This is a genomic window from Roseateles sp. AC306 (assembly GCF_979253795.1).
The window spans coordinates 1-197210 of record NZ_CEEDEB010000012.1; the positions used below are offsets into that span (position 1 = coordinate 1).

Sequence of the window (197210 nt, forward strand, 5' to 3'; positions counted from 1 at the left end):
GGCGGTCGGGGGGAGCTCTTTGCCTACTTTCTGGCGGCCCAGAAAGTAGGTCGCCCGCCGGGGCGAAATCCCGGCACGGGCCTGTGATGCGCACCACCGCAACTTGGCTGACCCTGTGTGCCGCATTCGCTGCACTGTCCCTTCTCGCGTGGCCCCTGCCCCGCGACGCACTGGACTGGCAGCCTGCGCTGATCACCGCCGAACCCTGGCGCACCCTCACCTCTGCCTTCGTCCACTGGACGCCCCTCCACCTTGCCGCCAACCTGGCTGGCTGCGCCGTCCTCGCCCTGCTGGGCCACCGCGCCAACCTGGGCAGGCGCGAGGCCATCGCTGCCCTCATCGCGCTGCCGCTGACCCAGGCAGCCCTGCTGCTGCGCCCCGACCTCCACCGCTATGCCGGCCTCTCCGGCGAACTCCACGCCCTCACGGCCATCGCCGCATTGACCCTCATCGCGCGACCCGGCCGCGACCGCCTCATCGGTGCCGCCATCGCCCTCGGCCTCATCGCCAAGCTGGCCCTAGAACACCCCCTCGGCCCCGCCCTGCGCACCGCCGCCGGTTTTGACTTCCAGGTCGCCCCCTTCGCCCACCTCGCCGGCACCATTGCAGGCCTCATCGCCTGGAGCCTGACAATGCGCAGCTACCCAAAATCACCGAGGAACCCGCATGGGACGTGAAGCCAGCTGTACCGCCCGCGTCGGCAACGAGACCGCCGAGGCCACCGCCCTGCTCGAATCGACCACCGTCGTGCTGCGCGGTGAGCTGAAGCGCCGCTGGGACATCGCCACGCTGCAGAACCTGCGCATCGAAGGCGAAGAACTGCGTTTCGAAGCCGGCGAGGAGCCCGTGGCGCTCGTGCTGGGTGAAAAGGAAGCCGCCCGCTGGCTGCGGAAGCTGCAGACGCCGCCGCCCACGCTGGCCGCCAAGCTCGGCGTCAGCGCCGAGAACCCGGCCCTGCTGATCGGCCCGACCGTCGGCACGCTGGACCCGGCGCTCGCTGAGGCGCTGGCCGGCGGCATCACCACCAACCTGCGCGAGGCGCGCATGCTGGTGGCGGTGCTGAGCAATCCATCCGAACTGCCGCGCATGGCCGAGTTCCATGCCGACATGATCTGCAAGACCGTCTGGGTCGTGCATCCCAAAGGCCCCGAGGCCAGCCCGTCGGACACCGAGGTTCGCCTGGCCATGCGCAACTGGGGCTATGTCGACAACAAGACCAGCGCCGTGTCGGACAAGCTGACGGCGACGCGCTATGTGCAGACCGAGGCGCCGGCCAAGAAGCGCGTGCGCAAGCGCTGAGCTGGCATGAGCTCCCAGGCTCGCCAATCGCACCTCGACCCGCGCGCCATCGCGCTGCTGCTGCTCTGCTGTGTCCTCTGGGGCATCAACCAGGTCGCGGCCAAGGCTGCGCTGACGGAGATCGGCCCGCTGTGGCAGGCCGGCCTGCGCTCGGTCGTTGCCGGTCTGCTCGTCTGGCTGTGGTCGCTGTCGCGCGGTGTGAGGCTGTTCGAGCGTGACGGCAGCCTAGGCGGCGGCCTGCTGGCCGGCGCGTTGTTCGCGGCGGAGTTCGCCTGCATCTTTGTCGGCCTGCAATACACCAGCGCCTCGCGCATGGTTGTCTTCATCTACCTGTCGCCCTTCGTCGTGGCCCTGGGCATGCCGTGGATCGCCCATGGCGAGAAGCTGTCGGGCAAGCAATGGGCGGGCCTGGTGCTGGCTTTCGGCGCGGTGGCGTTCGCGTTTGCGGAAGGCTTCTCGTCGCCGCACAGCCCGACCCAGTGGTGGGGCGACGCGCTGGGCGTGGCCGCCGCCGTGCTGTGGGCCGGCACGACGCTGGCCATCCGCGGCACCCGACTCGCTCAAGCGCAGGCCGAGAAGACGTTGCTCTACCAGCTCGGCGTGTCGGCCCTCGCGCTGTGTGCCGCCGCGGTGTTTGCTGGCGAGCCGCTGCCCGCGCACTGGTCGCCGCGCCTGCTCGGCCTGTTCGGTTTCCAGGCCGTCATCGTGTCGTTCGCGAGCTACCTGGTCTGGTTCTGGCTGATCCGCCACTATGCCGCCACCAAGCTCGCGGTGTTCACGCTCAGCACGCCGCTGTTCGGCTTGGTCGCCGGCGCGCTGCTGCTGGGCGAGGGCATCAGCACGCGGCTGATCATGGCGCTCGCTGCGTTGGCAGCCGGCATCGTGCTCGTCAACCGCTGATGTCGCGCCGGCGCCAGAGGCCGTGAGCGCCTCTGCCTAGACTTGCGCGTTCACCTCCAGGAGACCCACCCATGATCACGCTCTGCGGCATCCCGCTGTCCAACTACTACAACAAGGCCAAGTTCGCGTTGCTGGAGAAGGGCATTCCCTTCGCTGAAGAGCGCATCGAGACCCACTCGCACGACGAAGCCGTGCTGAGTTGCTCGCCGCTGGGCAAGGTGCCCTTCCTGAAGACGCCACAGGGAGCGCTGTGCGAGAGCCAGGTCATCGTGGATTACCTCGAAGCCGCCTTCCCCGACTCGCCGCGCCTCATCCCGGCCGACCCTTTCGAGGCCGCCAAGGTGCGTGAGCTCATCGTCTACGTGGACCTGCACCTGGAGCTGGTGGCGCGCGAGCTGTATGCGGAAGCCTTCTTCGGCGGCCAGGTCAGCGACGGCACCAAGAAGCGCGTCGCCCGCGTGCTGCCCGAGAACATCGCCGCCTTCAAGCGGCTCGCGAAGTTCGGCCCCTATCTGGCCGGCGACACCTTCACGATGGCCGACTGCGCGGGCTGGGTGAGCCTGCCGCTGGTGGCGATGTCGACCAAGGCCATCTATGGCGAGGACCTGCTCGCTGCTGGCGGCATCGACTGGAAGCCCTATGCCAGGCTGATCGGCGAGCGCCCGCATGCCGCCCGTGTGGTGGCCGACCGCAAGGCCGACCAGGAGCGCTCGCTGGCGGCCAACCGCGCCAAGAGCTGACGCGCGGCTTTCGGCGGCGCCGGGGGGGCGCTGAGAAGTCATCTGGGTGCGACATTTGTTGCGACTGGCGACAGAGGGCCACGCCTAAACTGATCGTTCCCAATCTCGCCCCACTCGCCATGCCCATGCGCCCGCTGCTGATCGCCCTTGCTGCTGCCACCTTGGCCGCGCTGGCCGCGCCGGCTTTGGCCGAGACCCAGCTCGATGCCGAAGCCCGGGTCATCGTGCGCTTCAAGCCCAAGGCGGACAGCGTGCGGGCAAAGGCGCTGTCGCTGCGGGCCACGCGGCTGGAGGCCCGGGAGGTGGCGCAGACGCGCGCCACGGCGCTGGGCCTGCGCAGCGGCCACGCGCTGGCCGCCGGCCGCAGCCTGGACGAGCGAACCCACGTTGTCATGGCGCGCGGCCTGTCGGGCGCGCAGCTGGCCAGCCGCCTGGCGGCCGACCCGGAGGTGGAGCTGGTAGCGGTGGACCAACGGCGCAAGCGCCTGGCCGTGCCCAACGACCCGCTATTTGGAGGCGCGGCGGTGAACGCCGAAACGGTGTCCGGCGGCATCCCGAGCCGTGTCATCGACCAGTGGTATCTGAAGGCCTACAGCAACACGCCGGGCCAGGTCGTCTCCAGCGTCAATGCGCCAGCGGCCTGGGACCTGACTGCAGGCATCACCACGACGACCGTCGTCGCCGTTCTGGACACCGGCGTGCGCCTGGACCACCCCGACCTCGCGGGCCAGTTGGTCGGTGGCTACGACATGATCGGTTATGGAAGCCCGGGCAACTTGTCGACCGCAATCGCCAATGATGGCGACGGTGCGGATGCCGATGCCTCCGATCCGGGCGACTGGGTCAGCTCGGCCGATGTGGCCGGGGGCACGCTGGGCAGCAGCTGCGACAGCAGCGACGTCGGCAACAGCTCCTGGCATGGCACGCGCGTCTCCGGCCTCATCGCGGCCAGCACCCACAACAGCCAGGGCATGGCCGGGGTCGGCTGGGGGGTGCTCAAGGTGCTGTCCATCCGCGTGCTGGGCAAGTGCGGCGGCTACGACAGCGACATCATGGCCGGCATGAAGTGGGCCGCCGGCATCAGCGTGCCTGGCTTGCCGGCCAACCCCAACAAGGCCAAGGTGCTCAACCTCAGCCTGGGCGGCACCGGCAGTTGCGGCAGCTCGGGCACAGGCGGCCTCTACCGCGAGACCATCGCGGCGGTCAACGCAACCGGCGCGACCGTCGTCATTGCCGCCGGCAACTCCGAGGGCCAGGCAGTGGGCCTGCCGGGCAACTGCCCCGGCGTCGTCGCGGTGGCGGCGCTGCGCCATGTCGGCACCAAGGTCGGCTTCTCCAGCATTGGCACCGAGGTGACCGTTGCCGCGCCGGGCGGCAACTGCATCAACATCCTCAGCGGTCAGCCTTGCCTCTATCCCATGGTCAGCACGACCAACACCGGCCTGACCGCCCCCGGTGCCAGCGGCTACACCGGCAGCAACGCCTCTGTGGGGACCAGTTTCTCGGCGCCCATCGTCAGCGGCATCGTCGGCCTGATGGCGGCGGTGCGGCCGACGTTGACCTCGGCCGAAGCGACACCGATCCTGAAGCTGACAGCGCGTGCTTTCCCGACGAGCGGCGGCACCGCCGGCATCCTGGCTTGCACCGTACCGACGCCCGGCAGCGCAGTACAAGACGAGTGCTACTGCACCACCAGCACCTGCGGCGCCGGCATGGTGGACGCGGCAGCAGCCGTCGCAGCGGCCAAGTTGCTCAACAACGCGACCGTCACCATCACCCCCAGCGCCGCCATGACGGCCGCGCAGTCGGGCACGCTGACCGCCGCCATCACCGGCCTGGCCAGCGGCAAGACCGTGACGGCGACCAAATGGACGATCAATGACAAGGGCGGCAGCGTCGTGGCTGATTTCAGCAGTGGCGCCAATTCGGCCACCGCGACGCTGACGCCGACCGCCGCCGGCAACTTCGTCGTGCAGGCCGACGTGACCGACAGCGACGGCTATGTGCACAGCCAGACGGCCACGGTCAGCGTCGCGGCGGGCGCCGTCTTTACGCCGCCGGCCACCTCGGGCGGTGGCGGTGGCGGTGGCGGCGGTGCGGTGAGCGCCGCGTGGCTGCTGGCGCTGCTGTTGGCTGCCCTCAGCTTGAAGCGGCCGAAGCCGCGTCCGCAGCCGCTGCGCTGCAAGCTCTGAAGCCAGGCGCCAGTGCCGGGTCCTTGCTGGCCTTGAGCTTGGCCGCAAGCAGGCCGTCGGCCTGTGAGATGACCAGGGTGTGGTGCGTCAGCGGGGCCTTCAGCGGCAGCACGCGCAAGCCCTTCAGGCCCCGCCTGTCCAGCGCCGCCGCTGCCGCCGTTGCCTCGGCCACGCTGGCGTGCCTGCTCAGCACGAAGGCCGGCTGCTCGGCGGGCATGCCCTCCAGCGGCTCGAAATTGAGCTTCAACTGCCGGTAGGTCGCCTCCTTGCGCGCGCGGAACTCGGCGTCGGCCAGCTTGATGGTGGCCACTGCCCATACGCCGACCTGCTCGCTGCTGCGCACCTGCGCCTGCGCACCGGCATTGCGCAGCGCGGTCTGCGCGGCGGCCAGGGCGGTGTCGCCGTCCAGCGGGCCCAGCTCCAGGCAGCTGCGCTGGGCCAGCGCCGCGACGGCACTCGCCGCCAGCGGCTGGATGCGATCGGGGTGCTGTTGGGCCGCGAGGCGCTGGGGCTCATGCCCGCCGTGGGCCGGCAGCCCGGTGACGGCATCCAGCCAGCCTCGCGACCAGACGAAGAACAGGGCGTTGACCGCCAGCAGCACGAGAACGAGCACACGGATCATGGGGAGGCATTCTCCAGCCTCAGACTGAGTTCGCCGCCACTCACGAAGGCGATGCCCGCGTCCGTGTCCAGCAGCAGTTCGCCGCGCGTGGACACGCCGCGCGCAATGCCCACCTGCTCGCCGACGCGCACCCGCTGGCCGGCGGCCAGGTCACGGCGCGAGAACGCAGCCTGCCAGGGTCCGAAGCCCAAAGTCTCGAAGTCAGCCAGCAGAGCGCGCAGTGCCGGCGCCAGGCGGTCCAGCGTGGCAGTTGCCGTGGCGGCCGGGTCCAGACTTTGCAAGGCGGCGTGGCCGCTGGCGAAAGCGCTGCGGTCGGCTGGGGATGGCAGCGGCTGCAGATTGAGGCCGATGCCGATGACGACGCCACGGCGGTCATGCGCCATGGGCACGGTCTCGATGAGGATGCCGCCCAGCTTGGCGCCATCCAGGAAGAGGTCGTTGGGCCACTTCAGGCGGATGCGCTCTCCGCCCGGGTCCAGCGCGTCGGCCACGGTGCAGCCGACAGCGAGGGACAGGCCGGAGAGGTCGAGCTCGGCGGGCAGCGTCAGCGCAAGCGAGAAGGTCAGCGCCGCGTCGTCGGACTGCCACGCCCGGCCCAGCCGCCCGCGGCCCGCGGTCTGGCGCGAAGCCGATACCAGCAACGGCCCGCCGCCTTCGCGCAGGTGCATGAGTGCCTCGGTGTTGGTCGAGCCGCATTCGGCGAGATGGCGCCGTTCCATCGTGTCAGCGCCCTGACTTACGGGTCTTGGGCGCCAGCATCGTGCCGCGGCAGGTGGCGGCGCCGCACCAGCAGGCGAACTGCTTCTTGACCTTGGCCGTGTGGCGCTCGTCCAGCACCAGGCGGTAGTCGTAGAACAGTTCCTCGCCCGGCTCCAGGTCGCGCAGGGCATGCACGAAGACGCGGCCGTCGACCTCGTCAGCCTCGCAATTGGGCTCGCAGGCATGGTTGATCCAGCGCGCGTCGTTGCCGCGCAGGCCGTCGATGACCATGCCGCTGTCGAGATGGAAATAGAAGGTGTGGTTGGGCTGAGCCGGGTCGTGCGGATGGCGCTCGACGGCCTCATCCCAGGAAATGATCTCGCCGGTGTACTCGATGATGCGGGCGCCGGCCTTGATGGGCACTGCGGCGTAGACGCCCCGGCCATGCACGCCGGAATCACGAACTTCGATCTTGCGGCGCGGGGTTTTTGGCGTCATCGGCGCTGTGGTACGGTGATTTCATGGGTGCGCGTGTGCGTAGGCGTGTGCATAGGCATGCGCGCGAGGCCCGGATTGTAGGCAGGGGATTTTGAGTCCCCCGCCGTTGAACAGGCGTTAGAGAAAGACCGATGAGCAAGACTCTGATCATTGCCGAGAAGCCCTCTGTCGCGCAGGACATCGTCCGCGCGCTGACGACCGTGGCGGGCAAGTTCGACAAGCACGACGACCACTTCGAGAACGAGCAGTACGTCGTCAGCTCCGCCGTGGGCCACCTGGTGGAGATCGCGGCGCCGGAGGAGTTCGACGTCAAGCGTGGCAAGTGGAGCTTCAACAACCTCCCCGTCATTCCGCCGCACTTCGACCTCAACCCCATCGACAAGAACAAGGGCAGGCTGAACGCGCTGAGCAAGCTGATCCGCCGCAAGGACGTGACCGCGCTGATCAACGCCTGCGACGCGGGCCGCGAGGGCGAGCTGATCTTCCGGCTCATCGAGCAGTACGCGCAGCCGGCCAAGGGCAAACTGAACAAGCCCATCCAGCGGCTGTGGCTGCAGTCCATGACGCCGGCCGCCATCCGCGACGGCTTCACCAAGCTGCGCAGCGACGAGCAGATGCTGCCGCTGGCCGACGCCGCGCGCTGCCGCTCCGAGGCCGACTGGCTGGTGGGCATCAACGGCACGCGGGCCATGACGGCCTTCAATTCGCGCGACGGCGGCTTCTTCCTGACGACGGTGGGCCGCGTGCAGACGCCGACGCTGTCGGTCGTCGTCGAGCGCGAAGAAAAAATCCGCAAGCACGTCTCCCGCGACTACTGGGAGCTGCGCGCCAACTTCGACGCCCAGGCCGGCCAGTACGAAGGCAAGTGGTTCGACCCCGCCTGGAAGAAGAACGACGACCTGGAGCGCCGCGCCGACCGGATGTGGAACGCGGCCGATGCCGACGCCATCGCCAAGGCGGTGCTCGGCAAGCCGGCCACGGTGACTGAAGAGAGCAAGCCCAGCACGACCAGCTGCGGCGGTCTCTACGACCTGACGACGCTGCAGCGTGAGGCCAACTCGCGCTTCGGCTTCTCGGCCAAGACGACCTTGTCGATCGCCCAGGCGCTGTACGAGAAGCACAAGGTGCTGACCTACCCGCGGACGGACTCGCGCTTCCTGCCCGAGGACTATCTGGCCGTCGCCAAGGACACCGCCAAGATGCTGGCCACCGAGGACCTGCCCGGCCCGCTGGCGCTGCTGTCCAAGCATGCCGCCACGGCCTTGAAGGAGGGCTACATCAAGCCCACCAAGAAGGTCTTCGACAACGCCAAGGTGTCGGATCACTTCGCCATCATCCCGACGCTGCAGGCGCCCAAGAGCCTGACCGAGATCGAGGCCAAGCTCTACGACATGGTCGTCAAGCGCTTCCTCGGCGTGTTCTTCCCGCCGGCCGAGTTCCTGGTCACGACGCGCATCAGCAAGGTGGAGGCCGAGGGCCAGACGCACCAGTTCCAGACCAACGGCAAGGTGCTGGTCAAGCCGGGCTGGCTGGCCGTCTACGGCAAGGACGTGGACGACGAGGACGCCAACCTCGTGCCGGTGCAACTTGGCGAGGTCGTGCGCACAGAAAGCGTGGACGTGAAGGCGCTGCAGACCAAGCCGCCGGCCCGCTACACGGAAGCGACACTGCTGTCTGCCATGGAAGGCGCCGGCAAGCTCATCGATGACGACGAGCTGCGCGAAGCGATGGCCGAAAAGGGCCTGGGCACGCCAGCCACGCGCGCGGCCACCATCGAAGGCCTGATCAGCGAGAAATACATGCTGCGCGAAGGCCGCGAGCTGATCCCGACGGCCAAGGCCTTCCAGCTGATGACGCTGCTGCGCGGCCTGGAGGTCGAGGACCTGACCAAGCCCGAACTGACCGGCGACTGGGAAAGCAAGCTCGCCCAGATGGAAAAGGGCAAGCTCAAGCGCGAGGTCTTCATGGCCGAGATCGCGGCCATGACCGAGAAGATGGTCGCCAAGGCCAAGGGCTATGACCGCGACACCATCCCCGGCGACTACGCGACGCTGAAGACGCCGTGCCCCAAGTGCGGCGGCGTCGTCAAGGAGAACTACCGCCGTTTCACCTGCACCGGCAAGCATGGCGATGGCAGCGATGCCTGCGGCTTCTCCATCGGCAAGATCCCGGGCGGCCGCAGCTTCGAGCTGAACGAGGTGGAGACCTTCCTGGCCAACAAGAAGATCGGCCCGCTGGAAGGCTTCCGCTCCAAGGCCGGCTGGCCGTTCACGGCCGAGCTGGCGCTTGTGTACGACGAAGAGATCCAGAACTGGAAGCTGGAGTTCGACTTCGGCGAGGACGCCAAGAAGGCCGAGGGCGACGGCGAGCCGGTGGACTTCTCGCACCAGAACTCGCTCGGCGCCTGCCCCAAGTGCGCCGCCCATGTCTACGAGCACGGCGCCAACTACGTCTGCGAGCGCTCGGTCGGCGAGACCGTGACCTGCGACTTCAAGACCGGCAAGGTCATCCTGACCCAGCCGATCGAACCGGCGCAGGTGCACAAGCTGCTCGCCAACGGCAAGACCGATCTGCTGGAGAACTTCGTGTCGAACAAGACGCGGCGCAAGTTCAAGGCCTTCCTGGCCTACGACAAGAAGGAAGGCAAGGTCATCTTCGAGTTCGAGCCGCGCGCCGCCAAGCCGGGCGCCAAGGCACCGGCGGCCAAAAAGGCCCCCGCGAAGAAGGCCGCCGCGAAGGCCTGATTGCGACCCTGGAGCTGTTGCGTTAGCGGCAGCCGCTCCAATTGCCCCTATGCTCGCTTTGCGGCGCTGCAGCACGGAGCCGGGAGGAGAGCGGATGGCGTTGGCGCCGTTGAGCATCGGCATACAGACGCGCCTGACGGCCGGCATCGCCGTGGTCGCCAGCCTGCTCGTCCTCGCGGTGGGCTGGACGTGGACGTCCTATGAGGGCGACGAGCTCCTGCAGAGCCTGCGCCAGCGCGAGGCGCGCATGGCCGGCCTCATCGAGCGGGGCTTTGCCGGGCCGATCTGGAACCTCGACCATGTCGCCATCGAGAATCTGCTCGATGCCGTCATGGCCGACCCCGAGGTGCATGCCATCGAGCTGAAGGGCCTGGGCCTGCGCGGCGGACACGGCAAGCGCGAGCGCGACCGTCCCGTCAACGGCCCGCTCAAGCGCGAGTTCGCCATCACCTATCAGCCGGCGGCGGATGCGCCCGGCACCCAGGTCGCCTCGGCCGTGCTGACCTTCACCCGCGACCTGGTCGATGAGCAGATCCGCCGCACGCGCCTTTTCGTCGTCGAGATGCTGGCCGTTGTCGTGGTCGGCATCGTCATTGCCACCTCGTTGCTGGTGCACTGGCTGGTGCGCCGGCCCGTCGCGCGGCTCGGCGCGCTGGCGCAGCGTGTGGCCACGGGCGACCTCGGTGCGCAGGAGACGGTGGAGCGCGACGACGAGATCGGCGAGCTGACGATGCGCTTCAACGCCATGAGCCTGAAGCTGCGCGCTGCGGCCGACCAGGTGCAGCTCAGCTCCCAGGGCCTACGGGCCAGCGAGGCGCGCTATCGCAGCCTGTTCGAGAACGCGACCGAGGGCATCTTCCAGGCCGACGCCGAAGGCCGCGTGCTGGGCATGAACCGCGCCTTCATGCAGATGCTGGGCCTGGGCGGGCAGAACCCGATTGGCCGGCGGCTGCGCGAGGTCAGCGGCATTGATCGCGACGAGATGCAGCGCGTCGCGGCCATCATGAACGAGCAGGGCAAGGTGCAGCAGGCCCAGCTGCAGCTGCGCGGTGCCGGTGGCCGGCCGTTATGGGTGGAACTGAGCGCCCATTGGGTGGAGGCCGAGGAGGGCCAGAGGCGCATCGAGGGCATGGCCATCGACATCTCGCTCCGCCGCCAGGCCGAGGCCGAGCTGACCCGCCACCGCGACCATCTCGAGGACCTCGTCAACGAGCGCACCGCCGAGCTCAGCGAGGCCAAGCTGCGCGCCGAGGCGGCCAACCAGGCCAAGGGCCGCTTCCTGGCGACCATGAGCCACGAGTTCCGCACGCCGCTGAACGCCATCCTCGGCTTCACGCAACTGATGCAGATGGACCCTCGCGTGCCAGCGCCCCAGCAGGCGCGCCTGCAGCTGATGCGCGACTCGGGCCTGCATCTGCTGGAGCTCATCAACGACGTGCTCGACATGGCCAGCATCGAGGCCGGCAAGGTCAGCCTGAAGCCGACACCCGTGGACCTGCGCGCCCTGCTCGACATGGCCTGCGACAGCGTTCGCCTGCGCGCCGAGCAGAAGAACCTGAGCTTTGCGCTGGACGTGGACCCGCGCCTGCCGGTGCAGGTGCTGGTGGACGGCCAGCGCCTGCGCCAGGTGCTGCTCAACCTGCTGTCCAACGCCGTCAAGTTCACCGACAGCGGAGCCGTCACCCTCACCGCCGGCGTCACCGAGCCGGCCCAGGCCGGCCATGTCCGGCTGCGCTTCGGCGTGACGGACAGCGGCATCGGCATGACCCCGGCCCAGCAGGCACGGCTCTTCCAGGCCTTCGAGCAGGTCTCCGAGGCCTCTCGCCACCTCGGCGGCACGGGGCTGGGCCTGTCCATCAGCCAGCAGCTCGTGCGCCTGATGGGCAGCCAGATCCTGGTGCAGAGCACGGCGGGGCAGGGGAGCAGCTTTGCGTTCGAGCTCCGGTTGCCAGTCGCGTGACATCTCTGATGTCTTTCGGGCCGAGCGCCGGGCCGGTCCCAAGCCGGCCCGCGATGGCGATGTGCTTGTCGGTCAAGCCGGCAAGACTGGACGAGGGGCCTGAATGACTTGGGCAATTGCGTTCAAGCTTCTGGCCATTCTTGTGGCGGTCGCCATCGGCTGGGCCGTCGGCCGCATGCGCTGGCTGGGCGGCGGCGAGGCGGGTAGCGATTCGGACCCCGCCCGCGTACTCGCCAACGCGGCCTTCTTCATCTTCGTGCCGGCGCTGCTCTTTCGCACCACGGCGCGGCTGGACACGGCGACGCTGCCCTGGGCCTTCCTGTTCGCCTTCTTCCTGCCGGTGCTGGCCGTCGTCGCCCTCATCTATCTGTTTGAGCGCTGGCGGCGCAAGCCCGGCGAGCTGGTCACGGCGCCCAGCGTCAAGGCCATCACGGCCGGCTTCGGCAACACGCTGCAGGTGGGCCTGCCCGTCGCCGCCGGCGTGTTCGGCGAACGCGGCCTGGCCATCCACATCGCCGTTGTCAGCCTTCATTCCCTGACCATCCTGACGCTGCTGACCGCGCTGGTGGAGATGGACGTGGCCCGCGGGCACGACTCGCGCAGCTTTCGCTCGACGCTGGCGCAGACGGTGCGCAACACCGTCATTCACCCGGTCGTCCTGCCGGTGCTGGCCGGCCTGGCCTGGAACGCCACCGGCTGGCCGCTGCCCGCCGTGCTGGACGAGGTGCTGCAGAGCCTGGGCACGGCCGTCGTGCCGCTGTGCCTGACGCTGATCGGCATGTCGCTGGCCTATTACGGCTGGCCCAAATCCTGGCGCGGCCTGACCGGCCTGGTGCTGGCCAAGCTGCTGCTGATCCCGGCGGTCGTCTTCGGCATCGCCCACTGGGCACTGGGCTTGAACGGCCTGCCGCTGGCTGTCATCGTCATGCTGGCGGCGCTGCCGACCGGCTCCAACGCGCTGATCTTTGCGCAGCGCTACCGCACCATGGAGGCCGAGGTGACTGCGGCCACCGTGCTCTCCACGGTGCTCTACGTCGCCACCGCGCCGGTCTGGCTGGCGCTGCTGGCCTGGGTTTCTCCGTGGTGACTCCTGGCACTTCTGGCGCGGTCAAGGCCGTCGCCCAATCCCTGCATTGACCTTCGAGGATCGTCCCGAATGAAAGCACCCACTCCCCTTCGTCTCGTTGCGCTGCTGGCCCTGGCCGGCGCCCTGTCCGGTGGACTGCCCGCCGCCGCGGCTCCTCCTGCGCAAGGCGCTGTCAGCACCGAGGCCGGCCAGCTGTCCATCCGCCACCAGAAGTACACGCTGCCCAACGGCTTCGAGGTCATCCTGGTGGAAGACCACCGCCTGCCGCTGGTGTCCTTCAACCTTTGGGTGCATGCCGGCCCGCGCAATGAGACGAAGGGTCAGACGGGCTTTGCCCATCTCTTCGAGCACCTTGTGTTTGCCGGCAGCAAGCATGTGCCGCGCGGCGAGTTCGACAAGTACGTCGACGCCGCCGGCGGCACGGATGCCAACGGCTCCACCAACTTCGACCGCACCAACTACTTCTTCACGCTGCCCTCCAACCAGCTGGAGAAGGGCCTGTGGCTGAAGGCCGACATGCTGGGCTGGATGATCGACGAGATCGACTCCGTGTCGCTGGCCAACCAGCAGGACGTGGTGCGCAACGAGCGCCGCCAGAGTGTGGAGAACCGGCCCTACGGCATCGTCGAGGAGGCGATGTACCAGGCGCTCTATCCCGAGGGCCACCCCTATCGCGCCGCGGTCATCGGCTCGCATGCCGACATCCAGAGCATTCAGCTCAAGGATGTGAAGGACTTCGCCCGCACCTACTACCGGCCCAACAACGCGACGCTGGTGCTGGCCGGCGATTTCGACCCGAAACAGGCCAAGGCCCTGGTGCAGAAGTATTTCGGCACGCTCAAGGCCGGCCCCAAGCCGCCCGAGGTCAACGTGGCCACGCCCGAGATCACGAAGGAGCGCCGACTCGTCGTGACCGACCGCATCGAGCTGTCGCGGCTGAACTTCGGCTGGCACACGCCCGCCATGTACAAGCCCGGCGACGCCGAACTGGACATCGCCGCCCATGTGCTGGGCGGCGGCAAGGCCAGCCGGCTCTACGGCCTGCTGGTGCGCGACAAGCAGCTCGCCCAGAGCGTGCAGGTCAGCCAGGGCTCGCAGTCGCTCAGCTCGGTGTTCGACATCGAGGTCGTCGCCCGCCCCGGTGCGTCGGTGGACGAGATCGAGAAACTGGTCGACGCCGAAATTGCCAAGCTCGCGCAGGAGCCCCCGAGCGCCGCCGAGCTGGCCCAGGCGCGGGCCGTCATCGAGACGCAGGTGCTGCAGCGCATGGAGAAGGTCACGTCCCTGGCCGATCTCGTCAACCACTACAACCAGATGGCGGGCGACCCCGGCTTCTTGGGCCAGGACCTGGCGCGCTATGCCCAGCTGACGCCGGCCGCCGTGAGCGCCGCCACCGCGCAATGGCTCAAGAAGGACCGGCGCGTCGTCGTGCTGGCCAAGCCGGGCGAACAGGTGCTGGCGCCCGAGGTGGCCACGCCCCCCGTGCCGACGAAAGCGGCCAAGGGTGAGCGCGAGGCGCTGAACGCACCGGAAGCCTGGCGCAACAAGGCGCCGGGTGCCGGCAAGGCCAAGGCACTGTCCCTGCCGGCAGCGCAGAGCTTCACGCTGGCCAACGGCCTGACGGTCATCCACTCGGCCAAGCCGGGCCTGCCGCTGGTCAGCGCCAGCCTCGTGCTGCGCGCCGGCCAGGCCGTGAACCCGGCGGACAAACCCGGACTGGCCGGCTTCACCGCCGCCATGCTGCCCGAGGGCACCAAGACCCGAAGCGCGCAGCAGATTGCCGAAGGCATCGCCGCGCTGGGCGCCACCCTGACCGCCCAGGGTGCGCCCGAGGAAGCGCGTGTCGACTTCTCCGGCCGCAAGGCCGCCGCCAGGGAGGGCTTCGCTTTGCTGGCCGACCTGGCCTTGAACCCCGCCTTCGCCGCACCCGAGATCGAGCGGCTCAAGGCCCAGCGCCTGGCCGCCCTGGCGCAGCAGCGCGAGCAGGCGCCGCTGCTGGCCAATGCCGTTGGCAACCGCGTGACCTATGGCGAGGGCCATCCGCTGGCCGAGAACGCGTTGGGCACCGAGGCCAGCATCAAGGCCGTCGACGCCGCCGCGCTGCGCGGCTTCTGGCAGGCCTACTACCGGCCCGAGCGCGCCGCCCTCGTCGTCGCCGGTGACCTGAGCGAGACCGAGCTGCGCGCGCTGGTCGAGCCGTTGTTCGGCGCCTGGAAGGGCGAGGGTGTCGCGCCTGTGGCGCAACCGCTGCCGCCGGCCAAGCCCATTGCTGGGCGCACCGTTGTCGTCGACAAGCCCGGCGCGCCGCAGACGGCCCTGGCCGTCGTTGCGCCCGGCCCCTATGCCGCCGCGCCCGACGCGGCGCCGCTCAAGGTCATGAACGCGGCGCTCGGCGGCCTGTTCACGTCACGCATCAACAACCAGCTGCGTGAAGTCAAGGGCTACACCTACGGCATCTACTCCGGCTACACCATGGGCCGCGAGCGCGGCCAGTTCGGCATCCGCGGCAGCGTGCGAACCGACGTGACCGGCGCCGCGCTGGCCGACATGTGGAAGGAGATCGAAGGCATGCGCGCCAAGCCCATGGGCGCGACCGAGCTGGGCCGCGTGCGCAACGCTCAGCTGCTGTCGCTGCCGGGCCTGTTCGACACCAACCTGGCGGTCGTCTCCGGCTACGCCAGCAACTGGGCCACCGGCCAGCCGCTGTCCACGATCACCGACCTGCCGAAGAAGTACAGCGCCGTCACGTCGGCCACCGCGCTGAAGGCCGCGCAGCAGCACCTGGACCCGGCCCAGCTCATCGTCGTGGCGGTGGGTGACAAGGCCAAGGTGGTGCCGCAGCTGGAGGCGCTGGGGCGCAAGCCGGAAGTGCGGGATGCCGAGGGGCAGGCGCTCTCTCGCTGAGGGGTGCTCAATCGCAGCTCGCGCTGCCAAGGGGTACGGGCTGGCCCTGTTGCGAGCTGGCCAGCCACAGCCTGCCCAGCGCCTTGTCGGGCGCCACGCCGAGCCCGCCGCACAGCGCCAAGGCCACGTTCATCTGCGCGTGCGCGAGGCCGGCCTTGCCGGCAGCCAGGTAGAGGCGGAAGGCCTCCTCGGGCGACGGCGTCAGTCCGAGCAGGCCCCGCTCGTAGGCGCCGGCCAGGGCCTCCTGGGCCATCGGGTGGCCTTGCTTGGCTGCCGCATTGAGCCAGGTGAGCGCGCCGGGCACGTCTCGGTTGCGAAAGCGCAGCCAGCTGCCGAGCAGGTATTGGGCGACCGCGATGCCGGCCTCGGCATGCGGCCGCACGAGGTCGATGGGTGAGCGGGTGTCGCCGTCCGCCCAGCGAAGGCGGGCGAGCTGGATCTGTGCGTCCGGCCGGCCGGCGGTGGCCAGGGCTTGCAGCTCGCTGCGTGGCAGCTGCTGAACCTGCGCAAGGAACTCGTCGACGGGCATGGCGGGGTAGCCGCCGGGCGCCCTGACGTAAGCCACGAGCGGCGGCGGCGGGCCGACCTCGGCCGCGGCATCGGCGGCCCATGTCGCGGCCAGGCCCGCCGTCAGAAGCGACAGCAGGGCGAGTCTCATCGGTGCACGCATGGATCTAACCCTGCAGGGACTCGTACAGCGCCACCAGCTCCTGCGTGAGCTTGTGGCGCGCGTCGAGGTGGATCATCGGCCGGCTCAGCTCGTGCGATTCCTTGACCTTCACGCTGGCCGACAGATAGGGCTGCAGCACCGGCAGGCCCTCGTCCACCAGTTCCTGCACCACGCGCTGCGGCAGCGAGGCGCGGGCCTGGAACTGGTTGACGATGATGCCCTCCACGTGCAGCTCGGGTGCGTGGTCCGCACGGATCTCGTTCACCGCCTCCAGCAGGCCGTAGAGCGCCCGGCGCGAGAAGTCGTCGCAGTCGAACGGGATCAGGCAGCCCTGCGACGCGATCAGCGCCGAGCGCGTGTAGAAGTTCAGCGCCGGCGGCGTGTCGATCCAGATCTCGTCGTAGTGGTCGTCCAGCCGCTGCAAGGCGTCACGCAGCTTGTAGATCTTGTAGCGGCTCTCCAGCTTGCCGTGCAGTTCGTCCAGCTCCGCGCTGGCGGCCATGACGTGCAGGTTCTCCCACGGCGTCTCGCTGATGAACTCGCTCGTGTCCGGATCACGCACGCTGAACTTCAGCGTCTGGGCGAAGAACTCCGCCGAGCCGGTGCGTTCGTCATCTGCCGCGTCGCCCAGCAGGTAGCGGGTCGTGTTGCCCTGGCAGTCCAGGTCGATGACCAGCACCCGCTGGCCCTGTGCCGCAGCAATCGCTGCCAGGTTGCTCGTGATGGTGGACTTGCCCACGCCGCCCTTCTGGTTGAACACGACTCGCCGCATCGCCATTACCTCCTGTGGATGCGACGATTGTGCACCGCAGCAAAGTCAGTCCGGCCTGGTGGCCGCCTGGTTTTTGAGGGGGTGGGCGATGCCGCCATCGCCGTAGCTGTGCATCACCTGCGCGATGACGACCTGATAGCCCTTGAGCCAACGCGCCTGGGCCTGCTTGGCCTCGCGGTGGATCGGGTGGCCTATCAACTGCTGCAGCGCTTCCATCGAGGCCCAGTAGTAGACGTTGGAAATCAAACCCGTCGCCGCGTTCTCCCAGGCCTCCTCGCCCAGATAGCCGGGGATGGCGCGCGCCATCTCGGCGATGCGCTGGTCCAGCGCGTGGAACTCGTCGTCGTAGGCGCCGGGCGCGAAGGTGAAGGTCGAGGTGAACATCAGCGAGGGTTGGAGAGCGCGCGTTCGACGAAGCGCTTCGGCACGGTGGTCTTGGGCACCCGCACAGGGAACCAGCTGCGGATGTCGCTGTCCACGCCGATGCCGTGCATGAAGTTGTAGAGGCCCTTCTTCAGTCCCTGGCCCAGGCCATCGTGGTCGGTGGGCGTGGGGTCGATGAACGCGATGTCGTTCTTTGCGAAACGGCCATCGACCGGCAGCGGCTGCAGCGTGACGCCGTATTCCGCCGGGTTCATGCCCACCGGCGAATGCACCGTGCAGGCAAAGCGGTGGAAGAAGCCGCTGTGGATGCAGCCGTTCTCGAACAGCTGGCGCACGTACTCCAGCGCGTCCACGGTGTCCTGCGTCGTCTGCGTCGGGAAGCCGTACATCAGGTAGGCATGCACCAGCACGCCAGCATCGGCAAATGCCTTGGTGACGCGCGCCACCTGCTCGATGGAGACGCCCTTCTTCATCAGCTGCAGCAGCCGGTCGGACGCCACCTCCAGCCCGCCCGAGATGGCGATGCAGCCACTGTCGGCCAGCAACTGGCAGAGCTCGGGCGTGAAGGTCTTCTCGAAGCGGATATTGCCCCACCAGCTGATGGCCACGCCGCGCCGGATCAGCTCCTCGGCCAGCGCCTTCAGCGCCTTGGGGGGCGCGGCCTCGTCGACGAAGTGGAAGCCCGTCTGGCCGGTCTCCTTGACGATGGCTTCGATGCGGTCCACCAGCACCTCGGCGCTCGCGGCCTCGTAGCGCGAGATGTAGTCCAGGCTCACGTCACAGAAGCTGCACTTCTTCCAGTAGCAGCCGTGGGCCACGGTCAGCTTGTTCCAGCGGCCGTCGCTCCACAGCCGGTTCATCGGGTTGAGCATGTCCAGCAGCGACAGGTAGCGGTCCAGCGGCAGGCCGTCCCAGGTCGGTGTGCCAACGTCGTCGAAGGGAATGTCGGGCTCGACGAAGTTGGTGTACTTGACCTGGTCTTCATCACGCCAGAAGGTGCGCACCAGCCGCGTCTTCGAGCGCTTGCCGGCGACATGCTCCAGCAGCGCCAGCAGCGGCCGCTCACCGGCGTCCAGCGTCACGTAGTCGACGAAGTCGAACAGCCTTGGTTCTGCCAGCTCGCGCAGCTCGGTGTTGACATAGCCACCGCCCAGGAGGGTGACGACATGCGGCCGCGCGGCCTTGATGGTCTGGGCGATGCGCAGCGCCGCATAGACCGAGCCGGGGAAGGGCACGGACAGCAGCACGACATCGGGCTGGTGCTCGTCCAGTGCCGCCAGCGTGAGGCGCTGCAGCGTCGTGTCGACCAGGTTGAGCGGCGCCGCGAGCGCCTGCGCCAGCGGGTCGAAGTGGGCCTGCGCGGCAGCCAGGCTTTCTGCATAGCGGACGAACTCGAAGCGCGCGTCCACCGCGTCGCGGAGCACGTCGGCGAGGTCGTTCAAAAACAGCGTGGCCAGATGGCGCGCGCGGTCCTGCAGGCCCAGGGCGCCAAAGGCCCAGGCCAGCGGGTCGCCGCCGTCCTCGTCAACGTAGGCGTCCAGCGACGCGAAACGCGCGCCCTCAGGCAGGAAGGCGCGCGTGTTGATGCGATGCGCCACCGTCGGGTCGCGGCCCTGCAGGAAGGCGATGACGCGCGGCGTGGCGGCGGCAATTGCGGTGAACTCGGCGGCGAACCAGGCGGTCTGCGGCGTGCGCTTTTCGTCGGGCAGGGCCTGGACGGTCCCGTGCAACTGCGTCAGGCCGTCGCGCGAGAAAAGTTCCAGCACCAGCGTCAACGCCAGGTCCACTTGGCGCGCGTCCATGCCGCGTGAGCGCAGGAAGCCGGTCAGGTAGGCGGTGGACGGGTAGGGCGTGTTCAGCTGCGTCATCGGCGGGATGACGGCGAGCACGCGGGGAGACGACAACGGCATGGCGGGATTGTCGCGGGCTCCTTGCCGGTCTAGAAACGCTCCCGCCGAATGGAGATGAAGCCGTGGACGACGACCTGAACGCCTTGACCAAAGAGCAGCTGATCGACGAGCTGAAGAAGCTGCGCGCCGCGATCCGCAGCCACCGCGACGAAAGCCGCCACGAGCTGTGCTGGCATCAACCGGCGTTGTGGAACCTGCTGCCCGAGAAGACCTCCCCCGAGATCGCCGTGCCGGCGTGGCCGCAGTTCATGCGCGGCTGCATCCGTTACCGCCAATCGCTGGACGATCAGCTGCCGGATGCGCCGCGTGAGAGTAAGGAGTTTCGGGAAACCTGACCCCAGGCCGCCTCAAAGCCACACCGGCGACAGCGCTGGCGGTTCGCCTATCCCGCCAACCACCCCGCCAGCTTCTCCGCAATCATCAAGGTCGGCGAGTTCGTGTTCCCGCTCGTGATCGTCGGCATCACGCTCGCGTCGGCGATGCGCAGGCCGGTCACGCCGCGCACGCGCAGCCGTGAGTCGACCACCGCGCCCGGGTCGTCCTTGCGGCCCATGCGGCAGGTGCCCACGGGGTGAAAGATGGTCGTCGCGATGTCGCCGGCCAGACGCGCGAGAGCCTCATCGGCCTGGTGCTCCGGTCCCGGCTTGTATTCCACGGGCTTGAAGCCCGCCAACGCCGGCTGCGAGACGATGCGGCGGGTCAGCTTCAGGCTCTCGACGGCGACCTGCCTGTCGGTATCGGTAGCCAGATAGTTGGGCCGGATGGCCGGCGCCGCAGCGGCGTCCGGGGACGTGATGTGCACCGTGCCGCGGCTCGTCGGGTTGAGGTTGCAGACACTGGCCGTGAAGGCGTCGAAGCCGTGCAGCGGCTCGCCGAAGGCGTCCAGCGACAGCGGCTGGACGTGGTATTCCAGGTCGGGCCATACCTTGTCCGGGCTGCTGCGCGTGAAGGCGCCCAGCTGGCTCGGCGCCATGCTCATCGGGCCGCTGCGGCGCAGTGCGTATTCCAGGCCGATCATGGCCTTGCCGAACAGCGAGGCCGAGCGCAGGTTCAGCGTCTTGGCGCCTTCGACCTTGTAGACGGAGCGGATCTGCAGGTGGTCCTGCAGGTTGGCGCCCACGCCGCGCAGGTCCTGCTCGACGGTGATGCCCAGCCCCTGCAGCAGTTCGGCCGGGCCCAGGCCCGAGAGCTGCAGGATCTGCGGCGTGCCGATGGCGCCGGCGCACAGGATGACCTCGCCGCCTGCGTTCAACCAGGGCTGCTCCACGCCGTGCGGCGTCTGCACCTCCACGCCACTGCAGCGCATGCCCGTGTCGTCGCGCATCAGCCGCAGCTTGCGCACCTGCGCACCCGTCCACAGCTCGAAGTTGGGCCTGCCGAAGGTGGTGGGCCGCAGGAAGGCCTTGGCCGTGTTCCAGCGCAGGCCCTTCTTCTGGTTGACCTCGAAATAGCCCACGCCTTCGTTGGTGCCGGCGTTGAAGTCGCCGGTGGCCGGGATGCCGGTCTGCTGCGCTGCTGCGGCGAAGGCGTCGAGGATGGGCCAGCGCAGGCGCTGCTGCTCCACGCGCCATTCGCCCTTGTGGCCGTGCATGGCGGCAAAGCCCTCGGGCGCCGTCTTGGGGTCGTCCAGCCGCCAGTGGTTCTCGTGGCGACGGAAGGCGCGCAGCACGCGCTCCCAGCGCCAGGTGTCGTCGCCCGTGACCTCGGCCCAGTGCTCATAGTCGCGGCTCTGGCCGCGCATGTAGATCATGCCGTTGATGCTGGAGCTGCCGCCCAGCACCTTGCCGCGCGGATAGCGCAGGCTGCGGCCGTTCAGGCCAGCCTCGGGCTCGGTGCTGTAGCACCAGTCGGTGCGCGGGTTGCCGATGCAGTAGAGATAGCCGACGGGGATGTGCACCCAGTGGTAATCGTCCTTGCCACCCGCCTCGATGAGCAGCACGCGCTTCGTCGGGTTGGCCGTGAGCCGGTTGGCCAGCAGGCACCCTGAGGTGCCGGCGCCCACGATGATGTAGTCAAAACCTTCTTTTGCCATGGGCCCGAGGGTAAATCACTCGCCCCGCGGGTTCCCTGACGTCAGCCCGTACCAGTCCAGCTTGCGGGTCAGCGTCATGACCACCGCCAGCACGATGAACAGCAGCACCGCGCCGATGACGAGGGCCGTCTGCTCGCGGCTGAGCAGCACGTAGAGCGCGCCGTACAGCAACGCGATGCCGCCGCCAAAGGCCGCGCCGCGCAGCCAGCCGCCCAGCATGGCGGCGGCGTACTGGGTCAGCACCAGGGCCGCCGCTCCCGCGGCGATCAGGTAGGCCAGCAGGAAGGGCAGGTGCTCCGACAGGCTCAGCAGCAGCAGAAAGAACAGGCTCAGCGCCAGGCCCACGAGCAGGTATTGCACCGGGTGCACGCGCCGGCCGGTCAGCAGTTCGGTGAGGCCGACGGTGACGAAGGTGAGCGCGATGAACATCAGGCCGTACTTGATGGCGCGGTCGCTCATGACGTAGGGGTTCACGGGGTCGATGAGTTCGACGGCGAGCGTATCGAGGTTGGGTTTGCCGGCGACGACGTCGGCCGCAGCGCTGCTGGCCAGCTCGGAAACCTGCCAGCGCGCCGAGAAACCGGCAGCGCCAACCTCGCGCTCGGCCGGCAGGAAGCGCCCGCCGAAGCTGGGGTGCGGCCAGCTGGACTGCAGGCTGACCGCCGTGCTGCCGGCGGCGGGGATGAGAGAGAGGCGCTGCGTGCCGATCAGATCCACGCTCAGCTTGAGTTCCAGCGTTTCGCCTGCGCGCGGCACCGCCAGCGCGGCGTGCAGTCCGGCGGGGTGCAAGGCGTTCGTCGTGCCGGGTTTCACGGTCAGCGCGCGACCGTCACGCTTGAGCTCGACGTCGCGCAGGCCGCGCGCGTCGCTGGCAGAGAACATCACGACGACGTCACCGCATTCGACCCGGCCGCCGGCGTTTTGCGCGGGCGGGCTCAGCGCGTCGAAGTCGTCCCAGCGCGCCTCGATGGACAACTTGCTGCCATAGCTGTTGATCTTGAACAGACCGCGGTAGCGTGGATCGGGGCTGACGCGCCCGTCAACCTGCAGCTGCGCCGGCGGCAGCACGGCCGCGAAGCTGCGGCTCTGAACGGTGTCTTTGGCAGGCGACCACGTCTCCTTGCAGTTGCGCGTCAGCAAGGGGCCGAGCAGGGTCTGCGGGCCGGCCTGCGATTGCTCGATGCTCTGCTGAGCCTCGCGCTGGCGTGCGCGACGCTCGTCAACCAGCCCACCGATCTGCGCGAGTACGAGGCTGATGATGACGGTGACGACGGCCAGGATGGCCAGCTTGGTGATGAGGGCTTTGTTCATGCCGCGCAGCATCGCGAGGCGATGTGAGGGCACGAAGGGCTGTGTGAAGTCGCTGTGAAGTCAGCGCGGAAGAACCAGGCTCACCCGCAGCCCCGGTTCCGCCGCCTCGAACGCCAGCCGTCCGCCGTGCAGCTCGGCCACGCGCCGCGCAATGGCCAGGCCCAGGCCCGAGCCTTTGACAAGGCTGCCGGGCCGCGCCGTCGAGAAGAAGCGCTTGCCCAGCTGTGAGAACGCGGCGGCCGGCACGCCGGGGCCGTGGTCACGCAGCGTCAGCCGTGCGGTGGCCGGCCCGCTGCTGACGGCCAGTTCCAGCGTCGAGCCTGCGGGCGCGAAGTCGATGGCGTTGACGAGCAGGTTGCCGAAGGCCAGCTCCAGCAGCGCGGCGTCCACGTCGACCGCCACGTCGTCCCGCGCCGTCCAGGCGATGCGCAATTCCTTCTGCGCCAGCCGCGATGCCTGCCGGTCCAGCTGCGCCTCGGCCCAATCCACCAGCGTCAGACGTTGCCGTTCACCCAACCCCAGCTGGGCCTCCAGCTGCGACAACCCCAGCACGCGCTCCACCAGCGTCTGCAGCCGCGCGGTCTGGTCCAGCACCTGGGCGGCGAAACGCTGGCGGTCGGCGGCGGGCAGTTCGTCCTGCAACAGCTCGCCGCTGGCACGCAGCGCGGCCAGCGGGCTTTTCAGTTCGTGGGTCAGCGCGCGCACGTCGTGCTCCAGCTGCTCACGGCCCTCCAGGCGGCGGCGCATGTCGTCCATGGCGTTCGCCAGGTCGCCCAGCTCGCCGGGCATGTCCGGCGGCGCAATGGCCTGTCCGGCCTGGGCCTGCTGGGCATAGCGGCGCAGCTTCCGCACCGAGGCCACCAGCCACAGCGTCACCGCCACGCCGACGATGAGGCTGGCCGCCAGCAGCGCCGCGCCCGCCCAGAAGACCCGGCGCTCGGCGCGGTCGATGAAGCGCTGCACGCTGGCCACCGGCTTGGCGACGCTGACGACGCCCAGCTTGCGGCCGTCCTTCAGCACCGGCGCGGCAACGACCAGGACGGTGCTCAGGTCCCGGTGCGTCTCGTAGGGCGTGTTGAGTGAGGCGCGGGCACCGTAGTCACCGCGCAGCGTCAGTGCCACGTCGCGCCACTGCGAGTAGTCCTGGCCCACGGCCGAGGGCTGGCCGGAGTCCAGCACGACGCGGCCCTTCGCATCGGTCACGTAGATGCGCAGGTCCAGGCTCTGCTTGCGCAGGCCCCAGATCATGGCGTCCACCTCGCGTTTGGCATAACGCTGCAACTGGGCGGCCAGGCGGCTGTCGGCCGTCAGCTGGCCCGCGCCGTCCATCTCGTCGGCAGCGGTCTCGGCCAGCAGGTTGGCCGTGTCCACCATCAGATCTTCCATGACCTCGCGCACGCTGGGCTTCACCTCGGCCAGGAAGACCTTCAGCAGCAGCACGGCGCTCAGGCCGGCGATGAGGAAGAAGCCGAAGAAGACGCGCAGGCCCAGGCGCATTCAGGGCTCCAGCGAATAGCCCATGCCGCGATGCGTCTTGATCGGGTCGCGCGACGGCGCCGCCTCGCGCAGCTTGGCGCGCAGCGTCTTGATGTGGGTGTCCACCGTGCGATCACTGCTGTCGGCGCTGGCGCCCCAGACGGTGTCGAGCAGCGCCTCGCGCGAGTGGATGCGCTGCGGCGCCTGCAGCAGCTTGAGCAGCAGGCCCAGCTCCAGCTTGGTGAGGTTGAGCAGCGCGCCGTCCAGCCGCACGCGCGAGCCGTCGACGGCAAAGCCTGTTGACGGTGCAGCGGGAGCAGGCACCGCCTGCGCGCGTCGCAGCAGTGCCCGCACGCGCGCCACCAGCTCGCGCGGGCTGAAGGGTTTGGCCAGGTAGTCGTCGGCGCCCAACTCCAGGCCGAGCACGCGGTCCATCTCCTCGCTGCGGGCACTCAGCACGATGACGGGCAGGTGCTTCAACGGGCCGGCGCGCAGCTCGCGGCACAGGTCCAGGCCGTTGCCGTCGGGCAGGCCGATGTCGAGGATGAGCAGCTCGGGCGCGGGCGCCTGGCGCAGCCGCTCGCGGGCCTCGGCCAGCCAGGCGCGGTGCTCCACGGTGAAGCCCTCGCGCCGCAGCGCGAACACGACGGTGTCCGCGATGGCGGGGTCGTCTTCCAGTAGCAGCAGGGTCGTCAAGCGCGCCTGCCCCGGCTCAGCCGATGGAACGCGCTGCCAGCACGGGGAACAGCTTCATGAGCCCGTCCGCCAGCAGCTCCACCGCCAGCGCGGCGAGGATCAAGCCCATCAGCCGCGTCATGATGTTGATGCCGGTCTGGCCCAGCACCTTGGCGATCTTGCCGCTGGCCGAGAAGGTGATGAAGGTCACCAGCGCGACGACGACGCCATAGCCGCACAGGATGGCCAGCTCCCACCAGACGCGGGTCTTGTCGGCGTAGATGACCATGGTCGAGATGGTCGCCGGCCCCGTCAGCAGCGGAATGGCCAGCGGCACGACGGCGATGCTGGCGCCGGCGTCGGCCTTGCTGTTGCCTTCGGAGACGTCTTCCTTGTTCGCCTCGGCCGGCTTGGCGTTCAGCATCTGCAGCGAGCTGATCAACAGCAGGCAGCCGCCGCCGACCTGGAAGCTGGCCAGCGAGATGCCGAAGAACTCGATGATCTTCAGGCCGAACAGCGCACTCAGCGCGATGACGATGCCGGCGGTGCAGGCGCTGACCAGGATGGTCCGGCGCCGCTGCTCGCGGGTCAGGCTGCTGGTGAAGTGGATGAAGAAGGGCACCACGCCCACCGGGTTGACGATGGCCAGCAGCGCAACGAGGGGCTTGTAGATGTCCATGGCGGGCGATTGTGGCCGGTAGGATGCCGTCGCGGCCGCTGCCCGAGGTCTTTGCCAGCCTTCACGGGCCAGCACTCCGGGGCAACCCCGGGGGTTCTCGATCTCGCGTCCAGCAGGGCGTGAAGCTCGGGGCGCTATGCGCCCGACACCTCACGCATCACCCGTCGCTCGGGCAGCGTGCCGCACCTTTTTCAGGGAGACATGACGGGTGGATACAGCCCGCACGATGACGGCCCGGGCGCTGGCCCGCGCGATGCTGGCTGGCCCGCATGAGGCAAGCGGCCTGGCGGCGCGCATGGCCGTCTGCCTGGATGCCCGCCCGCCCTGGCTCGCCGTGCTGGCGCAGGCGATGGCGCGTGTGCCGGGCGAGGTCTGGCGGCGGCTGGAGGTGGCGACGCTGGCCGAGCGCGTCGAAGCGCACGATGCCTTTGCCCAAGCCTGGCGCAGCGAGGCGCGGCCGGTCGCCCGCCACTGGCTGCTGTGTCCGCCCGATGACCTGTCTCCGGCACCGGCCGGCCTGCAGCGCCCGCACTGGACCACCGTCGGCGCGCTGGCGCGCGGTCTGGGCATGACGCCCGCCGGCCTGTGGCGGCTGACCCTACCCGCCGACTGGCAGCGCCGTCGCCCTCTGGTGCAGCAGCACTACCGCCAGCATCTGCTGCCCAAGCGTGGCGAGGGCGCCGGCTGGCGGCTGCTGGAGGTGCCCGAACCGCATCTGCGCGCCGTCCAGCGCCGCCTGCTCGGCCAGTTGCTGAACGGCCTGCCGCCGCACGAGGCCGCCTTTGGCTACACGCCGGGCCGCTCGGTCGTGCAGCACGCGGCCCGGCACACCGGCCAGGGCCGGGTCTTGCGCTTCGACCTCAGCGACTTCTTTTCGACCGTGCGCGCCGCGCGCATTCACGCTCTCTTCGCGACGCTGGGCTACAGCACGGCGGTCGCCCGTGCGCTGACCGCGCTGTGCACCGTCGCCACGCCCGAAGCCTGGTTGCGCGCCGAGCCGCGCCTGAGCTGGCCGCAACGCCAGCGGCTGCGCGACGCCCACCTGCCCCAGGGCGCGCCGAGCTCGCCCGCGCTGGCCAACCTCTGCGCCTTCGCTCTGGACGCCCGCCTGGCCGGCCTGGCCGAGTCCTTCGGCGCGCGCTACAGCCGCTACGCCGACGACCTCGTCATCTCCGGCCCGGCCACGCTGCCCATGCGCCAGATCGCCGCCTGGGTCGCGGCCATCGCCGCAGACGAAGGCTTTACCGTGAACCCACGCAAGACACGCAGCCTCGGCACCGCGCAGCGGCAATCGGTCTGCGGCATCGTCGTCAATGAGCGGCCCAACCTGCCGCGCGACGAGTTCGACCGTCTCAAGGCCATCCTGCACCGCTGCGTCGTCGACGGCCCCGCCGGCCACAACCGCGAGGGTCACGCCGACTGGCGGGCCCACCTGCAGGGCCGGGTCGCCTGGGCGGCTCAGCTGAATCCTGGCAAGGCCGAAAAACTCAAGGCGCTGCTGGATCGCGTTGACTGGTCGCGCTGAGGCCGCGCAGATAGTCCAACCCCGCCGCGCCGCGTGACCCCCACCAGCTCAGCAGTTCGCCGTCGACCAGTTGCACCCGCGCCTGAGGGCACAGCGCCTGCGCCTCGGCAATGTGCGTGGGGCCGAAGCGGTAGGGCTCGGAGCTGAGCAGCACGCGGTCGATGCCGCGCAGCCAGGCCTCATCGCCCGTCAACGTCGGGTAGCGGCCGGCACCGTGTTCGCCGCCCGGCATGTCCGGCCAGCTGCGCCAGTGGACTTCCGCCAGCAGCGTCGAGATGTAGGTGTCGCGCGCCACCGTCATCCACGGGTCGCGCCAGATCAGGTAGAGCACGTTCTCGCCCGGCCAGGTCTGCTCGCGGCACCGGGCCAGCGAGGCCGAAAACTCGCTCGACAGCGCCGCCGCGCGCTCGTTCACGCCAGGCTGGCCAGCGAAGGCGGCGCGCAGCTGTTCGAACAGCGCCAGGTTGTCCTCGGGCCGGCTTGGGTGGGTCACGATGACCTCGGGCACGAACTGCCCCAGCGCTTCAGCCGTCTCGCGCCGGTTCTCGTCCACGTTGACGACAACATGCGTCGGCGCGAGCTGCCGCAGCTTGGCGAGGTTCACGTCCTTGGTGCCGCCGACCTTGGGCACATCCTTCACCGCCTCGGCCGGGTGGATGCAGAAGCCGGTGCGGGCGACAAGACAGGGCCCCAGTCCGAGGGCCACCAGCGTCTCGGTCGCGCTCGGCACAAGGCTCGCGATACGGGGTGTCATTCCGCCTCGGTCAGGGCCAGATACACCGCGCAGCAGCCACGCAGCCACACCAGCGTCGGCAGCACCAGGGCCAGCGCAAAGACGATGCCGCCGCCGATCAGCGCCGCCATGCCCAGGTTGCCGCCTTCCAGCGCCACGCCGTTGGCGCCCAGGCCACGCGGCCCCAGGCCCATGACGCCGGCCAGCAGCTGGCGCGCCGGCAGCTCGATGCCCGCGCCCAGGATGGCCAGTCCCGCGAGCAGCTTGCCGCCGGTGACCACGACAAAGCTGACCGCCGCGGTCGTCAGCGCCACCAGCAGGTAGACGGTCGCCATCAGCAGGGCCGTTTCCGGCAGGCCGTGGCGCAGCCGCCCGCGCAGGAAAGCCAGCACGCCGGTGCTGTGCCGCCCGGCCCAGACCGCCGGCCCGGCCAGCGGCCCGACCAGCACGACCAGCACGAAGGCCAGCCCGCCCAGCAGCAGCACGCCGGCCGGCAGCACCACGGCCAGCAGCGGCGCGCCCACCCAGGGCCAGCGCGTCGCCCACAGCAGCCCGGCCAGCACCGCCACGCCAGCAGCGGCCAGCGCCACGCAGGCCAGCAGGGCCAGCAGCACGCGGTGGCCGCTGCGCAGCGCGTCGGCGAGGGCGTCCTGCGGGTCGCGCACCGGCAGGCTGCGGGCCTGGTCCATCAGCATCAGGCCAGTGGTGTTGACGCCGAAAAAGGCGACAGCCAGCGCCAGGCCCATCCACAGCGCGCTGAGCAGCTCGTCGCTGCGGGCGAGTGCCGACTGGGCCATGGCCAACAGCAGGCCGGCCAGGCAGAAGCCCGCCAGCAATGCATAGAGGGCGCGCAGATTTCGGGGCGCGTCGATGCTGGCGAGGACGCGGGCGAGGGCAGGCAGCAGGGGAAAAGTCATTGGGCCGGGATGGTAGCGATGACGCGAACATGAGAAACGGGACTCGCCAGGGTTTGTGCTAGCTCTGAAAAACAACACTTACCAGAGGGCCGCCGTGCAATCTTTACCCTCGCCACCATAATGATTCGCCTGTGTCTGGACGCCGCACCTCGCTGAATGGTTCACGATGGGTTGAAGCTCCACATGGTTTTTTTGGTTTTGAGTAGAGAAGGGCTTCCCCATGGGAAACAAGCTTTATGTGGGCAATCTGGCCTACAGCGTGCGTGACGAATCGTTGCAAGAGTCGTTCGGTCAGTTTGGTACGGTGACCTCCGCAAAGGTCATGATGGACCGCGAGACGGGCCGTTCCAAGGGTTTCGGTTTCGTCGAGATGGGTTCTGACGCTGAGGCTCAAGCAGCCATCAACGGCATGAACGGTCAGGCCCTGGAAGGCCGCGCGATCGTCGTCAACGAGGCTCGCCCTCGTGAAGAGCGTCCGGGCGGCTTCGGCGGTGGCGGCGGTGGCCGTTCCGGCGGTGGTGGCTTCGGCGGCGGCGGTGGCGGCAGCTACGGCGGTGGTGGTGGCTACGGCGGTGGCGGCGGTGGCCGTTCCGGCGGTGGCGGCGGCTACGGTGGTGGCGGCAGCACCGGTGGTGGCGGCGGTGGCTACGGCGGTGGTGGCGGCTACGGCGGCGGCGGCGGTGGCCGTTCCGGCGGTGGCGGCGGCTACGGCGGTGGCGGCGGTGGCCGTTCCGGCGGTGGCGGCGGATACGGTGGCGGCGGCGGTCGCTCCGGCGGCGGCGGCGGCGGTGGCTACGGTGGCGGCAGCTACTAAGCCCAGCTGACCCAGCACCGAATGAACAAGGCGCCCTCGGGCGCCTTTTCTTTTGCGCATGGCTGTTGGCTCCCTGGAATTCCGGGCCGAGCGCCGGGCCGCTCCCAAGCCGGCCCGCCAAGGCCATGATGGCAGCTCAATGCCGCCGTCATGGCCGTCCTCTCGGGGGACCCACTAGGCGCGCCCGCGTTCAGCGGCGCGGGGCTGGGCGAGGGGCTTCAGTACCCCAACGTGGCCTTGGCGAACAGTTCGTGGCGGCGCAGCAGGCCGGGGCGCTCGCTGGCCCGGTTCAGGCCGATGCTGAGGATGCGCGACAGGCCGACGCGGTGCTGGAACATCAGCGCCAGCTGCCGCTCCCGGCCGTTCTCTGAGGAGAGGCTGGCGGCGACGTCCTGGCGACGGGTGAAATGGGTCTGCTGGTGTATGAGGCGCAACGAGTCCCGCGGGCTCAGGTGCAGCACGATCAGACTCTGTGCGCTGCGGTCTGTGAAGGCGCGCCGGCCGTCCGGGGCATCCACCCAGCCGGTGCCCAGGCGCTGTTCCACCTCCAGCCACCACCCGCCGGGGAGCGGCATGCGCAGCTTGGCCTCCACCTGCGCCTGTAGCCCCAGGCCGAGGCGGTCGGCCTCCACGTCCAGGCGTCTGCCCCATTCGATTTCGCCCATCAGGAAGCTCAGCAACTCTCCCGGGTTGGACTCGAAGCCCAGCAGCAGCGTGCGCGTCTGATGCAAAGGGCCGCCGCTCCTGGCGCGGTGCTGGTCCAGCCCGACATGGCCCCAGACGCCGGTGTTGCGCGCTGCGGCGAACCAGAAGCCGGGCTGAAAAAGCCGGTCCACGACCTGACCAGCGGCCACGCCGAGCAGCGGGTCGGTCAGCGTGCGCGTTTCCTGGACCGTGAGCTGCAGCTCGCTGTCGTGCATGTCTATGCCGATGAGTTCGCGCTCGCCCATGCGCAGATAGCCGAAGGCGGAGGCGCGGCGCACGCCGCTCTGGCTGACGAAGCCGTTGTCGTTGGCGAAGCGCGCGCTGATCTCCTCGACGTTGACGTTGGCGACCCAGTCGGCATCGCGGTGGCGCCAACCCAGCCATGCGCGGTGGCCGCGCTGGCGCGAGACGCGCAGCACCTGGCCGGCCTCGTCCAGCCCCAGCGTCGTGCCCGACAACAGCAGGTGCCCGCGCCATTGGTCGCTGTCGCCCGCGCGCCAGACGCCGTCGCTGCCGGTGACCTGGGTGCGCAGGCCGTTGCCGAAGTCGCGCTGTGAAACCAGGCCGGCCAGGCCCAGGCTGCCCAGCTGCATGCGGCCGCGCGCAAAGCGGGCCTGCGAGCTCTGAGGCTGCAGGCCGCTGCGCGTCGCAAAGGCGCCTGCCCGCAAGACCTGCCCCCCGCCGGCGTCGCGCAAGCTCAGCGCCGTGGCCTCGGCTCCGGCGCCGCGCCAGGTGGCACGCAGGCCCCAGTCGGGGTCGGTGATGGCTCGGGTGTAGAAGGCCGCCAGGCTGCGGTTTTCGCCGGACTCATCCGGCTGGGTGGGGCCGACGACATCGGCGCTCTCCAGGAAGAACGGCCGCTTCTCCGGCACGCTCAGCGCAAACCGGGTGTTGCCCGCGAGCTGAGGAGCATCCAGCTCGACCTGGGAGAAATCGGGGTTGAGCGTCGCGTCGATCACCCAGTCCGCTCGCGGCCGCCACTTGAACTCTGCGCCGAGGCTTGCCTTGCGGCTGCGGCGCGTGCCGGTCTCGTCGCTGTCGCGCGTCGAGCGCAGCGTCAGCTCGGGACGGAAGGTGATGAAGCTGCGTTCGCGCACCTGCTCCACGAGGTCGGCCAGGCCCTCCAGCGGCTGCAGCTCGGCGATGAAGCTGAGCGCGTCCTTCGTATGCGCCGGCGCGCTGACGTCGAGCGTGCGGTTCTCGCGCGGGATGTTGCGCGCCACCATGACGCGCCAGGGCGCGCCGTCCGAGTGTGGGAACCTCAGCGCTGCAAGCGGCCAGCGCAGCTCGACGCTGTAGCCGTCCGGCAGGCGCGTGGCAGCGGCCTCGACGTCGAAGTCGGGCGCCGTGTCCTCGGTGTCTTCCTCTGCCGCGAACAGGCCGTCCTCGACGACGCCGGCCGCGCTGATGCGCGCGTATTGCGCGGTGCGGCGGCGGCCCACGGGATCGATGAAGACGGAGACGAAGTCCTGGTCGGCCTTGACCTGGTCGCGCCGGGCCAGTGGCGCGCGGATGCGGCCGGGCTCGGGGTCCCAGGCGCGGATGCCGAAGACGAGGGCATCTGCGGTGACGAGCACCTGCACCGTGGTGCGCCAGCGTGCCGGCTGCTTGTCTGCCGGCAGGAACTGCACGAAGCGCTCGTAGACGGGAGCGCGCTGCCAGGCAGCGTCATCGAGGCGGCCGTCGATGACGGGCGCCGCCTCGGCAGGAGCTAGGCGCAGCGCAGTCGGATGAATGGGTGAATCGGCCCACACGGGCAGGGCCAGGGCGCACAGGCCCAGGCCGAGAAGCGGGAATTTCATGGCGGCAATCGAAGCGATGACGTCGCGGCCCGGCGGGCGGCGCGACGGGAGGCATTGAGCCCGCTGCGAACAGGCGTGCGGGCTGGCGGGCGGCGCTGAAGCAGGTCAGCGCGCGGGCACTAGCAGGGGTGAAGCACCTTGGCCATGATGTCCTCCTTCGCCGCCCATGCAGGGCCGGCTCTCGGTCCGAAGGCGCGCAGTGTAGCCGCGCCGCCCGGCTATTCGCTCGCGCGCTTCTTGCGCGGCCGGCCGGCCAGCAGCCGGTCATACAGCGCGTTAGGCAGCAGGCGCAACAGCTTGGCCACAACGCCCATCTGCCAGGGGATGACGCGGTAGCTGACCTGCGCGCGGATGGCGCGCACGGCCTGTTCCGCGAAGTCGTCCACTGGCATCAGAAAGGGCATGGAATAGCGGTTGCCGCGCGTCAGCGGCGTGTCGATATAGCCCGGCAGCAGCGTGACCACCTTGACGCCGTAGGGTCGGCATTCGCCACGCAGGCTCTCGCAGTAGGCGACGACGGCAGCCTTGCTGGCCGAGTAGGCGCCATGGCCCGGCAGGCCGCGGATGGCGGCAACGCTGGCGATGCCGACCAGCGTGCCCGAGCCGCGCTCGTTCATCGCTGCGACGAAGGGATGGAAGGTGGCGGCCAGGCCGACGTTGTTGGTGGCAAAGGTGCGGCGCATCACGTCGAGGTCGTCGAAGTGCGCCGTGTCCATGCCGATGCTGATGCCGGCGTTGGCGATGACGACGTCGGGCAGGCCCTGGGCGGCGATGCAGTCGCGGCCCGTTTGAGCAATGGCCGCTTCGTCGGCCACGTCGGCGCCGTAGACCTTGAAGCGCGCCGGGGCGAGCTTCTGCTCGACCGCCCAGCGCTCGACCTCGGCGGTGCGGCGGGCCACCAGCGCCAGGCAGGCGCCGTCCTGGTAGTAGCGCAGCGCTAGCGCCTGGCCGATGCCGCTGGACGCGCCGGTGATGAAGACCAGTTCCGTCATCGAGCCGGCCGCGACGTGATCTGCCCCTGCGCCTTGCCGCTGAAGCTGACCTGGCCTGTCAGGTGCCGGTATTCGAAGTTCTGCGTGTTCATCGTCGTGCCGCCCTGGCGGATGGTGACGGGCAGATGGGAGCGCAGGATCTCGCTGTTGGACAGGGCCTGCAGAAACTCTCCGCGCACTTCCATCTGCGCGCGGTCGTTCTCGCCCGCGCCGGGCGGAAGGCGGCGCAGGCGCACGTCGCCCAGCAGCTGCATGTCGCTGCCGTCGCCATTGCTGAGGGCACGCCTGGCTTCGGCGATCGCGAGGCTGCCGTCGGGCGACACGGCGCGCACGCGGACCTGGTCGATCTCGACGGTGTCGGTGTCGGGGTAGTGGCGCAGCTCGGCGCCGGCGATCTGCACGTTGAGCCGGCCGTCGGCGCCGATGCGCTGGATCTCGAAGCGGGCCATGCGGTAGTCGGGCTCATGGCGCGGCGCGGCGGGTGCGCCAGGGTCGTCCAGCAGCGGCGTGTTCTTCACCAGCCACCAGGTGCCGCTGGCCAGAAACGCCATCAACAGCAACGGCAGGTAGTTGGACAGCAGGCTCTGCACGCGCCACAGCCAGGGCTGGGCCGGACGCAAGCGCGGCGTCGGTGCGGGCAGGGCCGGCGTCAAGCGGCGCCCCCGTCGAGCGTGCGGTGGTGTGCGTGCAGCAGGCGCTCGTAGTGGCCGGCTGCCATCAACAGCAGGTCGCAGAACTCGCGGGCCGCGCCATAGCCGGCGGGCGCACGGGTGACGTGGTGGGCGATGGCCAGCACCTCGGCATGGGCGCCGGGCGGGGCACAGGCAAAGCCGGCGCGGGCCAGCAGCGGCAGGTCGGGCCAGTCGTCGCCCATGGCGGCCACCTCGCCCCAGCTGGCGCCGAGTTGCGCCAGCACCGGCTCGGCGGCGGCCAGCTTGTCGCTGATGCCGTAGAGGGCGTGCGTCAGGCCCAGGTCGGCGACGCGGCGGCGCACGGCGGGGCTGTCCCGGCCGGTGATGACGACCGGCGTGATGCCCACCTGCTGTAGCGATTTCAGGCCGTGGCCGTCCAACGTCGAAAAGGCCTTGAAGGCCTCGCCGCTGTCGCCGATGTAGATGCGGCCGTCGGTCAGCACGCCGTCGACGTCGAAGAGGGCCAGCTTGACGGACAGGCCCGTGCCTTGCGCCTTGACCAGCAGTTCGGGAGGAAACACCAGCGCGGCCATCAAATTACCTTTGCGCGCATCAGGTCGTTGATGCTGATGGCGCCGAGCAGGCGCTTGTCGGCGTCGGTGACGAGCACGACGGTGATGCGCGCGGCTTCCATCAGGTCGGCGGCATCGACGGCCAGCGCGTCGGCGCCGACGGTGCGCGGCCTGGGGTGGGCGACCTCGGCGGCGGTGAGCGCGCGCAGGTCGCGGCCCTGCTCGACGAGGCGGCGCAGGTCGCCGTCGGTGAAGATGCCTTGCACGCGATCGTCGGCATCGACGATGACCGCCATGCCCAGGGCCTTGGCGCTCATCTCGCGCATCAGCTCGGTGAAGGACGTGCCGGCCGCCACGCGGGGCAGGGCGTCGCCGCTGCGCATCAGGTCGCGCACATGGGTGAGCAGCTTGCGGCCCAGCGCGCCACCGGGGTGGGAGCGGGCGAAATCCTCGGCCTTGAAGCCGCGTGCGTCCAGCAGGGCCACTGCCAGCGCGTCGCCCAGGGCCATCTGCGCCGTGGTGCTGGCGGTGGGCGCCAGTTGCAATGGGCAGGCCTCCTCGGCCACGGCGCTGTCGAGCACGACCTCGGCATGGGCGGCCAGGCTGGATTCCGGCCGGCCAGTCATGGCGATGACCGGGATGCCCAGGCGCTTGAGCACCGGCAGGATGGCGTTCAGCTCGTCGCTCTCGCCAGAGTTGGACAGGGCCAGCACGATGTCGCCGGCCGTCACCATGCCGAGGTCGCCATGCGCCGCCTCGGCCGGGTGAATGAACAGCGCAGGCGTGCCGGTGGACGCCAGCGTGGCGGCGATCTTGCGGCCGACGTGGCCGCTTTTGCCCATGCCCATGACGGCCACGCGGCCCTTGCAGACGAGGATGGCCTGCACGGCGCGGGCAAAGGACTCGCCCAGGCGGGGCGCCAGCTCGGCCAGGGCGCGCGCCTCGACCTCAAGCGCCTGGCGGCCGATGCGGATGGCGCTCTCGGCAGCAAACTCGGAAGAACTCATTCGGGCAGTGTAGACAAGGCCCTCGGGGGCGCCGGGGCTGGCGTGAACTGTGACCGTATACGGGTCTATCCCGAGTCAATCGGCCAGCCAAATGCAAGCCTTGCGGCTCGCGCGTTCGCACAATCCGCCGTCATGCAGATCAGCCTTGCTCCCAGTCTCGCGCGCGTCGCCTTGCCGGCCCGCGTGTGGGCACTGGCCCTGAGTCTGGCAGCGTTGCTGGCCTGGGATGCCAGCGGTCTGGACCTGTGGGCCATGCGGCAGGTGGGCAGCGCAGCAGGGTTCGCGCTGCGCGAGAGCTGGTTCACCACCCAGGTGGTTCACCAGGGCGGCCGGCTGCTGTCCTGGGCCGTGATGGCCTTCATCGTGCTCGTCAACCTGCGGCCCACGCTGCTGCCGCGCCTGAGCCGGCGTGACCGCCTCAGTTGGCTGCTGATCACCTTGCTTTGCCTGGCCGTGGTGTCGCTCATCAAACGCGCCAGCCTGACAAGCTGCCCCTGGGATCTGAGCGAGTTCGGTGGCACGGCGGCTTACGTGTCGCACTGGACCTTCGGCCTGCGCGACGGCGGCGGCGGGCATTGCTTCCCGTCCGGCCACGCCAGTGCGGCCTTCGCCTTCCTGTGCGGCGGTTGGGCGCTGGGCCGCGCCTATCCGCGGGCGGCGAGCGCCTGGCTCACGTGCGTCATTTCACTCGGCGTCGTCTACGGCCTGGGCCAGATGCTGCGCGGCGCCCACTACCCCAGCCACACGATGTGGACGGCCTGGATCTGCTGGGCGGTGACGGTGGCGGCGACGTCCGTCGGCCCGGGGCGCGTTCGCCGGATCGCTGTCACGGCCTGACACCAGCTTGCCGGCGCCTGCCGCCGGTGCAAAGGGTTTCCACGTTGATTTGCGGTGATCGCCAGTCCTAGACTGCCGCGACAAAACGCACCCACGGAGGAGACACCGTGCAGCGCACCGACATCTCGGACCCGGCCTATTTCCACAAGGTCGTCGATTGCCAGTGGGCCTGCCCCGCGCACACCCCTGTGCCGGAGTACATCCGGCTCATTGCCCAGGGGCGGCATGACGAGGCCTATTGGGTCAACTGGGTCAGCAACGTCTTCCCCGGCGTGCTGGGGCGGACGTGTGACCGGCCTTGCGAGCCCGCCTGCCGGCGTGGCCGGGTCGAGGAGAAGCAGGCGGCTAAGCCCGAGCCCGTGGCGATCTGTCGCTTGAAGCGTGTGGCGGCGGACAACAAGACGGACGAGTTTCGCGCCATGCTGCCCAAGCCGGCGGCGCGCAACGGCAGGCGCGTGGCCTGCGTGGGCGCGGGGCCGGCGTCGCTCGCGGTGGCGCGAGACCTGGCCCTGGAGGGCTATGCCGTCACGGTGTTCGATGGCGAGGCCAAGCCCGGCGGCTTCATCCGCACGCAGATCCCGCGCTTCCGGCTGCCGGAGCGCGTCATCGACGAGGAGTGTGGCTACATCCTCGGTTTGGGCGTGGAATGGCGTTCCGGTCAGCGCATCGCCTCGATGAAGGCGCTGCTCGCCGAAGGCTGGGATGCCGTCTTCGTTGGCTGTGGCGCGCCGCGCGGGCGTGACCTCTCACTGCCGGGGCGGCAGGAGGCGGGCGAGCAGATCCACATCGGCATCGACTGGCTGGCCAGCGTGTCCTTTGGCCATGTGACGGCCGTCGCGCCGCGCGTCATCGTGCTGGGTGGCGGCAACACGGCGATGGACTGCTGCCGCTCGGCGAGGCGGTTGGGTGCCAGCAGCGTGACGGTGGCCGTGCGCAGCGGCTATGCGCAGATGAAGGCGTCGCCGTGGGAGAAGGAGGACGCCGAGCACGAGGGCATTCCGATTCTGGACTTTCACGTGCCGCTGGCCTTCGAGCATGCCGGTGGCAAGTTGACGGGCATGCGCTTCAAAAAAGCGCAGACCGGGGAGGAGATCGTCATCCCCTGCGACGAGGTGCTGATCGCCGTCGGCCAGGAGAACAGCTTCCCGTGGATCGAGCGTGACGCGGGCATCGCCTTCGGCGACGACGGGCTGCCGGTGTTGGATGCGAAGAGCTTCCAGTCCTCTCTGCCCCACGTCTTCTTCGGCGGCGACGCGGCTTTCGGCCCGAAGAACATCATCACCGCCGTCGCCCATGGCCATGAGGCCGCTGTCAGCATCGACCGCCTGCTGCACGGCGAGCCGGTCATGCAGCGCCCGCCGCCGCATGTCAATCTCGTGTCCCAGAAGATGGGCATCCACGAGTGGAGCTACGACAACGCCATCACCAACGACCTGCGCAGCAAGGTGCCCTGGACGGCGGCCAGCATCGCACTGGCCAGCATCAAGGTCGAGGTGGAACTCGGCTTCGACGCCGCCACCGCCTTCAAAGAGGCGCAGCGCTGCCTGAACTGCGACGTGCAGACGGTGTTCGCGCCCAAGCTCTGCATCGAGTGCGATGCCTGCGTGGACATCTGCCCGATGGACTGCATCACCTTCACCGAGGACAGCGACGACAGCGCCGACCTGCGCGAGCGGCTGAACGCGCCGGCGCTGAACCTGATGCAGGACGTCTACGTCGAAGGCGGGCTGAAGACTGGCCGCATCATGGCCAAGGACGAGGACGTCTGCCTGCACTGCGGCCTGTGCGCCGAGCGCTGTCCGACGGGGGCCTGGGACATGCAGAAATTTCTGCTGGTGACGGCCAAGGCGGGTGCGTCCTGCCGCGACCACACGAGCCGCAAGGAGGTGACGGTATGAGCCGCATCGAAGCCGTCAACGACTTCGTCGTCAAGTTCGCCAACGTCAATGGCTCGGGCTCGGCCTCGGCCAACGAGCTGTTCGCCCGCGCCATCCTGCGCATGGGCGTGCCGGTCAGCCCGCGCAACATCTTCCCGAGCAACATCCAGGGCCTGCCGACCTGGTACGAGGTGCGCGTCTGCGAGGCCGGCTGGCTGGGCCGCCGCGGCGGCGTGGACCTGATGGTCGCCATGAACCCGCAGACCTGGGCCCAGGACCTGGCCGAGATCCAGCCCGGCGGCTACCTGTTCTACGACTCGACCAAGCCGATGCCGGCCAGCGCCTTCCGGCCCGACATCCACATCATCGGCATGCCGGCCACCGCCATCTGCAACGCCACCTACGACGTGCCGCGCGAGCGCACGCTGTTCAAGAACATCCTCGTGCTGGGGGCGCTGAGCGAGCTGATGGGCATCGAAGCGGCCGTCATCGAGAAGCTCTTCGCCGAGCAGTACAAGGGCAAGGAGCGGCTGCTGGACTCCAACGTCCGCGCGCTGCACGCCGGCCGCGAGTTCGCGCGGGATCACCTGTCCGTGCAGCCCTTTGGCCTGGCGGTGAAGCCAGCCGATGCCGTGGGCGACAAGGTATTCCTGGAAGGCAACGCGGCGACGGCACTGGGCTGCGTGTACGGCGGCGCGACCGTCTGCGCCTGGTATCCGATCACGCCGTCGTCGTCGGTGGCCGAGGCCTTCGAAAAGTACGCGACCAAGTTCCGCACCGACCCCGCCACCGGCGAGAAGCGCTACGCCATCGTGCAGGCCGAGGACGAGATCGCCTCCATCGGCATCATCACCGGCGCCGGCTGGAACGGCGCGCGCGCCTTCACCTGCACGTCGGGGCCGGGCGTGTCGCTGATGACCGAGTTCCTTGGCCTGGCCTACTTCGCCGAGATCCCCTTCGTCGTCATCGACGTGCAGCGCGGTGGCCCCAGCACCGGCATGCCCACGCGCACGCAGCAGGCCGACCTGCTCTCCAGCGCCTACGCGTCGCACGGCGACACGCAACATGTGCTGCTGCTGCCCGAGGACCCGCGCGAGTGCTTCGAGTTCGCGGCCGATGCACTGGACCTGGCCGAGCGCCTGCAAACGCCCGTCTTCCTGATGAGCGACCTCGACATCGGCATGAACCAGCGGCTGTGCGCGCCGCTGGAGTGGGACGACACGCGCCGCTATGACCGCGGCAAGGTCATGACGGCCGAACAGTTGGAGGCTGGCAAGGAATTCGCCCGCTACAAGGACGTGGATGGCGACGGCATCCCTTGGCGCACGCTGCCCGGCACGCATGCGAGCAAGGGCGCCTACTTCACGCGCGGCACCACGCGCAACGAGGCTGCCATCTACTCCGAGCGCGGTGAGGACTACCTGCGCAACGTCGAGCGCCTGCGCGCCAAGTTCGCCACCGCCGCGCTGCTCGCGCCGCAGCCGCTGGTGCGCGCAGCCGCGCAGAAGACCAGCGTGGGCGTCCTCTACTTCGGCTCCACCGCGCCGGCCATGGACGAGGCGCTGGCGGCGCTGGCCGAGGCCGGCATCCACATCGACGCGATGCGGCTACGCGCCTATCCCTTCCCGCCGTCGGTCGCGGAGTTCATCGAGGCGCACGACGCCGTGTTCGTCGTCGAGCAGAACCGCGACGCGCAGATGCGCCGCATGCTCGTCAACGAGCTGGAGGTGGCGCCCAAACACCTCACGCCGGTGCTGCATTTCGACGGCACGCCCATCACGGCCCGCTTCATCACCGATGCGATCACGCGCCATGTGCACGCGCTCGCCACGGCCCCGAGGAGTGCCGCATGACCTACCTCGCCAAACCCAAGCTGCATCACCCCAGCCTGACTCGCAACGCCGTCGGCTACACGCGGCGCGACTACGAAGGCAAGGTCTCCACGCTGTGCGCCGGCTGCGGCCACGATTCCATCTCCAGCGCCATCGTGCAGGCCTGCTGGCAGCTGGACATCGAGCCCCACCGCGTCGCCAAGCTCAGCGGCATCGGCTGCTCCAGCAAGACGCCCGACTACTTCCTCGGCGCCAGCCACGGCTTCAACACCGTGCACGGCCGCATGCCCAGCGTGCTGACGGGCGCCTACCTCGCCAACCGCGAGTTGCTCTACCTCGGCGTGTCGGGCGACGGCGACTCCGCCTCCATCGGCCTCGGCCAGTTCGCCCACGCGATGCGGCGCGGCGTGCGCATGGTCTACATCGTCGAGAACAACGGCGTCTATGGCCTCACCAAGGGCCAGTTCAGCGCCACGGCCGACAAGGGCTCGGTGGCCAAGAAGGGCGCCACCAACAATGACGCGGCCATCGACCTCGCCGCGCTGGCCCTGCAACTTGGCGCCACCTTTGTGGCACGCAGCTTCTCCGGCGACAAGGCCCAGCTGGTGCCACTGATCGAAGGCGCCATCCGCCACGGCGGCGCGGCCTTCATCGACGTCATCAGCCCCTGCGTGGCCTTCAACAACCACGCCGGCTCGACACGCAGTTATGACCATGTGCGCGCCCACAACGAGGCGCTCAACCGCATTGACTTCATTGACCTGGCGACCGAGCAGGTCGCCCCGCTTTCGGCCGAGACCATCGACGTGCCGCAGGCCGACGGCAGCACGCTGCGCCTAAGGAAGATGGCGCCGGACTACGACCCGACGGATCGCCTCGGCGCGATGAACGCGATGCAGCGTTTCGCGGCGGGCGGCGAGATCGCCACGGGCCTGCTTTACGTCGATCCCACCGCCAAGGACTGGCATGCCGCCCAGCGCACGGCGGCCGCGCCGCTCAACGGTCTTGGTGAAAAAGACCTCTGCCCGGGCTCGGCCGCGCTCGCAAAAATCAACGCCGGCCTGAGATGATGCGCGCGCCATGCGCCCACATCACCTCGCTCTCACTCTCGCCGCCATCCTTGCCCTGACTGCCTGCGCCAGCGCCAGCCAAGACAAGGTCGCCGGTGCCGCCACCACGCCGCTCTCCGACCTCAACGTCGTTCGCGCCGATATTCCCGAAGTGCTGCGCGCCGCCGCCGCTGCGCCCTACGCGCAGCCGGCCGATGTCAGCTGCCCGGCGCTGACCACCAGCATCCAGGCACTCGACGAAGTGCTCGGTCCTGATCTCGACGCCCCCACGGGCAAGGGAAACACCGGCCTGCTGGAGCGCGGCGAGGATGCTGCCACAGGCGCGCTGCAACGCACGGCGGAAGGCGTCATTCCGTTCCGGGGCTGGATCCGCAAGCTCAGTGGCGCCGAGCGCTACGCCCGCCAAGTCAACGCGGCCATCACGGCCGGAGGCGTGCGGCGCGGTTTCCTGCGCGGCCTGGCGGTGGCCAAGACCTGCGTGGCGACCACGCCGGCCAAGCCGGCCTGATACGAAAGTGCTGCGCCGCTTGGGCGCAGCCCGCAACTCGCGTCGCTAGCTCGGGCGCGCCCGCCCGGTGGCCGGCGTGTCGTCGTCCAGATCGATGTCGTCGATGAGTTCCTCGCTGTCGGGCGCATCGATGATGCGGTCGACATCGATGTCCGACGCCTCGGTCTCGTCCGACGCCTCGCCGGTGCCCTCGATGGGCGCCACGGCCTGGTCGCGGTTCAGCGTCACGTCGACCGGCTCGCCCGGGTCAGCGGCCGGGATGCTGCCGGCGCCCAGCATGTCGCTGCCGCTGTCCGAAATATCGGAAGGGCCGAGTGCTTCTTCATCGGTGCCCTTGGGGCGGAGGGGCGTCTTTTCGATGCCCACAAGGCTGCTGTGTCCCATGACGGTCTCCTGGTAGCGATGGATGAGTCCAGTCTGCGCCGCGAGCCGTTGTGGCAGCGTCGGACGAGGGCGAGGCTGGCGTAGGACTTTGCCCCCTGGCTATCCTCTCGGGCATGGCCACCAAGAAAACGCTCGCCGCTCCCGTGGCGGACCACCACGACCGGATTCGCGTGCAGGGCGCACGCGAGAACAACCTCAAGGACATCAGCGTCGACATCCCCAAGCGGCGGTTGACGGTGTTCACCGGCGTGTCGGGATCGGGCAAGAGCTCGCTCGTCTTCGGCACGCTCGCGGCCGAGTCGCAGCGGCTGATCAACGAGACCTACAGCGCCTTCGTGCAGGGCTTCATGCCGACGCTGGCGCGGCCGGATGTGGACGTGCTGGACGGCATCACCACGGCCATCATCGTGGACCAGGAGCGCATGGGCGCCAACGCGCGCTCCACGGTGGGCACGGCGACGGACGCCAACGCGATGCTGCGCATCCTTTTCAGCCGCCTGGGCAAGCCGCACATCGGCCCGCCCAGCGCCTTCGCGTTCAACGTGCCGTCGGTGAAGGCCACCGGTGTCATCACCGTCGACAAGGGCGATGCCAGCCAGGCGGTCAAGCAAACCTTCACCCGCACTGGCGGCATGTGCCCGCGCTGCGAGGGCATGGGCTCGGTCAGCGATTTCGACCTGACCCAGCTCTACGACTCGGCCAAGTCGATCAACGAAGGTGCCATCACCATCCCCGGCTACAGCATGGACGGCTGGTCCGGCCGCATCTTCCGCGCCTGCGGCTTCTTCGACCCCGACAAGCCGATTGCCAAGTTCACCAAGCGCGAACTGCACGACCTCCTGCACAAGGAGCCGACCAAGATCAAGGTCTCCGGCATCAACCTGACCTATGCCGGTCTGATCCCGTCCATCCAGAAGTCCTTCCTGTCCAAGGACGTGGAGGCGCTGCAACCGCACATCCGCGCCTTCGTTGAGCGCGCCATCACCTTCACCACCTGCCCCGAATGCGGCGGCTCGCGGCTGGGCGAAGCGGCGCGGTCTTCGCGCATCGGCAAACTCAACATCGCCGAAGCCTGCGCGATGCAGATCAGCGACCTGGCCGACTGGGTGCGCGCGCTGAAGGCGCCTAACGTCGCGCCGCTGCTGACCGCGCTGCAGCACTTGCTCGACGCCTTCGTCGAGATCGGCCTGGGCTATCTGTCGCTGGACCGGCCCTCCGGCACGCTGTCCGGTGGCGAGGCGCAGCGCACGAAGATGATCCGCCACCTCGGCTCGGCGCTGACCGACGTGACCTATGTCTTCGACGAGCCGACCATCGGCCTGCACCCGCATGACATCGGCCGCATGAACGAGCTGCTGCTGCGCCTGCGCGACAAGGGCAACACGGTGCTGGTTGTCGAGCACAAGCCCGAGGTCATCGCCATTGCCGACCACGTCATCGACCTCGGGCCGCGCGCCGGGTCGGGCGGCGGCGAGGTCGTCTACCAGGGCAGCGTCGAGGGCCTGCGCAAGAGCGGCACGCTGACCGGCCGCCACCTGGATGACCGCGCCGTGTTGAAGGCCGCCATGCGCAAACCCAAGGGCGCGCTCAAGGTGCGCGGCGCCAGCACGCACAACCTGAAGAAGGTGGACGTCGACATCCCGCTGGGCGTGCTCGTCGTCGTCACCGGCGTGGCGGGCTCGGGCAAGAGCTCGCTGATCCACGGCTCGGTCGCCAAACTGGACGACGTCGTCGCCATCGACCAGGCCGCCATCCGCGGCTCGCGGCGCAGCAACCCGGCCACCTACACCGGGCTGCTCGACCCCATCCGCAGCGCCTTCGCCAAGGCCAATGGCGTCAAGCCGGCCCTCTTCAGCGCCAACTCCGAAGGCGCCTGCCCGGCCTGCAACGGCGCGGGCGTCATCTTCACGGACCTCGGCCCCATGGCGAGCGTGGCGACAACGTGTGAGGACTGCGAGGGCAAGCGCTTCCAGCCGGCGGTGCTGGAATACAAGCTGGCGGGGCGCGACATCAGCGAGGTGCTGGCCATGCCGGTCACCGAGGCCACCGCCTTCTTCGCCTCGGCAAAAGTCCCGGCGGCCCACGCCATCCTGGAGCGCCTGGCCGACGTGGGCCTGGGCTACCTCAGCCTGGGCCAGCCGCTGACCACGCTGTCAGGCGGTGAACGCCAGCGCCTGAAGCTCGCCACCCACATGGCCGAGAAGGGCGGCATCTATGTGCTGGATGAACCGACGACCGGCCTGCACCTGGCCGACGTGGCGCAGCTGCTGGCGCTGCTGGACCGGCTGGTCGACAGCGGCAAATCGGTCATCGTCATCGAGCACCACCAGGCCGTCATGGCGCATGCAGACTGGCTGATCGACCTCGGACCGGGCGCCGGGCATGACGGTGGCAAGGTCGTCTTCGAAGGTACGCCGGCGGCGCTGGTCAAGAAGCCGGGGACATTGACGGCCAAGCACCTTGCCGCTTACATCGGCGGTTAGGGGGCGGCGTCTCTGACCAACCGGATGCCCACCAGCGTGTAGCGCGTCTCCGGCGTGTTCCAGTTGCGGTAGGAGCAGCGCGCATACAGCGACCAGCTGTGCCAGGAGCCGCCACGGCGCACCTTGGTGTCGCCCGCCGCAGGGCCTGTCGGGTCGGCGGGCGGCGACTGCGCGTAGTAGCCCTCGCCATACCAGTCCGCCGTCCATTCCCACACGTTGCCATGCAGGTCGAACAGGCCGAAGGCGTTGGGCGCATAGGAACCGACCGGCGCCGTGAAGGCGTGGCCGTCATGGCCGGCGAGGGCGCGGTCGCGCCATTGGGGCCATAGCGCAGCGGTGTCGGCGTCGAAGGTGTTGCCTGCGCGCACCAGACCCTCGGGGTCGTTGCCATGCTGGTAGCGGCCCTGCCGGCCGGCGCGGCAGGCGTACTCCCATTCCGCCTCGGTCGGCAACCGGTAGCGCCGGCCTTCCTGGGCGGACAGCCAGCGGGCCAGGGCCATCGCGTCGTGCCAGGTGACATTGACGACCGGGTGGTCATCGCCCTGCGGGAAGCCGGGGTTCTGCCAGGAGTAGACCGGCCGGCGGCCCTCGAAAGCGTCGTTGCGCGGACTGGTGGCAGGGTCGTAGGCGACGTTGTAGCCATAGCCGCCGGTGCCGTCGGCGACGGATTGGGGCACATGGCCCGAGCGCTGCAGGAAGGCGCGGAACTGGCCCACCGTGACCTCATGCCGGCTCATCTCGAAAGGCCGCGTGATGCGCACGACGTGCACGGGCGCCTCGTCGGTCAGCCGCTCGAAGCGGGATGGGTCCAGGGCCGGGTAGGCGGCGGTCAGGGTGGCGACCGACTCGTCGCTGCCCATCCTGAACTCGCCTGCCGGCAGGCGCACGAAGCCGATGCCCAGCGAGTCGACCAGCGGCCCGGCTGCCAGCGACGGCACCGCAGCGACGGCGAGCAGCGCGGTCAATGACAGTTGGACGATCAAGTGCTGTGGCATGCCGGCATTCTGCAGAAGCTGAAGCCGGGAGATTGCCAGGGGCGCGGGCCATCAACGTCCCCAAGCGGCACGACGGGCCGGCCCGTCGATCCGTGCTTGGCGGCGCGGTCAGTACTGCAGCTTCGGATACCAGTTGCCTGGCCGCCCCTCGGGCGTCAGGTCCAGGATGGACCACAGCGACGCGATGTCCGGCGCGTCGCGCGGGTCCTGGCCGGGGTCGGCCATGGCCTTGGTCATCTCGCTCGCCCAGAACAGGCGCACCTCTTTGCCGTCCTTGCCGCTGCGCTTGAAGACGACCAGGGCCGGGTACTCGCTGCCGTCGGGCTGCAGCAGGCCCAGGTCCTTGGCGTAGTCGTCGCCCACGGTCTGCACGAAGTTCAGGTCCCGCCAGCCGCGCTCCTGCGCAAAGGCGTACTGGCGCTCGACAGGCGAGCGGCCGAGGATCTTCAGCGCCACGTTCTGCTTGATGTCTGCCGCATTGCCGTTGACCGCACCCAGCCAGTTGGTGCACATCGGGCAGGGCCGCTGGCGCTGCGGGCCGTACATCCAGAAGTAGGTCACCAGCGTGTCCTTGTCGCCGAACAGGTCGGCCAGGCTCGCGTCGAAGCCTTGTTCGTCCTTGAAGCGATAGTCCTTGCTGATCACCGGGCCGGGCGGCAGCGCGCGGCGTTGTTCGCCCAGGCGCGTCATGTGGCGGCGGAACTCGATTTCCTCGGCCAACAGGGCTTGGCGTGCGGTCTCGTAGTCTACGGAGGCACCAGGGAAGGGCGTTTTCGCCTGACGGGCCAGTTCAGCGGAGGGGATGAGGTCGGGCATGGCAGCTCCCGCGACTAAAAAGGCGATGCTGAGCGCCATGGCGGTGCATGGCTGTCGGCCACGGGCAAGCCTGCTTGCGGGCGAACGCCTACAGGCTCACACTCGGCACCGGGTCGCCTGTCGCTGCTTCGGTGCGAATGGCGTCTGTTCCTGACAAGCCCTCTTCAAGCAACGTCATGATGCCTCTGCCCACGCCCCGCCGCCTGCTGGATGCGCTGGCCTCGCAGCGCCGTTCCATTGATCAAGCGATCAACCGCAGCAACGAGCCCGTGCTGCACTTCGACAGCCTGCCGGCGCCGCCGGCGTCCGCCGCGCCACCGCCGCTGCTGCGCCGGGCCATCGAGCTTGAGCTGGAGGAGGGCAGCCGCCGCCTCTACGTGCCGATGGCCGAGGAAGAGGTCGTCGAACGGTCGCGCGGCAAGTAGCGGCAGTCCGCCTCAGATCGGCGTCGGCAAAGACGCGCCGCTTCGTAAAGCCTCGACGTTGGCAATGAAGTTCTGCACCGTGGCGGCGATGGACTGCGGTGACCACCCGGCCACGTGCGGCGTCAGGATGACGTTGTCGAAGGCCAGCAATTCCGCAGGCGGCTGCGGCTCGCTCTCGTAGACATCCAGCGCCGCACCGGCAATCTGGCCGGCCCGCAGCGCGGCCACCAGCGCCGCCGTGTCGATGCAGCTGCCACGCGCGATGTTGACGACGTGGCCGCCGGCGCCCAGGGCCGCCAGCACCTCGGCGTTGACGATGTGCCGGGTTGCCGCACCGCCGGGCGTGGCCACGACGAGGTCGTCGGCCCAGGCGGCCAGGCCAGCGGCGCTGTTGAAATAGCTGGCGTCGCCGGCATCGGCCTTGGGTTGGCGGTTGTGATAGCCGATGACCATGCCGAAGGCCGCCGCGCGCCCGGCGATCTTGCGGCCGATGCCGCCCAGGCCGATGACACCCAGGCGCCGGCCGGTGAAGCTGGGGTAGAGCGGCAGCGCGTCGCGCCAGAGGCCGGCGCGCACGGCCAGGCCTTGCCGGGGCAGGGTGCGCACGCTGGCCAGCAGCAGGGCCAGCGCGTGGTCGGCCACGCAGTCGTCGTTAGTGCCAGCCCCGTTGCACAGCGCCACGCCGCGCGCGCGGGCGGCGGCCAGGTCGAGGTTCTCGTAGCCGGCGCCCTGGGCGGCCAGCAGCTTCAGCTTCGGGCACGCAGCAATCTCGGCGGCCGTGAAGCCGACCGAGCCGTTGGTCAGCACCAGTTCGATGTCGGCCCCATGGGCGGCGATTGCAGCAGCACGCGAGGCGGCGTCCGTCGCTTCGATGACGCGAAAGCGCGCCAGCAGCGCGGCCTTGTGCTCGGCGGCAATCGGCACGAGCAGCAGCAGGGTGTCGTTCATGTGGCCATCATGCCGCGCCTGTCTCCTCTGCGGCCGCTGACGAATGGCAGAGCCCGAGGGCACGCCCACAATTGCCGCACTTCATACCGAGCTTTGCCATGAAACGACTGCTGCTTCCCGCCCTGCTCGCGGCCACGCTGGCCGCCCACGCGGCCGATGAGACGCCGCTGGACGCGCTGCCCTACACGCCCAGCCTGGACGCTGCCGCCATGGACCGCAGCGCCGACCCCTGCGACGACCTCTACCGCTTTGCCTGCGGCGCCTGGAGCAAGACCAACCCCATTCCCGCAGACCAGTCGCGCTGGTCCGTCTACGCCAAGATGGCCAACGAGAACCAGCGCTACCTGTGGGGCGTGCTGAACAAACTGGGCGACACCGCAGCCGAGCGCAACGCCAACCAGGCCAAGCTGGGCGACTACTTTGCCAGCTGCATGGACGAAGGCGCCGTGCAGGCCGCCGGCTTGACCGGCCTGCAGCCGCTGCTGGACCGCATTGCCGCGCTGAAGGCCAAGGGCGACCTGCCCGGCCTGCTGGCAGAGCTGCAGCTGGCGGCCGGCAATGACCGGCTCTTCTTCGGCTTCAGCGCCGGCCAGGACTTTGCCGACGCGACGCGCCAGATCGCCTTTGCCACGGCCGGCGGCCTGGGCCTGCCCGACCGCGACTACTACCTCAAGCGCGACGCCAAGACGCTGAAGATCCGCAACGCCTACGAGGCCCATGTGGCCCAGGTCTTCGTGCTGCTGGGTGAGTTACCCGCTGCGGCCAAGGCGGCCGCGCACAGCGTGCTGGCCACCGAGACCGCGCTGGCCAGGGCTTCGCTGAGCAAGGTCGACAAGCGCGACCCCTACAAGACCTTCCACGTCGTCGATGCCGCCGGCCTGAAGGCGCTCATGCCCGGCTTCGACTGGGCCAGCTACCAAGCCGCGTTGGGCACAGCGCCCTGGCATGCGCGCTACAACGTCACCGAGCCGGCCTTCTTCAAGGCCCTCGGCGCGCGCCTGCAGGGCATGAGCCTGGGCGACCTCCGGACCTACCTGCGCTGGCAGCTCACCAGCAGCCTCAGCCCCGCGCTGGACAACCGCCTGGTGCAGGCCAACTTCGACTTCTACGGCCAGACGCTGACCGGCCAGCCGCAGATCAAGCCACGCTGGAAGCGCTGCGTGCAGCTGGTCGATGTGCAGCTTGGCGAGGCGCTGGGCCAGGAGTTCGTGGCGCGCAACTTCACGCCCGAGCTGAAGGCCGCCACCGTGCAGATGACCGACGAGATCGAGGCCGCGATGGCACGCAGCATCGACAGCCTGGCCTGGATGAGCGCCGAGACCAAGGCCAAGGCGCACGCCAAGCTCAAGACCATCGTCAACAAGGTCGGCTACCCCGACCGCTGGCGCGACTACGCCGGCCTGGCCGTGCAGCGCGGCGACTTTCTCGGCAACGTCGTGCGCGGCAATGCCTTCGAGGCGAAGCGCCGCCTGGCCAAGATCGGCCAGCCGCTGGACCGCGGCGAATGGGGCATGACGCCACAGACCGTCAACGCCTATTACGACGCACAGATGAACGACATCAACTTCCCGGCCGGCGTGCTGCAGCCACCGCTTTACGACCCCAAGCTCGACGAGGCGCCCAACTACGGCAACACCGGCGGCACCATCGGCCACGAGCTGACCCACGGCTTCGACGACGAAGGCCGCCAGTTCGACGCCCAGGGCAACCTGAAGAGCTGGTGGACGAAGAAGGACGGCCAGGAGTTCGAGAAGCGCGCCGCCTGCGTGTCCAGCCAGTACGCGAAGTACACCGTCGTTGATGAGATCAAGATCAATTCCAGGCTGACGCTGGGCGAGGATCTGGCCGACCTCGGCGGCTTGGTACTGGCATGGGAAGCCTGGAAGGCGCACATGCAAGGCAAGCCCGGAGAGTCCAGGGATGGCCTGACTCCCGAGCAGCGCTTCTTCGTGGGCTTCGCCCAATGGGACTGCGCCGACGCCCGCCCCGAGCAATTGCGCGTGCAGGCCAAGGTGGACCCGCATTCACCCGCCAAATGGCGCATCAACGGCGTCGTCGTCAACATGCCGGAGTTCGAGAAGGCGTTTGCATGCAAGCCCGGCGCCAAGCTCGTGAAGCCGGCGGGGCAGCGGTGCAAGGTGTGGTGAGCGGCGCCCGTTGACGGCAGCGCGCGCGGCCAGCATCATCCTCTGCCGTCCCTGCCTGGCCGCGCATGAATATGCGTTTGCCTTCCAGTTCAGGCGGCGAGGCGGATCGCAAAATCACTGCCCTGGGGGTGCCCGGGCGAACTGGGAGACCAACCATGTCCAATCATTGCAAGCAATACACGGTGATGGAGGTCAGGCGGCTGATCGAGGCCTCTGAAGGCAAGGGGCCGGGGGTCGGGGGCCATGCCATCAAGGAGCACGGCAACGCCCGTGTCGACGTCACGAGCCGTGGCAAGGGCAAGGACGGCGCCTTCAATCGCGGCTGGTCGGTCGCGGTCAAGCCCACCTCCTCGTTCGAGGACTCGATCATGAAAGGTGTGTTCGACGACGACTACGAGCCGGAACCTGCGCACATCAATCGCTTCAGCAAGTCCAGCGACCAGTACCTTGCGGTCTGCAACGCACTGAACTCGGACTGGGGTCAGGTCAAGCTCAAGGAACTCGACGGCGAGGCGGAGGTTGGAACCTTTTCACGCGTCTTTGACGCCGAGGTGAACCTTGGGCTGCGCGATGGCAAGAGCCTGGTGCCGACGGTGCGCAACGCCGACGGCAATGTCGAATCACAGTCAGGTTTTGCCCAGGTTCACATCGAACTCTTCAAGATCGCGGGTGCGCTGCATCTGCACACAGCCTTCGCCGTGCAGACGGCGCCCGGCAAGAACGCAAAAAAAGACCGCGCCCGGGCCATTCGGAACGCGCACCTCTGACCTTCGGTGACGGGCTGGTGAATCGGCCAGGAAGCTGCTCGACGGCGGCTGCCGCTCAAAGCCAGGCGCCGAACCGCGCAGTGCAGCGGCCTGTCAGAGCAACTCATACTCCGGCATGAAACTCACAGTCGCTGTTCACTTCGATGGCGCGCAGGCGAATGCCGCCGCTGTGGCTTTTGACGACTGGGGTGCCGCGGAAGCGACGAAGACCTATGTCTCGCGCATTGCCCATGTCGAGAAAGCCGTGCGAGGAGAACTCGACCTGCGAGAGCTCCCCTGCGTGATGCAGCTGCTGCGCGAGCACGGCCTGGAGCCGGAGCTCGTGCTGGTCGAAGGCTTCGTCCATCTCGACGCAGACGAAGCGCCCGGCCCAGGCCTGTACCTGTATCAGGCGCTGGGCGGCAAGGTGCCCATCGTCGGTGTCTCGAAGAAGAGCCTGCCGGGTCTGTCTGCACAGTTCGAGGTCATGCGGGAAGAGGAAACACCACCGCTGCTTGTGACGTGCGCGGGGATCGACATTGGTGCAGCCAAGGCGCGACTGCGTGCCATGCACGGCAGGAAGCGTGTTCCTACGCTCATGAAGCTCGCCGCCCGGCTGGCAAAAAGCCAGGACTGATCAGCGACCGCCGCGGTTCAGGCCTGCACCACGTTGCGCCCCTGCGCCTTGGCCCGATACATCGCTGCATCGGCCCGTGCCAGCACCGCGTCGCTGCTCGCGTCACCGCGCTCGGCCTCGGCGATACCGAAGCTGGCGCTCAGCGGCCAGTCCTGCTCCAGCCAGCGCAACGGCGTGGCGTTCACCAGCGCGCGCATGCGCTCGGCCACCAGCGCTGCGCCGGCGATGTCGGTGTCGGGCAGCAGCACGCAGAACTCCTCGCCGCCCAGGCGGCCGAAGCGGTCCACCTCGCGCAGGCAGGGCTGCAGCTCTTGCACCATCTGGCGCAGTGCGGCATCGCCGGCAGCGTGGCCCAGGTTGTCGTTGAGCTGCTTGAAGCGGTCCATGTCGATCATGACGAGGGCATAGCCGCGGCCGCGCTTGAGCCAGGCGTGGGCCTGGTCCAGGGCGTGGTCGAAGGCGCGGCGGTTGAGCGTGTCGGTCAGCGGGTCGCGCTCCAGCAGGCGCTCGATGCGGCGGATCAGGCGCATCAGCACGAGGAAGGCCAGCGTCGCGTTCTGCAGCAGCGTCAGCACCAGGGCCGTCCACAGGAAGGCGATGTTGAACTCGTTGGGCACGCGCATGTCGGGCGTGCCGCCGGGCTGGATGAAGGTCTCCATGCCGCGCACCGCCATCAGCACCGCGATGAGGAAGAGCGGCAGCGCCAGCGCCGCCGGTGTGCGGCGGCCCTCGGCAGCGCCCAGGTGGCGCCAGACCGTGATACCGGCCGCCGCCGTCAGCGCCGCGCCCATGCCGTTGACGATGCGGGCCGGCCAGTGCAGGTCGCCGTCGTAGGGCAGCGCCAACAGCAGGAGCGAAGTGGCCGCGACGGCGACGGCTGCCGGCTGCCAGGGCAGCCGGCGCGTGACGATGCCCGGCACGGCCACGCTCAGCAGCGCGAAGGAGGCCACGGCGAGGACATCACCGGGGCGGTAGGTCAGCACATCGGGCAGCACGCCGCGCAGCGCATGCAGCGTCAGCGACAGCGCGGCCGCGAGGTTGGCGCCGGCCATCGTCAGCGAGGCGCGCGGCGCGATGCGTGCAACCAGGGCGAGCGCCAGCCACACCAGCGTTGACACGGTGGCGATCATGATGATGGCCGCCAGCAGCGTGAGCGTCTGCGCCGGGGAGATCACGGTGCGCCCCGCAGGTGCGTGGCCACGCAGACACGGTTGCGGCCCTCGGCCTTGGCGCGGTAGAGCTCGCCATCGGCGCGCACCAGGCCGACGTTGCCCTTGGGGTCGCCCGTCACCGGCAGAGCCACGCCGAAGCTGGCGGTCAGCGGCAACACCTGGCCCTGCCACAGCAGGGGCTGCGCCGCCAGCGCGGCGCGCAGCCGCTCGGTGACGGCGGCAGCAGTGGCCAGGTCGGCGGGCGAGGCCAGCGGCAGCAGTGCGCAGAACTCCTCCCCGCCCAGGCGGCCCAGGCTGTCCACCGCGCGCAGGCTGGCCTGCCAGATGCTCACGCAGTGCAGCAGGGCGGCGTCGCCGGCGAGGTGGCCATGGGCATCGTTGATGCGCTTGAAGTGGTCGATGTCGATCATGGCCAGCGCGAAGCCATGGCCGCGCTGCAGCTGGGCCTGGGCGTTGTCCAGCGCCTGCTCGAAGGCGCGGCGGTTGAGCGCGCCGGTCAGCGGGTCGCGGTGGGTCAGGTGCTGAATGCGCGCGATGACGCGCCAGATCATCAGCGCGATGAGGCTGAGCGTGATGCTGGCCGTGACGATGAACCAGAGCACGGCGCGCTCGGCCGAGGGCAGCTCAGCCTGCAGCAGGTGGCCATGCCAGCCGGGTTCGCGCAGCAGCTCGGCGGCGTGGGTCAGGCTCATCAGGGCGAGCAGGGCGAACGGCAGCGTCGTGCAGGCGGTAACGATGCGCGAGAGCTGGCCACCCACGCCGCGCACCACCTCGCGCACGGCCAGCAAGGCCAGCACCGCCACTGCGGTCGAGCCGGCCAGCTCGGCGGCCAGCCCCGAGCCGCCGGCCAGGCCGGCCGCGATGCCCAGCGCGCCCAGGCCGCCCACCCAGGCGATGTCGCGCGGGCGCTGCCGGCTGCGCAGCATGCGGCGCAGTGCCAGCAGCAGCAGCACGATGCAGCCCAGCAGTCCGAACTCATGCACAGCCTGGCGCAGCGGTTCCGGCCAGCTGGCGAGGTTGGCGCTGGCGTTCTGGGTCGCGAAGCGCAGCACATGGGCCGCCGCCATCAGCCGGCTGGCGCGCGGCGCGATGCGAAAGACCTGGGCCAGCGTCACCCAGGCCAGCGCCGCCATCAGGTTGAAGAGGGCGCTGACCTGGAGGACGGTGGGGACGTCGAGGAATTCCATTGCGGCTTGGGGTTAGGGCCTGCTGGCAGGCCCCTGGAGCAGCATCTTCGTCGACAAGGCCACAATGCCGCGCATGTCGGCCTGGGTCTTGATCACCGGGGGTTCGCGTGGCATCGGCGCGGCCACCGCATGGCGCTGCGCCGAGGCCGGCTGGGACGTGGCCATCAACTATGCGCAGGATAGCGTTGCCGCCGAGGCGCTCGCCGCGAGATTGCGGGCACTCGGTCGACGCGCGCTGACCCTGCAGGGCGATGTGGCCGACGAGGCGCAGGTGGCCGCGATGTTCGAGCGCCTGGACGCTGCGGGCGGGCGCCTGGGTGGCCTGGTCAACAACGCGGGCATCGTCGCCCCGGCCGCGCGGCTGGAGGCGATGGCGCCCGAGCGCTGGCGGCGGCTGTTCGACGTCAACGTCATCGGCACGCTGCTGTGCTGCCAGCAGGCGGCGCGGCGCATGAGCATCCGGCAGGGCGGCGCGGGCGGATCCATCGTCAACGTCAGCTCGCGCGCGGCCGAGTTCGGCTCGGCCGGCATCTACGTCGACTACGCCGCCACCAAGGGCGCCGTCGACACGCTGACCCGGGGCCTGGCGCGGGAGTTGATCGCCGAGGGCATCCGCGTCAACGGCGTGCGGCCGGGCATCATCGAGACGGACATCCATGCGAACAGCGGCATGGACGCGACTGCCGCGGCGACCACCATCCCCATCCAGCGCCTGGGCCGCGCCGAGGAGGTGGCCGAGGCGATTGCCTGGCTGCTGAGCGATGCGGCGAGCTACACGGTCGGGGCCTTGCTCGACGTCGCAGGTGGGCGCTAGGAACGGCTCCTAGCGCTTTTCCACCAGACTGGATTGCACGCCCTCACCGCGCAGCCGGTCGGCCGTCAACCGCGCCTCGTCCGCAGTCGGAAAGGGCCCGGCGCGCAGCCGGTGCATGCCGGCCTCGCGGACGATGCTCAGCAGCGGCATCAGGCTGAGGTCGGCCTCGGCGACCCGCTGGCGCAGGCCTTCGGCGCTGTCCAGCTTGGCAAAGGCGCCGAACTGCAGCCAGTAGCTCTGGCCGGCGACGATGGCCGTCGTCTCGCGCTGCGGCGCACCGGGTGGTGTCTCCGGCACAAAGACCGGGAGCGGCTCGCTGGCCGGTTTCTGCCAGGCGCCCGCGCGGATCTCGGCGTAGGTGAGGCGCCTCACCTCCACGGGCGCCACGCCGCGCAGCACGTCGAGCTTGAGGGCGGCCGTGTAGCTGAGGTCGATGATGCGGCCCTTGTGGAAGGGGCCGCGGTCGTTCACACGCACGATGATCTCGCGGCCGTTGGCCGGGTTGCGCACGCGGGCGTAGCTGGGAATGGGCAGCGTGGGGTGCGCGGCCGTCATCGCATACATGTTGTAGACCTCGCCGCTGGCGGTGGGCCGGCCGTGGAACTTGCGGCCATACCAGGACGCCAGGCCGCGGTCGGCGTAGGCGATGTCGCTGGCCATGGGCACGTAGCGCTCGCCCAGCACCTCATAGGGCTTGTTCGGGCCGCCGATGCGGATGGCTTCCAGGCGCGGCACGGCGTCGGGCATCTGCGCCAAGTTGGCCGGCGGGTTGGCCTCGGGGCCGTCGCGGCTCACGGCCGTCGGGCTGCTCGCGCAGCCGCCCAGCAGCGCGAACAGCAGCACGAGCAGCGTCATCATCAGGGCCAGCCCAGTATGCTTTGCCCCCTGTTTCCATCGTCGATGCCAAGCCATGAGCAACTTCGTCTTTCCCCCGGTTGAAACGCCGAGCGCCGCCGTGCGTGGCACCGACGCGCGATATGCGGTCAGCCGCATCTTCTGCGTCGGCCGCAACTATGCCGATCATGCCCGCGAGATGGGTGCCGACCCGACGCGCGAGCCGCCGTTCTACTTCACCAAGCCCGCCACGGCGCTGACGGCCTCGGGCTCGACCGTGCCCTACCCGACCGAGACCAAGAACTATCACTACGAGATGGAACTGGTGATCGCCATCGGCGCGCCGGTCTTCAAGGTGACGCCAGAGGCCGCCAAGGCTGCCATCTGGGGCTATGCCGCCGGCCTGGACATGACGCGCCGCGACCTGCAGGCCGTGGCCAAGGCGGGTGGCAAGCCCTGGGACACGGCCAAGGGCTTCGACCAATCCGCCATCCTGACCGACATCGCCCGCGTGTCCGAGGTCGGCCTGCTGGAGAAGGGCGCCATCACGCTGAGCGTGAACGGCGTCGAGAAGCAGCGCGGCGACCTGGCCGACATGATCTGGAGCCAGGCGGAGATCGTCTCCAACCTGTCTCACCTGTATCGCCTGCATCCCGGCGACCTGATCTACACGGGCACCCCGGCCGGCGTAGGCGCGGTGGTGCCGGGCGATGTGATCACGGGTCGCATCGAGGGCCTGGGTGAAATCACGATGACGGTGGGGCCGGCCGAGTGACGTCCTTCCATCAAGAAACGCTGGACGAAGCCCGCGCACGCAACATCCGCGAGGCGCTCGAAGAGGACATCGGCCGCTGCGACTGGACGGCGCAGCTCGTTCCCGCAGGCCGGCGCGTGGCCGCGCAGGTGCGCGTGCGTGAACAGGCCGTGCTGTGCGGCCGCGACTGGTTCGACGGCGTGTTTGCGGCGCTGGACCAGACGAGCCACATCGAGTGGCTCTATGACGAAGGCGCGGTGATGACGGCCGACAGCATCGTCTGCCGCATCGAGGCCGACGGCCGCCAGCTGCTGTCGGCCGAGCGGCCCGCGCTGAACTTTCTGCAGCTGCTGTCCGGCACGGCAACCATCACGCGCGCCCATGTCGACGCGGTGGCCGGCGCCAGCACCAACCCACGCGGCTGCGCCATCCTCGACACGCGCAAGACCATTCCCGGCCTGCGCCTGGCGCAGAAGTACGCGGTGCGTGTGGGCGGCGGGCAGAACCAGCGGCTGGCGCTGTACGCAGGCATCCTCATCAAGGAGAACCACATCGCCGCCGCCGGTGGCGTGGGCCCCGCCTTGCGCGCGGCGCAGGCACTGGAGTCAGGCGTGGACATCCAGATCGAGGTCGAGACCATCGACCAGCTGCGTGAAGCGCTGGCCGCCGGCGCTGTCAGCGTGCTGCTGGACAACTTCACCGAACCGCAGATGCGCGAAGCCGTCGCTGTGAATGCAGGCCGGGCACTGCTGGAGGTCTCGGGCGGCGTCGCGCTGGATCAGCTGCGCTGGATCGCCGCCACCGGCGTGGACCGCATCTCCATTGGCCGGCTGACCAAGGACGTCAGGGCCGTGGACTATTCGATGCGCGTGCTCGGGCCGGTCTAGCTACCTATTCATCGAACCAGGGTTCGTTCGGCAGGTCGTCGAACACCTTGCGCAGCCCTGCGCTCCATCCCATGCGCAGCGCCTGGAAATAAGGGTCGTCGCGCCCGATGCGGTGCGGCGGCTTCATGGCCATCTCGAACTGGTTGGCGCGCAGCATCAGCATGTCGATGGGCAGGCCCACCGACAGGTTGGACTGGATGGTCGAGTCAAAACTGACCAGCGTGCACTTGGCGGCTTCGTCCAGCGGCGTCGTGTCGTAGCGGATGACGCGGTCGATGATGGGCTTGCCGTACTTGCTCTCGCCGATCTGGAAGTAGGGCGTGTCTTCCGTCGCCTCGATGAAGTTGCCCTGCGGGTAGACGTGGAAGAGGCGCGGCCCTTCGCCCTTGATCTGGCCGCCCAGCAGGAAGTTGGCGCCGAAGTCCACGCCGTGGTTGTGCGGGTCGCCGCTGTCGCGGCCGACGATTTCCTTCAGCGTGCGTCCCAGCAGCACGGCGGCGTCGAACAGGTTGGGCACGCTGAGCAGGTGCTCGGTCTCGCCATGCAGGCGCTGGTTGAGCAGCGACATGACCGACTGCGTCGTTGCCAGATTGCCGGCGGCCAGCACGACGATCTCGCGCTGGTGCGGGATCTGGAACTGGTACATCTTGCGGAAGCTGGCGATGTGGTCGATGCCTGCGTTCGTGCGGGTATCCGAAGCGAACAGCAGGCCGGCGCGCAGGCGCATGGCGACGCAATAGGTCATGGGGGCAGGTCCTCGACAGGCGACCCGCCGATTATGGAAGCCGCTTCGCCACCGAACCGTATCAATGCGAATCGCGTTCGACCACCGAGCCTGAGCTGCCCACCAGCACGTCGAGGTCGGCGCCCAGATGGGCCTGCTGCACGTGGTCAACGTAGAGCTTCACATAACCCCGCGTTGCCACGGCGACGGGCGGCGTCCAGGCGGCGCGGCGGCGGGCCAGCTCGGCGTCGCTCACCAGCAGCTGCAACCGGCGTGCGGGCACGTCCAGCTCGACCAGGTCGCCGTCCTGCACCAGCGCCAGCGTGCCGCCGGCCGCCGCCTCGGGCGCCACGTGCAACACCACCGTGCCGTAGGCCGTGCCGCTCATGCGGCCGTCGGAGATGCGCACCATGTCCTGCACGCCCTGTTCGACAAGCTTGCGCGGCAGGTCGACATTGCCCACCTCGGGCATGCCAGGGTAGCCGCGCGGGCCCACGCCCTGCAGCACGATGACGCTGTCGGCGGTGATGGCCAGGTCGGGCGCGTCGATGCGGGCGTGGTAGTCCTCCATGCTGCTGAAGACCACTGCCGGGCCGGTGTGGCGCAGCAGGGCCGGCGTGGCGGCCGAGGGCTTGATGACGGCACCCTGCTCGCACAGGTTGCCGTGCAGCACGGCGATGCCGGCGGCCGGCTGCAGCGGCTCAGCCAGCGGGCGGATGACGGTCGCGTCGTAGCACTGGGCGGCACGGTAGTTGTCGTCCAGCGTCTGGCCGTTCGCCGTCAGCACGTCGCGGTGAAGCAGCGCGCCCAGCTCCTTCATGACGACGGACAGGCCGCCGGCGTAGAAGAAGTCCTCCATCAGCCGCTCGCCCGAGGGCTTGAGGTTGACGAGCAGCGGCACCTGGCTGCCATGACGGTCGAAGTCCTCCAGCGCCAGCGGCACACCGATGCGGCCGGCGATGGCCAGCAGGTGCAGGATGAGGTTGGTGGAGCCGCCCACGGCGGCGTTGACGACGATGGCGTTCTCGAAGGCCTGGCGCGTCAGCAGCTTGGCCGGGGTCAGGTCTTCACGCACCATGTCGACGATGCGCCGGCCGCTCAGTTGCGCCATCAGCTTCTTGCGCGAATCGGCGGCCGGGATAGAGGCCATGCCCGGCAGCGTCATGCCCAGGGCCTCGGCCATGACAGCCATCGTCGACGCCGTGCCCATCGTGTTGCAGTGGCCGGCGCTGCGCGCGCCGCAGACCTCGGCTTCGGTCAGGTCGTCCGCCGTGAACTCGCCGCTGTCGATCTTGGCCTTCACCTGCCAGTTGAAGGTGCCCGAGCCGATCTCGCCACCGCGGAACTTGCCGTTCAGCATCGGCCCGCCGGACACGACCAGCGCCGGCAGCCCCACGCTGCAGGCGCCCATCAAGAGCGACGGCGTGGTCTTGTCACACCCCGTCATCAGCACGACGCCGTCCAGCGGGTTGGCGCGCAGCGACTCCTCCACGTCCATGCTCGCGAGGTTGCGGAACAGCATGGTGGTCGGCTTCATGATGGTCTCGCCGAGCGACATGACCGGGAACTCCATCGGCACGCCGCCGGCTTCCAGGATGCCGCGCTTGACGTTCTCGGCCAGCTCGCGGAGGTGGCCGTTGCAGGGCGTCAGCTCGCTCCAGGTGTTGCAGATGCCGATGACCGGCCGGCCACCGAAATAGTCGTTCGGGTAGCCCTGGTTGCGCAGCCAGGCTCGGTGCACGAAGCCCATCTTGTCGCGCCCGCCGAACCAGTCCTGGCTGCGCAGTTTCTTCTTGCCCGTCACGTCGTCCGCCACCGTCGTCTCCTCATCAAGGACGCAAATGGTAGCGCTATCCAGCCATGGCGGCCAAGTGCGGGGCTGTGGCAGGGGGCAGGCAACCGAGGCCTCGCAGTGCGGCCTCGACGGCGTCATCCAGCGGCGTGTGGGGTTCGCGGCCGAGTGTGGCCACCAGCTTGGCGTTGTCCATGCGCACGGGCTGCTGCCACAGGTAGCGCATCTCCTGCATCTCCTTGAGCGTGGCAACGAAGGGCGAGGCCAGCTTCAGCAGCCACCAGGGCAGGGCGGTGATGCGTGGCGCACGGCCGTGGCGGGCGGCGACGCGCTGGATGGCTTCCGCCATCTGGCTGCCGTCTGCATCCCAGTGGCCGGCCATGTGGAAGCTGGCGAAGGCGGGCAGGGCCCCGCGCCTGGCCAGCAACTCGACCATGGTGCGCGCCACGTCGGGCAGGTAGGCCCACTGGTGGCCCACGCCCGGCGCCGCGGGGTTGCTGATGCTCGTCACCGGCTTGCCGGGCTTGATGAGCCCCTGCGAGAACCAGTTGTTGCCCGCCTTCGGGCCGAAGAAGTCGCCGGCCCGCACGACGATGACGCGCGCACCGCGCTGGCTGGCCCTGCGCAGCCGCGCCTCCATTTCGACGCGGATGGCGCCCTTGCGGGTGACGGGGCGCTGCGGCGCGTCCTCGCGCAGCGGCGCAGAAAGGGCGTCGGGCCCGAAGTTGTAGACCGTGCCGGGCAGCACCAGCGTGGCCTGCTGGGCCGTGGCGGCGGCGATGGCGTTGTCCAGCATGGGCAGCACGAGGCGCTCCCAGTCGCGGTAGCCGGGCGGGTTGACGGCATGCACGATGACGCCGCAGCCCTGGGCGGCGCCGGCCACGTCGGCCCCGTTCAGCGCGTCGCCGCGCAGCCAGTGGATGCCGTCGCGCAGCTCATGGGCCGCGCTCAGGCCGCGCTTGAGCCCTTTCACCGTCCAGCCTGCGTCGCGCAACTGGCGCGCCACCTCGCCACCGATGCCGCCGCTCGCGCCGAGCACCAGGGCCGTCTTGTCGTTGCTGTTCATTGCTGTGCTCCAGGAGTTGATGAGGCAGATTCTGGGCAGCGGCGGCCTATTTGAGAATTGCAGAAGCTGATCGTGCGGCTATACATTTATGCATGACGTCGACGCCGCCTTGGGAACTGCTGCACACACTGCTGGGCGTCCTGCGCGAGGGTTCGCTGTCGGGCGCCGCACGCGTGCTGGGCCTGACGCAGCCCACCGTCGGCCGCCATATCGCCGCGCTCGAAGAGGCACTGAGCCAGGTTCTCTTCACCCGCTCGCCCACCGGCCTTCTGCCCACCGAAGCGGCGCTGGCCTTGCGCGGCCATGCCGAGCAGATGGAGACCGCCGCCGCCGCGCTGCAGCGGGCGGCCTCCGTGCGTGGCGACGCCTGCGTCGGCACGGTGCGCGTGACGGCCAGCGAGGTCATCGGCGTCGAGGTGCTGCCGCCCATCATGGCGGCGCTGCGCGAGCGCCACCCCGGCCTGGTGCTGGAGCTGGCGCTGGGCAGCCGCGTGCAGGACCTGCTGCGCCGCGAAGCCGACATTGCCGTGCGCATGACGCCGCCCGAGCAGGGCCAGCTCATCGCGCGGCGCATCGGCAGCATCGAGCTCGGCCTGCACGCCCATCCGGCCTATCTCGACCGCCGTGGCCGGCCGGCCTCATTGGCCGACATGCAGGGCCACACGCTGATCGGCTTCGACACCGTCACGCCCTTCATCCGCGCGGGCGCCAAGCGCATGGGCGGCATCAGCCGCGACAGCTTCGCGCTGCGCTGCGACTCCGACCTCGGCCAGCTTGCGCTGATGCGCGCGGGGGCGGGCATCGGCGTCTGCCAGCTGGCGCTGGCGCGGCGCGAACCGGTGCTGGAGCGCCTGCTGCCCGAGCAGTTCGCCTGGCCGCTGGAAACCTGGGTCGCCATGCACGAGGACCTGCGCCAGAGCGCCCCCTGCCGCCTCGTCTTCGATGCACTGGTGGAGGGGCTGACGCGCTACGTGGGACGCTGAGCCGGCGCGCTACTTCTTGTTCACAGCCGTGAGCGCGTGGGCCATTTCCAGGTGCTGCCGCAGGCCGGGCAGTGTCTTCTGTGCCCAGGCCTTGATCTCTGGGTCCTTGGCCTCGAGTGACGCCTTCTCGAACAGCTCGATCGTGTCCTGGTGGGCCTTGATGCCGAAGTGCCTGGCATAGCGCTCGTCGAACTTGTCGTTGTCGCCTGCATCGATGAGCTTGATCTCGGCCTTCTGCTTGACCGAGGGACCCTCCGGCAGCTTGACCTGCTTGGCCTCGGCCAGGGCCATGAGCTCGTTGGCCACCTTGGTGTGGTCGGCAATCATCGAATCGGCAAATTTCCTCACGTCGGCATTCTTGGCCTTGGCCAGGGCCAGCTTGCTGGCCTCGAGCTCGGCGGCGCCCGCCTGTGCGGCTTCCTGCAGGAAGGACGGGTCCGACCGCGCATGGGCCTGGGCGGCAAAGCCAGCAGCGGATGCGAGCAGCACGAGGCTTGCGAGTCGTTGAGTTGGGCGCATGGGGAATCCAGTTGTTGTCGGGTCAGGGGCAGCTTAGGCAGCGCTCCGCTCCCCGCTCGTCGGCAGCGGCCGAAGCGCCTGTAGGAGGGCAGGCCGGCGCACTCCGACAGCCACCCGTCTTGCCGGCCGACACCCGCCGCGCCCGGCCCTCCCTAGGCTTTGGTCCATCAACGCCACCAAGGAACAGACATGTCCGACGACGACCTCAGCACCGAACTAGACCTCAGCGGCCCGGCCGCCGCGCAGAAGATCGCCGACATGGTCAAGGCCGGCAACAGCTGCTTCTTCTGCACGCTGGGCCTGACGACGCAACTGCACGCACGGCCCATGACCGTCACCGAGGTGGAGGAGAGCGGCGTGCTGTGGTTCTTCACCGAGATCGACAGCCTGAAGAACGTCGAACTCGACCGAGACCCGCGTGTGACGCTCTTCTTCAAGGAAGGCGACAACAGCGGCCACCTGAAGCTCGACGGCACCGCCACCCTGGTCACCGACCCAGCCACCATCCACCGCCTGTGGAGCCCGAAGATGCGCGCCTGGTTCACCGAAGGCGAGAACGACCCGCGCATCAGCCTGCTGCGCGTGGACCCGATCAGCGGCGAGTACTGGGACAACCGCCACGGTGCCGCTGTTGCCGGCATCAAGATGCTGTTCGGTGCCATCGTCGGCAAGCGCGTGGACGAGGGCGTGCACGGCAGCCTGGCGCTGTAGATATCCGGCGAGGTGGGTGCGACCCTGGGTGACCCACCGGTAGCGCCCAACGTGAAGCCACCGGCGCGCCAAGTTCGCGGCGCGAGCCGATGACGAAGCGTCGCAGACTTACCCTGAGGACGCGACTGCAAGCCATCAGCGAGACTGCGCCAACTTCACCAGCCGGTAGCGCCATGCTCGACAGGGTTGACGGTCACACCGGCGCCGCTTGGATCCGCCAAGCGATCGCCGGGATGACAGGCGCGCTGGCCGTGCTGCCGGTGGTGGTGACGCTCGGCTTGCTGGTGTTCTCGCCGCTGGGCGCGGCGGCGGCGCAGGTGGCCCTGCTGGCAGCCTTCGTCACGGCCGGCATCGGCGGCCTGTTCCATGGCGTGGCCAGCCGCAGCGTCCTGCCCGTGGCCGGGCCCTCATCGGCCACGTCGCTGGCGTTGACCAGCCTGGTGGCACAGCTGGTGGCCGACCCGCGGCTGGCGCCCGCCACGGCGGCCGGCCTGCAAGGCATCGTCGCCCTGTGCGGCCTGTCGCTGCTGCTGAGCGGCGCCTTTCAGGTGGCCTTCGCGTGGCTCGGGCTGGCGCGCATGGCCCGCGTCGTGCCGCAACCGGTGCTCGCCGGCTTCATGAACAGTGCGGCGCTGCTGATCGTGCTGGCCCAGGTGCCGCTGCTGCTCGGATTGCCGCTGGGTGCCGGCGCGACGCTCGCGAATCTGGGCGGGGGCCAGCCGATGGCGCTGGCACTCGGCCTGGGCACTGCAGGCGCCATCTGGCTGCTGGCGCGCCACTGGCCACGGCTGCCGGCGTTGCTGCTGGGGCTGGTGGCCGGCACCGCGGTGCATGCCATCCTGTTGGCGCTGGGCAGCGGGGCAACGGCCGGCGCCAGCATCGGCCCGCTGCCGTTGACCTGGCCGTGGCCACCGGCCCTGTTGTCACTGGTCGAGCCTGCCGGCATGGAACTGCTGCAGCGGCACGCCGGGCCCGTGGCGCTCACGGCGCTGGCCCTTGCTGCCATCGGCGCGCTGGAGTCGGCGCTGAACCTGCGTGCGGTCGACCAGCTGCTCAACACCCGGCATGACCCGCGTCACGAACTGGTGGCGCTGGGTTGCGCCAACATCCTCTGTGGCCTGTTGGGAGGCGTGCCGCTGGTGGTCACCCGTGTGCGGGCGCTGGCCACCTTGAAGGCCGGCGGGCGTGGCCGGGTGGCGGTGCTGGTCGGGCCCGTGGTGCTGGGCCTGATGTATGTGCTGGGCGGGCCGCTGCTGGCGGTGCTGCCGCTGCCGGTGCTGGCCGGGGTGATGCTGATGGTGGCGATCACGCTGGCCGACCGCTGGGCCGGCCCCGTGCTGGCGCGCTGGTGGGCCGGCGACCGTTCGCGCGACGTCGCCCTCGGCCTGGGCGTGGTGGCCCTCGTCGTCGGCACGTCGCTGTGGCGCGGCATGGTGGCCGGCATCGGCCTGGGGGTGCTGCTGTCGCTGCTGGCCTTTGCGGCGCGGATGAACCGCTCGCTGGTGCATGACCGTTATCTCGCATCGGCACGTCCGTCGCGCCGCATCTATCCGGCTGCCGTGGAGGTGCGCCTGCGGCCACTGCGCGAGGGCATCGTCGTCTTCGAGCTCGACGGCGCGCTGTTCTTCGGCAGCAGCGACCGGCTGCTCGACGAGGCCGACACGCTCGGCCCGGACTGCCGCTGCCTGGTGCTCGACCTGCGCCGGGTCAGCGCCATCGACGAGTCGGGCGCCGTGGCCCTGCAGCAGCTGGTGGCGCGGCTCAAGGCGCGCGGCATCGCGGTCGAACTGGCCGGCATGGCGGCGGCGTCTGCTGCGGCCAAGGCCGTGGACAGCTTCGGTGGCCTGGGGGCTCACGTACCGCACTGGCCCGATGCCGACCGCGCCATCGAGGCCGCCGAGCAACGCCTGCTGGCCGAAGCCGATGGCGGCACCGCGAACGACGTGCGCGCGATGGCCGAGGTGCCGCTGGCCGAGTCGTCCCTGCTGGCCGGGCTGGACGCCGCGCAACTGGCCGCCGTCGCCCCACACCTGCTGCCGCGCCAATTGCAGGCCGGCGAACTGTTGTTTGCCGAAGGTGAACCGGGCGACCGGCTTTTCGTGGTGAGCAGGGGCTCGGTCAGCATCCTCAGCCTGCCGGACAGGCATGGGCGCACGCAGCGCTACCTCAGCGTCTCGCCCGGCATGATGGTCGGCGAGACGGCCATGCTTGACGGCGGCGGCCGCACCGCCGGCGCGGTGGCCGACGCGCCTGCCCTCGTCCATGAGTTGACGCTCGACGCCCTGGACGAGATCGGCCGCAGCCACCCGGCGGTGGCCATCCACCTGCATCGCAACCTGGCCCTGCACCTGTCGCAACGCCTGCGCGGCGCTGCGAGCGCCTGGCTCGCCAGCACGCGCTGACCGTGTTCAGCTTGCGCAGCGCGGCTGCGGTCAGCGCAGTCGCGCGTTGGCGTGTGCTGCCACGATGGCGCGGTAAACGGGCAGGGCCTGGAGCAGGCGATCCCGGTCGGCCGCGTCGGTGATCTCGGTGGCGCGCACCTGGACGTCGGCGTACAGCTGATCGAGCAGGGGCGCCGCGCGCGCATCGCCGGCGGCCTCGAGCGCCTGGTGGCAGAGCCAGCGCATCAGCACCGTCTCGAACGCCGGCCGGTCGGCCATGTCGCCGTTCAGTCGCGCCAGCAGCAGGCCCACATTGCCCATTGCCGCCGCGGCTCGGCCCAGGCGCATCTCGCAGAGTGCGGCGTAGGCCGACGCCACGCAGGCTTCGAGGGATTTCTCCAGGGTCTGGTGCACGGCCTGCGCCTGGGTGCACCACGGCAACGCGGCATCGGCATCTCCCTGTTCGAGATGCAGGGCGCACAGTTGCCGCAGCGTCGTCGCTTCGTCGTTCCGGCTGCCCGTGGCGCGGTAGAGCGCCAGGCTCTGTTCCAGCCAGCGCTTCGCCGTGGCAGAGTCGCCAAGCGAGCCGGCCGCCACAGCCAGATAGGTCTGGGCCGTGCCGACGTTCTGTGTGGAGCCGATGGACTGGGCCAGCATGCGCATGCGTTCCGCCCACATGGTCGACTCGTCCCACCGCCCCAGATCGGCCGCGCCGTTGGCCAGGCCGGACAGCGCGCCGAGCTGCAGACGCGGCATGCCGAGCGTCTCGCCGCGCGACAGCACGGCCATCAGCGAGGCGCGGGCCTCGTCGATGTGTCCGAGCGCTGTCGACACCATCGCCGACACCGTCAGCAACTGGCCCTCGGTCTCGGCCCGCCTGCGCTCCGCCTCGATCCTGCCGGCCCACTGCAGGCCGATGGCCATTTGTCTCATGGCACCCGGATGGTCCTGCCTCGCGTAGTGCAGCCAGGCGATCTGGCCCTTTGCCATGGCTGCCCACTGGGCGGCCCCACAGCGCTCCGCCAGGTCGAACGCCTTTGCGCACAGCCGCTCCGACGTCTCGGCGTCGCCGCGACGGTCGGCGAGCAGGGCCCCGCTGAAAAGCAGATTCGCCTGACGCGCATCGTCGGGGTGGCGCTCGAGGAGTGCCGCCATGTCGGCCTGTGCGACATCCTGGGCCGCGCGGTCGCCGATTGTGTCGGCGATGTCGCCGAACAGAGCCAGCAGTCGATAGCTGCGGGCGGGGTCGGCCTCGCCGAGAGAGGCCACGGCGCGGCGCAGATAGGCCATCGAGGCTGCGTTCGCAAAGCGCTTGCGGGCCTCGTTGGCAGCCTCTTCGAAGCAGTCCGTCGCCAGCACGGCGTCGCCGGCACGCTCGGCATGGTCACCGGTCATGGCGAGGAACTCTGCGCCACGCCCTTTGGTGCGCTCGGTCAGCCAGCGCGCCACGGCGCCGTGGCCCACCCGCCGCTCGGCCTTCATCAGCGTGTCGTAGGTCACCTGGTGCAGCAGATGGTGGTCGAACTGGCGCTCGGCGGTATTGGCAAAGTCGCTGGTCTCGTGGGCCTTCACAAAGGCAGCGCGCAGCAGTGAGGGCAGGGCCCGCATCGCCTGGCCATCGACAGCCGACAGCGCGTCGTCCCAGAACACATGGCCGATGACGCTGGCCTGGCGGGCGGCCAGCCGCTCAGCAGCGGGCAGGGCGTCCAGCCGCGCCTGCAGCAGGCCGACGAGCGTGCCGGGCAGGCGGTGTTTTTGCAGGCGCTCCAGCTTCACCGTCCAGCGCTCGTCGGCCACCACGATGACGTTGTCGTCGATGAGGCGGCGCACCAGCTCTTCCATGTAGTACGGGTTGCCCTCGGCGCGGCCGACGACAAGTTCCGTGAGCTCGGTGGGCACGTCGGCAATGCGCTGCATCAGCGCCTGCGCGAGTTCATCGCTGTGCGCGGTGGCCAGCGGCGACAGCTGCACGAGGGTCTCGCCCGCGCCCCATGCGGGCCGACGCGTCAGCAGGCCGGGCCGCCCGGTCATGACGAGGGCCAGCGGCAACGCGGCCGCATGCGCCTGCAGGTGCTGCAGCAAGTCCAGCGAGCCGTCGTCGACCCAGTGCAGGTCTTCCATGATCAGCACGGGGAAGGCCTCGCCCCGGGCGAGCGCCTGCAGGTAGCCGCGCAGGGCCGCCAGAGCCTGGTCGCGCAGGGAGCGTGGGTCCAGGCCGTGCAGATGCGGGCTGTCGCCGAAGTCCAGGCCTGAGAGCTGGCCGATGAGCTGGGCCTGCCGCTGGCCGCCTTCGCCAAACCACGGGCTCAGGCCGTCTTCGACCTTGCGGCGTGCGACCTCGGCGCTGTCGGCATCGGCCACGCCGAACTGCACGGCCAGCAGATTGCGCAGCAGTCCCCAGGGCCGCAGCATGCTGTCGGGCTGAGAGCGCACGGAGATCACGCGACAGCCTTGCAGGCCAGCCAGCCACTCTCGCAGCAGCCGGCTCTTGCCCAGGCCGGCGTCGCCCACCAGCGTCAGTGCGCGCAACTGACGCGCCTGGCGCGCTTGCGCGAGGGCTTGATGCAGGCGCAGCAGCTCCGCGCTGCGGCCCACCATCGGGGTGCTCAAGCCCTGCAGGCCGCGCTCGACACTGGCGCCGCTGCGGTCCAGGGCCGCGTGCACCAGATAGGTCTTCATCAGCTCTCCAACGCCCTTGACCTGCAGCGGCGGCTGCGGCTGAACGTCGAACAAGCCGCGCACATGGTTGAAGGTGTCGTGGCTGATGCGCAGCGCGCCGGGTGGCGCGCTCTGCTCCATGCGCGCGGCGATGTTCACGGCAGCGCCCATGGCGGTGTTGTCGGCCTCGACGCCGGCACCCAGCGCCACGTCGCCCGTGTGCACGCCGACGCGTACCGCGAAGTCGTTGAGGCCGTGAAGGCGCTGCGCGGCAGCCGCCTGCGCACGGCCGGCCGCCACGATGGCCAGCCCCGCGCGCACGGCGCGCTCGGCGTCGTCCTCGCGCACGTCGTCCATGCCGAAGGCGGCCTTCACGCCGTCGCCGGTGAAGCGCAGCACCCGGCCCTGGTGAGCCTCGACGAGATCGGCCATGCGGCGCAGCGCACCGCTCAGCACATCGAGCGTGTCCTCGGCGTCCAGGCCCTGCGCCATCGCGGTAGAGCCGACGACGTCGGCGAACAGCACCGTCATCTGGCGGCGCTGCAGGCCGGTGGGCCGCAGCAGCGCGGCCAGGCGCTTGCGCAACGGGGCAGTGGCCATGTCGACAACGCCGTCGCCCAACGTGCCACGCTGGCCCTCGAGTGCCGCGATGGCGGCGCGGCAGGCTTGCACGTCCTCGTCGTTCATGTCGTGCCGCTGCGCGCAGCCTCCCTAACCGCTCAACAGTGGAGCGACGAGGCGATTGTGCTTGGGGTGGTTCACTGTTGAACCGGAACGTGCTTGGCGGCCCCTGTCTCACGAACATGCTTGCACCGCCTGCAGGCGGCTTGCCGCATCGACGTTTTTCTCACTTGCCTTGAGGTAGCAGTACGTACCGGCAAAGAAAAAGCACCTAGCCGCGAAGCCTAAGTGCTTGATACGTCTGGTGCGCCCGGTTGGGATCGAACCAACAACCCCTGCCTTCGGAGGGCAGTACTCTATCCATTGAGCTACGGGCGCGAAGCCGCATAGTCTAACAGCGGGCTTCTACCGCCCGGGAGGCCGCATGGCCGGTGCCTATAATTCGGCGGTTTTTCGTGTCGCGCCTGGCGTCGGCACGCGAGAAGACCGACAAGACCGACAGGATCGACCAGAGGAATCCATGAGCGCCAGCCACGATCATCACCAAGACGACGCCCATACCGGCCCGATCAAGACCCCCAAGCAGCTCGCCTGGGCCGTGTTCTTCGCCTTTGTCGTGCCCATCGTGGTCATCATCCTGCTGGCCAACTACGTGACCACGTCGACCAAGCCGGCCGCCGGCACCGGCGCACTTGAGGGCCAGGCCGTCGCCGGGCGTATCGCGCCGGTCGGCCATGTCGAAGTCAAGGACGCCAATGACGTGGCATCGCTGAAGACCGGCGAACAGGTCTTCCAGGCGCAGTGCGCCACCTGCCATGCCGCCGGCGTGCTGGGTGCCCCCAAGCTGGGCGATGCCGCTGCCTGGGGCCCGCGCATCAAGAGCGGCGTCGAAGCGCTGGTGACGGCGGCCCTGAAGGGCAAGGGCGCCATGCCTCCGCAAGGTGGCGGCGATTTCAACGACTTCGAGATGCACCGCGCCGTGGTCTACCTGGCCAATGCCGGCGGCGCCAAGTTCGAAGAGCCCAAGGCGCCGGCCCCGGCCGCCTCCGCCGCGAACTGAGTCTTCCCGCTTCGCCGATCAAGCCCGCCGCGTGCGGGCTTTTTCATTCAAGGATGGGGTCGGCGCTGGAAGTGATGAATGGCGGGCATCTTGGCGGCGAGGCAGTCCTGCGGCGTCCAGCGCCCGGCCTCGACGGCTTCGGCGGCCAGGCCCATGTCCTGCGTATGCACCAGGCCCAGGCCGAGGTCGGTGAGCAGGTAGAGATGGCCCGTCTCGTCCAGCCAGACGGACTCGACCTGGGCCTCCCGGCCGGTGTGGCTGAGCACCCTGCCGTCGGGCTGCAGGCGCCAGACCCACGGCGTGCATTCCAGCTCGACATAGACGCGCTGCGGCCCGTTCTGAAAGAACCAGGCGCCGCGTTCATCGCTGTCGTAGTTGCGGCCGATGAAGGCGAGCAGCTTGTCATGGTCGATGCGACTGCCCTTCACGCGCGGGAAGGGGCCGGCCTGCTGGATGCGATCGTCGCGCATATACCAGTCGCCGCGCGCGTCCAGCGCCAGCCAGCCGTAGCAGTGAGGGACGTTGGGCCACTTCTTCAGAGCGGCCTGAACGATGTCATCCATCGGCGCAGTTCCTCAGCGTTGCTTGCACAGCCAGTCGCAGACCTGCTCCGGCATCGTCAACAGATGCCCGGGCAGCGAGCCGGCCGGGAAGCCGACATGCCCGCCATGGCCGGGCTGCCAGAGTGTCACATAAGCCCCCACTTCAGCGGCATGGGGCAGGCTGTAGCCGGGCACGAAGGGGTCGTTGCGCGCGTTCAGAACGAGAGCCGGAATGCGGATGCGGTGCAGGTGAGGCTTGGCCGCCGCGCGGGCCCAGTAGTCGTCGGTGCCCTTGAAGCCGTGCAATGGCGCGGTGAAGAGGTTGTCGAACTCGTAGATGGTGGACGCGCGTTTCAGCCGCTCGCCGTCGAACAGCCCGGGGTGCTGCTGGAGCTTGCGCAGCGCCTTGGGAATCATGGTGCGCAGGAAGCGGCGCGCGTAGACCTGTTTGTTGAAGCCGCGGTCGATGGCCGCACCGGCGGCGGCGAGGTCGATGGGCGAGCAGATGGAGCAGACGGCGGAGGCCGTGCGTGCGGCGGTGGTGCCGGCCTCCTCGGCCCAGCGCATCAGCGCATTGCCGCCGAGCGATACGCCAGCCACGAGCAACGGCCGGCCATGGCGCTCGCGCAGGTGGGACAGGATCCAGCCGACCTCTTCATAGTCGCCCGAGTGGTAGGCGCGCGGCCCGCGGTTCAGCTCGCCCGAGCAGCCGCGGAAGTGCGGCAGCGCCAGCGCCCAGCCGCGCGCACGGGCGACGCTGGCGAAGGCGACGCTGGAGTGGCTGGTGCGGTCGCCTTCCAGGCCGTGGAACAGCACCAGCATCGGCGCATCGGCCGGCACATCGGCGAGGAAGTCGACGTCGATGAAGTCGCCGTCCGGCGTGTCCCAGCGCTCACGTGTCCAGTTCGGCAGCGGGCCGTCGTGCTGGCGGCTGAAGAGGGCGGGCCAGATGGTCTGGGCATGGCCGCCGGGCAGCCAGCGGGGGGCGCGGTACTGCATGCGCGAGAAGTGTCTAGTGCAGGGTGCCGGCGTCGGCGACGAGTTCCTGCACATCACCTGCGTTGCCGGGGCTGGCGTGATGCAGCACCAGGCGCCAGCCCAGTGCGGTCTTCAGATAGACATTGGTGGCGATGACCCAGGCCTGCTGGGGCTCGCCGACCCGCTGCACGCGCTCCAGCACATGGTGGATGGCGCAGTCGCCACTGTGCAGGCGGCGCACGCGCTCGGGGTGGATGTTGACGGCACCACGCTCGAACACCGCCGCGAAGGCCGCGCGGATGGCGCCCAGGCCGACGATGCGCGGGCCGCCCGGATGCACACAGGCGATGTCCTCGTCGTCGGCCCACAAGGCCATCAGATGATCGAGGTCGCCATGCTGCAAGGCCTCGTAGAACTGGGCCTCGGTGTCGTCGGGCGAGGCCAGCAGCGCGGCCGTCTGGGCGGGGGAGCGGGGCATGTCAGCTCAGTGATGTCCGCCGACGACTTCACCGGCTTTCAGCTTGTAGGCCGTGCCGCAGTAGGGGCACTGACCCTGGCCGCCGTGGGTCAGGTCGATGAAGACCTTGGGGTGGTTGCTCCACAGCGCCATCTTGGGGTTGGGGCAGAAGACGGTGCCGTTGTCGTTGCAGTCCTTGGCGGTGACTTCGACGGTAGAGGCGGGGCTTTGGGTGGTGCTCATGTTTTGTGCTCTCAGGCGTCGATCAGCAGGCGGTCAGCCACTCGGCGTACTTGGGGTTGCGGCCGTTGACGATGTCGAAGAAGGCCGACTGGATCTTCTCCGTGATGGGGCCACGCGAGCCGCTGCCGATCTCGATGCGGTCCAGCTCGCGGATGGGCGTCACCTCGGCGGCGGTGCCGGTGAAGAAGGCCTCGTCGCAGATGTAGACCTCGTCGCGGGTAATGCGCTTCTCGACCAGTTTCAGGCCCAGGTCCTGGCAGATCGAGAAGATGGTGTTGCGGGTGATGCCGTTGAGCGCGCCGGCCGACAGGTCGGGCGTGTAGACGACGCCGCCCTTGATGACAAACAGGTTCTCGCCCGCGCCTTCCGACACGAAGCCGGACGCGTCCAGCAGCAGCGCCTCGTCATAGCCGTCGTCGGTGGCTTCCATGTTGGCCAGGATGGAGTTGGTGTAGTTCGACACCGTCTTGGCCTGCGTCATCGTGATGTTGACGTGGTGGCGCGTGTAGGAGCTGGTCTTGACGCGGATGCCGCGCTTCAGGCCGTCCTCGCCCAGGTAGGCGCCCCAGCTCCAGGCGGCCACCATCAGGTGCACCTGGTTGCCCTTGGGGCTGACACCCAGTTTCTCGGAGCCGATCCAGATCAGCGGGCGGATGTAGGCGCTCTTCAGACCGTTGGCCTTGACGACCTCGCGCTGCGCCTCGTTGACCTGCTCCTGCGAGAAGGGGATCTTCATGCGCAGGATCTTGCCGCTGTTGAAGAGGCGCTGGGTGTGCTCCTGCATCCGGAAGATGGCCGTGCCGTTCACGGTGTCATAGGCCCGCACGCCCTCGAAGGCGCCGCAGCCGTAGTGCAGCGTGTGGCTCAGCACGTGGATCTTGGCGTCGCGCCAGTCGACGAGTTCGCCGTCCATCCAGATCTTGCCGTCGCGGTCGTGCAGGGGGGCGGGAACCATCGGGTACTCCAGGAGCTTTGAGGAAAGACGGCGATTTTACGAAGAGCCCGAAGCTTCGTCGGCCCGGATCAGCCGCCACTCGGCGAGCTTGCCTTTCTTCAGCACCACTTCCACCACGTCGCCGCCGGCGTCGCGCCAGACAAAGGTCTCCGGCGCCTGCTTCACACCGAGGCTGCCGGCCAGCTTGATCAGGTCGACCAGCTGCATGCCGGTGTGCAGTTTGCTGTTCAGCATGACGGCATTGGCGACCGAGCCCAGCGGCGCCGCGCCGGCCGTTTTCATGACGCGCATCAGCCGCGAGATCTGCAGCAGCAGCCAGAAGACGATGCCCGTCGTCGCAAAGATGGCGCCCTGCCAGCCAAGCAGCAGGCCACCGCCGATCAGGGCCACGAGCGCAAGCCCAACGCCGATCCAGGGGTTCATGCCTGTGGGTCCTTCGCGCCATCCGCGCGCTGCCAGGCGTAGGCTCGCTCGACCTTGGCGATGCGCAGCGTGTAGTGGGCATACCAGTCGCTGCGGCCGGTGTCGCGGGCGACCTTGTGCTCGGCATTTCGGCGCCAGGCAGCGATGTCGTCCGTGCTGCGCCAGTAGGACACCGTGATGCCCAGGCCGTCATCGCCGCGCGTGCTCTCCACGCCCAGATAACCCGGCTGCTCGGCCGCCAGCGCCACCATGCGGTCGGCGGCGTCGCCATAGCCGCCGTCCACGGCCGTGCGCTGGCTGGTAAAGATGACGGCGTAGTAGGGAGGTTCAGGCAGGGCGCTCATGGGCGCGCATCCTGCCACGTCGTCAGCTTGCGACCTTGAGCAGCACGCAGCGCACCCACTGCCCGGACTCCAACGCCGGCTGGTGGCCGGCCAGGAACTGCTCGGCCGTGGAGTTGCGCGCCGTGAAGCACATGCCGTGCAGGATGCCCATGCGCGGCACCGGGCGCGACCACTTGCGCTCCACCACGCCGTTGAACCACGACACCTGCTCGTCGTCGGAGTCCACGTCGGACCGGCCCAGCAGCAGCACGACCTCGTACTTGGCCTCGGTCAGCGGCTCGGAGGCGCTCGTCAGCACCTGCAGGCCGCCGTCGCTCATGTTCAGCACCAGTCCGGCCGGCCCCTGGCTGAACTGCACCGGTTTGAAGACCCAGCCGGGAAGCGATTCAGCATCGTGCTGGGCGGCGAGAAAGTCGGTTCGAGCGTACTGCCTGAGGTCGGCGGGGTCGGACATGAAAGATTCCTCCGGTGGAAGCGCGATCCTAAGCAGTCTTTGCTAGGCGCTGACCCAAGGCAATCCCGCACGTTTCAGACGAGCCCGCGCAGCACCTCGATGGCTTGCTCCACGCGTTCGACGGCATGGATGGTCAGTCCCTCGATGGCCTTCTTGGGCGCATTCGCCTTGGGCACCACGGCGACGCTGAAGCCCAGCTTGGCCGCCTCCTTCAGCCGCTCCTGGCCGCGCGGCGCGGGGCGTACCTCGCCGGCCAGGCCGATCTCGCCAAAGGCGATGAAGCCCTTGGGCAGGGCCTTGCCGCGCAGGGAGCTCTGGATGGCCAGCAGCACCGCCAGGTCGGCCGCCGGCTCGCTGATGCGCACGCCGCCCACGGCGTTGACGAAGACGTCCTGGTCGCCCGTGGCCACGCCCGCATGACGATGCAGCACGGCCAGCAGCATCGCCAGCCGGTCACGGTCCAGCCCGACCGACAGCCGCCGGGGGCTGACGCCGCCGCTGTCCACCAGCGCCTGCAACTCCACCAGCAGCGGCCGCGTGCCCTCCAGCGTGACCAGCACGCAGCTGCCTGGCACCGGCTCGGTGTGGGTGGACAGGAAGATGGCGCTGGGGTTGGCCACGCCCTTCAGCCCCTTCTCCGTCATCGCGAACACGCCGATCTCGTTGACGGCGCCGAAGCGGTTCTTGATGGCGCGCACGAGGCGGAAGCTGCTGTGCGTATCGCCCTCGAAATACAGCACCGTGTCGACGATGTGCTCCAGCACGCGCGGGCCGGCCAGCGCGCCTTCCTTGGTGACGTGCCCCACCAGCACCATGGCGCAGCCGCGCGACTTCGCGGTGCGCGTGAGTTGGGCCGCGCATTCGCGCACCTGGGCGACCGAGCCCGGCGCCGACGACAGCTGCTCGGAGTACATCGTCTGGATGGAGTCGATGACGCAGAAGTCCGGCTCCTCGACCTCGATGGTCGCCAGGATGCGCTCCAGGCTGATTTCGGCCAACACACGCACCTTGGTGCCCGACAGGCCGAGGCGCCGCGAGCGCATCGCCACCTGCGCGCCGCTTTCCTCGCCGGTCACATAGAGCACCTTGACCGTCTGCGACAAGGACTCGACGGCCTGCAGCAGCAGCGTTGACTTGCCGATCCCCGGGTCGCCGCCGATCAGCACCACGCCGCCGGCGACGATGCCGCCGCCCAGCACGCGGTCCAGTTCCTCCTGGCCGGTGGGCGTGCGCTCGAAGTCGCTCGCCTCGATCTCGCTCAGCGTGGCCACCGGCTGGCTGCGCGCCAGCGACTGGTAGCGGTTCTTGGCGCCGCCGGCGGGCTCGGCGGCGCTCTCGGTCAGCGTGTTCCAGGCATTGCAGTGCGGGCATTTGCCCAGCCACTTGGGTGTCGTGCCGCCGCACTCGGTGCAGGTATAGATGCTTTTGCTCGTGGCCATGCGGCCATTGTCGGCGCGCGGCCCTGTTCGATGCGGTGCCAAGCCCTGACTTCTGCCCGTCGCGCACCTCCGTGCTAAAACCTGCGGCCCTGCGGTGATCTCCTTTTCCGCGGAAGCAAGGAGTCGTCATGGAATTCTCAGTCTGGCTCGCGTTCTTCGCTGCATCCTGGGCCATCAGCCTGTCGCCCGGCGCCGGTGCGGTGGCGGCCATGAGCGCCGGCCTGTCACACGGCTTCAGGCGTGGTTATTTCATGACCTTCGGCCTCATCCTCGGCATCCTGACCCAGGTGGTGCTGGTCAGCGCCGGCCTGGGCGCGCTGATCGCGGCGTCGTCGCTCGGCTTTGCGCTGGTGAAGTGGGCCGGCGTGGCCTATCTCATCTACCTTGGCGTGCAGCAATGGCGCGCGCCGGCCAAGCCGATGGTCGCCGCCGATGACGGCGCCCTCCAGGCCACGCGCCGCCAACTGGTGCTGCGCGGCTGGGGCATCAACGCGGTCAACCCCAAGGGCACGGTCTTCCTGCTCGCCGTGGTGCCGCAGTTCCTGGACCTGCATGCGCCGCTGGGCCCGCAGTACCTCGTCATCGGCACCACGCTGGCCTTCACCGACATGGTCGTCATGGCCGGCTACACGGTGCTGGCCGCGCGCCTGCTGGCGGCGCTGAAGAGCGAGAGCCACATCAAGCTGCTGAACCGCGTGTTCGGCTCGCTGTTCGTGGCGGCCGGCCTGCTGCTCGCCAGCTTCAAGCGCGCCACCTGATGGGGGGAGACAGCTCCGGCCGCCTGCCCACCTGGCTTCTCTTCCTGGCCCCGGTGCTGATCTGGGCCAGCACCTGGCACGTCATCCTCTACCAGCTCGCCTCGCCGGTGCCGGTGCTGACCTCGGTGGGCTGGCGCTTCGCGCTGTCGGCGCTGCTGCTGGCCGGCCTGGCGCGCTGGCAGGGCACGTCGCTGAAGCTGCCGCGCTATGCCCACGGCTATGCGCTGGCCACCGGCGTCATCCAGTACGCGGGCAACTACTGGGCCGTCTACGAAGCCGAGCGTTATGTACCCAGCGGCCTGGTGGCGGTGCTGTTCTGCCTGCTGGTGTTCATGAACGCGATCGCTGCCTGGCTGCTGTGGCGCCAGCCGGTCAGCCGGCGCTTCCTTGTGGCAAGCAGTGGGGCGGTGCTGGGGGTGGCCTTGATCTTCTGGCCCGAACTGGCAGCCACCGGCGCGCGGCCCAACGCCGCGCTGGGCCTGGGCCTGAGCTTCTTCGCCGTCGTGGCGGCCTGCGTCGGCGGCTTCTTCACGCTGGCCTTGCAGCGCCGCGGCGTGCCACTGGTGCCGGTGCTGGCCTGGAGCATGGGCTATGGCGCGCTGTTCCTGATCGGCCTGTCGCTGGCGACCGGGCGTGGCCTGTCCTTCGACACGGCCTGGACCTATGTGGGCAGCCTGTTCTACCTGGCCGCCTTCGGCTCGGTCATCGCCTTCACGCTGTACTACAAGCTGGCCGAGCGCAAGGGCGCTGCGCAGGCGGCGCTGGTGGGCGTCATGGTGCCGGTCATCGCGCTCGTCGTGTCGGCCGCGCTGGAAGGCTGGCAGGCAACGCCGCTGGCCGTGGGCGGCATGGCGCTGTGCCTGGTCAGCCTGTTCGTCGCTACTCGGCCGGCGAACGTCGCCCGGCCTTGATGTTGCTGCGTTTCGATTTGCCCTCCAACCGCCGCTGCTTGGAGCCATAGGTCGGCTTGGTCGCCCGCCGGGCCTTGGGCACATGGGCGGCGGCCTGCACCAGCTCGATGAGACGCGCCACCGCGTCGGCCCGGTTGCGCTCCAGGCTGCGCGTGTCCTGCGCCTTGATGACGACCACGCCTTCCGACGTGATGCGCTGGTCGGCCCAGTTCAGCAGCCGCTCCTTGACGGCCTCGGGCAGGCTGGACGCGCGGATGTCGAAGCGCAGGTGGACGGCGTTGGACACCTTGTTGACGTTCTGCCCGCCCGGGCCGCTGGCGCGGATGGCGTCGAAGTCCAGCTCGTCCGGGCGTGGAGCCCAGTTGAATTCAGGCATGGCGGATGGGCACGCGCGGCGCGATGGCGCACATCAGCTCGTAGCCGATGGTGCCGGCCGACTGGGCCACCTCGTCGATGGGCAGGCGTGAGGCGTTCGGCCCCTCGCCCCACAGCGTCACCTCGCTGCCGAAGTCGCTGGCCGGCAGGGCGGTCAGGTCTACCGCCAGCATGTCCATGGACACACGCCCCAGCGTGCGGCTCCTCGCGCCATCCACCAGCACCGGCGTGCCTGTGGGTGCGTGTCGCGGATAGCCATCGGCATAGCCGCAGGCGACGATGCCCACGCGCGTGGCCTGCTCTGCGGTGTAGGCGCTGCCGTAGCCCACCGTGTCGCCGGCGTTGAGCTGCTGCACGCCGATGACCTTGGAGCGCAGCGTCATCGCCGGCCGCAGGTCCCAGTGGGCGGCGTCGTGCTCGGGGAAGTCGGGCACGCCGCCGTAGACCATGATGCCGGCGCGCACCCAGTCGGCCGCCGTGCGGGTGGGGTGGCGCAGCGTCGCGGCGCTGTTGGCAATCGTGCGCTCGCCGGCCAGGCCGTCGGCAGCGGTCTCGAAGGCAGCGAGCTGGTGGGCGATGCCGTCCACGCCCTGGCGCTGCGCATCGGCGTCGGAGAAGTGCGTCATCAGGCCGATCTCGTCGACCTGGGGCAGGGCGTCCAGCCGCGCATAGGCGGCGCGGAAGGCGGCGGGGCTGAAGCCGAGGCGGTTCATGCCCGAATTCAGCTTGAGAAAGACGCGGTGCGGCTCGTGCGTCTTGTGCATGGCAAGCCAGTCGATCTGCTGCTCGCAATGCACGGCATGCCAGAGCTTCAGGCGCGAACACAGCTCCAGGTCGCGCGGCTCGAACACGCCTTCCAGCAGCAGGATGGGGCCGCGCCAGTCCAGCGCGCGCAGCCGTTCGGCCTCGGCCAGGTCCAGCAGCGCGAAGCCGTCGGCGGCGCGCAGCCCCTCGAAGGCGCGTTCGATGCCGTGGCCATAGGCGTTGGCCTTGACGACCGCCCAGACCCGCGCGTTGGGGGCCTGCGCGCGGGCGCGGGCGAGGTTGTGGGCCAGGGCGTCGGTGTGGACGAGGGCTTCGATGGGACGGGGCATAAGCTGTGATTTTGCGCGCGCTGCTGGTGCATGAAATCGGCTTGGGGCGCATGCTATAAACCCGCTCCGCCCGTCCTTAGTCGACCTCTCTTGCCCATGGCTCCTCTGTCAGGATCGCACTCCGGTCGATGAAACGCGGCTTCTACACCATCATGTCGGCGCAGTTCTTCAGCTCGCTGGCTGACAACGCGCTGTTCGTCGCTGCGGTCGAGCTGTTGCGCTCCTCAGGCGCCGCCGAGTGGCAGCGCGCCGCCCTGGTGCCGATGTTCGCCCTCTTCTACGTCGTGCTGGCGCCCTTTGTCGGTGCCTTCGCCGACGCGGTGCCCAAGGGCAAGGTGATGTTCTTCTCGAACAGCATCAAGGTGGTGGGCTGCCTGATGATGCTGTTCGGCACCCATCCACTGGCCGCCTACGCCATCGTCGGCCTGGGCGCTGCGGCGTACTCGCCGGCCAAGTACGGCATCCTGACCGAGTTGCTGCCGCCGTCACAGCTCGTCAAGGCCAACGGCTGGATCGAGGGGCTGACCATCGCCTCCATCATCCTGGGCGTGCTGCTGGGCGGCCAGCTGATCGGCGACCGCATCGCGCCGCTGCTGCTGGGCTTCGACCTGCCGCTGCTGGACACCGGCATCGACACCGGCCCCGAAGCCGCCATCGCCAGCCTCGTCGGCCTGTACGTGCTGGCCGCGCTGTTCAACCTGCGCATCCCGCGCACCGAGGCGCCGCTGCAGCCGCTGGCCCACACCGTGGTGGGCCTGGTGCGCGACTTTTCTTCCTGCAACAGCCGGCTGTGGCAGGACAAGCTGGGCCAGATCTCGCTGGCCACCACCACGCTGTTCTGGGGTGTCAGCGGCAATCTGCGCTACATCGTGCTGGCCTGGGCCGCTGCGGCGCTGGGCTATGGCACGCAGCAGGCGTCGTCGCTGGTGGGCGTCGTGGCCATCGGCACGGCGGTGGGCGCGGTCGTCGCGTCGGCCTACTGCCGGCTGGATCGCGCCACCTCGGTCATCCCGCTCGGCATCGCGATGGGCCTGCTGGTGATCTTCATGAACGTCATCACCAACGTGTGGGTGGCGGCGCCGTTCCTGATCCTGCTCGGCGGCATCGGCGGCTATCTGGTCGTGCCGATGAATGCACTGTTGCAGCACCGTGGCCACAGCCTGATGGGTGCCGGCCGCAGCATCGCGGTGCAGAACTTCAATGAGCAGGCCTGCATCCTGGGCCTGGGCGCCTTCTACACGGCCATGACGCGCTTCGGCATGTCGGCCTTCGGCGCCATCACCATCTTCGGCGTCGTCGTGGCCGGCACGATGTGGTGGATCAGGCGCTGGCACCAGCGCAACCTCGTCGAGCACAAGGAAGAGGTCGAGCACCTGCTCGACCTGGCTCGCAGCGACGACCTGAAGCCTGTGGACCGCTAACCCGCGCGGTTAAAAACGCGGGCCGGCGTTCAGGACGAGTTGCTGGAGCTGCTGCCCCGACCCTTGCGGCCGGTGGTGGGCTGGATCAGGTGCTTGCCCTCCAGCACCAGCTCGATGGCCTCGCTCCAGGCGCGGGCGATCTTGAAGCAGCCGCTGTGGTTGAGGTGGATCTCGTTGTGCCAGTCGCCGCTGATGCCGGTCGACCCGGGCGCGGCAAGTGCCAGCGGCACGGCTGTCGAGTCGAACACGAAGAGGCCCCGGAAGGCCTCCTTGTCGGCCGCCATGCCCTTGAGCAGCTGCGCCAGGTGGAAGACCATCAGCCGGCTCACCGCCGCCCAGTCGGCCGCCGGCACGCCATACGCCTTCAGTGCGGGATAGAGCCAGGGCCCGCTGGCGCCCAGTTCATCGTTGACCGCGGCGCCGGCCGGGCGCGGCATGGGCACGGCGTAGCAATGCATGAAGATGGGTTTGCCGGCGGAGGGCCCCTGGTCGCGCAGGCTCAGCAGGTGCTTGATGTTGGCGCGCAGGTAGGCGGCGTAGGTGGCCCAGCCGGGCTCGGAAAAATAGCGCGCCACGCCGGCCGACGGCGGGCCCCATTCGGTCTGGTGGCGCAGCAGGCGCAGCTCCAGCGGGATGGGCTGGCCGTTGCCGTCTTGCGCCGGCGTGCGGGCGGCGGCGATGAGGTCGTTGCCGCCCACGGACAGCAGCACGCCGTCCCACACCGGCGCGTCCTTGGCAGCAAGCAGCCGCACGAAGTCGGGGTTGGACTCCAGGTCGACGATGTGCGACAGCGCATTGCCGGTGCCGGCACAGTTCACGGCCGCTGCCGAACTCTTGAAAACCAGCTCCTGCAACAGGTTGGCGTGGGCGTTGAGCTTGTCTCGCGAGTTGGAGAACCAGGAGTCGCCCTGGGCCAGCAGCTTCCAGCGGAAGGCGGCCAGTTCGGGGGGAGTGCGGCCGGCCAGATCGGCCGGGGTAAAGCTAGCCAGGTGATCCATGAACGTGGGCGAGTCCGGGGGGAGGAGAAAGGGGCCTGGGCCGCCCGGAAGGGCAGCCCTGAGGTTCGCGCGATTGGACGGCCAGCCGCGCGCCGGGCGCCATGCTACAAACCCTCGGCGCATCGGCGTTAGCATCGGCCGCGTCTTTCTAGGGAGGCTATATGAGCGAGAGCGTCTTCGACTTCCAGGCCGTCTCCATCCGCGGCGAGCCTGCGAACCTGGCCTCCCAGCGCGGCAAGGTGCTGCTGGTGGTCAACACCGCCAGCGAGTGCGGCTTCACGCCTCAGTTCAAGGGCCTGGAGCAACTCTGGCAGGACTACGGCCCGCGCGGCCTCGTCATCGTCGGCTTCCCGAGCAACGAGTTTGGCGGCCAGGACCCCGGCGGCAACGACCAGATCGCCAGCTTCTGCGAGCTGAACTACGGCGTCAGCTTCCCGATGATGGCCAAGACCAAGGTCAATGGCAGCGACGCCCATCCGCTGTGGAAGTTCCTGAAGAGCGAGAAGCCCGGCTTCCTCGGCACCGAGGCCATCAAGTGGAACTTCACCAAGTTCCTCATCGGCCGCGACGGCCAGGTCATCAAGCGCTTTGCGCCCAATGACCCGCCAGAAAAATTGCGCGGCGATATCGAAGCGGCCTTGGCCGCGAAATGACCCTCAATGCGCGGCTTGCGGCACCGCCGCGCTGCGCAGCCTGAGCAGGTAGTCCCGCATCGTCGGTGACTGCTCTGAAGCCCGGCGGCGGATGTCGCGCACGTGGGCCAGGGCCTTCATGCTGATCTCCGGCGAGATGTGACCCGCCAGGCCGATGCCGTGGCTGGGCAGGCGGTGCAGGCCGGCCAGCAGGTAGGACCAGTTCGCCGCACCGAACATCGACCATCGCCGGTCGAGGTCGGTGGGTGTCGGCACCTTGCTGTCCCACAGCGCCAGGAGTTCGGCCAGCCGTGCCGGCAGGGCGGCCTCCTCCGTGCAGGCGCGCCAGAACGGCGTGTCGCGGCGCTCTGACAGCGCGTAGTGGGCGACGATGAAATCGCGCATCTCGCAGTAGAAGTCGTTGAAGACGCGGTTCACGCGGGCACGGCAGGCGTCGCCATTGCCGGCCGGTGCGACGTGGTCGGCAAACAGCTGCAGCATCCATTCGACGACGTACAGGCGCGTGGACTCCAGCGGCTCGATGTCACCGGACGCCGAGCCCAGCGACAGGCAGTTGGCCTCCCAGGCACGCGCGGCGTGGCCCGCGCGCAGTTGCTTCAGCTGCGGCTCGGCCAGCGGCGTGTGGCCGGCATTCAGCTCGCGCAGCTTGTGCACGGCCTCGTCGTCACTGCAGAAGCGCGAGGCGTAGACATAGCCCGTGCCGCGGCGGCTTTGCAGATCCATGGCCCAGGTCCAGCCGGCATCCTGGGCGGTGGCGGTGGTGTAGCTGCGCAGGGCCTCGTGCGGGCGGGCATAGGCGATCGGCAGGGCGACGCTGCGGTCGCAGGGCAGCCAGTCACTGAACGACACCCAGGGCACGTTCAGGCTCTGTTGCAGCAGCAGCGACTGCGCGCCGCTGCAGTCGATGAAGAAGCTGGCCGCGTGGCGCTGGCCGTTGGCCAGCTCGACCGATTCGATGCCCTCGGCGCCTCGGTGCACCCGCACCACCTCGCCCTGTACATGCCGTACGCCACGCTCCCGCGCCGTCTGCTGCAGCAGCATGGCCAGCCGGCTGGCGTCGAGCTGGTAGCCATAGCTGACCGGGGCCTGGTAGTCGGGCGAGTCCAGCAGCTTGGGGCAGAGGTGGCCGTCGAACAGCGTCGTCTGCACCGTGCAGGCCTGGGCCATGGGCTGCTGCGTCAGGCCGCGCTGCATCAGGTTGAGCCAGTGTGCCGCCGCGCCGAAGCCGTGGAAGGGCGGCGGGGTGTCGAAGGGATGGTCGTAAGAGTCGTCCGCCGCAGCACCGCCGTGGCGCCAGCCATTGAAGCGGATGCCGTTGGTCAGCGTCGCATCGGCGGCGGCGAACAGCTCGCTCTCGGGCAGGCCCAGCGCCTGCAGCGTGTTGCGCAGCGTCGGCACGGTGGCCTCCTCGGCGCCCAGGGCCGCGCTTTGCGGCAGCTCGATCAACGTGATGGGCAGCGGGGTCTGGCGCGCGGCGCCCAGCGTGCGTTGCAGGTAGCAGGCGGCCAACCAGCCGGTGGTGCCACCGCCGACGATGACGATGGATTGGATATCGGACACGACAGGAACTCCGAAAAGCGTCGGTCGCCACCTTACGGCCGCCACCCGCCGGCACGACGTGTAACGCGCGCGGCCGGCGTGCGTCCTGCACGCCCGATACCGCCGTTACGTCTTGTCGGGCCGCCACCGCCAGCGGCCAGCGGCCGCGCGGAATGCCTATGCTTGCCGCATGGACAGAGACATCCTTTCGACGCTTCTGCGGCGCTTCGGCCACGAGGAATGCAGCCTGGAGCCGCTCTACGCCGCGCTGTGCGGCATCGCCGCCGAGGACGACCGCGCGCTGGCGCTGTTCGCCGAGGCGCCGCCCGAGCAGCGCAAGGCCAACCTGCTGCTCGCTGCCCTGCATGAACGCGTGCTCGCCGGCGCGGCCCCCGAGCTGGCGGCCTACTACCCCAGCGCCGGTGGCGAGCGCGCGGCGGACGTTGGCCTGGCGGCGGCGCTGCGCGCCTGCCTCGAACAAGAGTGGCCCGCGCTGGTCGAGCACCTGCGCCACGGCGCGACGCAGACCAACGAGGTCGGCCGTTGCGTCGCCATCTGGCCGGCTCTGGGGGAGGCGGCCCGCGTGACCGGCAATCACGAGCTTGCGCTGCTCGACTGGGGCTGCAGCGCCGGGCTCAATCTTGGCGTCGACCACTACGCGTTGCGCTATGTCAGCGATGACGGGGCTCACCACGACCGCGCGGCGCCGCGCGACGGGCGGCGTGCCGAGGTCACGGCCCGCTGGTTGGGCGACGCGCCCGTGCCGCGCGAAGCCGGCTGGCGCCTCGTGCAGCGCGATGGCCTCGACCCTGCGCCCATAGCCGTCACCGACCCTGCCGGCCTACGCTGGCTGCAAGCCTGCCTGTGGCCGCACGACGCGCCCCGCCGTGAACGACTGTCCCGCGCCGCGCGCCAGATGCAGGCCCTGCCGCACACCCTCCGCCGCGCCGACGACTGCATCGCCGCCATTGAGCCCTGGCTGGCGGGGCTGCCTGCCGGCGTGCAGCCGGTGATGCTGACGAGCTGGGTGCTGTACTACCTGAACGACGGCGACCTTGTGCGGCTGCGCGACGCGGTTGACCGCCTCTCGCGCAGCCATGGCCTGGCCTGGATCTGTGGCGACCTGGCCCGCCTCAGCGCCCGGCAGGCGCCCTTGCCAGCCGAGCCGGTGCTGCCGGCCGGCGAGGCGGCATCGACACTGACGCTGTGGACGCTGCGCCATCGGGGCGAGGAAAGCGCCGTCGCCTGGAGCCACCCGCACGGCCGCTGGGTCCATTGGCTCTGAAGCCTGCAACGGGTGTCCAGCCGCTGCATTCGGAGCCGCTCCGATAATCCGCCTTCCCCAACGCAGCCTGACCCACCCCATGTTCAAGCATGTCGACGCCTATGCCGGCGACCCCATCCTGAGCCACAACGAGGCCTTCCAGAAGGACCCGCGCGCCGGCAAGATCAACCTGTCCATCGGCATCTATTTCGACAACGACGGCCGCATTCCGCTGCTGCCCTCGGTGCGCGCGGCCGAACTGGCCGTCGTCGAGAACGCCGGCGCCAGGCCCTACCTGCCGATGGAAGGTGCCGCCAACTTCCGCAGCGCCGTGCAGGCCCTGCTGTTCGGTGCCGACCAGCCGGCCATCGCTGCCGGCCGCATCGCCACCATCCAGGGCGTGGGCTCCAGCGGCGGGCTCAAGGTGGGCTCCGACCTGCTGAAGCGTTATTTCCCCGACAGCACCGTCTACCTGTCCGACCCGACCTGGGACAACCACCGCGCGGTGTTCGAGGGCTCGGGCCACAGCTGCGAGACCTACCCGTACTACGACGCCGCCACCGGCGGCCTGCGCTTCGACGACCTGATGGCCGCGTTCAACGCGCTACCGGCGCGTAGCATCGTCGTGCTGCATGCCTGCTGCCACAACCCCACCGGCGTCGACCTGACGCAGGACCAGTGGCGCGCCCTTGTGCCCGTGCTGCGTGAGCGCGAACTGCTGCCCTTCCTGGACCTGGCCTACCAGGGCTATGGCGACGGCATCGAGGAAGACGCCTTTGCGCCGCGCCTGCTGGCCGACGAGGGCCTGTCCTTCCTGATCGCCAACAGCTTCTCCAAGAGCATGAGCCTGTACGGCGAGCGCGGTGGCGCGCTGAGCATCGTCTGCGCCGATGCCGAAGAGGCTGCGCGCGTGCTCGGCCAGATGAAGTTCACGATCCGCCGCAACTACTCCAGCCCGCCCATGCACGGCGGCCAGGTCGTGGCCAAGGTGCTGACGACGCCCGTGCTGCGCGAGATGTGGGAAGGCGAGGTGGCCGAGATGCGCGAGCGCATCCAGGCCATGCGCCGCCAGCTGCACGAGGTGCTCGCGGCCAAGCTGCCCGGGCGGGATTTCAGCTACTTCCTGACCCAGCGCGGCATGTTCAGCTACACCGGCCTGAGCGCCGACCAGGCCGAGCGGCTGAAGGCCGAGTTCGGCGTCTACATCCTGCGTTCGGGCCGCATGTGCGTGGCAGGGCTGAACACCCGCAACGTCGAGGCGACTGCCGAGGCCATGGCCGCCGTGCTGGCCTGACTTTCGTCACCCCGCGCCATAACGCGGGCGTGACTTTGAGAACCCCGCGCCATAACGCGGGGTGATGGCCGCAGCCGCCGCTTTCATTGGTAGCTGACGGCGAGCGTCTTTACCCTGCCGGCAGAACAGCGGCTCAGGGGCAGGATGAAGCATTGCGTGGTGATCGGCGGCGGCGTGGTGGGTCTGACCACGGCCTGGGCGCTGCTGCAGCGCGGCCACGGTGTGACGCTGGTCGAGCGCGAGGCCGACGTGGCCCAGGGCGCCAGCCGCGCCAACGGCGGCCAGCTCAGCTACCGCTATGTGTCGCCGCTGGCCGATGCCGGCGTGCCGCTGAAGGCGCTGCGCTGGCTGACCGACCCCGACGGCCCGCTGCGCTTCAAGCCCGAGGCGAGCTGGGCGCAGTGGTCCTGGCTGCTGGCCTTTTTGCGGAACTGCCGCGGGCCGGTGAACCGCCGCACCACCGAGCGGCTGCTCGCACTCGGCGCCTACAGCCAGCAGGCGTTCGCCCGCCTGCATGCCGAGGCGCGGCTTGGCGACACCATCGCACTGCGCACCCCGGGCAAGCTGGTCGTCTACCGCCAGCCGGCCGAGTTCGCGCGCGTGGCTGCCCGTGTGCGTGGCGGCGGCGCCGAGCAGGCCCTGTCGCATGACGACTGCGTGGCGCTGGAGCCGGCGCTGGCCCGGTTCGAGGAAGGCGAGGCGACGCTGGCCGGAGGCATCTTCACGAATGGCGAGGCGGTGGCGGACTGCCACGCCTTCTGCCGCGCGCTGCATCAGCGGCTGGTGGCGCACGAGCACTTTCGCGGCCGGTTGGCAACGCCCGTCGGCGGCCTGCTGCGCGATACGCGTGGCAGCGTCGTCGGCGTGCAGACCCAGCTTGGCGAGGTCGGCGCCGACGCCGTCGTGCTGGCCGCCGGCCTGCACAGCCGCGCGCTGGCGGCCACGATGGGCGTCAAGCTGCCGCTGTACCCGCTCAAGGGCTACAGCCTGACCGCGCCCATCCGTGATGGCCATCAGGCGCCCGAGGTCAGCGTGACCGACTTCGAGAAGAAGATCCTCTACGCCCGCATCGGCGGCGAGCTGCGCGTGGCGGCGATGGTCGATCTCGTCGGCGACGACCTCGGCCTGGACGCCGCGCGCCTGGCCTCGCTGCAGCGCTCGGTGCGCGCCGCCTTCCCCAATGCCGCCGACTACGAAAGCGCCACGCCCTGGGCCGGCCTGCGCCCCGCCACGCCCAGCGGTGCACCGATCCTCGGCGCCAGCGGCGTGCCCGGGCTGTGGCTCAATGTCGGCCATGGCGCCCTGGGCTTCACCTTCTCCTTCGCCACGGCCGACATCGTGGCCGAGCTGGTCAGCGGCCGTGCCAGCCCGCTGCCGCTGGACGGGCTCACGCTTTGACGGCTGACGACCTCGCGCAGGCGCTGCGCGCCGCCGTGCTGGCGCAACGCTTCGAGACCACGGCCGACTCGCTGCAGGGCGGTGCGCCGCTGGGCTTGCATCCGAGCATCGACCTGGCCGTGGCCGTTTTCCCGCGCGGTGCTGCGCCGGTCGCCGCGAACGTGCATTTCTCGCGCGAGCATCCGCATGGCCTTGTCGCGCGCTTTGGAACCGATGGCGCCGTGGACAACATCGCCTTTTACGCCGACGTGCGCGACGCGGCGGGTGATTCCTACGCCTGGCTGCCCGGTGCCGACTGGTCGCGGATCACCTTCCCGGCGTGGTTCGGCAGCGGCCCGCGTTTTGTAGCGCCTTACCCCGCCTCGCTGCTGAAGATGATGGTGGCCGTCGGTGTCGCCCGCCTCGTCGACACCGGCCGCAGCGACTGGGCATTGCCACTGACGCATGCGGGCAAGACCCGGCCCCAGGCGGACTGGCTGTTCGACATGATCACCGTCAGCAGCAACGAGGCGACCTCGGCGCTAGTGGCCCATCTGCATGAACGCGGCGCCATCCGCCGCGAGGGCGGGCGGGAAGTTCACAACGAATTGCACGACGTCTTCAAGGCACACGGCCTCACCGGCCTGATGCTGGCCAACACCCGGCCCGACGGTGGCTGGGGCAATGGCGCCGGCTCGGGCGTCGGCCAGATCCAGATGACGGCCTGGGACGCGCTGCGGCTGATGTGGCGGCTCGATGCCGATGCGCCGACTCAGCCCGAGCTGGTCAGCCCCGCCAGTCGCACGTCATCCGCCGCGCGCTGGACGCGCAGACGCTGCACCACAACCTCAGCAGCGAGTCGTTGCGTTCATTGCCCGGCTGGGTGCCAGGCATCCCGGCCCGCTTCGCCCACAAGACCGGCAACACGCAGAACTACGCCAGCGACGCCGGCATCGTTCACGACGGCGACCTGCACTACCTCATCGCAGTGACCACCAGCCTCGGCACGCGCTACGCGCCGCACGAGCAAGCGTCGACGACCTGGCGGCTGCCGGCGCTGGGCGGCGCCGTGCACGCGCTGTTGAAGTCGAGCTGACAAGAAAAAAGCCTCGCCGGAGCGAGGCCTGAAACCGGCCCCGATCATGCGAGGCCGGCAGGGAGAAGGACAACTCAGCGGAAGGTGTAGCTCGCCGACACGGCCAGCGTGCGACCGAACGGGTCGGCCACGCGCGGGTCCCAGCCGGCGCCCACGACGTTGTCGACGTTGTGATAAGTGAAGGGCGGCGTCTCGTCGGTCAGGTTGCGCAGGCCGGCGGTCAGCGTCATGTTCTTGATGCCGGTATAGGACGCGAACAGGTTGAACGTCGTGTACTTGCTGACCTTGCGGCGCGGCGTGCCGAAGCGCGTCAGGTCTTCGTCCATGTAGCTGGACTTGAACACCATGCTCATCGTCGTAGCCCAGTCACCGCTGGCCCAGCCGAGGTCGGCGCTGAACTTGTTGCGCAGGTAGAGCGTGCGGGTGCCGAACTCGCCCACCTGCTCCACCAGCGGCTGCGTGGCGATGGTGCGCTCCTTGTGGCTCAGCATGTGGGTGCCGTTGATGTTGGCCTTCCACGTGCCGGTGTCGAGCTTGGAGACGAAGCTCGCGCCCCAGTCCAGGCCGCGCGTCGAGCTGTCGGCGGCGTTCACCCAGCCGGCCTCCACCAGCGTCACCTTGCCCGCGGCGTCGCGCTGGAAGTGGTCGGCGAACAGGCCGTAGTTGTTCTTCAGTTCGGCCAGCGTCAGCTTCTTGATGCGGTCGTCGAGGTCCACCCGCCAGTAGTCGAGGGACAGCGTCACGTCGCGCCCGGGCGAGACGACGATGCCGAGCGTGCCCTGCTTGGACTTCTCCGGCGTCAGCGAGGGGTTGCCGGAGTCGGTGTAATTCACGCGCAGCGTGCACTGCGACGGGTCGGTCGGGCAGAGCACGGGGTCGGGCCAGTCGGCGGTGTCCAGTCGCGGCGCGGTGTTCAGGCTGAGCTGCTGGAAGCTCGGCGCCTTGAAACCGGTATTGACCGAGCCGCGGAACAGCAGCGTGTCGCTGGGCTGGTAGCGGAAGGCGATCTTGGGGTTGGTCGTGCCGCCGAAGTCGCTGTACCGGTCATGGCGCACGGCGAGCTGCAGGTCCAGCCCCTTGAACACGGGCACGGCCAGCTCGGCGTAGACGGCCTTGATGTTGCGCGACACCTCGGGAATCGCCGTGTTGCCGGGGCAGTTGTAGACGATCTTGGACTTGCTCGTGTCGGCGGCGGTCAGCGCGTCGGCCAGGCCGTCGCTGCAGGTGAAGGTGCCCGTCTCCGGCAGGAACTCGAACGTCTCGCGGCGCAGGTCGAAGCCGACCGCGAAGTCCAGCGAGCCGGCCGGCAGCTTCATCAGTTCGCCCGACAGGGCGCCGTCGAACTGCTGCAGCGTCGTGTTGCCACCCTGCAGGCGGCCGCGGTCCTTGACGGACTCGATCAGCGCCATCGCCTCGGCCGTCTGCTTCTCGCCTGGCTTCACCCAGGGGTTGATCTTGCCGGTGCGCAGCGCGTCGTTCAGGCGGCCCATGTTGGCGTAGCCGTCGACGAGGTTGGTCCAACCCTCGGCCTTGGCGCTGGACAGACCCAGCTTGTAGTCGTACTTGCCGATCAGGCCGTCCAGTCCCACCAGCAGGCGCTTGCTGTCGGCCACGTTTTCCAGCGTGCGGTAGCCGAAGTCCTGCATGCGCCAGCGGTAGGCGATGGGCTTGGTCGGGTCGAAGTCAGTGACGCCGGCGTTGCGCAGGTTCAGGTAGTAGGGGCCGTTGACCGGGTAGTGGTTGTTGGCCGCATTCGTCGTGCTGAACTGGCTGGGCGTCAGCTCGGCGGTGACGGCGGTGCGCGAGGCGGTCAGCTCGAAGAAGGCGGTATGGCTCTCGCCGAGCAGCAGGCTGCCGCGCGAGACCAGGTTGTAGGCCTCTTTCTTGGGCGACAGCATGTACTGGCGGCCGTAGTCGGTGTTGCACAGGTACTTGGTGGACGGCGCGGTGGCGTTCCACAGCTGGGCCTGGTAGCGCACGCCGGTCTCGATGTCGCCGCAGTCGTCGGTCAGCGCCAGCAGGTTGATGCGGGTGTACCTCACCGGGTCGGTGGTGCCGACCCGGGAGCCCACCGTGCCAGACGCGCCGCCCAGCGCCGTGTTGGCCACGGTGGCGGAGTTGCCCAGCACGTTGGCGAAGGGGTGGCTGGATGAATCTGGCGACAGGCGCAGGTCGGGCTGGAAGCCGTTGGCCCATTCACGGTCCCGCCCGCGCAGCACGTCGTTCTTCTCGACGGACAGGCTGGCCATCAGGTTGAAGCGGTCCTGGTCCAGCGTGCCGAAGCCGCCGCTGATGCTGGCGCGGCGCGTGGTGCCGGCGCTGGACTCCAGCGGCTGTGCCAGGTCGACCTTGAGGTTCACGCCCACCAGGTCCTTCTTCAGGATGAAGTTGATGACGCCACCGATGGCATCCGTGCCGTAGATGGCCGAGGCGCCGTCCTTCAGGATCTCGATGCGCGCGATGGCGGCCATCGGGATGGAGTTCAGGTCCACCGCGGCGCCGCTCATGCCCTGGGCCGACAGGCGCCTGCCGTTCAGCAGCACCAGCGTGCTGCCCGGGCCGAAGCCGCGCAGGTTGGCGTTGGCCGAGCCGCCGGTCAGGCGATCGGTGTCGGAGCCGAACACGTTGTTGTTGGAGATGGCGCTGTCGGCGCCGGTGCCGTTGATGCCCAGCTGGCGCAGCATGTCCTCGGCCGTCGCGAGGCCCTTGCTGTTGAGCTCGTCCGCCGTGATCACCTGCACCGGCAGCGCACCTTCGCCGGCCAGGCGCTTGATGCTGGAGCCGGTCACCTCCACGCGCTCCAGCTTCCCGCCCTGGCTCTGCGCCAGCACGACCCCTGCATGAGCCGCGAGGCCGACCACCGCGAGCTGCGACACCAGACGATTCAGTTTCATCTCAACGACCCCTTCGTGATTCGATTGCGGCCATGTTGACGGGCGCGCGCGGAGTCGCCCAGGGGGACGCACCCCAGTGTTGCGCGCCGTTCAATGAATGCTTGTGCGCAGCGCATAACCTGTGGGAATGCGTGGCCCCCTAAAGCACACCCCCAGTGCGGCGCGGCCCTTCTAAAGTGCGCCCTGCCCCTTTTGCAGGATGACGAAAGAGTCTTGATGCGCCTGATCACCGAAGCCGAAGTCGTGGCCGTGCTCGACCCCGACAGTGCCGTGGCCGCGCTGCGTGCCGCCTTCGCCCAGCACGGCCGTGGCCAGGCCCAGGTGCTGGCACGCCACCGCGCGACCCGCACGCAGGACGGCAACGCGCTCGCCATCAGCGCGATGGGGGCCATCCTTGAAGCGGATGGCCACCTGCCCGCGGTGCTCGGCACCAAGGTCTATTCGGCGTGCAACGGCAAGTACAACTTCCTCGTCAGCCTGTTCTCGGCCGCCACCGGTGCGGCGCTGGCCACCCTGGAGGCCAACGAGTTCACGCGGCTGCGCACGGCCGCGGCCAGTGCGGTCGCGACCGATCTGCTGGCGCTGCCCGAGGCGAAGACGCTGGCCATCTTCGGCGCCGGCATCCAGGCCAGGGCGCATGCCGAGGCGCTGATGCGGGTGCGCCGCTTCGAGCGTGTGCTTGTCTGCGCGCGCTCGGGGGCCGAGGCGTTCGCTGCCGAGCTGGGCGCGCAGGTCGTCGATGCGGCAACGGCCGCCGCGCAGGCCGATGTGATCGTGACTGCCACGCGCTCACCCACGCCGCTGTTCGACGGCGGCCTCGTCAAGCCCGGCGCCTTCATCGCGGCGGTCGGCTCCAGCACGCGCGCCGCGCGGGAGCTGGACGACACGCTGCTGGCCCGTGCCGACCTCATCGCCGTTGAATGGCGCACCGCCGCCGAGCTGGAGGCGGGCGACCTGATCAGCAGCTCGCCCGATCGCTGGGCCGAGCTGGGCGACTTGCTTGTCACGCCGCGCCCACGCGGGCCGCAGGACATCGTCGTCTACAAGAGCGTCGGCATAGGCCTGGAGGACGTGGCGCTGGCCCGCTTCGTGGCCCAACGCCTGGGCGTTTTCTGATGCGTGCCTGGCTGTACGCTGCGGCGCTGCTTCTGGCCGGCTGCGCCACAACCCGGGTGCCCGACCCCGTCGAGGCGGCGCTCGCCAAGGCCGGTCTACCCGCCGACAGCCTCGGCTACGTGCTGCAGCCGCTGGACGGCTCGCGGCCTGCGCTGACCCGGCGCGCCGACGACGCGATGGCGCCGGGCTCGACGATGAAGCTGGTCACGGCCATCGTGGCGCTGGACAAGCTCGGCACCAACCACCGGGGCCGCACCGAGCTGCTCGCGGTCACCCCGCCGCGAGACGGCGTCATCGACGGCCCGCTCATCCTGCGCGGTGGTGCCGACCCCGACCTCGACTGGCCGGCCCTGTGGTGGCTGCTGCGCCAGCTGCGCGAGAGCGGCGTGCGCGAGATCCGCGGCGGCCTTGTCGTCGACCGCTCGCTGTTCAACCCGACGCGCTTCGACATCGGCCTGCCGCCCTTCGACGAGGCGCCCGAGTTTGGCTACAACGTCATCCCCGACGCGCTGCACCTCAACGGCAGCCTGCTGGACTACGAGCTGCAGGCCACGCCCACCGGCGTGACGGCGCGCAGCCTGCCCGTGCTGCCGGGCCTGAGCCTGGACGCGAGCGCGATGACGCTGTCATCGCGCCTGTGCAAGGACTGGGACGAGGTCTGGAAGCCTGCCGTCGTCACACCCGCAGGCGACGGCTGGGCGCTGAAGCTGCAGGGCGCCTTCCCGGCCAACTGCCGCCAGCGCGCGCCGCTGCAACTGGTGGACCGGCAATGGCTGGTGACGACCGCCGTGCGCCAGCTCTGGCGCGAACTGGGCGGCAGCATCGGCCCTGGCGACGTGGAGGCCGCCGCGACGCCCGGCGCCGTCGTGCTGGCCACGCACCGCGGCCGGCCGCTGGCCGAGGTGCTGCGTGGCGTCATGAAGAGCAGCGACAACGCGCTGACCCGCCTCATCTTCCTTCAGCTCGGCGCCCAGGCCGCACAGGGCGGCGAGCCCACGCTGGTGGCGGCCGAGCGCAGCGTGCGCGCGTGGTTTGCGGCGCAGGGTCTCAACGACAAGGGCCTGGTGCTGGACAACGGCTCCGGCCTGTCACGCAGCGAGCGCATCAGCCCGGCCCAACTTGCCGGCCTGCTCCGCGTGAGCCAGGCCGGCGCCCAAGCGCCCGAGCTGCTGGCCGCACTGCCGGTGGCGGGCCTGGACGGCACGCTGTCGCGCCGCCTGAAGGACAGCCCGGCGGCGGGCAAGGCGCGGCTCAAGACGGGCACCTTGCGTGACGCTGTCGGCCTGGCCGGCTTCGTGCCGGACGCAAACGGCAAGCCGTGGGTCTTCGTCGTGCTGCTGAACCACCCGGAGGCGGCCGCCAAGGGGCGGCCGGTGCTGGATGCGCTTGCGGATTGGGTGGCCCGGCAGCGCTGAGTCATCACGCCCGGCGTGCCTGCAGCACGATGTTGAACGGCGTCTCGGCCGTGCAGGCCACGTTGCTCAATCCGCCGTCGCGCAGCACCTCGCGCAACCGCGCCGGCCCGGCTTGTGCGCCCAGCACCAGCGCGCCGCCGTCCGCCAGCGAGTGCGCGCAGCAGATGGCCGTCGAGCCGCCGAAGTAGAGCCTGCCAACGGTGTTGTGGTTGTGCTCGGCGCGGTCGTGCGCAAACGGCTCCACCAGCATCACCGAGCCACCCGGCGCGAGCGAGCGCTCAACGTGGCGGATCGCGGCGACCGGGTCGCCCAGGTCGTGCAGCGTGTCAAAGAAGCAGGCCAGGCCGTAGCCGCTGCCGGGGAAGTCGGTGGCGCGGGCGACGTCGAAGCGCACCCGGTCGGCCACGCCGGCGCGCCGGGCCTGGCGGCGCGCCTCGTCGATGGACGGGGCGTGGCTGTCGAAGCCATGGAAGCACGATTTAGGAAACGCCAGCGCCATCAGGATGGCCGAGTGCCCGTGCCCGCAGCCCACGTCGACAACGTCGATGCCGGCGGTCAGCTGCTCGACGACCCCGTCCATGCTCGGCAGCCACTGCGGCACGAGGCTGGCGCGGTAGCCATTGCGGTAGAAGGCCGCGACGCCGCAGGACAGACGCCCGTCGCGCTCGCTCCAGGCCACGCCGCGGCCGGTGCGGAAGGCCTGCAGCAGCTGCTTTTCGTCGGCCCACAGCGACGCGGGCACATTCCAGGCGGGCGGCATGTGGACGGGGCTGTCTTCGTCCGCCAGCACCATGGCCTGCTCGGGCGTCAGTTCGTAGCGACCGCTGGCGGGCAGGTAGTCGACATAGCCGCCCGCCGCCTGGGCGTTGAGCCATTCGCGCACATAGCGCTCGGCGCAGTCGCTGCGCGCGGCCAGCTCCGTGGAGGTCAGGGGGCCGGCGCCGGCCATGGCGCGGTACAGGCCGAGCTGGGCGCCGATGTGGCCGAGGAAGACACCGTAGGCCGAGGCCACGTCGCCGACGACGCGGCCGGCGAAGGCTTCGAGTTTCTGCAGATCAAGGGAAGGGGTGTTCATGAGGGTGAGCCGGTGTATGAAGACAGGCCGTCATCGTCGAGCGCCACCCTTGCCGTGCGAAGAGGCGCCTTGGCCGCAACCGGTTCAATCCTGCCAACGCGGCAAGGCTGACGTCAGGGCCGCGCGAACGCCGGGATGCTGAAGCGCCGCCGGTAGTCGCCCGGTGTCAGCCCCGTCAGCCGCTTGAACAGGCGGCGAAAGAAGGCAGGGTCTTCATAGCCCACCCGCCAGCCGATGTCGTCCACCGGCGTGTCGCCACGCTCCAGCTGCTGCTTGGCGCCCTCGATGCGCAGCCGCTGCACATAGGCCAGCGGCGCCATGCCCGTGGCCTGGGTGAATCGGCGCTTGAAGGTGCGCTCGGCCAGGCGCGAGCGCTCGCAGGCCTGGCCGACGGGGTCGGGCGCGGAGAAGTGCTGCGCCAGCCAGGCCTGTGCGCGCTCGATCTCGGCGTCGCCGTGGCCGCGCCGGCCCTCGAAGACGATGTAGGGCGCGAGGCCGTCCTGGTGCCACACCAGCGCGAAGCGCTTCGCCACCGCCTGCGCGGCCTCGCTGCCGGCAAAGCGCGCGATCAGGTACATGGCCATGTCGTGCCAGGTGGTCGACGCGCCGCAGCTCACCAACTCGTCACGCGCGCCGGCCACGACGAGCACGCGCTCGGGATGGATGCGCGTGGCCGGATGCGCGGCCTGGAAGGCGCTGGCATACGAGAAATGCACGGTGGCGTCGGCGCCGTCGAACAGCCCCGTCTCGGCCAGCACGAACAGGCCCGAGCAGGCAGAGCACAGCAGCGCGCCCCGTGCATGCATGCGCGCCAGCCAGGCCACCAGCGCCGGGTAGCGGCCTGGCACCCAGGCGGCGCTGAGCAGCAGCGAGGGCACGATGACGATGTCCGCCTCGGCCACGTCTCGCACGGCAGCCTGCACCGTCATCGGCAGGCCGCTGGCCAGCAGCAACGGGCCGGCTTCCTCGCCGACGATGCGCACGTCGAACGGTCGCACGTCCGCCAGGCCCATCAGGCCGGCGCCACGCATCACGTCGAACAGGCCGGCCATCGTCGAGATGACGGCGTCCGGCAGCGCGACGATGCAGACGCGCACGGGCGGCAGGGCGGCCTGGGTCATGGCGGTCAGGCGACGGCGGGGGCGAGCAGGCGCAGCGTGCCGGCGTCAGCGTCCAGCTCGGCCATGGCGCCCACCGGCACCGTCAGCTTGCGCTTGATGTGCCCGATGGCAGCGCCGCGAAACACCGGCACGTTGAGCGGCAGGAAGTAGTCGTCGAAGACCTCGTCCAGCGTCAGGCTGCCGTAGCCGTCGCCCGGATCGCACTTGGTGAAGCGGCCCAGCACGACGCCGGCCAACTGGCCTAACGCACCGGTCAGCCGCAGCGTGGAGAGGCATCGGTCGATGCGGTAGATGTACTCGTTGATGTCTTCCAGGAACAGGATGGCGCCGCGGCAGTCGGGGAAATAGGGCGAGCCGGCCATGGAGGCCAGCACGGTCAGGTTGCCGCCCACCAGGCGACCGCGCGCGCGGCCGGGGCGGATCGTCGAGATGCGCTCCTCGCGCTGCACGAGGTCGTCACCCGGCGCCACGACCGGGTTGCGCAGCAGCGCGGCCTCGGCGTTCATCGCCACGGCCTTGAAGCTCTGCACCGAGAAGTCGTTCCACTCCGAGCCGGCCACCGGGCTGTGAAAGGTGACCAGGCCGGTCTGGCGATGGATGGCGTTGACGAGGCTGGTCAGATCGCTGAAGCCGCCGAAGAACTTGGGCTTGCGCTTGATGAGTTCGTAATCAAGCTTGTCGACGATGCGGTTGCAGCCAGAGCCGCCGGTCAGGGCCAGGATGCCGGCGACCGAGTCGTCCGCGAACATGGCGTTCACATCGGCGGCGCGCTGGGCGTCCGTCCCGGCAAAGGGCCCGCGCCGCGCGGCGACATGCTGGCCCGGCTTGACCTTGAAGCCCAGGGCCTGGATGGCCTCCATGGCCATCTTCATCGGCTCGCGTTCGAAGGTGGCGTTAGCGGGGCTGACGAGGCCGAGGGTGTCGCCCGGGCGCAGGCGGCGCGCAAGCAGGGCGTTGCCTTGAGCGCGGGCGGGCGCGGCGGCGGCCAGCAGGCCCGAAGCGGAGGCGGTGAATTGCAAGACTTGTCGGCGGGATGCGTTCATGGCGGGAGGCTTGTCCTCAAGGTGAATCTTTTCGGGCCGACTCAGGATTGACGCTGCGCCGCCCGGCTCGCTATGTTGCGCGAAGAATCACTGAGGACATAGACATGAAGCCCTGCCTGACCGCGCTGCTCTCGCTGGCGCTGCTGCTGACCGGCTGCGTCAGCACCACGCCCACCGCCGGCCTGGAGGACACGAAGAACTGTGCCGCCATGGTGGCGGGCGGCTTCCGCAAGGTGGCCGACGAGCGCAGCGAGCGCTTCAACGGCAAGGTCGGCGAGGCCGTGGCGCGCTGCCGGGGCGGCGACAAGGCCGCGGCCTTCCGCCCAACGCCGTATGTCGACTGGTCCAACTACTGGGCCACGGGCGACCGCAATTCGCTGCTACCGGGCACCAGCGGCGTCGGGAGTCATCTCGGCGCCAACGGCCGCGGCGTGGACGGCGCGCTGCTGGACCTGGAATACCAGCGCATGGAACTGATCAAGTTCAACCTGTTCGACAACTCGGGAACCTTCGCCGACTACGCGCGCGGCCGCGACGGCGTGGACGGCCCGGCCATCAAGACCTGGCCCTCGATGCGCCTGCCCGCCAGCTCGCCCTTCTACGCGGCCGTGGGTGGCGACGGCCCGCAGCTCTGCCAGGGCGACCTGATGCGCTGGCGTCAGCTGAGCGGCATCTGCAATGACCTGATCAACCCCGGGATGGGCGCCAGCGGCGCGCTGTTTGCGCGCAATGTGCAGTTCGAGGCGACCTACCCCGACATCAGCGACGACACGCTGGCCCGCAACCGCCATGGCAACCGCCTGTCCCTGCTGCAACCCGACCCGCAGCTCATCAGCCGCAAGCTCTTCACCCGCGCACAGAGCGACCCCGCCAAGTGCCGCGACGGCCAGGGCCTGCCCGGCGCGGCGACCGACGCGAACTGCGACTACCAGAAGGCGCCGTTCTTCAACGTGCTGGCGGCGTTCTGGATCCAGTTCATGACGCACGACTGGTTCATGCACATGCAGGAAGGCCACAACGACGACAGGCCGAATCAGTGGATGCCCGTCGGCTGCGCAGGAGATGCCGCCAAGCTGGGCTGCCGGCCGGGTGACCGCATCGACCGCAGCTTCGTCGCCGAGGGCAACGCGCCGCCGCGCTACACCGCGGCCGACGGCAGCACGCCACTGGCGCGCGCCTACCGCACGCATGCCAACAACACCACAGCCTGGTGGGACGCCTCCCAGATCTACGGCTACGACGGCGTCTCGCGCCAGCGCGTCAAGCGCGACCCGGCCGACCCGGCGCGGCTGCTGCTATTGCCCGGCAAGCGCGGTGGCGCCGGCGAGGCGCTGGGCCAACTGCCCGTTTTCGCCCCCGGCGACCCCATCAACCCGCAGTGGGCGGGGCAGGGCACTGCGGCCATGCCGGACAACTGGAGCATCGGCGTCGGCTTCTATCACACGGTCTTTTCGCGCGAGCACAACGCCTTTGTCGCCGAGTTTCGCCGCCGCGCGGCCGCTGCACCCGACGACGACTCGGGCCTGCGCGACCCGGCCGCGCCGGCGGCGGTCATCCGCTACCGCGACGTGTCGCCCGACGTGCTCTTCGAGGTGGCCCGCCTCGTCGTCGCCGCCGAGATCGCCAAGATCCACACCATCGAATGGACGCCGCAGCTGCTCTACGGCGAGCCGCTCAACCTCGGCATGAACGCCAACTGGGGCGGCCTGTTCGACGGCACTCGCTGGGTGGAGAACGCACTGGAGGCCGTCGTCGTGCAGAACTTCGGCAAGAGCAGCGACGCGAAGAAAGCCGGCCAGTGGTACTCGGCGCTGGCCTCGGGGCCGGGCATCTTCGGCCTGGGCGCGCGGGTCTACACCAGCGACCGCTTGTTCGCCCGCCACGACGCGACGAAAGACGACATCTGGAACCTCGCCAACCCCGAGCATGTGAACGGCGGCGTCAACCACTTCGGCTCGCCGTTCAACTTTCCCGAGGAGTTCGTCAGCGTCTACCGCCTGCATTCGCTGGTGCCCGACCTCATCGAGCTGCGGCACTGGGACGCCGACCCCAACCGCATCGCCGCCAAGGTGCCGGTCATCGAGACCTTCCGCGCCAAGGCGACCGGCGCGTTGGCCGAGCAAGGCGCGGCCGACTGGGCCCTGTCCATGGGCCGCCAGCGCCTGGGCCTGCTGACGCTGGGCAACAGCCCGGCCTTTCTGCAGAACCTGCCGCTGCCGCGCCTGCAGAGCAGCACCGGCAAGATCGATGTGGCCGCACTCGACCTCATTCGCGACCGTGAGCACGGCGTGCCGCGCTTCAACGAGTTCCGCCGCCAGTACGGCCTGCGCCAGCTGACGAGCTTTGACGACTTCATCGACGCACGGTTGCCGGCCGACTCGCCCGAGCGCACCCGGCAGGCCAAGGTGATTGCCGACCTGCGCAGCATCTACGGCCAGCACACCTGCGACGCCAGCAAGCTCATCACGGCGGCGCAGAAGAACCTCGACGGCAGCCCCATCAACGACTGCCTGGGCAAGCCCGACGGCAGCCTGGTCGACAACATCGAGGACGTGGACACGGTGGTCGGCTGGCTGGCCGAGTTCACGCGACCGCATGGTTATGCGATCTCGGAGACGCAGTTCCAGGTCTTCATCCTGAACGCATCGCGGCGGCTGTTCAGCGACCGCTTCTTCACCAGCAGCTTCCGGCCCGAGTTCTACGGCAAGCTGGGCGTGGAGTGGGTCAACAACAACGGCCCCACGGCCAAGCAGTTTGAGCCGCGTGAGAGCAACGGCCATCGCGTCGAGGTGTCGCCGTTCAAGCGCGTGCTGCTGCGCACGGTGCCCGAGCTCAGCACCGAGCTGGCCGGCGTCGTCAACGCCTTCGACCCCTGGGCGCGCGACCGAGGTGACTATTACGGCCTGGGCTGGCAGCCGCGCAAGGGGGCGGAGAGCGACGCGGCGTTCAAGCAGCCTTAGCGTGTCCAATGCGGGCATGAGCGAACACGACCTGCCCGCACTGCCCCACCTGGCCCCCGGCCGCTATCGCCACTACAAGGGCGGCGAATACGAGGTCATGGCCGTCGCCCGCCACAGCGAGACGCTGGAGGCCTTGGTCGTCTACCGGCCGCTCTACAACGACAGCGGCTGGTGGCTGCGGCCCTATGAAATGTTCACCGGCACGCTGGAGGTGGATGGCGTGGTGCGCCGCCGATTCGAGCGCATGGCTGGCTAGGATGAGCGGCAGGGAGGACTTGGCGAATGGATGAAGAGACGTCGGTGCCGGGTGCCGGTGCTGATCTGCCTCGGTTGTCGCCGGCGGTCGAGGGCGACGCCGTGCGAGGCCGCCTGGCCTGGCTGCGCGAGGGAGGCCGGATGCTGGCGTTGCGGTCGCCTCGGTGGGAAGGCCTGGAGGCACGGCCGCTGACGCTCGCGGCACTGACGCTGGCCGGCTATCCGCTGGCGCTGGTGGTCCAGCGGGCGCTGTTGGCGGGCGAACCGAGGTTCATGTGGCACGGCATCCTCAGCGGCTGGGTGGGCGTTGCCGTGATCGCCTGGCTGTGCTGGGTGGTGGCAAGGTCGGGCGTGAGAACGGGCGCTGCGGCGGTCAGCCCGGCGACGCTGTTGGCGGTGTCGAGCGGCGCATGGCTGGCGCTCAATCTCGGCGGTAGCGCCGTGCTGCTCGCGCTGCGGGCGGTGCTGGGCCCGGGAGAAGACTGGCCGGCTGCACTGGCCTGGACGGTCTGGCTGATGCCCATGCTCTGGGCCTGGCTCGCGCAGGTCGTGCTGCTGTGCCGGGTGGCCGGCCCCAGCCCGGCGCGCGCTGCGGCGCTGCTGTTCACGGCCATCCCCCTGGTCGTGGGCGGCTGGCTGGCGCCGGTCACCTTCTGGTGGTCCGAGCCGCAGGCCGACGACGAACCCCGCTACGCCGGCCTGCCGTTGACTGACGAGGTCGTCAGCGTGCAGCCGCAGCTGCTTGTCGACGCGCTGGAGGCGCTGCAACCGCCGCGCCCCGACCGCGTGAATGTCTACGGCCTGACCTACGCGCCGTACGCTGCCGAGGACGTGTTCATGCGCGAGAGCGCCGTCGTGGCCAGGACGATGCGCGAGCGCTTCGGTGCGGACGGCCGTCTCGTGGAATTGGTGGCCAACCCCGCCACGGTCAAGACCCTGCCGTGGGCCACGCCGCTGAACCTGCACAAGACCATCGCCCACCTCGCCACCGTGATGGACCGCGACCGCGACGTGCTCTTCCTGCACCTCACCTCCCACGGCGGTGCAGACGGCAAGCTGGCCAGCAACACCTGGCCCTTGCAGACCGAGGAAATGACGCCCCAGTTGCTGAAGGGCTGGCTGGACGAGGCCGGCGTGCGCTGGCGCGTGATCTCGGTCTCCGCCTGCTACTCGGGCAGCTGGATCGCACCGCTGGCTGGCGACGGCACGCTGGTGATGACGGCGGCCGATGCCGACCACACCTCCTACGGCTGCGGCAAGCGCTCCGAGCTGACCTTCTTCGGCCGGGCGATGTACGAGGAAGCGCTGCGCAAGACCTGGTCGTTCACGGAAGCCCACGCCCGCGCGCGCACGGTCATCGAGGTGCGGGAGCAGGAGGCGGGCAAGAGCGACGGCTACTCGAATCCGCAGATCAGTGAGGGGGCGAGCATCCACGGCGTACTTCAGCGGCTGCAAGCTGAGCTGGCTGGCCATTGAGGAGCGCGTTGCTTGGAGGAGCTGTTGAGCTTTGCGGTGTGGGTGGCGGTTGAGCTGCTGCTGATCGGCACCGGCCGTGCGGTCGTGTCGCTGGCCACCTTCGGGCGCTGGCGAGGCGAGCAGCTCGGCTCTGGCGAGGGCCGCGTCTACGGCATGGCTGGCGCGCTCTCTTTCAAGCGTGACGGCCGACGCGTCATCACGCGAGTAGGCCTGTTGCTGGCTGGGCTGGCTTTTTATGTCGTTTCAGCCGTCGGGCTGGTCGCGTGGGCATAGTCAATGCCCACCAAACGCTTGCGACGGTTGCTCCGGCGTTGTCCGGCAGCGGCTCTCGTCTAACGAATGGAGCACTTCAATGAAATCCTATGCAGCCATCGCGTGCCGGGTGGTACGCATCCTTGGTCACCCGAACAGCGGCTGGTCCCCGGCCGATCCTGACGACGACAACGCGCTCGAGATTGAGTTTCGATTCGATGTCACCGACGATGGAAACAAGAATTTCCTGCTTGTCTGCCAATCTTTGGATGGGCGCTTTGCCGCAGACTCATGGCACGAAACCGTGCAAGAGGCTCTCGCCTGCGTGGAAGAGACATATGGCATCGCGCCATCGGAATGGGTCATGCACGACTCCATTCCTCAGCGCTGAACGCCGCTCCTTTCCATTGCACACATGATTGATCACCAGCAAGCAAATTCACTCGCCAAGGCAGCGCTCAAACTTTGGGGAGCCGGGCGCCTTGAGGAAGCGGCGGATGGGTACTTGCGCGCCATTTCACTGCTCAAAGGCAAGCAGCCAGGTTGCGAGTATTTCCATAGCTCGCTTGCAGGTGTACTCACGGATCTGGGCCGGCACAGCGAAGCCGCTGCGCACTACGAGAAGGCGCTGAACGCTGAATTGGCGCGGGCGAATTCCGAGGCCGATGTCGGCGTGAAGATGGCGCGCTATTCGTTGGCCGTGCATCTCACCCGTCAGGATCAGGCTGGCCGAGCGTTTGACGTTTTGGCCTCCGCACTCGATGCGTTTCCCAATGACTGGCTCATTGGCGCAGCTCAGGCGCAACTGCTCTTCGCGCTCGGGCGTCGCGCCGAAGCACGGGCTGCGGCTGAGCTTGCGATTGCAAATGCGCATTCGGGCGAAAAGAAGGAAGAGCTCAAGGAGCACTTGAAAACGGTGCTCGCTGAGCGCAATGGCCAAGGGTCGAACACATGACATCGAGATCTGAACGCATGGACAGGTCAATTTCTGAAGCCCAAGCGGATACGCACGGGGCTTGCGATCAATCCGTAGCGCCGTTCCGCCTGCCCATGCACAGCATTGACTTTGAATCGCCCGACCAGCCCGAGGTCATCGCCCTCATCGCCGAGTTGGATGCCTACCAGGACTCCCTCTACCCGCCCGAGAGTCGGCATGCGCTGGACCTCGCATCGCTGACCCAGCCGAACGTGCTGTTCGCCGTGGCCCGTGATGCTGCTTTGCAGGCGGTGGGCTGCGGCGCCGTCGTGATGAGTGCCGAGTCCGGTGAACTCAAGCGCATGTTCGTCAGGCCGGCGGCGCGCGGCCGGGGCGTTGCGCAGCGCTTGCTCAGCCAGCTCGAAGCCGAGGCGGTGGCGCGCGGCTGCCAGCTGCTGAGGCTGGAGACGGGGCCTTATCAGCCCGAGGCGCTGGGCCTGTACGGCCGTTGTGGCTACGAGCGCTGCGGGCCGTTCGGTGGCTATGCCGACGACCCCTTGAGCGTCTTCATGCAGAAGCGGGTCTAAAGCACCCGCGGCAGATCCCGCCTCACCGCGACGCGGTCGCCGAAGTCGAAGTGCCACCACTCGGTGCTGATGCCGTGGAAGCCCGCGGCCCGCATTGCCGCGCGCAGCCAACCGCGCTCGATCAGGTGCTGCGCCGTCAGTGTGCCCAGCGCCAGATGCTCGGCCTCGTGGTCGGGGTGCGAAGCCAGCGTCATCTCGTCGAAGCCACTGCCCATGTCGACTTCGCGGCCGGCAGGGTCGAGCAAGGTGATGTCTACCGCCATGCCGAAGCTGTGGATGGAGCCCCGCTCGGGGTGGGCGAGGTACATGGTCAGCGGCGTGCCCTGCAGCTCGTCCCACAGGCGTTGCTGCACGCGTTGTGGGCGCAGCGCGTCCAGCACGAGCAGGCGGTAGCCGGGGCGGCGTTCGTGCAGCCAGGCGGCGGCTTGCTCCAGCGCAGCGGCGGCCTCGCGGCGCAGCCAGGCGCAGTCGATGCCGGCGTAGACGGAATGGCCGACGAAGTTGTCGGCCGTCGCGTAGCGCAGGTCGACGGCGATGCCGTGGGCCAGGCCGGCGAGGGGACGGAAGTCCGGGTGGGCGGCGATGTCTTCGATCGCGATGGAGGGTGTCACGCCGACCCCGCCAGCCCGGCCAGATGCGACTGCGCCGCCGCCGTGATGAAGCGCACCAGCCGGCGCGAGGCCTGGCCCAGCGGCGCGCTGGCGGCGGTGAGCAGGTGCAGGTTGACCGGTACCGTCGGCGTCAGCGGGCGCACGCGCAGCCGGGTCAGGTCGGCGCTGGCGGCGGTGAAGGGGTCCACCAGCGTCATGCCGACGCCGGCCTCGACCAGCGCGCGCGCCAGCTGGTAGGTCTGCACGGTGATGCGGCTGGCGAGGGGTTGGCCCAGCGCCTCGCCCGCGTGATGCAGCAGGCCGGCGAGCGGGTCGTCGCTTTGCAGGCCGACGATCTCGCTGCGGATGTCGGCCAGCCCCAGCGGCCCGTCGCCTTCAGCCTCGGGGCTGCCGAGCGGGCACAGGGCGACCATGGCGCCGCTGGCGATGGTCTCGGCCTTGATGCCGGGGTGGTGCGGGTCCTGCAGCGACAGGGCCAGGTCAGCCTCGCCGAGCAGCAGCGCGGAGACGATTTCTCGCGTGTGGTGCGTGGCCAGCGAGCAACGGGAGTTGGGAAAGGCCTTGCACCAGGGTGTCATCGCGGCGGGCACGATGGCCATGGCGACGGCGGGTGTCGCCACCAGACGCACCTGCTCGCTCTCGCCGAGCTTGAGGTTGGCGGCCAGGCGGCGGATACCGACGAGGTCGCGGTTGAGCTTGTCGATCTCGACGAACAGGCGCTGCGCCTCGGGTGTCGGGTAGAGCTTGCCGCGCACGCGGTCGAACAGCGGCATGCCGAGCTGCAGCTCGCAGTGCTGAAGCACCTTGGTGACGGCGGGCTGGGAGATGTGCAGCAGTTGGGCGGCACCGCTGATGGTGCCGGCCTGCATGATGGCGTGGAAGACTTCGATGTGCCTCAGGCGCATCTGTCAGCCCCCCGGCCCAGGAAGTCACCACGGCCGCGACGCGTCATTTCCGGTACACGCCCTCAAAGTCCACCGACCCATTCGGCGCCATCTTGAAGCCGACCACATCCTTGCGAATCGGGATGTAGACGGTGGAATGCGCCATCGTGATCCACGGCCGCTCGCGCTTGAAGATCTCCTGCGCCTTCTCGTACAGGGCGATGCGCTTTTTCTGGTCCGGCGTGGCGCGGGCCTCGTCGATGAGCTTCTCGAACTCGACATTGCAGAACTTGACGCCGCTCTTGTTGGCCGCGCAGCTCAGGTTGGGCGTGAGGAAGTCGTCCGCGTCGCCGGTCTCGCCGCTCCAGCCGCTCATGTAGACGTTGTGCTCGCCGTTGTTGGCGCGCTTGAGGTACTCGCCCCACTCGAAGGTCTTGATGCTGGCCTTGACGCCGATCTTGGCCCAGTCCTGCTGGATGAGCTGGGCCATCAGCTGGCCGTTGGGGTTGGTGGGGCGCTGCACGGGCAGGGCCCACAGGTCGATCTCGAAGCCGTTGGGGAAGCCGGCCTTGGCCAGCAGCGCCTTGGCCTTGGCGGGGTCGAACTCGTTCTTCAGGCTCTTGTTGTAGCCGGGGATGGCGGGCGGGAAGGCGCTGACCGCCTGCGTGGCGTCGCCCCGCGGGAACAGGGCCTTGAAGATGGCGTCGCGGTCGATGGCGATGTCCAGCGCCTCGCGCACCTCGCGCTTGTCGGTGGGCGGCTTCTTCAGGTTGAAGCTCAGGTAGGAGATGTTGAGCGCCTGTATCTTCTCGATGCTGACGTTGGCGTTGCCGGCCAGCGAGGAGACGTCGACATCACGCAGCGCTGCCGTCACATGGCACTCACCGGCGGCAATCTTCTGCACGCGCACATTCGGTTCGCGGCTGATGCTGAACACCAGGTTGGTCGTCGGCTGCTTGCCGCCCCAGTAGTCGGGGTTGGCCGTCATGCGCAGCACGTCGTCCTTGGCGTAGCTCTTGAACATGAAAGGCCCGGTGCCGACCGGCTGGACGTTGATTTGCGACGCCTGGCCGGCCTTCAACAGCTGCTGCGCGTATTCGGCTGACTGAATGCCCGCCCAGCCAAAGGCAAAGTTTGCGACGAAGGTCACGTTAGGCTGACGGAGCCGGAAACGAATTGTGCGGTCGTCGATTCTGTCGATGCCTTCGATCAATTTCGCCAAGCCCAGATTTTGCGGATAGACGAAGTTGACGGAAAAAGCCTTGTTGAACGGGGTGGTTGGGTCAATAAAGCGCTGGAAGGTGAAGAGCACATCGTCGGCATTGAAGTCGCGCGTGGGCTTGAACCAGGGGGGGCTGTGGAACTTGACGCCCTCGCGCAGCCTGAACGTGAAGCTCTTCGCGTCTGGCGAAATCTCCCAACTCGTTGCCAGCTTGGGAACCAGCTCGGTCGTCGGCCGCTTGAAGCCCAGCAGGCCGTCGAACATCTGGCTGGCGACGATGTTCGTGCTGGCGCTGTCCCACATCCCGGGGTCGAAGCCTTCCGGACTGGCGTCGGCGCAGTAGATCAGGGGCTTGCCCTGAGCCAGTGCGGCCGGTGCACCGCAAAGGGTCAGGAGGGCCAGCAAAGCGGGGTAGAAAGGCTTCATCGCTTGAGAAGTTGCTGAGCGCCTGGGCGCGAAATAGTGGGCATTGTTGGGGACGGCGACCCGTCAGCAAGCTACGCCAGAATGGGACTGCATAACGCCAACTTATACCGCCGCGCGAAAGCGCGCCCGTAACGTTTGGCCACGGGGGCTGCAACAGCCGCCACCAGAATCGCCGCTGTCCCCCTTTTGTATGCCCGCATGCACAGTCACTGTGCTGCATAGGATCGCTTTTTCATGACAGACGCTCAACGCCGCAAGTTCCTTCAATATTCAGCAGCAGTGAGCGGGGGGCTGCCCCTGATCGGTTGCGGCGGCGGCAGCAGCCCAGCCCTGACCGAAGCAGCGGCCGTGCTCCCTGGCGCAGAGGCGACCGCCGCGCCCAAGCCGCCGGTCCCCGCGTCGCCTCCGCCGCCCCCGCCGCCGCCGGCACCTCCGCCCCCGGCGCCCGCGCCGCCAGGGCCCGCACTGGGCATCTTTGCCGGCCTCATGCAATTCAGTCTGCTGAGCAGCAAGACCCAGTCCAGGGCGCCGTACTGCCTTGGGTATGCCTTCCGACGTGGTGACATCCCTGCCGGCAGCAGCGTCGGCGCGAGCATCAGCGGCATGCAGGTCATTTCACGGACGACCTGGCCCGACGGCTCGCTGAAGTTTGCTCAGCTGGCCGGTTTGGTCGACCTGACAGCCGGCACCGTGCTGGAGGTGCGCCTGCGCCGCATTGATCCGGTCACGCCGGGCACGCCGCTGGGGATCGCCGACCTGAAGAAGACCGGCATCACCGCCGAGTTCGGCGCCGGCGCCCTCGGCTCGGCCAGCTTCGGTGCGGCCGACTGGGATGCGCCGCAGACCACCTGGGTCAGCGGCTCGCAGATGTCGTCGTGGATCTTCCGCAAGCCCTTCGGCAGCGACCCTCACCTCGTGGCATGGCTGGAGGTGCGCCTGTTTGCCGGCGGGGCGGTCGAGGTGCTGCCTTGGGTGGAGAACGGCTACCTGACCGTGAGCGGCCCGACCAACAAGTCGGCCACCTTCGTCTTCACGCTGGGGGCGCGCCAACGTTTTTCGTCAGCCATCGATCTGCCTCACCACTGCCGCACGCCGCTCATCAGCGGCACGGCGCTGTCCCATTGGCTGGGTGACGATCCCGGCGTGACGCCGCGCCACGACGCGGTCTATCTGCAGGCCACCGAGCAGGTGCCGACCTACAGCACGCGCGTTGCCGCCACTACGGGGGCGGCGCAAGGCCTCGCCACCACCTTCGCGCCTTTGCAGAAGTGCAACCTCCTCTACGACGGCGACAGCATGCCGGCCACGGGCTACCAGGAGCCCATCGGCCTGCTGCCCCAGCATGACGTGCTCTATCTGACCAGCGACGTTGCCGAAAACTACGCCGCCGTGGTGCGCAATGGCTATGCCGCCGGCCGCTACCCGATCCACTACCGTGACGAGAAGACGCAGCGGCCGCTGCGCTTCTCCAGCCACCCCAATCTGGTGCTGCACCCGAACTCCCCGGTGCGTGATATTGGCAGCGGTGGCGGCACCACGCCAACCGTCGCTGGCACCCGCCCGCCGGTCTGGGACTGCGCGCACAGCCCCTCGGTGGGTTATATGGCTTACTTGGTGACGGGCCGCTGGTACTTCATGGAGCAGGTCCAGTTCGCGACGACGATCAACTTCCTGACCAAGGACACCGGGTCCAAGCAGCGGCGCGGCTCGCAGAACCTGACGCAGACGGACGTCGGTGCCTGGCAGACCCGGTCCAGCGCCTGGGACATGCGTTCGCTGGTGCAGGCGCTCGCCGTCACACCGGAGAGCGACAGCACGCTTCACGCCGAGTTCCGTGCCTCGGTCGAGGCCAACATCCAGTTCTTCCACGCCGCCTATGTGGCCAAGCCCAACAACCCCTGGGGCTGGGTGCTGCCAGGCGAGGGCTACGACAACATCCTGCGCATCGGCGCCTCCTGGCAGCAGGACTTCGTGACCGCCGTGTTCGGCTACACGCTGGCGCTGGGGCTGCCGATCTCTGCAGACAACACCAGCAAGCTGGCCGCCTTCTTCCGCTGGAAGGCGCAGAGCGTCATCAGCCGCCTCGGGCCGTCCAATGCCTTCTGGTACATCAATGCGGCACCGTACACCATGGTCATCAGTCCGGCGTCGCGGCCCGACTACGAGAACGGCACCGGCCCCTGGTACCCCACGGCGGCCGAGGTCTATGCCGCCACCTACCTCGTCCGCCCTGTCTGGCTGGGTGCGGTGGAAGGGAAGCTGGCCTGTGAGTTCTATCCGGGCGAGCGTTCCTTCTGGGGCAATCTGATGCCTGCCATTTCTTACGCCGTGCGCCATGGCGTCACCGGCGCACTGCCGGCGTACAACCGCGTGATGCAGGCGAGCAACTGGCCCGTGTTGCAGGAGGCCTTCACCCGCGCGCCGGTCTGGGCGGTGGCACCGGCGCGCTTCATGCCGGCCTGGCTGGCCAACAAGCCGCTCAACGAGTGGTTTGAGATTCCCGGCACGGCGGGTGCGGGCGGTGCGGCCATCGATGCCTTCAGCGGCATGGCCTTCAACGAGATCAGCAACGAAATCCTGATTGCGGCAGCCGGTGGGCACAACGACTCGGCCGACAACCGTGTCGTTTCCCTGAACTTGACCGCCGACGCGCCGAGCTGGAAGTTGCGCCTGGCGGCCAGCAGCAGCACTGCGCGCGACGTCGCCTACTACGCTGACGGCAAGCCCGCGTCCCGGCATCTGTACAGCTCGCTGCATTTTGTGCCCCAGGTCAACCGGCTGATGCTGTTCGGCGCACGAGCCGTCTATGGCTCCGCGGTGGACTACGCCAAGGTGGACGGCTTCAACCTCGACACGAATACCTGGGACCCGGCCGGCACCTGGCCAGACGCGCCTGCTGGCACCTATGGCGCGGTGGTGAACCGCAGCACCGGCGAGGTGATCAGCACGCAGCTGACGAAATGGTCACCCCAGACCAAGGCCTGGAGCTACGGGCTGACCCAGCGGAGCGACGACGTGGTGCGCTGGCCGATCGCCGTGGATACGAAGCGCAATCAGCTGTTCACGCTGCAATGGGGCGACGGCCAGGGCTACGACCCCTTCCGCCTCAGCGCCAGCCGGGCACCGCTGGGTGCAGGCAAGCAGCAGAGCGTGCGCTTCAACCCCGGCGCTGCGCTCGACCAGTGGCTTGCCGAGCAGCCCAGCTATGCCGCGCTGGACTACGACGCCGACAACGACCGCTTCCTGTTCTACGCCGGCCAGGGCACCTCGGCCGGTCGGGTCTACGTGATCACGCCCAATGACAGCAATGTCTGGGACATCAGCCTCTTCAAGTTCGGAGCAGGCAGCATCAAGCCGTCGGCGGTCGGCATCGGCGGCGTGCACAACCGCTTCCGCTACGTGCCCGCGCTTCACGGCTTCGTGCTGCTGGCCAATAGCGGCAGCAACCTCTACTTCCTGCGCACCGCCTGACAGAATCGGTCCACCATGTGGACCGGCTTCGAATCCTTGAACGTGCAGCGTGACGGCGTCACGTTGTTCGCCCGCCAGGGCGGCCCGCTGGACACCGGCAGGCCGCCCTTGCTGCTTTTGCACGGCCACCCTCAGACGATGGCGATGTGGCACCGCGTGGCGCCGGTGCTGGCGCAGACGCGCCGCGTCGTGCTGATGGACCTGCGCGGCTATGGCGACAGCGACCGCCCGGCAGCCGGCGAGGGCAGCGCGGCTTACGCCAAGCGGGAGATGGCGCTGGACGCCGTGGCGCTGATGCAGTCGCTTGGCCACGCGCGCTTCGCCGTGCTGGCCCATGACCGCGGTGCCCGCGTCGCGCACCGGCTGGCGCTGGACCACCCGGGCGCCGTCACGCGGCTGATGCTTCTGGACATCGCGCCCACGCTGGCCATGTACGAGGGCACGACCGAGGCCTTTGCGCGCGCCTACTGGCATTGGTTCTTTCTCATCCAGCCGGCGCCGCTGCCCGAGCGCCTGATCGAGGCCGACCCCCTCGCCTATCTGCGCGACGGCATGGGCCGCCGGGGCGGCAGCTTTTTCTCGCCAGACGCCTGGGCCGAGTACGAGCGCTGTATCGCCCGGCCCGGAACCGCCGCCGCCATCTGCGCCGACTACCGCGCCGGCGCCGGCATCGACCTGACGCACGACCGCGCCGACCGCGACGCTGGCCGGCGCGTCACGCAGCCGCTGCGCGTGCTGTGGGGCGCCAGCGGTGTCGTCGGCCGTTGCTTCGAGCCGCTCAAGCTCTGGCAGGCTGCGGCTGAGCACGTGACCGGCCGCGCTGTCGACAGCGGCCACTACATCGCGGAGGAAGCGCCCGACGTGGTGCTGGCCGAAGCTGAATCCTTCTTCGAGGACTGACAAGCAAAAAGATTGCCGTGATCACCGGCGACCCAGCTCGGAGAGGCCATTGCCCGAGCTGCGTCAAGGGTCTTGGCGCGTTGATGCCTGCCGTAGAAATGCTCGCAAGTCAGGCTTTCTTGCGCGTCAACGGCTCACGCGCCAAGAGCCAGCGAAAATCACGGCATGAAGCCGATTGCCTACACCCGCGCCAAAGACCTGCCCGCCATCCTTCAGCAACGCATCGCCGTGCTCGACGGGGCGATGGGCACCATGATCCAGCGCTACAAGCTCAGCGAGGCCGACTACCGCGGCGAGCGCTTCAAGGACCATCACAAGGACCTGAAGGGCAACAACGAGATGCTGATGTTCACGCGGCCCGACGTGCTCAGCGAGATCCACGAGCAATACCTCGCCGCCGGGGCCGATCTCATCGAGACCAACACCTTCGGTGCCACCTCGGTCGCGCAGGAGGACTACGACCTCGCCGGGCTGGCCTACGAGATGAACGTCGAGGCAGCCAAGATCGCTCGCGCTGCCTGCGACAAGTTCTCGACGCCCGACAAGCCACGCTACGTGGCCGGCGCCCTCGGCCCGACGCCGCGCACCGCGTCCATCAGTCCCGATGTCAACGACCCCGGCGCCCGCAATGTCGACTTCGACACGCTGCGCGCGGCCTATTACGAGCAGGCCAAGGCGCTGCTGGAAGGCGGCGCCGACGTTTTCCTCGTCGAGACCATCTTCGACACGCTCAACGCCAAGTCCGCCATCTTTGCGTTGGACGAGCTGATGGAAGACACCGGCGAGCGCCTGCCCGTCATCGTCTCCGGCACGGTGACCGATGCCTCCGGCCGCATCCTGTCCGGCCAGACGGTGACCGCCTTCTGGCACTCGGTGCGCCACGCCCGCCCCATCGCCATCGGCCTGAACTGCGCTTTGGGCGCGACGCTGATGCGGCCCTACATCGAGGAGCTGTCCAAGGTCGCGGGCGAGGTCGCGGTCAGCTGCTACCCCAACGCCGGCCTGCCCAACCCGATGAGCGACACCGGCTTCGACGAGACGCCCGACGTGACGGCGCGTCTTGTGGGCGAGTTCGCCAAGGCAGGCTTCCTGAACATCGCCGGCGGCTGCTGCGGCACGACGCCCGACCACATCGCGGCGATTGCCAAGGCCGTGTCGGCCTACAAGCCGCGGATCAGTGGGGAGAAGTTCTTCAGCCAGATGCTGGACGCCGCCTAGCTGGCCATCGCCCGTTCTGCGCCCGTGAAGACGGGCTGTTGACAAATGAATTCAAACGAATACATTCGCGTTCGTTGGAACTCATTTGAAGGCGGTGCCGCATGGCGACGCAGACGATCACGATGGAGCCGCTGTCGGCGCGGATTCCCAGCGACTTGTATTTATGGCTGGCGCAGCTGCAGGTGGACGGCGCCACGACAAACAGCGACAAGCTGCGCGTGCTGCTCGGCCAGCTCAAGCGCCAGCATGACGGCGCATTCGATTACGTCGCTGCCCACGGCTGGGCGCGGGAGCTGACGCACCGGCTGCGCGAGGCGCTGGTGCGCATCGAAGGGAGCGAGGGGCGGCATTCCGAGGTGCTGAACCTGCTCGTCGAGCAGGTCACGACACTGATGGCGCTCGTCATCAGCAGCGCGCCGACGTCGGCCGACGAAGCGGCGAAGCTGGAAGACTCGTTGGTGCGCCGCGCCGCGCTGCTGAGTGAATCGCTGCTGCGCCAGGCCACCACCGGTGGCGCGCATGCCTTCGACCCCGAGGTGGTGAAGCGCCACCTGACCGCCACCGTCGAGCTGGCCTCGACCCTGACCATGACCAAAGGAGCCTGAGATGGCCGATTCCCTGAAGACCCGTGTGGGCCGCGTCATTGCCGGTGGCATGCACGCGCTGCTGGACAAGATCGAGGACCTCAACCCCCACGCTGCCATGGAGCAGGCCATCCGCGAGGCCGACGGCGTCATCGACGACGTGCGCCACGAGCTGGGCCTCGTCAGCGCCAACCGCCACTTGGCGCAGCAGCAACATGCCAAGCTCAATCGCAGCCATGAAGCACTGAGCGATCAGATCGCGCATGCCTTGGCCGATTCTCGCGAAGACCTGGCCCGAGCCGCCGTGTCGCGCCAGATCGACATCGAGGCGCAGATTCCCGTGCTGGAAACGACGCTCGCCGACCTGGCCCGCCAGGAGCAGGAGCTGCAGGGATTTACTGCGGCGCTGCTCGCCAAGAAGCGCGAGATGCAGGAGGCGCTGGCCGAGTTCCGCAAGAGCCGCGCGGCGACGGAGTCTGCCGCGCAGCCGGTCGGCCAGTCGAACGTGGAGCAGCGCCTGGGCAAGGTGACGGACGCCTTCGACAAGATCTACCAGCGCCAGACCGGCCTGGACGGCACGCAGCAGGCAGGCAATCTGGACCAGGCTGCGCGCCTGAGCGAACTGGAGCAATTGATGCGCGACAACAAGATCGCCGAACGCATGGCTCAAATCAAGGCTGGACAAGCGTGACACTCCTGCCCGTCCGCAACTCCCAGGGATTGCTTCGATGAACCTCTTTACGTCGCCCGAGACCATGCCCTTCGGCGTCGCCGTGGCGCTCATCGTGGCCATCGCGTTGCTGGAAGGCCTGGGCATGCTGGTTGCGCTCAGCCCCAGCAACGTCATCGACGACTTGCTGCCCCACGCGATGCCCGAGTCCGGCCTGGACCGCGTGCTCGGCTGGCTGCACCTGGGCCGCGTGCCGGCGCTGGTGTTGCTGCTGCTCTTCCTGCTGGGCTACGCGCTGTTCGGCTATGCGCTGCAGAAGGTGGCGTTCAACCTGCTCGGGGGCTTTCTGCCGGCGTGGCTGGCCGGGCTGCTGGCGGTGCCGCCGGGGCTGGCGACGGTGCGCGGCCTGGGCTCGTTGGTGGCTCACATCATTCCGCGCGACGAGACCAGTGCCGTCAGCGAGCAGTCGCTGGTGGGCCGCGGCGGTGTCGTCAGCGGCGGTGCGGCGCGCCGCGGGCTGGCGGCGCAGGCGCGGGTGCGCGACGCGCATGGCCGCGTCCACTACCTGATGGTCGAGCCCGACCTGGACGACGAAGTGTTCGAGGAAGGCGCCCAGATACTGATCGTGCGCAAGCTGGGCGCGTTCTACCGCTGCATCGCGAACCCGCATCCTCATCTGATCTGAACGGAGGGACTTCAAAAAATGGACAACGTCATCGAGATCACCGGCATCGCCGGCATTGCACTGGTCGGCCTGCTGACCATCGGCTTCGTCTTTGCGCGGCTGTACAAGCGCAGCACCAAGGAGTTGGCCTTCGTGCGCACTGGCCTCGGCGGCCAAAAGGTCATCATGGACGGCGGCGCCATCGTGTTGCCGGTGTTCCACGAGCGCGTGCTCGTCAACATGAACACGCTCAAGCTCGAGGTGCTGCGTCGCGAGCGCGAGAGCCTCATCACCAAGGACCGCATGCGCGTCGACGTGACGGCCGCCTTCTTCGTGCGCGTGAAGCAGACGGAGGAAGCCGTCAGCACGGCGGCGCAGACGCTGGGTTTGCGGACCATGAGCCCGAACGAGCTGAAGGCGCTGGTGGAGGACAAGTTCGTCGACAGCCTGCGCGCCACCGCTGCGACCATGACCATCCAGGAGCTGCAGGACAAGCGCCGCGACTTCGTGCAGGCGGTGCAGAACGCCGTTGCCGAGGACCTGGAGAAGAACGGTCTGGAGCTGGAATCCGTCTCGCTGACCAGCCTGGACCAGACCGACAAGCAGTTCTTCAACCCCAACAACGCCTTCGACGCCGAGGGCCTGACGCGCCTGACCGAGCAGACCGAGGCGCGCCGCAAGCAGCGCAACGACGTCGAGCAGGACACCGAGGTGCAGGTGCGCACCAAGAACCTCGAAGCCTCGCGTCTGAAGCTGACCATCGAGAAGGACCAGGAGTTCGCCTCGCTGACGCAGAAGCGCGAGATCGAGATGGCGAGGGCCGAGCAGTCGGCGCAGATCGCGTCCCAGCAGGCCGAGCGCACGCGTGAGGCCGAGACTGTGAAGATTGAAGCCGAGCGCCAGGTGGGCCAGCGCCGCATCGAGGCCGAGCGCGAGATCAAGGCGGCGGAGATCGAGAAGACGCTGGTCATCCAGACGCGCGAGATCGAGCAGGAGCGCCAGACCGAGATGAAGCGCGCCGAGCAACGCAAGCAGGTCGAGATTGCGCGGCAGGACACGCAGATCGCGATTGCCACCAAGTCACGCGAGCAGTCCGAGGCCGACGCCGCCGCCAACCTCGCGCGTGCCGAAGCCGTCAAGGCCGAGGAAACCGTCAACACCGCGCGCCAGGTGGCCGTGGCCGAGCGCGACAAGGCGATTCAACTGATCGAGGCGAGCAAGGACGCCGAGCAGAACGCCATCGCGGTCAAGGTGTCGGCTTCCGCCGAAAAGGAAGCCGCGATCGACCGCGCCGAGGCGCTGACCATCGAAGCCAAGGCCAAGCAGGCCGCGGCCATCGCCGAGGCCGAGGGCCGCCGCGCGATCAACGAGGCGCTCAACACGCTGTCGGCCGCGCAGGTCGAGCTGCAGGTGCGCACGCAGCTGCTGCAGCAGTTGCCCGCCATCCTGGCGGAGGCGGTGAAGCCGATGGAGAACATCGAATCCATCCGCATCGTTCAGGTGAATGGCATGCCCGGCCAGGGCGGCGGCGCGGGCGAGGGCGCGGCGAACAACGGCGCGACCTTTCCCGAGCAGGTCATGAACTCGGCGCTGCAGTACCAGATCGCCAAGCCTATCGTCGACGCCGTCATGCACGACGCCGGCCTGTCCAACCAGGGCATCACCGGCATCGCGCAGAACCTGGCCGGGCTGCTGAAGCCGGCGCCGTCCACGGCGGTCGTGCCGGCAGCGCCGCCGGTTCAGTGAATCAGGAGGAGCGCGTCGGCGCGCTTGGCGCGGTCGGGGCGTTCGGTGCATTCGGCGCCGGCCTGGCGCTGCGCCGCGGCGTCTCGCTGAACTCCGCCGGCGGCTTCATCAGCGCCGGGTCGGGCTCCCCGCGCTTGATCTTCTCCAGCCGGTAGTTCTGCTCGCCCTGGCGCGGGTCGGCGTCGCGGCTGGAGACGGTCAGCATCAGCTCCGGGCTGCGCCACACCTCGCGCCTGATGACGATGGGCTTCTCGTTGCCGATCTTGCCGGCTTCGATGGTCCAGGTCGTGCGCTCGCCGTTGACCTTGACGCCGTCGATCTCCTTCGGCGCCAGCGCCGTCGTCGTGCCGCCCTCGCGCGGCAGCAGCGGGCCATTCAGCAGCAGCGGTGGCATGGGCGGCACGGGAATGGCCAGGGGCGCTGGCAGCGCTGGCAAGGCGGGCGGCGCGGGCATTTCGCTGGCGCGCAGGACGCGCAGTTCGCGGCGCCGCTCAGGGGCGCTGGCGCCGGGTGCTGCGGGTGCCAGCGGCGCGACGAGTTCCTGCTCGATGACGATGCCCGGCTCACCCGCCGCCGCGCGGGCGCGCACACGCCCGGCGTCCGCGCTGCGAGCTTGCTCGGCCACGCGGGAGCCCCAGTCCCGCCAGCGCCCGGCCTGTTCCTTCATGCGCTCGCCCCAGTCCTGCATGGAGGCCTGCCAGGCGGCGTGTGCAGCGTCGTCGCCACCGCGGAACGACAGGGTGTTGCCGCGCAACCGCTGCACGCGCTTCTGTTCCGGGTGGATGACCCAGCTCTCCTTGGTGGCCGGGTCGTTCAGGTAGACGACCTTGGGCCCGCCCTCGCGCTGCACCTCGCGGCGCGTGCGGCCCTCGCCATCGCGGCAGAGCTGGCTTTGCTGCCTGCGCACGATGCGGTTGCCGTCGGCGAGCGCCTGCACGTTCTCGTGCACGGCGGTGGCGCAGTAAGGCGCGCCCTTGACGACGCGCTCCGCCTCCAGTTCGCGGCCGGCGAAGCTCAGGGCCCGGTCGCCCAGGGCCAGGTGCACGGGCAGGTCGGCCAGCGCCAGGGCCACGTCGCGCTCGATGTTGAGGCGCAGCGTGTCGTGGTCCTGTGCGAAGGCGCAGGCAGCAAGTGCGCACAGGGTCAGGCTTGTCAGGGGTTTCTTCATGGTCGGGTCTCCAACTATCAGTTCAGGATGCGCACGGCCAGCACCTGGCCGAGGGGGTTCAACATCAGCTCGGCGCGCACCGGCTCGTCGGCGCGTGCGGCATCAAAGGGCAGGCCCAGCAGGGCCAAGCGTTCGCGCGGCAGCTCGGCGGGCTGCAGCCAGACGGCGGCACTCCGCCCGGCGGCCAGTGCGGCGCGGAACTCGCGCTCGGGGACCAAGGGGATGAAGCCGCTGCCGCCGGCCGCGAGTGGTTCGGCGCGGCTGTCGGGCGGGTCCAGCAGCAGCAGGGCGCACATCAGCAGGGCGGTCGTGGCGCCCAGGGCGCCGCTGCCCCAGGCCAGCCGACGGAGCCAGCGCGGCTCGCACGTTTCGGTCGGTGTGTGGCGGGCACGCAGCTGCCGGGTCAGCGTCGCCAGCGTGGCGGCGTCCTGCGCGGCGTCGGGCCGCAACCGCGCGAACGCGGCGCGGGCCGGCCGCAGCCAGTCGGGGGTGTCGTTGGTGTTCATGGTCGTTCTCCCACGGCCAGCAGCTCGCCGAGCCGTTGACGTGCGCGGTGCAGGCGGGTGCGCAGCACGTCGACGCTGATGCCGGCGATGCTTGCGGCGGCGTCGTAACTGTGTTCCTGCAGGTCGACGAGGACGAGGGCCTCGCGCTGCGGCCAGCTCAGGCGGCGGATGCCGGCCCAGAGGGTGTCCTGCAGCTGGGCCTGGGCGAGGCGGGTGTCGCTTGCGGGTGTGGCTTCGGCGTGCTCGTCGTCTTCGAGCGAATCGTCCAGCGGCACAAGGCGGCGGGCGTCGCGCCAGTGGTTCAGCAACTGGTGGCGGGCCATGCCGGCCAGGTAGGCGCCGAGCGAGCCACGGTCGGCCTGGTAGCCCTGCGGCCGCGCAGCAACTGGGCGAAGGCCTCCTGCACGGCGTCCAGCGCGGCGGCCTCGTCGCCGGCCAGGGCCAGCGCGTAGCGGTAAACCGAGCCGCTCTCACGCCGGTAAAGCAGGGCCAGCGCATCGGCGTCGCCCGCCGCCAGCCGCTGCAACAGCGAGGCCTCGTCCGCCTGAGCCGCCGCAGGCGCGACGAAGCCGAGCCGGGTCAGCCAGCTCATGACGGGCAGCTGCATAAAAAAGGGGCCTGCAGAACTTGCATGCCCCTATTGAGCGCGGGAGGCCGGTCTTGTTACTCCGGACTAACCCGCCGTGACTTCCGGGATGGCTTAGCTGGGATCGCCCATCTGGCTTTGGAGATAGTTCTGCACGCCGACGGTGGTCACCAACTCCAACTGCGTCTCGAGGTAGTCGATGTGTTCCTCGGTGTCGTCCAGGATCTGCACGAACAGCTCGCGGGACACATAGTCGCGCACGCTCTCGCAGTAGGCGACGGCGTCCTTCAGGTGGGCATAGCCGGCCTTCTCGATCTTCAGGTCGCACTCCATCGTCTCGACGGCGTTCTCGCCGATGTAGAGCTTGCCGAGGTCCTGCAGGTTGGGCAGGCCGTCCAGAGTCAGCACGCGCTCGATGAGCTTGTCGGCGTGCTTCATCTCTTCGATGGACTCTTCGTACTCGTGCTTGGCCATCTTCAGCAGGCCCCAGTTCTTCAGCATGCGGGCATGCAGGAAGTACTGGTTGATGGCCGTCAGCTCCAGCTTCAGCTGGGCGTTGAGGTGGGCGATGACCTGGGGGTCGCCTTTCATGGAAAGCTCCGAATTCGTGACATTGGGCCGCAGTATCCCGACAGAAAGCCCTTCAGCAAAACCGCTCTTTCTGCAAATGAGACCGATTCGCATTAGACTTCGACCCCATGATTGTCTGTGTCTGCCACCGAGTCTCTGATCGCGACATCGCCATCGCGGCGTCGTCCGGTTGCCCCAGCTTCGACGCCTTGCAGGACGACCTGCTGGTCGCCACCGCCTGCGGCGCCTGCCGGGATTGCGCCTGTGCGGTTTTCGAGGAAAGCCGGGTTCAGGGCGGTGCGCCGCACGCCCGCAACATGGCCGGCGCAATTCAAATCCTGCGCGCAGCCTGAGCGGCAGCTACAATGCCGGATTCAGTCGGCGATTCCGCTGGCTGGAATGTCCGTCTCGTCTGATCTTGAGTGTTGTGTTTTGCCGCAGCCGTTCGGGCTGCGGGCAAATTGATTCAACGACACCAAGGAAATTCTCATGAGCACCATGCAAACCGGCACCGTCAAATGGTTTGATGACGGCAAGGGCTTCGGCTTCATCACGCCGGCCGACGGCAGCAAGGACCTGTTCGCCCACCACAGCGAAATCAAGAACAACGGCGGCTTCCGCACCCTGGCCGAAGGCGCCCAGGTTGAATTCGAAGTCAAGCAAGGCCCCAAGGGTCTGCAAGCTTCGAACATCCGTTCGCTGTAATCCCTCACGGCTTCGGCCGTTGAGTGAAGCCCGCGCTTAGCGCGGGCTTTGTGCTTTCTGGGCCTGTCCACCGACAATCGCTGTCTTATGTCCGCACTACCCGCCGCCCCGAAGGCGCTGACCGCTTACCGCCCGTTCTGGGCCAAGCGTTTCGGCCCCGCGCCCTTCCTGCCCATGACCCGGGCGGAGATGGAGCAGCTCGGCTGGGATTCCTGCGACATCATCATCGTCACGGGCGACGCCTATGTCGACCACGCCAGCTTCGGCATGGCCGTCATCGGCCGCACGCTGGAGGCCCAGGGCTTTCGCGTCGGCATCATTGCGCAGCCCGACTGGCAGAGCGCCGACGCCTTCAAGGCGCTGGGCAAGCCCAACCTGTTCTTCGGCGTCGCGGCCGGCAACATGGATTCGATGATCAACCGCTACACGGCTGATCGAAAAATCCGCAGCGACGACGCCTACACGCCCGGCGGCCAGGGTGGCAAGCGCCCCGACCGCGCCACGCTGGTCTACACGCAGCGCTGCCAGGAAGCCTTCAAGGACGTGCCGGTCATCATCGGCGGCATCGAGGCGAGCCTGCGCCGCATCGCCCACTACGACTACTGGCAGGACAAGGTCCGCCGCTCCGTCCTCGTCGACAGCAAGGCCGACCTGTTGGTCTACGGCAATGCCGAGCGCGCCATCATCGAGATCGCCCACCGCCTGGCGCGCCGCGAGCCCATCGAGACGCTGACCGACGTGCGCGGCACGGCCTTCATGCGCCGCGACGACGATCCGACGGCGGCAGGCTGGTTCGAACTGGACTCGACCGAGGTGGACCGGCCGGGTCGCATCGACGAGTTGATCAGCCCCTACCAGATGGTCGAGGAAACGGCTGCGGACAAGGGCGCCTCCTGCGCCACGCCCGCCGAACCGGGCGCCGCCCAGCCGATCCAGCTGCACCTGAGCAGGAAGACCGGCAAGCTCGCGCTGCCGCCCCGCGACCACACCGTGGTTCGCCTGCCGGCCTACGAGCAGGTCAAGAGCGACCCGGTGCTCTACGCCCACGCCAACCGCGTGCTGCACCTCGAGACCAACCCCGGCAACGCCCGCGCGCTGGTGCAGCGCCACGGTGAGCGCGACCTGTGGATCAACCCGCCGCCCATCCCGCTGACCACGCCGGAGATGGACCACGTCTTCGACCTGCCCTACGCGCGCAGTCCGCACCCGAGCTACGCGGACGAAGCCGGCAGCCACGACGGCGCGACCAAGATCCCGGCCTGGGAAATGATCCGCTTCAGCGTGAACATCATGCGTGGCTGCTTCGGCGGCTGCACCTTCTGCTCGATCACCGAGCACGAGGGCCGCATCATCCAGAGCCGCTCGGAAGACTCCGTGATCCGCGAGATCGAGGAGATGCGCGACAAGGTCAAGGGTTTCACCGGCATCGTGTCGGACCTTGGCGGCCCCACGGCCAACATGTACCGCATCGGCTGCAAGAGCCCGGAGATCGAGGCCGCCTGCCGCAAGCCGAGCTGCGTCTACCCGGGCATCTGCCCGAACCTGAACACCAGCCACGATCCGCTCATCAAGATGTACCGTCGCGCGCGTGCGCTGCCGGGCGTCAAGAAGATCCTGATCGGCTCCGGTCTGCGCTACGACCTGGCCGTGCAGTCGCCGGAGTACGTGAAGGAGCTCGTCACGCACCACGTCGGCGGCTACCTCAAGATCGCGCCCGAGCACACCGAGGGCGGCCCGCTGTCCAAGATGATGAAGCCGGGTATCGGCAGCTACGACCGCTTCAAGCAGATGTTCGAGGCGGCCAGCGCCGCGGCCGGCAAGAAGCAATACCTGATCCCTTACTTCATCGCAGCACACCCTGGCACCAGCGACGAGGACATGATGAACCTCGCCGTCTGGCTGAAGAAGAACGGATTCCGCGCCGACCAGGTGCAGACCTTCTACCCCAGCCCCATGGCCACGGCCACGGCGATGTACCACTCGGGCAAGAACCCGCTCAAGGGCATCAGCCGTGACCCGGCGCGTGGCGAGAGCGTGGACATCGTGCGCGGCGAGCGCCGCCGCCGGCTGCACAAGGCCTTCCTTCGATACCACGATGCCAACCACTGGCCTCTGCTGCGCGAGGCGCTGAAGGCCATGGGCCGCGCCGACCTCATCGGCAACGGCAAGCACCACCTGATCCCGAGCTACCAGCCGCTGACCGACGGCAGTTACGACAGTGCGCGGCGCAAGAACTCGACGACCGCCAAGCCTGCCGCCAAGGCCCCGACATCCGCGCCAATGAAGGCCGCCACGCCGCGCAAGGGCCAGCTCTTGACCCAGCACACCGGCCTGCCGCCGCGCGTCACCGGCGCAGCTGGCGGCGCGGCCCGCGCGCCCGCATCGCGTCCGGGCAAACCCGGTAAACGTTGAGCCGAACTGCCGGGCATATGCCCGCGCTTTCCGTGGCAACGGTTCCACGGATGCACTACGCTTGCGTGTCCTGATCGACGAAGCTGCCGCGGCCGCCGCAGCCCGATGCCGGAGCCTTCGCCCCCATGCAAGAAATAACGTCCGCCGTAGACGACGACCTGCTCGAACTGCTCGATGAGCCCGAGCCCGTAGAAGGCGAGCACCGCCCGCAAGAGCGGCCCTGGCGCATCCTCATCGTCGATGACGACGGCGACGTCCACAAGGCCACCGAACTGGCCATGCAGGGCCTGACCGTCGAAGGCCAGCCCCTCATCTTTCTGCACGCCTCTTCTGCCGCACAGGCGCGGCAACTGCTCGCCAGCGAGGAGGACCTGGCCGTTGTGCTGCTCGACGTCGTCATGGAGACCGAGGACGCCGGCCTGCAGCTCGTGCGCCACATCCGCGAGGAGCTGGACCTGAACGCCGTGCGCATCGTGCTGCGCACCGGCCAGCCCGGCTATGCGCCCGAGATCGAGACGGTGCAGGCCTACGACATCAACGACTACAAGACCAAGTCGGAGCTGACCCGCACGCGCCTGTACACGGTGCTGACGGCGGCCGTGCGCTCCTACCGCCAGATCTGCGCGCTGGAAGCCAACCGCCGCGGGCTGGAGATGATCGTCGAGAGCAGCGCGTCGCTGTCGCGCATGCGTGGCCTGAGCCGCTTTGCCGAAGGCGTCGTGACGCAGCTCTGCGCGCTGCTGGGCATGCTGCCCGAGGGCCTTGTCTGCGCCCAGGTGGGCGGCGAGACAGGCGACGAGGTCCGCATCGTGGCGGCAGCCGGCCAGTACAGCGGCCTCATCGACCGGCCGCTGGCCCAGGTCAAGATCCCCAACGTGCGCGACCGCCTGGAGCGCTGCCTGCAGCAGCAGCGCAACATCTATGACGACGGCACCTGCCTGTACTTCGGCATGGGCGAGGGCCGTGCGATGGCCGCGCTGGTCGATGTCGGCCGCGAGCTGGACGAACTGGACCAGCAGCTGCTGCGCGCCTTCTGCTCCAACATCGCCGTCGGCTTCGAGAACGTGGTGCTGTACAGCCAGCTGCTCGACCAGGCCTACAACGACCCGCTGCTGCGCCTGCCCAACCGCAACCGCTTCGTCGAGCTGCTCGACAAGAACCTGAAGGACCCGGCCGGCGTCACCCTGGCGCTGATCGACATCGACGACTTCGCCGACATCAACGACGCCTTCGGTCATCACTTTGGCGACCAGGTGCTGCAGGCGGTGGTGCACCGCCTGAGCGAGGTACTGGGCCGCAACACCGCCATGGCCCGCGTCGGCGCCGACACGTTCGGCGTGCTCGGCGAACACGCCAGGGTCTGCCCGGAGACCGTGCAGGAGGTCTTTGCCGAGCCCTTCATCGTCGCCGGCGAGCGCCTGCAGCTTTCGGCCACCACCGGCCTCGTGCGCCTGGGCGAATCCAAGGCCGTCGGCTCCGAACTGCTGCTCGACGCTCAGATCGCGCTCAAGCGCGCCAAGCAGCAGCAGCGCGGCTCATCTCAGTACTTCTCCGCCGCCATGGGCAGCGACGCCCGCGAGCGCTTCAAGCTGCTCAAGGGCCTGCGCACCGGTTTCGAGGAGAGCCAGCTCTTCGTCGTCTACCAGCCTCAGGTCGAGCTGGAGACCAGCCGCGTCATCGGCGCCGAGGCGCTGCTGCGCTGGCGCACGACGGACGGCCGCTTCATCCCGCCTGACCAGTTCATCCCGCTGGCCGAGCAGAGCGGCCTCATCATCCCGATCGGCGAGTTCGTCGTGCGTACCGCCTGCCAGCAGCTCGCCAAGATGCGTGCCCTGGGCCACAACGACTTCCGCATGGCCGTCAACATCTCGATGGCGCAATTCCGCCATCCGGGCTTTCTGGAGACGCTGGCGCGCGCGTTGAAGGATGCCGGCGTCGAGGGCCAGCACATGGAACTCGAAATCACCGAGTCCATGGCCATGGAGGATGCCGACCTCGTGCTGCGCGTGCTGGCCGACATCAAGCAGCTCGGCTTCAGCGTCGCCATCGACGACTTCGGCACCGGCTTCTCGTCACTCAGCCAGCTGCGCCAGCTGCAGGTGGACCGTCTCAAGATCGACCGCGCCTTCGTGCAGGAGGCGCAGTCCTCCACCGCCGGCTCCACCATCGCGCAGATGGTCATCAACCTCGGCCGCGGCCTGGGGCTGACCGTCATTGCCGAAGGCATCGAGACCGAGGAGCAGCGCCAATACCTCATCGGCCTGGGCTGCCACGAAGGCCAGGGCTGGCTGTTTGCGCGGCCCATGCCGGCTGATCAGCTCGAAACTTTCATGGCGCGCTGAACCCCTGATTGCGTCGTCACGGCGGAGTCCTAAACTCCGCCGTCCTTTCGACAGCCAGGAGCGTTCATGAGTCTCGCCAAGATCCTCGTCGCCCAAGGCGGCGGCCCCACCGCCGTCATCAACCAGAGCCTCGTCGGCGTCGTGCTCGAAGCGCGCCGGCAGGCCGGTGTGGGCAAGGTCTACGGCGCGCGCCATGGCGTGCGCGGCATCGTCAACGAGGATTTCGTCGACCTCACGCAAGAGACCAGCCACAACCTGGAACTGGTGGCCAACACGCCGTCGTCTGCGCTGGGCTCCACGCGCGACAAGCCCGATGCCGCCTACTGCCACGAGATCTTCACGGTGCTGAAGGCGCATGGCATCACGCACTTCTTCTACATCGGCGGCAACGACTCGTCCGACACCGTGCGCATCGTCTCGGAAGAGGCGCAGGCAGCCGGCTACCCGCTGCGCTGCGTGCACATCCCCAAGACCATTGACAACGACCTGGTCGGCAACGACCACACGCCCGGTTTCCCATCAGCCGCGCGCTTCGTGGCGCAAGCCTTTGCCGGCGCCAACCTCGACAACGCCGCCCTGCCCGGCATCTACGTCGGCGTCGTCATGGGCCGCCACGCCGGCTTCCTGACCGCCGCTGCCGCTTTAGGCAAGAAGTTCGACGACGACGGCCCGCACCTCATCTACCTGCCCGAACGCCATTTCGACACCGAGCACTTCCTGCGCGACGTCAAGGCCACCTACGAACGCTACGGCCGCTGCGTCATCGCCGTCAGCGAGGGTATCCACGATGCGGCCGGCACGCCGATCCTGTCGAAGCTCGCCGGCGACCTGGAGCGCGACGCGCATGGCAACGTGCAGCTCAGCGGCACCGGCGCGCTGGCCGACCTGCTGTGCGAGGAGATCAAGGCCAAGCTCGGCATCAAGCGCGTGCGTGGCGACACCTTCGGCTATCTGCAGCGCAGCTTCCTGGGCTGCGTGAGCGACGTGGACCAGCGCGAGGCCAGGGAGGTCGGCGAGAAGGCCGTGCAATACGCCTTCCACGGCGACCGCGACGGCTCCGTCGCCATCAAACGCGTGGGCTATTACTCGGTCGACTACGAGTTGCTGCCGCTGACCGCCGTGGCCGGCAAGACGCGCACGATGGAAGACGAGTTCATCACCGCGAGCGGCACCGACGTGACCGACGCCTTCCGCCTCTACCTGCGCCCGCTGCTGGGCTCCGGCATGCCGGATGCGTTCAGGCTGCGGCCGAATCCGGTGGCCAAGGTGCTCAATCGCGGCTGAGGGCCAGCCGTCACTCGCTGACGAACATCCACCGGCCCATCACATCGCCGCCCCGCGCGCCGACGAAGACGGCCAGACTCGGCGTCTGCGCGTGATGGACGGCACCGGCGAAGCAGAGGCGCTCCTTCACGAACTCGCCGTTCTCGAAGGTGCCTGGCAGCCAATCGCCGCGCAGGTTGCCCTGGAAGAGGCCGGCTTGCGCGCCAGCCGACAGCTGGGCCGACAAGCCGCACAAGCTCAGCGTTCTGCCGGAATTCAGGAAGAGCAGATAGGAGTTGGGAATGTTCCTGAACGAAGGGTAGACGCGGGGGCTGAGGTCGCCACTACTGCTGTCGCTGCCAATGCTGGCGAGCATCACTGCGGATTGGCCGCTTGCGCTTTCGAAGGTGGTCTCGTACAGCGGCGTGTTGTAGCTGGTAAATGGCCGGTGCGCGCCGCTGGGGAGCGCGATCCAGAACTCGCTGGCGCCGGTGGCAGCATCCCGTGACGACGAGATCAGGACCGGACCGTCGTTGCTGCGCGCCGCCCTGATTCGCATCGCGCGGTCGCGCGACACCAGTTCGATCTCGCTGCCGACCCATGCCGCTTCATAGCGCATCAGACGAGACGCTGGACATTGGTCGATGGGCACCGGCGTGTCGGGCAGACAGAGCTGGAGACTGCCGTCCTTGAAGCGGGCCGACCCCACATAGGCATCTAGCGGCTTGCCATTCGCGTCAGCCCGGGAACCGAGCACGTTGAAGCTGAACCCTTCCAGCTCGCTAAGCTGGTTGACGAGCCGGCGTGGTGCCAGATGGGGCCTGCGCACACCGTCAATTTCGAGGCCCAGCACGCTGATCGGACCCCGGTCGTTGAAGCTGCCACGCTGCCAGAGCGGGCTGGTGTTGCCGAACTCACCCAGCAGGGGCTGACCCGTCACGTCATAGGAGAGCGGAATCCGGTAGTCCACGCCGGCTCCCACCGCGCGCAAGGTCTTCACCCAGCCTGACGTCAGCTGGTAGTGGCGCCCCTCCAGATCGGTCATGAATGAATGCTCAATGCTCGACGGGCTGGTGCTGGACTCGTTGTTCCGTGGATCAGCGTCCCCCGCAGCTTCGGCTCGGCTGCGGACGCTGGTCGGCCGGTTGAAGGGTTCTGTGGTGGCGTCCGACTGCACCTGCAACTGCACGGTGGCCCCGACCGGCAGCCGTGCGAGTTGCATATGCTCCCCCAGCGTGGCGGGGCAGTTCGCGCCTGCGCTCGCCTTGCAACCCGCAATGCGCCAGACCTGATCCAGTGACATCAGCAGCGCCCAGCGCACGTCGGTGGCCTCGTCCGGGCCGTGATTGGTCAGTGTCACCTCGTGGATGGTCTTGGTGGGGGCCGCGGCCGAGGTCGAAGCGTCGCCGACCGTCACCGCCACGTCGGCGACATACGCCATGAGCTCCTGCCGCCAACTGGCCGTACTGCCGGTCGCGCTGGCTTGCCAGTCGTTGCGCAACGCGCCGCGGTAGCCTGGTTTGATGCGCAGCGGTTGACGCAGTACCACCGTGCTGCCGGCCGCAATCTCTGCGATTTCAACGCCGCCGTCACTGCGCTGCACGCAACCCGCCGATTCACAGCCCAGCGGCAGTTGCAACGCCTGGGCATCGGCGCTGACGGACACCACGACCGCGAGCGCGCTGCTGGCGCCGACGTTGCGCAGCTCGATGCGGCGCGTTTGTACGACGCCGCTGGGCGCGCGGCCAGAGTCGTCCGTCGCCGCGCCGATCCGCAGCTCTGCTGCTTTCGTGGCTGTGCCGCCTCCTCCCTCGCTACCGCTACTGCTACCCCCTCCACAGGCGCTCAGGCCAATGGCTGTTGTGCAGCAAAGTGCCGCCACGATTCGTCGCATCTTGTTTTCCTCCCTGGAACGACGAGCGTAGCGGAGGTGCGGTTAATACTCCGCGGGTCGATGCCCCGGATTGTTCGCATAAGGGTAGTGAAAACGGCGGCCTAACCCGCTCCTGGCATGTCTCACGGCTTGGGCTTGATCAGCTTCGGATGCCACTCATTGACCGCCAGCAGCGCCGCCGAGCCCATGTGCTTGTGCAGCTCGGCCACCATCTCGCCGCTGACGATCACCGGGTCGGTCTCCACGGCCTTGCGGGCGGCCTCCAGGTCGGCGGTGGCGAAGATGAAGAGGCCGCGCAGGCCTTCCTTGCCGTCCAGCGGGCCGGCATAGACGAGCAGGCCCTCCTTGGCCAGGCGCGTCATGTTCGCGAAATGGCCCTGGAACATCTCGTTGCGCGCCGGCCCGTCGGCCATCCTGTTGGGGCCGGTCTTCAACAGCACGAAGACGTAGGAGCGCAGGCCCTGCTCGTTGGCACCCCAGGCCTGGGCCTTGGCGGCGTCATAGGCGGCGGGGGCGTCCTGCGCGTGGGCAGCAGGCAGGGCGCATAGCAGCGTCAGCAGGCAGGCAGTGAGCTTCATGGTGTGGTGGCGTGGCGGTCGCGGTGAGAGGATTGAACCGCACTGCAGCTTCAGCGAGACCGCGATGAAACCCACCCCACCCGGCTGGCCGCGCCTGTCAACGGCCATCTATTGCGACGACCCGCGCGACGCCATCGCCTGGTACGGCCAAGCCTTCGGTTTCGAGGTCGTCATCGTCGTGGACGGGCCGGACGGCGGCGTGGCGCACAGCGAGCTTCGCTACGGCGAGGCCATCGTCATGGTGTCGCAGAACAGTCCCGACCGCGAGGCCCGCTTCGGCGTGGCGGGCCGCAGCCCGCGCTCGCTGGGCGGTGCCAACACGCAAAGCCTGATGCTCTACGTCGACGATGCCGACGCCCATTGCGCGCAGGCTCGCGCAGCGGGTGCCCGCGTGACCTACGGGCCCGCCGACAACGACTACGGCGCCGACTACTGGTGCGACCGCACCTACGGCTGCGTCGACCCGGACGGGCATCTGTGGTGGTTCGTGCAGCGGCTGCGCAATCCGCCGGTCCACACCTGATTCAACCGGCGGCGAGTTCCGCAAGCTGGACCGGCGCCGTCCTGCGCTGCATGGCCTGCTGCACGAGGAACTCAGCGTCGCGTGCGACGCCCGAGAACCGGCCCGAGCCCCAGGTGTGCAGCCAGGGCAGGCCGATGAAGTACAGGCCCGGCACGGCGGTCACGCCGCGCTGCTGGATCGGGTGGCCCCGGCCGTTGAAGACGGGCGCGTCCAGCCAGCGGAAGTCCGGCGTGAAGCCGATGCACCAGACGATGCTGGTGATGCCAGCGTCGCGCAGCGACAGGCTGTCGCGCTCTTGCGGCGGCTGCCACACGGGCTCGTAGATGCCGCCCGGCGGCGCATCCAGGCCGGTGGCCTCGATGTAGCGATCGATGGACGCGTTGATGCCGTTGTAGGTGCGGTCGGCCTGGTCCAGCGAGTTGCGCAGGCCGGTCGCGAAGCGCAGCGTGTCGCGGTCGTCGTCCAGGCCGGTGAGCACGCCGTACAGCGCCATGCCTTCGCTGGCGAAGCGGCGCAGGTCGATGTCGCGCCCGCCGTCGCGGCCGGTCACGTAGTGGTTGGTGTTGTCGCGCACGCCCTCTCGCAGCGGGTGCTGGCCCACGGGCATCTCGTAGTAGCCCATGTCGGCCAGCCAGTCGACCACGTCGCGGCCGCGGTAGAAGCGGGCGCAGCGCGGCGCGTCGCCCACCGCCAGCACCACCTCGCGGCCGGCGAGGTGCAGGTCCTCGGCGATCTGCGCGCCGCTCTGGCCGGACCCGACCACCAGCACCTTGCCCGGCGGCAGCTGCGCGGCGTTGCGGTATTGCGCCGAATGGACCTGCGTGATCTGCGGCGGCAGCCGCTCGGCCAGGCGCGGCACGATGGGCTCGTGATAGCCCCCGGAGGCAACGACGACCTGGCCCGCGGTGCATTCGCCGTCGCTGCTGCGCACGAGGAAGCCACCGTCCGCCAGCGGCTTCACCAGCTCCACAGCGACACCTTCGAGCAGCGGCGCGTTCACATGGGCGCGGAAGGCGTCGAGGTATTGCAGGATCTCGTCCTTCTTCATGAAGCCGTGCGGGTCGGCGCCGGCATAGGCATGGCCTGGCAGCTGGCATTGCCAGTTCGGCGTCACCAGGCAGAAGTTGTCCCAGCGCTGGCTCTGCCAGACGTGCATGGCGCGGTGCTTTTCGAACACAACGTGCTCCACGCCTTGGGCCGTTAGCCCGTGGCTGACGGACAGGCCGGCCTGGCCGCCGCCGACGATGACGACTTCATGGTGAGCGGGTTTCTTCATCTGGGTCTCCTGGAGGATGCGTTCAGGCGGGCTCGAACGAGAGCACCCGCACGCGGGCCTCGGTGTCGGCCGCGAAGGCGGCGGCGTGCGCCTCGGTCTGCAGCAGTTGCTCCCCGGCGCGCGAGCATGTGAAGCCGAACTTGGCCTGCACGCGCTCGTTGGCGATGCGGGTGGCCTCGCGCAGGCGGGTCAGCAGGTCGGCCAGCGGGTAGTCATCGCCCGGGCGCAGGTAGTCATGGATGACGACCGAGGGCGAGTAGCAGAGGGTCTCGCTGGCGTCGGGCCAGCGAAGGCGGTAGTGCATGGCGGGCATGGCGGAACTCAGCGGCAAACAGAAAGAGAAGCGGAAAGGTCGTTGTCCTGCGCATCGGGCGACATGGTCAGCGTGCGCAGGTACCAGGCCTCGTGCACGGCTGCGCTGCGCTCCCACGAGTGGGCGACGCTGACCGGCGGTGGTGCCGTGAGCCTCGGCATCCGCGCTGCGGCCTGCAGGCCGGCGGCGATGGAGGCGATGTACTCCGGGTCGCACCAGGCGACGCCCGGCGTGCCACGCAGATGCTCGGTGAACGGCGGGCGGTCCGACACCAGCACCGGCGTGCCGCAGGCCAGTGCCTCCAGCGCGACCAGGCCAAAGCCTTCGACCAGCGAGGGCATGGCCAGCACGTCGGCGCGGCGCATCAGCGCGGGCACGACCTCGTCCGCAAGCGGGCCCGTGCGCTGCACCGGCTGGCCCACGCCCTCGGCCAGGCCGAGCCGGTCCAGCGTCTGCTGCCAAGCCTGGCGCGCCGCGCTGTGGTCGAGCATGCTGGCGCCGCCGGCAATCACGAGCCGCGCGTCCATCCAGGCCGGGGCGTCGTCGCGAAGGCGTGCGAAGGCCTGCAGCAGCCGCACGGTGTTCTTGCGATCTTCAACGCCGCCTACCAGCAGGCACACCGGCCAGCCCGCATCGTGCAGCCCGAGCGTGCTCAGCAGCCGCGCGTCAGCGGCATCGGCGGTGACGCGATAGCGGGCGAGGTCGACGCCGTTGAACACGCGTTCCGCCGTCACGCCAAAGCGGTCGCGGAAATGTGCGCACCAGGTATTGCTGACGCAGGCCACGCCGTCGGCCGAACGCCAGGCGAATTCCTGCCACTGGTTGAGCGTGTCCTGCGCGAAGACATCGAGGTGATGCACTGTGCGCAGCCAGCGCGGCAGCGGCAGGCCCTGGGCGCGCAGCAGCGCCAGTGCGTTGCCGCTCAGGCTGTCCTGCGCGTGCAGCAGGTCGAATCGGCCGGCCTGAAGCAGGGCAGGCAGGGCCTGCACCAGTGCGGCGATGCGCTGGCTCACCTGCTGGACCAGGTCGCCGCCCAGCACCGGCAGGCGGATCACCTGGACGGGAAAGCTCGTCGTGCGGAAGAGCGATTCCCCGCGCTCCGCCGCCGCGATCACCGTCACGCGGTGGCCGCGCCGCTGCAGCGCGTCGGCCAACTCCAGCGTGTGGATGACGCCGCCGCGCGGGCGCACGGAGTGGGTCAGCAGGGCGATGTTCATGCGGCGGGCCTTTGCTGGCCGGCGGGTGCCGCGCCGATGAAGGCTTCGGCGCCCAGGTCCCACAGGGTCGTTCGCGCGTCGCCCAGCTGCAGCGTGAGGCGGCTGCCGGGTTGCACGGTGCCGATATCGGCACAGGCAATGCCATGTGACTCGAACACTTGCCGCACCGCTGCGGCCTGCGGTTCGCGCACGCTCAGCAGATAGCCGTAGCTGGGGAAGGCGCTGAGCCAACGCAGGTGCGCGGCCAAGGCGCCGGCCTCGTGCCAGCCGGGCGTACCGGGCGGCAGCGGCAGCCGCGCCAGGTCCACATGCGCACCAGCGCCTGAACACTCGAGCAGCATCAGCAGCGTGCCCAGCACGCCGGCCATGCTGATGTCCTTGCCGGCGTCGCACAGGCCGGCCTCGGCGAGCTGCGGCAGCAGCGCGAGGTCGGCGCGCAGGCGTTCGGGCGGCGCGGCGGTCGATGCGTTCCAGAACGGCTGGCCGTCCTGCCACTGCCCGCGCAGGTCGATGGCCATCAGCAGGCGGTCGCCGGGCTGCGCGGCGAAGCTGCTGATCAGGCGCCGGGCGCGGCCCAGCACGGCCACGGCCAGCTGGCCGGCTCCCGCGCGCAGGTTGCTGTGGCCGCCCACGAGCGGCACGCCGTAGCGTTCGCAAGCGCTTCGCATGCCGGCCAGCAGTTGCTGCGCCACGTCGGCATCGCCGGCCCACAGCGCGTCCACCACGGCCACGGGCCGGCCGCCCATGGCGGCGATGTCGCTCAGGTTGACCATCACGCCGCTGTAGCCGGCGAACCAGGGCGTGGCGGTGACGAAGTCCTGCATCAGGCCCTCGATGGCCAGCAGCAGATGGCCGTCGCCGCCGGGGTCGGGCAGCACGGCGCAGTCGTCGCCGTTGGGCACGCTGGTGATGCCGGCCACGGCACCGCCGAGCTCAGACAGCACGGCCGCGATGTTGCGCTTGTGGCGAAATCCGCGGCTGTTGCGCAGCGCATCGGTGAGCTGGGCCAGGTGGGTCATCGCCTAACCTTGAGTGAGAACGAAGCCGGCATACGGCGTCGCGCACGGCGGGTAGTGCGCCAGCGAGGCGCGCATCAGCGCATGCGGCTTGCCATGCAGCTCGACCGTTTCCAGCGACTGCCAGTGCAGCCGCTCGAACAGCGCCACGTTCTGCCCTTGCACATGGGCGAGGAATTCCTCGCAGCCGAGTGCGTGCGCGCTGGTCACGGCCAGGCGGATCAGGCTGGTGCCCAGGCGCTTGTGCGTGCGCCAGTCGGCCCGCACCGCCAGGCGCGAGCCCCACCACACCCCCGGCGCGGCCTGGTGGATGCGCACGGTCCCGACCACCTCGTCCGCCTCCCCGGCCAGGCAGGTGACGGCGACGAGGGAGCGGGTGCTGGGCTCGCGGTCGATGGCGTCTTCGTCGTCGCGGACGAACAGCCGCTGCTCCTCGCAGAACACCTGCCGGCGCAGCGCCAGTGCCTCGCGCGCCATCCACGGGTCGCTGGCCCACTGGATGCGGAATTCCTGCGGTGTGTACGACGCATCAAGTTCGCACCAGGGCTGAGAGTGGAGTGTGTGGAGTTGCATGGTCAAGCCGCCAGCGGCGTCTCGTACCGCGACAGCGTCGAGCAGGCCGCGCACCGCCCGCAACCCGCCTTGATGTCGCCGGCGCGCAGGCCTGCGTCCGCCACCAGCTGGCCCAGCGGCTCCAGCACGCTGCGCATGAACTCGGCATCGGGGGCAGGGCGGTCCTCCAGCGGTGTGCCGCTGATCGGCACGAAGGGCACGACGAAGGGGTAGACGCCGAGCGCCAGCAGCCGCTCGCTGGTGGCCAGCAGCAGCTCGGCGCTGTCGCCCAGGCCGGCCAGCAGATAGGTGCTCACCTGGCCACGCCCGAACACGTCGACCGCCGCGCCGAAGGCATCCCAGTAGCGTGCCATCGGCACCTCCGCCTTGCCGGGCAGGATCTGGCGGCGCAGGTCCTCGCCGATGACTTCCAGGTGCATGCCGAGCGTGTCGATGCCGGCGTCCTTCATTTGCTGAAACCAGGCATCGGTGTCGGGCGGCTCGCATTGTCCCTGCAGCGGCAGGTCGACAGCGGCGCGGATGGCCTCGGCGCTTTCGCACAGCACCTGGGCGCCGCGGTCGGGCGTGGGTGGCGTGCCGGTGGTCATCACCATGTGCTTCACGCCGTCCAGCTCCACGGCGGCCTGGGCGACCTCGGCCAGCTGCGCCGGGGTCTTGTGCGCAATGGTGCGGCCGGCCGCCAGCGACTGGCCAATCGCGCAGAACTTGCAGGCCTTGCGCCGGCTCTCGTAGCGGATGCAGGTCTGCAGCACCGTCGTCGCCAAAACGTCGGCGCCGTGCAGCGTGGCGATCTGCGAATAGGCGATGCCGTCGGCCGTGCTGCGCGAATAGAAGCGCGGCTGGCGCGGGAAGCTGACGCTGGCGATCGGGATGCTGCCCCGTCGCAGCACGCTGCGGCCATCGGCCCCGGGCGCGTCGGCGACAAACGGCGAGCTGAAGGCGGTGTGCGTGTGCACCGGCACCATCAGCGTCACGCCGTCCACCGTCACGGCCTTGTGGTCCGACGGGCCGGCGCCGCCGCGGCGGCTGGCGGCACCGGCCGCAGGGTCGAGCAGCCGCAAGCCCTGGGACTGCAGCTCGGTCATCAGGGCGCGCGAGGCCTCGGGCAGCGCCAGGGCTTCAGTCATGGGGAACTCCTTCGGGTATGGGGAGGGCGGCTTCTTGCGAGGCGGCGCCGGGCCAGGGCTGGGTGGTGCTGTTGGCCTCGCGCCGAATGGCGAGGCTCAGCAGCTCGGGCCGCGCGTAGTGGCCCACCGAATCCATCATTCGCTTGCGCTTGGCGATCAGCGCCATGTCGAGGTCGGCAATCACCAGGCCCTCGCCTTCGGTCAGCGGCTCGGCGAGGTACTTGCCTTCGGGGGACACGATGGCCGTGTGGCAGCCGCCGCGCAGCGCGCCCTGCAGCTTCTCGTCGGCGGTGATGGCGCGCACCTGCTCCTCGCGCAGCCAGCCCGTCGCGTTGACGACGAAGCAGCCCGCCTCGAGCGCGTGGTGGCGGATGGTCACGCCCATCTGGTCCGCAAAGATCTGGCCCACCAGCGAACCCGGGAACTGCGCGCAGTGGATCTCCTCGTGCTCGGCCATCAGCGCGTAGCGGGCCAGCGGGTTGTAGTGCTCCCAGCAGGCCAGCGCGCCGACGCGGCCCACGCGCGTGGCCACGGTCGTCAGGCCGGCGCCATCACCCTGGCCCCACACCATGCGCTCGTGGTACGTCGGCGTGATCTTGCGGCGCTTGAGCAGCAGGCGGCCATCGGCGTCGAAGATCAGCTGCGTGTTGTAGAGGCTGCCGTGGTCGCGCTCGTTGACGCCCAGCACGATCACCATGCCGGCCTCGCGCGCGGCGGCCGAGACGGCGTCGGTCATCGGCCCCGGCACGGTCGGCGCCCGCTCCATCAGCAGCAGGTGGGCCGGGCCTTGCTGCACCGGTGGCTGCACGAAGGAAAAGTACGGGTAGTAGGGCAGCAGGGTCTCGGGGAAGACGATCAGCTCCACGCCCTTGCGGGAGGCCTCGCGCACGGCCTCCAGCACACGGGCGAGGGTGCCGTCGGCGCTGTCCAGATCGGGGGCGATCTGGGCGGCTGCGGCGCGGACCGTCTTCAGCGCCGGCATCACAAAGTCCAGGTGTCGATGATGACGGCGCCGGCCTTCTTGTGCAGCAGCACCACGTCCAGCACGTCCAGCGGGTTGATCGGCCGGATGCCCTCGATCAGCGCGCCTTCGCCGTGGCCGTACAGCGCCTGCAGCGCAAAGCGGCAGGCGTAGACCTTGCCGCCCTCGGCGATGAACTTGGTGATCTGCTCGTTGAAGTTCTGGTGGCCTGGGAAGGCCGCGTCGCCCAGCTTGGGAAAGCCGCGCTTCACGCCCAGCGTGACGCCGGGGCCGTAGAGCAGGATGGAGGTGTCGTAGCCCTTGCGTTGCAGGCGCGTGGCCTGCAGCAGGTTGACGAAGCCGATGGAGCCTTCGAAAGCCACGGTGTGGAAGGTCACCAGGGCCTTCTCGCCGGGCTCGGCCTTGACGTCCTCGAACACCTTCTCTTCGTAGTCGACCAGGAAATCGCCCTTCTGGGCGGCGGGGTGGGTGACCTTGGGCATGGGGTTCCTCTTGGGTTGCGGTGGAGCCGGCATCCAGGAGCGCCGGGCAGCGTCTTCATTGCGAATCACATGCCACGCGCCGCCATCACGGCGCGATCAACATGCGATCAAACGGGCGTCGTGCCCCAAGCCGGTCGTCAGCGGTGGAAGCCGGCATGTCCTGAGGCTTGCACCACGACATGGCAGGGCCATGCAATCAATGCACCCGATCAATGGCCGGGCCGCACCTCGTATGCCCCGCTGCGACGGGGCAAACCCATCAAATCAGCCCGTGCGACAGGCACACTGGGCCATGCCCTTCACGCACTGGATCGCCCGCATCCGCAACAGCGGGCTGCCTGCGTACCAGCTCATTCCCGAGCTGATTGCCGAAGACCTGCAGCAGGGCCGGCTGGTGCCGCGCGAACGCCTGCCGCCGCTGCGCGCGCTGGCGACCACGCTCCAGTTGAACTACACGACCGTCGTGCGCGGCTTTGCCCAGGCGCGCGAGCGGGGGCTGATCGCCTCGCGCCCCGGCATGGGCTCCTATGTGCGGGGCTCCTTCATCGGCCTGCCGCTGCGTGCCGGCACGGGCGCCGAGATGACGATGAACATGCCGCCCGAGATCGAGGACCACCCCGCCATGCAGGCGCTTCAGGTGAGCGGCGCCGAGGCCGTCGCCCAGACGCCGTTGCACGACCTCATGCGCTACCAGGACTTCGGCGGCACTGCGCACGACCGCGATCTCGCCGCCCATTGGCTGGCGCAGTGGGTGCCCGACGCCGCCGTGGAGCGCGTGCTGATTGCGCCTGGCATCCACGCGGTGCTGCTGGCGCTCGTGTCCCTGCTCGTCAAGCCCGGGCAGAGCCTGTGCGTGGAAAGCCTGGCCTATCCGGGCATGAAGGCGATTGCCGCGCAGCTGGGCACGCCGCTGCACCCGCTCGACATGGATCACCACGGCCTGATCCCCGAGGCCTTCGAGGCCGCCTGCAAGAGTGCGCCGGTGGGCGCGCTCTACCTGTGCCCCAACCTGCATAACCCCACCACCGCCACGCTGCCCATGCGCCGCCGCGAGCAGATCGCCGACATCGCGCTGCGCTACAGCGTGCCCATCATCGAAGACGACGCCTACGGCATGCTGCCCGCCGCTACGCCGCCCGCGCTGGCCGACTTTGCCGGTGCCGTCACCTACTACGTCAGCGGCCTGTCCAAGTGGCTGGGTGCGGGCGTGCGCGTGGCCTATGTGCTGTCGCCGACGGTGGCGGCGCACCAGCGCCTTGCCGGTGCGCTGCGGGCGACCACCGTGATGGCGTCGCCCTTCATCAATGCCGTCGTCTCGCGCTGGCTGGAGCAGGGCCATGCCGCCCAGGTGCTGGCAGCCGTGCGAACGGAGTGCGGCTGGCGCAGCGCGCTGATGCGCGAGCGACTAGGCGCGTTTGGCGTGCGCACACAGCCGAACGGCTTCCACGGCTGGCTGCCACTGCCGGACGCGACCGGCCCCGAGTCCTCTGCCAGTGCGATGGCGAACGACTTGCGCGAACTCGGCATCGCCGCTGTGGCCGCCAGCGCCTTCTCCACCGACCGGCAACCGCCCGAAGGCCTGCGCCTGTGCCTGGGCGGCGGGCTCAACCGGGATGACTGCGGGCGGGCGCTGCAGGCGGTGGTGGCGGCGTTGGGTGAACGAAGGGCGACCTGAGGCAGGCGCCGGCAAGCTCGAGGCACCGCAAGTGCGCCGCCGTGAGCGTCCTCGGCGCGTTCGCGCTGCACGGCCGGCATGCAGGTCGTTGCCGAGCGAGGTTTGGATCGACTGTCGGCACCTGGCCCAGGTGGCGGGCCGCTGGTGCAGCGTCAATGTGTTGTGGGGAATGCGGGGCTGACGGGGCTGCAGCTTGCCCGGGCGCCGACGCGGCTTGGCGGTCGACTGCTGCTTCGGATCATTGGGAATGAAGGGCGGTTTGAGGCTGGGTGCGGCCGTTCGCGCGGCGCCCCTTGGGGGACGGCTTTCGACCCAAAGCCGAGGTCCGCGACCAGGGGTGAAGATCAATTCCGCAGCGGTTGCCGTCGTCGGCGGTCAGCCGTCGAGTTGACGATGCCTGACATGAAGCGGTCGCCGGCGCACCTGGCCATTTGACGGCTTGAACTCCCGGTGTTGAGGGTGATGCGGTCGTCCAGCCTGGCTGGTACCGGCTGTGGCCATCGACGTGCGCCGGAACGTCTGCTCCAAGCGTTGGAACGGCGCTCTCGACCCTTTGCAGACGCAGCACTAGGCCCGGTGAGCCGCCCCAAAAGCTGACGTTCAACGTCGGAGTGGACGACCTTCAAGGGCTTCAAGCAGCGTTACTTAGCAGCATGCTCAGGAGGGCGATGGGTTTCAAGATCAATGGCTTAGTTTTGAGGCCGGCCGGGCCCGCCGCATAAAGGTCCAGGCCATGGCAAAAAAGGCCGCAGCGGCGATAGACCGCAGGGCGACGGCGACGACCACGGCGGCCCAGCCGCGCTGGTCGCCAAACCAGGCGATGGACGACAGCCCATGCATCACCAGTGCGGGCTGGTCACTGCAGTTGGCTGCAATCCATTCATGGCCGCGCTGGATGTCCTCGGGCCACTCGCGCTTGCGGGGTGAATCGTCCAGCGGGCCGAAGGTGCGAAGGGTCTCGTACACCTGGCCTTGCCAGTCGTACTGCATGCGCAGGAAGGCGAAGCCGCGATGCGACGCGGCCCCAGCTTCCCAGCCGCCTTCCACGCAACGCGCCGGCACGGGGTGGAACAACTGGTCTCGCAGCAAAAAGGTCATGCCCACCGTAATTGCACAAAAGCAGCAGGCGGTCAGCAGGAACCGAACAATAAACGTGCCCATGCCCAGAACGGGACCCGGAAGTTGCATGCCTTGCCTTGAAGATGGGCGCCTGGATTGTCGGCGCCGATCCAATAGTTACCCGCCTGGGATGGATGCCAACCGCGTGGTGGTCATCGGCGCGACTCTGCCAGCCACTCGAACCCGGCGCAACGGTGGACTTTCCCGCCCGGCGGTCTAGCAACCGGGCCCGGTCAGGCGACCATGCTCGCTGCCGCACAGCAGCCGTCCGCGGATGACAGCTCCTGGCCGATCACTGCCGACCATCAGTAGCCAACCGGTGGCGACGCCGTTCTGGGCCATGACGACAAGCCCGCTTAAGCGAGATTGGCAACGCGGATCTCGCATTCGCCGAGGTGAGATGCGATGAAATTGAGAGCGGCCTGCTTCGCGAGCAGGTCGGGTGACTTGTTAGGCCGCATTCTTGCGCTCCATGAGAACTACATCACCGACAAAATTAGACGATGACTTCCTCTGCTGCTCAACGAACCCCTCACGCAACCAGAAGGAAAGTGCCCGACGATTTTCCGAGTCGACCACGATGCCCAGGGAATCGCATCCCCATGAGGCGGCTAGCGCTTCAATGTGCGCAAGTACATCGACCCCCAAAGACTTTCCCTGCGCCGAGTGCACTATGAGAAGCAGACCGATGAACGCGACGTTCGACGAGGGATAGCCCCTTACTACGACGGCGCATCCAACCACCTTGGAACCTTCATGAATACTGAGAATGAATTTGTCGTCCTCGGTTGCCGTATGAGGCACGAGGTTCATCAATCGCTCGGCATCGTCGTCTGTCGCAGCCTTACCCTGAGTCGCGAATGTGAAAGAGGGAGTTTGACGAAAGACTTCCTGAAACACCAAAACGTCCTCGGGAGTTGAGGGTCGTAGGCGGCATTAGCCGATCTTTCGCATGTGGCTAGGGTCTGGATTTTCAGCGGCTTCCCGAGGTCCTAGGCGCCCATGAGAATCGGCCGGTGGCAGCTGAACGGGTCATCGATTTGAAGCATCCTGAGAACTCGGGCAGGGAGCCTACCCGAAGCAAACCTTCGCCAGCGCCCGCTTTTGGCCGAGACCTGACCTCCGAGGCGATGTACGCGATCGGCAGCAATCGCTGCAAAGAGAGAACTGCTCGTCAGTCGCCCTCAGCCAGCCGGCTTGGCCAGCACCGCCTGCGCCACACCAGCTTGTCCAAGTCAATGCCGGTTTCAATGCCGGGGCCGTTGAGCATGAACACCACAGCTGAAGTCGCACCGGTTGGCAGCCTTTTGGATGGGTCAGCAAGTTGTTCTACAGAACGATTGATCAGCGCACACCCCTGCCAAAAGCCACTTGCGCCGTCGCGATTTGTTCAACTACATTTGTAGTACGACAACTGTAGAAGATAAGTCATGGACGAAGACACCGGCAGTGCAGACGTGTCGCTGAGCGAGCTGCAGCTCAGCCTGATGCGCGTGTTGTGGGCGCGCGGCGAGGCCAGCACCGCTGACGTGGCCGAGGCGCTGCGCGGCGAGCGCGACCTGGCGCACACGACGGTGGCGACGCTGCTGACGCGCCTTGAAAAGCGTGGCCTGCTCAGCAGCCGCCGCGAAAGCCGGGCGCTGCTGTACACGCCGCTGGTGAGCGAGGCAGACGTGCAGCGCTCCATGGTGGGCAGCCTCGTCGACAGCCTGTTCGCCGGCCGCGCCAGCGCGCTGATGAGCCATCTGCTGGACGCACGCAGCGTCGACGCCAGCGAGCTGGCCGAGCTACAGGCGCTGCTGAAGCAACGCAAGGGAGCAAAGCCATGACCGATGTGCTGCTGACCTGGCTGTGCAGCTACCTCCTGCACAGCAGCTTGTTGATCGCCGGCCTGTGGGCGGCCGAACGCGCCGGGCTGCTGGCGCGGCTGGCCACGGGCACGAAGGAGACGTTGTGGCGCCTGGCGCTGCTCGGCGGCCTCGTCAGTGCCAGCCTGCCGCTGCTGCCGGCCATGCCCATCCAGGCGCCGGCCGACGTGGCCCGGCCGGTCGTCGTGGCGCAGGCTGCCGCGCCTGTGTATGCGCTGCCGGTCGTGGCCGACCTGCCCTCCGCAGCGCCACCCAGCGCACAGCTCGGCACGCTGCATGTGACGACCCGCCTGGCGCCGACGACCCATGACATGGCCATCGGCTTCGTCGCCGTCTGGCTGCTGGGTGCCGCGCTGATGCTGGCCGGCCTGGCCCTGCAATGGGCCTGGCTGCGCCGCGCCGTTCGCCGCCTGCCCGTGCTGGCCGACCCGCGCTGGCAGGCCCTGGCCGCGCGCTTGGCGGCCGAGCTGGCTTTGCCCCTGCCCGCGCTGCACCACGCCCGCCCCGGCTGGGCCAGCCCGCTGCTGGCGCCGGGCCGCGTGCTCTGCCTGCCGGCCTGGTGCCTGGACCTGCCCGACGACGAAGCCCGCGCCGTGCTGGGCCACGAACTGGCCCACCTGCGCCGGCGCGACCCCGCCTGGCGACTGCTCGCGGCCGTCATGAAGGCGCTGCTGTGGCCGCAGGCGCTCAATCGCATCGCCGTGCAGCGCCTGGACCTGCTCGCCGAGCTGGCCTGCGACGCCGCAGCTGCCGCGCCCTCGGGCCAGCGCCTCGCCCTGGCGCAAAGCCTGCTGCGCTGCGCCGAAGCCTTGAAGGCCCACGGTGGTGGCCACGGCCCGGCGCTGGCCTGCGGCGCCGCCAGCGCCGGCTCGCCGCTGTTGGCCCGCGTGCGCCGCCTGTTGAAGAACGACGACGAGACGCCGCGCGAGCGCCGTGGCGTGCGCTGGGGTTTGGCGGCAGCGATCCTTGCCGGCCTGGTCGCGCTGCCAGCGGTCGTCGTCAGCCACACCGACGCGCGCGGGCTGATGGAGCGTGTCGGGCTGGACGGCATCGCTGATCGCGATTTGTTCAGCGGCGGCACGCGCATCATCAGCCGCTACCCCGGTGGCAGCTTCACGGTGAAGCTGAAAGGCCAGGTCGTCTTCAACGATGCCGAAGACGATGTGCAGACGCTGACCGGCACGCTCACCGTGCGCGAGCGCGAAGGCGGCGTGACGCGTGAGATCGCGCTCAAGTCCATGGGCGAAGGCCGCATCGTGCGTGACTACCGCGTCGGCAATGAAAGCCGGCCGATGGACGACGCCGCACGCCAGTGGTGGGCCAGGGCCGTGCCGCGCATGTCCGAGCACCTGACCGACCCGCTGGTGCGCGCCAGGCGCCTGTTCGAGCGCGGCGGCGTTGACGCCGTGCTGGCCGACGTGGAGCGCGCCAGCGACGACTTCCCGCGTCGCCAGCGTGTCGAGGCGCTGCTGCGCCTGGGCCAGCCGCTGCCGGCGGCGGCACAGGACCGCCTCATCGCCGTGGCCGCCCGCATGGACAGTGGATTCGAGCGGCGCCAGGTGCTGCAGGCCGTTGCCGGGCTGGCGCTGGCCGAGCCGCAGCAGCTGGCTTGGCTGAAGGCTGCAGGCGGTGTCGACAGCGACTTCGAGCGCCGCGAGGCGCTGGCCACTTTTGCGCCGCGCCTGCTGCCGACGCCCGACGTGCTGGCGGCCTGGAACGAGGCCATGGGCCACATCGGCAGCGACTTCGAGCTGCGCACTGCCATCGAGGCCCAGGTCGGCAGCCAGCCCCAGCCGGCCGTGCTGAACGCGGCGGTGCAGGCGGCAAGCCGCATCCAGAGCGACTTCGAGAAGCGCGAGGCCTTGAGTGCCATCGCCCGCCGCCTGCAGGGCGACGAAGCCGCTTTGGTGGAGGCCTATGCCCGCACGGCGGGTGGCATCGCCAGCGGCTTCGAGCGGCGCGAGGCGCTCAACCTGTTGCTGGACCGGCCCAAGCTGGGCGCTGCGGGCCTGGAGGGCGTGCTGACCAGTGCCGAGAGCATGGAGAGCGGCTTCGAGCGCCTGCAGGTGCTGCTGCGCGTCGCCGAGCGCCTGGGCCAGGCCAAGCCAGTGGATGCGGGTCTCATCGACCGCCTGCGCCGCGCCGGCCGTGGCCTGGGCGACCACGAGCGCGGCCAGATCGAGAACGCGCTGGACAAGCTGGGGTGAACGGCACTTTCGCAGCGCCGCCCTTTGCTGCGATGCCGCCCGCCGGTCCCTTCCCGAACGGAGCCCATCTTGCAACGACGAATCTTCATGAGCAGAGCCACGCGCGCGACCGCCACGTCCAGCGTTCGCGTCGATGCGGTGAGCTGGATCGACAACATGCACCCAGCCCAGGTCGAGGGGCGCATCGTCAATGTGCTGCGGGAGATGCAGGGCTGAATGGCGCGCATTCGCCCGGAGTTCACGTCAGCGCGCCGCTACGATGCCGGCTCCCCCACAGGAGTCAAGCTCGATGAACTTTGGATACAACGGCCTTCTGGGCGTGCTCATTCTTGCCGGTGACATCTGGGCCATCATCAACATCTTCCAAAGCTCGGCCAGCAATGAGAAGAAGCTGCTTTGGATACTCGCGGTGGTGCTTCTGCCGGTCCTGGGCTTGATCTTGTGGTTCTTCCTTGGTCCGCGGGGCGGCAAGGCGTAGCCGGCAAGGGGCGAGAGACTGAGTGCCAGCCGTGAGCCCTCAGCCCGCCCGCTTCGCCAGCACCGCCCGCGCCACGCGCGACACCGGCGGGCGGCCGAGCACCTCGGAGATGAAAGCGCCGGCGTCGACCACCTTGTCGAGGTCGATGCCGGTGTCAATGCCCAGCCCGTTGAGCATGAACAGCACGTCCTCCGTCGCGACATTGCCGGTCGCGCCCTTGGCATAGGGGCAGCCGCCCAGGCCCGCCACGCTGGCGTGGAAGCTGTGGATGCCCAGTTCCATGCTGGCGTAGATGTTGGTGAGCGCCTGGCCATAGGTGTCGTGGAAATGGCCCGACACCTCTGCGAGCGGGAAGTGTCGCAATGCCCGTTCCATCGCCGCCTGCACCTTGCGCGGCGTGCCCACGCCGATGGTGTCGGCGATGTCGATGGCGTCCACGCCCAGCGCGCGCAAAGGCGCGACGACGGCCTCGACCTGGTCGGCCGTGATGTCGCCCTCATACGGGCAACCCAGCGAACACGACAGCGCCGCGCGCACCTTCACGCCGGCCGCATGCGCGCCGGCGATGACCGGCGCGAACCGATCCAGGCTCTCGGCGATGGAGCAGTTGATGTTCTTCTGCGTGAAGGTCTCGCTGGCGGCGGTGAAGACGAGGATCTCGTCGGGCTTGGAGGCCAGTGCCGGCTCCAGCCCCTTGAGGTTGGGCACGAGCACCGAGTAGCGAACGCCGGCACGGCGGGATATGGCCGCCATGACGGCGGTGTTGTCGCCCATCTGCGGCACCCACTTGGGCGACACGAAGCTGGTGACCTCGATCTCCTTCAGGCCGGCGTCCTGAAGCATCGCCACGAGCTTGGCCTTGTGCTCGGTGGAGACGTTGGCCTTCTCGTTCTGCAACCCGTCGCGGGGGCCGACGTCGAGGATCTTGATGTGGGTGGGTAGGGGCATGACCGATCAATCGTTGTCGTCAAGCGCTTCAAGGTCGGCCATGTCCTTGAGGCGGCCGCTTGCGCGTTTGTTGGCCTTGAAATCGTCCAGACCAATGAAGTTCAGTGGCAGACCGTCAATGTCGACGACCTCGCGTCGCTGAAAGCAGTCCTCGAAATGGACACCGTCGATACCCATGAGCAGATCGATGCGTCGCGGCGGCTGGCCGAGCTGGATCACGGTGTTCGGTGCGAAGTCCGAGTGCTTGAGGTCGAGTGAGCCGAAGCCGAACGCCTGAAGCACCCCGAGAAGTCGCCCGACGTTGTCGGGGCTTCGATCCAGCCAGAAGTCGATATCGCCCGTGTAGCGGGGATGGCCATGCGCAGCCAGCGCGTAGCCACCGACGACGAGGTACTCAACGCGATGTGCGTTGAGTAACTCGGCAAACTCTTTGAAGTCCGGGTTGAGCATCGGGATGTTCGGCGAGACCTTCGTGCTGAAGCCGCAGTTGCTCGACCGCCGCCAGCCGCTCCGCAGCCGGCCGCGAGCGCCAGTAAGCCAAGTCCTCGGAGGACTGACGCTTGCGGTCGGTGATCTTGATCGTGCGCAACATGGCCTGATTGTCAGGCTTCCAGCTTCAAAAGCTCAGCGCCATCGCCCACCTGGTCGCCCACCGCGAACAGCAGCTCCGCCACCTTGCCGTCGCGCGGCGCGCTGATGGTGTGTTCCATCTTCATCGCCTCCATGACGGCCAACGGTTGGCCCTTGGTGACGGTGTCGCCGGCCTGGGCGAGGAAGGCGATGAGCTTGCCGGGCATGGGCGCCGTGAGGCGCCCGCCCTCGGCGGGGCCGTCGCCGGCGTGGGCGATGAGGTCCACCTCGGTCAGCACGGCCGAGCCTTTCGCGGCGAAGACGGCGACGCGTTCGCCTTGGGCATAGGTCTTCACGCGGACGCGTTCATCGCCGAGGAAGAGTTCGTGCGTTTCGGTGTCGCTCGACTGCACGGCCAACTCGATGGCTTCGCTTTCGACCGTCAGCGTCATGCCGCCGCGGTGCTGGCGGGACAGCAGCACCTCGTGATGCGCGCCGCCGGCTTCCAGGTCGAAGCGCCGCGTCGCGGAGCCGAACATCCGCCAGCCATCGCGCGCGCTCCACGGGTCGGCGCTTTGGATTGAGCCCTCGACGGCGAGTGTGTGTGCCACGACGGCGGCAGCACTGACGCGCAACGGCAGGCCTGGCTGGTCGAACAGCACCGCACGTTCGCGTTCGATCAGGCCCGTGTCCAGATCGGCGTTGGCGAACGACGCGGTGGCCGCGCAGCGGCGCAGGAAGGCCACGTTGGTCTGCAGGCCGACGATGTGGGTGTCGCGCAGCGCCAGGTCCAGCCGGGCCAGCGCCTGTGCGCGGTCCTCACCCCAGACGATGAGCTTGGCGATCATCGAGTCGTAGAAGGGGCTGATGGCATCACCCTCGCGCACGCCGGCGTCGATGCGGACGTGGCCCCGTTCAAACGCGACGTGGCCCGGCCAGCGCGCCACGTCCAGCCTGCCGGTGGCGGGCAGGAAGCCGGCGTCCGGGTTCTCGGCGCAGATGCGCGCCTCGATGGCGTGGCCATGCATGCGCAGCTCGTGCTGCTTCAGCGGCAGTGGCTCGCCCGAGGCGACGCGGAGTTGCCACTCGACCAGGTCCTGCCCCGTGATCGCCTCCGTCACCGGGTGCTCGACCTGCAGCCGCGTGTTCATCTCCATGAAATAGAAGCGGCCATCTTGTTCAGCAATGAACTCGACGGTGCCGGCACCGACATAACCGACAGCCTTGGCGGCGGCCACGGCGGCCTCCCCCATCTGCGCGCGGCGCTCGGGCGTCATGCCCGGCGCGGGCGCTTCCTCCAGCACTTTCTGGTGGCGGCGCTGCACGGAGCAGTCACGCTCGAACAGGTAGACGCAGTCTCCATGCGAGTCGCCGAAGACCTGGATCTCGATGTGGCGCGGCTTCTGCACATAGCGCTCGATCAGCACCGCATCGTCGCCAAAGCTGTTGATGGCCTCGCGCTTGCAGGAGGCCAGCGCCGCGTCGAACTCGTCGGCGCCGTGGACCGCCCGCATGCCCTTGCCGCCGCCGCCGGCGCTGGCCTTGATGAGCACGGGGTAGCCGATGCGACCCGTCTCGCGCTTGAGCAGCGCGGGGTCTTGATCAGCGCCGTGATAGCCGGGCACCAGCGGCACGCCGGCCGCTTCCATCAGCCGCTTGGACTCGGCCTTCAGGCCCATGGCCAGGATGGCGGATGGCGGCGGGCCGATGAAGACGAGGCCGGCGTCCGCGCAGGCCTGGGCGAAGGCCTCGTTCTCGCTGAGGAAGCCGTAGCCAGGGTGCACGGCCTGTGCGCCCGTCGCCTGGGCGGCGGCGAGGATGCGCTGCCACTGCAGGTAGGAGTCGCGCGGCGCCGGGCCGCCGATGTGGACGGCCTCGTCGCAGGCCTGCACGTGCTGGGCGTCGCGGTCGGCGTCGGAGTAGACGGCGACGGTCTCGATGCCGAGGCGACGCGCGGTAGCGGCCACTCGGCAGGCGATTTCACCCCGGTTGGCGATGAGGATCTTCTTAAACATGGCCGCTCCCCGGGGTGAACTCGCCTGTGTGCTCGGCTGCGCCGACCACCCTGCAATTTGTCGCTCGTGCGACCGCGCCTTTGGCGCGACCGCCCCGGTTGGCGATGAGGATCTTCTTGAACATCTCTTTGTCTCCGGTCTCGTGAACCTTGCTGGAGGCTCCGCGCTGGCCAGGGTCGCTGGCAAGGCTGGAGCCGGGATGTGGTGAAGCGGGTGAGCGCTTGGCGGCTAGGCCGACTTGCCTTCCTTCAGACGCTTGCGACGGGCCTCGTAGTCGTCGTAGTCCGGCGCATTGCGCTTCTCGCAGGCGCGTCGGTCCTGTGGATTTCCGCTGTTGCTGGCGCACTGGGCCAGCGCGTGGTCCTGCACGTAGTCGTAGACGGTGGTACAGCCGGTGCTCAGCGTGAGCGGCAGGGCCAGCAGAAGCAGGCGAACGTTGAGACGCATGGGTGAGGTGCTTGTGAGTCGCGCGGTCAGCATACGGGCCATGGCCGCCCGGTCAATGGCCCAGCCCGAGCCGCTCCACGGCTTGCGGCCGAAGGCGCAGCAAGTCTTGGATGGGCATCTCGGGCGTGGGTGACGGGCAGGCCAGTGCCGTGGGTTGGGGGGCGTCCGTGCCGAGGGCGATGGGTTGGCCCGCCGAGCAGGCCGCGCGCACGGCCAGCCACGCGGCGACGGGGTCGTCGAAGGGCGACACGCCGGCGATGCGGCGCACGCGCATGTCGCCACGCAGCGTCTTGCAGGCGGGCACCGCTTCGATGAGGAAGTGATCGGCGTTCGTCCAGAAGCCGAGGCGGCCGCAGTCGGCGTTCATCAGCTCGCCCATCAACGCGGTAGTCATGCGGCCGCGCAGCGGTTGGGGCAGCGTGTCGCCCGCCTTCAGCGCGGTCGCCTCGATGAGGTCGGGCCAGTCGCGCTTGAGGGCACTGAGCCAGCCTTGCTTCGGGTCCAGCAGCAGCCGGTGCATCGCGCCCGTCGGGCCACCATCGGCCCAGCGGGCCACGGCCTGGGCGTCGATGGGCGCGGTGCTGCCGCGGAACGGGCTGGCGGCGATGTCGACCGATGCCGCATCGCGGGGGCGCAGGGACTGCGCCAGCAGCCAGGTGACGTGGCCACAGGCATAGGGCTCGTCGTCGCGGTTGAAGCCGATGGGCAGCGTCGCGGCCGGCCGGTCGCGGCGCGCGAACTGGCAGCTGTTCAGCGCCGTGTCCATCTCCGCGCGCCAGCGCTCGCTGTCGAACTGGCCGGCCTCGTGCATCAACAGGCCGGCCATCCAGTCGGCATGGCCTTCGTGGATCCAGGGGCGGTCATGGTCGGTGCGGAAAACGCCGGTATCCCACCAGTGCGTGGCCTCGTGCGACACGAACCAGCGTGTCTGCCTCATGGCTTTGGCCGGCTCCTTGGGCGGCGCCTCGTTGAAACGCAGGCTCATCATGCGGCCCGGCGTCACGTCGCCCCGAAAGCCGGGCACCGCAGACGAGGTGCTGGCCAGCACGGCCCATGGGCCGGCCGGCGCCACGCCATAGGCGCGCGTCAGCCGGGTGGTCACGCTGCCCAGCGCCGAGCGCACGGCCTCCAGTCTGTCGGCATCCAGCCGGCCGTCGTGGATCAGCACGCCGCCGGGCAGCGGCTCGACGGCGGCCTTGCCGAGGAAGGTGTATTCAAGGGCGGCCAGCGCGGCCCAGCCGGCCTGGGTCCGGCCTTCGTCCTGCGCAGCGAATGCCACCTGCTCGGCGCTGATCGCGCGGTCCACCGGTTGCGTGGCCAGGCGCCCCGCCACCACGGCGTGTGCACCGGCGCCCGGCATCCAGCGCCAGCGCAGCGAGTGCCCCGGCAGCGCCACGGCGTAGTAGCCCGTGTAACTCAGCACGGCCGACGCGCCGATGGCGAAGGCGGGTTCGTAGACGGCGTAGCGGTTGAGCAGGCGCGGTGTGAAGCGCACGGTGGCCGACGTGCATTCGCCGTTCAGCCGCAGCGTGGTGCGCGGCTTCAGGGCGATGGTGGCGCAGCCATCCAGCGGCGCGGCCATCTCGCCCCAGACCGTGGCCATCGTCTGCGAGCGGTCGAACAGCGGCAACTCGCGCACACCCTCGGGCGGTGTGTAGCGCACCAGCAGCGCCCCGTCGTCGGCAAGGCTCTGCTCGATGAGCAACTCGCCCGCCGACGCTGCGCCCGCCAGCAGGGTCAGCCCGGCGTATAGCCAGCGGTGACTCAAGTTCTTTGTTGACATGACTCCTCCCTGAAACGCGTCGCGCCGGCGGTGCTGTTGTCGTCTCACCGGCGCTGCATCACTGCCAGGCGCTCAATGTGCGCGGCAGACGTCCAGCTTGTCGGCGGCGGGTACAGGCAGTTCCGCCTCGGTGGCGCAGCGCATCCCCAGCCGCTCCAGCAACGCACGGTCCTTCTCGGCCTGCGGGTTGCTCGTCGTCAGCAGCTTGTCGCCATAGAACATGGAGTTGGCGCCGGCCAGGAAGCACAGGGCCTGCATGGTCTCGGGCATCTCCTCGCGGCCGGCGGACAGGCGCACCATGGCGCGCGGCATCGTGATGCGGGCGACGGCAATCGTGCGGATGAACTCCAGCGGGTCAAGCGGCGCCACGCCCGCCAGCGGCGTGCCTTCCACCTGCACCAGGTTGTTGATGGGCACGCTTTCCGGATACGGGTCGAGGTTGGCGAGCTGCGCGATCAGGCCGGCGCGCTGGCGGCGCGTTTCGCCCATGCCGACGATGCCGCCGGAGCAGACCTTGAGCCCCTGCTGGCGCACGCGCTCCAGCGTGTCCAGGCGGTCCTGATACGTGCGCGTCGTGATGATCTGGCCGTAGAACTCGGGCGCGGTGTCGAGGTTGTGGTTGTAGTAGTCCAGCCCCGCGCTCTTGAGCTGCTCGGCCTGGCCGTCTTCCAGCATGCCGGCGGTCAGGCAGGTCTCCAGACCGAGCGCCTTCACTTCGGCAATCATCTCGCCGATGGCGTCCAGGTGACGCGGCTTGGGCGAGCGCCAGGCGGCGCCCATGCAGAAGCGCGTCGCGCCGTTGAGTTTGGCGGCGCGGGCGGCTTCCATCACCTCCTGCAGCGGGATCAGCTTCTCGGCCTTCAGGCCGGTGTCGAAGTGGGCCGACTGCGGGCAGTAGGCGCAGTCCTCCTCGCAGCCACCGGTCTTAATGGACAGCAGCGTGGACAGCTGCACCGCGTTGGCATCGAAGTGCTCGCGGTGCACGGTCTGCGCGCGGAAGAGCAGGTCGTTGAAGGGCAGCTCGAACAGCGCCGCGATCTCGCTCACGGTCCAGGGCTTGGCCTGGCGGCGGTCAGCGTCGGCGGTCGGGGTGAGGGTCTGGATCTGGTTCATGCGGCAAGCAATGCTGAGATGTCTAGACAGGCTGGCGCGGCCAGCGGGTCTGTAAGTCGAGGCAGGTGGCCAAGGCAGGGCGCCTTCAGGCCGGCCTGCAGCGAGGCGAGATTGTCGGCGACATGCGCCTGATGCGGGTCGACCGTGTTGGCGACCCAGGCGGCAAGCGTCAGCCCCCGGGCGCGGATGGCCTCTGCCGTCAGCAGCGCATGGTTGATGCAGCCCAGGCGCAGGCCGACGATGAGGATGACGGGCAGGGCCAGATCGACGGCGAGATCGGCCGTGTCCCAGGAATCATCGAGCGGCACGCAGAACCCGCCCACGCCTTCGATAAGGGCAATCTCCGCCTTGGCCGCCGTCGCCCGGATGGCGGCCAGCAAAGGTTCACGCTCGATGCTGCGGCCCTCAAGCCGCGCGGCAATATGCGGCGCACACGGCTCGCGGAATTGCAGCGGGCCGACGTCGCTGTCGGTCAGGCCCAGGTTCTGCGCGGCGACCAGCGTGGCGACGTCTTCGTTGACCCAGCTGCCATCGACGAACGCCTGGCCGGCCGCCAGCGACTTGATCGGCGCGACGCGCAGGCCGCTTGCAGCAAGCGCGCGGGTCAGCGCGGCCGTCACGAAGGTCTTGCCGATTTCCGTGTCCGTGCCGGTGATGAAGAAGCCCTTCATGCGGCTTGTTCCTGCGTCGCCGCAGCCCGCTCCAGCGCAGTCAGCAACTCATCCACATCGGCCGGCGTGTGCGTGCCGCACAGCGTGATGCGCAGCCGCGCCGTGCCGGCCGCGACGGTGGGCGGGCGGATGCCGGGCACGCGCAGGCCGGCGCTCTCCAGCGCGGCGGCGAGGGCCATGACCTCGGCATTGCCGCCGACGATGAGCGGCTGGATGGGCGTGGCGGAGTCGGTCAGCTGCCAACCCAGGCGCGGGTGGTGGTCGATGAGCGCCATCAGACCGTCACGCAGCCGGGCCTGCAGCGCGACAAGGTTGGCGCGGCGTGCGGCGCCCAGCGGGCCTTCGATGAGCGCGAAGCTGGTCAGCAGCGCATGCTCGATGGCCGGTGGCGAGGCGGTCGAGAAGATGAAGTTGCGGGCCGACTGCAGCAGGTAGTCGACGATGGTGGCGTGGGCGGCGACAAAGGCGCCGGACAGGCCCGCGGCCTTGCCCAGCGTGCCAACAAGGATGAGCCGTTCGCTGTTCAGGCCGAAGTGCTCCAGGGAGCCGCGGCCTTGCGCGCCGAGCACGCCAAAGCCATGCGCGTCGTCGACGATCAGCCAGGCGTCGAACTCGTTGGCGAGTTTCAGCAGCTCGGGCAGCGGCGCCAGGTCGCCGTCCATGCTGAAGACGGCGTCCGTCACGATGAGCTTGACCTTGGCGGTGCTGGCGGCCAGCAGCGCGCGCAGGCCGGCCACGTCGGCGTGGCCGTAGCGCGTGACCTTGGCCTTGGCCAGCCGTGCGGCGTCGATCAGCGACGCGTGGTTGAGCTGCTCCGAGAAGATCTCGGTGTGCTCATCGCCCAAGGCCGTGACGACCGCCAGGTTGGCCATGTAGCCCGTGCAGAAGCCAATCGCACGCGCCTGCGGGATGTGCGGCGCGTACCAGCGGGCGAGCGTGTCGGTGACGGCCTCGTGCGCGGCGCTGTGGCCGCTGACCAGCGGCGATGCGCCCGAGCCGCCGCCCCACAGCCGCGCGCCTTCGGCTATGGCCGCGGCAATCCGCGGCTCGGCGGCCAGGCCCAGGTAGTCGTTGGAGCAGAACATCAACAGCTCGCGGCCGTTGATGCGCTGGCGCGGCGCGGTGCCGTTGTCGGCTCGGCGCAGGCTGCGGGTGAGGCTCTGCGCGGCGAGGGCGTTGAGCTTGGCGCTCAGGTGATCAAGCAAGGACATCGTTGAGCGTCGCGGTCACGGCCTGCGCCAGGAAGGCCGCGGTCGGGTCGTCGATCAGGTAGGGAGGCATCAGGTAGACGGTCGATCCGATGGGGCGGATCAGCAGCTCGTGTTCGCGCGCGGCGAGATGGAAGCGTTCGGCGAATCGCGGCGGTGCATCTGGCACATCGAAGGCCAGGATCATGCCGCGTTGGCGCAGGTGGGTGACGCGTGAGGCCAGGGGCGCAAACGCGCGGGCCAGCGAATCGGCCTGGGCGCGGTTGGCGTCGAGCTGGCCGGCGTCGAAGCGGTCCAGCACGGCATTCGCCGCCGCGCAGGCCAGCGGGTTGCCGGTGTAGGAGTGCGAATGCAGGAAGCCGCGCGTGACGTCCTCGCTCCAGAAGGCGGCGAAGACATCGTCCGTCGTCAGCACCAGCGACAGCGGCAGCGTGCCGCCGGTGATGCCCTTGGACAGCAGGATGAAATCCGGCCACTCGGCTTGCGTTTGTTCCCACGCGAAGAAGGTGCCGGTGCGGCCGCAGCCGACGGCGATCTCGTCGGCGATGAGATGCACGCCGAACTCGCGGGTCAGCTCGCGCAGACCTTTCAGATAGGCCGGCGCGTACATGACCATGCCGGCCGCGCCTTGGATGAGCGGCTCGACGATGACGGCGGCTATTGAAGCGTGACGCTCGGCCAGCAGCGCCCGCATCGCATCCAAAGCCTCGGCCTCGCTACCCAGGCGCCCATCAGGCGACGCCACGATGTGGGCGCGCATCAGCAGCGGGTCGTAGGCATCGCGGAAGACCTGCACGTCGGTCACGCTCAGCGCGCCCAGCGTCTCGCCGTGATAGCTGTTCTTCAGGCAGACGAACTCGCGTTTGTCCGCACGGCCGCGGTTCTTCCACGAGTGGAAGCTCTGCTTCAGCGCGATCTCGACCGCGCTGGCGCCATCGCTGCCGAAAAAGGCATGGCCCAGCGCACCGCCGGTGCGGGCGGACAGGCGCTCGGCCAGCCGCACGGCGGGCTCGTGCGTGCAGCCGGCCAGCATCACATGGGGCAGCGTGTCGAGCTGCTGCTTGATGGCGTCGTGCAGTGCCTTGTCGCTGTGGCCGAACAGGTTGACCCACCAGGACGAGTTGGCGTCGAAGTAGCGGCGGCCCTCGGCGTCGAACAGCCAGGGGCCGTCGCCGCGTGCGATGGGCAGGGGCGGCACGTCTGCCAGGCGGGCCATCTGCGTGCAGGGATGCCAGACGGCGGCGCGGCTGCGGTCTTGAAGGGAAGTCATGCGGAGGCGGGGCGTCTCAGGCGCCGGACGAGGGCGCGCAGGAATCTGAAGCAGAACCAGATCAGCGCGACCATGACGGCGAGCGTCAGAGCCAGCAGCGGGAAGAAGACAAACGGGTGCGCCCAGGCCAGCCACAGCATCGTGGGCACGGCCACATCACCGGCCAGCGACAGGCCGATGTTGGAGAACGGTTCGGGCGAGGTGTTGGCGGCCGCGCGCGTGCTGGCCTTGGCGGTGTGGGCGGTTGCGGCCAGGCCGCCGCCCAGCAGCGCGGCCACCACGCTCCAGGCGCTGCCGTGGTCGCCCGCCCAGCCGCTCACCAGGCCGGCCACCAGCGCCGCGCCGGCGGGGATGCGGATCAAGGTGTGCAGCGCGTCCCAGGCGCTGTCGACGAGCGGGATCTTGTCGGCCAGGAACTCGATGAAGGCCAGCGCGGCAGCGCAGGCCATGACCAGCGGCGTGCCGAGGATCTGCAGGCCCGGCGGCAGCGTGACCCAGCCCCAATGCCCGGCGATGCCGACCAGCAGCACCGTCAGGTACAGGCGCAGGCCACTGGCCCAGCCGAGGGCAGCGGCGAGGGCGAGCAACTGGATGGCATCGAGCTGGGGCATGGCAACGGCGCCCTAGGGCAGGCGCGGCCGGAAGCCGGGCACGGTCGCGTTGAACAGCGTCATGGCGTCTTGTCTGCCGGGCTGGCAGACCATGGAGAAGTTCAGGATCTTGCGCGGCGTCACGTAGCCCAGGTAGAGATGCACATGCTCGCCCGCCACGTCCGAGGCAAACGACATTTCCAAACCGACGCCACCTGCATGCGGCTTGATGGACTGCTGCAGCACCTGCACGGGTTTGGCGCTGGCCGACTGGATGGCTTCGACGCGGCTTGCCATGCACTGCTCGGCGATGGCTTGCGCCTGGTCGACCGTGATGTCCAGCAGGTCGACCGAGATGACGATGACGGCGCCGTCCTCGTCCGACTGGAAGTTCAGCGCGCTGTCTTCATCCGTCGGGATCTGGCGCCACTTGGACAGCAGGTCGAGCCGGAACTCGGGGTTGCCGTAGCTGCGCTTGACCGTTGGTCTGGGCGCGGGCGGCGTCAGCGGGAAGCTGTACTTGAGGATGCTCATGGCGAGGCCAGCCACGATGGCTTGCCCTTGTTCAGGAAGCTCTGCACGCCCTCGCGGCCCTCGGCGCTGGCGCGGATGTCGGCGATGCGCCGCACCGTGTCGTCGCGCAGGTCCGGCGTGATCTCGCGGCCGGCCACGTCCTTGACGAGCCGCTTGCAGGCGCGCACAGCGGCAGGGCCGTTGGCGGCGATGGCGGCGAGGAGCTCGTCGACCTTGGCGTCCAGCGTGTCGGCAGCAACGACTTCGTGCACCAGGCCGAGCGCCTTCGCCTCGGCAGCCGAGAAGCGCTCCGCCGTCACGAAGTAGCGCCGCGACGCCTGCTCGCCCAGCGCCTTGACGACGTACGGCCCGATGGTGGCAGGCAGCAGGCCGAGCTTGGCCTCGCTGAGGCAGAAGCCCGCTGCATCCACGGCCACGACGACATCCGCGCAAGCCACCAGCCCCACGCCGCCGGCGTACACGTCGCCCTGCACGCGCGCGATGACCGGCACCGGGCAGCTGTAGATGGCCCACAGCATGTCGGCCAGCCGGGTGGCGTCGGCGTGGTTCTCCTCCCACGAGTAGCCGGCCATGGCCTTCATCCAGTTCAGGTCGGCGCCGGCGCAGAAGGCCTTGCCTTCGGCGGCGAGGACGATGGCGCGCAGCGTTGGCTCCCGGCTCAGCGTCGTGAAGGCGTGGGTCAGCTCGGAGATCAACACCTCGTTGAAGGCGTTGCGGACCTCCGGGCGGTTCAGCGTGACGCGGGCGGCGGGCCCGTCGATCGTGACGGTCAGGCAGGTGCTCATGGCGGTATTTCCTTGAGGTCGGATTGTCCGGCGGCTAGGCGAGCGGCTTGGTCATCAGCACCGACGCATACGTCTTGCCCTGCCACTGCACGCCACCCACGGTGACGTAGCCACGCCGCTCGTAGCGGCGGCGCAGCGCTTCGGCGGGCTCAGCGGTGTCCAGCGCCAGCTGCGCAAAGCCCTGCTCGCGCGCCCAGGCCTCGGCAGCGTCGAGCAGCCGCTCGCCCACGCCTTGCCCGCGGCAGTCCGGGTGCACGGCCAGCTGCGACAGGATGGCCGTGCCGGGCGTCGTGTACAGCGGCGGCGGCGGGTCGGCGATATAGGCCTCGCCGAGGCGCTTGGGACCGCGCACGGCGACGGTGCCGACGAGGCGGCCGTCCAGATGGGCGACAAAGCCCTGGGCGCCGGCCAGGCGATCACGCGTGACCGCAACACTCTGGTCGACGGCGGTGAAGTTCCAGCCCTGCGCGGCCAGCGATGCATAGGACAGGTGCAGCAGCGCGGTCAGCGCCTCGAGCGAGTCGCTGGCCTGGAGTTCGCGAATCACCATCACATCCGGAACACGCCGAACCTCGTCTCCGGGATGGGCGCATTCAGCGACGCCGACAGCCCGAGTGCCAGCACGCGGCGCGTGTCGGCCGGGTCGATGACGCCGTCGTCCCACAGCCGGGCGGAGGCGTAGTAGGGGTGGCCCTGGTCTTCGTACTGCTGGCGCAGGGGCGCCTTGAAGGCTTCCTCTTCGTCGGCGCTCCAGGCGCCGCCCTTGGCCTCGATGGCGTCGCGGCGGATGGTGCTCAGTACGCTGGCCGCCTGCTCGCCGCCCATCACCGAGATGCGCGCGTTCGGCCACATCCACAGGAAGCGCGGGCTGTACGCACGGCCGCACATGCCGTAGTTGCCGGCGCCAAAGGACCCGCCAATGATGACGGTGAACTTCGGCACGGCGGCACAGGCCACGGCCGTCACCATCTTGGCGCCGGCGCGGGCAATGCCGTCGTTCTCGTACTTGCGGCCGACCATGAAGCCGGTGATGTTCTGCAGGAAGACCAGCGGCACCTTGCGCTGGCAGCACAGCTCGATGAAGTGGGCGCCCTTGTTGGCGCTCTCAGCGAACAGGATGCCGTTGTTGGCGACGATGCCGACCGGCATGCCTTCGATGTGGGCGAAGCCGCAGACCAGCGTGGCGCCGTAACGGGCCTTGAACTCGTCGAACTCCGAGCCATCGACGATGCGGGCGATGACCTCGCGGATGTCGAAGGGCTTGCGCGTGTCGGTCGGGATGACGCCGTGCAGCTCGGCCGGGTCGGACAGCGGTGCCCTGGGCTCCTGCATCGCCAGCGGATTGACCTTGGTCCAGTTCAGCCGCGCCACCGACTGCCGCGCGATGGCCAGCGCATGCGTGTCGTTGTTGGCGAGATGGTCCGCCACGCCGGACAGGCGCGTGTGCACGTCGCCGCCGCCCAGGTCCTCAGCCGTCACGACCTCGCCGGTGGCCGCCTTCACCAGCGGCGGGCCGCCCAGGAAGATGGTGCCCTGGTTCTTGACGATGATGGTCTCGTCGCTCATCGCCGGCACATAGGCGCCGCCAGCGGTGCACGAGCCCATGACGACAGCAATCTGCGGGATGCCGGCGGCCGACAGGTTGGCCTGGTTGAAGAAGATGCGGCCGAAATGGTCGCGGTCGGGGAAGACCTCGTCCTGGTTCGGCAGGTTGGCGCCGCCGCTGTCCACCAGATAGATGCAGGGCAGGCGGTTCTGCGCGGCAACTTCCTGCGCCCGCAGGTGCTTCTTGACCGTGATCGGGTAGTAGGTGCCGCCCTTGACCGTCGCATCGTTGCAGACGATGACGCACTCCACGCCCGACACACGGCCGATGCCGGCCACCACGCCGCCGCCCGGTGCGGCGTTGTCGTAGAGGTTCAGGCCGGCCAGCGGCGCCAGCTCCAGGAAGGGCGTGCCCGGGTCCAGCAGCATTTCGACGCGGTCGCGCGGCAGCAGCTTGCCGCGGGCGGTGTGCTTGGCGCGGGCCGCGTCGCCGCCGCCTTGGGCGATCTGCGCAAGCTTGGCGTTCAGGTCGTCGATCAGGCCGCGCATGGCGTCGGCATTGGCCTTGAAATCGGCCGAGCGGGGGTTGAGCTGGGTGTTCAGAACCGGCATGGGGTCTCCTCGGGTCTTGTGGTTTTGGGGCGCAGCGCTTGTGGCGCCTGCCTCCTCTATTTGGTCAGCGATTGGATCAGCACGGTCTCGCAGAGCTTGAACAGCAGCCAGGCCGCCATCGCGCCCACGCACGAGACCAGCAGCTCCAGCAACTGCCGCAGGCCGCCGTCCTGCAGGCCTTGCCAGCCATTGTCCGAGACGAACATGGCATTGCTGCCCACCAGCCGCGCCAGGTCCAGCGTCAGCAGACCGAAGACGGTGAAGCTCACGGTCATCAGCGCGAAACAGGCCCAGCGGTGCCGGCGCAGCCACGCGACAAAGTTCGGGAACGTGACCATCGGCCCTCCTAAAAACGCCAGCGGCATTCTCGACCCTGGCTACCATCCGCCTTCCTGCAGGGGAGTGGGAGGTCATATGAATATCTTGAGAGTCTGGCTGGCTGCGAGTCTGCTGGCATTGAGTGGTGCAAGCAGCGCGCAGACGCTGGCCGCCGACGCCGACTGGCGCTATGTCATCCAGCGGGGTGACACGCTCATCACGCTGACCGACGCCTGGCTCACGCCGCCCAAGACCTGGCGTGACCTGCAGAAGCTCAACCGCGTACCTGACCCTTTGCGGCTGATGCCCGGCTCGACGCTGCGCATGCCGGTAGCCTGGCTGCGGCGCGAGGCCAGCGTCGCCGAGGCCGTGTTCGTGCGCGGCGACGTGCAGCGCCAGCGCGGCGCGGGCAGCGAGCCGCTGGAGCGACTGACAGTAGGCGCCACGCTGCAGAGCGGCGACCGCGTGCGCACCGGCGCCCAGGCCAGCGCGTCCTTGCGCTTTGCCGACGGCTCGCGATTGCTGATCCCGCCCGAGAGCGAGGTCGCGCTGGAGCAACTGCTCGTGCTCGGCCGCGGCGCCATTCCGGCCGTGCGCCTGGGCCTGGCCAAGGGTGGGGCGGACAGCCGCGTTGCGCCCAATGCCCAGCGTGTGCCGTTGTACGAAGTACGCACGCCGCACGTCAACCTGGGCGTGCGCGGGACCGAGTTCCGCGTGCAGACGGCCGGCCTGGAGAGCCGCATGCAGGTGCTGCACGGTGCCGTGCATGCCGAGGGTGTCCAGACCGATGTTGCCGCCGGACAGGGCTTGCGGGCGATCTCGGCGCTGCGCGCCGTCTCTGCGTTGCTGCCGGCACCCGACCTGGGCACCCTGCCGGGCACGGCGGAGCGCCTGCCGCTGCGCCTCATCTGGGCCGCATCGCCTGCTGGCGCCGTCGCCTGGCGGGCCCAGCTCTATGCCCGGGACGACTTCGACCGCCTGCTGCTTGACGCCCGTGTCACCGAGCCGGTGGCCGCCTGGGCCGAAGCGCGCGAGCTGCCGGATGGCGACTACACCCTGCGCGTGCGCGCCATCGACGTGAACGGCCAGGAAGGCCTGGCAGCGGACGCCATCGTGCGCCTGCAGGCCCGCCCCGAGCCGCCCTTCATCCAGGCGCCGGCGCAGGGCGCCATCAGCTACAACGGCGCCATGGCCCTGGCCTGGACGCGCAACACCGCCGCGCCCGACGTGCGCCTGCAGGTCGCGCGGGATGCCGGGTTCAAGGATCTGGTGTTGCAGCCACCGCCCATCGATTCGGCGGCCTACGAAGCGAAGCTGCCCGACGGTGCCTACCACTGGCGCATCGCCTCGGTCGAAGCCAGCGGTCGCGCCGGCCCGTTCAGTGATGCCCAGACCTTCGAGATCCAGCCGCCTCCGCCCGCGCCGCCGCCGGCCGAGTCCGACCTCAGCGGCGACCAGCTCAAGCTGCGCTGGCGTGCCGACAAGGGCGTCGTGCGCTATGAGCTGGAGTGGGCCAAGCTGGAGACTTTCGACGGCCCTGACCTGCAGCGCCTGACCACCGACAAGCCCGAGGTGACGATGGCCAAGCCGTCATGGGGCAAATACTTCCTGCGCGCCCGGGCGTTCAACGCGGCCGGCGTCGCCGGTCCCTGGGGCCAGACGCAGATGATCGAGGTGCCTTACCCGCGGTGGCTATGGCTGCTGCCGCTCGCGTTGATCCCGCTGCTTTGAAACGCTGGCCCTGGTTCGCCCTGCCCGGCGCCCTGGCGCTTTGGGCATTGCTGAGCCTCGTCGGCGCGCAGCCTCGCGTGGACCGCGCCATCGGCGACCTGCTCGTGCGCGCTGCCGCACCGGCGCCGGCCGCGCCAAGCAGCGTCGTCGTCGACATCGACGACGCCTCGCTGCGCGCGCTGCGCCAGCCGCTGGGCGAGTGGCCGTACTCGCGCGAGGTCTATGCGCTGATGCTCGACTACCTGCGCCACGCCGGGGCGCGCCTCGTGGTCATCGACATCGTCTTTGCCGGCCCGCGCGAAGGCGATGCCCAACTGGCGAAGGCGCTTGCTGCCGAGCCGCCGGTCGTGCTGGCCGCGGCCGGCCTGCTGCCGGGCCAACGCGTGGCCGTCGAGCTGGCGACCCCCAGCCCGGCCGAAGAGGCCGCGCTGCAGCGCGTCGGCGGCGCGCCGGCCGGCAAGCGCTGGGCCGCGTTGACGGCGCCGCCCGACACGCTGCTGGACGCGCTGACGGCGCGCGGCAGCCTGGGGCTGATCTCGGCGGCGCTGGACGACGACGGCCTGCTGCGCCGCCTGCCGCTGCTGCACCAGGTGCAGGGCCGCGCCTTGCCCAGCCTGGCCCTGGCCGCGCGGCTGCGGGCCGATGGTGCGACCGCCTGGCGCATCGAGGGCGGCGAGCTGATCGCCGGCACGCGCCGCTGGCCGGTCGACGAGCAGGCCCGACTGCGGCTGCGCCTGCCCTTGATGTCAACAAAGGAGGGCGGCGAGCTGCCGCGCGTGAGCTGGCAGCGCCTGATGCGCGCGGCCCTCGGCGAGGTGGACGACGCCGATCTGGCGCGCCAGCTCGCCGGTCGCAGCGTCTTCGTCGGCAGCAGCGCCTTCTTCGCGGACGAGGTCATGCTGCCGGAGGGCCGGCTGTTCGGCGCGGCGCACAACGCGGCCGTGTTCGAGGCCCTGGGTGCCGAGCCCGTGCCGCTGCTGCGTGAGCGCGGCGCCGCCGTCTGGCTGCTGACCGCCGTGCTGCTCGCACTCGGTGCCCTGCCGTTGCTGCTGCGCCACCAGGCATTGGCGGCCGGGGTGGCCCTGCTGGCCATTGCCGGTGCCGCCTGGGCTGGTGTGCTGAACGGCCTGCTGGCCACGCCGGCGCCTGCCCTCTACCTGCTGGCACTGGCGCTGCTGCTGACCGCCATCGAACGTGAGAGGCAGGTCCAGGCGCGCGCACGGGAGCTGATGCGCGAGCGCGAGCTGGCCGAGGCGCGCAGCCGCGCCAAGACCGAGCTGCTGGCGCATGTCAGCCACGAGATGCGCACGCCGATGAACGCGGTGCTGGGCTTCTCCGACATCCTGGCCCGTTCGCCGCTCAAGCCGGAGCAGGCCCACTACGTCGAGGTGCTGGGCCACGCCGGCCGGCAGGTCTTCGCCCTCATCAACGACCTGCTCGACAACGCCCGCATCGAGAGCGGCCGGCTGGAGCTGGCCACCCACCCCTTCAACCTGGTGGACCTCGTCGACCTGCAGCTCGAACTGCTGCGCGAGCGCGCCCAAAGCCAGGGCCTGTGGCTGCGCGTGTTCGCGCGTACCGAGGCCACCGGCTGGGTGAGCGGCGACCAGCAGCGCGTCGCGCAGATCGTCACCAACCTCGTCGGCAATGCGATCAAGTTCACCAAGGCGGGCGGCGTGACGGTGGAGCTCGCGCGCGGGGCGGACGAGCGGGTCACCATCAGCGTGCAGGACACCGGCATCGGCATCGCGCCCGAGCGGCTGGAGCGCATCTTCCAGCCCTTCGCGCAGGCCGACGCGTCCATCGCGCGCGAGTTCGGCGGCACTGGCCTCGGCCTGTCCATCACGCGCAGCCTGGCGCGGCTGATGGGGGGTGACGTCAGCGTGAAGAGCCGCCTGGGCGAGGGCAGCCGTTTCGAGGTCAGCCTGGACCTGGCCGACACCGCGCCTCCGCATGCCGACCTGGCCGGCGACCCGCGCACCGAGCGCGTCGCCCCCAGCCGTTCGCTGGCCTTGCTGCTGGCCGAGGACAACGACGTCAACGTGCTCGTCATCGAGGGCATGCTGGCGCCGCTGGGCCACCGCATCACCCGCGTGCGCGATGGCGAGGAAGCCGTGGCCGCGCTGCGCCAGGATCACTTCGACCTGGTGCTGATGGACATGCTGATGCCGGTCGTCGACGGCCTGTCGGCCACGCGCCGGTGGCGGGCCATCGAGGCCGCCGAGGGCCTGCCGCGCACGCCCATCGTCGCGCTGACGGCGAACGCCTTCGACACCGACGCGCAGCAGTCCCTCGCCGCCGGCTGCGAGGCCCACCTCACCAAGCCGCTCGGCCTGGCCGCGCTGCTGCAGGCGCTGGCCAAGTACGCCCGGGCATGAAGCCCTGACCCAAGGGCCGGCTTGGCAGCGGCCCGGCGCTCGGCCCGCAGTTCAGCGGCTGCCGCCTACACCTGCGGCCACCGGCTCGCGGTATCGTTATCGCCCGCAATGCCGCGCCCGCCCCAATGAGTGAACCCGTGACCCCGCCACGAGATCCCGACACCGCCTTCATGGCGGGCGGCGGCGAGCTGGGCGAGCTCATGCGCCGCCACGACTGGGCCGCCACGCCGCTGGGAGCGCCGGCCCGGTGGCCGCGCAGCCTGAAGACGGTCGTGCGCATCATGCTCACCTCGCGCCAGCCGATCTGGGTCGGCTGGGGCCCGCAGCTGACCTACCTCTACAACGACGCCTATCAATCCATCGTCGGCGGCAAGCATCCCTGGGCGCTGGGCCTGCCGACGGCAACCGTCTGGCGTGAGCTTTTTGACGACATCGAGCCCATGCTGCAGAGCGCGCTGAGCGGCGATGGCACGTTCGTGGAAAGCCAGCTCCTCATCATGGAGCGCAACGGCTACCCCGAGGAGACCTACTACACCTTCTCGTACAGCCCCATCCCCGGCGACGACGGCTTGCCGGCAGGCATCATCTGCGCCAACTCCGACGAGACGCAGCGCGTCATCGGCGAACGCCAGCTCGCCCTGCTGCGCGAACTGGCCATGCGCGCCGCCGATGCACGCACGGTCGACGAGGCGGTGCAGCGCTGCGCCCAGGCCTTGCAGACCAACCGCCGCGACCTGCCCTTCGCCCTCGTGCTCCTGCGCTCCCACGGCGAGTCGGCCTTCACGCTGGCCGCCAGTGCCGGCGCGCCAGGGCCCTGGCTGGAAGCGGCACAGGCGCTGGATTTCCGCACCGCGCCGTGGCGGGCGGAGGAGGTGCTGGCGTCTCAGCGGCCACAGCTTGTGCAGACATTGCCGGCCGACATCGCCTGGCCCTGCGGTGACTGGCAGGAGGCGCCGCGCCGGGCCATGCTGCTGCCCATCCGGCCCTCGGGCGATGCGGGCAGTGAAGGCGTGCTCGTCGTCGGCCTGAGCCCGCACCGCCTGCCCGCAGGCGCCTACACCGACTTCCTGCTGCTGGTGGCGCAGCAGCTCTCCGCCGCCATCGGCCACGCCCAGGCCTACGAACTGCAGCGGCACAAGGCCGAGGAGCTGGCCCGCCTGGACCGCGCCAAGACGCAGTTCTTCTCCAACATCAGCCATGAGTTCCGCACGCCGCTGACGCTGATGCTGGGGCCGCTGCACGACGCGTTGAGCCAGGGCGACCTGTCGCACGCGCAGCAGGAGCGCCTGACGATGGTGGAGCGCAATGCGCGCCGGCTGTCCAAGCTCGTCAACGCGCTGCTGGAGTTCTCGCGCATCGAGGCCGGCCGTGTCAGGTCCACCTTCCGGCCCACCGACCTGGCCGCGTTGACCGGCGAGCTGGCCAGCACCTTCCGTTCGGCGATGGAAAAGGCCGGCCTGGTCTTCCGCGTGGCCTGCGCGACGCTGCCCGCGCCGGTCTATGTCGACCGCGACCACTGGGAGCGCATCGTGCTGAACCTGCTGTCCAACGCGCTGAAGTACACGCTGCATGGCGGCGTCTCGGTGCAGGTGACGGCCGAAAAGGGCATGGCCGTCGTGGCCATAGAGGACACCGGCGTCGGCGTGGCCGAGCACGAGGTGCCGCGACTGTTCGAGCGCTTCCATCGCATCGAGGGCGGGCCGGCGCGCACGCACGAGGGCAGCGGCATCGGCCTGGCACTGGTGCAGGAACTGATGCGCCTGCACCAGGGCGACATCGCCGTGGACAGCCAGCTCGGCCAAGGCACGCGCTTCACGCTGCGCCTGCCCTTCGGCCACGCCCATCTGCCGGCCGAGCAGGTCAGCCACGACCGCGCCGAGGTGTCGAGCGCCAGCCAGGCGCCCGGCTATGTGCAGGAGGCGCTGCGCTGGCTGCCGGGCGAGGTTCACGGCGAGGCAGCGGGTACGCCTGGGACGGGCGGGCCGGGCAGCGCACTGGCGCAGATCGGCCAGCGCTACCGCAGCACGCTGGGCGCGCGCATCGTCATTGCCGACGACAACGCCGACATGCGCCAGTACTTGCGCAGCCTGCTGGCGCCGTATTTCCGTGTCGAGGACGTGGCCGACGGCGAGCAGGCGCTGGCCGCCGCGCGCCGCGAGCGGCCGGCGCTGCTGCTGTCCGATGTGATGATGCCCCGGCTGGACGGCTTTGAGCTGCTGGCCGCCTTGCGCGCCGATGAGCGCACGCGCACGCTGCCCGTGGTGCTGCTGTCGGCCCGCGCCGGCGAGGAGGCGCAGATCGAGGGCCTGGGCGCCGGGGCGGACGACTACCTCGTCAAGCCCTTCACGGCGCGCGAGCTGCTGGCGCGCGTGTCCGCCCTCATCGAGCTGGACCGCCAGCGCCGCGCCGGCGAGGAGCAGCTGCGGCTGTTCCTGGCCAATGCGCAGATGTTCACCTGGGACATCGATGCGCGCACCCTGCGGCTGACTCTCTCGGACAACGCCGCCGACGTGCTGGGCGTCGCGCCCGCCAGCCTCGAGACGGGCTTCGACCTCGTGCACGCCGAGGATCTGCCGCGGTTTCGTGGCCGCATCGACGTGGCGTTGCTTGAAGGCGTCGCCTTCACCGAAGAGATCCGCATCCTGCGCCCGGACAACGGTGAGGAGCGCTGGCTGGAGGTCAGGGCGGTACCGGTGCGCGCCGATTCGGGCTCGGTGGCCGGCCTCAGCGGGCTGACCTTCGACGTCACCGACCGCAAGCAGATGGAGCATGCGCTGCGCGAGTCCGACCGCCGCAAGGACGAGTTCCTTGCCATGCTGGCCCACGAGCTGCGCAACCCGCTGGCGCCCATCCGCAACTCGGCCGAGCTGATGCTGCGCACGCTGCCCAGCGAGGCGCCGGCGCGCCGCGCGGTCGAGATCATCAACCGCCAGGTGCAGCAGATGACGCGCATGGTGGACGACCTGCTCGACGTGTCGCGCATCACCCATGGCCGCATCGAGCTGGAATGCCGGCCGGTCGACCTGGCCGCCGTCATCGCCTCGGCCGTCGAAGCTGCCGGGCCGGCCATGCAGGGGCGCGGGCACCGGCTGACGGTCCAGGCGCAGGGCGGGTTGACCGTGTTGGGCGACGCGGCCAGGTTGGAGCAATGCGTCGTCAACCTGCTGTCCAACGCGGCCAAGTACACCGACCCCGGCGGCCTCGTCCGCCTGGAGCTGGAGCAGAACGATGGGGAAGCCTTCATCCGCGTGCAGGACAGCGGCGCCGGCATCGCGTCGGAGGTCCTGCCCGTCGTCTTCGACCTCTTCGTGCAGAGCGCACGCACGCTGGACCGCGCCCAGGGCGGCCTGGGCATCGGGCTGTCCGTCGTGCGGCGTCTGGTGGAGATGCATGGCGGCCGGGTCAAGGCCAGCAGCCCGGGCGTGGGCGCCGGCGCCACGTTCGAGATCCGCCTGCCGCTGACGACGCTGGCCGCACCCGCCGGCGCTGCGGCGCCAACGGCCGGCCCGCCGGCGCGGCGGGTGCTGCTCATCGACGACAACGAGGACGCCGCCGAATCGCTCGCGCTGATGCTGAGTGCCGACGGCCACGAGGTGCAGACCGGTTTCAGCGCCGACGATGCGCTGACGATGGCGATCGCCTGGCGGCCCGACGTGGTGCTGCTGGACATCGGCCTGCCGCGCATGGATGGCTACGAAGTGGCCAGGCGCCTGCGCGCCAACCCGGCGGCGGCGGGCATGCGCCTCGTCGCGCTGACCGGCTACGGCCGGCCAGAGGACCTGCAGCGTTCGGCCCAGGCGGGTTTTGATGGCCATCTGGTCAAGCCAGTCGCCATGGACGCGCTGGCCAAGGCCATTCAGCCGGCCGGAGCAAGCGCTATACCTGACTGATGTACTGGGACGCTGCTTGTGGCTAGAGTCGCCGCGTCCCACACCCAAAGGCCCCCCGATGATCAATCTGACCGTGAACGGTCGCGCCGTCTCTCTCGACGCCGACCCCGACATGCCCCTGCTTTGGGCCGTGCGAGAGGAGCTGCAGCTCACCGGCAGCAAATTCGGCTGCGGCGCGGCGCAATGCGGCGCCTGCACCATGCATGTGGCAGGAGCGCCAGTGCGAGCCTGCATGACACCGGTTTCCTCGGTGCAAGGGCCGGTGACGACCATCGAGGGTGTCGCCAACGACAAGGTCGGCCGGGCGGTGCAGGCCGCCTGGGTCGCGCATGACGTGGCCCAGTGCGGCTACTGTCAGAGCGGCCAGGTGATGAGCGCCGTGGCTCTGCTGAAGAGCAACAAGAAGCCCAGCGACGCCCAGATCGACGAAGCGATGGCCGGCAACATCTGCCGCTGTGGCACCTACACCCGCATCCGCGCCGCCATCCATGCGGCCGCGGGTCAACTCGCTTGAAGGGCCTGACATGCTGAATCCAAGACGCATCGACGCCGCCCTGACCGGCGCGCTTTCCCGCCGGGCCTTCGTCACCACCACCGTCGGGGGCGCCGTTGGCCTGGCCCTGTTGCCTGGCATGAGCGGCGCGCAGGCGCCCAAGCCCGGCGCCAAGCCCACCGAGCAGCCGCTCGCCTTCGTCACCATCGCCAAGGACGGCACGACCACCATCCTGTGCAACCGCATGGACATGGGCCAGGGCGTGGAGACCGGCCTGGCCATGATCTGCGCCGAGGAGCTGGACGCCGACTGGAGCAAGGTGCGCACCGGCTTCGGCGACCAGAAGGCCGCCTATGTGGACCCGCTGTTCGGCATGCACCTGACCGGCGGCTCCAACTCCGTGAAGAACAGCTACCAGCAGTACCGCGAGCTGGGCGCGCGCACCAAGGCCATGCTCGTCGGCGCCGCAGCCGAGGCCTGGGGCGTGCCGGCCGCATCGCTGAAGGCCGAGAACGGCGTCATCAGTGGCGGCGGCAAGAGCGCCGGCTATGGCGAGTTCTTCGATGCGGCGATGAAGCAGGCCGTGCCCGAGGCCGTCACGCTGAAGGACCCGAAGAACTTCAAGCTCATCGGCAAGCCGACTGGCCTGGTCGTCAGCCAGGCCAAGAGCACCGGCGCCCAGGCCTACGGCATGGACGTGCAGCTGCCGGGCATGGCGGTGGCCGTCATCCAGCGCCCGCCGGTCTTCAACGGCAAGATCGGCAAGCTCGATTCGGCCGAGGCGCTCAAGGTCAAGGGTGTCAAGGCCGTGCTGCCGGTGACGCTGGACCGTGGTGGCCAGGGCGTGGCGGTTGTCGCCAGCGGATATTGGGCGGCCAAGAAGGGGCGCGATGCGCTCAAGGTCGACTGGGACCTGGGCGGCGTCGCCAAGCCCGACACGGCGGCGCTGACCAAGCAATACCTGGCACTCGCCAGGACGCCCGGCACACCGGCGCCCAAGCCCGAACTGCAGGCTGACGTGAGCGCCTGGGCCAAGTCACCGAAGAAGATCAGTGCCGACTTCGTCTTCCCCTACCTGAACCATGCGCAGATGGAGCCGCTGGCCTGCACGGTGGACCTGAAGGCCGACCGCTGCGATGTCTATTACGCGGCGCAGATGCCCGGCCTGGATGCGATGAGCATCGCCAAGACCGTGGGGCTGAAGCCGGAGCAGGTGCAGATCAATGTGCAGATGGCCGGTGGCGGCTTCGGCCGGCGCGCCACGCCGGCGAGCGAGTACCCGCGCGAGGCGGCGGCCGTGGCCGTGGCGCTGGCCCAGGCCGGCAAGCCCATGCCGGTCAAGGTGATCTGGAGCCGCGAGGATGACGTCAAGGCCGGCTACTACCGCCCCATGACCGTGCACCGCGCCGAAATCGGCTTCGACGCCGCCGGCAAGATCAGCGGCTGGCAGCACCGCATCGTCAGCCAGAGCATCCTGAAGGGCTCGCCGCTGGAAGGCTTCGGCTACCAGAAGGGCGTGGACGGCACGACGACCGAGGGCATGCGCGACCCCTACGAGATCCCGATGAACCTGAGCGTCCACCACCCGGACGTCAACGTGCCGGTGCTGTGGTGGCGCTCGGTGGGCTCCACGCATACGGCCTATGTGATGGAGACGCTGGTCGACGAGATCGCTTTCGCGACGAAACAGGACCCGGTGGCCTACCGGCTCAAGCTGATGGCAGGCAACGCCAAGGCCGAGCGGCATCGCCTGGCCTTGCAGGCAGCGGTCGACAAGAGCGGCTACGGCAAGCGCAAGCTCAAGGCCGGTCAGGCCTGGGGCGTGGCGGTGCACGAGAGCTTTGAGTCGGTCGTCGCCTATGTCGTTGTCGCCCATCTGAAGGGCAAAGGCAAGGATCGCCAGGCGGTGCTGGACGAAGTGCATGCCGGCGTGCACTGCAACCTCTGCATCAACCCGCGCTCCGTGGAGACGCAGGTTCAGGGCGCCGCCATCATGGCCCTGGCCACGACGATGCCGACCCACCGCGTGACGTTCAAGGACGGCGTGGTCGAGCAGAACAACTTCTACGACATGGCCATGCCGCGCATCACGGACGCGCCCAGGGTGATGACCGTCAGCATCGTGCCCAGCAACGACCCGCCCAAGGGCATGGGCGAGCCGGGCCTGCCGGCGCTGGCACCGGCGCTTGCCAATGCCGTGGCGCGGCTGACCGGCCAACGCCAGCGCGAGCTGCCGTTCCGCTTCGCCTGAAGTTTTCAGGCATGAAAAAAGGCGGGCCTTCGGGCCCGCCTTTACTTGGAGCTTCTGTCGCTCAGCGCTTGCTGTTGCGGCGGCGCACGCCGGCTGCAGCCAGCAGCGCCGTCAGCGTCAGCCCGGCGGTCATGGGCTCGGGCAGCTCCACGGCCTGGGCGCGGGCGATGGGCTCGAAGTCACTGCTCGGGAAGGGGTCGCCCGAGCGCGCGCCGGCACCGCAGTAGGACGTGAAAGCCTCGCCGATCGGCGGGCCTTCCGGCCCTTCCGCAGCGGCGGCAACGCGGGCCGCAACGCCTTCCTGGTTCTTGTTGCCCTGCAGATAGGCCGTGCAGATGCCGGTGGTGAGGACGTTGCCGGAGGCGATCGATGTCATCACGTAGGAGATGTCATGCGTGCCTTCGGTCAGCGGGATGTCGTAGTAGCCGCCCAGCACGCCGTAGCTGAAGAAGCCGGAGCCGCTGTTGCTGTTCGTGACAACGGAGCGAGTGCCATTGCTGCTGTAGGCGCTGGTGCTGGTGTCGCCGCCGGTACCGACCTCGGCGCTCCAGGCCTCGTCCAGATAGACCGTGCCGTCGATGGTGAGCTTGATCGTCAGCGAGGACTTCTGGTACTCGCCGGCCGTGAAGGCCGTGCTGCCGAAGGCGCCTACTTCGCCTGCGTTGATGAAGAAGGAGAAGGTCTCGTTCTCACCGACGGTCAGCGAACCAAGCACCGACGCGACGCCCTGCGCGTAGTAGGTGTTTTCGCCGGAGGAGCGGCTGCCGAAATTGACGACGCCCGAGTCGTTGCACGAGTAGGCGTGGATGCCGATGTTGTTGATGCCGCTGCCGTTGAACTCCAGAGCATCCGTGCCGCTGAAGGGCTGCAGGCTGCCGCAGTTCGTTGAGGCGGCTGGCGTGCCGCCGGGGCCGGTGGAGCTGCCCAGGTTGTAGGAGCCGCTGCCTGCGTAGGTCAGGGCGGCCCAGGCGGGGATGGACATTGTGGCCAGCGTGGCGGCCAGGCAAAGGGTCTTGAGGGCGTGCATGGCAGCTCCGGGGTCGAATCCACCGATGCTAGGTGCCGGCGGCTGTCTTGGGTGTCCCAGGCTTCGGGGGCATCCCCTCAGTTGGGGGTGGGCTCAGAAGTGGGGGGGTAACCGGCTTCCGCCAGCGCGGCGGCGAGCATGTCACGGGGTAGGGTGCTGTCGACCCGGGCGGTCTTGGTCTGGAGGTTGATGTCGATGCGCGCCCGGGCGTCCGCCGCCTTCAGCGCGTCGGTGATGGCTGCGACGCAGTGGCCGCAGCTCATGTCGGGCAGGGTGAACTGGTGCATCGTGGAAATTTCAAGGGTCGCGCAAGACGGGCGTGCATCCTAGTCCGGGCACCCCGCCACCCGCTCTCTGCGCTGGGTCTGCTGAGCGCGTCCGTCGCCGGCACTGCACCGCCGCTGACGCGCTGGCATCATGGCTGCATCGCCCCTCGAAAGCCCTCGCCATGAAGATCATTGCCCTCAGCGGCGCGCTGCGCCGCGCCTCCTATAACACCGCCCTGCTGCGCGCGGCCATCGCACTGGCACCGGCAGGCGTCACGATCGAGCTGCGCACCCTGCATGGCGTTCCGCTCTACGACGGCGACGTCGAGGCGCTAGGCATCCCCGAGGCGGTGACCGCGCTGCGCGAGGAGATCCGCGCCGCCGATGCGCTGCTGATCAGCACGCCCGAGTACAACAACGCCATCCCCGGCGTGCTGAAGAACGGCCTGGACTGGCTGTCGCGCCCCAGCGGCGAGGGCGCCAAGCTGTTCGGCGGCAAGCCCACGGGCCTGATGGGTGCGACGCCCGGCGGCTTCGGTACCGTGCAGTCGCAGGACGCCATCCTGTCGGTCTTCCGCACCTTTGGCAGCGACTTCTGGATGGGTGGGCGGCTGATGGTGTCCAAGGCCGGCGCGGTGTTCGATGCGGACGGCAAGCTGGTGGACGACAAGGTGCACGCGCAGCTGGATCAGTTTGTCCGTGGCTTTGTCGAGTTCGTGCAGAAGAGGTCGTCATGACTGCGCCGTTCCTTGTCGAGCGCATCACCAGCCATGTCGGCGACGTGGGCGGCATTCCCATCCAGCGCGCGCTGCCGAACAAGGCCCGTCGCGTCATCGGGGCCTGGTGCTTTGCGGACCACGCCGGCCCCGCCACGCTGCCACCCGAGAAGCGCATGAATGTCGGCCCCCATCCGCACACGGGGCTGTCGACCTTCAGCTGGATGATCGAGGGCGAGATTCTGCACCGCGACAGCCTGGGCTCCGAGCAGGTGCTGCGGGCCGGCCAGGTGAACCTGATGACGGCCGGCCACGGCATTTCGCACAGCGAGGAGTCGCTGTCCGACCGCATTCACCTGGCGCAGTTGTGGATCGCACTGCCGGACGCCGAGCGGGAGCGGGCGCCGAGCTTCCAGCATTTCGCCGATCTGCCGCGCGCGTCGCTGGCCGAGGGCTGGGACGCAACCGTGTTGATTGGCGAACTCGCCGGCCAGCGTTCGCCGGTGCCCAGCTTCACACCGCTGTTGGGCGCCGACCTGGCTGCCGCCGGCCCGGCGTGCGCGACGCTGGCGCTGGACGCGCGCTTCGAGCACGGCGTGATGCTGCTGGAAGGCGAGGTCGAGGTCAGCCCGGCCGGCCACGACGCGGTCGAGACCGTCACGCCGGGCACGCTGCTCTACATCGGCCCGGGCTGCGAATCCATCGAGCTGCGCTGTGCGGCTTCGACACGCCTGCTGCTGCTTGGCGGCGAACCCTGGGCCCAGCCACCGCTGCTGTGGTGGAACTTCGTTGGTCGCGAGCCTGTGGAGATGCAGGTCTGGGCGGACGACTGGACACGCGCGGACGGCGGGCGTTTCGGCGAAGTGCACGGGTATGTCGGCCCCCGCATACCGGTGCCGCCTGTGCCCGCCCTGCGCAAACCCTAGCCGGCGCGAGCGCTCTTCACGAGTGCCGCGATGCGGAGGCTGGTGTTGATGGCCACCAGCTCGATCTGCGGATTCGCCTTGGCGAACACGCGGAACAGCTCGTCCGTGAAGCCGTGGCCCACGTCGGTCACACCGTCGAAATCGATCTCCGCGCGCTTGAAGGTGGTCAGCCGTGAGCCCACCCGGCGAGCGGCTGCGCGGGAATCCAGCGCCTGGCCTTCCGTCGTCAGCAGGCGCAGCTGGACGCGGGTCTGGTCGAACTCGATGCCGTCGCCCTGGATGCTCCAGGCTTCCATGACACCGTCCAGCGTGCGCGTCGTATTGAGTGCAATCGCCATGTAGATCGAACTGCCCTGGCGCGGCAGCGCGCGGCCCTTCTTCCAGCCGCTGCTTTCCCAGGCGCGCTTCTGATAGGCGGTGTTGTTGGCGTGGATGTCGAACACGTCGGCCAGCTGGCTGCTGAAGAACAGGCCCCGGCCGGTGTGGGCATCGGGTGCGCTGGTGAGGCGCCCCTTGCTCAGCTCCAGCATCGCGTGCCGGGTGTCTTCGAGCTGGAAGGCAGTGCAGATCTTGTCGAACACGCCGCAGCCGTCATCACTGACCAGCAGCTGCACATGGGTCGGCGTCTGACGCAGCGACACGGTGACGCTGCTGCCGCCGGAGTGGTCGGCCGCGTTGTTGACCAGCTCGGTGAAGCCGTGCTGAACCATGCGCTCGACATGCCGAGGCAGCGCGAAATGGGGCGCGAAGTCGCGCTGCCAGGGCAGGTCTTCCTGCAGGCCGTGGAGGGTGTAGCTGCGCGCCACCTGGCGCAGCGGGCCGGGCGCGAAAACAGGCCTGCGGCTGCTGCCGGAGCGTGCCAGCCAGCCGGCCTCCACCAGGCGCTTCAGCGCGGCCGTGGCGGCGCGGTGACTGGCGCCGGTGCGTTCCTCGATGTGGGTGGCCAGGTCCAGCGAATGTTCGCTGGCAGCAGCCGTGATCCAGTTGGTGAGGTGGTCGAACACCAGTCTTGTCATGAATGAGCATTGTGCTGACTACTCTCAAGCGCGGGGGTGGGGCATGCCCGGGACTCCATAGAATCCCCGACAAGTTACGAAGCGGTTACGGCCTAGTGTCCGTACCGCAGTCGGCCCAGATTTCTCAACTCCACCGGGAATTTCCCATGCCTCTCGTTTCCATGCGTCAGTTGCTGGACCACGCCGCCGAAAACGGCTACGGCATCCCAGCCTTCAACGTCAACAACCTGGAACAAGTGCAAGCCATCATGGCTGCGGCCGATGAAGTCGGCGCGCCGGTCATCCTGCAGGCCTCCGCCGGCGCCCGCAAATACGCCGGCGAGCCGTTCATCAAGCACCTGATCCAGGCCGCCTGCGAGGCCTACCCGCACATCCCGCTGGTCATGCACCAGGACCACGGCACCAGTCCCAAGATCTGCGCCGGCGCCATCGACCTGGGCTTCGGCTCGGTGATGATGGACGGCTCGCTGCTGGAGGACGGCAAGACGCCAGCGTCCTTCGAATACAACATGGAGGTGACGCGCAAGGTCGTCGAGATGGCGCACAAAGTCGGCGTCACCGTCGAGGGTGAGCTGGGCTGCCTGGGCAACCTGGAAACCGGCGAGGCCGGCGAAGAAGACGGCATCGGCGCCGAAGGCAAGCTGGACCATTCCCAGATGCTGACCGACCCCGAGGAGGCTGCCACCTTCGTCAAGGGCACGCAGCTCGATGCACTGGCCATCGCCATCGGCACCAGCCACGGCGCCTACAAGTTCAGCCGCAAGCCCACCGGCGACATCCTGGCCATCGGCCGCGTGAAGGAGATCCACGCGCGCATCCCCAACACCCACCTCGTCATGCATGGTTCGTCATCGGTACCGCAGGACCTGCTGGCCATCATCAACCAGTACGGCGGCAAGATGAAGGAGACCTTCGGCGTGCCGGTCGAGGAGATCCAGGAAGCCATCAAGCACGGTGTGCGCAAGATCAACATCGACACCGACATCCGACTGGCGATGACGGGCGCGGTGCGCAAGTTCCTGGCCGAGAACCCCGACAAGTTCGACGCGCGCGAGTGGCTCAAGCCTGCTCGCGAGGCGGCCAAGGTCATTGCCAAGCAGCGCTACATGGAGTTCGGCTGCGAAGGACAGGCCGGCAAGATCAAGAGCCGCAACCTGGCCGACATCGCCGCCGCCTATGCGCGTGGCGAACTGGCGCAAAAGGTTCAGTGATCGAGAGCTGCTTCACCTACGGCTCGCTGATGTGGGCCGACATCATGGCCCACGTCTGCGGCGGCGTGCTGCCGTCGGAGGCCGCGCTGTTGCGCGGTTACCGGCGCCACTCGGTGCAGGGCGAGGACTATCCCGGCCTGCGCCCCGCCGAAGCCGGCGTGGTGGAGGGGCGGCTGTACCGCGGCATCGGTGCTGCGGTGTGGGCACGGCTCGATGCCTTCGAGGGCAGCGACTACGAGCGCGTGCCGGTCTCGGTGGAGCTGCCAGACGGGCGCGCCGAGACGGCCTGCGTCTATCTCTTTCGCGCTGAACATGTTGCGCGTCTGCTGCCGAGCGACTGGGATCCGCAGTTGTTTGAGAGCGAAGGTCGCGAGCGCTTTTTGGCTCAGTACGTGGGCTTCTCATTGCCCGCCGTGCGCTGACCCCTGCGCGCTTCGTGGCCGCCGGTTTCGACGGCTACCTGGCCAAGCCCACCGAGGTGGGCCGCTTCGCGCCGCAGGTGCAGGGCTTCGTCGCCTCCTAAAATCCACCGCATTCCGCCCCAACCGTGCTCGCCGCAGCCGTTCGCCATGCCTCAAGCCCTGCTTCAGTCCTCTCTCACTTCGCTGCCGCTGCTCGGCCGCGGCAAGGTGCGCGAGAACTACGCCGTCGGCGACGACCGCCTGCTGATGGTCGCCAGCGACCGCCTCTCGGCCTTTGACGTCATCATGGGCGAGCCCATCCCGGGCAAGGGCGCGCTGCTGACGAAGATGGCCCTGTTCTGGTTCGACAAGCTGCAGGGCATCGTGCCCAACCACCTGACCGGCGAGGACCCGCTCTCCGTCGTCGCCGCCGAGGAGGTCGAGCAAGTGCGCGACCGCGCCATGCTCGTCAAGCGGCTCAAGCCGCTGCCCATCGAGGCCGTCGTGCGCGGCTACTTGGCCGGCAGTGGCTGGGCGGAGTACATGCAGAGCGGCAGTGTCTGCGGTGTCGCGCTGCCGCCGGGCCTGCGCAATGCCGACAAGCTGCCCGCACCCATCTTCACGCCCGCCACCAAGGCCGAGATGGGCGACCATGACGAGAACATTTCCTTCGAGCAGGCCGCAGCCATCGTCGGTACTGAGCTGGCCACGCGTGTGCGTGACATCTCCATCCAGCTCTACCAGCGCGCGGCGGACTTTGCGCTGACGAAAGGCATCATCATTGCCGACACCAAGTTCGAGTTCGGCCTGGACGCCGATGGCACGCTGACGCTGATGGACGAGGTGCTGACGCCCGACTCTTCGCGCTACTGGCCGGTGGAGAGCTACGTGCCGGGCAGCAATCCGCCGAGCTACGACAAGCAGTTCGTGCGCGACTGGCTGGAGCAGGCCACCGTTGACGGCAAGCCCTGGGGCAAGACCGCGCCAGCACCGGCGCTGCCACCCGAGGTCATCGCCCGGACGGTGCAGAAGTACGAAGAGGCCTTGCAGCGTCTGACGACATGAGCGCCGCGCGGGCCAGCCTCAAGCACGCTTGCTCCCACTGGGCGGGCGTGAGCCCAAACGCCTGGCGGCGTCGTCCCGGCAAGTGCGCAGCGCGAAGGGCCTACCCGTGAACGTCAAACTGCACAGCCGGCTGGCGCAAAGGCTGGATGGCGAAATTGCCGCGATGGCCGCCAACCCGGCGCGCTGCGCCGTGCTGCGGGTGCAACGTGCCATCCTTTGGCTGCGCCATGGCCGCGAGACCGACGCCCGCGAGGAACTGAAACTATTGCACGCCAGCGCCCTGGCCCATCCGCGCATCGAACTGGCGGCTTGGTTGCATCTGGCGGAGGGGTTAGTGGCCTATTTCGGCGCGTTTGGCGGTGACGGCCGCGACCGCGTGCGCCGTGCCGGCGTGATTGCTTCCGCCGCCCGGCTCCCGTCACTACAAGTTTGGGCTGATGCATGGTTGGCACAAATGGACTTCGTCGGCCGAGACATCGATGGCCTCGTTCGTCACGCCAGGGCAACGTTCGCCCTTTTGGAGCCTAGTGATCACTCGCCGGCCTACCGCGTCGCAACCGCCCTCGCTTCGGCCTGGAGCTTGGTCGTAGGCGAGGCAGCAGCTTCGCCGTGGTACGCCTGGGCCCGCCGGCAAGCCATCGCTGAGGGGGCGACGTGGGGCTCGTAGCTGTGGTTTACAACCAGACCCAGATGCGGGCACTTCGTGTCCGGCACGCCGCGTTGACCGGCAGGGTTGGCGAGACGCCGGTGGCACTGCTCAGCGTCGAATCCATCGGCAATTACGACGACGCCCTCGGCGGATCCGCTCGCGCCAACCTTACGCCATTGCTGCACGCCCAGTTGCTTGTTGTGCAAGGCAACTTTGCCGAGGCGGCCCGCCTGCTCGAAGCCAACCTGCCCGCCGCCTCAGCCACCGGCCTCGCGCGCGTCGGCTACAGCCTGCTGGCCGACCTCGCCTGGTGCTGGGTCAACACCGGCGAGTTACAGCGCGCCCGCGCGCTGGCCGACCTGGCTGCTGTGGAGGTGCTGGCCGAGGACGCCGCCTACTGCGACCTTGACGAGTGCGCCGTGCTGCACGCCCGCCTCGCCCAGGTCTATGCCAAGCTTGGCGAAAGTGCGCTTGCTGCCCGCGAAGCCGACGCGGCAACGACGTCCTGGGCGCTGGACGCCGCCCAGCGCCGCCACTGGGCCGAGCGGCTGACTGCCGCCGGTCTGGTCACTCCACCGAAATAGGCCATTCGTTCCGCCTCGCCCCGCAAGCGCCCAGGACACAGCGGTGTGCTTATGGATTGAGCAGCATGCACATCGCCAGGTGGGGCCGGCTTCGGAGCGGCCCGACACTCGGCCCGCAGAATTCCGCACGGACGGCGGGCCTTGGACGCGGGTTTTCGGGCTTTCCCGCGGCCATGGCTGCGTTACTCTCGCGCGCCATGACCGCCGCTCCCGCCGACGACGCCGAACACGCCCTGCTGGCCTTGCCCAAGGGCACCCGCTTTGGCGAGTTGGAAATCCTTGGCACGCTCGGCGTCGGTGGTTTCGGCATCGTCTATCTCGCGCGCGACCATTCGCTCGAGCGCGAGGTCGCGATCAAGGAGTACATGCCGAGCCAGTTCGCGCAGCGCGATGGGCGCTCCCACGTCTCCGTGCGCTCCCTGTCCATGCGCGACACGTTTGAACTGGGTCGGCGCAGCTTTGTCAACGAGGCGCGCCTGCTGGCCCGCTTCGACCACCCCTCGCTGCTAAAGGTCTATCGCTTCTGGGAGGCCAACGGCACCGCCTACATGGCGATGCCGCGTCTGGTCGGCATGAACCTGCGCGACGCGCGCAAGGCCCAGTCGACACCGCCGCCGCAAGCCTGGACGCGGCGCGTGTTCGACGCCGTGCTCGGCGGCCTTGAGTCACTCCACGCCCAGAACGTCTGGCACCGCGACGTCGCTCCCGACAACATCTTCCTGCCCGCCGACGGCAGCGCGCCCATCCTGCTGGACTTCGGCGCTGCCCGCCAGGCCATCGGCGACCGCACGCAGGTGTTCACGGCCATCCTCAAGCCCAGCTTCGCGCCCATCGAGCAATACGCCGAGGCGACCAGCCTGAAGCAGGGTCCGTGGACCGATTTCTATGCGCTGGCCGCCGTCATGCACGACCTGCTGACCGGTCGCCCGCCGCCGCCCTGCACCGCGCGTGCCATGGGTGACGAACTGGCGCCGCTCGCCGTGGACGGCTACTCGCCGGCCTTTCTCGCCGCGATGGACTGGGGCCTGCGCGTGCCACCGCACCAGCGCCCGCAGAGCGTGGCGGCCTGGCGCGAGGCCATCGATGGCCGCGCCGATGTGCCGGCGCCCCAGGCCGCCCCTGTGCGTGCGGCGCCCCCGCCCTTGCCGCCGGAAGAGCCCGTCGAGGCGCTTGACATCGAGTTCATGGACACCGTCCAAGGCTCTCCCGAGGAGATGCTGGCCACCACGATCGTGCCGGTGCCCGTCGTTGCCTCTCGCCGTCCCAGAACGCTGCTGCTGGCAGCCGCCAGCCTGCTGGCCCTTGCACTGCTCGGCCTCTTCGTCGTGCAACTGCGCGACAACATGGCCAGGCACGCGCCGCCGCCGGCCGTCGAGGCTGCCGCTTCAGCCGCCTTGGCGTCGGCGAGCGCGGCCGAAGCCGCGTCCGCGGCGGCCATGCCCGCCAGCGTGCCGGCTCCAACCGAAGCCGCCGCTTCAGCCGCCGCTGCACCAGTCGCCTCTGTCCCGCTGTCCAGGGTGACAACCGTGTCCGTCCCGGGGCCGCGTCTGTCGGCCGCGCCTGCGGCCTCCGCGCCGGCGCGCCGCGACGGCGGTGCGCTCAGGCCCATCGTGACCGAGAAGGCGGGCGATTTCCGGCCGGTGCCGCGCAGCCCCGTCTTCGCGGCGCCCGAGCCGGCCGCCTCGGCGGTCGCGACACCCACCCCGGCTGCACCCGCCTCAATCGCCGCCGCGACAGAGCCCCGCACCGCCGGCGAAGCCTGCGGCGGCCGCATACTGTTGGCGCGCGCCTGGTGCATAGACCGGCAATGCGCGAAGCCGCAGTTCCGCAACGATGCCGAATGCGTGAAGCTGCGCGAACTGCGCAACAGCAACGGCGGCGTGCCCTAGTCCTGGCTCGGTGTTGGCCTCAGAACAAGGCCATCGACAGCTTGCGCCGGTATTGGTCGATCAGCGGGTCGCTCTGCACGACGGTGGCCTTGCCCGAAAGCTCCAGCGCGCCGCCCTTGGCCTCTGCCGCCGGCTTGGAGGCCGGCTTGGTGAGCAGCTCCAGAATGGCGACGTAGGTCTTGCGCGCGGCCTGGTCCATCCAGGCCTTGTCGCGCATGATGATTTCCAGCAGCTCGTCCATCGCTTCGGTGAAGCGCTGGCCGGCCAGATGCGTCTGGGCCAGCGCAAAGCGGGCCTCGAAGTCGCGCTTGTTGGCGCCTATGGCCGCCTGCAGTGCCGACGGGTCGGCCGTGGCAGCGACCTCGAAGGCGGCCAGCCAGGTGGCCAGGGCCGCCAGGCGGGGCGAGGGCACGAGCGTGTCGGCGGCCTTGGCAGCAACCGGAGCGAAGGCCTCGCGGGCTTCCGCCACGAGCCCCAGCTCCAGCAGCGCTTTCACGTAGTCGAAGCGGGCCGCGTCGTTGGCCGGGTCGGCCTGCACGGCCTGAGCCAGCTTGCCCAGGGTCGTCTCCAGGTCGCCTTCGGCCATCAGGTCGTCGGCAGGGGGCTCATCGGCCGGCAGTTCCTCGCCGGCCGGCACGTGCTTGTCCAGGAACTCGCGGATCTGCGCTTCGGGAATGGCGCCGACGAAACCGTCCACCGGCTGGCCGCCGACGAACATCACGCAGAAGGGGATGGAGCGCACGCCGAACATCTGGCTCAGCTGGGTGGCGATCTCGGGCACCTCGTCGCTGTTCAGCTTGGCCAGCGTGAAGCGGCCGGCGTAGGCGGTCTCCAGCTTCTCCAGCATGGGGCCGAGGGTGCGACAGGGGCCGCACCACGGCGCCCAGATGTCCAGCAGCACGGGTGCCTGCTGGGAGGCAGTGATGAGTTCGGCTTCGAAGTTCTGGAGGTTGATGTCGATCATGGCGGACAGGAGATTGGGCCCGAGCGGGAGGTTGAGCCTCGGCTTCTACAATTCAAGGCTTTCCTGAGCCTCGGAGCGCGCTTTGTCCACGTCAGCCCCTTTGAACCCGGACGCCGTCATCGGCATCGTCATGGGCTCCAGCAGCGACTGGGAAACGATGAAGCAAGCGGCCGAGATTCTGACCGAGTTCGGTGTCGCCTTCGACGCCCGCGTCGTGTCGGCCCATCGCATGCCTGACGAGATGTTTGCCTACGCCGAAGCCGCTTCCGGCCGGGGTCTGAAGGCCATCATCGCCGGAGCGGGCGGCGCCGCCCACCTGCCGGGCATGCTGGCGGCCAAGACGACGGTGCCCGTGCTGGGCGTGCCGGTGGCCAGCCGGCATCTGCAGGGGGTCGATTCGCTGCATTCCATCGTGCAGATGCCCAAGGGCATCCCGGTCGCGACGTTCGCCATCGGCAATGCCGGCGCGGCCAACGCAGCGTTGTTTGCGGTGGCGATGCTGGCGACGGGTGACGCGAGGCTGCTGGAGAAGCTGAATGCCTTCCGCGCCCGCCAGACGGCCGTGGCGCAGGCGATGACCGAGGACCTGCGTTGAACGCCCTCCTTCCGGGCTCTGCCACCCTCGGCGTCCTGGGCGGCGGCCAGCTCGGCCGCATGTTCGTCCACGCCGCCCAGGCTCTGGGCTATCGCTGCGTCGTGCTGGACCCGGACGCGATCAGCCCGGCCGGCGCCGTGGCCGAGAAGCACGTGAAGGCCGGCTACCTCGATTCTTTCGGGCTGGCCCAACTGGCCCGTGACTGTGACGCGATCACGACCGAGTTCGAGAACGTGCCGGCGCTGGCGCTTGAGACGCTGGCCGGCATGCGCATCGTCGCGCCGTCGGGTGCGGCCGTCGCCGTCTGCCAGGACCGTGCCGTCGAGAAGGCGCATTTCGAGGCCGCGGGCGTCCCCTGCGCGCCCCATGCCGTCATCACCAACGAGATCGAGCTGGCCGCGGTCGACCCGGCCCTGCTGCCCGGCATCCTGAAGACCAGCCGCATGGGCTACGACGGCAAGGGCCAGGTGCGTGTGGCCACCGCCGCCGAGCTGGCCCACGCCTGGGAAGGGCTCAAGCGCGTGCCCTGCGTGCTGGAGCAGCTGCTGCCGCTCAAGGCCGAATTGAGCGTGCTGGTCGCACGCGGCGCAGATGGGCAGATGGTCAACTTCCCGGTGCAGCAGAACCTGCATCGCGCCGGCATCCTCGCCATCACCGAGGTTCCAGCGCCGGACGTGCCGGCCGAGGTGGAGACGCTTGCCATCGGCGCCGCCCGCCAGGTGGCCGAGACGCTGGGCTATGTCGGTGTGCTGTGCATCGAGTTTTTCTGGCTGGAAGACGGCCGCCTGGTCGTCAACGAGATGGCGCCGCGCCCGCACAACTCCGGCCACTGGACGATGGACGGCGCCGACGTGTCGCAGTTCGAGTTGCAGGTGCGCGCGCTGGCCGGCCTGCCGCTGCCGATGCCGCGCCAGCATTCGGCGTCCGTCATGCTGAACCTGCTGGGCGACCTGTGGTTCAACGAACACGGCGGCCCCACGCCGCCCGCCTGGAACCGCGTGCTGGCGCTGCCGGGCACGCATCTGCACCTGTACGGCAAGGCCGACGCGCGCCATGGCCGCAAGATGGGCCACCTGAACATCACGGCCGACACGCCAGGCGCCGCGCATGACGTTGCCGTGCGGGCCGCCGCCATCCTGGGTCTGCCGACCGACTTCTGACGACATGGTGCCCCCACGCTCACTGTGTTCGCTGCCCCCCGAGGGGGCGCCAACGCCCTTCGGACGGCCGGGCGGGCGTTGATGCTGCTGCCCGGCAACGATCCCGCCGCCATCCTGGCCGCCGCGCAGCGCCTGGCGGATGGCGAGCTGCTGGGCCTGCCGACCGAGACCGTCTACGGCCTTGCCGCGCGGGCGGACCGGGATGACGCCGTCGCGAAAATCTTTGCCGCCAAGGGCCGGCCGAGCGACCACCCGCTGATCGTCCATGTGCTGGACGCCACCGGCGCCGAGCCGTTCGCCGACCATCTGCCTGCTTCCGCGCGCCGCCTGATGGACGCCTTCTGGCCCGGCCCGCTGACGGTCATCGTGCCGCGCCAGCCCGGCGTGGCCACCAGCGCGGCGGGCGGGCACGCGACCATCGCGGTGCGTGCGCCGGCCCACCCGGTTGCCCGCGCCGTGCTGGCGGCGGCCCGGGCGCTCGGCGTCAGCGGCGTCGCCGCGCCCAGCGCCAACCGCTTCGGCCGCGTCAGCCCGACGCTGGCCCGCCATGTCGTCGAGGAATTCGGGCCCGCGCTGATGGTGCTGGACGGCGGTGCCTGCGACGTCGGCATCGAGTCCAGCATCGTCGACTGCAGCCGCGAGCGACCCGCGCTGCTGCGCCCCGGCCTGCTGAGCCGCACCCACATCGAGGCCATGCTGGGCGAGCCGCTCGCCGAGCCCGACGCCGCCGCGCCCAGGGCCTCGGGCACGCTGGCTGCGCACTACGCGCCGTCGGCTCGCGTGCGGCTGCTCGACGCCGGCTCACTGGCTTTACGTCTGGCTACCGTGGCGGCCAGCGGGGGCCTGGAGGGGGTGGCGGTATATTCACGCGCCCAGCCACCGGCCGGGCTGGCCTGCGAATGGCAGCCTCTGCCCGCCGACCCGGCGGCGGCGGCCCACGAGTTGTTTGCGGTGCTGCGGACGCTGGACGCGGCCGGCGCCCGCGAAATCTGGGTCGAGGCGCCACCGCGCGACTCGGCCTGGGATGGCGTGCGAGACCGGCTCAGCCGGGCCGCCGCCGCCTTCACCGATTGAGTTTTCCTGTCCTGAGTTGATCGTCATGCAACGTGTTGTCTCCCAGAAACTGAAGCGCGGCCTCGTCATGGTCGCGGCGGCCGCGTTGATTGCCGGTTGTGGCGGCGGCGGCACCGCGCAGATCGAGCCCTTCGCGCCGACACGCATCATTGCCTTCGGCGACGAGAGCGGCGCCATCCTGCAAAGCGGCAAGAAGTACACGATCAACGGCCTCGACGCCGCCACCCGCCAGGTGGAGTGCCGGGTCAACCCGGTCTGGACGCAGGTGCTCGCCAGCGGCTTCAACTTCGTCTTCTCCCAGTGCAACAGCGAATTCGTCGCACTGCCACAGGGCATCATGTACGCGGCAGCCGGCGTCAAGGTGGCCGACGTGCGCGACAAGATCGACCAGCATCTGTCCAACGACCGCTTCGGTCCCAAGGACCTGGTGAGCATCATGGTCGGCGTGAACGACATCATGGAGCTCTACCGCCAGTTCCCGGCCCAGAGCCGAGATTCGCTGGTCAACGAGGCCAAGGCACGCGGCAAGCTGCTGGCCGAGCAGGCCAACCGCATCGCCAACGCCAATGGCCGCGTGCTGGTGGCCACCATCTTCGACGTGGGCCTGACACCCTTCGGCTGGCGGGAGAGAGAGCAGCAGACGGACATCGACCGTGCCGCCTTCCTGGACGAACTCAGCGCGGCCTTCAACATCTCGATGCGCCTGAACCTGCTGAACGACGGGCGCCTGATCGGCCTGGTGCTGGTGGACGAAACGATCCAGCAGATTGCCCGCTTCCCAGGCGCCTTTGGCTACTCCGACGTGATGACGGCGGCCTGCCGCAGCGAAATCGCGCCGCAGGACTGCACCGTCGAAACGCTCAAGCCCGATGCCGCGACCTCCTGGCTCTGGGCCGGTGACACGCTGCTGGGCCCGACCGCCCAGCAGCGCATCGGCGTGCTGGCGCTGACCCGCGCGAAGAACAACCCTTTTTAAGGCTTTGCGGGACAGACCGATCGAGCGCAGCGAGTAGCTCTGTCCCCAACTGAACAGAAAGCTTTGCGGGACAGACCGATCGAGCGCAGCGAGTAGCTCTGTCCCCAACTGATCAGAAAGCTTTGCGGGACAGACCGATCAAGCGCAGCGAGTAGCTCTGTCCCCAACTGATCAGAAAGCTTTGCGGGACAGACCGATCGAGCGCAGCGAGTAGCTGTCCTCCCAACTGGCTAAAGCCTGTTCAGGCGGTCGTCGTGCGCAGCTCGCGGCGCAGGATCTTGCCGACGTTGCTCTTGGGCAGTTCGTCGCGGAACTCGATGAACTTGGGCCGCTTGTAGGCCGTCATCTGCCCGGAGCAATAGCTGGCCAGGTCTTCCTCGGCCAGTGCCGGGTCGCTCTTCACGACGAACAGCTTGACGGCCTCGCCCGACTTGGCATCCGGGACGCCGATGGCGGCGCACTCCAGCACGCCGGGGTGCATGTTGACGACCTGCTCGATCTCGGTCGGGTAGACGTTGAAGCCACTGACCAGGATCATGTCCTTCTTGCGGTCAACGATTCGCACGTAGCCGCGCTCGTCCATGATGCCGATGTCGCCGCTCTTGAAGAAGCCGTCGCCGTACATGACGTGGGCCGTCTCGTCGGGGCGCTTCCAGTAGCCGGCCATGACCTGCGGGCCGCGGATGCAGATCTCGCCGCGCTCGCCCAGGGGCAGGTCGTTGCCGTCGTCGTCGCGAATGGTGATCTCGGTGGACGGGATGGGCAGGCCGATGCTGCCGTTGAAGACGCGCAAGTCCAGCGGGTTGATGGTGGCGGCCGGGGCGGTCTCGGACAGGCCGTAGCCCTCGACGACCGGGCAGCCGGTGACCTTGAGCCACTTCTCGGCCGTGGCCTGCTGCACGGCCATGCCGCCGCCGTTGGAGATGACGAGTTCGGAGAAGTCCAGCCGCGAGAAGCCCGGCTCGGCGGCCAGCGCGTTGAACAGCGTGTTGACGGCCGGGAAGATGTGGACCTTGTGGCCGCGCAGCGTCTCGATGAAGCCGGGGATGTCGCGCGGGTTGGGCACCAGGATATTCAGGTGGCCCATGCGCGCGCCGAGCATGAAGCAGGCCGTCAGCGCATAGATGTGATACAGCGGCAGTGCACAGACATTGGTGAACTGCACATTGCCTTCGGCATGGCCGGGCACCTTGGACAACATCGGCTGGAACCAGGTCTCGACCTGCAGGATGTTGGCGACGATGTTCCGGTGCAGCAGCGTGGCGCCCTTTGACACGCCGGTCGTGCCGCCGGTGTACTGCAGGAAGGCAACGTCGTCGGGGCCCAGTTCGGGCTTCTTCAGGTGCAGGCGGTCGCCGTGGGCCAGCGCCTCGTTGAAGCGCACGACGGTACGGCCTTCGCCGCCCTTGGACATCAGCTGCAGGCGGAACTCCGGCACCATCTTCTTCAAGTGGCGCACGGCGAAGTTGATGAGCGGGCCCTTCCACCAGTTCAGCAGGTCGCCCATGGAGGCGAGGATGACGTGCTGCACGTCGGTCTCGTCGATGACTTCGGCCAGCGTGTGAGCGAAGTTCTCCAGCACGATGATCGCCCGCGCGCCGGAGTCCTTGAGCTGATGCGCCAGCTCGCGCGGCGTGTACAGCGGGTTCACGTTCACGACGACGAAGCCCGCACGCAGGATGGCCGCGATGGCCACGCCGTACTGCAACAGATTGGGCATCATGATGGCGACGCGGTCGCCGGGCTTGAGCCCCTGGGTCTGCAGCCAGGCACCGAGCTGCGTCGACAGCCGGTCCATCTCGTCGAAGCGCATGCGCTGGCCCATGCAGATGGCCGCGTCGCGCTTTGCATGGACGCGGAAGGCTTCGTTCAGCAGCTCCACCAGCGAGCGATAGGAGCCTGTGTCGACCTGCGCCGGCACGCCGGCCGGGTAGCTGGCCAGCCAGGGCTTGGCGCGTGATGTCACTTGGGAGACTTCGGCAAGGACGGCGGTCATCGGCAGGGCCCTTTATTGGCTTTTGGCGAGCTTTGCGTGAAGCCAATGATGGTGGGACTGCCGGTTACATGAAGCTAGGGGAGTTGCCCTAACGCAGACGCATCTGCTCGAAACAAAGCCGTTGCGAGTGTGTCCTCGCGGTGTCGCACAGTGGACAGGAACTCGCCCGCGCCGCGCATGGCGCGGAAGGTGTCAAAGCCGCTTTCGAGAAAGCTCTGCAGCGCGCCCAGGCCGGCCATCTGTGCCGGGCCGCGCATCAGCCGCAGCGACTGTCGCAGCAGCGGGCGGCGCGTGAGCTTGTCCAGCGACTCCCCCACCGCCATCGTCAGCGCGATCTGCTGCTGGCGCCCGGCTTCGTCACCGCACGCGCGCCAGGCGATGGCGTATTCCGGGGCGGTGATATCGGGCGACATCAGGTGCTCGCCCATGCGCGTGTCCAGCCGCTCGGACAGCGCATGCAGGCGCGCCAGCTTGGCCACGGTGTCCACCACCTCCTGCGGGAACAGCCGGGTCAGCGCCGGCACGACACGGGCGAACTGCGCATCGCGCTGGCGGTAGTCGCCGGGGCCGTAGAGCTCGTGCAGGAAGAAGCGCGTGGCGGCCTCGTAGCGCGGGTTGGCCAGCAGGTCGGCATAGGTCGCGGCGAAGCGCTTCTGCTGGTAGGCCTTGAGCGCTTGCACACGCGCTGCCAGCTCGGGGTCGGCCGCGCGGCGGGCGCGCTCTGCGTCCACGGCGCGCAGTTCGATCAGCAGGGATTCGGCACTCAGGGCGTCCATCGGTCGGGCAATTCTGCCTTCCTACACTGCGCCCATGAATGCGCGACTGCAGAGGATCTGGGTGTTGTTGCGGCTGGCGGTGGCCGTGCTCGTCGGCTGGCGTTTTGGCTGGGGCTGGGGGCTGCTGACGTTCGGAGCGCATGCCGCCGTGCTGGCGCTGGGCTTCGTGCAGCTGCGCTGGGTGAATCGGCCGGCGCCGGGCTGGGGTCAGCTCTTGCGCGCCTGGGCTCGCGAAGTCGTCGCCAGCGAGCTGGCCTTCTCCTGGCGCCAGCCGTGGCGGGAATGGGCCGAGGCCGATCACCTGCCGGCGGGCGCGCAGACCGGCGTGTTGCTCGTGCACGGCTTTGCCTGCAACCGCGGGCGCTGGAATGGCTGGATGAAAAGGCTGCGCGAGCAAGGCACGGCCTTCGTGGCGCCGTCGCTGGAGCCGGTCTTCGGCAGCATCGACGACTATGCCGATGAGATCGAGCGCGGCGTGCGCCAGTTGGAGACTGCAACTGGCCGCCCACCGGTGCTGGTCGCGCACAGCATGGGCGGCTTGGCGCTGCGCGCGTGGTGGCGCACACATGGCGCGGGACACGAGGTGCCGCCGCGTGTCATCACGCTGGGCTCGCCGCACGGCGGCACACGCATGGCGCGTTTCGGACAGGGGCACAACGCGAGGCAGATGCGCCTGGGCAGCCCTTGGCTGGCGGAGCTGTCCGTGTTGACGGACGTCGACTGCTTTTGGACGCCCTGCGACCAGATCGTCAACCCGGCCGAGACGGCCATCCTGCCGGGCTCACGTGCGCATCGCGTGGATGGCGTCGGGCACATGGGCCTCGTCCACTCGGACGAGGCATGGCAGTGCCTTCAGACCGCCTTGGCCGGCTCGTCCTTCAGCACCCCACGGCGGATCTGATCCAGCTCGATGCTCTCGAACAGCGCCTTGAAGTTGCCCTCGCCGAAGCCCTCGTTGCCCTTGCGCTGGATCAGCTCGAAGAAGATCGGCCCGATCACTTCCTTGGTGAAGATCTGCAGCAGCAGTTCGTCATCCACGCCCATGTGGGTGGCGCCGTCGATGAGGATGCGCAGGCGGCGCAGCTCCGCCAGGTTCTCGCCGTGGCCCGGCAGGCGCTTGTCGATCAGGTCGAAGTAGGTCTCGATGGTGTTCTGGAACTGGACGCCGCCGTTCTTCATGCCCTCGACCGTCCTGTAGATGTCGGTCGTGCCCAGCGCGACGTGCTGGATGCCTTCGCCGTGGTACAGGTCCAGGTACTCGGCGATCTGGCTCTTGTCGTCGCTGCTCTCGTTGATCGGGATGCGGATCTTGCCGCAGGGGCTGGTCATGGCCTTGCTCTTCAGGCCAGTCAACTTGCCTTCGATGTCGAAGTAGCGCACCTCGCGGAAGTCGAAGAAGCGCTCGTAGAACTCCGACCATTCCTTCATGCGGCCACGGAAGACGTTGTGCGTCAGGTGGTCGATCTCAGTCAGGCCGTTGCCCACCGGGTTGGGGTCCACTGGCTGGCCGTGCGCATCCAGCACGGGCACGAAGTCGACGTCGTAGATGGAGATGTTGCCGATGGCACCTGCGGCCGCGCCGCCCTTGCCCTGCCAGCGGTCGACAAAATAGATCAGCGAGTCGCCGATGCCCTTGATGGCCGGGATGTTCAGCTCCATCGGGCCGGCCTTGTTGTCGAAGCCCCAGGCGCCCAGCTCCAGTGCGCGTTTGTAGGCATGCGCAGCGTCCTGCACGCGGAAGGCGATGGCGCAGATCGACGGCCCGTGCAGGCGCGCAAAGCGCTGGGCAAAGGAGTCGCTCTCGGCGTTGATGATGAAGTTGACGCCGCCCTGCCGGTAGAGCGTCACGTTCTTGTGGCGGTGGCGCGCCACCGCCTGGAAGCCCATGGTCTGGAACAGCGCGCCGAGGCCGGCCGGGTCGGGCGCGGCGAACTCGATGAACTCGAAGCCGTCGGTGCCCATAGGGTTGTCCCAGGGGGTGAACTTGGCCATGTCTGCCTCGCGTCGTGATGCTGGTGAAGGCAAAAATTCTGCGGCGCTATGCCCGCAAAATTCATGCGAATCTTGGCGCATATGAGCCACGAAGCGCAGGAAAATTGCGTTCATGGACGTTTCTATCGAACTTGACGCCATCGACCGCCGCATCCTGCGCGCGCTACAGGTCGACGGCCGCCTGACCTACGACGCGCTGGCTGCCGAGGCGCGCCTGTCGTCCTCCGCCGTCCTGCGTCGCGTGCGCCGGCTGGAGGAGGCCGGCGTCATCGGCAGCTACGTCGCCCTCGTGAGGCCCGAGCGCATCGGCCTGGGCCTCACGGCCTATCTCAACGTGAGGTTGGAGAAGCAGACAGAGAGCCCGCTGCGCAACCCGCGCGACCTCTTCCGCGCGGCCGTGCAGACCTGGCCCGAGGTCGTCGAATGCGCCGCGCTGACCGGCGAGATGGACTACCTGCTGCGCGTGCTGGTGCAGGACATGCAGCACTACGCCCGCTTCATCAGCGACACCTTGCTGATGCACCCCAGCGTGCAGGACTGCAAGACCAGCTTCGTGCTGGAGCGCTTGAAGAACACCACGGCGGTTCCAGTCTAGGGGTGTGTTGAACCTCTGAGGTGGCGGCCGGAATCAACCGGCCATGGCCACCGCCCCGCAGCACCGAACCCGCGCCGCCTCGCCCGAGGCCGGCGAGGTGCTGGGCTGCATGCCGCGCCTGCACCGCTATGCCCGCGCGCTGCACCGCAACCGCGAGGACGCCGACGACCTGGTGCAGGACACGCTGGAGCGTGCCTGGACGCGCGCCGGGCTGTGGCAGGGCGTCGGGGACATGCGCGGCTGGCTGTTCAGCATCATGCACAACCTGCACGTCGACACGCTGCGCCGCGGCCGCCTCGATCTTGTCGATCTGGAGCAGGCGCCCGACATCCCCGTCGCCGCAGCGCAAGCCGAGCGCCTGGCCCTGCGCGACCTCGACACCGCCCTGGCCGCGCTGCCCGTGGAGCAGCGCCAGGTGCTGCTGCTCGTCGCCCTCGAAGGCATGGCCTATGCCGAGATCGCCCAGGCGCTGGACATCCCCATCGGCACCGTCATGTCGCGCCTCTCGCGCGGTCGCGAACGCCTGCGCGCGCTGGTGAATGGCCGTGCCCCCGCTTCCAGGGGGTGGCTGGAATAGCCGCCGCCTTGACCCGTCCACACCACCGTGGCCATCCGGCCGCTTCCTTAGACCTCACCAGGAGTTCTGCATGCGTCTTCTTGCTTCAACCGTCGCCGCTCTTGCCCTCGGCCTGCCCCTGGCCAGCCATGCGCTGGACGGCATCACCGACCCCAAGGGTGACTTCCTTGCGACCTTTGCCGGCAGCACCGCCAGCGCCGACCTGGACGTGGTTGCCGCCACCGTCCTCTACAACGCCAGCCTCGACACCTTCTTCCTGAAGGCGACGCTGGACGGCAACGTCGGCAGCACCGCCACCGGCGTCTATGTCTGGGGCGTGAACCGGGGCGCAGGCACGGCCGGCTTCGGCGCCAGCCTCGGCCTTGACGGCGTGCGCTTCGACCGCGTCATCCTCGTGCGCCCGGACGGCACCGGCTCGGTGGCCGGCACCAACCTGGCAGCCGGCGCCGTCACCATCAGCGGCAAGACCATCACCGCCGCTGTGAAGGGCAGCCTGCTGCCGGGCACCGGCTTCAGCAACAAGCTGGACTACACCTTCAACCTGTGGCCGCGCGACCTTGCCTTTGCCAGTTCCGGCATCGGCGCTATCTCCGACTTCGCGCCCAACAACGCCAACTTCACGGCCACGGTCACGACCGTGCCCGAACCGGCGAGCGCCGCACTGCTGCTCGGCGGCCTGGGCCTCGTGGCGGCCTACCGCGGCCGTCGTCAGTCGAATTCGTGAAGTAGCTTGAGGGCGTGGGCTTCGCTGAGGTTCAGCAACTCGGCGATGTCGTGCAGGTCGTCCGGCACGCCTGCGTCGTCCCAGCCCCGGGCCGTGTGCCGCGCCAGGCGCACGGCCAGGTGCACGCAGCGCACCTGCGGGTCGCGCTCGTGCTTGTCACCGGTGATGCGCATCAGCAGCTCCGGCAGATGCCAGCGCTTCATCAGCGCCTGCTCGAGGTCGGCCAGCTCGATGCCCAGCACCTGGCGTTGCGCGGCGCTGCTGCGCAGCGTTCGGTCGGTGCCCTGAAGGGTGGCGATCTGCAGGGCCAGGTCGGGCGCATGAACCCAGAGCAGCATCTCGGCAAAGTCGTGCAGCAGCGCGGCGCTGTGGATGACGGCGGCGTCGAGGTCGGCCCGGTGGGCCGCAAAGCCCAGCGCATAGCGTGACGCCCGTTCGGCGCGCTGCATGACGCGCGAAAGGCCGAGCAGCGCTTCGTCATGGTCGGCCAGCGCCGCATCCAACGTCGGCTGCGGGCCGAAATCGCGAAAGAAGGGCGTGATGCCCATCAGCACGAGGGCGGCGGTCACCGTTTCCGGGTCGGCCTCGTACCGGCCGTTGCGGCCGCGCCTCAGCTCGCTGGCGTGGGCCAGCACCTTCAGCGTCATCAGCGGGTCGGTGGCAATCATCTCGCCGATGCCGTGGGCGTCCACGTCATCCTCGGTCGCGCGCATCTGCTCCAGCGACTCGGCCGTCTCGGCCAGCACCGGGATCTCCGCCCGCGCAAAGGCTTCCACCCAGGCGTCGAGGCTGGGCAGCGGCGTGGAGAGGCGCAGGCGGTCGGACATAGGCGGATGCTAGGCCTGTGAGGGGCCGCATGGTCATGGCATGCGACCCCGTTTTACGCCTCAGTTCACAGCCTGCGGATGCCGTCCAGCTGCGCAATCAACTGGCCGTCGACATAGAGCGCCCCTTCGGGCGCGCCGGCTTCGGCGTAGAACTCCAGGTGCCGGTTGCGGGCGCGGCGCCGGCGGTAGGCCGGTGAGAACACCAGCCGGATGGCGCGGGCCGCGCGCTTGATGCGGACCCAGCGGCGGGCCCAGGCTTCGTGGGTTTCGGCGGCGTCGGGGCCGCTCAACTCGATCAATCTCATGAGGGTCTCCTTGCGCGCTGGCCGGCCCTCATGACATGAATAGACATGCGAGAGGCGGGCGGCGCGGCTGTGTCAGGGGCTTTCGTCCGGGTAGCGGTCGCGCAGCAGGCTGCGCAGCTCGAGGCGGGCTTGCTGGCGTTGCGCGTGGGCGTCGTTGGGGCTTTGATGTCGGCCGGCTTGGCGTTTGAGGGCCGGGGCGACGAGCGGATTGCGCGGCTTGGGCGTCTTGACCCGCATGGGGCGGGGAGAGGTGAACTGGGGCATGGCGGGCTCCGTTGAATGCCGCTCGGTGGCGGCGGGCAATGCAGCAGCTCGACCCGGGCTGGGCCAGCATTTGCAGACAAGGTTTGGGGTGCACGGGGCTTGCGCTCGAGGCAAGCGGGGCCGGGCGGTCAGGGGGCTGGGTGGTGTGCGACCTCGCCGTGTGCGCAGAACTTCAGCAGCACGACTTGCGCAAATGATAAACAAACGTTTCTCTTGCGCAAGCGGTTTTTATCCAACATCCCTAACGTGGAGGGGTGGCGCCGTCCAATGACGGATGCGTCTATCGATCAGCGCAGGGGGTCAGCGCTTTTTGGGCTTGAGCGGCGCGATGCGTGACTGCAGCTTGCGCCACTCGTCCAGTTCGGCCTGAGGGCTGGGAACGGCGGGCTTGGCGACCGGTGGCGGCGCAGCGGCGGTGGGTGTGAGCACTTCGCCGAGCAGGTCCAGCAGCCGCGTGCGAGCGCGCTGCGGGTGGCGGCGGTAATAGGTCAGCACGAGGCCGACAATGAAACGCTCGTCGTCGTCCTGGGGCAGGCTGGACGAAGTTTCAGCGGCCGCAGGCGCCTTGCCGGGCACTGCTGCCGCCACGGCAGCAGTGCCGGGCTCGATGTCCAGCCAGCCGGGCGGCTTGTGGCAGAGCTGCTCGAACTGCCGCGCGAGGCGCTCGCCGATCTGGCGTGAGCGGCCCTTGATCTGGCTCCAGTAGCTGGGCTGGATCTGCAGGCGCTCGGCAAAGCGCCGCTCCAGGCCACGCAGGGTGGCGGCGTCGGGGTGTTTGACGGTGGCGCTGACGAACTCTTCGAACAGCCGCATCGCGTTGTCCAAGCGGATCTGCGCGACGTCTCGGGAGGCGCTGAGCATGGCCGGCAATGATAAATGAGTCTTCACCTGGCGCCGGCCGTAGGAGGGCGCTGACCGGCCCGTGCAGGTGCCTCCTATGGATCGGTCGGGAACCGACGCCGATATTGGATTTTTGACCCCGTAAAGGAGATGCAGATGCCCACCGCAGACCACACACTCATTGCGCTGGAAAAGAAGTTCTGGCAATCCATGGTTGACGAGGACACCGACACCGCGCTGTCGATGCTGCACGAGCCGTCACTGATGGTGAGTTCGCAGGGCGTCATGCAGTTCGACCACGCCCAGTACCGCGAGATGGCCGAGAAGGGCAGCATGGTGATCAAGTCGTTTGAGCTCAGCGACGTGAACGTCATGTTCCCCAATGACGACACGGCGGTGCTGACCTACCGTGTCCGCCAGGCGATGGCGGAGCGTGGCGAGGATGAATCCGACGCTGTGGAGCAGGTGATGGCCGACTCGTCGGTGTGGATGCGCAAGGACGGCGATTGGCGCTGCGTGATGCACACCGAGACGGAGGTCGAGGATGACGAAGATGACGAGGACGCCGACGACGACGTGCACTGAGCCTCAGTCGCTCTCGTCGTGCGCCTTGTAGGCGCCGACGAGGGCGGCCTGGGTGTTGGGCGGCACCGCCTCGTAGTGCGACAGCACCAGCGTGTAGCGACCTTCACCCGCGGTGATCGCATTCAGCCGGGTCTGGTAGCTGGCCAGTTCGGCCAGCGGCGCCAGGCCCTGCACGATGAGGCTGCCTGGCACGGCGGCGCGCGTGCCGTTGATCTGCCCACGGCGTGAGGCCAAGTCGCCGGTGATGTCACCGATGCCGTGCTCGGGCGCGGTGATCTCGACTTGCACGATGGGTTCCAGCACCAAGGGCCGTGCTTCGCGCACCGCCTCGATCAGCGCGCGGCGGCCGGCCGTGACGAAGGCGATCTCCTTGCTGTCCACCGAGTGATGCTTGCCGTCGTAGACCACGACGCGCAGGTCGACAAGCGGGTAGCCGGCGATGACGCCGCTGGCCAGCGCCGAGCGCACGCCCTTCTCGACGGCCGGCATGAACTGACCGGGGATGGTGCCGCCCTTGACCGCATCGACGAACTCGAAGCCTGCGCCGCGCTCCAGCGGTTCGACACGCAGGTAGACCTCGCCGAACTGGCCGGCCCCGCCGCTCTGCTTCTTGTGTCGGTAGTGGCCCTCGGCCGGCACTGAAATCGTCTCGCGGTAGGCGATGCGCGGCGGCTCGGTGAGCACCTCGCCCTTGTAGAGCTCGCGCAGGCGTTCCAGCAGCAGGCGCAGGTGCAGCTCGCCCAGGCCGTAGACCAGGGTCTGGTGCCCGAATGTTCCATCATGGCCGGCCTGCTCGATGCGCAGGCAGGGGTCTTCGTCGACCAGCCGCGCCAGCACCTCCCACAGCTTCTGCTCGTCGCCGCGCCGCGCCGGGCTGATAGCCAGGCCGTGCACGGGCGTGGGGAAGTCCAGCGGCTTCAGGTAGATGTGCTCGTCCTCCTGCGCGTCGTGCAGCACGGCGTCGAAAGCGAGGTCGTCGACCTTGGCAACGGCGCAGAGGTCGCCCGGCAGCGCCTCATCGATGTCGACGTGTTTGGCGCCCTGGAGCATGAAGAGATGGCCCACGCGAATGGGCTTGCGCGCATGGCCGACGAACAGCAGCCCGCCCTTGGCGACGCGACCCTGGTGCACGCGCATGACGCCCATCTTGCCGAGGTAGGGGTCGGCCACGATCTTGAAGACATGGGCCAGCACGTGGGCGGCCGGGTCCGGCGTGGCCGGGTAGGGCGCGGGCTCGGTGCCCTTGCCTTCCAGAAAGGGCGGCGGGTTGCCCTCCGCCGGGTTGGGCATCAGCAGCTCGATGGCGGCCAGCAGCTCGCCGACGCCGGCGCCCGTCTTGGCCGAGCAGAAGCAGACGGGGATCAGGTGGCCCTCGCGCAGGGCCTGTTCCAGCGGCGCGTGCAGTTCACGGGGGTCGATGTCGCCATCGTTCAGGTAGCGGTCGACAAAGGCGGCGTCCACTTCAACGACCTGCTCCACCAGCGCGCGGTGCGCGTCGGCGACGGACGAAAAATCGGCGTCACCTGACGCCGCGAAGAAGCAGTCGGCAACGCGCTGGGCGCCGCCGGCCGGCAAGTTCAGCGGCAGGCATTCCTTGCCGAAGACCTCGCGGATCTGGGCCAGCAGGCCGGGCAGGTCCACATCGGGCGCATCGATCTTGTTGACGACGATGAGCCGCGCCAGGCCTCGCTCGCCGGCCGCCGTCAGCAGGCGCTGCGCCATCAGCTCGATGCCGCTCTGCGCATTGATGACGACGATGGCCGTGTCCGCCGCCTCCAGTGCGGGCAGGGCCTGACCGACGAAGTCCGGCGCGCCGGGCGTGTCGATGGCGTGCACACGAATGCCGCCGTGCGTGAAGTGGGCGAGGCTGGATTGCAGCGAATGGCCGAGGCGCTTTTCCAGCGGGTCATGGTCGGAGACCGTGCTGCCGCGCTCGATGCTGCCGGCCTGCGGGATGGCGCCAGCGTGCGCCAGCACTGCGTCCAGCAGCAGCGTCTTGCCGCTCCCGGCGGGGCCGACCAGCGCGACCGTGCGGATCGTGCTCACTCGTGGATCCAGGCTTGCGCTCATCGGACTCTCCTCGTGTGGAGGGGCCAGCGTAGAAGAACGCGCCCGGGTCGGCAAGGGCCCAGGAACGGGTCAGCCGCTCAGTACCAGCGCGCCATCGGGGTAGCGCGAGCCCATGAACTCCACGAAGGCCTTGACCTTCGGGCTGGCCAGCCGGCGCGAGGTGTGCAGCACCCACAGCTCCACGTCCTTGCTGCCCACCGCGCCCCACTGCACGAGGGCGCCGCTGCCGAGCTGCTGCCAGACGATGGACTGCGGCACCAGCGCGACACCGGCGCCGGCAATGGCGGCATCCCTGAGCATCAGCATCGAGGACAGCCTAAGCACGGGGATGGGTTCGAGCGTCAGGCGGCCGCCGTCGAGCGCCCAGGTGTCGCCGTCGCGGAAGGCACTGACGGCGGCGGGCACGCGCACGGGTGTCTTGCCGGGTTTGGGCATCTCGACGGTGGGCGCGGCCACCACCACCTGACGGTCTTTTGCAAAACAGCGGCCGACGAGCGCGGTGTCGGCCCGCGGGTTGGGGCGGATCGCCACGTCGAACTGTTCATCGACAAGGTTCACCACGCGATCCTCGGCCACCACCTCGACGGTCACGTCGGGGTAGAGGCGCAGGAAGTCCGCCGCCAACCTGCCCATTGCGAGCTGTGAAAACAGGATGGGCGCGGCAACGCGAAGCCGGCCGCTGACCTTGCCCGTGCCCTCACCGGCGGCCGTGATCGCGTCGGCCACTTCGTGCAAGGGGCCTTCGGTGCGGGCCAGCAGCATCTGGCCAGCTTCGGTGAGCTCCAGCCCCTTGGTGCTGCGCTCGATGAGCCGCACGCCGAGCTGCTCCTCCAGGTCTGCCACGCGGCGCGACAGCGTGGCCTTGGAGCGCCGGCTGGCCCGGCTCGCCCGCCCGAAGCCGCCGTGGGTGGCCACGAGGTTGAAGTCCGCCAGCGCGTTCAAGTCCATGTGTTTTGAATTCAAGACAGTGGGTCCTGATTCTGGCGACTGTGTTTATGAAGTGCAACGACCTATCTTTCGTCTGCCCCATCCATTTTTCTTCTTACTCACCACGGAGTTTCAAATGAGCATCCTCGTTATCGGCGCCACCGGCACCATCGGTTCTCTCGTCATCCAGGGCCTGGCCAAGCAGGGCGCAGACGTCACCGCCCTCGTGCGCCAGACCGGTACGCAGTCACTGCCCGCAGGCGTCAAGGGCGCGGTGGCCGACCTTACCAACGTCGCCTCCATGCGCCAGGCGATGGCCGGCGTGCGCACGCTGTTCCTGCTGAACGCACTGGCCGCCGACGAGGTGACCCAGTCCCTCCAGGCGCTGAACGTGGCCCGCGAAGCCGGCGTGCAGCGCATCGTCTATCTGTCGGTCATCAATGCCGACCTCTATACCGACGTGCCGCACTTCGCCGGCAAATACACCGTGGAACGGATGATCGAAAGCCTCGATCTGCCGGCCACCATCCTGCGCCCGGCCTACTTCATGCAGAACGACATCCAGATCCAGCCGGTCGTGGAAAGCTACGGCGTCTTCCCCATGCCCATCGGCACACTCGGCTGCGCGATGGTGGACGCGCGCGACATCGCCGACGTCGCCGTGGCGGAGCTGCTGCGCCGCGACCGCGCGCCGCAGCCGCTGCCCCGCCTGACCCTGGAAGTGGTCGGCCCGCAGGTGATCAACGGCCCCGCTGCGGCGGCCGTGTGGGCCCAGGCGCTGGGTCGCGACATCCACTATGCGGGCGACGATGTGCAGGCCTTCGAGGCGCAACTGGCGCAGAACGCACCGGGCTGGATGGCCTACGACCTGCGGTTGATGATGAGCCGCATCCAGCAACTCGGCCAGATTCCCGCAGTCGGGGCTGCGCAGAAGCTGGAGGCACTGCTGGGCCGCCCGCTGCGCAGCTACGCAGCCTTCGTGGCAGAACGCGTGAAGGCCCGCTAGAGACACCCGAGGCCGCGTGGCCGCAGCGGCTGCAAATCAGCAGGGCACGCCGCTGACCTGCGCCTTGCAGGAGGCGTTGTCCATCTGAAGCACCAGCCCGTCCGAGGTGCGGCCGGTGAGGCGCAGCAGCTTGTAGTCGCCCACCACCAGCGGCAGGACGCCGATGGTGGCGGTCAGCCGCGCGGCCTTGGCCGTTCCCGGCAGTTCCAGGTCGACCAGCTTGACGCTGCAGGCGGCATCCAGCATGCAGAGCTGGGCGCGGGTCATGGTGACATCGGCGCGCGCAAAGGTCCAGGTGGGGCCGTAGTTGAGCTTGGCGGCAACAGCCCCCTTCAGGTCCACGAGTGCCGTCGTGGACGTGGACGCCGGTGCCGGCCAGGGTTGGCTGCTCATGCCGGCGGTGGCGATGGGCAACTGGCCGGCCACGGTGACGCTGATGGCATCGCCGTCGGCGCCGCCCAGGGGCGTGGCGCAGGCGTTGTCGCTGAACAGTTCGATCTTCAGCGCCCGGCCGGCGCGCGCGAAGTTGCGCGCCGTCGCGTCGCCCGCAGCACCGGCGGGCACGGGCAGGGTGATGATGTCGGCGCCGCGTGTCGCACCGCTGGTGGCATTGAGGCTGGGCGTCGCGATGCTGCTGCTGAGGCTCCACAGGCTCAGGTAGCGGCCGGTGCCGTGCGGCTTGAACAGGGCCAGCGTCACGTCGGCGCCGTTCGTGTCCTTCTGGCTGGCGCGGGCGCAGCGCAGATTGCCGCCGGCGGGAATGGCGATGTCGAGGAAGCGGGCGTAGACGTCCGGCGTCGTCGGCGAATCGACGCGCCGGGCCAGCACAAGACGTGCTTTGGCGCTGGCCTGCACTTCCAGCCGGTTACCGAGAAACTTCCAGCCGTCGGCGTGCTTGACGGCCGCCTGGTCGATGCCCAAGGGCCGCTGCAGCACCCAGGGCGTCTTGTTGGTCGCATCCGTCGGGTCCTGGATGCTGAACTGATAGACGAAGCTGACCCGGCAGACCGGGTCGCCCTGGCCGATGTCGAATTCGCAGCGGTCCACATTCGTCGGCAGCAGCTTGCCGCCGAACAGCTTGTCGATCTCGCCGAACGCGCCGGGCAGAACGCCAGCCAGGCGAAAGCACACCACCTGCGACGCCAGATCGGGGCCGCCGGCCACCTGCGTGTCAGTCGAGACGCGCACGTGGGTGTCGAGGTAAGGAGCAAGGCCGGTCACGCAGCCCGCCTCGGCGGCCATGGCGGCGCCCATGCCGGTGAACAGCGTGCTGAGGCCCGGCAGGTCCAGCGTTGCGGCAGCGGCATCGACGCTGATGCTGCCTTGCGGCGCCGCGCCCGGCTCAAGATAGGCGACGCCGGCGCCGAAGCGCGAGCCGAGCGTGACGTAGGGCTTGGTGTCGACGCCAAAGCCCAGGGCGAGCGCGTCCAGCAGCAGATCCTGGCCGGCGTGCGAGTTGGGCGTCAGCGCGCCGGTCAGCAAATCGAAGTCGCTGGGCAGACCGGCATAGGACAGGGCCGGCGCCACGGCCGCGCGCACCTGCGTGTGGGCGTCGGCGATGTCGGCATCGGTCAGGCCCTTTGCGGCTTGGCCGTCTTTCATCAGCATGTCCGGCGCCACGCCGCTGGCAAGCACCGTGATCGCGCTGGTCAGCGGGGTCAGGTTCACCGTGCCACCCACATTCGTCGCGCCCCAGAGGCACACCGGCTTGTCGCCGACCGTGCCGCAGGCCTCGATGCGGTAGGGGATGACGTTGCCCAGCGGGATGGGGCCATAGGCGCCGGTCGTGGGCGCCACGGCCGTGTTCGTGAAGACGAGGGCCTTGCCGGTCGCGTCCAGCACGCGCACCGTGCCGTTGGTCAGTGCCAGGCCAGCCGCAGCGATGCCGGAGACCGCCGCTGCCGGGGGGGGTGGTGGCGGCGGTCTCCGGCAT

General features: G+C 69.1%; 185 protein-coding genes, 1 tRNA gene and 1 pseudogene. 87 read left to right on the forward strand and 100 right to left on the reverse strand.

What is annotated here, in order from left to right; all coding sequences use genetic code 11:
- The first annotated feature begins 86 nt into the window (after window positions 1-86).
- The 5 genes from rrtA (at window position 87) to AC0IZJ_RS20375 (ending at window position 5131) form a co-directional block, all read left to right on the forward strand.
- The gene (gene rrtA, locus AC0IZJ_RS20355; protein WP_471853195.1) at window positions 87-677 is read left to right on the forward strand and encodes a rhombosortase; all 591 of its coding nucleotides are present in this window, start codon (window positions 87-89) and stop codon (window positions 675-677) included.
- A complete protein-coding gene (locus AC0IZJ_RS20360) occupies window positions 667-1299 on the forward strand; it encodes a hypothetical protein (RefSeq protein WP_471853196.1) in 633 nt (210 codons plus the stop codon). Before rrtA ends, AC0IZJ_RS20360 begins: the two co-directional genes overlap by 11 nt.
- A gap of 6 nt (window positions 1300-1305) precedes the next feature.
- Window positions 1306-2199 (forward strand): DMT family transporter, encoded by an 894-nt coding sequence (locus AC0IZJ_RS20365; protein ID WP_471853197.1) that lies wholly within the window; start codon window positions 1306-1308, stop codon window positions 2197-2199.
- A gap of 71 nt (window positions 2200-2270) precedes the next feature.
- Entirely contained in the window at window positions 2271-2939 is a 669-nt protein-coding gene (locus AC0IZJ_RS20370; RefSeq protein WP_471853199.1) for a glutathione S-transferase family protein, read from the forward strand.
- Window positions 2940-3058: 119 nt separating this feature from the next.
- Window positions 3059-5131 carry a S8 family serine peptidase gene (locus tag AC0IZJ_RS20375; protein ID WP_471853200.1) on the forward strand — a complete coding sequence of 691 codons (2073 nt, stop codon included), beginning with the start codon at window positions 3059-3061 and terminating at the stop codon, window positions 5129-5131.
- On the opposite strand, the gene AC0IZJ_RS20380 is transcribed toward AC0IZJ_RS20375, so the two are convergent.
- Genes AC0IZJ_RS20380 through AC0IZJ_RS20390 form a run of 3 tightly spaced genes read right to left on the reverse strand, consistent with a single transcriptional unit; the run spans window position 5079 to window position 6950 of the window.
- Entirely contained in the window at window positions 5079-5753 is a 675-nt protein-coding gene (locus AC0IZJ_RS20380; RefSeq protein WP_471853201.1) for a hypothetical protein, read from the reverse strand. The genes AC0IZJ_RS20375 and AC0IZJ_RS20380 overlap by 53 nt on opposite strands.
- Window positions 5750-6472 (reverse strand): biotin--[acetyl-CoA-carboxylase] ligase, encoded by a 723-nt coding sequence (locus tag AC0IZJ_RS20385; RefSeq protein ID WP_471853203.1) that lies wholly within the window; start codon window positions 6470-6472, stop codon window positions 5750-5752. Before AC0IZJ_RS20385 ends, AC0IZJ_RS20380 begins: the two co-directional genes overlap by 4 nt.
- 4 nt (window positions 6473-6476) lie before the next feature.
- On the reverse strand, window positions 6477-6950 hold the full coding sequence (locus AC0IZJ_RS20390) for an SET domain-containing protein (RefSeq protein WP_471853205.1): 474 nt from the start codon (window positions 6948-6950) through the stop codon (window positions 6477-6479).
- Window positions 6951-7081: 131 nt separating this feature from the next.
- Between AC0IZJ_RS20390 and AC0IZJ_RS20395 the strand changes: the two genes are divergently transcribed.
- The 4 genes from AC0IZJ_RS20395 (at window position 7082) to AC0IZJ_RS20410 (ending at window position 15645) form a co-directional block, all read left to right on the forward strand.
- Entirely contained in the window at window positions 7082-9694 is a 2613-nt protein-coding gene (locus tag AC0IZJ_RS20395) for a DNA topoisomerase III (RefSeq protein ID WP_471853207.1), read from the forward strand.
- 94 nt (window positions 9695-9788) lie between these two features.
- Window positions 9789-11654 (forward strand): ATP-binding protein, encoded by a 1866-nt coding sequence (locus AC0IZJ_RS20400; protein ID WP_471853209.1) that lies wholly within the window; start codon window positions 9789-9791, stop codon window positions 11652-11654.
- A 103-nt stretch (window positions 11655-11757) separates the two neighbouring features.
- Window positions 11758-12741, forward strand: a complete 984-nt coding sequence (locus AC0IZJ_RS20405) for an AEC family transporter (RefSeq protein ID WP_471853211.1) — start codon at window positions 11758-11760, stop codon at window positions 12739-12741.
- Window positions 12742-12810: 69 nt separating this feature from the next.
- A complete protein-coding gene (locus AC0IZJ_RS20410) occupies window positions 12811-15645 on the forward strand; it encodes a M16 family metallopeptidase (protein ID WP_471853213.1) in 2835 nt (944 codons plus the stop codon).
- A 7-nt stretch (window positions 15646-15652) separates the two neighbouring features.
- Here AC0IZJ_RS20410 and AC0IZJ_RS20415 read toward each other — a convergent pair whose 3' ends face one another.
- Genes AC0IZJ_RS20415 through AC0IZJ_RS20430 form a run of 4 tightly spaced genes read right to left on the reverse strand, consistent with a single transcriptional unit; the run spans window position 15653 to window position 19381 of the window.
- Window positions 15653-16303: a tetratricopeptide repeat protein gene (locus AC0IZJ_RS20415; RefSeq protein WP_471853215.1), complete on the reverse strand. Its 651-nt coding sequence runs from the start codon at window positions 16301-16303 to the stop codon at window positions 15653-15655.
- Between the two features lie 16 nt (window positions 16304-16319).
- On the reverse strand, window positions 16320-17087 hold the full coding sequence (locus tag AC0IZJ_RS20420) for a ParA family protein (protein ID WP_471853217.1): 768 nt from the start codon (window positions 17085-17087) through the stop codon (window positions 16320-16322).
- A gap of 45 nt (window positions 17088-17132) precedes the next feature.
- Entirely contained in the window at window positions 17133-17471 is a 339-nt protein-coding gene (locus tag AC0IZJ_RS20425) for an antibiotic biosynthesis monooxygenase family protein (RefSeq protein ID WP_471853219.1), read from the reverse strand.
- Complete coding sequence (locus tag AC0IZJ_RS20430; protein ID WP_471853221.1) at window positions 17471-19381, reverse strand: B12-binding domain-containing radical SAM protein; 1911 nt, start codon at window positions 19379-19381, stop codon at window positions 17471-17473. Before AC0IZJ_RS20430 ends, AC0IZJ_RS20425 begins: the two co-directional genes overlap by 1 nt.
- Before the next feature lie 62 nt (window positions 19382-19443).
- Between AC0IZJ_RS20430 and AC0IZJ_RS20435 the strand changes: the two genes are divergently transcribed.
- Window positions 19444-19716: a hypothetical protein gene (locus AC0IZJ_RS20435; RefSeq protein ID WP_471853222.1), complete on the forward strand. Its 273-nt coding sequence runs from the start codon at window positions 19444-19446 to the stop codon at window positions 19714-19716.
- A 47-nt stretch (window positions 19717-19763) separates the two neighbouring features.
- Here AC0IZJ_RS20435 and AC0IZJ_RS20440 read toward each other — a convergent pair whose 3' ends face one another.
- The 5 genes from AC0IZJ_RS20440 to AC0IZJ_RS20460 are packed head-to-tail and all read right to left on the reverse strand — an operon-like array spanning window position 19764 to window position 25554.
- On the reverse strand, window positions 19764-21413 hold the full coding sequence (locus AC0IZJ_RS20440) for a GMC family oxidoreductase (RefSeq protein WP_471853224.1): 1650 nt from the start codon (window positions 21411-21413) through the stop codon (window positions 19764-19766).
- 15 nt (window positions 21414-21428) lie between these two features.
- Window positions 21429-22724 carry a cell envelope integrity protein CreD gene (gene creD, locus AC0IZJ_RS20445; RefSeq protein ID WP_471853226.1) on the reverse strand — a complete coding sequence of 432 codons (1296 nt, stop codon included), beginning with the start codon at window positions 22722-22724 and terminating at the stop codon, window positions 21429-21431.
- Window positions 22725-22784: 60 nt separating this feature from the next.
- Window positions 22785-24221: a two-component system sensor histidine kinase CreC gene (creC, locus tag AC0IZJ_RS20450; protein ID WP_471853228.1), complete on the reverse strand. Its 1437-nt coding sequence runs from the start codon at window positions 24219-24221 to the stop codon at window positions 22785-22787.
- The gene (gene creB, locus AC0IZJ_RS20455; protein WP_471853229.1) at window positions 24222-24896 is read right to left on the reverse strand and encodes a two-component system response regulator CreB; all 675 of its coding nucleotides are present in this window, start codon (window positions 24894-24896) and stop codon (window positions 24222-24224) included.
- A 16-nt stretch (window positions 24897-24912) separates the two neighbouring features.
- Complete coding sequence (locus AC0IZJ_RS20460) at window positions 24913-25554, reverse strand: MarC family protein (RefSeq protein ID WP_471853231.1); 642 nt, start codon at window positions 25552-25554, stop codon at window positions 24913-24915.
- Between the two features lie 226 nt (window positions 25555-25780).
- Between AC0IZJ_RS20460 and AC0IZJ_RS20465 the strand changes: the two genes are divergently transcribed.
- Window positions 25781-27079, forward strand: coding sequence for a reverse transcriptase family protein (locus AC0IZJ_RS20465; protein ID WP_471853232.1), 1299 nt, complete (start codon window positions 25781-25783; stop codon window positions 27077-27079).
- Here AC0IZJ_RS20465 and AC0IZJ_RS20470 read toward each other — a convergent pair.
- A complete protein-coding gene (locus AC0IZJ_RS20470) occupies window positions 27042-27833 on the reverse strand; it encodes a helical backbone metal receptor (protein ID WP_471853233.1) in 792 nt (263 codons plus the stop codon). The two genes, AC0IZJ_RS20465 and AC0IZJ_RS20470, sit on opposite strands and share 38 nt — an antisense overlap.
- Window positions 27830-28729: a hypothetical protein gene (locus AC0IZJ_RS20475; protein ID WP_471853234.1), complete on the reverse strand. Its 900-nt coding sequence runs from the start codon at window positions 28727-28729 to the stop codon at window positions 27830-27832. Before AC0IZJ_RS20475 ends, AC0IZJ_RS20470 begins: the two co-directional genes overlap by 4 nt.
- A gap of 220 nt (window positions 28730-28949) precedes the next feature.
- Between AC0IZJ_RS20475 and AC0IZJ_RS20480 the strand changes: the two genes are divergently transcribed.
- Window positions 28950-29543, forward strand: a complete 594-nt coding sequence (locus tag AC0IZJ_RS20480; RefSeq protein WP_471853236.1) for an RNA recognition motif domain-containing protein — start codon at window positions 28950-28952, stop codon at window positions 29541-29543.
- Between the two features lie 218 nt (window positions 29544-29761).
- Here the strand turns inward: AC0IZJ_RS20480 and AC0IZJ_RS20485 are convergent, their stop codons facing one another.
- The 5 genes from AC0IZJ_RS20485 to AC0IZJ_RS20505 form a co-directional block, all read right to left on the reverse strand.
- Window positions 29762-32050, reverse strand: coding sequence for a carbohydrate binding family 9 domain-containing protein (locus AC0IZJ_RS20485; RefSeq protein WP_471853238.1), 2289 nt, complete (start codon window positions 32048-32050; stop codon window positions 29762-29764).
- Between the two features lie 218 nt (window positions 32051-32268).
- Window positions 32269-33042: an SDR family oxidoreductase gene (locus AC0IZJ_RS20490; protein ID WP_471853240.1), complete on the reverse strand. Its 774-nt coding sequence runs from the start codon at window positions 33040-33042 to the stop codon at window positions 32269-32271.
- On the reverse strand, window positions 33039-33695 hold the full coding sequence (lptC, locus tag AC0IZJ_RS20495) for an LPS export ABC transporter periplasmic protein LptC (protein ID WP_471853242.1): 657 nt from the start codon (window positions 33693-33695) through the stop codon (window positions 33039-33041). Before lptC ends, AC0IZJ_RS20490 begins: the two co-directional genes overlap by 4 nt.
- Complete coding sequence (locus AC0IZJ_RS20500; protein ID WP_471853244.1) at window positions 33692-34267, reverse strand: KdsC family phosphatase; 576 nt, start codon at window positions 34265-34267, stop codon at window positions 33692-33694. Before AC0IZJ_RS20500 ends, lptC begins: the two co-directional genes overlap by 4 nt.
- Window positions 34267-35253 carry a KpsF/GutQ family sugar-phosphate isomerase gene (locus tag AC0IZJ_RS20505; RefSeq protein WP_471853245.1) on the reverse strand — a complete coding sequence of 329 codons (987 nt, stop codon included), beginning with the start codon at window positions 35251-35253 and terminating at the stop codon, window positions 34267-34269. Before AC0IZJ_RS20505 ends, AC0IZJ_RS20500 begins: the two co-directional genes overlap by 1 nt.
- 132 nt (window positions 35254-35385) lie before the next feature.
- On the opposite strand from AC0IZJ_RS20505, the gene AC0IZJ_RS20510 reads away from it, so the two are divergent.
- From AC0IZJ_RS20510 to AC0IZJ_RS20530, 5 genes are all read left to right on the forward strand, one after another.
- Window positions 35386-36090: a phosphatase PAP2 family protein gene (locus AC0IZJ_RS20510; protein ID WP_471853247.1), complete on the forward strand. Its 705-nt coding sequence runs from the start codon at window positions 35386-35388 to the stop codon at window positions 36088-36090.
- 107 nt (window positions 36091-36197) lie between these two features.
- On the forward strand, window positions 36198-37988 hold the full coding sequence (locus AC0IZJ_RS20515; protein ID WP_471853249.1) for an FAD-dependent oxidoreductase: 1791 nt from the start codon (window positions 36198-36200) through the stop codon (window positions 37986-37988).
- On the forward strand, window positions 37985-39820 hold the full coding sequence (locus AC0IZJ_RS20520) for a 2-oxoacid:acceptor oxidoreductase subunit alpha (RefSeq protein WP_471853251.1): 1836 nt from the start codon (window positions 37985-37987) through the stop codon (window positions 39818-39820). The genes AC0IZJ_RS20515 and AC0IZJ_RS20520 overlap by 4 nt, the downstream gene beginning before the upstream one ends.
- Complete coding sequence (locus AC0IZJ_RS20525; protein WP_471853253.1) at window positions 39817-40869, forward strand: 2-oxoacid:ferredoxin oxidoreductase subunit beta; 1053 nt, start codon at window positions 39817-39819, stop codon at window positions 40867-40869. The genes AC0IZJ_RS20520 and AC0IZJ_RS20525 overlap by 4 nt, the downstream gene beginning before the upstream one ends.
- 10 nt (window positions 40870-40879) lie before the next feature.
- Complete coding sequence (locus AC0IZJ_RS20530) at window positions 40880-41377, forward strand: hypothetical protein (RefSeq protein WP_471853255.1); 498 nt, start codon at window positions 40880-40882, stop codon at window positions 41375-41377.
- A gap of 45 nt (window positions 41378-41422) precedes the next feature.
- Here AC0IZJ_RS20530 and AC0IZJ_RS20535 read toward each other — a convergent pair whose 3' ends face one another.
- Window positions 41423-41761, reverse strand: coding sequence for a hypothetical protein (locus AC0IZJ_RS20535; protein ID WP_471853257.1), 339 nt, complete (start codon window positions 41759-41761; stop codon window positions 41423-41425).
- Window positions 41762-41874: 113 nt separating this feature from the next.
- Here AC0IZJ_RS20535 and AC0IZJ_RS20540 point away from each other — a divergent pair, with 113 nt between their 5' ends.
- Window positions 41875-44244: an ATP-binding cassette domain-containing protein gene (locus AC0IZJ_RS20540; protein WP_471853258.1), complete on the forward strand. Its 2370-nt coding sequence runs from the start codon at window positions 41875-41877 to the stop codon at window positions 44242-44244.
- Here the strand turns inward: AC0IZJ_RS20540 and AC0IZJ_RS20545 are convergent.
- Window positions 44241-45239, reverse strand: a complete 999-nt coding sequence (locus AC0IZJ_RS20545; protein ID WP_471853260.1) for a formylglycine-generating enzyme family protein — start codon at window positions 45237-45239, stop codon at window positions 44241-44243. The genes AC0IZJ_RS20540 and AC0IZJ_RS20545 overlap by 4 nt on opposite strands.
- A 108-nt stretch (window positions 45240-45347) precedes the next feature.
- Window positions 45348-46055 carry a DUF899 family protein gene (locus AC0IZJ_RS20550; RefSeq protein WP_471853261.1) on the reverse strand — a complete coding sequence of 236 codons (708 nt, stop codon included), beginning with the start codon at window positions 46053-46055 and terminating at the stop codon, window positions 45348-45350.
- A 176-nt stretch (window positions 46056-46231) separates the two neighbouring features.
- Here AC0IZJ_RS20550 and AC0IZJ_RS20555 point away from each other — a divergent pair, with 176 nt between their 5' ends.
- Window positions 46232-46480, forward strand: coding sequence for a hypothetical protein (locus AC0IZJ_RS20555; RefSeq protein WP_471853263.1), 249 nt, complete (start codon window positions 46232-46234; stop codon window positions 46478-46480).
- A 12-nt stretch (window positions 46481-46492) separates the two neighbouring features.
- On the opposite strand, the gene AC0IZJ_RS20560 is transcribed toward AC0IZJ_RS20555, so the two are convergent.
- Entirely contained in the window at window positions 46493-47428 is a 936-nt protein-coding gene (locus AC0IZJ_RS20560) for an NAD(P)-dependent oxidoreductase (RefSeq protein WP_471853264.1), read from the reverse strand.
- Between the two features lie 98 nt (window positions 47429-47526).
- Between AC0IZJ_RS20560 and AC0IZJ_RS20565 the strand changes: the two genes are divergently transcribed.
- The 3 genes from AC0IZJ_RS20565 (at window position 47527) to AC0IZJ_RS20575 (ending at window position 50958) form a co-directional block, all read left to right on the forward strand.
- Window positions 47527-49575 (forward strand): M13 family metallopeptidase, encoded by a 2049-nt coding sequence (locus AC0IZJ_RS20565; RefSeq protein WP_471853265.1) that lies wholly within the window; start codon window positions 47527-47529, stop codon window positions 49573-49575.
- Window positions 49576-49640: 65 nt separating this feature from the next.
- Window positions 49641-50342 (forward strand): hypothetical protein, encoded by a 702-nt coding sequence (locus AC0IZJ_RS20570; protein WP_471853266.1) that lies wholly within the window; start codon window positions 49641-49643, stop codon window positions 50340-50342.
- 115 nt (window positions 50343-50457) lie between these two features.
- A complete protein-coding gene (locus AC0IZJ_RS20575) occupies window positions 50458-50958 on the forward strand; it encodes an endonuclease V (protein WP_471853268.1) in 501 nt (166 codons plus the stop codon).
- A 17-nt stretch (window positions 50959-50975) separates the two neighbouring features.
- Here the strand turns inward: AC0IZJ_RS20575 and AC0IZJ_RS20580 are convergent, their stop codons facing one another.
- Together AC0IZJ_RS20580 and AC0IZJ_RS20585 are read right to left on the reverse strand one after the other, a co-directional pair.
- The gene (locus tag AC0IZJ_RS20580; RefSeq protein ID WP_471853270.1) at window positions 50976-52133 is read right to left on the reverse strand and encodes a GGDEF domain-containing protein; all 1158 of its coding nucleotides are present in this window, start codon (window positions 52131-52133) and stop codon (window positions 50976-50978) included.
- Window positions 52130-53317 (reverse strand): GGDEF domain-containing protein, encoded by a 1188-nt coding sequence (locus AC0IZJ_RS20585; RefSeq protein ID WP_471853271.1) that lies wholly within the window; start codon window positions 53315-53317, stop codon window positions 52130-52132. The genes AC0IZJ_RS20580 and AC0IZJ_RS20585 overlap by 4 nt, the downstream gene beginning before the upstream one ends.
- 73 nt (window positions 53318-53390) lie before the next feature.
- On the opposite strand from AC0IZJ_RS20585, the gene AC0IZJ_RS20590 reads away from it, so the two are divergent.
- A complete protein-coding gene (locus AC0IZJ_RS20590) occupies window positions 53391-54131 on the forward strand; it encodes an SDR family oxidoreductase (RefSeq protein ID WP_471853273.1) in 741 nt (246 codons plus the stop codon).
- A 9-nt stretch (window positions 54132-54140) separates the two neighbouring features.
- On the opposite strand, the gene AC0IZJ_RS20595 is transcribed toward AC0IZJ_RS20590, so the two are convergent.
- Window positions 54141-54989, reverse strand: coding sequence for a septal ring lytic transglycosylase RlpA family protein (locus AC0IZJ_RS20595; RefSeq protein ID WP_471853275.1), 849 nt, complete (start codon window positions 54987-54989; stop codon window positions 54141-54143).
- A gap of 52 nt (window positions 54990-55041) precedes the next feature.
- Between AC0IZJ_RS20595 and AC0IZJ_RS20600 the strand changes: the two genes are divergently transcribed.
- On the forward strand, window positions 55042-55740 hold the full coding sequence (locus AC0IZJ_RS20600) for a fumarylacetoacetate hydrolase family protein (protein WP_471853276.1): 699 nt from the start codon (window positions 55042-55044) through the stop codon (window positions 55738-55740).
- Window positions 55737-56606 carry a carboxylating nicotinate-nucleotide diphosphorylase gene (nadC, locus tag AC0IZJ_RS20605; protein ID WP_471853278.1) on the forward strand — a complete coding sequence of 290 codons (870 nt, stop codon included), beginning with the start codon at window positions 55737-55739 and terminating at the stop codon, window positions 56604-56606. Before AC0IZJ_RS20600 ends, nadC begins: the two co-directional genes overlap by 4 nt.
- Before the next feature lie 4 nt (window positions 56607-56610).
- Here the strand turns inward: nadC and AC0IZJ_RS20610 are convergent, their stop codons facing one another.
- The 3 genes from AC0IZJ_RS20610 to AC0IZJ_RS20620 all read right to left on the reverse strand — a co-directional run bounded on the left by AC0IZJ_RS20610 (window position 56611) and on the right by AC0IZJ_RS20620 (window position 60188).
- Entirely contained in the window at window positions 56611-57351 is a 741-nt protein-coding gene (locus AC0IZJ_RS20610; protein ID WP_471853280.1) for a proteasome-type protease, read from the reverse strand.
- A gap of 61 nt (window positions 57352-57412) precedes the next feature.
- Window positions 57413-59146 carry an IlvD/Edd family dehydratase gene (locus AC0IZJ_RS20615; protein WP_471853282.1) on the reverse strand — a complete coding sequence of 578 codons (1734 nt, stop codon included), beginning with the start codon at window positions 59144-59146 and terminating at the stop codon, window positions 57413-57415.
- A 34-nt stretch (window positions 59147-59180) separates the two neighbouring features.
- Window positions 59181-60188 (reverse strand): NAD-dependent epimerase/dehydratase family protein, encoded by a 1008-nt coding sequence (locus tag AC0IZJ_RS20620; RefSeq protein ID WP_471853283.1) that lies wholly within the window; start codon window positions 60186-60188, stop codon window positions 59181-59183.
- A 92-nt stretch (window positions 60189-60280) separates the two neighbouring features.
- Between AC0IZJ_RS20620 and AC0IZJ_RS20625 the strand changes: the two genes are divergently transcribed.
- The gene (locus AC0IZJ_RS20625; protein WP_471853285.1) at window positions 60281-61171 is read left to right on the forward strand and encodes a LysR family transcriptional regulator; all 891 of its coding nucleotides are present in this window, start codon (window positions 60281-60283) and stop codon (window positions 61169-61171) included.
- Between the two features lie 9 nt (window positions 61172-61180).
- Here the strand turns inward: AC0IZJ_RS20625 and AC0IZJ_RS20630 are convergent, their stop codons facing one another.
- Window positions 61181-61690 carry a DUF4142 domain-containing protein gene (locus AC0IZJ_RS20630; RefSeq protein WP_471853287.1) on the reverse strand — a complete coding sequence of 170 codons (510 nt, stop codon included), beginning with the start codon at window positions 61688-61690 and terminating at the stop codon, window positions 61181-61183.
- Window positions 61691-61879: 189 nt separating this feature from the next.
- Between AC0IZJ_RS20630 and AC0IZJ_RS20635 the strand changes: the two genes are divergently transcribed.
- Together AC0IZJ_RS20635 and AC0IZJ_RS20640 are read left to right on the forward strand one after the other, a co-directional pair.
- Entirely contained in the window at window positions 61880-62401 is a 522-nt protein-coding gene (locus tag AC0IZJ_RS20635; protein ID WP_471853289.1) for a pyridoxamine 5'-phosphate oxidase family protein, read from the forward strand.
- A gap of 173 nt (window positions 62402-62574) precedes the next feature.
- Window positions 62575-64803, forward strand: coding sequence for a SulP family inorganic anion transporter (locus AC0IZJ_RS20640; RefSeq protein ID WP_471853291.1), 2229 nt, complete (start codon window positions 62575-62577; stop codon window positions 64801-64803).
- 30 nt (window positions 64804-64833) lie between these two features.
- On the opposite strand, the gene AC0IZJ_RS20645 is transcribed toward AC0IZJ_RS20640, so the two are convergent.
- The gene (locus AC0IZJ_RS20645) at window positions 64834-68127 is read right to left on the reverse strand and encodes an ATP-binding protein (protein ID WP_471853293.1); all 3294 of its coding nucleotides are present in this window, start codon (window positions 68125-68127) and stop codon (window positions 64834-64836) included.
- A gap of 236 nt (window positions 68128-68363) precedes the next feature.
- Window positions 68364-68439, reverse strand: a tRNA-Arg gene (locus AC0IZJ_RS20650).
- A gap of 142 nt (window positions 68440-68581) precedes the next feature.
- Between AC0IZJ_RS20650 and AC0IZJ_RS20655 the strand changes: the two genes are divergently transcribed.
- Window positions 68582-69121 carry a c-type cytochrome gene (locus AC0IZJ_RS20655; RefSeq protein WP_471853295.1) on the forward strand — a complete coding sequence of 180 codons (540 nt, stop codon included), beginning with the start codon at window positions 68582-68584 and terminating at the stop codon, window positions 69119-69121.
- Between the two features lie 47 nt (window positions 69122-69168).
- On the opposite strand, the gene AC0IZJ_RS20660 is transcribed toward AC0IZJ_RS20655, so the two are convergent.
- The 9 genes from AC0IZJ_RS20660 to radA form a co-directional block, all read right to left on the reverse strand.
- Window positions 69169-69684, reverse strand: a complete 516-nt coding sequence (locus tag AC0IZJ_RS20660) for a DUF2946 family protein (protein ID WP_471853297.1) — start codon at window positions 69682-69684, stop codon at window positions 69169-69171.
- Between the two features lie 12 nt (window positions 69685-69696).
- Window positions 69697-70662 carry a YheT family hydrolase gene (locus tag AC0IZJ_RS20665; RefSeq protein WP_471853299.1) on the reverse strand — a complete coding sequence of 322 codons (966 nt, stop codon included), beginning with the start codon at window positions 70660-70662 and terminating at the stop codon, window positions 69697-69699.
- Window positions 70663-70675: 13 nt separating this feature from the next.
- Window positions 70676-71119, reverse strand: coding sequence for a YybH family protein (locus tag AC0IZJ_RS20670; protein ID WP_471853301.1), 444 nt, complete (start codon window positions 71117-71119; stop codon window positions 70676-70678).
- A 6-nt stretch (window positions 71120-71125) separates the two neighbouring features.
- Window positions 71126-71341 (reverse strand): zinc-finger domain-containing protein, encoded by a 216-nt coding sequence (locus AC0IZJ_RS20675; RefSeq protein WP_471853303.1) that lies wholly within the window; start codon window positions 71339-71341, stop codon window positions 71126-71128.
- Window positions 71342-71363: 22 nt separating this feature from the next.
- Entirely contained in the window at window positions 71364-72296 is a 933-nt protein-coding gene (locus tag AC0IZJ_RS20680; protein WP_471853305.1) for a branched-chain amino acid transaminase, read from the reverse strand.
- 36 nt (window positions 72297-72332) lie between these two features.
- Window positions 72333-72719: a hypothetical protein gene (locus AC0IZJ_RS20685; RefSeq protein WP_471853307.1), complete on the reverse strand. Its 387-nt coding sequence runs from the start codon at window positions 72717-72719 to the stop codon at window positions 72333-72335.
- Window positions 72716-73063, reverse strand: a complete 348-nt coding sequence (locus tag AC0IZJ_RS20690) for an antibiotic biosynthesis monooxygenase family protein (protein ID WP_471853309.1) — start codon at window positions 73061-73063, stop codon at window positions 72716-72718. Before AC0IZJ_RS20690 ends, AC0IZJ_RS20685 begins: the two co-directional genes overlap by 4 nt.
- A gap of 22 nt (window positions 73064-73085) precedes the next feature.
- Window positions 73086-73517, reverse strand: a complete 432-nt coding sequence (locus AC0IZJ_RS20695; RefSeq protein WP_471853311.1) for a hypothetical protein — start codon at window positions 73515-73517, stop codon at window positions 73086-73088.
- Between the two features lie 74 nt (window positions 73518-73591).
- Entirely contained in the window at window positions 73592-74956 is a 1365-nt protein-coding gene (gene radA / locus AC0IZJ_RS20700) for a DNA repair protein RadA (protein WP_471853313.1), read from the reverse strand.
- A gap of 128 nt (window positions 74957-75084) precedes the next feature.
- Between radA and AC0IZJ_RS20705 the strand changes: the two genes are divergently transcribed.
- Both AC0IZJ_RS20705 and AC0IZJ_RS20710 read left to right on the forward strand, forming a co-directional pair.
- Window positions 75085-75714, forward strand: a complete 630-nt coding sequence (locus AC0IZJ_RS20705) for a LysE family transporter (RefSeq protein ID WP_471853315.1) — start codon at window positions 75085-75087, stop codon at window positions 75712-75714.
- Window positions 75714-76625, forward strand: coding sequence for a DMT family transporter (locus tag AC0IZJ_RS20710; RefSeq protein WP_471853316.1), 912 nt, complete (start codon window positions 75714-75716; stop codon window positions 76623-76625). The genes AC0IZJ_RS20705 and AC0IZJ_RS20710 overlap by 1 nt, the downstream gene beginning before the upstream one ends.
- On the opposite strand, the gene arfB is transcribed toward AC0IZJ_RS20710, so the two are convergent.
- Window positions 76594-77001, reverse strand: a complete 408-nt coding sequence (gene arfB / locus AC0IZJ_RS20715) for an alternative ribosome rescue aminoacyl-tRNA hydrolase ArfB (protein WP_471853318.1) — start codon at window positions 76999-77001, stop codon at window positions 76594-76596. The genes AC0IZJ_RS20710 and arfB overlap by 32 nt on opposite strands.
- Entirely contained in the window at window positions 76994-78094 is a 1101-nt protein-coding gene (gene alr / locus AC0IZJ_RS20720) for an alanine racemase (RefSeq protein WP_471853319.1), read from the reverse strand. Before alr ends, arfB begins: the two co-directional genes overlap by 8 nt.
- A gap of 128 nt (window positions 78095-78222) precedes the next feature.
- Between alr and lplT the strand changes: the two genes are divergently transcribed.
- Window positions 78223-79515: a lysophospholipid transporter LplT gene (gene lplT / locus AC0IZJ_RS20725; RefSeq protein WP_471853321.1), complete on the forward strand. Its 1293-nt coding sequence runs from the start codon at window positions 78223-78225 to the stop codon at window positions 79513-79515.
- A gap of 29 nt (window positions 79516-79544) precedes the next feature.
- Here lplT and AC0IZJ_RS20730 read toward each other — a convergent pair whose 3' ends face one another.
- Window positions 79545-80513 (reverse strand): hypothetical protein, encoded by a 969-nt coding sequence (locus tag AC0IZJ_RS20730; protein ID WP_471853323.1) that lies wholly within the window; start codon window positions 80511-80513, stop codon window positions 79545-79547.
- 161 nt (window positions 80514-80674) lie between these two features.
- On the opposite strand from AC0IZJ_RS20730, the gene AC0IZJ_RS20735 reads away from it, so the two are divergent.
- Window positions 80675-81166 (forward strand): glutathione peroxidase, encoded by a 492-nt coding sequence (locus tag AC0IZJ_RS20735; RefSeq protein WP_471853324.1) that lies wholly within the window; start codon window positions 80675-80677, stop codon window positions 81164-81166.
- 3 nt (window positions 81167-81169) lie between these two features.
- Here AC0IZJ_RS20735 and AC0IZJ_RS20740 read toward each other — a convergent pair whose 3' ends face one another.
- Window positions 81170-82726: a tryptophan halogenase family protein gene (locus AC0IZJ_RS20740; protein WP_471853325.1), complete on the reverse strand. Its 1557-nt coding sequence runs from the start codon at window positions 82724-82726 to the stop codon at window positions 81170-81172.
- Between the two features lie 169 nt (window positions 82727-82895).
- Here AC0IZJ_RS20740 and AC0IZJ_RS20745 point away from each other — a divergent pair, with 169 nt between their 5' ends.
- From AC0IZJ_RS20745 to AC0IZJ_RS20760, 4 genes are all read left to right on the forward strand, one after another.
- A complete protein-coding gene (locus tag AC0IZJ_RS20745; RefSeq protein ID WP_471853326.1) occupies window positions 82896-83990 on the forward strand; it encodes a DUF2332 domain-containing protein in 1095 nt (364 codons plus the stop codon).
- 79 nt (window positions 83991-84069) lie between these two features.
- Complete coding sequence (locus AC0IZJ_RS20750) at window positions 84070-85263, forward strand: amino acid aminotransferase (protein WP_471853328.1); 1194 nt, start codon at window positions 84070-84072, stop codon at window positions 85261-85263.
- A 144-nt stretch (window positions 85264-85407) separates the two neighbouring features.
- Window positions 85408-86661 carry a D-amino acid dehydrogenase gene (locus AC0IZJ_RS20755; protein ID WP_471853330.1) on the forward strand — a complete coding sequence of 418 codons (1254 nt, stop codon included), beginning with the start codon at window positions 85408-85410 and terminating at the stop codon, window positions 86659-86661.
- Entirely contained in the window at window positions 86658-87632 is a 975-nt protein-coding gene (locus tag AC0IZJ_RS20760) for a serine hydrolase (protein ID WP_471853331.1), read from the forward strand. Before AC0IZJ_RS20755 ends, AC0IZJ_RS20760 begins: the two co-directional genes overlap by 4 nt.
- 178 nt (window positions 87633-87810) lie before the next feature.
- Here AC0IZJ_RS20760 and AC0IZJ_RS20765 read toward each other — a convergent pair whose 3' ends face one another.
- A complete protein-coding gene (locus tag AC0IZJ_RS20765; RefSeq protein WP_471853333.1) occupies window positions 87811-90630 on the reverse strand; it encodes a TonB-dependent receptor plug domain-containing protein in 2820 nt (939 codons plus the stop codon).
- A gap of 216 nt (window positions 90631-90846) precedes the next feature.
- Between AC0IZJ_RS20765 and AC0IZJ_RS20770 the strand changes: the two genes are divergently transcribed.
- Both AC0IZJ_RS20770 and dacB read left to right on the forward strand, forming a co-directional pair.
- Window positions 90847-91746, forward strand: a complete 900-nt coding sequence (locus AC0IZJ_RS20770; protein WP_471853334.1) for an ornithine cyclodeaminase family protein — start codon at window positions 90847-90849, stop codon at window positions 91744-91746.
- Entirely contained in the window at window positions 91746-93161 is a 1416-nt protein-coding gene (gene dacB / locus AC0IZJ_RS20775; protein WP_471853335.1) for a D-alanyl-D-alanine carboxypeptidase/D-alanyl-D-alanine endopeptidase, read from the forward strand. The genes AC0IZJ_RS20770 and dacB overlap by 1 nt, the downstream gene beginning before the upstream one ends.
- 4 nt (window positions 93162-93165) lie before the next feature.
- Here dacB and AC0IZJ_RS20780 read toward each other — a convergent pair whose 3' ends face one another.
- The 3 genes from AC0IZJ_RS20780 to AC0IZJ_RS20790 form a co-directional block, all read right to left on the reverse strand.
- Window positions 93166-94236 carry a class I SAM-dependent methyltransferase gene (locus AC0IZJ_RS20780; RefSeq protein ID WP_471853336.1) on the reverse strand — a complete coding sequence of 357 codons (1071 nt, stop codon included), beginning with the start codon at window positions 94234-94236 and terminating at the stop codon, window positions 93166-93168.
- 113 nt (window positions 94237-94349) lie between these two features.
- Window positions 94350-95357 carry a GlxA family transcriptional regulator gene (locus tag AC0IZJ_RS20785; protein ID WP_471853337.1) on the reverse strand — a complete coding sequence of 336 codons (1008 nt, stop codon included), beginning with the start codon at window positions 95355-95357 and terminating at the stop codon, window positions 94350-94352.
- A gap of 5 nt (window positions 95358-95362) precedes the next feature.
- Entirely contained in the window at window positions 95363-96400 is a 1038-nt protein-coding gene (locus AC0IZJ_RS20790; protein ID WP_471853338.1) for a S66 peptidase family protein, read from the reverse strand.
- Between the two features lie 104 nt (window positions 96401-96504).
- Between AC0IZJ_RS20790 and AC0IZJ_RS20795 the strand changes: the two genes are divergently transcribed.
- The 7 genes from AC0IZJ_RS20795 to AC0IZJ_RS20825 all read left to right on the forward strand — a co-directional run bounded on the left by AC0IZJ_RS20795 (window position 96505) and on the right by AC0IZJ_RS20825 (window position 102846).
- The gene (locus tag AC0IZJ_RS20795; RefSeq protein ID WP_471853340.1) at window positions 96505-99360 is read left to right on the forward strand and encodes a peroxidase family protein; all 2856 of its coding nucleotides are present in this window, start codon (window positions 96505-96507) and stop codon (window positions 99358-99360) included.
- A 16-nt stretch (window positions 99361-99376) separates the two neighbouring features.
- Complete coding sequence (locus tag AC0IZJ_RS20800) at window positions 99377-99616, forward strand: DUF1653 domain-containing protein (protein ID WP_471853342.1); 240 nt, start codon at window positions 99377-99379, stop codon at window positions 99614-99616.
- A 26-nt stretch (window positions 99617-99642) separates the two neighbouring features.
- Window positions 99643-101091 carry a C13 family peptidase gene (locus tag AC0IZJ_RS20805; protein WP_471853344.1) on the forward strand — a complete coding sequence of 483 codons (1449 nt, stop codon included), beginning with the start codon at window positions 99643-99645 and terminating at the stop codon, window positions 101089-101091.
- Between the two features lie 12 nt (window positions 101092-101103).
- Complete coding sequence (locus AC0IZJ_RS20810) at window positions 101104-101364, forward strand: hypothetical protein (protein ID WP_471853345.1); 261 nt, start codon at window positions 101104-101106, stop codon at window positions 101362-101364.
- Window positions 101365-101443: 79 nt separating this feature from the next.
- The gene (locus AC0IZJ_RS20815; protein WP_471853347.1) at window positions 101444-101734 is read left to right on the forward strand and encodes a hypothetical protein; all 291 of its coding nucleotides are present in this window, start codon (window positions 101444-101446) and stop codon (window positions 101732-101734) included.
- Window positions 101735-101758: 24 nt separating this feature from the next.
- On the forward strand, window positions 101759-102298 hold the full coding sequence (locus AC0IZJ_RS20820) for a hypothetical protein (RefSeq protein WP_471853349.1): 540 nt from the start codon (window positions 101759-101761) through the stop codon (window positions 102296-102298).
- A 95-nt stretch (window positions 102299-102393) separates the two neighbouring features.
- Window positions 102394-102846 (forward strand): GNAT family N-acetyltransferase, encoded by a 453-nt coding sequence (locus AC0IZJ_RS20825; protein WP_471853350.1) that lies wholly within the window; start codon window positions 102394-102396, stop codon window positions 102844-102846.
- Here the strand turns inward: AC0IZJ_RS20825 and AC0IZJ_RS20830 are convergent.
- The 3 genes from AC0IZJ_RS20830 to AC0IZJ_RS20840 are packed head-to-tail and all read right to left on the reverse strand — an operon-like array spanning window position 102843 to window position 105989.
- A complete protein-coding gene (locus tag AC0IZJ_RS20830; RefSeq protein WP_471853351.1) occupies window positions 102843-103457 on the reverse strand; it encodes a M15 family metallopeptidase in 615 nt (204 codons plus the stop codon). The two genes, AC0IZJ_RS20825 and AC0IZJ_RS20830, sit on opposite strands and share 4 nt — an antisense overlap.
- Window positions 103454-104362, reverse strand: a complete 909-nt coding sequence (locus AC0IZJ_RS20835) for a LysR family transcriptional regulator (RefSeq protein ID WP_471853353.1) — start codon at window positions 104360-104362, stop codon at window positions 103454-103456. The genes AC0IZJ_RS20830 and AC0IZJ_RS20835 overlap by 4 nt, the downstream gene beginning before the upstream one ends.
- A 43-nt stretch (window positions 104363-104405) precedes the next feature.
- Window positions 104406-105989, reverse strand: coding sequence for an ABC transporter substrate-binding protein (locus tag AC0IZJ_RS20840; protein ID WP_471853355.1), 1584 nt, complete (start codon window positions 105987-105989; stop codon window positions 104406-104408).
- Between the two features lie 486 nt (window positions 105990-106475).
- On the opposite strand from AC0IZJ_RS20840, the gene AC0IZJ_RS20845 reads away from it, so the two are divergent.
- The 7 genes from AC0IZJ_RS20845 to AC0IZJ_RS20875 all read left to right on the forward strand — a co-directional run bounded on the left by AC0IZJ_RS20845 (window position 106476) and on the right by AC0IZJ_RS20875 (window position 115242).
- Complete coding sequence (locus AC0IZJ_RS20845) at window positions 106476-109460, forward strand: hypothetical protein (RefSeq protein ID WP_471853357.1); 2985 nt, start codon at window positions 106476-106478, stop codon at window positions 109458-109460.
- A 15-nt stretch (window positions 109461-109475) separates the two neighbouring features.
- Window positions 109476-110360 carry an alpha/beta fold hydrolase gene (locus AC0IZJ_RS20850; RefSeq protein ID WP_471853358.1) on the forward strand — a complete coding sequence of 295 codons (885 nt, stop codon included), beginning with the start codon at window positions 109476-109478 and terminating at the stop codon, window positions 110358-110360.
- A gap of 165 nt (window positions 110361-110525) precedes the next feature.
- Window positions 110526-111578: a homocysteine S-methyltransferase family protein gene (locus tag AC0IZJ_RS20855; RefSeq protein ID WP_471853360.1), complete on the forward strand. Its 1053-nt coding sequence runs from the start codon at window positions 110526-110528 to the stop codon at window positions 111576-111578.
- Window positions 111579-111679: 101 nt separating this feature from the next.
- Complete coding sequence (locus AC0IZJ_RS20860) at window positions 111680-112183, forward strand: hypothetical protein (RefSeq protein WP_471853362.1); 504 nt, start codon at window positions 111680-111682, stop codon at window positions 112181-112183.
- Window position 112184: 1 nt separating this feature from the next.
- Window positions 112185-112853, forward strand: a complete 669-nt coding sequence (locus tag AC0IZJ_RS20865) for a PspA/IM30 family protein (RefSeq protein ID WP_471853363.1) — start codon at window positions 112185-112187, stop codon at window positions 112851-112853.
- A gap of 37 nt (window positions 112854-112890) precedes the next feature.
- Complete coding sequence (locus AC0IZJ_RS20870) at window positions 112891-113517, forward strand: YqiJ family protein (protein ID WP_471853365.1); 627 nt, start codon at window positions 112891-112893, stop codon at window positions 113515-113517.
- A gap of 18 nt (window positions 113518-113535) precedes the next feature.
- Window positions 113536-115242 (forward strand): flotillin family protein, encoded by a 1707-nt coding sequence (locus AC0IZJ_RS20875; RefSeq protein ID WP_471853367.1) that lies wholly within the window; start codon window positions 113536-113538, stop codon window positions 115240-115242.
- Window position 115243: 1 nt separating this feature from the next.
- Here AC0IZJ_RS20875 and AC0IZJ_RS20880 read toward each other — a convergent pair whose 3' ends face one another.
- The 5 genes from AC0IZJ_RS20880 to bfr all read right to left on the reverse strand — a co-directional run bounded on the left by AC0IZJ_RS20880 (window position 115244) and on the right by bfr (window position 118093).
- Complete coding sequence (locus AC0IZJ_RS20880) at window positions 115244-116410, reverse strand: hypothetical protein (RefSeq protein WP_471853369.1); 1167 nt, start codon at window positions 116408-116410, stop codon at window positions 115244-115246.
- 17 nt (window positions 116411-116427) lie between these two features.
- Entirely contained in the window at window positions 116428-116916 is a 489-nt protein-coding gene (locus tag AC0IZJ_RS20885; protein WP_471853371.1) for a hypothetical protein, read from the reverse strand.
- Window positions 116913-117239 (reverse strand): RNA polymerase sigma factor, encoded by a 327-nt coding sequence (locus AC0IZJ_RS20890; protein WP_471853373.1) that lies wholly within the window; start codon window positions 117237-117239, stop codon window positions 116913-116915. Before AC0IZJ_RS20890 ends, AC0IZJ_RS20885 begins: the two co-directional genes overlap by 4 nt.
- On the reverse strand, window positions 117218-117508 hold the full coding sequence (locus AC0IZJ_RS20895) for a sigma factor (RefSeq protein ID WP_471853374.1): 291 nt from the start codon (window positions 117506-117508) through the stop codon (window positions 117218-117220). The genes AC0IZJ_RS20890 and AC0IZJ_RS20895 overlap by 22 nt, the downstream gene beginning before the upstream one ends.
- Window positions 117509-117616: 108 nt before the next feature.
- Entirely contained in the window at window positions 117617-118093 is a 477-nt protein-coding gene (gene bfr, locus AC0IZJ_RS20900) for a bacterioferritin (RefSeq protein WP_471853375.1), read from the reverse strand.
- Between the two features lie 107 nt (window positions 118094-118200).
- On the opposite strand from bfr, the gene AC0IZJ_RS20905 reads away from it, so the two are divergent.
- From AC0IZJ_RS20905 to AC0IZJ_RS20925, 5 genes are all read left to right on the forward strand, one after another.
- The gene (locus AC0IZJ_RS20905; RefSeq protein ID WP_471853377.1) at window positions 118201-118425 is read left to right on the forward strand and encodes a (2Fe-2S)-binding protein; all 225 of its coding nucleotides are present in this window, start codon (window positions 118201-118203) and stop codon (window positions 118423-118425) included.
- A gap of 145 nt (window positions 118426-118570) precedes the next feature.
- A complete protein-coding gene (locus AC0IZJ_RS20910) occupies window positions 118571-118777 on the forward strand; it encodes a cold-shock protein (protein ID WP_056875433.1) in 207 nt (68 codons plus the stop codon).
- Window positions 118778-118864: 87 nt separating this feature from the next.
- Window positions 118865-121189, forward strand: a complete 2325-nt coding sequence (locus AC0IZJ_RS20915; RefSeq protein WP_471853378.1) for a YgiQ family radical SAM protein — start codon at window positions 118865-118867, stop codon at window positions 121187-121189.
- Between the two features lie 125 nt (window positions 121190-121314).
- Window positions 121315-123531, forward strand: coding sequence for a putative bifunctional diguanylate cyclase/phosphodiesterase (locus AC0IZJ_RS20920; protein WP_471853379.1), 2217 nt, complete (start codon window positions 121315-121317; stop codon window positions 123529-123531).
- Between the two features lie 66 nt (window positions 123532-123597).
- A complete protein-coding gene (locus tag AC0IZJ_RS20925; protein WP_471853381.1) occupies window positions 123598-124815 on the forward strand; it encodes a 6-phosphofructokinase in 1218 nt (405 codons plus the stop codon).
- A gap of 10 nt (window positions 124816-124825) precedes the next feature.
- Here the strand turns inward: AC0IZJ_RS20925 and AC0IZJ_RS20930 are convergent, their stop codons facing one another.
- The gene (locus tag AC0IZJ_RS20930; protein WP_471853383.1) at window positions 124826-126688 is read right to left on the reverse strand and encodes a hypothetical protein; all 1863 of its coding nucleotides are present in this window, start codon (window positions 126686-126688) and stop codon (window positions 124826-124828) included.
- A gap of 122 nt (window positions 126689-126810) precedes the next feature.
- Window positions 126811-127266 carry a YciI family protein gene (locus tag AC0IZJ_RS20935; protein ID WP_471853384.1) on the reverse strand — a complete coding sequence of 152 codons (456 nt, stop codon included), beginning with the start codon at window positions 127264-127266 and terminating at the stop codon, window positions 126811-126813.
- Window positions 127267-127330: 64 nt separating this feature from the next.
- Between AC0IZJ_RS20935 and AC0IZJ_RS20940 the strand changes: the two genes are divergently transcribed.
- Window positions 127331-127789: a VOC family protein gene (locus tag AC0IZJ_RS20940; protein WP_471853386.1), complete on the forward strand. Its 459-nt coding sequence runs from the start codon at window positions 127331-127333 to the stop codon at window positions 127787-127789.
- Between the two features lies 1 nt (window position 127790).
- Here the strand turns inward: AC0IZJ_RS20940 and AC0IZJ_RS20945 are convergent, their stop codons facing one another.
- Genes AC0IZJ_RS20945 through AC0IZJ_RS20980 form a run of 8 tightly spaced genes read right to left on the reverse strand, consistent with a single transcriptional unit; the run spans window position 127791 to window position 134775 of the window.
- A complete protein-coding gene (locus AC0IZJ_RS20945) occupies window positions 127791-129065 on the reverse strand; it encodes an MSMEG_0569 family flavin-dependent oxidoreductase (RefSeq protein ID WP_471853388.1) in 1275 nt (424 codons plus the stop codon).
- A gap of 22 nt (window positions 129066-129087) precedes the next feature.
- A complete protein-coding gene (locus AC0IZJ_RS20950) occupies window positions 129088-129378 on the reverse strand; it encodes an MSMEG_0570 family nitrogen starvation response protein (RefSeq protein WP_471853389.1) in 291 nt (96 codons plus the stop codon).
- 8 nt (window positions 129379-129386) lie between these two features.
- Complete coding sequence (locus AC0IZJ_RS20955) at window positions 129387-130595, reverse strand: MSMEG_0565 family glycosyltransferase (RefSeq protein WP_471853391.1); 1209 nt, start codon at window positions 130593-130595, stop codon at window positions 129387-129389.
- Window positions 130592-131614: a sll0787 family AIR synthase-like protein gene (locus tag AC0IZJ_RS20960; RefSeq protein ID WP_471853393.1), complete on the reverse strand. Its 1023-nt coding sequence runs from the start codon at window positions 131612-131614 to the stop codon at window positions 130592-130594. Before AC0IZJ_RS20960 ends, AC0IZJ_RS20955 begins: the two co-directional genes overlap by 4 nt.
- Before the next feature lie 3 nt (window positions 131615-131617).
- Window positions 131618-132184, reverse strand: coding sequence for an MSMEG_0567/Sll0786 family nitrogen starvation N-acetyltransferase (locus AC0IZJ_RS20965; RefSeq protein WP_471853395.1), 567 nt, complete (start codon window positions 132182-132184; stop codon window positions 131618-131620).
- Between the two features lie 2 nt (window positions 132185-132186).
- Window positions 132187-133269, reverse strand: a complete 1083-nt coding sequence (locus tag AC0IZJ_RS20970) for an MSMEG_0568 family radical SAM protein (RefSeq protein WP_471853505.1) — start codon at window positions 133267-133269, stop codon at window positions 132187-132189.
- Between the two features lie 34 nt (window positions 133270-133303).
- Window positions 133304-134293, reverse strand: a complete 990-nt coding sequence (locus AC0IZJ_RS20975) for a Nit6803 family nitrilase (RefSeq protein WP_471853396.1) — start codon at window positions 134291-134293, stop codon at window positions 133304-133306.
- Window positions 134293-134775 carry an MSMEG_0572/Sll0783 family nitrogen starvation response protein gene (locus AC0IZJ_RS20980; protein WP_394479546.1) on the reverse strand — a complete coding sequence of 161 codons (483 nt, stop codon included), beginning with the start codon at window positions 134773-134775 and terminating at the stop codon, window positions 134293-134295. Before AC0IZJ_RS20980 ends, AC0IZJ_RS20975 begins: the two co-directional genes overlap by 1 nt.
- Window positions 134776-135067: 292 nt before the next feature.
- Between AC0IZJ_RS20980 and AC0IZJ_RS20985 the strand changes: the two genes are divergently transcribed.
- Window positions 135068-136450 (forward strand): aminotransferase-like domain-containing protein, encoded by a 1383-nt coding sequence (locus AC0IZJ_RS20985; RefSeq protein ID WP_471853397.1) that lies wholly within the window; start codon window positions 135068-135070, stop codon window positions 136448-136450.
- A 681-nt stretch (window positions 136451-137131) separates the two neighbouring features.
- Here the strand turns inward: AC0IZJ_RS20985 and AC0IZJ_RS20990 are convergent.
- Window positions 137132-137638, reverse strand: coding sequence for a hypothetical protein (locus AC0IZJ_RS20990; RefSeq protein WP_471853400.1), 507 nt, complete (start codon window positions 137636-137638; stop codon window positions 137132-137134).
- A 381-nt stretch (window positions 137639-138019) separates the two neighbouring features.
- Window positions 138020-138490 (reverse strand): annotated as a pseudogene (locus tag AC0IZJ_RS20995) (GNAT family N-acetyltransferase); the annotation flags it as partial.
- 509 nt (window positions 138491-138999) lie between these two features.
- Between AC0IZJ_RS20995 and AC0IZJ_RS21000 the strand changes: the two are divergent.
- The 4 genes from AC0IZJ_RS21000 to AC0IZJ_RS21015 all read left to right on the forward strand — a co-directional run bounded on the left by AC0IZJ_RS21000 (window position 139000) and on the right by AC0IZJ_RS21015 (window position 142122).
- Complete coding sequence (locus AC0IZJ_RS21000) at window positions 139000-139398, forward strand: BlaI/MecI/CopY family transcriptional regulator (RefSeq protein ID WP_471853401.1); 399 nt, start codon at window positions 139000-139002, stop codon at window positions 139396-139398.
- Window positions 139395-141644: a M56 family metallopeptidase gene (locus AC0IZJ_RS21005; protein ID WP_471853403.1), complete on the forward strand. Its 2250-nt coding sequence runs from the start codon at window positions 139395-139397 to the stop codon at window positions 141642-141644. Before AC0IZJ_RS21000 ends, AC0IZJ_RS21005 begins: the two co-directional genes overlap by 4 nt.
- Window positions 141645-141731: 87 nt before the next feature.
- Window positions 141732-141860, forward strand: coding sequence for a hypothetical protein (locus tag AC0IZJ_RS21010; protein WP_471853404.1), 129 nt, complete (start codon window positions 141732-141734; stop codon window positions 141858-141860).
- Window positions 141861-141933: 73 nt separating this feature from the next.
- Complete coding sequence (locus AC0IZJ_RS21015) at window positions 141934-142122, forward strand: PLD nuclease N-terminal domain-containing protein (protein WP_457421848.1); 189 nt, start codon at window positions 141934-141936, stop codon at window positions 142120-142122.
- 39 nt (window positions 142123-142161) lie between these two features.
- On the opposite strand, the gene AC0IZJ_RS21020 is transcribed toward AC0IZJ_RS21015, so the two are convergent.
- The 17 genes from AC0IZJ_RS21020 to AC0IZJ_RS21100 all read right to left on the reverse strand — a co-directional run bounded on the left by AC0IZJ_RS21020 (window position 142162) and on the right by AC0IZJ_RS21100 (window position 156551).
- Window positions 142162-143070 carry a hydroxymethylglutaryl-CoA lyase gene (locus AC0IZJ_RS21020; RefSeq protein WP_471853405.1) on the reverse strand — a complete coding sequence of 303 codons (909 nt, stop codon included), beginning with the start codon at window positions 143068-143070 and terminating at the stop codon, window positions 142162-142164.
- Between the two features lie 6 nt (window positions 143071-143076).
- On the reverse strand, window positions 143077-143520 hold the full coding sequence (locus AC0IZJ_RS21025) for a hypothetical protein (protein ID WP_471853406.1): 444 nt from the start codon (window positions 143518-143520) through the stop codon (window positions 143077-143079).
- Window positions 143465-143662 (reverse strand): hypothetical protein, encoded by a 198-nt coding sequence (locus AC0IZJ_RS21030; protein ID WP_471853408.1) that lies wholly within the window; start codon window positions 143660-143662, stop codon window positions 143465-143467. The genes AC0IZJ_RS21025 and AC0IZJ_RS21030 overlap by 56 nt, the downstream gene beginning before the upstream one ends.
- A gap of 10 nt (window positions 143663-143672) precedes the next feature.
- Entirely contained in the window at window positions 143673-145655 is a 1983-nt protein-coding gene (locus AC0IZJ_RS21035) for an acetyl/propionyl/methylcrotonyl-CoA carboxylase subunit alpha (protein WP_471853409.1), read from the reverse strand.
- Window positions 145648-145779, reverse strand: a complete 132-nt coding sequence (locus AC0IZJ_RS21040; protein ID WP_471853411.1) for a hypothetical protein — start codon at window positions 145777-145779, stop codon at window positions 145648-145650. Before AC0IZJ_RS21040 ends, AC0IZJ_RS21035 begins: the two co-directional genes overlap by 8 nt.
- A gap of 104 nt (window positions 145780-145883) precedes the next feature.
- A complete protein-coding gene (locus AC0IZJ_RS21045) occupies window positions 145884-146102 on the reverse strand; it encodes a hypothetical protein (protein WP_471853413.1) in 219 nt (72 codons plus the stop codon).
- 52 nt (window positions 146103-146154) lie between these two features.
- Window positions 146155-147885 carry a hypothetical protein gene (locus tag AC0IZJ_RS21050; RefSeq protein WP_471853414.1) on the reverse strand — a complete coding sequence of 577 codons (1731 nt, stop codon included), beginning with the start codon at window positions 147883-147885 and terminating at the stop codon, window positions 146155-146157.
- Between the two features lie 72 nt (window positions 147886-147957).
- The gene (bioB, locus tag AC0IZJ_RS21055; RefSeq protein ID WP_471853416.1) at window positions 147958-148998 is read right to left on the reverse strand and encodes a biotin synthase BioB; all 1041 of its coding nucleotides are present in this window, start codon (window positions 148996-148998) and stop codon (window positions 147958-147960) included.
- Entirely contained in the window at window positions 148995-149669 is a 675-nt protein-coding gene (gene bioD / locus AC0IZJ_RS21060) for a dethiobiotin synthase (protein WP_471853419.1), read from the reverse strand. Before bioD ends, bioB begins: the two co-directional genes overlap by 4 nt.
- Complete coding sequence (locus AC0IZJ_RS21065) at window positions 149666-150880, reverse strand: aminotransferase class I/II-fold pyridoxal phosphate-dependent enzyme (RefSeq protein ID WP_471853421.1); 1215 nt, start codon at window positions 150878-150880, stop codon at window positions 149666-149668. Before AC0IZJ_RS21065 ends, bioD begins: the two co-directional genes overlap by 4 nt.
- Window positions 150867-152147 carry an adenosylmethionine--8-amino-7-oxononanoate transaminase gene (gene bioA / locus AC0IZJ_RS21070; protein WP_471853423.1) on the reverse strand — a complete coding sequence of 427 codons (1281 nt, stop codon included), beginning with the start codon at window positions 152145-152147 and terminating at the stop codon, window positions 150867-150869. Before bioA ends, AC0IZJ_RS21065 begins: the two co-directional genes overlap by 14 nt.
- Complete coding sequence (locus tag AC0IZJ_RS21075; RefSeq protein ID WP_471853425.1) at window positions 152144-152758, reverse strand: DUF4126 domain-containing protein; 615 nt, start codon at window positions 152756-152758, stop codon at window positions 152144-152146. The genes bioA and AC0IZJ_RS21075 overlap by 4 nt, the downstream gene beginning before the upstream one ends.
- A 12-nt stretch (window positions 152759-152770) precedes the next feature.
- Window positions 152771-153271: a hypothetical protein gene (locus AC0IZJ_RS21080; RefSeq protein ID WP_471853426.1), complete on the reverse strand. Its 501-nt coding sequence runs from the start codon at window positions 153269-153271 to the stop codon at window positions 152771-152773.
- Window positions 153268-154056, reverse strand: a complete 789-nt coding sequence (locus AC0IZJ_RS21085) for an enoyl-CoA hydratase/isomerase family protein (protein ID WP_471853427.1) — start codon at window positions 154054-154056, stop codon at window positions 153268-153270. Before AC0IZJ_RS21085 ends, AC0IZJ_RS21080 begins: the two co-directional genes overlap by 4 nt.
- A gap of 34 nt (window positions 154057-154090) precedes the next feature.
- A complete protein-coding gene (locus AC0IZJ_RS21090) occupies window positions 154091-154606 on the reverse strand; it encodes a GNAT family N-acetyltransferase (RefSeq protein WP_471853429.1) in 516 nt (171 codons plus the stop codon).
- Window positions 154606-156213, reverse strand: coding sequence for a carboxyl transferase domain-containing protein (locus AC0IZJ_RS21095; protein WP_471853430.1), 1608 nt, complete (start codon window positions 156211-156213; stop codon window positions 154606-154608). The genes AC0IZJ_RS21090 and AC0IZJ_RS21095 overlap by 1 nt, the downstream gene beginning before the upstream one ends.
- A gap of 56 nt (window positions 156214-156269) precedes the next feature.
- Complete coding sequence (locus AC0IZJ_RS21100; RefSeq protein ID WP_471853432.1) at window positions 156270-156551, reverse strand: hypothetical protein; 282 nt, start codon at window positions 156549-156551, stop codon at window positions 156270-156272.
- 76 nt (window positions 156552-156627) lie between these two features.
- On the opposite strand from AC0IZJ_RS21100, the gene AC0IZJ_RS21105 reads away from it, so the two are divergent.
- The 5 genes from AC0IZJ_RS21105 to AC0IZJ_RS21125 all read left to right on the forward strand — a co-directional run bounded on the left by AC0IZJ_RS21105 (window position 156628) and on the right by AC0IZJ_RS21125 (window position 167274).
- Window positions 156628-158262 (forward strand): FecR family protein, encoded by a 1635-nt coding sequence (locus tag AC0IZJ_RS21105; protein WP_471853434.1) that lies wholly within the window; start codon window positions 156628-156630, stop codon window positions 158260-158262.
- Window positions 158259-160640 (forward strand): CHASE2 domain-containing protein, encoded by a 2382-nt coding sequence (locus AC0IZJ_RS21110; protein ID WP_471853436.1) that lies wholly within the window; start codon window positions 158259-158261, stop codon window positions 160638-160640. The genes AC0IZJ_RS21105 and AC0IZJ_RS21110 overlap by 4 nt, the downstream gene beginning before the upstream one ends.
- Window positions 160641-160777: 137 nt before the next feature.
- Window positions 160778-164530 (forward strand): ATP-binding protein, encoded by a 3753-nt coding sequence (locus AC0IZJ_RS21115; RefSeq protein ID WP_471853437.1) that lies wholly within the window; start codon window positions 160778-160780, stop codon window positions 164528-164530.
- A 58-nt stretch (window positions 164531-164588) separates the two neighbouring features.
- Window positions 164589-165044 carry a (2Fe-2S)-binding protein gene (locus tag AC0IZJ_RS21120; protein WP_471853439.1) on the forward strand — a complete coding sequence of 152 codons (456 nt, stop codon included), beginning with the start codon at window positions 164589-164591 and terminating at the stop codon, window positions 165042-165044.
- A gap of 10 nt (window positions 165045-165054) precedes the next feature.
- The gene (locus AC0IZJ_RS21125; RefSeq protein ID WP_471853440.1) at window positions 165055-167274 is read left to right on the forward strand and encodes a xanthine dehydrogenase family protein molybdopterin-binding subunit; all 2220 of its coding nucleotides are present in this window, start codon (window positions 165055-165057) and stop codon (window positions 167272-167274) included.
- A 61-nt stretch (window positions 167275-167335) separates the two neighbouring features.
- Here AC0IZJ_RS21125 and AC0IZJ_RS21130 read toward each other — a convergent pair whose 3' ends face one another.
- Both AC0IZJ_RS21130 and AC0IZJ_RS21135 read right to left on the reverse strand, forming a co-directional pair.
- Entirely contained in the window at window positions 167336-168301 is a 966-nt protein-coding gene (locus AC0IZJ_RS21130) for a hypothetical protein (protein WP_471853442.1), read from the reverse strand.
- A gap of 77 nt (window positions 168302-168378) precedes the next feature.
- The gene (locus AC0IZJ_RS21135; protein ID WP_471853443.1) at window positions 168379-168588 is read right to left on the reverse strand and encodes a heavy-metal-associated domain-containing protein; all 210 of its coding nucleotides are present in this window, start codon (window positions 168586-168588) and stop codon (window positions 168379-168381) included.
- A gap of 161 nt (window positions 168589-168749) precedes the next feature.
- On the opposite strand from AC0IZJ_RS21135, the gene AC0IZJ_RS21140 reads away from it, so the two are divergent.
- Together AC0IZJ_RS21140 and AC0IZJ_RS21145 are read left to right on the forward strand one after the other, a co-directional pair.
- On the forward strand, window positions 168750-169304 hold the full coding sequence (locus AC0IZJ_RS21140; protein ID WP_471853446.1) for an NADPH-dependent FMN reductase: 555 nt from the start codon (window positions 168750-168752) through the stop codon (window positions 169302-169304).
- Window positions 169301-170209, forward strand: a complete 909-nt coding sequence (locus AC0IZJ_RS21145) for a pirin family protein (protein WP_471853448.1) — start codon at window positions 169301-169303, stop codon at window positions 170207-170209. Before AC0IZJ_RS21140 ends, AC0IZJ_RS21145 begins: the two co-directional genes overlap by 4 nt.
- Here AC0IZJ_RS21145 and AC0IZJ_RS21150 read toward each other — a convergent pair.
- Entirely contained in the window at window positions 170206-171225 is a 1020-nt protein-coding gene (locus AC0IZJ_RS21150) for an STAS-like domain-containing protein (protein WP_471853450.1), read from the reverse strand. The two genes, AC0IZJ_RS21145 and AC0IZJ_RS21150, sit on opposite strands and share 4 nt — an antisense overlap.
- A 146-nt stretch (window positions 171226-171371) precedes the next feature.
- Here AC0IZJ_RS21150 and fba point away from each other — a divergent pair, with 146 nt between their 5' ends.
- The 6 genes from fba to AC0IZJ_RS21180 all read left to right on the forward strand — a co-directional run bounded on the left by fba (window position 171372) and on the right by AC0IZJ_RS21180 (window position 177024).
- Window positions 171372-172436, forward strand: a complete 1065-nt coding sequence (fba, locus tag AC0IZJ_RS21155) for a class II fructose-bisphosphate aldolase (protein WP_471853452.1) — start codon at window positions 171372-171374, stop codon at window positions 172434-172436.
- Window positions 172433-172858, forward strand: a complete 426-nt coding sequence (locus AC0IZJ_RS21160; RefSeq protein ID WP_471853454.1) for a gamma-glutamylcyclotransferase family protein — start codon at window positions 172433-172435, stop codon at window positions 172856-172858. Before fba ends, AC0IZJ_RS21160 begins: the two co-directional genes overlap by 4 nt.
- A gap of 147 nt (window positions 172859-173005) precedes the next feature.
- Window positions 173006-173902 carry a phosphoribosylaminoimidazolesuccinocarboxamide synthase gene (locus AC0IZJ_RS21165; RefSeq protein WP_471853457.1) on the forward strand — a complete coding sequence of 299 codons (897 nt, stop codon included), beginning with the start codon at window positions 173006-173008 and terminating at the stop codon, window positions 173900-173902.
- Between the two features lie 106 nt (window positions 173903-174008).
- A complete protein-coding gene (locus tag AC0IZJ_RS21170) occupies window positions 174009-174569 on the forward strand; it encodes a hypothetical protein (protein WP_471853459.1) in 561 nt (186 codons plus the stop codon).
- 23 nt (window positions 174570-174592) lie between these two features.
- Window positions 174593-175135: a hypothetical protein gene (locus tag AC0IZJ_RS21175; protein ID WP_471853462.1), complete on the forward strand. Its 543-nt coding sequence runs from the start codon at window positions 174593-174595 to the stop codon at window positions 175133-175135.
- A gap of 197 nt (window positions 175136-175332) precedes the next feature.
- Window positions 175333-177024, forward strand: a complete 1692-nt coding sequence (locus AC0IZJ_RS21180; RefSeq protein WP_471853465.1) for a serine/threonine protein kinase — start codon at window positions 175333-175335, stop codon at window positions 177022-177024.
- A 19-nt stretch (window positions 177025-177043) separates the two neighbouring features.
- Here AC0IZJ_RS21180 and AC0IZJ_RS21185 read toward each other — a convergent pair whose 3' ends face one another.
- Entirely contained in the window at window positions 177044-177988 is a 945-nt protein-coding gene (locus AC0IZJ_RS21185) for a tetratricopeptide repeat protein (RefSeq protein WP_471853467.1), read from the reverse strand.
- 130 nt (window positions 177989-178118) lie between these two features.
- Between AC0IZJ_RS21185 and purE the strand changes: the two genes are divergently transcribed.
- The 4 genes from purE to AC0IZJ_RS21205 all read left to right on the forward strand — a co-directional run bounded on the left by purE (window position 178119) and on the right by AC0IZJ_RS21205 (window position 181793).
- Window positions 178119-178583 carry a 5-(carboxyamino)imidazole ribonucleotide mutase gene (purE, locus tag AC0IZJ_RS21190; protein ID WP_471853506.1) on the forward strand — a complete coding sequence of 155 codons (465 nt, stop codon included), beginning with the start codon at window positions 178119-178121 and terminating at the stop codon, window positions 178581-178583.
- Window positions 178580-179743: a 5-(carboxyamino)imidazole ribonucleotide synthase gene (locus AC0IZJ_RS21195; RefSeq protein WP_471853470.1), complete on the forward strand. Its 1164-nt coding sequence runs from the start codon at window positions 178580-178582 to the stop codon at window positions 179741-179743. The genes purE and AC0IZJ_RS21195 overlap by 4 nt, the downstream gene beginning before the upstream one ends.
- 81 nt (window positions 179744-179824) lie before the next feature.
- On the forward strand, window positions 179825-180817 hold the full coding sequence (locus tag AC0IZJ_RS21200) for an L-threonylcarbamoyladenylate synthase (RefSeq protein WP_471853473.1): 993 nt from the start codon (window positions 179825-179827) through the stop codon (window positions 180815-180817).
- A 25-nt stretch (window positions 180818-180842) separates the two neighbouring features.
- The gene (locus tag AC0IZJ_RS21205; protein ID WP_471853475.1) at window positions 180843-181793 is read left to right on the forward strand and encodes an SGNH/GDSL hydrolase family protein; all 951 of its coding nucleotides are present in this window, start codon (window positions 180843-180845) and stop codon (window positions 181791-181793) included.
- A 241-nt stretch (window positions 181794-182034) separates the two neighbouring features.
- Here AC0IZJ_RS21205 and AC0IZJ_RS21210 read toward each other — a convergent pair whose 3' ends face one another.
- Both AC0IZJ_RS21210 and AC0IZJ_RS21215 read right to left on the reverse strand, forming a co-directional pair.
- Complete coding sequence (locus tag AC0IZJ_RS21210; protein WP_471853476.1) at window positions 182035-183789, reverse strand: long-chain-fatty-acid--CoA ligase; 1755 nt, start codon at window positions 183787-183789, stop codon at window positions 182035-182037.
- Window positions 183790-183863: 74 nt separating this feature from the next.
- Window positions 183864-184565, reverse strand: a complete 702-nt coding sequence (locus tag AC0IZJ_RS21215) for a DUF8198 family protein (RefSeq protein WP_471853478.1) — start codon at window positions 184563-184565, stop codon at window positions 183864-183866.
- Between the two features lie 34 nt (window positions 184566-184599).
- On the opposite strand from AC0IZJ_RS21215, the gene AC0IZJ_RS21220 reads away from it, so the two are divergent.
- Window positions 184600-185466, forward strand: coding sequence for an esterase/lipase family protein (locus tag AC0IZJ_RS21220; RefSeq protein ID WP_471853479.1), 867 nt, complete (start codon window positions 184600-184602; stop codon window positions 185464-185466).
- On the opposite strand, the gene hppD is transcribed toward AC0IZJ_RS21220, so the two are convergent.
- Window positions 185418-186557 (reverse strand): 4-hydroxyphenylpyruvate dioxygenase, encoded by a 1140-nt coding sequence (gene hppD / locus AC0IZJ_RS21225; RefSeq protein WP_471853481.1) that lies wholly within the window; start codon window positions 186555-186557, stop codon window positions 185418-185420. The genes AC0IZJ_RS21220 and hppD overlap by 49 nt on opposite strands.
- A 112-nt stretch (window positions 186558-186669) precedes the next feature.
- Between hppD and AC0IZJ_RS21230 the strand changes: the two genes are divergently transcribed.
- From AC0IZJ_RS21230 to AC0IZJ_RS21240, 3 genes are all read left to right on the forward strand, one after another.
- Window positions 186670-187152 (forward strand): Lrp/AsnC family transcriptional regulator, encoded by a 483-nt coding sequence (locus AC0IZJ_RS21230; protein ID WP_471853482.1) that lies wholly within the window; start codon window positions 186670-186672, stop codon window positions 187150-187152.
- A 43-nt stretch (window positions 187153-187195) separates the two neighbouring features.
- Window positions 187196-187729 (forward strand): RNA polymerase sigma factor, encoded by a 534-nt coding sequence (locus tag AC0IZJ_RS21235; RefSeq protein ID WP_471853483.1) that lies wholly within the window; start codon window positions 187196-187198, stop codon window positions 187727-187729.
- A gap of 70 nt (window positions 187730-187799) precedes the next feature.
- Window positions 187800-188453, forward strand: coding sequence for a PEP-CTERM sorting domain-containing protein (locus tag AC0IZJ_RS21240; RefSeq protein ID WP_471853484.1), 654 nt, complete (start codon window positions 187800-187802; stop codon window positions 188451-188453).
- Here the strand turns inward: AC0IZJ_RS21240 and AC0IZJ_RS21245 are convergent.
- The 4 genes from AC0IZJ_RS21245 to AC0IZJ_RS21260 all read right to left on the reverse strand — a co-directional run bounded on the left by AC0IZJ_RS21245 (window position 188438) and on the right by AC0IZJ_RS21260 (window position 190710).
- A complete protein-coding gene (locus AC0IZJ_RS21245; protein WP_471853485.1) occupies window positions 188438-189280 on the reverse strand; it encodes an HDOD domain-containing protein in 843 nt (280 codons plus the stop codon). The two genes, AC0IZJ_RS21240 and AC0IZJ_RS21245, sit on opposite strands and share 16 nt — an antisense overlap.
- 65 nt (window positions 189281-189345) lie before the next feature.
- Window positions 189346-189585, reverse strand: a complete 240-nt coding sequence (locus AC0IZJ_RS21250; RefSeq protein ID WP_471853488.1) for a hypothetical protein — start codon at window positions 189583-189585, stop codon at window positions 189346-189348.
- Between the two features lie 72 nt (window positions 189586-189657).
- Window positions 189658-189849: a hypothetical protein gene (locus AC0IZJ_RS21255; protein WP_471853490.1), complete on the reverse strand. Its 192-nt coding sequence runs from the start codon at window positions 189847-189849 to the stop codon at window positions 189658-189660.
- 300 nt (window positions 189850-190149) lie between these two features.
- Window positions 190150-190710 (reverse strand): hypothetical protein, encoded by a 561-nt coding sequence (locus AC0IZJ_RS21260; protein WP_471853492.1) that lies wholly within the window; start codon window positions 190708-190710, stop codon window positions 190150-190152.
- Window positions 190711-190845: 135 nt separating this feature from the next.
- On the opposite strand from AC0IZJ_RS21260, the gene AC0IZJ_RS21265 reads away from it, so the two are divergent.
- Window positions 190846-191274: a nuclear transport factor 2 family protein gene (locus AC0IZJ_RS21265; protein WP_471853494.1), complete on the forward strand. Its 429-nt coding sequence runs from the start codon at window positions 190846-190848 to the stop codon at window positions 191272-191274.
- A 3-nt stretch (window positions 191275-191277) separates the two neighbouring features.
- Here the strand turns inward: AC0IZJ_RS21265 and fusA are convergent, their stop codons facing one another.
- Entirely contained in the window at window positions 191278-193344 is a 2067-nt protein-coding gene (fusA, locus tag AC0IZJ_RS21270; protein WP_471853496.1) for an elongation factor G, read from the reverse strand.
- A 69-nt stretch (window positions 193345-193413) separates the two neighbouring features.
- Window positions 193414-194292 (reverse strand): LysR family transcriptional regulator, encoded by an 879-nt coding sequence (locus tag AC0IZJ_RS21275; protein WP_471853499.1) that lies wholly within the window; start codon window positions 194290-194292, stop codon window positions 193414-193416.
- A gap of 115 nt (window positions 194293-194407) precedes the next feature.
- Between AC0IZJ_RS21275 and AC0IZJ_RS21280 the strand changes: the two genes are divergently transcribed.
- Window positions 194408-195277 (forward strand): SDR family oxidoreductase, encoded by an 870-nt coding sequence (locus AC0IZJ_RS21280; RefSeq protein WP_471853501.1) that lies wholly within the window; start codon window positions 194408-194410, stop codon window positions 195275-195277.
- A gap of 36 nt (window positions 195278-195313) precedes the next feature.
- Here the strand turns inward: AC0IZJ_RS21280 and AC0IZJ_RS21285 are convergent.
- Window positions 195314-197210, reverse strand: a 1897-nt coding sequence (locus AC0IZJ_RS21285; RefSeq protein ID WP_471853503.1) for a hypothetical protein, incomplete at its 5' end; no start/stop codon positions are given.

Bases quoted from the DNA above. Each gene is read 5' to 3' on its own strand.
- rrtA (WP_471853195.1), top strand. From the start codon at position 87: ATGCGCACCACCGCAACTTGGCTGACCCTGTGTGCCGCATTCGCTGCA.
- AC0IZJ_RS20360 (WP_471853196.1), top strand. From the start codon at position 667: ATGGGACGTGAAGCCAGCTGTACCGCCCGCGTCGGCAACGAGACCGCC.
- AC0IZJ_RS20365 (WP_471853197.1), top strand. From the start codon at position 1,306: ATGAGCTCCCAGGCTCGCCAATCGCACCTCGACCCGCGCGCCATCGCG.
- AC0IZJ_RS20370 (WP_471853199.1), top strand. From the start codon at position 2,271: ATGATCACGCTCTGCGGCATCCCGCTGTCCAACTACTACAACAAGGCC.
- AC0IZJ_RS20375 (WP_471853200.1), top strand. From the start codon at position 3,059: ATGCCCATGCGCCCGCTGCTGATCGCCCTTGCTGCTGCCACCTTGGCC.
- AC0IZJ_RS20380 (WP_471853201.1), bottom strand. From the start codon at position 5,753: ATGATCCGTGTGCTCGTTCTCGTGCTGCTGGCGGTCAACGCCCTGTTC.
- AC0IZJ_RS20385 (WP_471853203.1), bottom strand. From the start codon at position 6,472: ATGGAACGGCGCCATCTCGCCGAATGCGGCTCGACCAACACCGAGGCA.
- AC0IZJ_RS20390 (WP_471853205.1), bottom strand. From the start codon at position 6,950: ATGACGCCAAAAACCCCGCGCCGCAAGATCGAAGTTCGTGATTCCGGC.
- AC0IZJ_RS20395 (WP_471853207.1), top strand. From the start codon at position 7,082: ATGAGCAAGACTCTGATCATTGCCGAGAAGCCCTCTGTCGCGCAGGAC.
- AC0IZJ_RS20400 (WP_471853209.1), top strand. From the start codon at position 9,789: ATGGCGTTGGCGCCGTTGAGCATCGGCATACAGACGCGCCTGACGGCC.
- AC0IZJ_RS20405 (WP_471853211.1), top strand. From the start codon at position 11,758: ATGACTTGGGCAATTGCGTTCAAGCTTCTGGCCATTCTTGTGGCGGTC.
- AC0IZJ_RS20410 (WP_471853213.1), top strand. From the start codon at position 12,811: ATGAAAGCACCCACTCCCCTTCGTCTCGTTGCGCTGCTGGCCCTGGCC.
- AC0IZJ_RS20415 (WP_471853215.1), bottom strand. From the start codon at position 16,303: ATGAGACTCGCCCTGCTGTCGCTTCTGACGGCGGGCCTGGCCGCGACA.
- AC0IZJ_RS20420 (WP_471853217.1), bottom strand. From the start codon at position 17,087: ATGCGGCGAGTCGTGTTCAACCAGAAGGGCGGCGTGGGCAAGTCCACC.
- AC0IZJ_RS20425 (WP_471853219.1), bottom strand. From the start codon at position 17,471: ATGTTCACCTCGACCTTCACCTTCGCGCCCGGCGCCTACGACGACGAG.
- AC0IZJ_RS20430 (WP_471853221.1), bottom strand. From the start codon at position 19,381: ATGCCGTTGTCGTCTCCCCGCGTGCTCGCCGTCATCCCGCCGATGACG.
- AC0IZJ_RS20440 (WP_471853224.1), bottom strand. From the start codon at position 21,413: ATGGCAAAAGAAGGTTTTGACTACATCATCGTGGGCGCCGGCACCTCA.
- creD (WP_471853226.1), bottom strand. From the start codon at position 22,724: ATGAACAAAGCCCTCATCACCAAGCTGGCCATCCTGGCCGTCGTCACC.
- creC (WP_471853228.1), bottom strand. From the start codon at position 24,221: ATGCGCCTGGGCCTGCGCGTCTTCTTCGGCTTCTTCCTCATCGCCGGC.
- AC0IZJ_RS20460 (WP_471853231.1), bottom strand. From the start codon at position 25,554: ATGGACATCTACAAGCCCCTCGTTGCGCTGCTGGCCATCGTCAACCCG.
- AC0IZJ_RS20465 (WP_471853232.1), top strand. From the start codon at position 25,781: ATGACGGCCCGGGCGCTGGCCCGCGCGATGCTGGCTGGCCCGCATGAG.
- AC0IZJ_RS20470 (WP_471853233.1), bottom strand. From the start codon at position 27,833: ATGACACCCCGTATCGCGAGCCTTGTGCCGAGCGCGACCGAGACGCTG.
- AC0IZJ_RS20475 (WP_471853234.1), bottom strand. From the start codon at position 28,729: ATGACTTTTCCCCTGCTGCCTGCCCTCGCCCGCGTCCTCGCCAGCATC.
- AC0IZJ_RS20480 (WP_471853236.1), top strand. From the start codon at position 28,950: ATGGGAAACAAGCTTTATGTGGGCAATCTGGCCTACAGCGTGCGTGAC.
- AC0IZJ_RS20485 (WP_471853238.1), bottom strand. From the start codon at position 32,050: ATGAAATTCCCGCTTCTCGGCCTGGGCCTGTGCGCCCTGGCCCTGCCC.
- AC0IZJ_RS20490 (WP_471853240.1), bottom strand. From the start codon at position 33,042: ATGACGGAACTGGTCTTCATCACCGGCGCGTCCAGCGGCATCGGCCAG.
- AC0IZJ_RS20500 (WP_471853244.1), bottom strand. From the start codon at position 34,267: ATGGCCGCGCTGGTGTTTCCTCCCGAACTGCTGGTCAAGGCGCAAGGC.
- AC0IZJ_RS20505 (WP_471853245.1), bottom strand. From the start codon at position 35,253: ATGAGTTCTTCCGAGTTTGCTGCCGAGAGCGCCATCCGCATCGGCCGC.
- AC0IZJ_RS20510 (WP_471853247.1), top strand. From the start codon at position 35,386: ATGCAGATCAGCCTTGCTCCCAGTCTCGCGCGCGTCGCCTTGCCGGCC.
- AC0IZJ_RS20520 (WP_471853251.1), top strand. From the start codon at position 37,985: ATGAGCCGCATCGAAGCCGTCAACGACTTCGTCGTCAAGTTCGCCAAC.
- AC0IZJ_RS20525 (WP_471853253.1), top strand. From the start codon at position 39,817: ATGACCTACCTCGCCAAACCCAAGCTGCATCACCCCAGCCTGACTCGC.
- AC0IZJ_RS20530 (WP_471853255.1), top strand. From the start codon at position 40,880: ATGCGCCCACATCACCTCGCTCTCACTCTCGCCGCCATCCTTGCCCTG.
- AC0IZJ_RS20535 (WP_471853257.1), bottom strand. From the start codon at position 41,761: ATGGGACACAGCAGCCTTGTGGGCATCGAAAAGACGCCCCTCCGCCCC.
- AC0IZJ_RS20540 (WP_471853258.1), top strand. From the start codon at position 41,875: ATGGCCACCAAGAAAACGCTCGCCGCTCCCGTGGCGGACCACCACGAC.
- AC0IZJ_RS20545 (WP_471853260.1), bottom strand. From the start codon at position 45,239: ATGCCACAGCACTTGATCGTCCAACTGTCATTGACCGCGCTGCTCGCC.
- AC0IZJ_RS20550 (WP_471853261.1), bottom strand. From the start codon at position 46,055: ATGCCCGACCTCATCCCCTCCGCTGAACTGGCCCGTCAGGCGAAAACG.
- AC0IZJ_RS20555 (WP_471853263.1), top strand. From the start codon at position 46,232: ATGATGCCTCTGCCCACGCCCCGCCGCCTGCTGGATGCGCTGGCCTCG.
- AC0IZJ_RS20560 (WP_471853264.1), bottom strand. From the start codon at position 47,428: ATGAACGACACCCTGCTGCTGCTCGTGCCGATTGCCGCCGAGCACAAG.
- AC0IZJ_RS20565 (WP_471853265.1), top strand. From the start codon at position 47,527: ATGAAACGACTGCTGCTTCCCGCCCTGCTCGCGGCCACGCTGGCCGCC.
- AC0IZJ_RS20570 (WP_471853266.1), top strand. From the start codon at position 49,641: ATGAATATGCGTTTGCCTTCCAGTTCAGGCGGCGAGGCGGATCGCAAA.
- AC0IZJ_RS20575 (WP_471853268.1), top strand. From the start codon at position 50,458: ATGAAACTCACAGTCGCTGTTCACTTCGATGGCGCGCAGGCGAATGCC.
- AC0IZJ_RS20585 (WP_471853271.1), bottom strand. From the start codon at position 53,317: ATGGAATTCCTCGACGTCCCCACCGTCCTCCAGGTCAGCGCCCTCTTC.
- AC0IZJ_RS20590 (WP_471853273.1), top strand. From the start codon at position 53,391: ATGTCGGCCTGGGTCTTGATCACCGGGGGTTCGCGTGGCATCGGCGCG.
- AC0IZJ_RS20595 (WP_471853275.1), bottom strand. From the start codon at position 54,989: ATGATGACGCTGCTCGTGCTGCTGTTCGCGCTGCTGGGCGGCTGCGCG.
- AC0IZJ_RS20600 (WP_471853276.1), top strand. From the start codon at position 55,042: ATGAGCAACTTCGTCTTTCCCCCGGTTGAAACGCCGAGCGCCGCCGTG.
- AC0IZJ_RS20610 (WP_471853280.1), bottom strand. From the start codon at position 57,351: ATGACCTATTGCGTCGCCATGCGCCTGCGCGCCGGCCTGCTGTTCGCT.
- AC0IZJ_RS20620 (WP_471853283.1), bottom strand. From the start codon at position 60,188: ATGAACAGCAACGACAAGACGGCCCTGGTGCTCGGCGCGAGCGGCGGC.
- AC0IZJ_RS20625 (WP_471853285.1), top strand. From the start codon at position 60,281: ATGACGTCGACGCCGCCTTGGGAACTGCTGCACACACTGCTGGGCGTC.
- AC0IZJ_RS20630 (WP_471853287.1), bottom strand. From the start codon at position 61,690: ATGCGCCCAACTCAACGACTCGCAAGCCTCGTGCTGCTCGCATCCGCT.
- AC0IZJ_RS20635 (WP_471853289.1), top strand. From the start codon at position 61,880: ATGTCCGACGACGACCTCAGCACCGAACTAGACCTCAGCGGCCCGGCC.
- AC0IZJ_RS20640 (WP_471853291.1), top strand. From the start codon at position 62,575: ATGCTCGACAGGGTTGACGGTCACACCGGCGCCGCTTGGATCCGCCAA.
- AC0IZJ_RS20645 (WP_471853293.1), bottom strand. From the start codon at position 68,127: ATGAACGACGAGGACGTGCAAGCCTGCCGCGCCGCCATCGCGGCACTC.
- AC0IZJ_RS20655 (WP_471853295.1), top strand. From the start codon at position 68,582: ATGAGCGCCAGCCACGATCATCACCAAGACGACGCCCATACCGGCCCG.
- AC0IZJ_RS20660 (WP_471853297.1), bottom strand. From the start codon at position 69,684: ATGGATGACATCGTTCAGGCCGCTCTGAAGAAGTGGCCCAACGTCCCT.
- AC0IZJ_RS20665 (WP_471853299.1), bottom strand. From the start codon at position 70,662: ATGCAGTACCGCGCCCCCCGCTGGCTGCCCGGCGGCCATGCCCAGACC.
- AC0IZJ_RS20670 (WP_471853301.1), bottom strand. From the start codon at position 71,119: ATGCCCCGCTCCCCCGCCCAGACGGCCGCGCTGCTGGCCTCGCCCGAC.
- AC0IZJ_RS20675 (WP_471853303.1), bottom strand. From the start codon at position 71,341: ATGAGCACCACCCAAAGCCCCGCCTCTACCGTCGAAGTCACCGCCAAG.
- AC0IZJ_RS20680 (WP_471853305.1), bottom strand. From the start codon at position 72,296: ATGGTTCCCGCCCCCCTGCACGACCGCGACGGCAAGATCTGGATGGAC.
- AC0IZJ_RS20685 (WP_471853307.1), bottom strand. From the start codon at position 72,719: ATGAACCCCTGGATCGGCGTTGGGCTTGCGCTCGTGGCCCTGATCGGC.
- AC0IZJ_RS20690 (WP_471853309.1), bottom strand. From the start codon at position 73,063: ATGAGCGCCCTGCCTGAACCTCCCTACTACGCCGTCATCTTTACCAGC.
- AC0IZJ_RS20695 (WP_471853311.1), bottom strand. From the start codon at position 73,517: ATGTCCGACCCCGCCGACCTCAGGCAGTACGCTCGAACCGACTTTCTC.
- radA (WP_471853313.1), bottom strand. From the start codon at position 74,956: ATGGCCACGAGCAAAAGCATCTATACCTGCACCGAGTGCGGCGGCACG.
- AC0IZJ_RS20705 (WP_471853315.1), top strand. From the start codon at position 75,085: ATGGAATTCTCAGTCTGGCTCGCGTTCTTCGCTGCATCCTGGGCCATC.
- AC0IZJ_RS20710 (WP_471853316.1), top strand. From the start codon at position 75,714: ATGGGGGGAGACAGCTCCGGCCGCCTGCCCACCTGGCTTCTCTTCCTG.
- arfB (WP_471853318.1), bottom strand. From the start codon at position 77,001: ATGCCTGAATTCAACTGGGCTCCACGCCCGGACGAGCTGGACTTCGAC.
- alr (WP_471853319.1), bottom strand. From the start codon at position 78,094: ATGCCCCGTCCCATCGAAGCCCTCGTCCACACCGACGCCCTGGCCCAC.
- lplT (WP_471853321.1), top strand. From the start codon at position 78,223: ATGAAACGCGGCTTCTACACCATCATGTCGGCGCAGTTCTTCAGCTCG.
- AC0IZJ_RS20730 (WP_471853323.1), bottom strand. From the start codon at position 80,513: ATGGATCACCTGGCTAGCTTTACCCCGGCCGATCTGGCCGGCCGCACT.
- AC0IZJ_RS20735 (WP_471853324.1), top strand. From the start codon at position 80,675: ATGAGCGAGAGCGTCTTCGACTTCCAGGCCGTCTCCATCCGCGGCGAG.
- AC0IZJ_RS20745 (WP_471853326.1), top strand. From the start codon at position 82,896: ATGGACAGAGACATCCTTTCGACGCTTCTGCGGCGCTTCGGCCACGAG.
- AC0IZJ_RS20750 (WP_471853328.1), top strand. From the start codon at position 84,070: ATGTTCAAGCATGTCGACGCCTATGCCGGCGACCCCATCCTGAGCCAC.
- AC0IZJ_RS20755 (WP_471853330.1), top strand. From the start codon at position 85,408: ATGAAGCATTGCGTGGTGATCGGCGGCGGCGTGGTGGGTCTGACCACG.
- AC0IZJ_RS20765 (WP_471853333.1), bottom strand. From the start codon at position 90,630: ATGAAACTGAATCGTCTGGTGTCGCAGCTCGCGGTGGTCGGCCTCGCG.
- AC0IZJ_RS20770 (WP_471853334.1), top strand. From the start codon at position 90,847: ATGCGCCTGATCACCGAAGCCGAAGTCGTGGCCGTGCTCGACCCCGAC.
- dacB (WP_471853335.1), top strand. From the start codon at position 91,746: ATGCGTGCCTGGCTGTACGCTGCGGCGCTGCTTCTGGCCGGCTGCGCC.
- AC0IZJ_RS20780 (WP_471853336.1), bottom strand. From the start codon at position 94,236: ATGAACACCCCTTCCCTTGATCTGCAGAAACTCGAAGCCTTCGCCGGC.
- AC0IZJ_RS20785 (WP_471853337.1), bottom strand. From the start codon at position 95,357: ATGACCCAGGCCGCCCTGCCGCCCGTGCGCGTCTGCATCGTCGCGCTG.
- AC0IZJ_RS20790 (WP_471853338.1), bottom strand. From the start codon at position 96,400: ATGAACGCATCCCGCCGACAAGTCTTGCAATTCACCGCCTCCGCTTCG.
- AC0IZJ_RS20795 (WP_471853340.1), top strand. From the start codon at position 96,505: ATGAAGCCCTGCCTGACCGCGCTGCTCTCGCTGGCGCTGCTGCTGACC.
- AC0IZJ_RS20800 (WP_471853342.1), top strand. From the start codon at position 99,377: ATGAGCGAACACGACCTGCCCGCACTGCCCCACCTGGCCCCCGGCCGC.
- AC0IZJ_RS20805 (WP_471853344.1), top strand. From the start codon at position 99,643: ATGGATGAAGAGACGTCGGTGCCGGGTGCCGGTGCTGATCTGCCTCGG.
- AC0IZJ_RS20815 (WP_471853347.1), top strand. From the start codon at position 101,444: ATGAAATCCTATGCAGCCATCGCGTGCCGGGTGGTACGCATCCTTGGT.
- AC0IZJ_RS20820 (WP_471853349.1), top strand. From the start codon at position 101,759: ATGATTGATCACCAGCAAGCAAATTCACTCGCCAAGGCAGCGCTCAAA.
- AC0IZJ_RS20825 (WP_471853350.1), top strand. From the start codon at position 102,394: ATGCACAGCATTGACTTTGAATCGCCCGACCAGCCCGAGGTCATCGCC.
- AC0IZJ_RS20835 (WP_471853353.1), bottom strand. From the start codon at position 104,362: ATGCGCCTGAGGCACATCGAAGTCTTCCACGCCATCATGCAGGCCGGC.
- AC0IZJ_RS20840 (WP_471853355.1), bottom strand. From the start codon at position 105,989: ATGAAGCCTTTCTACCCCGCTTTGCTGGCCCTCCTGACCCTTTGCGGT.
- AC0IZJ_RS20845 (WP_471853357.1), top strand. From the start codon at position 106,476: ATGCAATTCAGTCTGCTGAGCAGCAAGACCCAGTCCAGGGCGCCGTAC.
- AC0IZJ_RS20850 (WP_471853358.1), top strand. From the start codon at position 109,476: ATGTGGACCGGCTTCGAATCCTTGAACGTGCAGCGTGACGGCGTCACG.
- AC0IZJ_RS20855 (WP_471853360.1), top strand. From the start codon at position 110,526: ATGAAGCCGATTGCCTACACCCGCGCCAAAGACCTGCCCGCCATCCTT.
- AC0IZJ_RS20860 (WP_471853362.1), top strand. From the start codon at position 111,680: ATGGCGACGCAGACGATCACGATGGAGCCGCTGTCGGCGCGGATTCCC.
- AC0IZJ_RS20865 (WP_471853363.1), top strand. From the start codon at position 112,185: ATGGCCGATTCCCTGAAGACCCGTGTGGGCCGCGTCATTGCCGGTGGC.
- AC0IZJ_RS20870 (WP_471853365.1), top strand. From the start codon at position 112,891: ATGAACCTCTTTACGTCGCCCGAGACCATGCCCTTCGGCGTCGCCGTG.
- AC0IZJ_RS20875 (WP_471853367.1), top strand. From the start codon at position 113,536: ATGGACAACGTCATCGAGATCACCGGCATCGCCGGCATTGCACTGGTC.
- AC0IZJ_RS20880 (WP_471853369.1), bottom strand. From the start codon at position 116,410: ATGAAGAAACCCCTGACAAGCCTGACCCTGTGCGCACTTGCTGCCTGC.
- AC0IZJ_RS20885 (WP_471853371.1), bottom strand. From the start codon at position 116,916: ATGAACACCAACGACACCCCCGACTGGCTGCGGCCGGCCCGCGCCGCG.
- AC0IZJ_RS20890 (WP_471853373.1), bottom strand. From the start codon at position 117,239: ATGGCCCGCCACCAGTTGCTGAACCACTGGCGCGACGCCCGCCGCCTT.
- AC0IZJ_RS20895 (WP_471853374.1), bottom strand. From the start codon at position 117,508: ATGAGCTGGCTGACCCGGCTCGGCTTCGTCGCGCCTGCGGCGGCTCAG.
- bfr (WP_471853375.1), bottom strand. From the start codon at position 118,093: ATGAAAGGCGACCCCCAGGTCATCGCCCACCTCAACGCCCAGCTGAAG.
- AC0IZJ_RS20905 (WP_471853377.1), top strand. From the start codon at position 118,201: ATGATTGTCTGTGTCTGCCACCGAGTCTCTGATCGCGACATCGCCATC.
- AC0IZJ_RS20910 (WP_056875433.1), top strand. From the start codon at position 118,571: ATGCAAACCGGCACCGTCAAATGGTTTGATGACGGCAAGGGCTTCGGC.
- AC0IZJ_RS20915 (WP_471853378.1), top strand. From the start codon at position 118,865: ATGTCCGCACTACCCGCCGCCCCGAAGGCGCTGACCGCTTACCGCCCG.
- AC0IZJ_RS20920 (WP_471853379.1), top strand. From the start codon at position 121,315: ATGCAAGAAATAACGTCCGCCGTAGACGACGACCTGCTCGAACTGCTC.
- AC0IZJ_RS20925 (WP_471853381.1), top strand. From the start codon at position 123,598: ATGAGTCTCGCCAAGATCCTCGTCGCCCAAGGCGGCGGCCCCACCGCC.
- AC0IZJ_RS20930 (WP_471853383.1), bottom strand. From the start codon at position 126,688: ATGCGACGAATCGTGGCGGCACTTTGCTGCACAACAGCCATTGGCCTG.
- AC0IZJ_RS20935 (WP_471853384.1), bottom strand. From the start codon at position 127,266: ATGAAGCTCACTGCCTGCCTGCTGACGCTGCTATGCGCCCTGCCTGCT.
- AC0IZJ_RS20940 (WP_471853386.1), top strand. From the start codon at position 127,331: ATGAAACCCACCCCACCCGGCTGGCCGCGCCTGTCAACGGCCATCTAT.
- AC0IZJ_RS20945 (WP_471853388.1), bottom strand. From the start codon at position 129,065: ATGAAGAAACCCGCTCACCATGAAGTCGTCATCGTCGGCGGCGGCCAG.
- AC0IZJ_RS20950 (WP_471853389.1), bottom strand. From the start codon at position 129,378: ATGCCCGCCATGCACTACCGCCTTCGCTGGCCCGACGCCAGCGAGACC.
- AC0IZJ_RS20955 (WP_471853391.1), bottom strand. From the start codon at position 130,595: ATGAACATCGCCCTGCTGACCCACTCCGTGCGCCCGCGCGGCGGCGTC.
- AC0IZJ_RS20960 (WP_471853393.1), bottom strand. From the start codon at position 131,614: ATGACCCACCTGGCCCAGCTCACCGATGCGCTGCGCAACAGCCGCGGA.
- AC0IZJ_RS20965 (WP_471853395.1), bottom strand. From the start codon at position 132,184: ATGCAACTCCACACACTCCACTCTCAGCCCTGGTGCGAACTTGATGCG.
- AC0IZJ_RS20970 (WP_471853505.1), bottom strand. From the start codon at position 133,269: ATGACCGAGCTGCAGTCCCAGGGCTTGCGGCTGCTCGACCCTGCGGCC.
- AC0IZJ_RS20975 (WP_471853396.1), bottom strand. From the start codon at position 134,293: ATGCCGGCGCTGAAGACGGTCCGCGCCGCAGCCGCCCAGATCGCCCCC.
- AC0IZJ_RS20980 (WP_394479546.1), bottom strand. From the start codon at position 134,775: ATGCCCAAGGTCACCCACCCCGCCGCCCAGAAGGGCGATTTCCTGGTC.
- AC0IZJ_RS20985 (WP_471853397.1), top strand. From the start codon at position 135,068: ATGCCCTTCACGCACTGGATCGCCCGCATCCGCAACAGCGGGCTGCCT.
- AC0IZJ_RS20990 (WP_471853400.1), bottom strand. From the start codon at position 137,638: ATGCAACTTCCGGGTCCCGTTCTGGGCATGGGCACGTTTATTGTTCGG.
- AC0IZJ_RS21000 (WP_471853401.1), top strand. From the start codon at position 139,000: ATGGACGAAGACACCGGCAGTGCAGACGTGTCGCTGAGCGAGCTGCAG.
- AC0IZJ_RS21005 (WP_471853403.1), top strand. From the start codon at position 139,395: ATGACCGATGTGCTGCTGACCTGGCTGTGCAGCTACCTCCTGCACAGC.
- AC0IZJ_RS21010 (WP_471853404.1), top strand. From the start codon at position 141,732: ATGAGCAGAGCCACGCGCGCGACCGCCACGTCCAGCGTTCGCGTCGAT.
- AC0IZJ_RS21015 (WP_457421848.1), top strand. From the start codon at position 141,934: ATGAACTTTGGATACAACGGCCTTCTGGGCGTGCTCATTCTTGCCGGT.
- AC0IZJ_RS21020 (WP_471853405.1), bottom strand. From the start codon at position 143,070: ATGCCCCTACCCACCCACATCAAGATCCTCGACGTCGGCCCCCGCGAC.
- AC0IZJ_RS21025 (WP_471853406.1), bottom strand. From the start codon at position 143,520: ATGCTCAACCCGGACTTCAAAGAGTTTGCCGAGTTACTCAACGCACAT.
- AC0IZJ_RS21030 (WP_471853408.1), bottom strand. From the start codon at position 143,662: ATGTTGCGCACGATCAAGATCACCGACCGCAAGCGTCAGTCCTCCGAG.
- AC0IZJ_RS21035 (WP_471853409.1), bottom strand. From the start codon at position 145,655: ATGTTTAAGAAGATCCTCATCGCCAACCGGGGTGAAATCGCCTGCCGA.
- AC0IZJ_RS21040 (WP_471853411.1), bottom strand. From the start codon at position 145,779: ATGTTCAAGAAGATCCTCATCGCCAACCGGGGCGGTCGCGCCAAAGGC.
- AC0IZJ_RS21045 (WP_471853413.1), bottom strand. From the start codon at position 146,102: ATGCGTCTCAACGTTCGCCTGCTTCTGCTGGCCCTGCCGCTCACGCTG.
- AC0IZJ_RS21050 (WP_471853414.1), bottom strand. From the start codon at position 147,885: ATGTCAACAAAGAACTTGAGTCACCGCTGGCTATACGCCGGGCTGACC.
- bioB (WP_471853416.1), bottom strand. From the start codon at position 148,998: ATGAACCAGATCCAGACCCTCACCCCGACCGCCGACGCTGACCGCCGC.
- bioD (WP_471853419.1), bottom strand. From the start codon at position 149,669: ATGAAGGGCTTCTTCATCACCGGCACGGACACGGAAATCGGCAAGACC.
- AC0IZJ_RS21065 (WP_471853421.1), bottom strand. From the start codon at position 150,880: ATGTCCTTGCTTGATCACCTGAGCGCCAAGCTCAACGCCCTCGCCGCG.
- bioA (WP_471853423.1), bottom strand. From the start codon at position 152,147: ATGACTTCCCTTCAAGACCGCAGCCGCGCCGCCGTCTGGCATCCCTGC.
- AC0IZJ_RS21075 (WP_471853425.1), bottom strand. From the start codon at position 152,758: ATGCCCCAGCTCGATGCCATCCAGTTGCTCGCCCTCGCCGCTGCCCTC.
- AC0IZJ_RS21080 (WP_471853426.1), bottom strand. From the start codon at position 153,271: ATGAGCATCCTCAAGTACAGCTTCCCGCTGACGCCGCCCGCGCCCAGA.
- AC0IZJ_RS21085 (WP_471853427.1), bottom strand. From the start codon at position 154,056: ATGAGCACCTGCCTGACCGTCACGATCGACGGGCCCGCCGCCCGCGTC.
- AC0IZJ_RS21090 (WP_471853429.1), bottom strand. From the start codon at position 154,606: ATGGTGATTCGCGAACTCCAGGCCAGCGACTCGCTCGAGGCGCTGACC.
- AC0IZJ_RS21095 (WP_471853430.1), bottom strand. From the start codon at position 156,213: ATGCCGGTTCTGAACACCCAGCTCAACCCCCGCTCGGCCGATTTCAAG.
- AC0IZJ_RS21100 (WP_471853432.1), bottom strand. From the start codon at position 156,551: ATGGTCACGTTCCCGAACTTTGTCGCGTGGCTGCGCCGGCACCGCTGG.
- AC0IZJ_RS21105 (WP_471853434.1), top strand. From the start codon at position 156,628: ATGAATATCTTGAGAGTCTGGCTGGCTGCGAGTCTGCTGGCATTGAGT.
- AC0IZJ_RS21120 (WP_471853439.1), top strand. From the start codon at position 164,589: ATGATCAATCTGACCGTGAACGGTCGCGCCGTCTCTCTCGACGCCGAC.
- AC0IZJ_RS21125 (WP_471853440.1), top strand. From the start codon at position 165,055: ATGCTGAATCCAAGACGCATCGACGCCGCCCTGACCGGCGCGCTTTCC.
- AC0IZJ_RS21130 (WP_471853442.1), bottom strand. From the start codon at position 168,301: ATGCACGCCCTCAAGACCCTTTGCCTGGCCGCCACGCTGGCCACAATG.
- AC0IZJ_RS21135 (WP_471853443.1), bottom strand. From the start codon at position 168,588: ATGCACCAGTTCACCCTGCCCGACATGAGCTGCGGCCACTGCGTCGCA.
- AC0IZJ_RS21140 (WP_471853446.1), top strand. From the start codon at position 168,750: ATGAAGATCATTGCCCTCAGCGGCGCGCTGCGCCGCGCCTCCTATAAC.
- AC0IZJ_RS21145 (WP_471853448.1), top strand. From the start codon at position 169,301: ATGACTGCGCCGTTCCTTGTCGAGCGCATCACCAGCCATGTCGGCGAC.
- AC0IZJ_RS21150 (WP_471853450.1), bottom strand. From the start codon at position 171,225: ATGACAAGACTGGTGTTCGACCACCTCACCAACTGGATCACGGCTGCT.
- fba (WP_471853452.1), top strand. From the start codon at position 171,372: ATGCCTCTCGTTTCCATGCGTCAGTTGCTGGACCACGCCGCCGAAAAC.
- AC0IZJ_RS21165 (WP_471853457.1), top strand. From the start codon at position 173,006: ATGCCTCAAGCCCTGCTTCAGTCCTCTCTCACTTCGCTGCCGCTGCTC.
- AC0IZJ_RS21175 (WP_471853462.1), top strand. From the start codon at position 174,593: ATGCGGGCACTTCGTGTCCGGCACGCCGCGTTGACCGGCAGGGTTGGC.
- AC0IZJ_RS21180 (WP_471853465.1), top strand. From the start codon at position 175,333: ATGACCGCCGCTCCCGCCGACGACGCCGAACACGCCCTGCTGGCCTTG.
- AC0IZJ_RS21185 (WP_471853467.1), bottom strand. From the start codon at position 177,988: ATGATCGACATCAACCTCCAGAACTTCGAAGCCGAACTCATCACTGCC.
- purE (WP_471853506.1), top strand. From the start codon at position 178,119: ATGGGCTCCAGCAGCGACTGGGAAACGATGAAGCAAGCGGCCGAGATT.
- AC0IZJ_RS21200 (WP_471853473.1), top strand. From the start codon at position 179,825: ATGCTGCTGCCCGGCAACGATCCCGCCGCCATCCTGGCCGCCGCGCAG.
- AC0IZJ_RS21205 (WP_471853475.1), top strand. From the start codon at position 180,843: ATGCAACGTGTTGTCTCCCAGAAACTGAAGCGCGGCCTCGTCATGGTC.
- AC0IZJ_RS21210 (WP_471853476.1), bottom strand. From the start codon at position 183,789: ATGACCGCCGTCCTTGCCGAAGTCTCCCAAGTGACATCACGCGCCAAG.
- AC0IZJ_RS21215 (WP_471853478.1), bottom strand. From the start codon at position 184,565: ATGGACGCCCTGAGTGCCGAATCCCTGCTGATCGAACTGCGCGCCGTG.
- AC0IZJ_RS21220 (WP_471853479.1), top strand. From the start codon at position 184,600: ATGAATGCGCGACTGCAGAGGATCTGGGTGTTGTTGCGGCTGGCGGTG.
- hppD (WP_471853481.1), bottom strand. From the start codon at position 186,557: ATGGCCAAGTTCACCCCCTGGGACAACCCTATGGGCACCGACGGCTTC.
- AC0IZJ_RS21230 (WP_471853482.1), top strand. From the start codon at position 186,670: ATGGACGTTTCTATCGAACTTGACGCCATCGACCGCCGCATCCTGCGC.
- AC0IZJ_RS21235 (WP_471853483.1), top strand. From the start codon at position 187,196: ATGGCCACCGCCCCGCAGCACCGAACCCGCGCCGCCTCGCCCGAGGCC.
- AC0IZJ_RS21240 (WP_471853484.1), top strand. From the start codon at position 187,800: ATGCGTCTTCTTGCTTCAACCGTCGCCGCTCTTGCCCTCGGCCTGCCC.
- AC0IZJ_RS21245 (WP_471853485.1), bottom strand. From the start codon at position 189,280: ATGTCCGACCGCCTGCGCCTCTCCACGCCGCTGCCCAGCCTCGACGCC.
- AC0IZJ_RS21250 (WP_471853488.1), bottom strand. From the start codon at position 189,585: ATGAGATTGATCGAGTTGAGCGGCCCCGACGCCGCCGAAACCCACGAA.
- AC0IZJ_RS21255 (WP_471853490.1), bottom strand. From the start codon at position 189,849: ATGCCCCAGTTCACCTCTCCCCGCCCCATGCGGGTCAAGACGCCCAAG.
- AC0IZJ_RS21260 (WP_471853492.1), bottom strand. From the start codon at position 190,710: ATGCTCAGCGCCTCCCGAGACGTCGCGCAGATCCGCTTGGACAACGCG.
- AC0IZJ_RS21265 (WP_471853494.1), top strand. From the start codon at position 190,846: ATGCCCACCGCAGACCACACACTCATTGCGCTGGAAAAGAAGTTCTGG.
- fusA (WP_471853496.1), bottom strand. From the start codon at position 193,344: ATGAGCGCAAGCCTGGATCCACGAGTGAGCACGATCCGCACGGTCGCG.
- AC0IZJ_RS21275 (WP_471853499.1), bottom strand. From the start codon at position 194,292: ATGGACTTGAACGCGCTGGCGGACTTCAACCTCGTGGCCACCCACGGC.
- AC0IZJ_RS21280 (WP_471853501.1), top strand. From the start codon at position 194,408: ATGAGCATCCTCGTTATCGGCGCCACCGGCACCATCGGTTCTCTCGTC.